This window comes from Soonwooa purpurea, from assembly GCF_053891095.1.
This window is the reverse complement of record NZ_JBSSMA010000003.1, coordinates 57672-246303: the sequence shown is the minus strand read 5'-3', so window position 1 is coordinate 246303 and position 188632 is coordinate 57672. Positions and strand designations below refer to the sequence as shown.

Sequence of the window (188632 nt, the reverse complement as noted above, 5' to 3'; positions counted from 1 at the left end):
ACTCGATTTCTTTTACAACACTCAACTTAAAAGACATACTGTAATCGCGCTGAGTACGTTTTACATAATTGCTTCTTTCTTCCATAATAACGATTTCTTTTTTGTATCGCTATTTCAGGACGTTACAGATTTATAAAATAGAAGCTTCCCCATTTTTGAGGAAGCTTTTTGAATTTATTTTGAAAAAAAAATTAAATCGCTTTTACGATAAAGTAAGACTTTTTACCTTTTTGAAGTAATAAAAATTTTCCGTCGATAAGGTCTTTATCAGAAGCTACAAAATCTTCATTCACTTTTTCCTTGTTTACAGAAATGGCATTGCCGGCTAATTCTCTTTTGGCTTCGCCTTTAGATTTTAAGAAACCAGATTTTTCCGAAATTAGATCAACAATATTGCTGCCGATAACTTCCGATTTAACAATTTCCTTTTGTGGAACACCATCAAAAATTTGTAAGAATAAAGTCTCATCAAGACTTACCAAATCTTCTGCTGTAGAACGCCCGAATAATATTTCTGAAGCTTTCAGAGCTTTCGCATATTCTTCTTGTCCATGAACCCAAACAGTCACTTCTTCTGCTAATTTCTTTTGCAGTTTGCGATGGTGTGGCGCTATTTTATGTTCAGCAATCAAGGCTTCGATAACATCTTTGTCCAAGAATGTATAGTATTTTATAAAACGCTCGGCATCTTCATCGGTTGCATTTAACCAGAATTGGTAAAATTGGTAAGGCGATGTTCTTTTGGCATCTAGCCAATAGTTTTCTCCACTTTCAGATTTTCCAAATTTGGAACCGTCAGCTTTAGTAATCAATTTTGTGGTCAACGCAAAGGCTTCTCCTTGCACTTTACGACGGATAAGTTCTGTTCCTGTGGTGATATTTCCCCATTGGTCAGAACCACCCATTTGCAGCTTGATACCTTTGGTTTGGTATAGGTGAAGGTAGTCGTAACCTTGCATTAGTTGGTACGTGAATTCTGTAAAACTCATCCCATCGGCACCATCTTCACCAGAGAAACGTTTTTTGACAGAATCTTTAGCCATCATATAATTTACGGTGATGTGTTTGCCGATATTTTTAGCAAAATCAAGGAAAGTCACATCTTTCATCCAGTCGTAATTGTTCACCAATTCGGCTTTGTTTGGTTCGTTACCTTCAAAGTTTAAGAATCTTGACAATTGACTTTTAAGGCAATCTACGTAATACAAAAGGGTTTCCTCATCTAACAGATTACGTTCTGCGGATTTTCCAGATGGGTCACCAATCATTCCTGTCGCACCACCAACCAAAGCAATAGGCTTGTGACCGTGACGTTGAAAATGAGCCAAAATTTTAATTGGAATCAAACTTCCGATGTGTAACGAATCTGCTGTTGGGTCAAAACCGATATAGGCTGTGGTCATCTCTTTTTCGAGTTGTTCCTCAATCCCAGGCGTCATGTCGGCGAAAAGTCCGCGCCATTTCAGTTCTTCAATAAAAGCATTCATTATATAAAAATTTTAAGATGCAAAGCTACGAAATTGCTTTCTATTAGCCGATTTTTTAAGTTTAATTAATTTTTTTGGAGCCAGGAACCTGCTTTCCGTTGCAATCTTTTCTTGAAGACCTCGCTGCCGCTCGGCTTCCAAGAAAAGGATTTTCACTACAATCAGGGCTAGAGATTTGTCATAGTTTTATAGATTTCAAAAACGCAGAAGCTTTCTCTTCCCAATTGTTATTATCCAAAATAATTTTCACAAAAGCTGTTCCTATAATGCCGCCTTGCGCTTTCTCCGTAACCGACTCAAAATCTTGTTTGTTTTTAATGCCAAATCCGATGAATACTGGATTTTTTAGATTTAATGTAGCCAATCGATTGAGGTATTCTTCATTTTTTAAAGTCGCATTTGAGTTTCCTGTGGTCGAAGAAGAACTTACCGCATACAAAAATCCAGAACTCAACGAATCCAAATATTTGATGCGCTCTTCGGAAGTTTCAGGTGTTACCAAAAATGAAAAATTGATGCTGTATTTTTCTAAAATTTTGCCGTATTGTTTCTCAAATTCGAAAGCTGGAAGATCCGGAATTATTAATCCTGAAACACCAACTTCCTGACATTTTCGACAAAATTTCTCAAATCCAAATTGCAAAACAGGATTGATGTAGCCCATCAAAACTTTGGGAATTGTTACTGAATATTTTATTTCGGCTAGTTGTTCGAATAATTTTGCGATGGTCATTCCGTTTTTCAACGCCAAAATATGCGCCTCTTGAATTACAGGACCATCAGCAACGGGATCGGAATACGGAATTCCAATTTCCATCATATCTGCGCCAGAATCTTGAATGATTTTTGCGATTTTTCCAGTGTCATCCAATTGCGGAGCGCCCGCTGTAAAGTATATATTGAGTTTTTTCATTTTTGAGAAGTTAGATTTTAGAGGTTAGAAATTAGATTTTTTGAGAGGCTGTTATTTCGACGTTAGTTGAAATCTCATGTTTTAAAGAGATTCCTCATTTCCACTTCGACAAGTTCAGTGTTCATTCGAAATGGCAAATTTTTGTGTGGATAACGACTTTGCGACCCGGCTTGAGCGGAGCTCTTTTCTTTGTTTTTCGGCGGCGAAGCCGCCGAAAAACAAAGAAAAAGCGAGAGTGGAAGACGGAAATTGTCGCCCAAAAACTTTTAAATTGATTAGCCATCTACTAAATGTTGCAAGTATGTTTCCATATCCTTATCTCCACGACCGGAAAGACAAATGACCACAACATCGTCTTTTTCGAATTTCTTTTTGTCTAAAACCGCCAAAGCGTGCGCCGATTCTAATGCAGGAATAATTCCTTCAAGTTTTGTCAATTCAAAAGCTGATTTTAGGGCTTCATCATCATTAATGCTGAAAAATACAGCGCGTTTTTGGTCATGTAAATTGGCATGCATTGGCCCAATTCCCGGATAATCCAAACCTGCAGAAATCGAATGTGGCTCTATGACTTGCCCATCTTTGGTTTGCATCACTAGACTCTGACTTCCGTGCAAAACGCCCAATGTTCCTAAGAAAGTTGTCGCCGCCGATTTTCCAGAATGAATGCCCAAACCACCAGCTTCCGCCGCGATAATTTTGACTTCTGGTTGGTTCAGAAAATGATAAAAAGTTCCTGCAGCATTGCTTCCGCCACCAACGCAAGCAATGACGTAATCGGGATTTTCTCGTCCTATTTTTTCATTCAGTTGTTCTTTTATTTCTTTCGAAATTACACTTTGAAACCTCGCCACCAAATCCGGAAAAGGATGCGGCCCAACAACGCTTCCAATAATATAATGTGTGGTTGTTGGATGGTTGATCCAATCGCGTAAAGCTTCATTCACCGCATCTTTCAAAGTTTTTGATCCCGAAGTGGCAGGGACCACTTTTGCGCCCAACATTTTCATTCTCGCCACATTGGGAGCTTGACGAGCAATGTCTATTTCGCCCATATAAACAATGCATTCTAAACCGAGAAGTGCACAAGCTGTCGCCGTTGCAACGCCGTGTTGACCAGCACCCGTTTCTGCGATAATCCTATGTTTCCCGAGTTTTTTTGCGAGTAAAGCTTGACCTAAAGCATTGTTGATTTTGTGTGCGCCAGTGTGATTGAGATCTTCCCGTTTTAAATAAACATTTGTGCCGTATTTTTCGCTTAGATTTTTCGCGAAATAGAGTGGTGTTGCTCTTCCTACATAATCTTTCAGCAAGTTTTGATATTCTTCTTGGAAATCTTTAGCTTCGATTATTTCGGTATATTTTTCTTGCAATTCGGCAACATTGGGATAGAGCATTTCTGGGACAAAAGCACCACCGAATTCGCCATAATAGCCGTTTTTATCTGGGTTTTTAAAGTTCATTATTTCTTAGATATTAGAGTTTAGATGTTAGAAATGAGATTTTTAAAATCAATAATTTTTTGAATGTTTTTATTACCAGCTTCGATTTCAAATTTTGAATTGATGTCTAAAGCAAATGGTTGTTGGTTAATAGTTGAGAGTTGTTGGATATTCTCGTTTGAAATTCCGCCGCTTAAAAAATACGGAATAGGTATTTTGAGTTCATTTAAAATTTGCCAGTCAAAGCTTTTTCCGGTTCCGCCAAAGGCTTTGCTGTCGGTATCGAATAAGAGATTTGAGATTTGAGATTTGAGATTTGAGATTTTTTCAATCTGTTTTTTCAAATCTGTAAAATCTTGTCCAATTCTAATTACTTTAATTATTTCAATGTTTTTTTCTAATTTTTTTCTTAATTCAAAAATAAATTCCTCCGTTTCATCGCCATGCAATTGTATGAAATTGAGTTGTGCTTTTTCTGAAATCTCAACAATTTTTCCCACACTTTCATTTACAAAAACACCGACTTTTCCTTGATGATTAATTTCTGAAATTTGCTTTAAACTCAAATGATTCAAAACATATCTTGGTGATTTTTCGTAGAAAATAAAACCTAAGAAATCCACTTTTATATCAATTAATTCCTGAATTTGATCTGGCTTTGTTAAGCCACAAACTTTGAGTTGGATTTGAGGTTTGAGATTTGAGATTTGAAATTCCATTGCTAAATTTTTACATTTGATACAAATTCTTCAAATTTCTTTCCTGGATTTTCGTTTTTCATAAAATATTCGCCCATCAAAAATCCGTCAAAACCTTTTTCTTTTAAAAAATTAAAATCTTCTTCATGGTAAATTCCACTTTCTGCGATGGAAAAAATATCTTTTGGAAGCTGATTTTTCAAATCTACTGAATGTTGTAAATTCACTTTGAAATCTTTTAAATTTCGGTTGTTAATTCCCACAAAATCCACTTTGTTATTAATATGTTTCAATTCTTCTTCGGAATGAATTTCCAGCAAAACCTCCAAATTTAATTCGTGTGCCAATGCAGTAAATTCTTGCACTTGATTTGGAGAAAGGCAAGCTGCAATCAGCAAAATAATATCTGCGCCAATGGATTTCGCTTCATAAAACTGATATTCGTCCACCATAAAATCTTTCCTCAAGATCGGAATATTAACAGAATTTCTCACCGAAATAATATCTTCGAAACTTCCGCCAAAAAAGTCCTGGTCCGTCAAAATAGAAACCGCACTTGCACCAAATTTTTCATATTGTGAAACGACTTCCAAAGGCGAAACTTTATCGTTAATAATGCCTTTGCTGGGCGATTGTCGTTTAAATTCTGCGATAATTCCAGACTTCGACTTTATCGTTTCTTTTAAAGACAAAGTTTGTCTTCCAAAAAACTTAGAATCTTTCAGTTGTTGAATAGAAATCTTAGATTTGGCTTCCGAAATTTCTTGTTTTTTTCTTTCTATTATTTTATTTAGGATGTTCATTTTATTTTGTTGTTGGTTGTCGGTTAATAGTAATAATAAGTTTGGAAAATCCATCAACTATTAACCAACAACTGTAAACTTTTCAATGCTTTTCCGCTTTCTAAACTTTCCTTTGCCATCGAAAGACAATTTTCGTAATCGCCATATTTTCTTGTGTTTTCTAAAGCTAGAGCGGCGTTGGCTAATACAACGGCATTTTGAGCTTCAGTTCCGTTGCCTTCTAAAATAGAGATGAAAATTTGTGCTGCTTCTTTTTTCGTATTTCCACCATAAATCGTTTCGGGTAAATAGTTTTTGAATTTCAAATCTTCTGCCGAAACAATTTTTTCTCCATTTTTATTGAAAATTTTAGCATCAGCTGTTAATGAAATTTCATCGTAACCATCCAAAGCATTTACGAGTATAAATTCTTTATTTTCCTTTTGTAAAAGGTATTGATAGACTCTTGCAATTTCCAAATGGGCAACACCAATCATCGGAAAATCGGGTTGAACAGGATTCACCAAGGGCCCAAGCATATTGAAAAAAGTTTTTAAACCCAATTGTTTTCTAAGTGGTGCAACGGTTTTCAAAGCTGGATGAAAAAGTGGAGCGTGAAGAAAACAAATATTTCCTTTTTCTAAGTCGGCTTTCAAATCCTCAGAATTATCTTTGAATTGATAACCTAATTCTTCTAAAACATTTGAAGAACCACTAATCGATGACGCTGCATAATTACCGTGTTTAGCGACTTGTTGTCCAGTCCCTGCCACGACAAAACTTGCCAATGTGGAAATGTTAAAAGTGTTTTTTCCATCGCCGCCGGTTCCAACAATATCCACCAAATCTTTAGTTCCTAAGTCGATGGGCTTTGCGACTCGCAATAAAGCTTCACGAAAACCGATTACTTCTTCGAGTGTAATTGTACGCATCAGAAAAACGCTGATAAAAGAAATCACTTCACTATCATTGAATTTTCCTTGAGAAATTTCCAATAGAATAGCTTTCGCTTCAGATTTTGTAAGCGTTTGATGGTTAAAAAGGTATTGTAAAATTTCTTTCATTTTGGTTGATGGTTCTTTTATAAACTGGAAATTTTTAAACAATTAAAAAATTTTCTAGAATTTGTCTTCCTTGCGGTGTTAAAATACTTTCTGGATGATATTGAACGGCGTGAACATCGTAGGTTTTGTGTTTCAAACTCATAATCATTCCTTTGTCATCTACGGAAGTTATTTCGAGTTCTTCAGGGAAGTTTTCGGGATTCACCGCCCAAGAATGATACCGCCCAACTTCCAATATTTCGGGAAGATTTTTAAAAATGGAATGTTCTTTAATTTGCTTGGATTCGGTGGCTATACCGTGATAGATTTCCGAAAGATTGATTAAACTTCCGCCAAAAGCTTCCGCAATAGCTTGTTGACCCAGACAAACACCAAAAATGGATTTTGTTGGGGCATATTTTTTAATGACATCTAATAAAATTCCAGCTTCCTTGGGAATTCCAGGACCTGGCGAAAGGATGATTTTATCGTACTTTTCAATGTCTTCCAAAGCGATTTGGTCGTTTCTAAAAACTTCTATTTTTTCATCAATAATTTGCTCAATCATTTGAACGAGATTGTAGGTGAAACTGTCGTAATTGTCGAAAACCAAAATTTTAATTGATGGTTGATGGTTGTTAGTTGTTGGTTGTATATTGTGTTGCATTCTCTTTATATGTTTATAGTCAAATTAACTCATTTTCGCTGCTTTTGCAATCGCTTTTTTCAAAGCACCTATTTTATTATTAACTTCTTGAAGTTCATTTTCTGCATTAGATTTAGCAACAATTCCTGCGCCCGCTTGATAAAATAACGTATTGTTTTTACTTAAAAAACTTCTAATCATAATCGCTTGGTTGCAGCTTCCGTCAAAGCCAACAAAACCGATGCACCCTGCATAAAAGCTTCTTGAAGTTTTCTCATGTTCGTCAATCAATTGCATGGCTCTGTATTTTGGTGCGCCACTCAAAGTTCCCTGTGGAAAGGTGATTGCAATCATTTCATAAGGATTTTGGTTTTCCGAAACATCCGCCACAACTTCCGAAACCATGTGAATAACGTGAGAAAAAAAATGAATTTCTTTCAATTTGGTTACCGTCGTATTTTTTCCGTGAATGCTCAAATCATTTCTTGCTAAATCTACTAACATCGTGTGTTCGGCATTTTCTTTGGGATCTTTTTTAAGCTCTTCGGCAGATTGTAAATCAAACTCGACATTTCCTGTTCGTTTGAAAGTCCCTGCAATGGGGTGAATAATGGCTTTTTTATTTTTAATAATCAATTGACTTTCTGGGCTGGAACCCATTAATTTGTAATCGCCATAATCGAAGAAAAATAAATAAGGAGAAGGATTAATATTTCGCAAAGCACGATAAACATTGAATTCGTCACCTCGGAATTTTTGCTCGAATCTTCTACTTAAAACCAATTGAAAAACATCGCCACGGAAACAGTGTTTTTTAGCAAATTCAACGGATTTAAGATATTCTTTGTCGGTAAGATTGGAAGTCTCATCACCAATACTTTCGAAAGGATAAACGGGTGCATTTTTTTGATGGATGATATTTTCGATACTTAAAAATTCGGATTTTAAGCCTTCAATTTTATTTTCAATGAGAAACATTTCGTCGTTATGATGGTTGATGGCGATGATGTATTGGTACAATCTGTAACGCAGCAACGAAATTTTGTTTTCCTCAGATTGCGTTTTGAACTGGATATTTTCAAAAAACGGAATCGCATCATAACTGGTATATCCAAAAAGCCCTTGCGCTTGTTTTCCTATTTCTAAATCAGGTGTTTCGCAAACAAAACAATCGGAAAATTCCTGCAAAAGAGTAGTTAGTTTTTGATTTTTAAGACTCACTTTTATGGGGTTTTCTAGAGGAAATTTGAGTTCAGCTTCATCGTAATTACAGATTTCGATTCCAGCAATGGCGTTTACACAAATGAATGAGAAAGAGTTTTCGGAGTTTTGATTTCCAGCGTTTTCGAGCAAAATGGTATCCCGAAATTGATCGCGCAATCGGAGGTAGATCCCGATAGGTGTGTGCAAGTCCGCAAGTTGAGATTTGATGTTGGTTTTAATATGGATTTTGTTGTTGATTTTCATTGTTCGTTACTGTATTTCCTTTGACCAACCCGCAATTTTCCATAAAAAAAGACTTCAACGGATTCGTCAAAGTCTTTGTGATTTTAATATTTTATTTCTATACTAAACAAAAAGCCGATAGCTTCAAGACCTTGACCAAGATTTTGAATGCCACCACCAGTTTTTGTTCATTGATAAATTCATGTGACAAATATAGAAATGAAATTTAATAAAACAATAAATTTATGAAAAATATTATTCAAATTTTAAAACAAACATGAAAGCTCTTGTGTTCATCGTAGAAATCCCAGCAGCCCAATATGGCGGTGTTTCTGGATTGTCCGCGACAATTTCGTTGTTCATGAAGAAGGTTCCACGGATGGCTGGTGTGAGCTTAAATCGGCTGAAATAAATCTGAATTCCTAGTTCTGCTGTCCAACCAAAATTATGCGATGTAGAACGGAAAATGTTTCTAGAATTGTCTTCTGTACTGGTTTCGTTTGATTGTAAATTCATCAAATAATTGACGCCTCCAGCGGCATAAGGTCTGGTGTTGTACCATCTATCACCATGAAATTCTAACAAAATAGGAACGTCAACATAAGTTGATTTAACTGTTTTTATTCGGTCTGTATCGGTCATCACAATCGGTGTGAAAGCTGGGAATTGTGTTGTTCCGCCTGCGTATTGATCATTGGATTGTGTGTTAAAAGTAAACTCTCTTTCTACAAAATGTAATCCTGGTTCTATGCGAAGATCCAAATAGTCGTTAAGACGCATTTTCCCGATAAGACCAGCTCCGAAGCTGAAAGCAGGTTTAACGTGTATTAAACTTTCTTGACCATTCATCCCATATCTTGGATCCAAAACCAGTTTTGAGTCAAAATTATTTGCAGCAAGGTAAAATCCCCAACTGAATTTTTGGGTGTCAAAATCTTCAAGATTATCGAGACGATCTGTTTTTCTAAAGATGTCTGTAAGTTGTGCGTTAGCCGTAAATCCAGTTAACAATGCGATGGCTACAAGATGTTTCAGTTTTGTCATCCTATTATTTTGTGGCTTTATAAATTGTCGCAATACCTAGGCTTAGCTTTTTGTATTCTACTTTTGAGAAGCCTGTTTGCAGCAATATGTTTTTCATTTTTTCACCAAAAGGAAAGGCGTTAACGGAGTCTGGCAAATAGGTGTAGGCTCTGTTATCTTTGGAAACCAATCTTCCGATAGCGGGTAAAATATTTTTAAAATAAAACATATAGAGTGGTCCCATAAATCCTTCAACTTTTGAAAACTCTAATATATAAACACTTTTGTTTTCTTTCACCACTCTTTTTAATTCTGCTAAACCTTTTTCAAGATTTTCAAAATTTCTAACACCAAAAGCAACTGTTACAGCATCGAAATTGTTATCCTCAAAAGGCAATCTTTCAGCATCGCCTTTCATCATGGATATTTTATCAGAAAGCTTTTGTTTCTTTACTTTTTCGATGCCCACATTCAACATTTGCTGAGAAAGATCTAGACCTGTTACGTGCGCCTGAGTGCCTTTTTGTACTGTAATGGCAAGATCACCCGTGCCTGTAGCAACGTCCAAAACAGTTTTGGGTTGGTCTTTATTTAACCATTTAACCAAAGTGTTTCGCCACAGCACATCAATTTTCATTGACAAAACATGATTCAGAAGATCATATTTTGGGGCAATGTTGTCGAACATATCTTCGACTTGACTTTTCTTGCTATTATCAGTATTATATGGTGTTACGTTATTATGATCCAAAATAAAAATATATAATTAAACGTGAATTTTGATTAAAACTTATAGTTTTCGTTGTAATAATTTATAAAATCTTGTTTTCTAAAGATTTTGGTACGGCTTTCTACTTTATCGATGTTTTTAATGACTTTATCATAATCTTCATCAATGTTAAAATAGAAATCTTCGTTGTAAAGTTTGTTTGACTTTTTAATGTCTCCAATAAAGTTTTTCCCATCGATAGTGGTATGTCCTTGTGACAAAATCAAAGAATCTTTGTCGCGGAAATAGCCATAATATTGTTTGAAAACATAATAGTCTTTGTGTGCAATATTCAGCATTCCGCGGTCTTTTATAACCTGAAAGCTAGAGTCGTATAGCATTTTTTTGTTTTGGTCAAAAACCTTGATGTCATTTTTGCCTTTATCTAAATTTATTTTTAGATATTGTCCAGAAGCTAATATTTTTTGCTCGCCATTGTTGATTCGGAAAAAATAAGTATCGGGCGTAGGATTGTCCACCAAATAATAATTAGGTTTAGCCAGAAATAAAAAATAAATTCCGAAAGAAGCTATAGCAGCTATAACAGCCAAGAGAAGGCCTTTCAGAGATGGGTTGTTTTTTAGCATTGTTTCTGATATTCAAATTGAAGCTTTGTCAAAAAGACAATATGCAAATTTAGTAATTATTTGCAAGAAAATAAGATGATAAATTCCGCTTTATTTAGTTATTAAAATCAGCCTACAAAAGCTAAAGTGGTATTTATCGGAATTCCTCACAACAAATTCAAAAAAATATGTAATTTTGTTTTTTTAATTATTCAAAAATCTTCGATGCCAAATACAGTTATTATAGGGTCTGGATGTTATGTACCAGAAAATGTTATTGACGGTTCCTACTTTATGGATTCAATTTTTTATGATGAAAATAACGAAAAAATTGATAAACCAAATTCTGAAGTTATCAGCAAGTTTGTTGATATCACAGAAATTGAAGAAAGGCGATACATCAATGCAGGCGAGTATAATTCGGATTTAGGTCTTCGTGCTGCAACTCAGGCAATAGAAGATGCTGGTGTGGACAAAGAATCTATTGATTATATTATCTATGCTACCAATTTTGGAGAAGTTGATGAGAAAGGCCTTCCCAATTTTATGCCTTCTTTAGCGGCTCGACTAAAGAATAAACTTGGCATTAAGAACAGAAATTGTATTAATTATGATATGATTTTTGGATGTCCAGGTTGGGTAGAAGCGTTAATCTTGTCCGATGTTTTATTAAAATCTGGTCGTGCTAAAACAATTTTGGTTGTAGGAGGTGAAACCTTAAGTCGTGTTACCGATCCTTTTGATAGAAACAAACTGATCTTTGCAGATGGTGCTGGAGCAGTCGTGGTAACAACTACAGAGGAAGAAAATGTTGGTATTATTGCGGATTCTACAATATGTGATAATGGTGAAGAATTGTGTTATTTGGAAAACGGAACATCTCTTAATTTAGAAGATGATCAAAGCAAATTATACATCCGTATGCGTGGGCGAAAAATCTACGAATATGCACTGAAAAATGTGCCAGATGCTATAAAAGCAACTATTGATAAAGCCAATCTGGACATTGCAGATATTGATAAAATCTTAATTCACCAGGCGAATGCCAAGATGGATTATGCGATGATTTCAAGATTGTTCAAACTATATGGTATTAAAGATTATGATCATGCTATTGCGCCGATGACTATTCAGAAATTCGGGAATTCTTCGGTGGCAACAGTTCCGACAATGTTTGATTTGATTAGAAAAGGCAAAATGGAAGGACAAAGTTTCACGCCTGGAAGCCATATTCTCTTCACTTCTGTTGGGGCTGGGATGAATATCAATTGCGTGGTATATCGCTTTCCAAAGGATAAAATTTAATTTATCTAAAATAAATATAAGTCAAAAAGGCACAGAGTAACAATTTGGTTTACTTTGTGCTTTTTGTTTGTGCTTATTTTAAAGTTGAAGCTTTATGATGAAAAACATTTTGGGAATCATTGCTTTTTTTGTTCTCATCGAATTTTATATTTATCAAGCGGTTCGTACCGTTGTTAGCAATACATGGGCACGTGCTGTCTATTGGGTGGTTACCGTTAGCATCTATGCGTTGTTAATTTTTCTTGTGACGCAGTTCGATAGGACAAATCGTAGTCCTATGCAAGTTAATCTCATTATGGGACTTATTTTGGTATTTGCAATCCCAAAACTTTTAACTTTCTTTTTCTTATTAATTGAAGATATTATTCGTTTGTTGAGATTTGGAGTTCAATCGTTTTCTTCTGGACAAACAGGACATTATCCGAGTCGTAGAAAATTTGTTAGCTTGATAGGTCTAGGTACTGCAGGAATAATGTCTTACGCTTTTTTGGATGGAATTATTTTCGGAAAATACCGCCATCGTGTTCGCAAAGTGAAATTAAAATTAAAAAATCTTCCCAAAAGTTTTAAAGCTTACAAAATTGTTCAAATCTCGGATGTACACAGCGGTACATTTCAAGATCCGTCGAAGTTGCAACATGCCATTGATTTAATTAATCAACACAAACCAGATTTAGTCCTATTTACGGGTGATATGGTGAATAATTATGCGGAAGAGTTTCAGCCGTTTATTAATTTATTTAAAAGCATCCAGGCAAAAGATGGCAAATTTTCTATACTTGGCAATCATGACTATGGTAAGTATGGTAAATTTAATTCTAAGGAAGAGGAATACCAAAATGTTCCTAAACTTATTCAATTTCAAAAAGAAGCAGGCTTCAGAGTGTTAAGAAATGAGCATCTTAGCATTGAAAAAAACGACGAAAAAATCTACCTTCTCGGTGTTGAAAACTGGGGCGAAAAACCATTTCCTCAATATGGCGATTTGGACAAAGCTTTAGAAAATGTACCAAGTGATGCTGTTAAAATTTTGATGTCGCATGATCCTACACATTTTGATTATGCCGTGAAAAACAATCCTAACTTTGTACACCTTACTTTGTCTGGTCATACACACGGCATGCAGTTTGGGGTCGATCTCAAAAATGTGAAATGGTCCCCCATAGAATATCGTTACAAAAAATGGATGGATCTTTATGAAAGTAATGGTCGCTATCTCTATGTTAATCGAGGTTTTGGTGTCATTGGCTATTCCGGAAGAGTGGGGATTTTACCAGAAATTACCTTGTTTGAATTAAGTTAAATTTTAAAACAAATAATCCTTCATTCGAGAAGTTGCTAGTTCATTTTCTGTCACAAAATCCAGGAAAGCAATCAATTTGTCCTCAAAACTTTTTCCAAGATTGTATTTTTTGTAAAAAGGAAATGCGTAAGGAAGTTCCTCTTTTTCAAAAAATTGCCATGCATTCATGTAAACTTGGACGTAATCTTCGTTTTGCAAAGTTTCCAAAATCATATTTTCATAAAACTTCTGAGGCGTTATTTGGAACACATAATCGTTGAAAGGTAATTGCGAATACGGTGACAAACTTTCTGGCACAATGACGAGGCTGTCATCATAATAAAGCTTTGTTTTATCCTTTTTTAAACGTCTAAAAATAAAACCAATATTGGAATGTTCGATATTCGAAACATAAGAAAAGTCCAAGCTTTTTATATCTTTATTAGGAAGTTTTAGGAGTTTTTGACGAAGGCCGCGGATTTTTTTTTGAAGTTCATCTTCAAGAATCTTTTTAGCAATTTCGATTTCGGAAGTTGTAGAACGAATGTTGTAAAAAGCCACTTCGTGTCCTGCCGTTGTTAGTTTTTTTAAAGTTTTCTTAAGGCGTTCTGCAATAGAAACATCAACAAAAAAAGTGACAAGAGTAGAATAGATGTCAAGGTTTTGAACAATGATTTCTATATTTTGTTCCAAAGATGCTATTAATGTTTCGTCATCAATTTCTGGATTGATACGGTCTTTTCCAAAAGGAATTGTAAGGTTAATACTTAGTAACAGCATCTTCAGAACAGGTTTTGACTTATTTAGCCAATTTTATTTTTAGGTTTTTAATCATATCTTTTGACATGCTTTCGATATCAAAATCATAACTAAGTCCCCAATCTTGTTTTGCTACAGAATCATCAATACTTGCTGGCCAAGAATCTGCAATCGCTTGACGGAAATCGGGTTCGTATTTAATAGTAAATTCAGGCATGATTTTTTTTATTTCTTCTGACAATTCTTTAGGATTGAAACTCATCCCGCCAAGATTATAAGAAGTTCTTACCCTAACTTGTTCTTTTGGTGCCGTCATCAATTTGATTGTTGCGTTTATCGCATCATCCATGTACAGCATTGGCATTTTCGTATCTTCTTTGATGAAGCTTGTGTAGCTACCGTTCTCTACCGCTTCGTAGAAAATTTCTACCGCATAATCTGTTGTTCCCCCGCCAGCCGGCGCTTTCCAAGAAATCAAACCTGGATAACGGATACTTCTGATGTCAACATTATATTTTTCAAAATAATATTCGCACCATTTTTCACCAGCCATTTTCGAAATTCCGTAGACTGTAGAAGGATTAAGAACCACCTCTTGTCCTACATTTTCTTTAGGAATACCTTTTCCAAAAACTGCGATGGAGCTTGGCCAAAATATTTTATTAATAACACCTTGTTTTGCCAATTCGCAAAGGTGGATAAGTGGTTCTAGGTTAAGTTTCCAGGCGAAAAGAGGTTGCTTTTCCGAAGTTCCGGATAGGAGAGAAGCTAAGTGGTACACCGTTGTAATTTGATGTTCTTTGATAAAGTCGGTCATTGCTTCAAAATTGGAAACGTCCAATCTTTCATAATGTCCCGCTTCGGTAATCCCTTCTTTCCATTTGTCTAGTCCAGATGCGAAGACATTTTCTTTGCCATAGAGTTCTACAAGTTTTAGGGTAAGTTCAGTGCCTATTTGTCCCAGAGCACCGGTGATAAGAATGCGTTCTGTAGCCGTGTTCATAATTACTTTTTAGTTATGACAAATCTAATTAAATTTTGTTGCTTTTCGAAATTTTTAAACCAAATAATCTAGCCCGACTGCGCTTGGAATCCTAAATAATTTTCAATATTTTATTTCGTGTAACGTCAATAAATACTTAATTTAGTTCTATAAAATTTTCACCCATGAAACCGATTTTAAGAATACCATGTTTTAATACAATAAAAGACAGTCCAGAACTCAGAATTTTTGATGTGAGAACAGGTTTAAATGCTTTTGAAAACTACGAAAAAGAACATCTCAAAAATGCTGTTTATGTGAGTCTAGATAGTGATTTAGCAGAAATTGGTAATTTTGAAAATGGTGGACGTCACCCTTTGCCAAGCCCAGAAAAATTTGCACAGACTTTAGGCGATTTGGGAATTTCGCCGCAATCACATGTTATTATTTATGATGATAAAAATGGCGGTAATGCCGCTGCGAGATTTTGGTGGATGCTAAAAGCTTTTGGTCACGAGAAAGTTCAGGTTTTGGATGGTGGACTTCAACGAGCTATTTCGGAAAATTTAGAAACCGAATCGGGAAATTTTAAATATCAAAAAAGCAATTATCCAATTACAGATTGGAAACTTCCACAAAAAAATATCGATGAAGTAGAAACAGCTACTTTGAAAAAAAATGCTGTAATCATCGATGTTCGCGAAGCACAACGCTATAACGGGATTACCGAACCTATCGATTTGGTGGCGGGGCATATTCCCAATGCGATTAACATTCCGTTTGCTGAAAATCTAGACGAGAATGGAAATTTTAAAACACCTGAAGAATTGCATGAAAAATATGAAAAGCTGTTCCACGATTTTTCTAAAGAAAATATTATTGTGCATTGTGGATCGGGTGTAACAGCTTGCCATACGCTGTTGGCGATGAACGAAGCTGGTTTTGAAATTCCAAATCTTTATGTCGGATCTTGGAGCGAATGGTCCAGAAACAAATTGTAGAACGATAAGATATCAATGAAATATTCTTTTAAAAATGATTATACAGAAGCTTGTCATCCTCGGATTTTGCAAGCCTTGATAGCTACTAACGATACACAGCAATTGGGCTATGGACAAGATGAATATTGCCAACAAGCTGCAAAATTGTTTCAGGAAAAAATAAAAAATGAAAATGCTGGCGTATATTTCGTAAGTGGCGGAACGCAGGCTAATTTGTTGGTGATTTCTTCTTTGTTAAAACCTTTTGAAAGCGTTATATCAGCGGATTTTGGACATATCCAAACCAACGAAACGGGCGCCATAGAAGCGGTTGGGCATAAGATTAATCTCATTCAAACTAAAGATGGAAAGATTACACCCAGCAATATACAAGTGGTTTTGGACAAACACCAAAACATTCCTCATCAGGTGCGACCAAAGCTGGTTTATATTTCAAATACCACCGAAATTGGAACACATTATTCTAAAACAGAATTGGAAAAGTTGTATCAATTTTGTCAATCCAAAAATCTTTATCTTTTTATTGATGGCGCTAGAATGTCACAAGCCATTGCGATTCCTGAGGCTGAATTAAGTTTGGAAATTATCGCGAAAAATTCTGATGTTTTTTATTTTGGAGGAACCAAAAATGGCGCTTTAATAGGCGAAGCGATTATTTTTAATAACGAAAAATTAAGCGAAGATTTTCCTTTTGTTATCAAACAAAAAGGTGCGATGTTGGCGAAAGGCAGATTGTTGGGCATTCAGTTTCTGGAGCTTTTGAAAGATGATTTGTATCTCGAATTGGGAAAACATGCCAATCGACAAACCCAAAAGATAAAGTCGGCTTTTGAAAAGAAAAATGTATCTTTTTTGACAAATTCTTTGAGCAATCAGATTTTTCCGATTCTTAAAAATGACCATATCAAAATTTTACAACACGAATTTGATTTTTATATCTGGCAACAGATTGATGCAGAACATTCTGCCATTCGGTTGATTTGCTCTTGGGCGACCACGGATGAAGTTGTTGGCCAATTAATCACAAACATTGAAAATCTGTAATGCTATTTCAAAAAATAATAGCGGTAATTGTTCAATTGTTTTTGAGCATTTAATATTTTTGCAGAATAAAATTTAATAAAAAATTATGGCTTCAGGCTTTTTTGCAATATTGGACGACCTTGCAGCACTCATGGATGATGTGGCTGTGGCAAGTAAGGTGGCGACACAAAAAACCGCAGGAATTCTGGGTGATGACCTCGCTGTTAATGCTGAAAAAGCGACAGGTTTTGAGTCTTCCCGCGAGATTCCTGTACTTTGGGCTATTACAAAAGGTTCGTTTCTCAACAAGTTGATAATTGTTCCGATTGCTTTGTTGCTGAATGCTTTTTTTCCAATTGTTATTAAATATGTATTAATTGCCGGAGGTTGTTATCTGGCTTTTGAGGGTATGGAAAAGATTTTTCATTTTCTGTTTCATAAAAAAGAAATTGAACAAACGGATAACAATATTACCGAAGTTCTTGAACATCAACTCCCAGAACAACAAGAAAAAGCAAAAATAAAAGCGGCAATTACCACAGATTTTATTTTGTCAATCGAGATTGTGATTATCGCGCTGGGAACGGTTTTAAAACAACCTCTGAATATCCAAATTGTAACGGTTTGTATTGTTTCTGTCTTGGCTACTGTCGGCGTTTATGGTATTGTTGCGCTGATTGTAAGGATGGATGACGCTGGATTCAAATTAATTGATAAATCCAACAACCGGGGTGTTTTTTCGAAAATAGGACATTTTTTGGTAAAACTTTTACCAGTCGTTATTAAGATATTGGGCGTTGTTGGGACGATAGCTTTGTTATTGGTTTCTGGTGGAATCTTCCTCCACAACATCGATTATTTCCATCATCTTTTTCCGAATGTTCCAGATATAATTAAAGAGTTTGGATTCGGTATTGTGGTGGGAACTGCTATGGTTTTGGTAATTACTTTAATTCAGAAAATTGTACAATTGGCTCGGAAATAAATGTATTTTAAATAGGATTAAGATGATTTTAAAAAATCTTCTTTTGTGATTTGATATACAAAATTAAGTTTTGAAGTTTCACCAAAATAAACAACTTCTTCTTCACCTATTTTTTGCGCGTCAAGTCGTTCAATAGAAATTTGAGAGCGCAAATTAGTTGCACCAATATGGAAGATAACTTTGTCAACAAACTGGAAAATATACGCCATCATCAACTTTTTGGCAGAATGGTTAATGCCTGTTCCCCAAAATTGGGTTCCGTAAAACGTATAACCGATTAAGATGCTTTTGTCTTCCGCATTATAATCATAAAACCTCGTGCTGCCTGCAACTTTTCCACTTTTCTTATCAATGATTTTAAAAGCACCGCCACTTTGCATAGCGCCTTGAAAAAAGTTTTCAAAAACTGCTCTTTTATAGCGGTCGGGATTGGGATGTTGCGCCCAAATTTCCTTTTCGCAAGCAACCGCATATATAGCTTCAACATCTTCTTTTGAAAGCGGTTCAAGGATTAAAATCTCATTTTCTAAACGGGTTTGCAACGAAAATTCCATACACAATTATTGATAACGTTGATGTTCTTTATTCTTTGAAAAACGCTGGGTAATTGGTTTTAATAAAGCTTTATATTTTTCAATATCAAATAGTTGAGAGTCGGTAAGTGCTTTGTAAGTCAACCAAATACTGAATGGGAACAATATGATATTCGGGAACCAAGTCGCTAAATAAGGATCGAGTTCGCCTTTCCAAGAAAGGTTTTCGACACTCAGGTTAATCACGTAGAAAATGATAAAAATAACAATGGCGATAACTACGGGAAGTCCCATGCCGCCTTTTCTAATAATGGAACCTAAGCTGGCGCCAATTAAAAAGAAAATAATACAAGTCACAGAGAAAGATATAATCCGTTGTTGATAGATGATAACTTTGTTTTTATATTTTTTCATTTCTAAAACTTGATCTTGCGACATTCGGTTGGTGTCTTTCAGATTGTTAAGTTTCGCATAGGCGTTATACAAAACTTCAAGTTTTTTATCTTGCTCTAATTTATCTGCGGTGAAATTGGGCGTTGCTTTGGTTTTATTTTTTTTATCATCAAGGTATGGCACATAAGCGTTGACCATCAACATGGACTGATTGGCAATGCTGTTAACGCTAATTTTGTTATTAGCATTTGTTTTCTCAAGAGTTTCGGCAACTTCCGCGTAACTTTGAAAACGATAATCATCTGTTATTCTTTCGTTTTCAATAGCTTGATTGATGAGTTCGCTGATATCGAAATGATAGACTAAAGTATCAAATTTTATAGCCTGATTGGGTTGATTAAGACGTTCCTGATAGGTTTTGTTGTTCATTTCATCTTCATAAACGTAACCATTGTAAAGGATTAACTTCAAATAATTAGGATCAACCGCTTTTGCAAAACGACCACTTTTAGAAATTACCGTTTGTTGATTTTCGTAAGAATTGGAGTTTTTATGAAGAAAAACACCTTCTAGGTTTTCACCATTTTCGCCCGTTATTTTATCAAATTTAACAGAGAATCCTGAGATTTGATCGATGAAAACACCCGGTGTAAAGTTAAGAGCTGGTTTGCTAGAAACAATGTTGAATAACATATTCTTCGCTTTCCTCTGAAAATCGGGGATAATATTATTGGAAAAGCCAAATAGCAACAACGAGAGAAAAGTTGCGGTGATGAACAAAGGCGCCATAACTCTTGTAAGGCTGATGCCTGCGGCTTTCATGGCTGCAAGTTCGTAGCGTTCGCCAAAATCACCAAAGGTCATAATCGACGAAAGTAGTATCGTAAGTGGCAATACCATCGACACAACGCTCGCACTCATGTAAAACAAAAATTTGATAATCTCCCAATAACTCAGGCCTTTACCTGTAAATTGCGACATCTGCACCCAAATGATGTTAACAATGAAGATAAAAAATAGGACACTAAAAATGAAAAAAAATGGCCCGAAAAAAGTTTTAATGATATATTGGTCTAACTTTTTCAAATGGAAAAATTATCTAATTTGGTTTCAAAAATACAGCAAAAAAGTCATAATGCGAAAGACATTATGACTTTTTATATTTTGGTTGAACTTAATAATTAAAGTTCTGTAATTAAATATTTGGCATATTTGGATTTATCAAAGCTAAAAATACCCGATGACAAATTTTGATTTTCTTTGTAATCGCTAATGTTAATAGTCGCGATTTGGTTGTTCGTTGCGATTTGCTCCAGTTTCACCAATTTTTTTTGTGGTGTGTTGACATAGAGATTAACCTGTTTCAGCCCATTGTCTTTTACTGGTGTCATTTTGATATAATCCAAAGATTTACCATTGACATTTTTCTTACCAACATAAGTTACATTGTAATCTTTTTTATAAGATTCTAGATAACTAAGTGGCGAAAACATGACGTCGTTATCATTAGGTTTTGCAATGGTTACTTCTTTGTCGCTATCATTGATGTTGTAAACTTTGCTACCGTCGAATATTTGTTCTATACCCATGATTTTAAGTTTGTACTTATCATCACTAGAATAAAAAATTCCTGTTTCTGCTTTGGTTACTTGTCCAGTTCCAGAACCGTAAGTAAATTTGAAGTAGGTGTTTTTTTTACTTTTATAATTTGACGTTACCGCATCCAAAATGCTTTGTGATTTTTGATCAATCTTTTGGGCAAACGAGATTCCAAACGTGAATAATGAAATCCCCAACAACGTCGTCTTTTCTAATATTTTTTTCATATTATTCTTTTCTAGTTCAATTTTTTAGATACTTTTTGTTTTTAGAAGTTAAATTCTAAATAGACAATTGTGTGCCAAATTTCAGAAATAAGACAAAAATTAGTTTTACTTAACGCTTACCGAGCCAGAACTGCTTTCTTTTACAGTGACATTCTTAAGGTCGCCACGTTTAAGAACAACTATGTCAGCACTTGATGAGGCGCTTCCAGTTACGGAATTTCTCACACCAACTTTTATGCCTCCTGATGATGAGGCTTGTAATGTTGCCGTGTCAGCTGTAAATTCTGCTGCTTCCAAATCACCAGAAGATGAGGCTTGACCTGACAAATTTTCCGAACGGCCTTTCATGCTTAATGTTCCAGAAGAAGAAACTTGTGCGACAACATTTTTCGCAATGACTTGACCATAAAAATCGGCGCTGCTATTGACTTGGATAGAAACATTAGCTGCGTCAAAATCGCCTTTTATCGTTGAAGAGCTGGACGCCTGGATATCAAATTTGTCAGATTTGAAGCTGTCTAGTACTTTAACTGTCGAACTAGAAGAAGTGGATAATTTAGAAAAATCTTTGGCATAGACTTTCACGCGAACACGGTTGGTGGAAAGGTTTCTCACGCCTTTTGCAACGCGGATAATGGCTGTGGATCCTTCTTGCGTTACTTCAATTTTGTCAATAATGTCAGATGGCGCGTTGACAACGATTTTTTCGGTGTTGGATTTTACAATTTCTACATCCAAAGAATTCGAGGTTTTAATTTCATCAAAATTGAAATTGAAAGTTTTGTCTATTAATGCACCTTTTCCTTCACTGCTTCCCAAGGAAAAACCGCCAACGCTGAACTCGGATTCGCCATTGGATTTTGAATAGTTACATGCGCTTAATGATAAGCTTAATACTAATAATACGAGGCAAATTTTATTTGTTTTCATGTGTAAATATTGTTTAATGATTTGTATTAATATATAGTTAGACAACCAGAATTGTCATTTTGTTACATCTAATATTTAAAATCTAATATTATTAATAAAATATTATCTTGCGAGGTCGAAAAACTATATTAAAATCTAACATGGATATCAAAAAACTGAAAGCATTTTTTTACCTCGGTGCGTTTTATCTTTTAATCTCATTTTTGTTGAGAATCGTCTTTATTTTTCATCCAATAACCACAAGTAGCTTTGGCTTTTTTGAGAGTATCGGTGTCATTCTACTTGGGATGATTAACGATATTTTCATTTTTTCTGTAGCTTCTGTTTTTTTGGTCATTTACTTTTTGTTTTTATCAAATTCTAAATATGATAAACCTTGGGGCTATATTATTTTTGGATTGTTGTTAGCATTTGCATTGTATATTGCATTTGTCCCCAATAATATTTTTAAACAATATGGCGGATCTGTAGCGGAAATTGCTTTAATTTTTGTGGGTTTAAAAACAATTCTTTTCGGATTATTACTTTTTGTTCCTAACCAGCGTGTGCGCTTCAGGAATATACTTTATTTTATCACACTTTTTTTGTATGTGTTTTTGATTATTCAAAATGCAGTAAGCGAGTATTTTTTCTGGAACGAGTTCGGGGTTCGATACAACTTTATCGCTGTAGATTATTTGATTTATACCAACGAGGTTATCGGAAATATTATGGAATCTTATCCTGTTGTTCCGTTGTTTTCGGTGATGATTTCCATAGCAATTCTGGTTACAATTTTCATTCATAATAGGACCAAATCCGAACTTTTAACACTTCCTAATTTTGTGCAGAAAATGCTTTTTGTAGCCACTTATATTGTGTTGTTTGGACTAAGTTTGTTCGTGATTGGTCAAATTAAAAAAATACATTATCAAAATACGTTTTCGGAAGAGATTAAAAGTAATGGCTTAGAAAAATTTTATACCGCTTTTAATACGAAATCGCTGGATTACGTACAATTTTATCCAAGTATGGGCGAGGCGCAAGCGCAAACTGAATTTTTAAAGCAATTTTCACCTTCAGAGCTTCGTCGTCCAGTGGTTTCTGATCATCCCGAACTTAGAAAAAACGTAGTGCTAATCTCTATAGAAAGTCTGTCTGCGGATTTTATGTCACATTACGGAAACCAAAATAATGTAACGCCATTTTTAGACAGTTTGGCCACCAAAAGTATGATGTTTACCAATCTTTATGCAACGGGGAATCGTACGGTTCGTGGGCTAGAAGCTTTGACATTATGCATCCCACCAACGGCTGGCGAAAGTGTGGTAAAAAGAATTGATAATAAAAATAAATTCACGACGGGATCGGTTTTCAAATCCAAAGATTATCAAGTCAAATATCTTTATGGTGGCGATTCTTATTTTGATAACATGAAAGATTTCTTTGGTGGAAACAATTATGATATTGTGGATCGCGCCGCTTTTAAACCAAATGAAATTACATTTGCTAATATTTGGGGCGTAAGTGATGAAGATATGGCTGAAAAAGCTGTCGAAACAATGAATAAAGAAGCTAAAGCTGGGAAACCATTTTTTAACCATTGGATGACCGTGAGTAATCACAGACCTTTTACCTATCCCGACGGAAGAATTGATATTCCGGGAACGGCAAAATCTCGTGATGGCGGCGTTAAATACACGGATTATTCGATTAAGAAGTTCTTCGAAATGGCGAAAAAGCAAGATTGGTACAAGAATACAATTTTCGTCATTGTGTCGGACCATTGCGCTTCTTCTGCTGGTAAAACAGAACTTCCGATGGATAAATATAGAATTCCTGCCATGATTTTCTCCGAAGGACTTATAGAAGCAAAACAGGTTAATACTTTGATGTCGCAGATAGATTTGATGCCGACTTTATTTGGTTTAATGAATTTCAATTATGAAAGTCAATTTTTAGGACAAGATATTTTTAAACCCAATTATCAGCCGCGTGCTTATATTGCAACCTACCAAGATTTAGGATTAATTAAGAATAATATTTTGACCATTATTTCACCAACTAAAAAAGTGAAGCAATATGATCTGAAACTTCAAAAAAATGATATTTCAGCGAATTTTAATCCGTATTTTGATGAAATTCCGAGAACTGAAATTGATGAAAAATTAAAGAACGAAACCATCGCAACCTACGAGAGCACGTCGCTTTGGCTAAAAAATAAGAAGTTAGATAAGACTGTTTCCAAATAATTTTTATTACATTTACAAAAATTTAACAAACGTATGAAAAATCTGTTGTTTTTATTGGGTTTAGGTCTTGGTGTTATGACATTCGCACAAGCGGGGCCTCCAGCTGGAGAAGCTAAAGTAGGAGAATTCTACGGAAAAGATGTTGAAACGAAAGTTGCGAAAAAAGCCATTTCGGTTTCTAATCTTAATAAAAAGTTAACCAAAGAGGCAAAAGTTGAAAACATTGCGGTAAAAGGAACGGTTACAGAAGTGTGTCCAAAAAAAGGATGTTGGGTAAAACTAAAATCAGATGAAGGCAAAGACTTTTTTGTAAAAATGAAAGATTATGCTTTCTTCGTGCCAGAAGCTTTAGTTGGAAAAACAGTTGTTATGGAAGGAAATGCTGAAAGCAAAACGACTTCTGTTAACGAATTAAAACATTATGCAGAAGATGCAAAAAAATCGCAAGAAGAAATTGATGCGATAAAAGAGCCAAAAACAGAAACACGCTTTTTAGCAAGTGCTATAAAAGTGGTAAAATAATCAACACCGACCAGTCACAATTATTATATTGTAAAGCGCCTTTTGACATCATGTCGGAGGCGCTTATTTTTTGTTGAGTGTCTGCATAATGTCATTGTCTAAGCCGTTAATTCTGCTTATCTTTACACCAAATTTTACTAAAATGATAGACTGGAAAACGGTTAAAGAATACGACGATATTACCTACAAAAAATGTGGTGGCGTAGCCAGAATTGCTTTTAACAGACCAGAGGTACGAAATGCCTTTCGTCCAAAAACGACTTCAGAACTCTATGATGCCTTTTTTGATGCTTCAGAAGATCCATCTATTGGCGTGGTATTGTTGTCTGGCGAAGGTCCAAGTCCTAAAGATGGCGGTTGGGCATTTTGTAGTGGTGGCGACCAAAAAGCACGTGGACAAAAAGGTTATGTGGGCGAAGATGGAAGACACCGTCTTAATATTTTGGAGGTCCAACGTTTGATTCGTTTTATGCCAAAGGTCGTTATTGCTGTTGTTCCGGGTTGGGCCGTTGGTGGCGGACACTCGCTGCATGTAGTTTGTGATTTAACTTTGGCTAGTGAAGAGCATGCTATTTTTAAACAAACCGATGCGGATGTTACCAGTTTTGATGGCGGTTATGGTTCTGCCTATTTAGCCAAAATGGTGGGGCAGAAAAAAGCCCGTGAAATTTTCTTTTTAGGTAGAAATTATTCTGCACAAGAAGCATTTGAAATGGGAATGGTTAACAAAGTTGTTCCTCATGCAGAGCTTGAAGATACAGCCTATGAGTGGGCACAAGAGATTCTTGGAAAATCTCCAATGTCTATCAGAATGCTGAAGTTTGCAATGAATCTTACAGATGACGGTATGGTTGGTCAACAAGTTTTCGCAGGCGAAGCAACCCGTTTGGCTTATATGACAGATGAGGCTAAAGAAGGTCGAAATGCGTTTTTGGAAAAACGCAAACCAGACTTCGGCGAAGATCAATGGATATCTTAAAAAGACTTAGAATTTAGAATGTAGAACGAAAAGATCTATTCTAACATTTTAAATCTAACATCTAATATCTAAAAAAATAAATGAAACATTGGATACAAGCAGCACGTCTGCGTACTTTACCACTTTCTCTCAGTGGAATTATTTTAGGTTCTTTTATTGCCAAATGGCGATTGTCTGAAGAAGGAGGTGTTTGGGATTGGAAGGTTTTTGCATTGGCACTTTTGGTGACTTTGTTGTATCAGATACTTTCCAATTTTGCTAATGATTATGGCGATGGCGTGAAGGGAACCGACCAATTGAGAATTAACGAAGCAGAATCCAGAGCGGTGGCTTCCGGGAAGATAACGCCAAAACAGATGAAAAACGCAGTCATTATAATGGCAATTTTATCATTTGTGGCAACTATTGCGCTTTTGTATGTCGCTTTTGTTCCTAGTTATATGAATGATTTTTACATTTTCATAGGATTAGGCATTGCCAGTATTTTGGCGGCCATTGGTTATACAGTTGGTAAAAAACCTTATGGTTACATGGGCTTGGGCGATATTTTCGTTTTTATATTTTTCGGATTGCTATCGGTTTGTGGTAGTTATTTTTTGTTTACCAAAAGTTTTAGTTGGGATATATTAATTCCAAGTGCTGCTATAGGAATGCTAAGTATGGCAGTACTCAATCTCAACAATATGCGCGATATGGAAAACGACGCAGCTTCAGGCAAAAAAACTTTGGCATTGAGACTTGGTTTTAAAAATGCAATGATTTACGAAATGTTATTGTTACAACTTCCTATCTTGTTGATTTTAACCTTTTTAATGATTAATGGTTTACAAGCTGCGGGTAATTATTATGCATTTATTGTTATGATTTTGTTGTTTCCATTTGCAGCTTTGCGACGAAAAATTATGCAAGTGAAAGCCCATGAAGAGCTTGATCCTTTTCTAAAACAAGTTGGAATTTTAACCTTTATGATGGCGGTTTTAACAGCTTTCGGACTTAATTTTTTTAAATAATTAAATATGCAAATCAAGGCTTTTGTGAATTGTCAAATGCTCATAAGAAAACCTATTGATGAGGTTTTTAACGCATTCATTGATCCAGAAATCACAACTGAATTTTGGTTCACAAAATCAAGTGGTCAACTAAAAGTGGGTGAAACCACAACTTGGACTTGGGAAATGTATAATGTTTCAACAGAAGTACAAACTCTGAAGATAATCCCCAATCAAAAGATTGAAACGCTTTGGGGAAATCCTGCAACACACGTAGATTATGACTTTATATCCATGAAAAACGGAACTTTGGTACAGATTAAAAGTTATGGTTATACCCAAGAAGGCGAGGAGTTATTGAATGTCATTAATGATAATACTGGCGGTTTTACAACGGTTTTGGACGCTTGCAAAGCTTGGTTAGAGCATGGTGTAAAACTTAATTTGATAGAAGATAAATTTCCATCGGAATAATTTTTAAAAATAAAATTTTAAAAGAAATAAAATGAAAATAAAATTCTTAGGACAAAACTGCTTTTTGTTCACACACAACGGAAAAACAATACTGAGCGATCCTTTCTATAACTTTCAAAAAAATAAAACAGGATTTGATGTTTTGTCGCAAAAGATTGATTATGTTTTGATTACACATGCGCATGGCGATCATACAGCCGACGTGGCAGAAGTTCTTGCAAATCATCCTGGAGTGACAGTTATTGGACAACCAGAGATTTGTGGATATTACAAACATGCTAACAATATTGATATTAACTTTGGAGGATCCGCGAAGATAGATGATCTTAAAATATCTATGGTGCCGGCAAGTCATACGAGCTCTTTCCCAGACGGAACTTATGGGGGGCTAGCAGCAGGATATATTTTCCGTTTGCCAGGCAAAAATCTTTATTTAGCAGGCGATACAGGCGTTTCTGCAGAGATGGCAATTTTCCCGAAAGTATTCGGAAAGTTGGATGTTTCTATTCTTCCGATTGGTCGTCATTACACGATGTGTCCAAGAAAAGCGGCTTTTGCTGCGAAAGAATTGTTGCTAACGCCTAAAGTTATTGGTTGTCATTTCGATACATTTGAGCCGATCAAAATTAATCATGACAATGCCAAGAAACATTTTGCAGATGCAGGAATTGATTTTGTTTTACCAGAATTAGGAGAGGAATTTGAATTTTAAAAAAAATAAGAGATTTTAAAATTTATTTTTCATTTTAAAATCTCTTATTTCTTAAAGAAAATACGAAACGTATAGACACAAAAAATGGCAAGCTACCTACATCACACCGCTACAACCGTTTACCTTTGCTGCGTTCCCACCCTGGAGGATTCACAGGAGCTGGTTGTGTAGGACTTGCCGGTGCAAATATAGAAATTATTTATGAATTTGGAAGAACGATGATAGAAAAATCAGAAAAGACCGTTTTTTTTAAGGCTAATAGCTTGATTTTTAATTTGAAAAAAAATGGATAATTTTTTATTTTAATAAATATATTTAGCTTTTAAATTATAAAAACAAGTCTTTTTATTATCAATTTTCCCACACTTAAGAAAATTATGACGAAAAATCCAGTTATTATTGGTTTAGTTTTATACGGAATAACGATGTTGTTGTTCTTTGGCGTATATTATTTTTTTGCAAATGCTAATTATTGGGATACCAGTATGAAAATCAATGCATTTGGTTTAACATTCATTTATGGTATAACGGCTTTTATATCCACTTATCGGTTGAGAAAAGGCACAAGAATAACTTATCCGCAAGCCTTCAAACAATCTTTTGTAACATTATTTGTAGGTGGCTTTTTGTCCATGGCAAGCATGTTTTTGTTTCTCAATTATGTTGATACTAGCGCAAGAGATTTGCTGAATTATCAATATATACAGACGGAACTTAACAATCTTGAAGAAGCTTATCAAAAACAAAAAATTGATGCAACTCATCACAAAGATCCCAATGTAGTTATGGATTTGGAGAAAAGTTACAAAGAAGCAAAAGAGGCTAGAGAAATTGCTTTAAAGGAAAAACGAAACTATTTTTCGTTAGAATTTTTAGGAAAACTCTTTGGGGGCATCTTATTATTTTATTTACTTTTGTCTATCATTATTGCTGCGTTTTTGAAAAACAAAAAACGTTACGAATAATTTGCTGATTATAAACTGATTAAAGATTTTAAATGAATCTATCCATAGTAGTTCCACTTCTTAATGAAGAAGAATCCATAGAAGAATTATTCAACCGAATTGATGCTGTTTGCCGACAGCATCAGTTATCTTATGAAGTCTGGTTTGTTGATGACGGCAGTACAGATTTGTCATGGAGTATTATCGAAAATTTAAAAGTACAATATCCACAAATTCATGGGATAAAATTCTCTCGCAACTATGGGAAATCTCAAGCTTTGCATGCTGCTTTTGAGAAAGTTAAGGGTGAAGTTGTCATTACAATGGATGCTGATTTGCAAGATTTTCCAGAAGAAATTCCAGAACTTTACGATATGGTTCTTAAAGACGATTACGACATCGTTTCGGGTTGGAAAAAGAAACGTTTTGATAACGTTATGACAAAGAATCTTCCATCAAAAATCTTTAATGGTGCCGCCAGAAAACTTTCGGGCGTTTATCTTCACGATTTCAATTGCGGTTTAAAGGCTTATAAAAAACAAGTTGTAAAATCGATTGATGTCTATGGTGATATGCACCGATATATTCCGGTTTTGGCTGCCAATGCTGGATTCCGACGAATTACCGAAAAACCAGTGCAACATCAGGCAAGACCTTACGGCACATCAAAATTCGGGACGGAACGTTTTATTCGTGGCTTTCTGGATCTCGTAACGCTTTGGTTTGTAAGTCGTTTTGGTGGTCGACCGATGCATTTTTTCGGAGCAGCAGGAACGCTGATGTTTATCATTGGATTTTTGTCGGCACTTTGGCTAGGAATTTCTAAATTGATAGATGTTTCCAAAGGAGTTTATGGTCATCTTATAGCGCTTAATCCTTGGTTTTATATCGCATTAACCATGATGATTCTTGGGACTTTGCTATTTGTTGCAGGTTTCCTTGGCGAGATGATTATCAGAACCAAAAGAGAGCACAAAAATTATAATATAGAAGAGGTGATTTAATTTTAAAAATGAACAAATTCATGAAAAATTTTGTCGTTTTAATGTTGTCAATGTTAATATTGACATCGTGCGGAAATATTGAACCGAAAGGTGATATTGTTGCAAAAGATGTGGAATTGTCGGAGTTTGACAAATTGGATGCAAAAGGTAAATTCAGACTTTTTTATGTGGAAAGCCCTCACAATTTTGTAACTGTTGAGACCACACCCAATTTTTTTGATAATTTAGAAATCAATGTTTCTAATAAAGTTCTGAATATCAAAGAAAAACGTCCTACGGAAAAAATCGGTTTTTATAATTTAACCATTTATGGAAAGCATGCTTTTGACGATGTTAAACTTGCTGATTCTGTAGAACTTAACATATCGAGCCAAATGAAAGTGAATGATTTTAAACTCACACTCCAAGACCAATCCAAATTCATAGGAGCAGTTATTTCGCAGAAAGCTTGGGTTAATATGACCCAAAAAAGCCGCGCCAATCTTTTAGGAAAATCAGATTTAGCTTATGTGAAAACGGCTGATACAGCCAGTATTATTTCGCCTTATTGGTTTGTTAATAGTCTAGAATTGGACGCGAAAAATAATACTTATACAGAAGTAAATGTCGATGAAGAAATAAAAGGAAGCGTGACCGATACCAGCAAATTGGTATATTACGGCAATCCTTCAAAAAAAATAAAAGTGACCGAAAAGGCAACTATGCAAAATAAAGTTCTAAACTAAAACATAATAACAGATGACAACATTAGAAAAAGCACAATTGTGGCTAACAGATATATTTGACGCAGAAACAAGAGAGAAAGTACAAGAACTTATCGATGCGAACGCGTCAGATTTAGAAGATTCTTTTTACCGAGAACTCGAATTTGGTACTGGTGGAATGCGCGGAATAATGGGCGTTGGGACCAATCGTCTTAACAAATATACGCTAGGGCAAGCGACGCAAGGTTTGGCAAATTACCTTCACCAGCAGTTTCCGAATCAAGACATAAAAGTGGCTATCGCGTATGACGTTCGTAACAATTCAAAGGAGTTCGGGAAACTGGTAGCGGATGTTTTGACTGCCAACGGCATCAAGGTTTTACTATTCAAAAATCACAGACCAACGCCAGAATTGTCTTTCACTGTTCGTGATAAAAAATGTAATGCAGGAATTGTGTTGACGGCTTCTCATAATCCACCAGAATACAATGGTTATAAAGTCTATTGGAATGATGGTGCGCAAGTGGTTCCGCCAGATGATGAGAATATTATCAAAGAAGTTTATGCAACGCAGTTTGATCAAATTAAATTTAATGGAAACGATGATTTAATAGAATGGATTGGTGAAGAGCAAGACGATGTTTATATCGATGCTTGTATGCAAAACTCGCTGTATCAAAATATTGGTCGCGACAATCTGAATATTGTTTTCACTTCTATTCATGGAACAACTTACACAACCATTCCGAAAGCCTTGAAAAAAGCGGGTTTTACAAAAGTTGATTTGGTGACAGAGCAGATGATTCCGAGTGGAAATTTCCCAACGGTGGAATCTCCGAATCCAGAAGAACCAGCAGCCTTGGAAATGGCAATGGATTTAGCAAAAATTACCAATGGCGATATCGTGATTGGTTGCGATCCAGACGGTGATAGATTGGGAATTGCCGTACGAAATTTAGATAATGAAATTCAATTATTAAACGGAAACCAAACCAATACAATTCTCACGTATTATATCTTAGATCAATGGAAAAAACAAGGGAAAATTACGGGAAAAGAATTCATAGGTTCTACGATTGTTACTTCTGATATTTTCTTTGATATCGCTCAAAAATTCGGGGTTGATTGCAAAGTTGGTCTTACAGGTTTCAAATGGATTGGTAAGATGATTCGCGATTTCGAAGGCAAAGAAAAATTTGTTTGTGGAGGCGAGGAGAGTTTTGGATTTATGACAGGAGATTTCGTTCGCGACAAAGATTCTTGTGGTTCTATTTTGTTAGCTTGCGAGATCGCAGCTTGGTGCAAAGCCAATGGTAAAACGATGTATCAATATATGATCGAGATTTACCAAGACTTAGGCTTGTATTTCGAAGGTCTTGTTAACGTTGTTAGAAAAGGGCGCGAAGGTGCAGAGGAAATTCAGAATATGATGAAAAACTTCCGCGAAAATCCACCGAAAGAAATTGCAGGTTCATTGGTTGAAGAAATTAAAGATTTTAAAGAGCAAACTTGTTTTGTCGTTTCCAAAAACGCGAAAAACGTGATGGATGACATTCCAAAATCCAATGTTTTGATATACTATACACAAGACGGAACGAAAGTTTGTGTACGACCTTCCGGGACAGAACCTAAGATTAAATTCTATGTTTCTGTGAAAGACAGCATCAGTTCAGAAGCAGATTTTGTAGAAAAGCTTCCACGATTAGAAGCAAAGATTGACGCCGTAAAATCGAGCTTAAATCTCAATTAATATCAAATTCGGGATTTTTTTGAAGTCCCGAATTTTTGTTTTTTATAACTTTATAATTGGAAAATTAAAGAAGTTTTCTTCTTAAAAAATAGAATTAAAAATTCTGATACGAATAAATCTAAATACCTAAAAAGCAAAATGAAAGTTTCAAAATTAGCTACCAACTTAATCGGTTCCGAAATTGTAAAAATTGGTAACGAAGTTAACGATATGAAGGCAAATGGCGCCAAAATCGCTAATCTTACCATCGGCGATCTTAACTCGCAGCTGTACCCAATTCCCGAATTATTGGAAAAAGAAATTGAAAAAGCTTATAAAAACCACCAGACCAATTACCCACCAGCTAACGGAATTTTATCTTTGAGAAAAGCTGTTTCCGAGGATTTGAAAAATCGTTGGAATCTGGACTATTCGCCGGCTGATATTTTGATTACAGCGGGAGCAAGACCTTTAATTTATGCGATTTACAAAACAATCGTTGATGAAGGCGATAAAGTAATTTATCCAGTTCCGTCGTGGAATAACAACCATTATACCTACTTGACTGCTGCGCAAGGTATTGAAGTGGAAACAAAACCAGAGAATAACTTTTTACCAACTGCGGAAGAAATTAAACCTTATGTGTCGGAAGCGGTTCTTATATCTTTGTGTTCCCCTTTGAATCCTACGGGGACGATGTTTACGAAATCGCAATTATATGGTATTTGTGAATTGATTTTAGAAGAAAATAAACGTCGTTCTGCAGATCAAAAACCACTTTATTTATTATTTGATCAGATTTATTCTAATTTGACTTTTGGCGAAGAGCATTTCAACCCCGTTTCCTTATTTCCAGAACTGAGAGAATACACCATTTTCGTCGACGGAATTTCCAAAAGTCTTGCTGCAACTGGCGTTAGAGTCGGTTGGAGTTTTGGCCCTTCTGTTATTATCGATAAAATGAAAGCGCTCAATACACATATTGGCGCATGGGCACCAAAACCAGAGCAAGAAGCAACCGCCAATTATTACCAGAATACTGCGGAACTGAATCGTTTTGTTAATCATTTTAAAAGCGAATTAGAAAACAGCCTAAAAGTTCTGCACAACGCAATTCAGGATTTGAAACAAAAAGGACTAAAAGTAGATAGTATTCAGCCGATGGGCGCTATGTACCTTACTATTAAGATGGATTATATTCGGAAAAAAATGCCGAATGGCACAGCGATAGAATCTTCCTCGGACTTGGTATTTTATTTAATTCGTGAAGGCGGCGTCGCTTTTGTACCATTTTCGGCCTTTGGATGTTCTACGACAGAGCCATGGTTCCGCGCTTCGGTAGGTGGCGTTTCCGTTCAAGAAATCCAAGAAATGCTTCCGAAACTTGAAAAAGCACTTATTTCTTTAATCTAATAATATAGCAGTGTAGCAGTATCAACTCAAATTGTTACACTGTTACATTTTAAAAAAAATTATGAAAATCATAGCTGTTATTCCTGCGCGTTATAATTCGACAAGATTTCCTGGGAAACTTATGGAAAAATTGGCGGACAAAAGCATCATTACGACAACTTACGAAAATGTTGTTGCCACAGGACTTTTCGAAGACGTTTTTGTCGCAACAGACTCCGAAATTATTTTTAAAGAAATTGAAAATAACGGTGGAAAAGCTGTGATGACGGGCGAACACGAAACGGGAAGCGACAGAATTGCGGAAGCGGTACAAAATATCGATTGTGACATCGTTATCAATGTTCAGGGTGATGAACCTTTTCTCAAACTAGAACCTTTAAAACAACTGATTGAGGTGTTTAAAAACGATGCGCACAAAGAGATTTCTTTGGCTTCTTTGAAAATCGAACTTACTGAAAAATCAGAAATTGAAAACCCTAATAACGTAAAAGTTATTACTGACAACAATGGTTTTGCCTTGTATTTCAGTCGTTCTGTAATTCCGTATCATCGGGAAATAAGCTATGACGTCAACTATTATAAGCATATTGGCGTGTATGCTTTCAGAAAAGAGGCTTTAATAAAATTTTCAAAATTAGCGATGAAGCCGCTAGAGATTTCGGAAAAAATAGAATGCATCCGCTATCTAGAATATGGTATGAAAATTAAACTAATAGAAACCCAGTTTGTCGGCGTTGGGATCGATACGCCAGAAGATCTGGAGAAAGCAAAGCTGATAATTGGACATAATTAACAAGTTTTATAATTTTCAAAACTTGTAAGCATTCAAAAAAACTTATATTTGGCTTTTAATTGCAATTAATGAAGAGATTATTATTAGTATTTGGTGTGGTTTTATCGTGCATTATTCAGGCACAAACAGCAAAAGAAATTATTGACAAAAATATAGAGTTAACCGGCGGACTTACCAACTGGAAACTTCTAAACTCTGTAATGCTACAAGGTCGCGTGACTTTGGGCGTTAACGACGAATATCCTTTCAAAATCTATCAAAAACGTCCCAATCTTACCAAAACCGTGATTATGATTAATCAAAAAGAAACAACGGTTGAAGGTTACGACGGGAAAAAAGGTTATGCGATGAACTATGCGCAGAACAAAATCCAAGAATATCCTAGCTATGTTCCGGAGAGTTTTGACAACGACTTTATAGATTGGGAAAACAAAGGTTTTGAAGCTAATCTTCTTGGAAAAGAACAAATCGGAAACAATACATATTTTAAAATAGAGTTGACAAAAAATGTTAACAAAACCCTTTATTATTTCGATGCTAAAACATTTATGCTTTATAAAGAAATGAAAAAAGACGAAACCATTACCTACGACGATTATAAAAAAATAGGAAATATTTTGATGCCTTACCGCATCGAATCTTCATCTCCAAAAAAAGACAGCGACTATGTTCTTTCTATTTTTAAAATTGAAGTTAACAAAGAATTTCCAGCCAATACTTTCAAATTTTAAATAAACATTATTGATGATGAAAAAAGTATTTTATCTTAAAACTTGCGGAACCTGTAAGAAAATAATGGCAGAGTTTGACCTTAACGGATGGGAACTTCGCGAAATAAAATCGGAACCAGTAACAACAGAAGAATTGGCAGAAATGTATAAGTTGACAAATTCTTATGAAGCCTTGTTCAGCAAAAAGTCAACGCAGATAAAAGCGCGAGAAATCGATACAAAGTCATTGGGTGAAAAAGATTTCAAAGATTTGATTCTCGACCATTATAGTTTTCTAAAACGTCCTGTATTCATCACCGATAAACAAATATTTGCGGGAAGCGACAAAAAGAACTTGGAAAATTTGAGAGCTTTTTTTGAAGCTTAAAAAATAAATAAGAAGAAAATAAAAAGCGTATCAATGATTTTGATGCGTTTTTTTAGTATTTAATTTAAACTTAATTATTCAATGTAAAAGTTTGATTAAATGTATTAAAGAAACGCGGCAATCCAAAATCGGATTGCCGCGTTTTTTATTTTCTTAAATTATCTAAAAATTGTTCTAAACTGTTGAGGTCCGATATTAAAACTTCTCGAGCTTTAGCGCCATTAAAACCGCCAACAACACCCGAAGCTTCCAGCTGATCCATAATTCTTCCAGCTCTGTTGTAACCCAATTTTAACTGACGCTGTAACATGGATGTTGAACCTTGTTGCGTGGATACGATAATTCTCGCAGCGTCTTCAAAAAGTTGATCTTTTTCATTAGGATCAAAACTTCCAACATTTGAAGAAGTCTCTTCACCACTGTATTCTGGAAGAAGATAAGCATCTGCATAGCCTTTTTGTTCTCCAATAAATTCTGCGATTTTTTCAACTTCTGGCGTATCGACAAAAGCACATTGCAGACGTGTAATTTCGTTGCCATTGAAATAAAGCATATCGCCTTTACCAATCAATTGTTCTGCGCCTGGTGAGTCCAAAATCGTTCTGGAGTCGGTGTTTTGTATTACTCGGAAAGCGGCGCGAGCTGGGAAGTTGGCTTTTATCATACCTGTGATAACGTTAACCGACGGACGTTGTGTCGCAACAATTAAGTGAATACCAATAGCTCTTGCAAGCTGTGCCAAACGAGCGATAGGAACTTCAACTTCTTTGCCAGCCGTCATAATTAAATCTGCAAATTCGTCAACAACTAAAACGATATATGGCAAATAGCGATGTCCGTTTTCTGGATTTAGTTTTCGTTCTGTGAATTTTTTATTGTATTCTTTTAAGTTTTTACAGAAGGCGTTTTTCAACAATTCATAACGATTGTCCATTTCAATACAAAGTGAATTAAGCGTGTTAATTACCTTATTATTATCTGTGATAATCGCATCTTCCGCGTCTGGAAGTTTGGCCAAATAATGTCTTTCTATTTTAGAATAAAGCGAAAGTTCTACTTTCTTCGGGTCAACCATAACGAATTTCAATTCACTAGGATGTTTTTTGTAAAGTAGGGACGTTAAGATGGCATTGATACCAACAGATTTACCTTGGCCTGTGGCACCAGCCATCAATAAGTGAGGCATTTTGGAAAGGTCAGCCATAAAGATTTCGTTGGAAATCGTCTTACCAAAAACCACCGGAAGGTCCATATCCGAATTTTGGAACTTAGCCGAACCTATTACAGAACGCATCGACACCATTGTAGGATTTTTTCTTGGAACTTCTATACCAATCGTACCTTTCCCTGGCATTGGCGCAATAATACGGATTCCCAAAGCGGAAAGATTAAGCGCAATATCGTCTTGTAATTTTTTAATTTGAGCCACGCGAATCCCTGCTTCTGGGACGATTTCGTACAGTGTTACTGTTGGACCAATCGTGGCTTTGATTTCTGCAATACCAACATTAAAGTTTTTAAGAAGACCGACAATTTTATTTTTGTTTTCTTCTAATTCGTCCTTATTAATGGTAATTTCTTCGTTTCCATATTCATTAAGAAGGTTAACACTAGGCATTTGGAATTTTGATAATTCTAAACGATGATCGTACAGCCCGAACTCTTTCACCAAATCTTTTGATTTTTCATCAGCAGGATCTAGGATTTCTTCTTTTTTAACCTCGATATTAAAAGCGATATCATTGTTTTCTATCGCATTAGATTTTGAATTTGTAGAATTTTCAGCCGAAGAATGTGCAGGAATATCGTTGTCTATTTTTAAAGATAGCGTTTCTGGAACTTCAATTTTAGAAGTAAGATTTTCTTCAACATTGTCAAAGCTTGTCTTATTAGGCGTAATAATAGTTGGTATGTCCTCAGTAACTTTTATTTTGGGTAACTCAGTTGGCGTTTCCTTTTCTTCTTCGATGATTTGAGTCGTTTTTTCTTCTTCCAATTCTTCATCGGCATCAAAATTCTCTTCAGACTTTGGCATCATTTCTTTAATCTTACCAATGGTGTTTTCATTGATTTTATTAAATTTATTTTTGATACTACTCGGTCTCAAATTAAATTCTAAAACGAAATAGAGCAAAATGCTTACGAGGATAATCACCCAAAGGCCTACAGAACCTACATAAGCGCGTAGGTAATCCATAATTTGATAACCATAAACACCGCTCCACACGCCATCGCCTTTGGTAATAGCTCCTAAAAAAATGGGTAACCAACAAATGAAAAACAAGCTATGAGAAATGGTTTTCCATGGTTTGAAATAATTTTTCTTAAGGATGACAAAGCCTAAAACCATAATCAAAAATGAAATAATAAATGCGGCTATACCAATACTTTCAAAAATAAAAATATTACCAAGCCAATCGCCGACTTTGCCGAGTACATTTGAGGATTCAATAAGTCGATCTCCCATCGTGCCAGCCTGCGACTGGTCTGCTTTCCAGTTCATCAGATAGGAGACAAAGGCAATTGCCATGGTTCCGGCGATGCACAAAAACAAGATGCCAGTTACAATTCGGGATTTGGAGAGGATTTTTGGTTGAGAATCGGTGTTTGTATGTTTGCTTTTTTCCATTGATAGATGTGGTCAATAACCTGCAAATTTAGTCTTTTTTTAATGAATTTTGAAGCTAAATATAGCGCTTTATTAGTGAAAATTTCCAATTATTTGAAAGTAAATGCGATAATTTTTTGTCTAAACCACATTAAAAATATTATTTAGATTTAATAAAAATAGTTATGGTTAAAGTTGTATTTTAGCTTGTTTTTTAAGATTTAATAACATAAAAAAAAGATAATTTCGCCTTCTGTGATTGATAAAGATGATTTTGTTGAAGTTTAATCTATTTTGTGAATTAAATGTCATTATTTAATAGCGAATATCAATTATGAGAATTGTCATAAATGTCTTATTTTATATATTTATTCTAAATAACATCACTATTTTTGCACTTAACCGAATCTAGGCTTTTTTTTTGAGTTTCTGGATTTGGAAAATTATCTTTTATAAAGGATTATTATGAAAAAAATTCAGGATATTCTGATTTCTACGCGTACCATGGCGGTTTTGTTGTTAGCGTATGCAGTAGCCATGGCGGTTGCCACGTTTGTTGAAAACGATTACGGAACTCCAACAGCAAAGGCTTTGATCTATGAAGCCAAATGGTTTGAAGCCATTATGTTTTTGCTGATTCTTAATTTTATAGGAAACATCGCCCGTTATCGACTTTTGCGTCGCGAAAAATGGCCTGTTCTGGTATTTCACCTTGCGTTCATTTTAATTTTTATTGGAGGTGCAATTACACGTTATATTAGTTTTGAAGGCATTATGCACATCCGTGAAGGCGAAACCAGTAACGAAATTATCACCGATAAAACTTTCTTAAAAGTTAAGATTGAAGAAAAAGGAGAAGAATTGCATTATCCAGATATTCCTTATCTGATGTCGCCGTTACATTATGATTTGAAAGCTAAATTTAATTTTCACGAAAAAGAAGTTTCCGTAAAAGCTGTTCATTTTATACAAAGAAAAAAAGACAGCCTCACAGCTTCCCCGAAAGGTAAAGAATATTTGCATCTCGTTTCTACAAATGATCAAGGTGGACGTCAAAACATCTATTTAGCAGAAGGTGACGTACAAAATATCAACGGAACTTTGGTGAGTTTTAACAGAACCGCGATAGATGGTGCTGTTGAATTCCAAAGAAATAATGACTCACTTTACATCAAAACGCCGGTAGATGCGCAATATATGACGATGGCGACGCAGGCGACTGGTTCCACACATAAAGATAAATTCCAGCCATTGGCATTGAGAAGTCTTTATACCATTAATGATTTGCGTTTGGTTGTTCCAGAAGGCGTTATGAAAGGAAATCTTACAGCCTACGAAGGGGACAAACAGAAAGATAAAGATGTTCCAGATCAACTGACGGTGGAAGTACAAGGACCAAAATCTAAAATGTTAGTCGATCTTTCGGTAGAAAAAGGAAATCCCAACGCTTATAAACAAATTACCTTGGATGGTATGAATGTGATGATTGGTTTCGGGCCAAAAGTTTATAACACACCGTTTGCATTAAAATTAGACAAATTTGTTATGGAGACTTATCCAGGAAGTTCTTCGCCGTCTGCTTACGAGTCGCATGTGAAAATTGTTGACGAAGGCAAAGAAACGCCTTACAAAATATATATGAACCACGTTCTTAATCATAAAGGTTACCGATTTTTCCAGGCAAGTTTTGATCCTGACAGAAGAGGAACTGTATTGTCGGTTAACCATGACTATTGGGGAACTTTGTTTAGCTACATCGGATATGCATTTTTATTCTTAGGAATGTTTGTATCCATGTTTTGGAAAGGTTCCAGATTCTGGAATCTTAACAAAATGTTACGCGATGTCAGCAAGAAAAAAGCAAAAATGGCAAGTCTTGTTGTCTTGTTTTTAAGTTTAGGATTAAATGCACAAAACATCGAAACACATTCTGTTAATGATGGTAGTAAAGAACATGCGGTTGCTCCAAAATCTAATTCTGAAACAAGCCCAACACCACAGCCAAAAGCTGGCGCAGGAATGTTGTCTGCCGATGATTATGTAAAAAATATTAAGATTGATCCCGATCACGCCGAGAAGTTTGGACACATGTTGGTACAGTCTTATGAAGGTCGTATCCAGCCAGTTAATACCCAGGCATTGGATATTTTGCATAAATTGACAAGCAAAGGAAGTTTCCAACATCTTAATGCCGATCAATGGTTTTTAGCGGCGATTATCGATCCAATGTTCTGGGCGCAAGTCAACATTATTAAAATCGAAACGCGTGGAAAGGTTGGGAAAGATTTAGCGAAAATTACCAAAGCAACGCCAGAAGGTTTCACGAGTTTGGTGAAATTATTCCCAGCGGATGCGAGCGGAAATTTACGTTTCGTACTAGAAGACGAATACAATGCAGCATTCCGCAAAAAACCAGTTGATAAGAGCAAATTTGATGAAGCTGTTATCAAGCTTAATGATAAAGTCCAGGTGCTTAATGCTTTGATGTCTTATCAGTATTTCCGTACGATTCCTGTTCAGAACGATGCTAATCATACATGGAATTCTGTAATGACGCCAGATTTTGAGGCAGATAAAAATGCGCAAGAAGTTTTAGGTCCATATTTGTCATCGGTTCTTATGGCAACCCAAAATAACGATTGGAAAAAAGCAGATCAAGAGCTTGCAAAAGTTGAAGCTTATCAACATAAATGGGGAAAACAAGTTATTCCGCCAGATGCAAAAATTGAGTTGGAAGTTTTCATGAACAAAATTGATATCAACTTTAAGTTGTTGATTTTCTATACTATTCTTGGAGGATTGCTGTTAATTTTAGCATTTATAGAATTGTTTAAACCAAGTAAAATTATGCATAAAGTTGTTAAAACTTTAATTTATCTTGGTGCCGTTGGTTATGTTTTACATTTCCTAGGTCTTATTGCAAGATGGTATATTTCTGGTCATGCACCATGGAGTAATGGCTACGAAGCAATTATTTTTATTTCTTGGGTTGGTATTACTGCAGGTTTTGCCTTGTACAGAAACTCAAATGCTTTGATTCCTGCAGCGGGATTCTTAGTGGCGGTTATTATGATGGGTTTTGCCCACGGTGGGGCAGCTCTGGATCCACAAATTACACCTTTGGTTCCGGTGCTTAAATCTTACTGGTTAATTGTTCACGTGGCAATTATTACATCCAGTTATGGATTCTTCTCGTTATCTATGTTGATTGCTGTTATATCACAATTTTTCTATATCATAGCAACGCCTAATATTTTCAAAAAACACAATGATACGACTATAAAAGAATTGGCTATTGTCAGCGAAATGTCTTTAACAATAGGACTGTTGGCTTTAACAGTTGGTAACTTCTTAGGTGGTGTTTGGGCTAACGAAAGTTGGGGGCGATATTGGAGCTGGGACCCGAAAGAAACTTGGGCGTTTATCTCCATTATGGTTTATGCTTTTGTTTTACACATGAGATTGGTTCCTGGATTACGAGGACGACATCTTTTCCATGTGATGACCATGTTTGCGTTTTGTTCTATGGTGATGACTTATTTCGGCGTTAATTATTATTTGACAGGACTTCACTCGTATGCGAAAGGAGATGCGATTCCTATACCACTTTGGGTATATCTTGGATTGGCATTTATGTTGACTCTAACATTAATTTCTTATATTAAATACAAGAAGCTCCACCAAAGTCTTCATATTAAAAAAGATGAAAGAACAGATGTAGAACCTTAATTCTGTATAATTTAAAATATATTAAAGGCACATTTTCGGATGTGTCTTTTTTTTGTTTTACCAGAAAAAGCTTTATTTATCGTATATTTGCAGCAATTAGGTTAAAGTTTTACTTTATGAAAAGGGAATCAGGTTAAAGACCTGAGCTGTACCCGCAACTGTATACTAAAAAACTTGATGTCATTTTTTGAGTCCACTGAACAAAAATTTGGGAAGGAAGACATCATGATGTAAGCCAGGAGACCTGCCTAATGTTGATACTTTCGGGGATAAAGGTGAAGAACATTTTTGTTTTTTCATAAAGACTCTTTATGAGTATATCCCTGTGGTTTCGGGAGTTAAACTAATTTAATTTTATACTTATGAAGAGATTTTTTACAATTCTCAGCGGTTTTGTTATGGTCGCAAATCTTGCCAATGCGCAAATCATTAACTTTCCAGATGCTAACTTTAAAGCGGCAATTATCAAAGCTTACCCTGCGGTAGATAGCAACAAGGACAGTCAAATTTCTCAAGATGAAGCAAAAAGTCTAACATCTATCAGAAACCTCGCCAATTATCCTAATATTTATGATGCAACAGGTATCGAGTATTTTACCAACTTAACAGAGCTTAATCTTGGAGATTTGATTAATCTTAACAAGATTGACTTATCACAAAATACTAAACTCACAACGCTTAATCTCCGAAAAAATAAACTTGTTGGTACGCTAGATATCTCATCACTAAGCAATCTTACCAACTTGGAGCTTAACAATAACCAATTGTCGGAAGTTATCTTTCCAACAAATTCTAAACTTAAAATTGTATACATTAATGATAATCAATTGACTAGTATAGATTTGTCAGAATTGAAAGATTTGCAACGTCTATTTTTGGTTAACAATCAGCTAAGCAATCTCAATTTTTCGCAAAACATTAATCTAGAACGTATATACATCAATGGGAATCAATTGACCAGTCTTAACTTGTCAGGACTTACGAAGCTAAATTGGTTTTCAGCAGAATCTAATATTTTGTCAAACATAAGATTTAGTAATAACCCATTGTTAAAAACCATTCTTGTAAAAAACAATCAGTTGATATCCTTTGATTTTATGGACGGTTTTGTCAATAATATTACACTAATTAATATTGAGGCTAATACAGGATTTAACCTGATAAAAAAAGATTGTAATGATAGTATTGTAGTTGTATCGGGTACATTTGTTCAGGATAATTGTGCCACCATGTCAACACATGATTTTGAGAATAAGGCGATCAATATTTATCCGAGTCTTGTTAATAACATAATTAATGTGCGCAATGCTGATTTTATTGTTGATTATCAAATATTTGATACATCAGGTAAGATTTTAAAAAGTGATAGTCTGAGAGATTCTGCGATAAATGTAGATTTTCTACCGAAAGGAAATTATATTTTGATTATTAAAACAAAGAATAAAGTAACATCACATAGTTTTATAAAGCTGTAATGTTTTAAAACGCTCTTGTAGCGTTTTTTTTGTTTTATAATTAAAATTTTTATATCTTTATGATATCAAATTAATATCAAAATTTTAATACTATGGAAAAAGTTTTAAAACCCATGTCTGGTTACATTGCTTTATTAATAAGCCTTGTTTTATTTTTTGGAGGAATAGGATTGTTTATCTATTCTATCGATTATAATCCTTTTTTGACTGTTATTGCTGTTCTGGCGGTCTTATTGTCATTTTTCTTTATGAAAGGTTTAATGATTATTCAGCCCAATCATTCGCGCGTTCTTAATTTCTTTGGAAAATATGTTGGATCAGTAAAAGATAATGGCTTATTCTTTATCAATCCTTTATATTCATCGCAAAGGATGAGTCTTAGATCAGAAAACCTGCAAGGTCAAACGCTTAAAGTAAACGATAAAATGGGAAATCCTATCGAAATAGGTGCCGTTATCGTTTGGAAAGTCGGCGATACATACAAAGCTGCTTTCGATGTAGAACGCTATTTAGAATACGTTAAAACGCAAAGTGAAGCTGCAGTGAGACACTTGGCGGTAAGTTTTCCTTACGACAATTTAGAAGACGAAAATGCGCCAATTACATTGCGTGGCGGTGGTGAAGATGTTAACCATATTTTGGAAAGAGAATTAACAGAACGTTTGGCTCCAGCGGGAATTGTCGTTCAGGAAGCAAGAATTTCGCACTTAGCTTACGCATCAGAAATTGCTGGAGCAATGTTGCAAAGACAACAAGCTACCGCAATTGTCGCAGCAAGAACCAAAATCGTGGAAGGGGCTGTTGGCATGGTAGATTTGGCTTTGAAAAAGTTGTCCGCGGAAAATATCGTAGAATTGGATGACGAACGCAAAGCCGCGATGGTGTCCAACCTTATGGTGGTTTTGTGTGGCGAAAAAGCAGCACAACCTATTTTGAATGCCGGAACATTGTATAATTAATCAAGCTTAGAATGAAAGCTTTGATGCTTTTAAAGTTATTAAAATGAGCAAAAAAAGTTTTGTATTAAGAATGGATGAAGATACTTATAAACTCATCGAAAAATGGGCTGCTGACGAGTTCCGAAGTGTGAATGGTCAAATCGAATTTTTGATTCATCAAAGTTTAATGAATGCTGGACGAAAGAAAAAAGATCCTGATAAAAAAACAAAAGCTTAGTGGAAACTAAGCTTTTTGTATTTTAAAAATTATTACGAACGATGTTGATCGATAAGAATCATATTGCCGTCTGGATCGATAATACTAAGACTTCCTGGACCAGATTCTGTATGGATTTGTTTGTTGACGTTCAGGCCTTTTTGCTCAAGACTTTCAGCAATTGTCCGCACATCGTCCCAGTTTTCCATATTTTGCGCATTTTGATCCCAACCCGGATTAAAGGTCAAAAGATTTCCATTAAACATAGCTTCGAAAAGTCCGATAAGACAATCCCCATTTTTCATGATGAGATAGCGTTGTTCCAAAGAACCTGCAAAGACTTCAAAACCTAAGTTTTCGTAGAAAGACTTGGAGGTTTCAAGATGTTTAACACTTAAACTAATTGAAAATGCACCTAAATTCATAATATTATTCAATTAAACGAAATATTAAGCTTTACGAACGGTTCTTTGCTCGATTCTTTTTTCGTAATTTTTTCCTTGGAAAATACGATGAACATAGATTCCCGGCGTATGTATTTCGTCAGGATTCAAGGCGCCCGCTTCAACCAATTCTTCCACTTCGACAATCGTTGTTTTGCCAGCCATTGCCATGAGTGGATTAAAATTACGCGAGGTAGAACGGAAAATCAAGTTCCCGGCTGTGTCGCCTTTCCAAGCTTTTACGATTGCGAAATCTGCATCGAAAGCATATTCTAACAAATAATCTTTTCCGTTAAAATTACGTACTTCTTTGCCTTCCGCGACTTCGGTGCCAACACCAGCTGGCGTGTATATGGCTGGCATCCCATATCCAGCGGCCATACAACGCGTAGCCAAGGTCCCTTGTGGGATAAGGTCAACTTCCAATTCGCCACTTAGTAATTGACGCTCAAATTCAGAGTTTTCGCCAACATAGGACGAAATCATCTTTTTGATTTGTTTTTGGTGAAGCAATAGTCCAAGCCCGAAATCGTCAACACCAGCATTGTTGGAAATACACGTCAAATTCTTGACATTCTTTTTAACCAATTCGGCGATGCAATTTTCCGGAATGCCACAAAGACCGAAACCTCCTAGCATAATTGTTACGCCGTCACCAATATCATGACAGGCTTGTTCTACGTTTTTTACAGTTTTATTAATCATAATGTGATGCTGTTTCTAAGTTTTAAAAATACTAAAAATTACAGAATTCTAAAGCTTAATATTGATAAACAAATAAAAAATAGTGGTTGTCCAATGGAAAAACGTAAAGTAATTTTTTCGATTTTAGATGAAGACTCTCATAGGTGAAAGTAGAATCATGGCGAGGCAGAAAACGATCTGGCTCACTAGAAACAACACTTACGATGTTTATATTGCGACTTTCGACGTATTTTCGGTAACCTAGACTGTCTTTATTTTTCCGTGCTAGAAGCATTGTAGCATCGTTGAGGCCAAGTCCGTCGTAGACCATGGCATCCGAGAAATAAGCGACATGTCCCGCATCCATAATAAGAACTTTATCAGTCGGTTTGATGCGTTTGGTCATTTCACCATAACTGGTTACAAAACCTTGATTATCAATAATGACGTTGTTTTTATTTTCGTAAAAGTTAAAGCTTAAATCCAACATTCTTAGTATTGAAAACATGCAAATAGATGCGAAAATCCATTTGTTAAATTTAGTTTTAAAATTGATAAAGAAAAAATAAACCATCAACGGAAAGAAATAACGAACATAAATTCCTCCTGAATAGCTATTGATACTGAATGTATAGTAAAATATAAAAAATAATAATGGTGTTAAAAAAAGATATCGTTTCTCTTTGAAAAGGCTAATAATAATAGGCGCAAAAAGCAATAAATAACCAATAAATACTTTAACACCAACTAATCCATAAGCTGTACTTTGGGATTTCAAGATAAATGGAAGCGGAATGTAATAATCAAAAAAACTTAAATAAAAAAAAGCTATCAAAGCAAAGGAACTTGCTGCAAGTATGAGTTTTCGAACGAATGTTTTGGTTTGTTTAAAATCTGAATCCAATACCCAAAACACCAAATAAACACCAAATTCTGGACGTACCAAAAGCATGAGCAAACTCCAATAATTGTTTGGATTTTTCCAGTTTTTAAGGAACATTAGAAGAACCACAGTAGATACCAGAGATTCTAAACCATGCGTGGCATTAAGCCCCATCCAAAAACAGAAAAATATTAAGAATACAGTTTTGAAAATAATTTCAATAATGCTGTTTTTAGTTTTAAAAAAATGATTGATGAATTGATAAATCAGAACATATCCCAATATGAGATTAAGAATATAAAAAATATCTTCGGAAGCAATTCCAAATACGTTGAAAACAGATAAAACCAGCATCCACAAAACACTTGTTTGTCCATTTCCTTGATAAAAAGGATCTAGATTATACCAAGGTTTAAAATGTTCTGCAAAATTTTTGGCGTATTGAAATGTTATAAAAGCATCATCGATAACCAAATCCCGATTAAGAATAACAATAACACTGAAAAAAACACTTAATAATAAACCAAGTATCAATTTTCCTTTTGCAGAAAATGTATATTTTGCTGTTATCAACATTATCGATTATAAAAGTCTGCCCGTTAAAAATAATCCCGCTACGGTAAAATAAATGATTAATCCCGTTACATCAACTAGTGTTGCGACAAAAGGAGCGGAAGATGTTGCAGGGTCAAGATTTAATTTCTTTAAAATAAAAGGAATCATAGAGCCTGATAAAGTTCCCCAAAGTACGATGGCTATTAAGCTAACAGAAACACTTAGCCCAACATACATCCAATATTCACCATAGTCGAAAAGTCCTAGCTCTTGCCACATCATAATTCTGAGAAAACCAATGGCTCCTAAAATTAAACCAAGACAAAGTCCTGAGATAATTTCCTTTTTCATAACATACCACCAATCGCGAAGATTAAGCTCTTGCAAAGCCATCGCGCGGATAATTAAAGTTGCAGCTTGCGATCCCGAATTTCCGCCACTCGAAATAATTAAAGGAACAAATAAGGCCAGCACAACAGCTTTTTCAATCTCTTTATCAAAATAACCCATCGCACTTGCCGTCAACATTTCCGAAACGAAAAGAATAATAAGCCAACTGGCTCTTTTCTTAATCATTTCTGTCCAAGGTGTTTGTGTATAAGGCAAATCCAAAGCTTCCAAACCACCAAATTTCTGAATGTCTTCGGTGTTTTGTTGCTCAATCTGGTCAAGGATATCGTCAATAGTTACAATACCAACCAGAACGCCAGCTTCGGTGACAATTGGCATGGCACTGCGGTCATATTTTTCAAAATAAGGGACGGCATCTTCTTTGGAAGTCGTCGTTGTAATGGCTACGAAATGATTATCGCACAATTCCGAAACCAAATTTTCTTCATCAGCTAATAAAAGAGTGCCGATGGTAATGTCGTCTATCAATCTATTTTTTTCATCAACCACGAATAGATAATTCATGGTTTCCACTTTGGCACCGACTTTTTTTATCTGTTGAAAACAACGTTTCACCGTCCATTCTTTACGAATTTGGATGTAATAAGGCGTCATCAATCTTGCAATAGAATCGGAATGGTAACCAAGAAGTTTCAAGGCTACACGGCGTTCTTGCGGATTAAGTAGATTGATAGAATATTTGATGAGCTCATCTGGAAAGTCCTCAAACAATTGCGTACGGTCATCGGGCGTCATTTCATTAAGAATGTATGCCACCTCGTTGCTACCAATACTGCGGATTGTTTCTTCCTGAAAGTCAGGATCAAGATGTGCAAAAACCTCGGCTTTATCCGTTTTCGGAACTTTCAAAAATGCTAAAAGCCTATCTTTAGCAGGTAGTCCACTTAGAGATTCGGCAATATCAGCAGGGTTTTTTATAAGTTCCTTGTTTTCCAAAGCTTTTTTGTTTAAGGTGCAAAAGTATTAAAAACTCTATGAATAAAGAAATGAAGCGGAATCTTCAAGACCTCTTAAGTCGATTTAATAAAGAATATTTTATTGTTTTGAAGTTCTTTATTCATATTTTGAAGCGCGCCTTTGGTTCCTATTTTCACTGAGTTTTCTGCAGAACCCAACATTCTTCCGCCAGCTTTATACGTATCGTAGCTGGTTTCTAGTAGAAAGTTGCCTTCTGCATCAAAAAGTTTTAAACTGACTTCCACTTGATTAGAAAAAACATATTTGCCAAGGCCAACTTTGAAGTATTTAACACGCGGCACAATGGCAACATCGGCATCATTATTTTTACAAAATTCGCGGAGCATGCTTACATTCACGCTATCATATTCCACGGGAATGTCAATTCTTAAATAATCGCGTGTCCCCAAAGACATCATTTTGTCGCTCGCAGCATTAAAAAAAACATCGTATGTTGGTTGTTTGATCTCCTCAATATCGGGAATGACTTCTGGTATAAAATAAAGAATTCTTTTAATATTATTTTTTTGTGCCATTTGTGCAACAGCAGTTTGGCTTTTTCCAGCAGTGGAACAGCTTATTAAAATAAATGAAACGGCAACAACGCCAATACCAAAAAGTAGCTTTTTATTCATCGTGATTACAATGCAAAAATACAACCAAATATTTTCATAAATAGATTTTTTTTAAGAAAGTTTAACAATAATTATTTTTAAAAAAATTAACATGTTTACGAAATGTGCAGTGCTTTATATTTTGATTTATTCAGAGGTTTATTTTTGAAGCAATTTTCCTTACTTTTGTTGCTATGACAACAGATAAAAGACTTTTTCTAATTGATGCATACGCGATGATTTTTCGTGGTTATTACGCATTTATTAGAAATCCTAGACTTTCAACAAAAGGATTGGATACATCGGCGATTTTTGGTTTTACAAATTCTTTGATAGAGCTTATCAAAAGAGAACGTCCTACACATTTGGCAGTCGTTTTTGATGTCGGAAGAACCAATGTCCGCCACGAGGATTATAGCGATTATAAAGCGAATAGAGCCGAAACGCCGGAAGCTATAATTATCGCAAAACCTTATATTCATGACATCTTAAAAGCGATGCATATTCCTATTTTAGGAGTAGAAGGCTACGAAGCGGACGATGTTATTGGTACTTTGTCTTGTAAAGCTTCAGAGAAAGATTATCAGGTTTTTATGGTAACACCCGATAAAGATTTTGCCCAATTGGTAACCGATAAAGTTAAAATATATAAACCCGGATTAAAAGGTGGCGATATCGAAATTCTAGGTGTTGAAGAAGTTAAAGCCAAATATGATGTTGATGATCCCAAACAAATTATCGATTATCTAGGAATGATGGGCGATGCTGTGGATAATATTCCAGGATTGGAAGGTGTTGGTGAAAAGACCGCTAAAAAATTTATTAAAGAATACGGCTCAATGGAAAATCTATTGGCCAATACACATGAACTGAAAGGTAAACTAAAAGAAAAAGTGGAAGCAAGCGCCGAACGCGGTTTGTTGTCAAAAAAACTTGCAACCATTCTTTGCGATGCCCCAGTGGAGTTTCATGAAAAAGATTATGATCTTGAAACGCCAGATTTTGAAAAAGTAAAAGAAATCTTTGATGAACTAGAATTTCGTCGACTTTATGAAAATTTATACCGAGCTTTTGCAACAGACACAAACGCCACAAGCATTGCCAATGACAATGTTTCTAAATCTGATAAAGCCGCAAAACCACAAGCAACGCAGCTGGATCTTTTTGCTAATTTTGAAGAACTAAACGAGGCGACGACGACAAAATCAAATATTAAAGAAAACGATCATCTCTATCAATACATCGACCAACCAAAGGCCATGCAGATTTTGCTTAGAAATTTGTTGATGCAACCTGCCGTTTGTTTCGATACAGAAACTACGTCACTTAATGAGCTAGAAGCACAACTTATCGGGATGAGTTTCTCCTATAAATCGGGATTAGCTTATTATATTCCGATTCCCGAAGACCAAGAAAAAGCACAAGAAATTGTTGAAATTTTCCGTCCGTTTTTTGAAAGCGAAGATGTTCTTAAAATTGCTCACAACCTCAAATACGATTATAAAGTTCTCAGAAATTACAATACTGACGTCAAAGGTCCAATGTTTGACACCATGATTGCACATTATTTACTGAATCCAGATGGACGTCATGGCATGGATTATCTTTCGGAAATGTATCTCAATTATACACCTATTTCTATCGAAAGTTTAATCGGGAAAAAAGGTAAAAACCAATTGACGTTGCGAAAAATAAATTTGGCAGAACAAACCGCTTATGCTGCAGAAGATGCCGATATAACGTTTCAATTGTATCAACTTTTTGCACCTCAGTTGAAGAAAGAAAATCTTGAAGATGTCTTTCTGAATATTGAAATGCCTTTGATGAAAGTCTTAGCTAATATGGAATTGGCAGGCGTAAAACTTGATTCCGATTGGCTAAAAAAGGAAAGCCTAGATTTAGAAAATGATCTTAGAAATTTAGAAACTCAAATTTTTGAATTGTCCGGCGAAGAGTTTAATATGAACTCGCCAAAACAATTAGGCGAAGTTTTATTTGAAAAATTAAAGCTCGATCCTAAAGCCAAGAAAACAAAAACAGGACAATATGCAACCTCCGAAGATGTCCTGCAGAAATTGGCTTCAAAACACGAAATTATCGCATTAATATTAGATTATCGTCAACTGCAAAAACTAAAATCCACTTATGTTGATGCATTGCCCAATCAGATAGATCCGATAGACAACCGCGTGCATACGACTTATGCGCAAACTGTGGCTGCCACAGGCCGTTTGGCGAGTGTTAATCCTAATTTACAAAACATTCCTATCCGTACATTACGCGGACAACAGATTCGGGGTGCTTTTGTAGCGGATGAAGGTAAGAAGATAATTTCTGCCGATTATTCGCAGATAGAATTGCGCCTTATTGCTGAAATTTCGAATGAAGAAAATATGATTGAAGCCTTCCAAAATGGTGAAGATATCCATGCTGCAACGGCTGCAAAATTATTTAAAATCCCAATTGAAGAAGTTTCAAAAACGCAACGTTCGCAAGCCAAAAGTGTCAACTTTGGGATTATTTATGGACAAGGTGCTTTTGGATTAGCGGACCAAACCGGCATGTCAAGAACCGAAGCGAAAGCTATGATTGATGCTTATTTCCAAACCTATCCACGTCTTAAAGAATATATGTCGGAGCAAGTTGAAAATGCTAGAAAAAATGGTTACGTTGTAACAATGTTGGGAAGAAAACGACATCTTAATGACATCAACTCTACCAATTTTGTAGTGAAAGGTCATGCGGAACGTAACGCGGTGAATGCTCCCATACAAGGTAGTGCGGCGGATATCATCAAATTGGCAATGATAAAAATTGATCAAGTTTTAAAAGAGAAAAATTTAAAAACCAAAATGCTGCTGCAAGTGCATGACGAATTAATTTTTGAAGCACCTCTGGAAGAAGTTGATGAGGTTTCTAAACTTATAAAAGACGCTATGGAATCGGCTTATTCTACCAAAGTGCCTTTAACGGTGGAAGTTGGCGTTGGTGATAACTGGTTAGAGGCTCATTAATAAAGAAATAGATTTATATATGAAGAATTTAAAATTTGTAGGACTTATAGCTGCGCTAGCTTTTGCACAAAATTGTGCTACAAGTTCTACTCTTAATGGGAAAAATGACTATTCGGTGACGTCTGAAGCTTTTAAAAATGCTTATAATAGTATCAATGTGGAAGATCTTAAAAGAGATCTATACATCATTGCATCGGATGATATGCAAGGTCGTGACACAGGTTCTCTAGGACAAAAAAAAGCCGGAGAATATATGATTCAGCAATATAAAAATTACGGAATTTCGTTTCCTAAAGCTTTAGGTTCTTATTATCAAAAAGTACCTTCCGAGTTTATGAAAACGCGTAATGGTCAACTTCCAGAATCTGAAAATATTTTGGCTTATATCGAAGGAAGTGAAAAACCAGAGGAGCTGATTGTGATTTCTGGACATTACGATCATATTGGGATGAAAAATGGCGTTGTCTATAACGGTGCCGATGATGACGGAAGCGGAACAGTTGCCGTAATGGAAATTGCAGAAGCTTTTCAAAAAGCTAAGAAAGCAGGATTTGGTCCAAAGCGTTCAATTCTTTTTCTTCATGTAACAGGTGAGGAGCATGGACTTTGGGGATCAGATTATTATGCGAAAAATCCAGTATTCCCATTAGCCAATACGGTTGCTAATCTTAATATCGATATGATTGGTCGTGATGACCCCGAAAATCGTGGTAAACAATATGTTTATGTTATCGGTTCTGCAATGTTAAGTTCCGAGCTTAAAACGATTAATGAACAAGCAAATAAAGACAGTCATAATTTGATTCTGAATTATAAATATGATGATCCTAACGATCCTGACAGATTGTATTACAGATCAGACCATTATAATTTTGCAAAACATAATATTCCGATTATATTTTATTTTGATGGCATTCACGAAGATTATCACAAACCAACAGATACACCAGACAAGATTGATTATCCTTTGCTACAAAAGCGGACACAATTGGTTTTCACAACAGCTTGGGAATTGGCGAATCGTCCAGAACGTATCAAAGTTGACGGGAAGAATACAAGATAAATTAGTTAACAGCTTCAGTTTTTTGAAGCTGTTTTTTTGTGAATTTATTTAATTTAAAAATGTTTAATTTTAATAAAACCAAAAATCCAGAATATGAAAAAATTAGTTTTAATCTCAGCCTGTTTATTTATGTTGACAAGTATGTCCGCACAAACTTTGAAAAAAGTCAACTATCAAGATGCTAAGCAAAAGTTGAATGCCTTGGTAACAGACAACACGCAACAAAAACGTCCAGCAGTTTTGATTTTACCAGCATGGAAAGGCATTGATAACGAGGCCAAACAAGCCGCGCTCGATTTACAAAAAGAAGGTTATATCGCTTTGATTGCTGATATATATGGAGAAGGAAATATTCCTAAAACCAATGAGGAAGCTGCAAAAATAGCGACATTCTATAAGACAGATTACAAAGCCTACCAGCATCGGATTCAGTTGGCGCTTGATGCTTTGATAAAACAAAATGCTGACCCCAAAAAAATAGCAGTTATTGGTTATTGTTTTGGCGGAACTGGCGCGTTAGAAGTTGCTAGAGCAGGCTTTCCTGTTGAAGGAGTTGTAAGTATTCATGGAGGACTTTTTAAGGATGAATCGCGTCCGAATGACCTTATTAAAACAAAGATTTTGGTTGAAAATCCAGCGGATGACAAGAGTGTAACAAAAGAGGATTATGATATGCTTATCCAAGAAATGAATGATGGAAAAGCCGATTGGCAGATTATTACCTATGCCAATTCTGGACACACTTTTACCAATCCAGAATCTGAAGATTACAATCCGATAATGGCAAAACGTGCTTGGAAACACACGTTGCAATTTCTTAGTGAGATTTTAAAATAAAAACGATTTAATTTTCGAAAGCTTCAAAAGTGCCGTCTTCAAAAAATAAAATAACGCGCTTCACTTTTTTCGAAGAATTTTCGTGTACCATTGGAAAATTCTCTAATGGCTGAGAATCGATTATTTTTTTTTCTTCTTTGTCAGAGGACATTTTATTCGTTTCTGAGGCATTAGTTTTTTGCTCTTTTTCTGGAATCAAATTATTTCGACCAAAACTTTCATCTTCTATTATAGAGAAAAGGTCGGGTAGGGGAAGCTTTTTTACTTCCACTTTTTCTTCAATAATTTCTATTTTAGGTTTTATCATTGGCCCATTATTATTGATTAGCCAGTCCCATTCTATGTCTGGGAAGCTATTTTTTACTTTGGTGATAAACTCCAAAGATGGCTTGTTCCGCCCTGAAGTGATGTGCGAAATACTCGACCGCTGGACATCTACTTTCTCAGCAAATTCTGACGGACTAATATTATAATGCTCCATAATAACGGAGATTCTCTCATTAATTTCCATTTTACAAATGTAATAAAACTTTTACAATTATAAATAGAGAAAATATTACAGAAGTAAACATTTAGAAATTACAAATGTGAACTAAACACTATATATCTAATAGTCAAGTAGTTGAATGATATAAAAATCTTGTATTGTTAAAATATTGTGGAAAGTTTAATTGTATAGAATTGTAAACTTTGTATTAATAAAAAACCAAGTTTTGATTAAAATTTACTAAAATTCTATTAAGCAATAGGTTATGGCTTTTGATACTATCTGCTATTAATCTTAAATAGTTTTTTTATAATTAACAAATGTATAACAAGCTATTGGGTAGTTGTTTACTCACATTTGTCATGTTTGATAAATTAGTCCTTAAATGAGGATTAAGTAGTGTTTTTATACTTAAAGTAAAGTTGAATTAAGTATTTATATAAATTATATAAAAAGCTGATAATTAAATAATTGTATAAATTAATTATAAATAGTTCAATTAACAATATTTTCAACAGACAAGATGGCATTTACATGTGTTTAATGAAATTACAATTGTAAACTTTAAATTATTCATTGCTTTTTCATAAATTTGACAAACTTAAATTATCAAATAATGGCTGGAATTTTCCAATACGTAAAAAATCAAGATTTCCCAGAACGCTATATTTCCCCAGAAAAATTATTTTCTTACCTACAAGCCAATCTCAGCGATTGTATCACGGAGATCGGAAAATCATCTTTAGGAAAACCCATCTATAAATTAAGTTTAGGAAATGGTCCTGTTAAAGTGGCGGCTTGGTCACAAATGCATGGCAACGAATCCACGGCGACTCTAGCAATGCTGGATTTACTAGAATTTTTTAAGGAGCATGATGAGGTTAAGCAGAAGCTTTTTTTAGCATTGACTTTAGATTTTATTTTTATGCTAAATCCTGATGGCTCGGAAGTCTGGACGCGTCGTAATGCTTTTGATATCGATATTAACAGGGATTTTTTAAAAGAATCAAGTATCGAAATGCGAATTTTGAAAAATTTTATAAAAGATACTAAATATGATTATGCGTTAAATCTTCACGATCAGCGTACTATTTTTTCTGCCGATAAAGATCTTCCGGCGACCCTTTCGTTTTTGGCCCCTTCACAAGATACTGAGCGAAGTTTAACGGAAAATAGAAAGAAAAGTATGGCTATTATTTCGGCGATTTTTATACAAATGCAACAATTCCTTCCGAACCAGATTGCACGTTATAATGACGAGTTTTATCCAACTTCCTCAGGTGATAATTTGATGAAATTTGGGATTCCGACAATCTTATTTGAAGGCGGTTTTTATCCAAATGATTATGGAAGACAACAGAGCCGAAAGTATTACACATATGCCTTGTTTTATGCACTGAAAACCATGGCTGTATTGCGAGGCGATACGGTAGGTTACGAGACTTATTTCAGAATTCCAGAAAATAAAGAAAGCCATTTTGATATCATTTATCGTAATGTAAAACTCAATACGGATTTTGACTGTGTTCTTGATATTGCGGTGCAGTACAAAGAGATTTTTGATGCTGAGATTAGTAATATTAAACTGATTCCTTATGTGGTTGAGGTTGGCGATCTTGGACGCAAAAAGGCTTGGCAAGAAGTTGATTGCACAGGGAGAAAATTCGTTTCTCAAAATAAATTTCCAAAACTAGATGCTGAAATTAATTTTAGTATTGAATAAACACATAAAAGTTTTTCAACTTCTTATTGTGGTATTTCTTGCGATTCTTTAGAGGCGTTCATATTTTTTGTTTTGGGAAGAAAATGAATAGCTTTTGGGATAATTATGTGAAAAATAGCATAATCTATTGATTAGAAATTTAGATCTCAAATCTTTATCATTATATTAGTTTGGTTTTTTAAGATAGAGAAAAATCATTTTTTTTTCTTCTGAAATTTGCAACATAATCCAAAAGAGATGCAAAAATTATAATTTATTGTACTCCTTAGTTTCGCAAGTTTTACCAATGTCCGCGGGCAAGGAGCCACTCGTATAAGTATAAGACAATGCCAAGAGTGGGCAAGAGAAAATTATCTTTTGATCAAACAATTCGGATTGATGGAAAAATCAAAAGAATACTCTTTGAGTAATGCCAGCAAAGGCTACTTACCACAATTTTCCGTAAATGCACAAGCAACCTACCAATCGGATGTGACAAGTCTAGGTACTAAACTACCTGGGTTTGAAATTGATAAAATTAGTAAAGATCAATATCGGGTGTATGGCGAGCTGAATCAAATTCTTTACGATGGCGGTGTTATTAAAAATAAAAAATAAAACATAAAAACAGAAAAAGAGGCTGATGTTGCATTTTTGGAAGTGAAACTTTACCAGTTAAAAAATCAAATCGAAGAGCTTTTTTTTGGATTTTTAGTTTTAAACAAAAAATTAGACCAGAATATAATTTATCAAAAAGACCTATAAAAAAAACGAATTGAAAGCTATCTTATAAATAAATAATCCTCCGAATTTGGAGGATTATTGTTTTAGTGATTCTCAACATATTTATGAAAATTATTGAGAATGTTATAATATTCTTGGCGCTGACTTTCGAAAGAATTAAGTTTGTCAGGCTCTATATCTTGTGTAATTTTCGTAGTAGTTGCATCAATCGTCTCGAAGCCAACCTTTACTACACGCCCATCTTTGGTGCGATAGATGATTTCTTCGTTCGGAATAATTTTTTCAAAAACACCAGCATAATCGAACGAATAACTGCCATCTTTTAGTGCCATTGTATTTTTAAACGTGCCACCTTCTTTAAAGTCGATATGTGAAGAAGTGCATCGCCAACGGTTGTCCACGACATTCCATTTCGAAATATGGTGCGACTGTGTATATAACTCCCAAACTTTGGAAGCTGGTGCCAAAATAATGATGTCAATTTTTATCGTTTCCATATTTTTTTTCTTTAAAGGTAATAATAATTATTAATAAATCATAAAAAATGAATTATTCTTGATAGCCTTTACCTTCCATAATCTTTGGGATATACCTTTCAATTCTTGCTAATCTTGTTGCAGTTTGTTTGGCTGCGGAAAAGTGTAAAAGGTAGCCGCGTTGTCGTCCGGGTGTCAATTTTTCAAAAGCTGTTTTTAGATCTGGATATTCTGCGAACATGGCAGTTAACTCTTCTGGAACGTCGTAGTCTTCGGTCTTTTTTAAGGTGACTTTTTTGCCTTCTTTTTCATTTTGTATAGCTTCGGCAATTAGGTTTTTTAGATCACTTTTTAGAGTTTCAATTTGTTCCAGACCAGTGATTTTTATCACGCGACTCGACTGCGAGTTTTCACCCATCTGTACCAAAAGTTGCTTTGGATCTTTCAACAATACACCTTTGAAAAAGCTTAAAACGCAAAAGTCTTTGAAAGGACCTACTATTATTACATTTTTAGCATTGACTTTGTAACAAGGTTGGTACCATTTGAAATCTTCTTCCACATCAAATTCTAAAATCAATTCCCGAAGAGCGGTTATTTCGTTATGCCAAGCGGATTTCTTTGTTAGATATGCATCAACTTTTGGATTGCGTTTTACCTCAGCCATTGTTCTATATTAAAACCTAAAATTACTGAAATTTAGTTTAAAATTAATATTAAACTTCCGATACTTATAAAAATCCAAAGAAAAATAGCTAGAAATAATGGTTTTATACTAATCGATCTTAGCGCTTCAATCGATAAGGTTGAACCAATTAAAAACAAGGTGAGATTAAGCCCCAATTTTGAAATCTCTGTAATCGTAGGACTTACCACTTCAAAAATAGGAAAGTAAGTACTTAATAAAATAGCGATGATGAAAAAGCCAATAAACCAAGGAATTTTAATTTTTGAATCTTTAGTTTTAAAAATAAACATCGTTAAAATAGAAACCGGAATTATCCAAAGTGCGCGTGCTAGTTTCACTGTTGTTGCCGTTTTCAGAGCTTCATCACCATATTTACTGGCTGCGCCAACTACCGAACTGGTGTCGTGTATGCCAATCGCACACCACATTCCAAAGTCTTGTTGCGACATCATTAGCCAATGTCCAATACTTGGATAAACGAATAGAGCAACGGAATTGAGCGAAAAAACAATAGCCAATGCCAACGAAATTTGTTTGGTATTCGCCTTGATAATTGGAGATACGGCGGCTATGGCACTTCCTCCACAAATAGCTGTACCAGCGGAAATAAGATAAGAAAGCGGTCTTTCTATGTTTAAAAGTTGTCCTAAAAAATAGCCGAGAATCAAAACACTAAAAATACTGCCAACCGTTAATAAAAAACCAGATTGCCCAACTTGCAAAGCTTCATCGAGATGCAGTCCAAATCCAAGTCCGACAATAGAAATCTGCAAGAGTTTGGAAATGTATTTTGAAACTTTATTTTCGAAGGGATTTCCGACCAAAATGGCAAAGAAAAGACCGAGCAATAACGCAATAGGCGAACTTACCAAACCGCTAAATGATAAAATTGCAAGAACACTAAATATTAAAATTTGAATGTTTTTATTGGAGGTTAAAAAGCCCATTATTTTTTTCTGCAAATTACCTGTATTTGTTATTACGAATCAAATCATAAATAATTATAGTCAATAACTTTTTGTTATAAATATGTTTTCTACAAAAACCAAAGTTCAAATACAGAACCTTTTTCTAGTCGGCGATAGACGATATAGCCATTGTGCGCTTCCATAATACTTTTGGAAAGCGTAAGCCCAATTCCCGAACCATTTGGTCGCGTGGTAAAAAACGGAAGAAAAATTTTAGATTCAATCTGCGAGTCTATGCCTTGCCCATTGTCTTCAACGCTGATAACCACACGATTGTTGCTTTCGAAAACTTGCAATCGAATGTGTTTGTTTTCTTGATGTTGAAGTGCCAATTGTGCATTGGTTAAAAGATTTACCAAAACGCGTTCTATCATGCTTTCATCTGCCTGAACAAAGAAATCTTGAAGGTCCACGTCAAGTTTTATGTTCTGAATTTTAAATTCGTGTTCGAAAATTTTTAACACCTTTTCGATACTATTCCGTAGATTAATTCTCGATTTTTTAGGCTTTGGAAGTTCTGCTATTTGACGATAACTATCGATGAAATGGAGTAATTGTTGCGATTTGGAATTGATGATTTTCAAAGAATCTTTTATTTCTTCTTGATCCTCGTCGGTTAGATTTTCTTGTTCGGTTAAATATTCCAGATTATGAATCAAACTATTAACTGGCGTTAGCGAGTTGAGAAGCTCATGCGAAATGACTTTCATTAGATTATTCCAAGCTAATTTCTCCTTTTTGTCGATAATTTTTTGGATGGATTCCATAGAAATCACACAAAAATCATTTTGAAAATTGGAAATTCTGGAAGTTCGAATCGAGAACGATTGCGCGCTACTTTCTTGAATGGAAATATCTATAAATTCCTGCGAATCTAGAAAATCTGTTGCTTCAATGAGTTTAAAAAATTCTGGCGATTTTTCTTGATAAAATGCCCAAGAATTGTATTTCGGAACTTTTAAAATTCTGGTGAAACTCGGATTGCAGTAGAAAACCTGCCAGTCTTTTTCCGAAGATGATTTGTTTAAAATTAAAAATCCAATTTCCATTTTGTCCAAAATAGAATCGTACAGATTTTTGTAAGAATACAAATTTTTATGTTCGTCTTTTGTTTGATAATAAAGCTTTACAGCACTTGATTTTAAGTCGTTGGACTTGGAGATTTTTGGAAAAAGTGAAAAATCTTTTTGACGAATGGAAGAAATGATTTTTTCTACTTCATTCATTTTTTGATTAAAATTTAACCAGTAGAACATTTGAAAAATGACAGCAAAAACGAACAAAATAACCGCTGTAAAGGCTTTCTGATGCCAAAATGCATCAAAAGCCAGAAGACAAAATACCAAACTGAGAAGGCTCCAAAACAGCCAAATCCAATAAATTTTATTCATTGTTTATATTCCAAATTTTTCCATTCTACGGTAGAGTGCAGCACGAGAAAGTCCCAAGGCATCGGCGGCGGCAGAGATATTTCCACGGTATTTTTTCAAGGCATTTTTAATGAGTTTTTCTTCCATTTCTTCCAAATTTAAAGAAGCTAAAGTTTCTTGATTTTTTTCGAAACCTTGCCATTTCAACTGAATTTTGTTGGTGTCTGCCAAAATAATTTCGCGCTCCAAACTATGTTCCAATTCACGAATATTTCCAGGAAAAGCATATTGAATCACTTCCTTTAAATTAGAAATTTCAATATTGGATTTATGGTATTTTTTTTCAAATTTTTCAATGAAAAACGCGGCTAAATTTGGGATATCTTCTTTTCGTTCCCGAAGCGGCGGCAATTCCACTTCCACAGTATTGATTCTGAAATACAAATCTTCGCGAAATTTGCCTTCTGCAACCAGTTTTTTCAAATTAGCATTGGTCGCAAAAATGAATCTCACATCGGGAAAACGTTCTTTGGTTTCGCCAATTCGTGATAATTTTTTAGTTTGAATTAGAGTCAATAATTTTTGTTGCAAACCCAACGATAAATTCCCAATTTCATCAAGGAAAACGGTTCCACCATCGGCATTTTCAATCTTTCCAGCTTTATCGGTTTTGGCATCAGTAAAAGCACCTTTGGCGTAACCGAACAATTCTGCTTCGAACAAATTTTCGGAAATCGCGCCCAAATCAATATGTACAAAAGCTTCATTTTTTCGCAAAGAGTGTTGATAGAGGTATTCTGCCATCACGTATTTTCCGGTTCCGTTTTCACCTAAAAGAAGCACATTTGCGTCAGTTTTTGCTACTTTTTGTAAGGTTTGCATCACGGTATTCATCTTTGCAGATTGGCTTTCCAATTGATAATTGGTATTTTTTTTCAACAGATTTTCCCATTGTGACAGTTTTTTATTTTTTCGGGACAAATCCACAGCGAGATTTACAGAAGCATAGAGTTTTTCGTTGTTCCAAGGTTTCAGAATAAAATCGGTAGCGCCCATTTTTAAAGCTTCCACAGCCAATTCTACTTCGCCATAAGCCGTCATGAGAATCACAGGAATGTTTTTATTAATTTCTTTGATTTCAGAAAGCCAATACAAACCTTCTTTTCCATCTTCGAAACCTCTTCTAAAGTTCATGTCCAGCAAAATGGCGTCAATATCATTTTCATTAATCGTAGAAATTATTTTTTGTGGCGAACTGATGTTGATAACGTTTGTGAAAAACTTCTTCAGCCAAACTCTGGCGGAAAATAATATGTCTTCGTCGTCATCGACAATTAGGATTCCGGCTTCTTTTTTTCTCATGTTTATTAAAATAAATGTTCGGTTTTGAACAAATACTGTTCATTTTCGAACATTTTTAAAATTGATTTGTTTTCTTCATAATCTCATTATCAGGATATTACAGATTTATAATTTTTGTGGCATTATGTTCGTGTAATAAACTGTGAATCAAACTACTATAATGGATACGAAGGTAGAGAAAAAACAATCGAAAATCAAAATCATCATCATCGTTTTGGTCGGGATTTTTGGCATTGGTATTTTTTTAAGCTATTTCTTTCAGCAAAAAAAAACTTATAATGTGAAAATCGAAAATCTCCAAATAGAAGAAGTGAGCGAAGGGAAATTTGAAGATATGTTGATGATTACAGCACAAACGCAATCGTTAAATTCTTCTCTTGTGAATGTTTTGGAAGGCGGAATGGTAAAAGAAATTTATACCGAAGATGGACAAATGGTCAGCCAAGGTGAGCCATTGGCGCGCGTGTACAATCCGAATACAGAATTCAATTATATGAATCAAGAAACAGGAATTATGCAACAGATCAACCAAATGAGAAATTCGCTTTTGGAACTGAAAGATCAGGAATTCAATCAAAATAAAGAGTTATTGCAAGCGCAAAATGATTACAATACGGCTTTGCAAACCTATAATCTTCAAAAGCGTCTTTATGATGCAGAAATTGGAAAAAAATCTGAATTTGATTTGGCTAAACAAAATATGCAATATCAAAAAAAGAGAAAACAGATTACAGAACAAGGTATCGTCAGCGAAAACAACTCCAGAAATCAGCAAATTTCAGCAATTAATTTATCGATTAATCAGATGCAAAAAAGTTTGAATGTTTTGAAATCGAACAAAAATAATTTTCTCATTATGGCGCCTGTTTCTGGGAGATTATCGTCTTTCAGTCTATCTTTGGGTCAGAACCTGACTTCGGGTGAAAGCATTGGGAAAATCGATTTGATGGATGGTTACAAGTTGGTGGCAAAAGTGGACGAATATTACATCAACAAATTACAACTTGGTATAAAAGGAACGCTGGATAACAATGGGAAAAGTGACAATGTAATCGTGACAAAAGTACTTCCAGAAGTGAAAGATGGACAGTTTTCTGTAGAATTGAATTTCGCAGATACAGAAAAACCAAATAATCTCAAAATAGGAATGACCTTCGGTGTGAAGCTGAAATTGTCCGCAGACACGCAAAGTATGATGATTCCGAAAGGCAATTTCTATAAAGATACCAACGGAAAATGGATTTTTGTGGTAAACGGAACGAAAGCCGAAAAACGAAATATCAGTTTGGGACGAGAAAATCCACTGTTTTACGAAGTGACTTCGGGATTGAAAAAAGGTGACAAAGTAATCGTATCGGATTATAATGATTATAAAAATTATGAAATTTTAGACTTGAAAAAATAAGATGAAAAAAGTAAATGTATATTTAGGTTTAACATTAATGCTGATTGGGAATTTGGCAAACGCACAAAACAAAATTGAAGCTTATGTGGATGAACGTGTGGAGCTGATGAGCTCTGTTTTCAGGATGATAGATGCAGAAGAATACAGCGAGGAAAATAATGCGTTGTATGTCGAAGACCTCGAAAAACATTTTGGATCTTTTAAAAATTCAGAATTTCTAAAAAATCTTGCAAAAGACAGAAATAATGATGGTTTGGGCTATGATGCCGTGATGTCTATGGCTGTAAATTTAAAAATTAAAAACGGGAAAATTAGCTTAATCGATCCCAAAAGAACCTCGTTGGACAAACGTTGGAAAACGGAGAAACTTCCCGATTTTATCCAGAGTTTGAATCAGTATTACAAACAAACCAAGTTTAATGATTTTTATAAATCCCATCAAAAAGATTATCAGCAAGCAGCGAAAGCTTTTAGCGATTCGGTTTTGGTGAAACTGAATCAAGAATGGTATCCGAAATTTTACGGAAAACAACCGAATGAAGATTACAAAGTCGTTATTGGATACGGAAACGGTGGGGGAAATTATGGCCCACGCGTCGAAGGAAAAAAACGTGATGTGGTGTATGCCATTGTGAGCGGCGGAAAATTTGATGGCAGAAAATTGACGTATACAAGCGCTTATGCGCCGACTTTGATTCATGAATTCAACCATTCTTTTGTGAATTATATTCTAGACACCCAAAATTATAAAAACGAACTAGAATCTGCGGGCGAAAAGATTTTAAGCGCTGTGAAAGAGCCTATGTCAAACCAAGCTTATGGAAATTGGGAAACTATTATCAACGAATCGATTGTTCGTGCTGCGGTGATCGTTTACATGAAAGAAAATGCTTTTTCCGAAGCTGATATTAAAGCCGAATATAAAGATCAAATGAAACGTAGATTTCTTTGGATACCCGAATTGGTCGCGCTTTTAGAACATTATCAATTGAACAGAAAACAATATCCAACTCTTGAAAGCTTTTACCCAAAAATTGTAGAATTTTTCCAAAATGTGGGAAATAATGTGCAAACAATTGTTGCAGATTACGAAGTGAAGCTTCCAAAAGTAAAATCAATTTCGCCTGATATCAATGGAAAAAATGATGTCGATCCGTCTATCAAAGAAATCATTGTGTCTTTTGATAAAATGATGAATGCGAGTGGAATGTCCATCAATATTGGAAGTTTGGGAAGAGAAGGCGTTCCGATTAGCAGCAGACCTGTGTATATCAACGATAACAACGCCATGAAAATTGAAGTAAGCATGAAACCAAATACAGAATACGAATTTATTTTCGTAGGAAACCGCTTCGAATCCGTGGAGGGATTTCCTTTGCAAGAATATGTGGTGAAATTTAAAACAAAATAGAACTCTTAGAATTACGAACCTAGACGTCAAATCTTAGACTTTAAACTATAAACTATAAACTATAAACTATAAACTATAAACTATAAACTTTATACTAAACACCAAAACAATGATAACAACACATCGACTTTCAAAAATATACCGCACAGAAGATGTAAAAACTACGGCTTTGAATGAAGTAAGTTTAACAATTAATGAAGGTGAATTCGTTGCCATTATGGGATCTTCAGGCTGTGGAAAATCGACACTTTTGAATGTTTTAGGCTTATTAGACGATGCATCTAAAGGTTCTTATCAATTCTTAGGACACGAAATTGTGGGAACTAATGAAAAAACAAGAGCGGCTTATCGCAAAAAAAATATCGGTTTTATTTTTCAAAATTTTAACCTGATTGATGAATTATCCGTGTACGAAAACATCGAACTTCCTTTAATCTACAACGGAATTTCCTCATCAGAACGCAAGAAAAGAGTCGAGGAGATTATGGAGAAAATCAACATCAGTCATCGCGCAAAGCATTATCCACAACAACTTTCTGGTGGGCAGCAACAACGAGCGGCGGTTGCCAGAGCGTTGGTGACAAGACCAAAACTTATTCTTGCCGATGAGCCTACGGGAAACCTCGATTCTTCCAACGGAAACGAAGTGATGAATCTTCTTGCAGAACTTCATCGCGAAGGTTCCACCATTGTGATGGTGACGCACTCGTCTTACGATGCTGGTTTTGCCTCACGAATTGTCAATATGAAAGACGGCGAAATATTTAGTGAAGAGCTGACCTCACAACGAAAAGACGTTTTCGAAAAAGCAGAAGCTTCGGAACTTTAAAAATATTATTAAACTAAATTATTTTCACAAGAATCAACAGAGAAGCTTTGATGTATTTCTGGTTTCTCTGTCTTTCTTCATTGAAAAAAACGAATTATCATGTTAAAAAACTGGCTAAAAATAGCATTCATCAATTATAAAAAGAATTGGCTTTCCACGGTGATTAATCTGTTCGGGTTAAGCATTGGACTTACTGGGTTTATGCTGATTTTGATGCACTGGAATGACGAAGAATCCTATGAAAAATGGAATCCAAAGAAAGACCATATTTACGGATTTCAGGCTTATTACAAAAATGATAACATCTATGGAAGTGGTGCGTCTTATCCAATTGTTACAACAGCTTTAGAAAAAATTCCTGAGATTGAAGATTTTTTTCTGATAAATGCAACAGGACAAGGTGCTAAAATGACAGCTAATGGCAAAAGTGTTTTCCAGGATGATGGGATGAGAACTTCGGACAGCTTTTTTAATTTTTTTCCGTTTAAAATTATTTCTGGAAGCTATAAGAATGCTTTAAAAGATAAAAACTCAATAAATATATCAACAGAAGTCGCCAGCAAATTATTTGGAAAGACCAATGTTGCTGGAGAAAGTGTGATTATTTTTGATCAAAAATATATTATACAATCCGTTTATGAATTGCCAAAAGGGAAATCTCAGATAAAACCTCAATTCGTTTTTCTAGCTTATGATAATCTAAAAAACGATAAAGAACAATGGGGAAATTTTAACTATGCCGCCTTTTTCCTTTTAAAAGATGGCGTAGATTCTAAAGTAGTCGATGAAAAAATTAAAAATGAAGTTTTAGAATTAAGAGCGAAAATAGGAGCCAAACAAGCTGGTATTTCTATGGAAGAATATATGAATAAGTATGGTCCTAATGACGTTCTGTTAATCGCTTTGGATAAAATAAAACTACACTCAGAAGCCTCATGGTTTGGAAAAGGTGATTTTAAAACGATATTAATTTTATTCTCATTATCAGTTCTTATTTTGATTTTATCAGCCATCAATTTAATCAATCTGAAAACCGCTCAGGCTTCTCAAAGAGCCAAAGAAGTTGGCGTAAGAAAAGCGGTTGGGAGTACAAAAGGCGCATTAATTCTACAATTTTTATTAGAATCGTTTATCGTTTGTTTTAGCGCTTTTATTTTCTCGTTGGTCGCGACCGAATTAGTCTTGCCATCGTACAACAAATTTATTGGAAAAGAAATGCGTTTAGACAATCCAATGGTGATTTTCTATGCGGTTCTTATGGTGGTTGTCGTAGGAATTATTGCCGGACTCTTGCCAGCGTTGTATTTATCCAACTTCAAAGCCATCGAAACTTTAAAAGGAAATTTTGCTCGTAGCAAACACGGAACATGGCTTAGAAACGGGATTTTAACTTTACAATTGATTATTTCATCTTTCTTCGTGATTGGCGGCCTCATTATCCACGAACAAGTGAAATACATGATGAATAAAGACTTAGGATATAATGGAAATCAAATTATGGAAGTTCAGTTCATGCATCGTGATGAAAAACCTTGGCTGAAATATGAACGATTGAAAACAGAATTGTCCAAAATTCCGGGAGTCGTGGATGTTTCTTTTAGTGAAGCCACGCCAGCCAATGGCAATTGGAGCGATTCTAACATGGATTTTAAAGACAAAAGTATCCAATCTCGACATGGTTCTATGGATTATAATTTTCTAAAATTCATGGATGTAAAATTGAAAAAAGGTCGTTTTCTGGATTCTAATTTAGCTTCTGACAGTATTAATACTTTGATTGTAAATGAAGCCTTTGTGCGGAAATTCGGAATGACAGATGACGAGGTTTTGAAGAATGAATTCAGACCAGGTTTTGATGATAAACCTTACCGCGTCGTAGGAATTGTAAAGGATTTCAACTTAGCAGGTCTTGAATCTGAGGTGACGCCAGTGTCGTTTTTTCATTACAAAGAAACCTCTTGGAAACGATTTAATATGTACAGCATTTTGGTGAAAATTAATCAAAATGACATCGAAGCTACGGTAGATAGAATTAAAAAATATTGGAGTAATAATGTTGAAATAGGATATCCGTTTGAAGGTAATTTTATCAATAAAAGATTTGCAAAAACCTACGAGAAATATCAAAAACAACAGACTCTATTCACGATTCTAAATATCATGGTTTTAATAATTGCTTTGTTGGGATTGTTCGCTTTGTCATCATTAATGATTGAACAAAAACTGAAAAATGTTGCGATTAGAAAAACATTAGGCGCTTCTAGTAAAGAACTGATTTTAGGTTTAACAAAACAGTTTCTTATCATCACGACGATTGCAGTATTCATCAGTATTCCGATAAGTTATTATTTTATGAACGAATGGCTGAAAGACTTCGCTTACCGCATTGATATGCCGCTTTGGCCCTATGTTTTGAGCTTATTTTTATTACTGATTTTGACCTTCGCGGTGGTTAGTATTAAAGCCTATCAAGCCACAAAAGTCAATCTTGTCAAGTATTTGAAATACGAGTAGATAGAGATTTGAGATTAGAAACTAGAAACTAGAAACTAGAAACTAATAACCAACAACTAGAAAACACAATTTGTCATTCCGAGGTGCAAGAAATCTCGCGACATTATCATCAGAATATTAAAATCCAAAATTCCGAATTGCAGAAAAAAAGGAATTTATAGCATCTAAACAATGAAAAAGTTAGTTTTTTTATTCATCATTAATTGGCTTCCGGCGCAGCAATCCTGGAATTTGCAGGAATGTTTGGATTATGCATTGAAAAATAATCCTGATGTGCAGCAGTGGTTGTTGGAAGTTAACAAAAGCATCCATGAAAAAAATAATGCCAACGGAAAATTACTACCTTCGGTGGGTATGGGAGTTGGTCATAGTTACAGTTTTGGTTCTACAATTAATCCGTCCAACAACGCTCGTGAAGCCACGAATGTGCAATACGATCAGTTTTTTGCACAAACCAATTTAGATGTTTTTTCCTGGAAAAATTACCTCAATATTGGACTTTCAAAACTCAATAAAGAAGGTTCGGAATTTCGTGTGAAAACAGCTCAAAACCATCTTCAATTATCGATTATCAATTTGTTTTTTCAGTATCAGAAAAGCAAATCTTGGCTGGAAGTTCTTGAGCCTCAAGTGGCGGGAATGAAAGAGCAAATCATCAGAACAGAAAAAGAAGTGGAAATCGGAAACCGCGCAAAAAGCGATGTTTACGATATTAAAGCCAATTTTGGAACCATCCAGGAGCAATGGATTTCTGCGCAAAATGACAACAATTTGGCAAAAATTAATCTTTTGGCAGCGCTCAATATTAATCAAGATTCTGTGGATTTTGTGATGCCGGACGAAGCGCTTTCTGTTTTGTCTTGGACTTCTAAAAATGAAATGATTGAGGAGCTCATCAAGAGAAATCCTATTTATTTAGAAAATCAAAAAAATGCTGAAATTGCTGTTCAAAAGATTAAAATGGCAAAGTCGGATTATCTTCCCACGATTTCTGGACAATACCAATGGTCAACATTTTACAGTAAAACGCTTAATGCTAATTTAATTTCAGAATCCTTTTCTAATCAGTTTTCACAAAACAAAAACCAACAAGTTTATTTGGGTTTTAATATTCCTGTTTTTCAACAATTCCAAGTGAGAAATAATGTTGAAATAGCCAAACTGGATCAACTCAACATCCATCTTGAAAATCAAAAACGATTAACAGAATTGTATAAAGTGCTGAATATCATTACGGAACAATATCTTAATGCTTCCGAAAGAAATCGTTTGTTACAAGAAAATTTTGAAAATCAGAAGTTGTCTTTCGATCGTTCCGAAGAAAAATACCGCGAAGGTTTGATTGATGCGTATAATTTTTTTGTGGTCCGCAACAATTGGTTACAAGCGAACTACAATCTTATCAATAGCAAATATGATGTGATGCAACAAGCCGCGTTGTTGCGGGTTTTTGAGAATTAATAGCTTATAGGACCAATTTAGGTTCTTCAAAATTTATATTGGGAATATTTCTCGGAATTTTTCCAATCTCTAATGTTGAACGTATGTCGAAGGCGAAATGCCTACAATTTGTTTAAAAATCGCAGCAAATTTGCTGTGTGACGAATAGCCCGCTTCTTCGGCCAAAGTAGTGATTTTGAAATGGCGAAAATCCTTATTATCATTGAGTTTTCTTAAGATATAATCGATTCTAAGTTTATTAATATAGGCGTTAAAATCGGTGTTTTTATAGTTTTTGATAAAGCGTGAAAGGTATTTCGTATTGGTTTCTCGATGAGCCGCTAGATAGGGAAGAGATAGATTTTTATTAGTAAAAAGTCCACTTTCTTCAAACTTTTCGAGCTTTTGTATGATCTTGACTTTTGTTTCCACAGACATGAAACTAAGATCCTCGCAGCATTTTGTTTCTACAAAAATTTCTTGTTTTTCTGGATTAAAACTGATTTTTCTGAGGAATTTTTTTTTAATGGAAAACTATTTTCTGTGTTAAGCGCACTATTTTGTAAGCTGGCAATCTCTTTTTGTTTTTTGTTTAACAAAATAATAGGTAACAATTCCACCAATTAAGATTCCAATGATTATGGCAAGGATAATTATTATGAAAATGAGTATGCTGTGCATTGTTATTTTTTTAAATAAAAAGAGGTCTAAGTGCTGTTTTTTGTAATTGTTTTTAATTTATTTAATAATCGTTTAAATTTATGTATTCTTATTAAATTCTATAATATATTAAATAATTAAAAAATATAAATAGTTATTTTTATTATTTGACTACAAATTTAAATAATAGATTCTTAAGTTTATTTTCTTTTAAAGATAAAATTTTTAATTATTGTTTTCCCGAAAATGAAAAGCCGTAAAAGCTTACAAATCAAATTATCTAACATTGACGAAATGTAATTTTAGTAGTTTGTTGTTCAGTGTATTAATGCTTATATTTTGTTTTTCTTTGGATGCTTTTTTATATTTACTTATTGTTAAATTCTGTTTTCTGTAAATTGAAATACTCTTAATGACGTGATATTTTTTTATATTTGTGAAAACACAGATAACGCGAAAAAAGATTTGTTTTTAATTAGGAAATAAATAATAATAACAAATCATGAAGAAAATACTTGTAAGCACAAGTTTTTTTATTTTTTTTAACACTTTTGCGCAAGTGGGAATTAATACTCCAGATCCTACTAGAAGCTTACACGTGCAAGGAAATCTAAAAGTTGTCAATCTAAAAAATGCATCAGAAGATGCCGCCTTTGAAAGAATATTGGTTAGTGATCCAGATGGAAATGTTGATTACGCCAACAGAAAAGTTTTTTTGCCCAGTGGAGGAATTGGTGCCGTAGATAAAGAAAGTTATAGTGAAATCTATAACAACGATAGCACCAGTGGAATAGTTACAAAAAAGCTTAAATGTGGAAAATTTTTCTTTGTTTTCAATGAAACTACCTCTTCTAATATTATGTTTGGCCTAAATGAGCAGCCAGCAAGCACGGTAAGCATTTATATGAATATGGAGCAAAATTGGAATGGCAATGGCTTTCAATTTTATCAAGGTACAAATAGTACGAATGGTACCGATACACCCTTTAGTTTTACAACGAGCAATTATAATACCCCACAGGAGTTTAAAAGTTCCAATCTTGCATTGTATGAGCAAAATGTGATGACCTTCCAATATCCAGGCGATCAAGATATCTATAGATTGACAATTTATAAAGTGGGACATACTTCTAATAGCTATGATTTCGTATCAGCGTGTGAAAAATTTTAATTTATGAAAAAGAGTTTATTAAGTATGTTTCTTTTGGGAACAATAGGTTTAGTACCCGCCCAAAACGTCGGGATAGATACATCAAACCCTACAAGAACATTGGATATTAATGGAAATTTGCGCGTAACAGATTTGCAAGACAAGTCAAATACTCCTGGTACAGACTTTCTACTGGCTGCCAATCGCCAAAATGGAAATGTTGACTATATCGATCTCAAATCCTTGCAGCAATCCAATAAAAATAATATGGAGGTTGCACGTTCTATATACAATGCAACCGCAGCCGATATTAGTAAAGAGTGTAGCTGTGGCGATATTGTTGTACGTTTTAATGGTCTTAAAGCTGAATTTAAGCTAAAAACAACAGACGTTTTTACAAGTAACAATGTTAATAGTTTTAATCTGTCTTACGGCATAAAAAAGTTTGCCGGGACTGCATACTCTTACGCTGATAAAACAGGTGTTAACTTCCAAACAACAACTCCTACAGGTGCAACCTATTACAATAAATTTCGAAATCTAGATGATAATGATTTTGGTAATAGTACAATAGGTATCTACACCTTAGTTTTGCCAAAACAAGCTAATCTTTACCGTATTACGCTAAGTCGTTTTAATAATACGTCAACTATAACTACTTTTGGTTTAATCTGTGAAAAATTCTACTTGCAAGATGCTTTATAAAAAAATATCAGGATTATTAATATTCAGTTTGTGTATCACGGCAAATGCTCAAGTTGGGATCAACACGACTACGCCTACAAGAACATTAGATGTTAATGGTGATCTTAGAGTGCGGCTACTAGAAGACAAAGCGGCAGACCCATTATACGACAAAGTGCTTGTAAAAGATGCTAATGGTAATATAGACTATTGGACAAGACAAGATGTTATGGATGCGATGGAAACTTTGTATGTGGTAAACAAAAAATTTACAGCTTCAAAAACAGGACCAGACCCCACTACCATTGTGCCTTGCGGTAAATTTGAGTTTAGATACAACACGCCAGTTATGCCACAATTGAGATTGGTCACAGCACCCACAGCTAACTTGACAGTTTATTATAACAGAATAAGAAAAAAGGACGGGACAACATCCTCTTTTGATGCGACTAATAGAAGCTTCAAGTCAAACCAATCTGTTAACCTAACAACAGCCAATGCATGGGTTGATATTGGGTCGGATGCTGTAGCTTTTAATAACAATACTTTGGATGAATATTACATCAGCTATCCCGGCGATAACAATATATATCGTGTTAGCTTTGTAACCAGAAACGCAGGTGGAGGCAATGTTAACTACACCATGGTTTGCGAAAAATTTTAAAATAGTTATTTAATTAAATAATTTGTGCTTTTATAAAGTCCCGAAGAACAATAGTTTCTAGGGACTTTATTTTTTTTTAAACTAATTACGAAAGCTAAAGTTTGGTTTTAGGATTTTAAAATCGTAAATTCGTAAAATTCTCGCGAAATATGATAAAGTATAGATTTCAATATCAAACTATCCATTGCCAAAGACTTATAGGTTCTTTGTCATATTTGCGTGATGATATATTCCTACAAAGTTCTAAAGAGTTTGTCCTCTAGACCCTGTCGTTAGCCGGGACAGGGGTATTTGGTGAACAATTTCTCAATTATTCAAAATTTATTCGATGTAAAAACGTATGCTACATTATAGTAGAATTTGGTATATCCGGTTTTTAAAATAATAACATTGAATAAAAAAAAATTAAAATTTAAAAATATGTTAGAACCTATCGTAGTAACAACCGGAATTTATGATGCCATCAAAGATCACGTCAGAAGAAAAAGAGTAACAAAACAAGAAGAAACACTTCTTTTAGAACAACTGAAACATGCAAAACAAGTTCTTCGTCGCGATTTGCCGAAAGATGTTGTAACGGTTAACAGAGTTATCACCATCAAAGACCATCAAGACAATACAGAGCAAGATTATATTTTGGTACCTACTACAAAAGCAAAAGTAAAGAAAAACAAACACTCAATTCTTTCAGAAATCGCTTTGGCAACTGTTGGTTACAAAGTTGGAGATATTATCGATTATCCTTTCCCAAGCGGCGAAAGAAAAATTGAAATTCTAAAAGTTGAGCCTTTCGAAGCTTAATATATCACACTGAAAATCCTGAGTTTTTACTTAGGATTTTTTGTTTTATTAAAACTTATTAAGATTTAATTAATTTTTAAATACTTTATTAAATTAATAATTTTCAATGCTTATTATTGCTAAATGTACTTGTAATAAAACTAAAAATAGTAAAATCGAAAAAAATTAATAACATAAAAATATTGTTTTCGCATTTAATTAAAAATATTATATTTGTAGAAAATGTATAAAGATGCAAGAGACTTTCATAGATACAGAAGAGCTTTCTTTTCAGGATTTTAAAAAAGAAATCCTAGCCAATTACAAATTAGCGAGAGTTTCTCGTGAGATGAGTTATCTAGGCAGGAGAGAAGTATTGACAGGTAAAGCCAAATTCGGAATTTTCGGCGATGGGAAAGAGCTTCCACAATTGGCAATGGCGCATGTTTTCCGTGATGGAGACTTCCGCTCGGGCTATTATAGAGATCAGACTTTTGCGATGGTAATCGGTGCTTTGTCTGTAGAAAGCTTTTTTGCACAACTTTATGCAGATACCAATGTTGATAGAGAGCCTGCGTCTGGCGGTCGCCAGATGAATGGTCACTACGCTACAAGAACCATCAACGAAGATGGCACTTGGAAAGATCTTACGAAGATGAAAAACATATCTTCGGACATTTCTCCTACAGCAGGGCAAATGCCAAGATTGTTGGGCTTAGCACAAGCTTCAACTTTTTATAAAGAAATAAAATTCGATGGTGTTGAGAAATTCTCAAACAATGGGAAAGAAGTTGCTTTCGGAACTATTGGCGATGCATCTACAGCAGAAGGTCATTTTTGGGAAACTCTTAATGCAGCTTGCGCTTTGCAAGTGCCGATGATTGTTTCCATCTGGGATGACGGCTATGGGATTTCGGTGCCAACAAAAAATCAAAGAGCTAAAGCCAATATTTCGGAAATGTTGTCTGGTTTCCAAAGACAAAATGATGAAAAACAAGGCTGCGAAATTATCCAGGTTAAAGCTTGGGATTATCCCGCATTGATGGATGCTTATGCCAAAGCAGAACATTTTGCAAGAGAAGAAAGCGTACCTGTTGTTGTCCACGTTATCGAAGTAACACAGCCACAAGGACATTCAACGTCGGGATCTCATGAGCGTTACAAAAATGAAGAACGTCTTAATTTTGAAACAGAGTTCGATTGTATATCAAAATTCCGTGAGTGGATAGAGACGTATTCATTCCAATTTGAGGAGGGTGGCGATGTCCAAATTATCGCAACCAAAGAAGAACTTGACCAAATAGATTCTGATGCTAAAAAAGAAGTGAAAGATGGTCAAAAGAAAGCTTGGGAAGCCTACCAAAATACAATTACAGAGCTCAAAAATAAAGCCTTACCATTGGTAGAAGCTTTAGCTCAAAATGCAGATATTTCTGATGCTATTACAAAGTTCAAAGCTTTGGTTAGTGTTGGGAAAAAAGACATCTTCCACCTTATGCGTCAGGCTTTATTGGCAACACGCGGAACTAATTCTTCTGAAAGACAAACGTTACAATCGCAATACGAGGCTTTATTTAATATTGAGAAAGATAATTATTCGTCTCATTTATATTCTCAATCTCAATGGAAAGCAACCAATATCCAAGAGGTTAAACCAATATATTCTGATGCTTCCGAAATGGTCGATGGTAGAATGGTGGTTCGTAATAATTTTGATAAAATTTTCGAAAAATACCCTCAAGCCATGATTTTCGGTGAAGACTCTGGAAACATTGGTGATGTTAACCAAGGCTTGGAAGGACTTCAGGAAAAATATGGCGCCCTTAGAATTGCCGATACAGGTATTCGCGAAGCAACAATTTTGGGACAAGGTATCGGATTGGCTATGCGTGGACTTCGTCCCATTGCAGAGATCCAATATTTAGATTATATTCTATATTGTTTACAAGGTATGAGCGATGATCTTGCGACGGTGCAATACCGTACCAAAGGTGGGCAAAAAGCACCAGTTATCATCAGAACGCGTGGACACAGACTAGAAGGCATTTGGCATTCTGGATCGCCAATGGCAGGAATTATTAATCTCGTAAAAGGAATTAATGTTTTGGTACCAAGAGATTTAACAAGAGCTGCAGGTTTCTACAATACAATGTTGCAAGCCGATGAGCCCGCTTTGATAGTTGAGTGTCTTAATGGATATCGTCTTAAAGAAAAACAACCAGATAACTTAGGCGAATTCACAGTCCCTGTTGGGAAAATAGAAGTAACAAAAGAGGGTAGCGATGTCACTTTGGTGACCTATGGTTCTACTTGGAGAATTGTGATGGAAGCTGCTAAAGAATTGGAAAAACTAGGCATTTCTGCGGAAGTTGTGGACATCCAATCTTTAATTCCGTTTGACTTATCTGGCGACATTGCAGAAAGTCTTAAAAAGACCAATCGCCTTGTAGTAATAGACGAAGATGTGGAAGGTGGAACTTCGGCCTTTATTCTTCAACAAGTTCTGGAAAAACAAAATGGATTCCGATATTTGGATTCTGCACCACTTTGTATTTCCGCGGAGAACCACAGACCTGCTTATGCAACGGATGGCGACTATTTCTCAAAACCATCTACAGATGACATGGTAGAAAAGATTTATGCTATGTTTAACGAAGTTAATCCCGCAAAGTATCCCGCAATTTATTAATATCAAGAAATAAAATCATATTGAAAGACCTATTTATTAGGTCTTTTTTAGGTTTAAACCAAACAAAAAACAACCTAACAGCCTAGCTCCAATGGACTGGAATTCCAATTAGATTTGTAGGCTATAAATAGCATATTCTCTATAGAAACTTGATATACTTTATCGAAGAAAAAATAAAGTGTTTGCAAATCAGTAATTTAGACTATCTTTGCAGCCGCTTAGAGATAATGAAAGTATGAAAAAAATTAACGAATTCAGAAAATTATTAGGTGTTGATAAAGAGGCATCGCTAAAAGATCTAAAAACGATTTACAGAAATGCCATGAAAGACACGCATCCTGATAAATTTGTTGATGATGAAGTAGGGAAGTTGGCTGCTGAAGAAAGCAGTAAAAACATTATTGAAGCCTATCATTATTTAGTAAGCATCAACCCAGAAACGCACGATAAAAATCTGGAAGAATACACGGAAACCATTAACAATTCTATTATACAAGATTTTTATTTAGAAAAGCAAATTCTGTACATTATTCACACAAACGGTGTAACCTACGAATATATGGGGATTTCTAGAAATCTTTATACCAAGATGATCAACTCCGACTCTCCTAGCCGTTTTGCGAGAAGACATATCTATGGAAAATTCACATTTAGAAAAGGATCTTCGGCGACAGTAGAAGCTTAAAATAGAATCGAATTCAACTAATCCTTTAGTTCAATTCATCAACTAAAATTTTAAAGAAAAAATTCCAATGTTGAAAGATGTTGGAATTATTTTTTTGATGCTACTTAAAACTGAAAATTTAATCTAGAACTTTATTTAAACTGTAAATCGTCAGCAAAAAGTAGCTTGATGTAGCTAGTTGGTGCATCATTTCTCCATACTATAATTTTGATGTGCTTTGGGCAACAAACTTGATGCTTGGGCAACAACTGTACATCAAATTTAATCAAAATAAAGCAATTGGGCAACAAAAAAGAGCAACATAGTTGCTCTTAAATATAACATTTATAGGTAGTTAACAAACAAAAGAAAGATAACTACTTCCCGATACAAAACTTAGAAAAAATATTGCCTAAAACCTCATCATTAGTAAACTCACCAGAGATTTCACCCAATTGTCCCAAAGCATTTCTCAATTCGTAGGCGAGCAGTTCGGTAGTGATTTGATGAGAAACCGCTTCTTCCACACGCATTACCGATTCCAAGGAGTTTTGCAAAGCTTCATAGTGACGTTGATTGGTAATCACCACACCGCCTTCTTGGGCTTTCAAACTTTCAACATAGGAGGATAAATCATTCTTTAAATCTTGAATATTTTGGTTTTCAACCGCAGATATGGTAATGAAATTAAATGGGAAATCAATTTCATTTCGGAACGCGGATTCCATACTCTCGTAAACCGAAGGGCTAACCTCGTCAATCTTCGTTGCGCAAACAATTACTTCTAAATCTTTTCGAATGAGGCTTTTCAGCATGTCGAAATCTTCGGTAAAATCTCCAGTTGCAGCATCCACCAAATACACCAAAACCTCGGCCTTACTTACTTTTTCCTTGGCTTTTTGCACACCAATAGCTTCAATTTCATCTTCGGTTTCGCGCAAGCCCGCGGTGTCAATCAATCGGAAGGCATGTCCTTTAATATGCAGAATTTCCTCAATGGTATCTCTTGTCGTTCCCGCAATATTGCTCACAATCGCACGTTCTTCTTTCAACAATGCATTCAGTAGGGTAGATTTCCCGGCATTAGGTTTCCCGATAATGGCAACGGCGGTTCCGTTTTTGATGGCATTTCCGTATTGGAAGCTATCAATTAAGGATTTTAATTTAATCTGAATCTTCTTTATCAAACCTACCAAAGCGGTTCTATCAGCAAATTCCACGTCTTCTTCAGCAAAATCGAGTTCGAGTTCAATAAGAGAAGTGAAGTTCAGCAAATCATTTCTCAGTACAGAAATTTCCTGTGTGATTCCACCTTTTAATTGATTCAGAGCCACTTTTCGGGAAGCTTCATTTTCAGAAGCAATCAGGTCGGCAATAGATTCGGCTTGGGAAAGATCTATTCTGCCATTCATAAATGCACGCATGGTAAACTCACCAGCTTTCGCCATTCTTGCACCATTTTTTATCAAGACTTCTAAAATTCTTTTGCCAATATGCGGTGAGCCATGAAAGGAAATTTCCACAGAATTCTCTGTAGTAAAAGTCTTCGGTGCATGAAAAACCGAAACCATAACCTCGTCGATCGTTTCGGTTTCATCTTTAATAAACCCATAATGTACAGTATGAGAGGCTACTTTTTCTACATTTTTACCTTCAAAAACTTTATTAACGATTTCAAAAGTTTTTTCTCCAGAAACCCTAATGATCCCGATCGCGCCCATTCCATTGGCAGTAGCTAAAGCGCAAATTGTGTCCTGATTCATGTCGCAAATTTACGGCTTTTTTGTGCATATTGAGCTTAGTGTAAATTCCAAGTTTTTATATAGGATGTTTTGTAAATAATGGCTAGGTTTTTAGAAGTTCTAAATTTTAAAAGAAATAAAAAAAATGACGAGAAGAATCCCGCCGTTTGTATTAATTGCACTCTGCAAACAATTATTTAATAATCATTTTTACAGTATAAAGTTTGTTAGAATGTACTTTCATAATATAAGTCCCTTTTGGAAGACTTTGATTAATGATAGAGTAGTTGAGGGCATGAATATTTTTTGAGGTATAGAATAAACTTCCTGTCATGTCATAACTATCAATTTGGTCAATAGGATATTTAGATTTTAAGAAGGTTTTTTCACCTTATTTTGCAGGATTAGGATAGACTTGTAGCTCGTTGTTATGGGCATCTGGTGCTGCAGTTCCTAAGGTGCTATCATACATTTCGAACTGGATACGCTTAGAAACTTCGCTGTAAGAATCATTGGTGAAAATTACAATGAAATAATCTCCAACTTCTTTTGGCATATTCTCCGTTGGAATTTCGATGCTTCCGTTGGTTTTACCATCATAATAGGTATAGCTAGGATTATCTCCTTCATGATAAATCTTAGAAATATGTTAATTTAATTAGAAGAGAAAAAAATATGACTTCAAATTTTTAATTCATAAAAACTACAAAATCCATTTCCAAAACAAGATTTTTAAAAGATTTAAGGACTGATAATTATCAATTGAATAAAAGACTTTTAACTCTTTTATTCGGTATTTAGTTTTTATATTTGCTGAATAATAACATGCTCTTGAGAACAGAAATACAATAAGCCGATGTTAAATCTAAACTTTTGGATTAGAATAAGTCTTTTTAACTTCTTTTTAGTTTCGCTTTTAGGAACTTTAATGAGGTATAATTTTGTGTTTTCTCTTCCAGGTTTTACACATAAATTTATGCAGGAATCGCATTCGCATTTTGCTTTTTACGGCTGGGTTTCCTCGTGTATTTACATTTTTGTTGCCAATTATATCCAGAAGAATAAACCTGATTTCAACAAGATTAAATATCAATTTTTAATGATATCTAATCAAATTGGTTCCTACGGAATGTTGTTTTCGTTTTTATACGGTGGATATTATTGGTTGTCTATCGTTTTTTCTGCGATTGCTTTGTTTACGGGCTTTGCGTATTGTTTGTTTGTATGGAAGGACACTAAAACCATTAAAGACTCTGCAATTATTTGGTTAAAATATGCAGCATTTTTTGCGGTTTTTTCTGCCATCGGAATTTTTGGTCTTGCTTATTTTTCGTCCAAAAAAGAAGCCTTTGAAGAAATTTATAGAGCTTCTAGTTATTTCTATTTGCATTATCAGTACAACGGATTTTTCCTTTTTTCCTGCATTGGAATTTTATGGATAAGCCTTCGGAAATATGGCTTTGAAATTTCTAAAAGAGACAACAAAACTACTTTTATTCTTCTTTTTTTAGGAACTTTTTTGGGTTACGGACTCTCTGTATTATGGATGAAATCTGCACAGAATTGGTTTCTCCCAATGGGAATAGTGGGAATTATTCAACTTTTTGGCGCTGTAAAAATTTACAAAATCGTAGCGCAACAATGGAAAAATATTTCTGCAACTATGAAAACTGAGAGTAAACTTCTTTTAAAAATTGTAGGAATCACTTTTTTGTTAAAATTTGTATTACAAGGTCTTTCTGCCATTCCAGAAATTGGCGTTTTGGCATTTAACAATATTAATATCGTAATTGCCTATTTGCATCTGGTTTTATTAGTAGGCGTAAGTCTATTTTTAATTTGGAAAATAAGGGAGTTTCAGGAAAATAAAGATAGAAAATTCTTTAAGTTTGGACTTTATATTTTAGTTTTCGTGGTTATTTCTAATGAAATTATTTTAATATTATCAAGTCTTTTTTCTGTTATTTATATTCCTTTTTCTTTTGCAAAATATGGACTGTTATTGGTTTCAGGTTTTATTTCAATGGGAATTCTAATGATTTTATTCAATTCAAAAGTTGAAAATTTAGAATAAAAAATTCTGAACTCTTACCATCAAAATCCTTTGCGAACTTAATAATAGTTTGCTTTTAAAACACTTTACGACTTTGCGTTAAAATTTAGAATTATAATTAAAAACGGATAATAAAATTAAACAAAGAGCAATGCAATCTCCTTCAATTTTTCAGCAGGTTTTGAGGCTATAAAAACATCAAAATTCATTTCTAAAGCTTCTTCAAAATGAGTTTTCATCTGTTGATAAGTCAATGTTTTTGGACTTTCGTTTAAAAGTTGGATGAAGTTAATCAACCATTCTGCAATTTCTTTCTCCATACGGATTTCCACAGCATCTTGTTTGGTATGAATGCTTAACATTGCATTTTCGTAAGTGATGCCTTTTTTTGTTTTTGTGGTGATGTTCAATTGCGGAATTCCACCCAGCCAAACGACTTTCTGATTGGGTTTGTGACCAGAAAAAGTTTCATTATTTAAAACATCTTCAATATAAAATTTCGGAATCGTTGTTCTTGGAATTTTAAAATCAAACCATTCCTGCAAAGGCAGTTCAAATCCTACACCATGCAAATAATTGAACAAAGATTTCTTCAAACCAAACGAAAATTGCGTATGATCTAAGCCTGATTTTTCCTCGTGCAGCATATCATTATTTGCAAAAGTTCCCAGTTCTGTACTGTGATTGATGACTTTGTAATAATCCGGATTCATACCCACCGGACTGTGAGCCGTCATCGCAAATTGATGCCAAAAACCAGATTGCAAAATCCCGATTTCAAATAACTGACGAACCATTTCTAGGCTATCAATAGTTTCTTGGGTAGTTTGCGTCGGAAATCCGTACATCAAATAGGCGTGAATCATAATGCCAGCTTCGGTGAAATTTCGGTTTACAATCGCTACCTGATCCACGGTTACACCTTTATCAATGAGTTTTAACAATCGATCCGAAGCCACTTCCAAACCTCCAGAAACCGCAATACAACCCGAAGCTTTCAACAATCTACACAAATCATAGGTGAAACTTTTCTCAAAACGAATATTCGTCCACCAAGTTACGGTGAGTTTTCGGCGGAGAATTTCCAAAGCTACTTCACGCATCAAAGCGGGTGGAGCAGCTTCATCCACAAAATGAAAACCTGTATTTTGAGTGGTTTTTATCAGTTCCTCCATTCTGTCAACAATTTGTTGAGCAGCAATAGGTTCGTAAATTTTAATATAATCTAAAGAAATGTCGCAAAACGTACATTTTCCCCAATAGCAACCGTGCGCCATCGTCAGTTTATTCCAACGGCCATCGCTCCAAAGTCGGTGCATCGGATTCACCACTTCAATCACAGAAATGTATTCATTCAATCTTAAATCCGAATAATCGGGCGTTCCAACTTCTGAGAATTTATAATCCCGAATTTCAGGATTGTTAATGTAAACCACTTCATTATTTTGAAGGATAAATGTTCTTTTTAAATCTGAAATTTCGGCTTCGTTATAGATGAATTTTAGGAGCTGTTCCGTGGGTGCTTCGCCATCATCCAACATAATGAAATCAAAGAATTCAAACACGCGAACATCGCTCAAAGAACGCAATTCTGTATTCGGAAAACCTCCGCCCATGCTGATTTTTATGTTGGGATAATTGGTTTTTATGTATTGCGCACAACGAAAAGCCGAATATAAATTTCCAGGAAAAGGCACGGAAAATCCAATGATTTTGGGTAGCGTTTTTTGAATCAGTTTTTCTAATTCGGAAAGCGTGATTTTATCAATATAAGTGGGTTTATTTTGAAGTTCATTGTACAACTCATCAAAAGAATGGGCTGATCTTCCCAAACGTTCTGCATATCGACTAAAACCGAAATTTTCGTCTACAGCTTCAATAATTAAATCCGATAAATCTTCTAAATATAAAGTGGCAAAATGCTTGGCTTTATCCTGAAAAGACATCGCTCCAAAAGCCCAATCCAAATCCTCCAATTGAGAAAATCTTGAAGCTTCGGGCAAATATCCCTCTTGAACAATAGAATCCGCCAACGTTGAATTTTTGCCTTGCAGAAAGTGAATAACGGGATCAATGCTGGAAATATAATCGTCTTTCAACATCAACATGCGTTGAGCATTTTCGCCCAATTCTACATTTTGATGCTCAATAAAATCAAATAAATCCGTTAAACCTTGCTTGGAAAACAGCTTTAATATAACATCCAATCCCAAATCCGACTGAAATATTTGGTAGGACAAAGTATTCAGAAACCCCTTTAAATAGACCGTTCCGGGATATGGTGTGTTGAGTTGCGTAAAAGGAGGCGTAATTAAAAGTAAATCGGTTTGCAAGGTTTTTTTATTTGCTGCAAAAATACGAGGTTTTTTAGAGAAACGCTTTCTTCGTTTTATTTTGAAATTAATGTTTTAAAAAGAAGCATCGTTTTTAAGAATTAAAATGATGAAATGCGATAAAAAAAACCTCGCTAAGGAGGTTTTATGTTTTTTAATCCAGCGGTTTTCGTCCGGAAATAATGTTAAAAAGAACGACAATAACGGCAATCACCAATAGAATGTGAATTAAATAACCCGTACTTATTCCAGGAATTACGCCTATCATACCCAGCAGCCAAACGATAATACAAATGACAGCTACGGTCCATAAAATGCTTCTCATAATGCTAAGTTTTAAATATTATTATGCATTTTAATACATATATCATGCCTTAATTTGAATTAAAGTCATTTAATTGCTTTATTAATTGTCAATAAGTTAAATTTTATGTCTTATTTTAATGTGTGAAATAATTAAATGTGATTAGTTTTAAGTAAATATCATTCAAAGGCTTATGTTTCCTTTTCTTTTTTCCTAATGTAAAATTTTATAAAGCGAATTCTAATGAGTTTTCGTTAATTTTGTTGGCATGAGAACAGCCATTCTAAGTATTTTTATCCTTTTGGGATTGCAAGCCAACGCACAGGAAGTAGAAATTAAAAATTTAGAAAAACACATTTATTATCTTGCAGACGATGCTATGAAAGGTCGCGGAACAGGAAGCAAACAAAATAAAAAAGCTGCAAAATATATTGCTAAACATTTCAAAAAATACCAATTAGACGCTTTAGGAACAACAGCTTATTACCAAAATTTTAAAGCAAAAGTTCGAAAAGTAAAAGTAACAGACAGCATTCGTGAGGCGAGAAATGTGGTTGGTTTTTTGAATAACAATGCTGAGAAAACCATCGTGATTGGCGCACATTACGATCATATTGGCGAAGGAAAACAAGGCAGCTCCCGCGCAGAAAATAGTTACGGAATTATTCATAATGGTGCGGATGATAATGCTTCTGGCGTGGCTGGCTTATTAGAATTGGCGCGTATTTATTCTCAAAACAAAGAAAAAGAGCCTGTTAATTTTTTGTTCATCGCTTTTGGTGCCGAGGAATTAGGCTTGGTAGGTTCGCGCTATTTTGTGAACAATCCGACTTATGATTTAAGCAAAATTCAGTGGATGCTGAATATGGATATGATTGGCAGACTGAACAAAGAAACCGGCGTTTCCATTATTGGTTATGGGACTTCGCCTGCTTTCGAAACGATTTTTAAAGAAATTCAGCCAGAAAATTTTGTAAAATTTTATACGGGCTACGAGGGTAGAGGCGGCTCGGACCAAACCTCATTTTATGAGAAAGAAATTCCTGTGTTGTTTTTTCATACAGGCGGACACGACGATTATCATAAACCGACAGATGATGCTGAAAAAGTAGATTATGCTTCGTTGAAAGATATTTTAAATTTAGAAAAAGCGGTTATTGAAAGTAGTTTTAAACAACATGAAATGCCGTTTAGAAATACCGACCAAAACAAATAATGAATCCTATTACGGTTCTTCATATTGACCAATTTCAGCAGCTAGATTCCAACATCGAGTTCTATGGTAACACTTTGCAGAATCATCTCAAAGAAAGTCATAAACATATTGAACGAGCGCATCGCCACAACTTTTACTTGGTGGTTTATTTTACCCAAGGTTCGGGCAGTCATGATATCGATTTTAATACGTATGACGTGAAGTCGGGCAGTCTTTTTTTCATGTCGCCAGGCCAAGTGCACAGTTGGCAATTGTCGGTAGATATAGAAGGTTATATTTTCTTTTTTTCTCAGTCTTTTTTCGATTTGTATTTTGCAGATCTTAAAGCGAAAGATTTTCCGTTTTTCGGATCGATTGGTTTTCCGAGATTACTGCAAATTTCCGATACTGATTTTTCAGAAATGAAGCATTATTTTGAAGCCATTTGGAGAGAACATCAGGACACTAAAATTTTAAAAAACCACATGATTCGGAATTTGGTTTCCAGTGTTTTGATTAGGTCTTCACGATTGTTTTTAGAGCAAGAAAAAACATTCTCAAGACAAAACTCGCTTTCGTATCTCACAAGGCTCCATGATTTTGAAAATCTAGTGGACCAACATTTTATTTCCGAAAAAACAGTTCAGTTTTATGCGGATCAATTACAAATTTCTACGAAACATTTGAACCGAATTTCGCAATCTATTCTGGGCGTTAAAGCTTCCGAAATTATTTCAAAAAGAACAATTTTGGAAGCCAAACGTATGTTGGTGTATTTGGATGAAAGCCTCGTGGATATTGCATTTCGTCTAGGTTTTTCAGAATATCCGTACTTCACCAGATTTTTTAAAAAACAAACTGGACTTACACCTTCCGAATTTTTAATGCTAAACCGGAAGCATTAATTTTTGTTACAAAACTAATTTGAAAGGCCCTTCAAATATGGTTTTGTAGGACGTTATCATTGTTCCGTTTTGGTCAAAAACACCAATTTCAATTTCTTGTTTGCTAAGTTTCATCTCATTTTCTGGGAAAACAACTTGTAAATCGCCTTTTTTAATCTCGTTTTTCTTTAACAGAATGGGAGATTTTTCATACAAATTAATCTTAGCATCTTGGGAGCTTAAAACTTTAAAATTTAATTTTAAATCTCCGTTGGATTTATTGATAATCGTGTAGGTAAAAGAATTTCGGATTTCATTATTCTGAATGATAAAACTAGAGCCTGGGACTTTTAGAAACTTGGCTTCCATAAGACCTCTGTCGTTTAATAAATATCCCAAAAATCCAATTAATACGAATAATGCGATGGCTGTCGCCTTCATTCTGGCAGTGAATTTAAACTTGGTTTGGGTTTCAATTTCCTGTTCTGTGGCATATCTTATTAAACCTTTTGGAAGTCCCACTTTTAGCATGATTTCGTCGCAGGCATCAATACACGCAGTACAGTTGATGCATTCTAGCTGTTGTCCGTTTCGGATGTCAATTCCTGTAGGACAAACCACCACACATTGATTACAATCGATACAATCGCCTTTTGAAGCTGCTGCTCTGTCTTCTCCATTTCTCCATTTTGCACGATTTTCTCCACGTTTAAAATCGTAATAAACATTAATAGTCTGCTTATCAACCAATACGCCTTGAAGCCTTCCGTAAGGGCAAATAAGTGTACAAACCTGCTCGCGCAACCACGCAAAAACGAAATAAAAAAGTGTCGTGAAAACGAGCATCACGATGAAGTTGACAGGGTATTCCAACGGACCAGCTTTCATGATTTTCCAAACCTCGGAAGGACCTACGATATACATGAACATAACGTGCGAAATCAACAATGAAATAAAAGCGAAAATACCCCATTTGATGAGTTTTTTTCTAATTTTTTCAGCGTTCCAATCTTGTTTGTCAAGTTTAATTTGTTTGTTGCGGTCGCCTTCAATCCAATATTCAATTTTTCGGAAAAGCATTTCCATAAACAAGGTTTGGGGGCACAACCATCCGCAAAATATTCTACCAAAAACAATGGTGAAAACCATTACAAAAATCACCGATGTTACTGCGCCCAATCCGAAAATAAAAAAGTCTTGAACGTAGAACGCTTGACCAAAAATAAAAAATTCTCGATCTAAAATATTAAATCTAAAAAACGGATTGCCATTCAGTTTCAAAAAAGGGACAATTAAAAATAAGGCAAGAAGAACATAACTCGTATAACTTCTGTAGTTGGTGTATTTGCCTTTTGGTTTTCGTGGAAATACCCATTTGCGCTTTCCGTCTTTTGTTGCGGTGGCGACAGAGTCCCGAAAATCTTTGTTTTCTAGTATATTGTTGGGTTGGTTTTGGTTGCTCATCTTCAATCGTAAATTTGTGATTTAGAAGTGCAAATTTCCAAAGAATTACTATTAAAAGATAATATTATAGTTGTATAAAATTGGACAAAACGGACATTTTGATGTTTTTAAATGAATTGAAATATGATATTTTGCAGGTATTAGGCTTTATTTTGATGAGAAAGAATTTCCACTATATTTTATTTATTAATTTTTACTTTTTCGGTAACTATTTTTTTCTTCTCATAACTTAATAAAAATATGGTGGAAATGTTAATATGCACACTGTAAAAAAAGGACTTCAAATTCCGTTATCGAAAAGAGATTTTAAATAAAAGAATTGCTCAGTATTTATAAATTAAAATAGTTAGTCTACACTAAAATTGGTAATAATGTAATATACAGACCAAGCTGCAAAAAGTAGAATGATTACCCATACCCATACAGGAATCAGGCGTGGATTTTCGCTGCCTTTGATAATGAAACTTTGCTTTTTGCCTGTGTCGTAAGCGTTGAGCATTAGTGGAATAATACCGTTGACAGTTTCTTTGTCGGATAAGCCTTCTATGTTGATGATGGGCCCATTTTTAACTATGAAAGGAATGGTTTTAAGACCTTCTTTTTTGCCGTATTTGCTCACGATTTTTAAGACATGTTCGCCATCTGTTAACTTGGTTGTGTCCAGATTGAAGACGATAGGCGTCTGCAATTCTGCAATAGGATTCACTTCATCGTCTATAAACAAAATGACAAGGGCATTATGTTGGCTATTATTTTCCATGTTTAGTAGCTTAAAACATTATTTTTAATATGTGACTTGTTTTTCTCGCCAGGATGCATTAGAAATTTGACGGCATAAAATAAAGTTGCCAAAGTGATGACCGAGATAATGACAACAATAGCCCAATCCCAATTGGACTGCGGGCCTTTTCCGTGGGTGAGTTCCTGGGTTATTTTGGGTTGTTGTAATTTGCAAGCCTCGCAAGCTTTAGAAAAACCTCCTAACAAAACAAAAATGAAACTTATTAATTGATACTTTTTCATGTTATTTTTTTTCTATTTTATCCATAATATTTTGTACTTCTTCTACAGTTACTTCGGACGCATTATTCCCCCAACTTTTGCGTTCGTGGTTAATAATGGCAGCAACTTCTTCGGCTTTTAGGTTGGCTGTTGTCCCTACAGCAGGCATTTCTGCGTAGGCTGGTGCAAGGCCATTGTAACCATTCATGATGATGGTAACGTATAATTCGATATTATTTCCTAATACGACTTGGTCGCCCTTAAGAGGTGGAAAAGCTCCCGGAACGCCTTCTCCAGATGCCTGATGACAAGTAGCACAATGGGTGATGAATAAAGCTTCGCCATCGGGTAAATTGGATTTTGATCCTGTTTCAGATTTTTTTTCTTTTTGTTTATATAAGAATTCTTTTGGTGCAATAGATTTTGGAAGGTCAGGCTGTTTTAAAAATAAAAGATAGGCAACCAAATCTTTTGCATCTTGCGAAATCACGATTTTTTTTGTTTTTGATTTTAGAAATTCGGTTGGGATTTTGGCTTCAACATCATTGGGATCCAAAGCATCTTTTTCAATAAATAGCCAAGGATAGGCAGGCATTATCGATTGTGGAACGACAGCCCGTGGATTATAAAGGTGTGTATAATGCCAATCTAGACTCGATTGTCGTTGCCCAATATTGGTTAAATCTGGACCAGTACGTTCGGTTCCCATCAAAGTGGCTGTATTCTGAAATAAATTTAATCTTTTGTTTCTAGCATAATCCGAAGCAATACTTGGTCGACTTCCAAAGACCTGATCCATATCCACATTTCTAACTTGTTGGGTATGACATGCAACGCAACCTTCTTTAATGAATAGCATTTTGCCTCTGGTTTCAGTCTCTGTCATCGCTTTGCTCGTAGAAAGAGGTTGATATATCCTTTGGTTGTCGAGCGCTGGCAATATGCAAATGATAAGAGTAAGCACCAAAAAGAATAATAATGAGGCTGAATATAATTTTTTATGATCGTTAAAAAAATCCATCATTTGATATTTTTATTAGATTGAATAATTTTTAAAACTTCTTGAGGCGATTCTGGAAGTATAATTTCGGCACGTGGTTTTAGCATTCTATAAAAATTATAAGCAAAAATGAGATGCGAAATCCACATCATAGTCCCGCCGATAGCTCTCCACAGCCAATAAGGCATCATATTAACAACACCCTCTATAAAAGGTTTTTTATCTATCCAAGAAAGTCCTTTTTCTGTAGAGCCTATCATGAGAGAGAATACGTATATCAAAAGACCAATTAATGCTACCCAAAAATGGATTCCAACACTTAAACTAGGTGGTTCATACGAAGTTAATCTAGGGATTAAAGTATAGCAAAATGACCATAGCATAAAAGTAATAATCCCATACATCGTAATGTGTGAATGGGCAACTGTAAAATCTGTAAAATGCCACATGAGATTGGTAGAACGAAAGGCTTCCGCAGTTCCTTGTAAAGATCCAGTAAAATAAAAAATAATGGAAACCACATAAAATGGTAAAACATAACTTAATTTTATACGATGCCAAGAACCTTTAATAGTGAAAAAAAAGTTGGTACTTCCCGCTGCTACCGGAATAACCATACCGACACTGGAAACAATTGCTATGGTCTGCATCCACCACGGAATTGCAGAAAAAATGAAATGGTGGGTCCCAATAAGAGTATAAAACAATATCTGTGTCCAAAAGGCTAAAATACCCAAACTATAAGAATAAATAGGACTATTAAGTTCCTGAGGAAGAAAATAATACATCAACCCAAGATTGAAAAACATAAACCACATTCCCACACCTTGATGCATATAATATCCTTGTGCAATAGTTTCTCCAAGGCCATCTTGCCAAAAAGGAAAGTAAGCAACAATTAATATAACAATTACAAACATTAAGGCTGAAATAATATACCAGTTCGATAAGTAAATTTCTTCTGTTTTTCGAGAAGCAATGCACTTCATATGATTGTAAAGTGTAATAACAATCCCAATTGCAAAGAGAAGCATAATAGGCCAAATATATTCACGATATTCGCCACCGCTATTATTAAGCCCAGCCATAAGGCTTATACTTCCCAATAACACGGCAGAATTCATCAAAATTAAAGTAGCATAACCTATCTTTAAACTATGTATAATAGTATTGCCAACGCGCGGAACCACAAAATAAGAAAGTCCCACCATCGCAATAGAAGACCAACCCCAAAACACAATATTGGTGTGCGTAGGACGTAACCTTCCGAAGCTCAACCAACTCACATGATCTGCGTCCGGAGCGACAAATTTGATTCCCAAATACATTCCGATAGTTGTCCCAATAATTAACCAAAAAATACTACAGCCAATGTACCATAGTATTAATTTTTTTTCTGCTTTAGGAATTTTTATAATGGATTTTTCGTAGCGTTTGGTTTGCATAAAACGCATATCTTTCACTTCTTTACTTTCTGTGATAAGACCTCTTTTGTCTTCAATGTTTAGATTTTTCGAAAGTTCATTTCCAGAAAGTTCAAATTCTAATTCGGATTTTCGTTTTCTTAATTCATCAATTTCATCAGGCTTTAATTCAGAAATTTTGGTATATATATTTCTAAGCTCTCTTTTCTTTATAATATTATAAATCATGTGATTAACTTTAATTAATGTTAAAATTAAAGCAAATATTATAGGGATAAGAAGTAACAGAATTGTAATTTGTATACCCGTATTACCGAAAAGTCCATCCATGACAGAAATGTTTAAAAATTTTAGTTCTCTAAATTTACAGCAGTTAAAAAGGACAATTTTATGATTACAATCATAAATTCTAAGAGCATATTGTTGTATTATCTTGACATAACACAATTTTTTGTTTTTTTGAAAGAATTACTTAACCTATTTGTTCCATATTTTAGTCAGCTTTTGTTATATTTGTTAGGCGACGAAACTGGTCTTTAATTAAAACTCTCACTATGCTTATTCATGAAAATATTTTAATGGAAAATGGGGCTAGTATTAAAAATTTCAAACCAAAAGAAATTATTTTTGAGGAAGGAAATCTTGTACATTATTATTTCCAAATTCATCAAGGCGAAGTGAAAATTAATAACTACAATGCCGATGGGACCGAGTTTATTCATAATATTTTAGGAGATGGGCAAAGCTTGGGAGAATCCTCTCTGTTTAATGAGAAACCTTATCCTATGAATTCTATCGCAATTTCCGATTGCAAAATTTTATGCCTTCCCAAAAATGATTTTTTTAAACTTTTAAAAGAAAAACCCGAAATTTCCGTAGCGGTAATCCATTATATTTCAGAAAGGATGTATTATAAAATGATTATGATAAAAAATAATTCGGTTAAAAATCCTGTAGAAAAAGTGTGGACTTTGCTCAACTATCTTAAAAGTTTTCAGTTTAATAAAGACGCCTTTTCATTTCAGATCAGACATACCAGACAAGAATTAGCTTGTCTTACGGGCCTTGCTGTAGAAACAGTCATTAGAAGTGTCAAAATTTTAGAAAAAGAACATAAACTGCTTATTCAAAACGGTAAAATTTTTATTTAAAGGCTTATAATTCCTAACATCTATCATGAATTTTTATTTCAATTTTCTTGCTGAATAAATTATAATGTTTAATTTTGTTATTTATAATTATTTTAAATAAAATTAAGAACGATAATATCATCCGTACTTATGAAAAAAACTTTGATTGCTGCCTTGTTTTTAATGGCTTTCGGATTTGGAAAAGCGCAAAAAAACACGTTGTTAGATGGCGGATTTTGGAAAAATAATCCCAATATAGAAATTGTAAAAGCAGAAATAGCTAAAGGCAATAGTCCTTCACAGCAAAATCCTGGTTTCTTCGATCCTGTTGTAATGGCGATTAACAATAAGGTTTCTACCAATGTTATTAAATTCATGGTGGAGCAAAAAGGAAATACTGTAGATAAGAAAACGCATCATTCTAGAACGTATTTGCAATGGGCGGCCGCGTCTGGAAATCTTGAATTGGTGAATTATCTTTTGGCTAAAGCTTCGGATGTGCATTATAAAGACAGTCATGGCTCAGATGTCATCACGTATGCAGCCGAAGCTGGAAATAAAAATACGGCGGTTTACGACGCGCTGATTAAAGCGGGTGCAAATATAAAAACCAAAAATGAAGATGGTGCTACTTTAATAATGCTCACGATTGCGAATGATCCCGAGTTTAAATTAGTCGATTATTTTACTTCAAAAGGATTGTCTATTAAAGATAAAGACAACTACGGACGTAATTTAGCCGATTATGCTGCGCGACTTGGTAATCTTGAAATTATAGATCAGCTTATTGCTAAAGGTGTAAAACCGACAGATCAAGCCTTGTTTTTTGCGACAATGGGTTCCAGAGCAAAACAAAATGGTATAGAAACTTATCAAACTTTGGTGGATAAATATAAGTTAAATCCAAAAGCGATTAGTCCAACAGGGAGTACTTTATTGCACAATCTTGTGAGAAGACCAAATGCAGAAATCATCAATTATTTCTTAGCAAAAGGCGTGGATGTTAACAAAGCTGATAAAGAAGGAAATACTGTGTTAATGGGAGCTTCTCAAGGAAAAGATTCGAAATTGGTGGAAACTTTATTGTCAAAAGCTAAAAATGTAAATGCAACCAATGAAAAGGGCGAAACTGCTTTGATGAAGGCGATGACTTCTGGTGCTGCGGATGTTGTTGCTACTTTATTGAAGAACGGCGCCGATGCGAAGATTTTGGATAAAGACGGAAATAATTTGGTGTATTACTGGTTCAATTCTTTCAAATCTAATGATGCAACAGAAGATTTTAATGCGAAATTAGCTTTACTTCAAAATTCAGGTTTAGATATCAAAGCGCCACAAAAAAATGGAAATACCTTATTGCTTTTAGCGGTGGATAAAGGCGATCTGTCTTTGGTGAAAAAAGCGGCCGAACTGGGTGTTGAGGTCAATGCGCAAGATGCGGATGGAAATTCGGCGTTACACAAAGCGGCTTTAACATCGAAAGACGATAAAATTTTGAAAGCTTTAGTGGAATTGGGCGTTAAAAAAGATTTACAAACCGAATTCGGAGAAACGGCATATGATTTGGCTAAAGAAAATGAATTTTTAACTCAAAATAAAGTTTCAATCGACTTTTTAAAATAAATCGAAAAAAATGAAAAACAACTGGAAATTAGTAGTATTCAGCATTTTCGCAATACTTTTTTCTTCAACTATTTTTGCACAAACCACCAAGTATAAAACCATGATACAGATGAACAGTTATTCTGGGAAGGAAGCTTATGTTGTGGTGTCGTTAATTAATCCAAAAGGGCAATACGAAGCGACTTTGGGGGTTTTGGGTGATGATAATGAGTGGTACAATACGCTTAAAGAATGGGAAAAATTCCGAATTAAGAAGAAAGAAAAACTCAATGCGATTACGGGTGCTTCGGTTGCTGGTGGGGCACGTGCCACAAGAGTGATTGAATTTGATACTGCAAAGTTGAATAAAGGTTACAAAATTCGCTTCGAATCTGCAGTTGAAACTCAAAAATATTTCCCCAAAGATGCGGAAATCGCTTTATCTACAGATGCTTTAGACAATAAAGCGGGAATTAGAGGAACGGGATATATCAAAGCGGTCCGATTCATCAAAGTTCAGTAAAACATGACGGTATCTATTTGGAGATATGCCCATTTGGCATTGGCAATTTTGTCCACGGTTTTTCTTCTCATTCTTTCTGTGACAGGCGTAATTCTCGCGTACGACGCAATTGACGAGAAATTACCCCATCATAAAGTCGAGAATTTCCAAAGTTTAAATCTCGCGCAAGTATTGCCTACTTTGCGCGAGAATTATTTTGAAATCATTGAAGTCAAAGTAGATCACAACGATTTTGTGACCATCGACGCTTTGGACGAAGATGGAAAATCCATCAAAGGTTTTATTGATCCTAGGAATGCTAAAATCATTGGTGAAATTAAACCCAAAAGTGGCTTTATACAGTGGATTACAGCGCTTCATCGTTCTTTATTTCTGAAAGAAACCGGACGAGCCATCGTGGGTGTCGTTTCGTTTTTTCTGATGCTGATTTCCATCAGTGGATTTGTGCTGATTATCAAGCGTCAGAAAGGAATCAAACACTTTTTTACGAGAATTAATAAAGATTTTTTCTCACAATATTTTCATGTTGTTACAGGACGTTGGTTGCTGATTCCCATTTTGGTCATTGCACTTACCGGAACGCTCATTTTTTTGGTACGTTTAGACTATTTTAAAGGTGAAAATCAAGAAATAAAACATGCGTTAAAAACAGATGCAAAACCAAGCAATTTAAAAGATATTTTGTTCTTCAAAAACACCAAACTAACGGATGTCCAAAGAATTGAATTTCCTTTTATTCCCGATGATGAGGCGGAACCTTTTATCGTACACTTAAAAGACAGATCGGTAACCGTTAATCAAGTGACTGGTGAAATTATTTCTGAAAGTTTGTATCCTTATTCACAAGTTTTAGAAAAAATAAATATTGACTTGCATACGGGAAGAACCAGTATTATTTGGGCGGTTATTTTAGGTTTGGCTTCGCTAAATATTCTGTTTTTCATTTATTCAGGATTCGTGATTATGTTCCGTAGAACGAGAACCAAAATCAAAAATAAATTTGGTGCAAAAGACGCGGAAATCATCCTTTTGGTAGGTTCGGAAAACGGAACAACCTTAACATTTGCCAATCATATTCATAAACAATTATTGGGGCAAAATCAGAAATCTTTCTTGGCTGAGATGAATCAGTTTCAAAATTTCCCAAAAGCCAAGCATTTGCTGATTTTTACATCAACTTATGGTTTGGGTGATGCACCAACCAACGCAACAGAATTTGAAAAATTGCTTCAAAAATTTCCTCAGAATCAGAATCTAGAATATTCCGTAGTCGGCTTTGGATCGAAGTCTTACGCAGATTATTGTGCTTATGCGGAAAGGGTAGATGCGCTATTGAAACAGCAATCTTGGGCAAAACAATTACTTCCTTTAATCACCGTGAACGATCGTTCTACTCAGGAATTTGTAAAATGGACGCAACTTTGGAGCGAAAAATCTTTGTACGCTTTGGCAACTGCACCTGCGGTTTATGAAACTAAAATTCCAGGTTTAATTCAGTTTGAAGTGGTAGAAAAGGCATCGACTTCGGAAGATAATTCAACGTTTAAAGTGGTTTTAAAACCTAAGAAAAAGCAAGTTTTCGAATCGGGAGATTTGTTGGCAATTTATCCAGCAAATGACCATCGGGAACGGTTTTATTCGATTGGAAAAAAAGACAACGCCATTCAGTTGGTTGTGAAATTATTCGAAAATGGTCTGGGTTCTGAATTTTTAAACAAACTGAACATTGGCGATCAAATTACCGGTCGCGTGATGAACAATGCGAAATTTCATTTTCCAAAAGAAACTGAAAATGTCGTGATGATTGCCAATGGAACAGGAATTGCGCCGTTTTTAGGAATGATTCATGACAATGTTTTGAAGCGAAATATTCGTTTGTACTCAGGTTTTAGACACGATAATTCTTTAACCGATCAATACCGAAAGTTTGCTGATGAACAGATTTCAAAATCACATTTAGAAAGCATTCATTTTGCGTTTTCAAGAGAAGAAAATAAACAATATGTAATGGATTTAATTCGCCGTGATGAAGCTTATTTTGCCGAAATCCTCAAGAATAGCGGTACGATTATGATTTGTGGTGCGCTCAAAATGCAGCGCGATGTTGAAATGGTTTTGGAGGAAATTGTCCAGAAATATGAGCAAAAATCATTAACGGATTATCATTCGCAGATTTTGTCGGATTGTTATTGATTATAATTGAAAGCCTTGTCAAGGCTCTGAAATAAAAGAATGAACCAAATTTTCAAATTATTTTTTATTGTATTTCTAGTTTTTGCAAACTCGATTTCTGCACAAACTGAGCTGGTGTTTTCGCGTCAAGTCACTTTAATGGGATCTGTTTTTAATATTACAATTGTTCACCAAGATTCCGTAAAAGCGAATGCCAATATTGATCAATGCATTGCAGAAATCGAAAGAATTGAAAATCTGATCTCCGAATGGCGACCGCAAACCCAAATTTCTGAAGTCAACAGAAATGCAGGAATAAAGCCGGTGAAAGTAGATCAGGAAGTATTTGATTTAACAAAACGCGCGATTGACTATTCTAAAATGTCCAATGGCGCATTTGATGTTTCGATTATTGCAATGGACAAAGTTTGGAAATTTGATGGCTCGATGACGGAAATACCAACTCAGGAGGAAATCAAAAATTCGGTTCGACATGTTGGGTATCAGAATATTATTTTAGACCATGAAAATTCCACAATTTTCCTTGCTGAAAAAGCAATGAAAATAGGTTTTGGATCTATAGGAAAAGGCTATGTAGCGGACAAAGGTCGAGTATTGATGCAAAATCTTGGTGTAAAATCCGGAATTGTAGATGCTTCTGGCGATATCGCAACTTGGGGAACGCAACCGAATGGAAAAGCTTGGTATATCGGAATTAGAAATCCTTTTAAAAAACATAAAATAGCTAAGATTTTAAAACTTGAAAATTTGTCGGTGGCAACTTCTGGAAGCTATGAAAAGTTTGCAGAAATCAATGCTATTCGGTATTCTCACATTATTAACCCTACAACAGGAATGCCAGCAACTGGGTTAACGAGCGTTACGATTTATGGACCTTCCACCGAATTTGCTAATGCTTTGAGTACTTCCATCATGGTTTTGGGCGAAAAAGAAGGGAAGAAGTTGGCTAAGCGATATCCAAACTATAAGTTTTTGTTCATAACCGATGCAGGAAAAATTATCAAGTGATTTTGCTAAATTAAAAATACATATAGAATAAAAATAAATTAAAAATCGATTTATTTGTAACGAATAAGCAAAAAATTATACTTATCTGGCAAAGATATTAGTTTATGAAGAAATTATTTTTTAGTCTAAGCCTTTTGGCTTCCTTTGCTAGCATTAATGCACAAAGCGTGCAGGCGGTAGAAACTGCTGCCAAAGTAGATTCTACTTTATTGAAAAATTGGATGCATTCTGATTTTCAGGCTACTGGTATTTATGGTGTAAACACTTTGAAAGCGAAAGCCTTTTTAGCAGAACATAACAGAAAACCACAAAATATCGTAGTTGGTGTTTTGGATAGTGGTGTAGAATATTTCCATGAGGATTTGAAAAACATCATGTGGGTAAATCCAAAAGAGAAAGCTGATGACAAAAAAGATAATGACAAAAATGGTTATATAGATGATATTCATGGTTGGAATTTTGTGACAGATAAAGACGGAAAATCGTATGCAGAAGATACTTTAGAATTAACCAGACAATATTCGAAATATGCTAAAAAATTCGAAAGAAATGAAGCCGCAAAAGTAAAAGATCCGGAAGGATACAAAAGATATCTTGAACTGAAAAAAGATTATTTTTCTACAATTACAAGATATAAAATGACCAAAGAAGTTGCAAATGCTAGAATGTCTTATGTAAAACCAAGACTAGATGCATTAAATAAAGCTTTTGCCGGAGAAACGCTGACTAAGAAAAAAGTAGACTCGTTTGTTTCGGAAGATCCATTGGCTTTAGAAGCTTTGTTTGTTTTTTCAGAAGTTCCACAAAAAGATTGGGAAAACAAAACAATTGAAGAAATCACTGCTTCTTACGAGAAAAAAATCTCAGGAATGTTAGCCAGCGCTGACAATAATATGAAGTACAATTATAATCTTTCATTCAATCCGCAAGAAGGTCTTGGTAAAACCTATGGAAACAATGATGTGAAAGGACTTTCGGATTTCCATGGTACGCACGTTTCTGGAATTATCGCTGCAGAATGGGATAATGGAAAAGGGATGATGGGAACCGGCGGCGGAAACTATGTGAAAATTATGGGCGTACGTACCGTGCCGGACGGAGACGAGCGTGACCACGATGTGGCAAACGGAATCCGTTATGCGGTAAATAATGGTGCAAAAATCCTAAATATGTCTTTCGGAAAATTGGTGGATGATAATAGTCCGCTGGTGAAAGAAGCCTTTAAATATGCCGAATCTAAAAATGTACTAATTGTAAAAGCTGCGGGTAATAACAACCTAAATGTTGATGAAACTACTTTGTATCCCATCACTTTGGTTGATGGAAAACAATACAGCCCAACAACGATTACAGTAGGTGCAAACACGCGTAATGCGGATAATCTGAGAGCGAGATTCTCAAATTTCGGTAAAGCAGCGGTTGATGTTTTTGGTCCAGGAACTGAAATTTACTCAACCATTCCGGGAACAAGCAAATACGGTTTTGCGCAAGGAACTTCGATGGCGTCGCCTGCCGTTGCGGGAGTTGCAGCTTTGGTTTGGTCACATTACCCGAAATTAACAGCAAAAGATATCAAACAAATCTTAGTTGAAACCGTAAATAAAAACGACCAATTAAAAGATATCTCGGTTTCTGGAGGCGTTGTAGATTCTTACAAAGCAGTTCAGAAAGCTGAAGAAATCTATAAACAAAGAAAGTTAAAGTAAATATAAACTTACTTGATTAAATAGGTAATGAGAATCAGATTTAAAATTTGATTCTCATTTTTTTATGAAGTTTAGGACAAAATATAAACTTGATTTACTAAATGCTGCTTCTAATTCGGCTCAAAGTTTCGGGGGAAATGCCAAGGTAAGTGGCGATCATTCCTAATGGTGCACGCAGGATAATGTCTTTGTTTTCTTCCATTAAATCCTCATATTTTTCCCTTGCTGTCATGTATTGCAAAGAAGTCATTCTTTTGGACATTTGCACCATAAGATTTCCTAAAATATACCGACTGAAATTGGCTGCAGGAAGTGATTCTTTGCACAGCTGTTCTAAGCTTTCATAATTGCAGAATACAATGCTTGAATCTTCTAAAGCTTCAATAGTAAATCGACTGGGCTCTTGCTGGAAAAGCGTGTCAATATTAGCAACCAACTTGCCTTCTGGGAAAAAATTGGTGGTGATGTCTTTTCCGTTTTCAAAATAAAATAAACGCAGCAAACCTTCTTCAACAAAATAAATATTACGGTTGTAACCACCTTCTCTGCTGATAATGTCCTCTTTTTTGATTTCCAAACTTTGGGTATGTTCCAGCATAAAGTCCCGGATCTCGGTATCATTAGGGAAAAACTCAGAAAGAATATCAAAAAATTTCATACTTCGCAAAATCTGATTTTGTTTAAAATAACTCAATTGAATTGCAAAGAAAAGGATTTCCCGATAACTCAGAAAATCCTTATCAACAAATACAAAATGAAAACTGAATTATTCAGCTACTCCATCTTTTTCTAAGACTTGCTCTTCAGCTCGGTATTTTTTGAAGAGAAAATTTAATTTAACTTTTAAAGCCACCCAACCCAAAACAAAATACACAATGGCAAGGATGAACAGGTGCCAGAAATATTTTTGCGTAAGATAATCGGAACCATGTTGGATTACCGTAATCTTCAAAGCTTCCAAATAGGGCGTCAATGGGATAATATCGGTAAAAGCTCTGATGGCATCGGGCATGGCATAAGTTGGCCAGGTAAATCCACTGATGATAAATGCGGGCGAAGCGATTATCATTAGAACCTGTGTCGCCTTCAAAGCATCAGGAAGAATAATGCTGAAAAAAACACCCAAATTGGTAGAAGCCAACACAAAAAATGCAGTAATCCAAAAGAAATTCATCACATTCTCAGGCGCTGGAATTTTAAAATAAACACTGAATGCATAAAACATCAACACATTAAGCACAGAAAATAACCATATCGGAAGACATTTTATCCCCATAATTAAAGCAGCATATTTTTCTTTTCCTTTGAAACTTGTAGTGAAACCTTCGCGTTTAAACTCTTCCGAAAAGCTTACCGCCATTGCCAGTAAAATTACCTGCTGAAGAACCACCGCCATTAAAGCAGGCCACATAAAAATAAGATAATTGCTGGTGGTGTTGAAGAGCGTGATGTAATTTGCTTTGAAGGGCTCGTACTGTGTGCTGGCTTCGGAAGCTGAAAGGCCTTTCTTTTGTAACGCTTTAATTTCTGCGCCGGCAGAGAAAGTTCCCAAAGTCGTTTGTATGGCTTTGCTCGCAAAATTAGCGGTTAGGACATTGGACGTGTTTACAAAGACATTCACTTCGGGATATTTTTTCTGAAGCATCATCCCCTCAAAACGTTCCGGAATGACCACCACAGCCGCCGCTTCTTTTTTTATCACTTCATCTTTTAAATTGAGTGGCTGCTCCAGATAATTAAGGATTTTCAACGAAGAATTATCTGTTAACATATCAACCACTTGTTGCGAAAGTGGCGTTTTGTCAAGATTAATTACTAATACCGGAATGTCGGTTACTTTTCCTTGTTGATACGTAAAGCCCATTAAAAGTGCGTAAATAAGCGGTGCCAAGAAGAATACAGAAAGTAAGGTGCTGTTGGAAAGAAAGAGTTTGAACTCTCTTTTTATTAAAAATAATGTATGTTTCATGGCTTTGTTTTATTGTAGAACCACACTTGCATTCACCAAAAGTGAAGCAGTTTTGGATGGGTCAGCTGGAATTACTTTCACTTCGTATACGGCATCTTCAGGGTTGTAATCTGGGAAAGCGGTGGTGATATCTGCGTATTTTGTTAATTGTTTGATGCTCACAATTTTTCCAGAAAATTCTAGATTTCCGTATGTGCTTTTCATTTGAACGGTCATTCCTTTTTGGTATTTTGAAATTTTACTTTCTGGAATGGTAAATCGGAAATAAGTGGAATTCGGGACATAACCATTGAACAGCGCATAGCCAGCCGTTGCCAATTCGCCTTTGTGGAGACTTATGGTTTCTATTTCCATATCGTTGGTCGCAATAACATAACGTTCAGAATAGGCTACGTTGGCTTCCTGTAAAGCGCCCATGGCTTGTGAGGCTTGTCCTTCTGCCATATTAATTTTTTCAAAACGGGTGCCTTTTTCCACTTCATGAAGTTCGGCGTTTACGGCATCGAGTTGTGCTTTTGCTCCTTGATATTTAGCGAAAACCTCGTCGTAATTTTGTGGCGACATCAAACTGTCACGGAACATATTTCGTGCTCTATTGTATGATTTCGAAGCAAACTCATATTGTTCTTTTAGTCCTTTTTGTTTGGCTTTTAATTGACGCAGTTGGTCTGCTGATGCGCCGTTTTTTGCCAACTGCGCTTGGGCATTTGCTGCTGCTGTAGCGCCTTTGGCCTGTGCAATTTTTGCCGAAACTTCTGGGACGTCTAGCTTTGCTAAAGTGTCACCTGTTTTTACATTTTGTCCTTCTTCAACATAAATGTCGAGGATTCTTCCCGTTACCTTCGGCGAAAAAGAAATGACTTCTTTTTTTGTTTTTCCTTCAAAACCTTGTTGTGGTTTTTGCTCGGTACAAGCAACTAAAGTGAGGCTTGCAGTAAGTGTAAATATTTTGAATAAGATCTTCATTTCTAAGATGGATTATAGTTTGTTGATGTCTAAATTTTGGGTCGCTTTCATCAGCTCAATAGCGCTGCGTCTTTGGTTGTAGATGGCGGTTTGGTAGTCGAGTTCTGCGGTTTGTAAATCGTTTTCTGCATCAATAAGATCGGATGATTTTTTGGTTCCATAACGGAATTCTTTTTCCACATTTTCCAAGGCTAGTTTTGCAATGTTTTTGGCTTTTTCTTTCAGCGTAATTTGGGCATTGGCAATGTCGTAGTTGGTTTGGTTATTGGCTAAATTTAATTTTAATTTTTTCTGGGCGTCTCGTTTTTTATTTTCGAGGATTTCCTTATTAATTTTTGCGCCTTCCACCGCTGTTTTTCCTTCGTTGCCATCAAAAATATCCCATTTAAAACCTACCCCGGCCTGGAACAACGGAAAGATGTTTAAGTTAGAAGGATTAAGATCCAACTTTGAGTTGAAGCCTTGAATTAAATCTTTAGAAGTGGAAATGTGATTGTCGTACAAACCAAAATAGGAGAGTGAGGTCTGCGCTTGTACTTTCGGAACCCACCATTTTTTTTCGGCTTCTATTTTATATTCGGAAGCTTTTATTCCATGTTCTAATGCCTGAATTTCCGCGCGATTATCGATGTTTTCATTTATTAATGCGTAAGAAATAGGTTTTAAAATAGGTTGTATTGCAGCAATTCGGGTACGGTCAATGCCTGTTAAAACTTCCAATTGTGTCATTAAAAGTTGTTTTTTGCCTTCGTATTCCACAATTTTTGAATCTAAAGTAGCCTGCGCTAACTCAATTTTTTTGTGATCATAAGGCGTGATTAATCCATAACCAAGCGCTTTATCAGCGGTTTTTCGGTTAATGTCTAATCGTTTTTTACTTTCATCCAAAACTTTTCGGGATTCCTCCAACAGTGCAAAAGTGTCGTAGGCTTGCGAAATGCTGGTCACCACGTCGTCTTTGCTTTTTTCCATCAATTTTTGTTCGGAAAGATTTTTCTCACGATTGGCTTCTTTCAGGTATTTTACTTTTCCACCAGAATAGAGTAGGACGGATGCTTCCGCCTTTGCCATCGTTGAAACTCCTGAAATATTCAAACTGTTTCCACGTTTTGGAATTGTTAAACCTGGGAAAATATTGGGAATGGCCGGAATACTAAATTCGGGTGTTGTGAAATGTGCAGAAGTGTAAAGATAACCGGCTTGTCCCGAAATATCGACTTTTGGAAGGAAAACATCTTTTAGTTTTTCGTCATCCAAATGCGTGATTTTGTTCTGCAAAATCTGCTCGTTGAGCGTCCCGTCGCTGGCAAGTGCGCTGTTGATGAGCTCTTGCAAAGTGGGTGCGGAGGTTTGAGAAAAAACAAGCGAAGGAAATAAAAATAGGATTCCCGCCCATTTTTTAGTTCTGTTTTTCATTTTGTTTTGTTGTTTGTTGAGACTACAAATTTCTGACAATTAAAAAAGCATTCCTTTGACATTTATCAAAAAATGAGTTTAATTCAAAAAAAGCACTTTAAAATTACGAATGTTAAATTATAAAAAATTGAGCTTAGTTTTTAAAACTTTCATGTAATTGTTTGGTTTTTATTTATATTGTTTTTATTTATATTGTTTTGATTATTGTTTGTTTTAGGTATTAATTTGTCAGTTTTGAAAAAGCTTTTTTTTGATTTTAATTGCATACAAAAAAACGCATACAAATAAGTATTGGATGCGTTTTTAAAACAGAATTGTTTTAAATTTTATTTATCGGGATTATTAATTTTATCCTTGATTTTGGCTTCTAATTCTTCAGCTAATTCAGGATTATCTTTAATCACTTCTTTAACAGCATCTCGGCCTTGTCCTAGTTTTGTCCCTTCATAACTGAACCAAGAACCGCTTTTTTGGATAACGCCCAACTCAACACCTTGATCTAGTATTTCGCCAACTTTAGAAACACCTTCGCCGTACATAATGTCAAATTCTGCCATTTTGAAAGGTGGCGCTACTTTATTTTTAACGATTTTCACTTTTACGCGACTTCCAACTGCTTCGTCACCATTTTTGATTGGTGCGCTTGCTTTACGGATATCAACTCTTACAGAGGCATAGAATTTCAGTGCATTTCCACCAGTTGTTGTTTCTGGATTTCCGAACATAACCCCGATTTTTTCTCTTAACTGGTTGATGAAGATTACGGTGCATTTGGTTTTAGAAATAGTCGCTGTTAGTTTTCTTAAAGCCTGAGACATTAATCTTGCGTGAAGTCCCATTTTGGAATCTCCCATTTCGCCTTCGATCTCAGCTTTTGGTGTTAATGCAGCAACGGAGTCAATTACGACAATATCAATAGCGCCAGAACGGATTAGGTTATCGGCAATTTCCAAAGCTTGTTCGCCATTGTCTGGTTGAGAAATAATTAGGTTATCCAAATCGATTCCTAATTTGGAGGCATAAGTTCTGTCAAAAGCATGTTCCGCATCTATGAATGCTGCAATGCCGCCTTGTTTTTGTGCTTCTGCAATGGCATGGAGGGTCAAGGTTGTTTTTCCCGAAGATTCTGGACCATAGATTTCGATGACTCTTCCGCGTGGATAGCCACCTACGCCCAAGGCTAAATCTAATCCTAAAGAACCAGAAGGAATAACTTCTATCGTGTGATCTACAGAGTCTTCACCAAGCGTCATCACAGTGCCTTTTCCGTAGGTTTTATCTAATTTGTCAAGCACCAATTGGAGTGCTTTCTTTTTATCTTCAATATTGCTCATAAGTAATTTTATGATTCAAAAATACGGAAAAATCTTTAGTTAAATTATTTAAAAATATAGATAAATTTTCTCAAAGATTATAAAAGATAAAATATACCTAATACTAGGTATATTTTATTGTTTGTGATAGAATAAATTTGGATTATTATTATAAAAATTAAAAACCATGAAAACAATTATTACTTCTTTTGCGTTAGTATTTGCTATTAATGCTTTCTCGCAATCAGAAGCACCTGGTATTCTTTGGAATAAAGATTTTGAGTCGAGCTCTTCAGATTTTAATTCTGATGAAATTATACAATTGCAAGATTCTAATTTTTTGGTTCTAGGCAATGTATTTGTAGATGGGATAGTTTCGCCCGAATTATCGAAGCTTTCTCCAACAGGAACGGTGTTGTGGCAAAAACAATATGCCAATGTTGCAGGCTATTATGCTTTTGGTTTGAAAGCTGATTCTTCGGGAAATATTTTTTTGCTTTATGAAGGCTCGGAAGGAGTAGAGGATCGAATAGGAAAATTAAACTCAAATGGTGAACAACAATGGCTAAAGTCTATTAGCGTGGAGTCTTATCCAACTTATATATATAGTATAAATGTTCTAAGTGATAATTCACTTTTAGTTTGTGGAACCTATGAAATGGGTGAGACTTCGGGTGGTTATTTTTATGCAAAATATGATAGTAATGGGAATCAAACTTGGATTATGAAAAAATCGTTTACAGGTTTTCCAATTGCTTATATTGGGAATGTAATGCCGCATAGCGATGGAGGTGTGGTTGTATCGGGAGGAAGTTTTGATGCTGACTATAGCGAAGCTGGTTATATCGCAAAATATGACAGTCAACGTAATTTGGTTTGGGAAAAGTATTTAGATTATGCATCTAGTGAGGATACCTATATCCAAAACTCTATCATTTCTGCGAATAATGACATTGTAATATTTGGTAACTATTATATTGATGATAATGAGACTTCATTTGTAACAAAATTAAATAGCGCAGGAAATGAGGTTTGGAGAAAAACATTTACTTATAATGATTATAATGTTAATCAATCTAAAATTATAGAATTCTCTCCTAATGAATATACTATAGCTACTGAACTAAGTAGTCTTACTGATAATGGAAGCACAGCAAATATTAAAAAAATAACTTCCGATGGAAATATTGCTTGGGAACATTCTTATGACAATGAAATTTTTAACGGTTTAGTTAATTTCTCAGATATTATTAAAACCAATGATAATAACCTTATGCTACTTACAAAAAAGTATATGGATGAGGCTATGATTACTTCAAAATATAGTCTTTATAAAATGGGTGGATCTTTAGCTGTAAAAGATGTTGCAAAGGCTAAAGTTACAATCTATCCAAATCCGACAACAGATTTTATTAACATAAAAGTAGAAGATAGAGAAAATTTAAATCAATTAGAAATTTTTGATCTCTCAGGAAAACTTATAAAAACCTATGAAAATCCAACGAAAAGCATTTCTGTAAAAGATTTATCAAAAGGATCATATTTAATAAAACTTTATTTTGGAAACCAAATTATCACTCAAAAAATTATTAAAAATTAAAAACCATGAAAACTCAGATTTTACTATTTTCTTTATTAGCTTCAAGTTTCATCTCCGCCCAACAATCTTCGGATAGCTTAATCATCAACAAAAACACGATTAAGACTAATCTCACGGCTTATGCATTTAGGAATTTTAATCTTACCTACGAAAGATCTATTAACAAAACCATCGCTGTTAGTGCGACTTTTGCAACGATGCCCAAAGGCGACGTTCCTTTTCTGAATTCTTTTGTAAAGGAAGAAGATCGCGAAGATATTGGCGATATACAATTAGGAAATACAGCTTTCACTTTAGAAACAAGATTTTATTTTGGAAAAAAATACAACAGCGGATTTTATTTGGCACCATATTATCGCTATACTAATATGAAAATTGATGAAATTAGATATAACTTCTACACTTATGATGAAGATACTAACGTAGAAACCAATAATCCGATTGACTTAAATGGTAAGTTTTCTGCCCACAGTTTTGGATTAATGATAGGAGTACAATGGCTATTGGGCAAAAAACAAAATTGGGTATTAGATTGGTGGCTTATCGGGGGTCATTATGGATTCGCAAAAGGTGATCTTGCTGGAAAGACCAAATATGCTCTTACTCCAGAAGAACAACAAGATTTACAAGATGAGATTAATGACTTAAATATTCCTATTGTTAAATATGAAGCTCATATTAATGCGAACGGTGGTACTGTGAAACTAGATGGTCCATGGGCGGGTCTTCGTTCCGGATTGTCATTGGGCTATAGATTTTAATTAAATATAATTAACTGAAATTTTTTCAGGATTTTTTTATTCTTTCAAGGACTCCCTTTATTTAAATAGAGGGAGTTTTATTTTTTTAAGAATTAAATATGTCTTTAAAACAAAAAGACTCTCCAACATTGGAAAGTCTTTTTTTATAATTTTAAAATCTTTTTGATTATAAAGAAGCTGAATGTATTAATAAGTCTGTTAACTTATTAGAATAACCAGTTTCGTTATCATACCAAGATACTAATTTAACAAAGTTTGGAGATAGCATAATACCTGCGTCTTTGTCAAAGATTGATGTTCTCTTATCTCCGATAAAATCTTGAGAAACGACTAGATCTTCTGTATATCCTAAAATACCTTTTAGTTCACCTTCAGAAGCTGTTTTAATTGCTGCTGCGATTTCGTCATAGGATGTTGCTTTTTCTAATCTTACTGTTAAGTCCACTACAGAAACGTCTGCTGTAGGTACTCTGAAAGACATACCAGTCAATTTCCCGTTAAGAGAAGGAATCACTTTTCCTACTGCTTTGGCAGCACCTGTAGAAGATGGGATGATGTTAAGAAGTGCAGAACGCCCACCTCTCCAGTCTTTCATAGAAGGGCCATCCACCGTTCTTTGTGTTGCTGTTGTAGCATGTACCGTTGTCATAAGACCTTCAACAATTCCGAAATTATCATGTACTACTTTTGCTAAAGGCGCAAGACAGTTGGTTGTACAAGATGCATTTGAGAAAATTTTGATATCGTCTGTTAATTCTTTATGGTTAACGCCCATTACGAACATAGGTGTATCATCTTTAGAAGGCGCAGAAAGAACAACTTTCTTTGCACCAGCGTTGATGTGCGCATTTGCAGTATCAGCAGATAAGAAAAGACCTGTTGATTCTACGATGTAGTCAGCACCAACTTCGTTCCATTTTAAGTTATTAGGATCTCTTTCTGAAGTAATGCGGATTGTTTTTCCATTAACTACTAGGTTGTTACCTTCAACTCTGATTTCTCCATTGAAGCGTCCATGTACAGAATCATACTTCATCATATAAGCCATGTACTCTGCGTTGATAAGGTCATTAATACCTACGATTTCGATGTTGTCACGCTCTAACATAGCGTTGAATACTAATCCTCCAATTCTACCAAAACCGTTGATACCTACTTTGATTGTTGACATATTTTACTTTTTAATTTGATAATATATTGTTTCTAAAATTACAAAAATTTATATTAATTACATTGCTAATATTTCGGAAATCTTTAGCAAGTCTTTATCTATTTCGTTATGTTTTTTAATGGCCTCTTCAATAGGGGTATAAATAAGCTTGTTAGACTTCATCCCAACCATCACTTTGTTTTTACCTTCTATAAGACCAACTATGGCACCATAACCCATTTTGCTAGCCAATACACGATCCGCGCAACTTGGTGAGCCACCACGCTGGATATGTCCCAACACCGCTACACGAATATCAAAATTTGGAAATTCCGCTTTTGTTGCTTCAGCTAGATCATAGACATTTCCGAGTTTTTCACCTTCTGCAATCACCACAATGCTTGATGATTTTCCAACTTTTTCAGCTTTTCGGAAAGTACCAAAAAGTTCATCCAGACTGTCTTTTTGTTCAGGAATTAAAATATCCAAAGCCCCAGTTGCAATACCACTATTAAGCGCAATAAAACCAGCATCGCGCCCCATAACTTCCACAAAGAAAACTCTATTATGAGACGTTGCTGTATCACGAATCTTGTCAATAGCTTCCATTGCGGTATTCAAAGCGGTGTCATAACCAATGGTATTATCAGTCCCAAAGATATCATTATCAATAGTACCAGGAACGCCAATAACAGGTATTCCAAATTCTTCATTGAAAATCTTAGCACCAGTAAAACTACCATCTCCACCGATGCATACCAAAGCATCAATATGATGTTTTTTGCATTGTTCAAAAGCTGTGGCACGGCCTTCTGGTGTTTTGAATTCTGAAGAACGGGCAGATTTCAAAATGGTTCCTCCTGCATTAATTATATTTTTAACCGAACGAGGTCCCATTTTGGTAAAATCCCCATGGATAAGACCATTGAAGCCTTCGCGAACGCCATAACATTCCAATCCCATACTATTTGCGGTTCTCACCACTGCACGGATTGCAGCATTCATGCCTGGTGCATCTCCACCAGAAGTCAAAACAGCGACTGTTTTTATTTTTTGATTTGACATGATAATATAATTAGTACGCGAATTTACAAAAAAATCGGCATTTTGTTGTGAAGATAACATTTTTGTAATTTGATTTTAATCACATTTGGTATTGCAGAAAAATGATATTTTTTAGCTCAAGACATATTTTCTATTCGCTCAATCTTTAGTATATTTACAAGCGTTAATTTTAATAATAATTAAATTTAAAAATAAATGAAAGTAACCGTTGTTGGCGCTGGTGCTGTAGGAGCATCTTGTGCAGAGTATATTGCGATGAAAAATTTCGCTTCAGAAGTGGTTTTAGTGGATATTAAAGAAGGTTTTGCAGAAGGTAAAGCTATGGATTTAATGCAGTGTGCGTCTCTTAACGCTTTTGATACTAAAATTACTGGTACAACAGGAGATTACAGCAAAACAGCTGGATCTAAAGTAGCAGTTATTACTTCTGGTATCCCCAGAAAACCAGGGATGACAAGAGAAGAACTTATTGGTATTAACGCAGGAATTGTAAAAGAAGTTACAGAAAACTTAGTAAAACATTCTCCAGACGTGATCATCATTGTAGTTTCTAACCCTATGGATACTATGGCTTACTTGGTACACAAAACTTCTGGCCTTCCAAAAGAAAGAATCATCGGTATGGGTGGAGCTTTAGATTCTGCACGTTTCAAATACAGATTGGCGGAAGCCTTAGATTGCCCAATTTCTGACGTTGACGGAATGGTAATCGCAGCTCACTCTGATACAGGAATGCTTCCTTTGATGACGAAAGCGACAAGAAACGGAGTTCCAGTAACTGAATTTTTATCTGAAGAAAAACAAGCTTACGTAGCTGAAGAAACTAAAGTGGGTGGAGCTACATTGACTAAACTTTTAGGAACTTCTGCTTGGTATGCGCCAGGTGCTGCTGTATCTGTGTTGGTGCAGTCTATCCTTTGCGATCAAAAGAAAATGATTCCTTGTTCTTTAATGTTGGATGGCGAGTACGGACAATCTGATATCTGTCTTGGTGTTCCAGCAATTATTGGCGCTAACGGTGTAGAAAAAATTGTTGATATTACTTTAACAGACACTGAAAAAGCGAAGTTTGCAGAAGCTGCTAATGCAGTAAGAGAAGTAAATGGCGATTTGAAATTCTAATTAAGTTTGCTTAAATATAATAAAGGAGTACAGAAATGTGCTCCTTTTTTTGTTTTCAGCTAAAATTAATGAGATGATAATCAGTATATAACGAAATATTTAGTGACGAATTTTAATTTTGATGTAACATAATGATATACTTGTTTGTCTTATATTAAAAACAACACATGAAATTATTTTTGGCAAGTGCGGGATTAGTTTGTAGTACTTTTTTTATGGCTCAAACCACCGTTCAAGATACCATAAAATCAAGCTCCATTGAAGAAGTAAAAATTGTTGCTAAAAAGCCAACCGTAGAAACTAAAGTGGACCGAACCGTTTTCAATGTTGCCGAAAGTTCCATTCTTGCAGGAAATACCACTTGGGAGGTTTTAAGAATGACGCCTTTGGTAAGTATAGATAGCGATGACGTTATAAAATCTGAAGGAGAAAATGTAACCGTTTATATTAACGATAGAAAGTCGGTTTTCACAGGAAAAGAGTTGAAGGAATATTTAAAATCTATTCCAGCCGATAATTTGATGAAGATAGAAGTCATTACCAATCCGTCTTCAAGATACGAAACAACCGGACAGGTAATTAATATTGTTCTTAAAAAACGTGACGACGAAGGTATAAAAGGGAGCGCATCCTTCACCAATAGGCAAAATACTAAAAACAACCAGTATTCTAGCATAAATCTTAATTATCATAAGAAAAATTTCACGCAAACTATTTCAGGAAGTTATAATGATAACACGAATGTATATTCGAACAAAAGAAAGGAACATTATTATGAAAACGATGAATTTTCAACAAGAAATACCGAAAGTATTTGGAAAGGAAAAATGCCTTCTTTGTCGTCCACATCAGAATTGGAACTTAATGATAAAAACAATCTGGGCGTAATTTTCGAGTTTTTTAATAATAAAAGTTATTCAGAAAATTATTCTGAAGGACAAACTTTTCAAAATGACAACTTTGTAAAGTCTTTTGAACAAAACCAAAATCAGAATGGAAAATACAATTCCATCAACTCCAATTTGTTTTATAAATTTTACGATAAAACAAAAAATAAAATTTTTGATGTAAGCGCGGGTGTCAATTACAGTAACAGAAATGACGTTAGCAATTTCAATAAATTAGAAACCATAGGTGCAAATACCAATACAGTTAATAGCCGTTTGTTTCAAGATTCTCAACAACGAAATTATTATTTAAAACTGGATTATTCTCAGCCTTTGGATACATTGGGAAGCAGTATTGAATTCGGTGGGAAAATCGATTTTAATAACAATGTTATTCCTTATTTTTATGAAAATAACCAAGGATTATCCAAAAGAAGTTACTTTCAATATAAAGATAATCTGAATGCTGTCTATGCCAATTATAGCACGAAATTATTCAAAAAACTGGAAACAAGACTTGGACTTCGTTATGAATATATTACGTTGAAATTAACCGAAAATTCGCAAAATGCAACGCGTGAAATTTCATACGGAAAACTCATGCCCAATGTGTTGTTGAAATATACATTTACACCCAATTTTAACCTCTCAACATCCTACAATTATAACCTTTGGCGACCGTGGTATTCGGAGTTTAATCCGTTTGTAATGCCAAGTAATGATGGTACTTTTTCTTCCGGAAATATGGATCTGAATCCTAACCCATATCACCGTTTTACGTTTAAAGTAGGCATGTATAAAAAATATTTCCTCTCTTTGGGTTATAATGTAACCAACAGCGATTATTGGGGAAGTTACAGAAAAGAAGGCGATGATCTCATCAGCTTTCCAGACAATTACGAAGGCCGTTCTGCAAGTTATTCTGCGAACTTCAATACCAATCAAACTTTTTTAAGTAACAAATTAAATGTTAATGTCAATTTAGGAATAAACTACACAGATAACAGCGATTTTAATGCTAGAAATGACATAAAAACCGATAGTTATTTGACTAATTTTAATGGTTCTGCTAACTTTTCATACACCAATTTGTTCAATAAAAACATTAATATTTCGGGTTGGGTAGGAGCGAACACCCAGAATTGGGGAAATACGCAAGGAAACGCCATGAATATTTTTCATAATATTTCGATCACCAAAATTTTTGAAAACTTAGGATTAGAAACAACACTTCAGTTGAATAATATTTTTAAACGTCCTGTGTTTGATAATACCACTTATACATCCATTGGGACCTTCCATAATGTTTCAAAATCCGATTGGTACGGCGCTGCTTTTACCATTACCAAACGCTTTGGAAACCAAAAAGTAAAAGAAAATACCAAAACCGATGCAGAAAAAAATCAGGGTGGCGGAAAATAAATCGAATTTTTTAAAATAGAGAAGAATGTACGAAAGTGCATTCTTTTTTTTTGTTATACCCAAGCTTCTCTTACTGATTTTACCAATAACTCGTGCACGTTATTGCAACCCGATTTTTGAAGAATATTTTTGCGGTGATTGCGAACGGTGTGAATACTCCGTGCCAGCAGATCCGCTATTTCCTCACTTTTTTTACCCTGAATCATATGCTGTAAAATCTCCAATTCCTTTTTCGAGAAAAGCGACTCCATCATTTTAAAATCCTCTTCCAGATGCACATTGTAGAAAGACGGTGCCCCATGCATACCCATAAATGATAGTTTGGGAATACCCGTAAGTTTTAGGTGTGATAAATCTGTAAAAATAGCCAAAGTACGGGCACCACCTTCAGGAAAAAAATAAATAGGAACTACCTGTTGCAACAGCCTTTTGTAGCTATCATCTTTTAGTTTTAAACGATAATCATAAGAAAATTTATACTTAAAAAACAGATCAGGCGTAAGATTACTAAAAAAACGAACAGCACTTTGTTCATAATGATAATAATACGGTAAATCATCTGGATGAATGCTTTCTAAAACCGTTGACAACTCAAAATCCTGTGGCGCATAACCCAACACCTTTTCTACATTGGGATGTACGTATTCCATTTGGGCAGTACGGGTATTAAAAATCACATAAAAATAATCGCCAAAGTGAAACACATCCATATACCGATTGATGATTTCCTTCTGCGAAAGATCTATTTGTTCAATTATTGATTTTGGAATGTTTTCCCAAATATTTCGTAGTTTCTCTATCTTATCCATCAAAAACAAATGGTTTATAACTTATAAATAGCTAGATGTAGCTATTTTTTTGTGAATATATTAAATTTATTTTTGTTAAAAACATTAACATAAAAAAAAATTATTATGCCACTATCCAATCTCAACAATGTGCACCTTGGCACTACAGAAACTACAGAAGCATTAGACGCTTTAACACAGTTAGAAAACGCCTTAGCAGGAATCAACATCAACCTGACTAGCGAAGACCGCCAACGCTATGGAAGCGTAAATGAACAAAACAAACTCTTTGTTAACAAAATTTACGATTACCACAAAAATCAGCCGCAATTGCAAAACGCACAAGTTGATTGGACCGAGTTTGAAAACGACTACAACAGCCGTATGCTCATGGAAAACCTTACGGGCCGATTAGAAAATCTGCTTACCCGACTGAAAAATGCCAAAACCCTATACGATTACGACAATTATCAGGAAGCACTCATTGACTATGCCTACACCAATTACATGGCAGGTACCAGTACGCCAGGTTATGAAACCAAACAAAACGACCTGAAACAGTTTTTTAGTCGAACCCCAAAAAAGCCGTCCGAAACCCCAACCGATGGGTCGGAGACCCCAAGAACGGAGCCCTAAACACAAATGATGAATTAAAAAATAGAAGTTTTGGCGTTTGATGAGCCTAATTTTCAACTAAAAAACCTAAAAACTGAGTTTAACAACCTAAAAAATAAGCTTCACCAACCCCAAATTTGGGCTTAGAAAGCCCAAGTTTTCGGTAAAAGAGAGAAAAATAGCAGTAAAAAACGCCATTACTTCTATCCAGAACCCCAAGACTGGGGTTTAAGACAGAAAAATCTAACCTTGTCAGGGTTCCGAACCCTGACAAGGTTTTATACAAAAAACAAATTTTTAAACTAATTAAATTATGAAAACAATGACAAAATTAGGATTAGCTGTAATACTATTTATAGCAACCGCAGTGTTTAACAGTGCAATGGCGCAAAAGTACGGCGGAAGTGCCTATGTACAGGTGAAAAATAAAGAAGGAGAAACTATGGTTTTAAATGCGGTAACAGGTTGCAACTATAGTTCGGAGGCAGCAGCTAAAGAATCACTAAGACAGGATTTGTATAGATACCTCGCGGGAAATCAGTCTTTTGCCGGTGCTATTATTTACGATATAAACTGGTGCCACAACAACGACAACAGTAAATATGGGGGTTCGGCTTCTGTAAAAGCTAAAACGAATTCGGGAGAAACAAGAACGCTGAATGTAAATGTAGATTGTAAATACGATACCAAAGCAGAAGCAAAAAAAGAACTAGAACAAGAGTTTTTTAGACACACAGCAGGTAATGAAAAAAGAGTATCTCGATATATTTTTGATATAGACAGCTGCAATTAACCCCACAACTGCAACGGCGTTCTAACACTCCGTTGCAGTTAAAACCTTAAATTTTTAAACATAAAACAAATAAAAAATTATGAAAACAATGACAAAATTAGGATTGGCTGTAACCGTGTTTATGGCAACCGCAGTAAGTAACCACGCACAAGCACAAACCAAAGAGGAAACGATAAGCTGGTTAAAAGAAAAATTGAGTAAGTATATGTATCAGGATAAAGTTAGTAACATAACCCTACATAGTATAGACGAATGCAAAATAGTTTTTAACTATACTTATGGTGGCAATAGGCAGTGCCAACAAATATTGCCCACCACAATTAAAGATATTACTAATGAGGGCGCATTTAGGTATAGTGCACAGGTAGCATCAGATCAAGAGCAAGGAAAAGAAGCTTTTTTCAGTGATTATAGTTACTTAAAACTTAACGAAAGAGAAGAAAACATTAGGGCACGTGTAGAAAAAGCCTTAAAGCATTTGGCAACTTTTTGCCCTAAAAAACAAGAAGCATTTTAATTTTTAAAACTTAGAAATCATGAGAATAAAATTACTATTAATACCATTTTTGTTGCTAACAGGAATGGGATGGGGGCAAGTAATTAATGGCGAAAACATCACTATTGATGCAAGCGTTTCTATTGAAAATATTGAAAGTAATGTAAAAAAGGTGATTATAAATTGCACATTACTAATATGGGAAACGTAAAAGCTGTAAACATTTTAAAAAATGCAACACTTGCAGAACCTTTCAATTTTGACAGTAGTCAAAAAAGTACTCCGTCAAATCCCTCTGATTATATGTATGATTTAAATTTTGATAAAAATACAACATATACTATTAAAATTTTTTCTAAAGATGATCCAAAAGAAAGAACATATGTATTAAAAAGTCAATCTAATTGGGAATGGACAACAACTTTAGGGGCAAATGCAGTTGTGTTTACCAATCGTTCAAAATTTGTATCTGCCGAAAAAGAGTGAGTACATACGGTAGCCGAAATACAAGACAGAAAATCAATAGAACTGATGCCTGCCATTATGTTTACTTTTATGAATAAACAAGAGAATTTTTCTTTTGGCTATACAGGCGGTATAGGTTTCAATTTCGAGGAATTATCTTTATTTACGGGTTTATCTTTAGGTATTGGGCAAAATATTGTTTTAACAGGTGGTGTAGCCGTTCATAAACAAAACCGCCCAAATTCTGATTACTATATCGGGCAAGTCATTGAAAACACTATAACAACATGCGATTTAAATCAGAAACAATATCGTTTCAATCCGTTTTTAGGTTTGTCATTCCGTTTAGATAGTAATCCATTTAAAAGTAAATAATAAAAAAATTTAAAATTCAAATAATATGAAAACAAAAACAATTATTACAGCAATTATATTGCTATTTAGCCTTACAAGCTTTGCGCAAACAAAAAAAGAGCTTACAAAAGAAGAAACGGTAAAATACCTTAATGATGTAAATCTTAAACAATCAAGAGTGGGTGGTAATGTTTCTTTGGATGGTAAAATATTGATAGTTACTGGTTTAAGGAAGGAAATAATGATAGACCAACCATTAATAATCAAAAAAGATGCAATGTATCAAGTAATATTTAAAGATGGGCAGTATGCGATATTTTATACGGACCTCGAAAGTGATGCCCAGCGTATGAAAAATGCGTTAGAACATTTAATAAAACTGCTAAAAGCAGAACCCGAAACCGACCCTTTTGCAAACTAAACTACAACCAAGCCTAACGGCGCTTTTAAAGGCTGTTAGGGTTTATATAAAAACTATGAGTCTATTCAATTTATTCAGCAAAAAAGAAACACCGCCACCCGCCTACCAAGTAGCACAAGAGTGGCATTACCATACGCGCCCGGGCGAGGAAGCATCTACTATAAAAATAACCAAAATAGAATATTATACCGGGGTGGGCTGCATTGTTCATATTGCGATACTCAATGTGAATATTCAAAATCCTCAGCATCCTAACGGATTAAAAGAAATATTGCACATACCTATTGCCGAAGCCGCTTTGCGAAACAGCACCACGCAGCTCAAAGATGATCGCAGCGAATTGCCCGATTACGAGTTTGGTTTTGTGCATTGGAAAAACCTATACGACGAAGAAAAAGCCGGCTATTTTAATACGCCAGTACACGAAATTGTCCATTATTTAGAATCCGGCACTTTTGAAAATAACTAAAAAATTCTAAGCAAAAAAAATAAGTATCATGAACAAGTTAAAAACAAGAATGACAGCAATGTTATTGCTATTTAGCATCTATTCCTTTTCTCAAAACACGATATATTACTACGGACAAAGCGAGAAAAAATTTGAAGAAGGTAATTTGGTTAACAAACTAAAGGAAGGCGAATGGAAAAAATACCATTCCAATGGTAATATTTGGGAAATTGGAAAATATAGCAAGGGGCTAAAAGATGGCGAATGGAAAAGTTATCATCCAGAAGGCGGGATATCAGAACTATGGAATTATAAAAATGGAATTGCAATCGGTGAATCTAAATATATTTTCCAGAACGGAAAAACGCAAATGATCCAAAATTTTGATTCCAAAGGACAGCTTTCTGGGGTACGAAAAACGTATAGTTTTGAAGGGGAACTACGTATTGAAGAAAACTTTTTAAATGGAAACCTCCATGGTATTTATAAAAGATATGCTGAAAAAGGAAGACTTGTTGAAACGGGGGAATACAATAACAGTAAAAAAGTTGGAGTGTGGAAGCTATACAACATCAACGGAGAGATTAAAACTACAAATTATTAATATAATCATGATCACATTAAAAACAACGCTTACGGCAATCCTATTATTTGGAGCAACAATTTTTGCATTTTCTCAAGAGCTTACACTCAAAAAAGTGGGAAATAAATTTGGGTATGAAAATTCTAAAGGAAAAATGGTTATTAAACCTGTTTATGATCATGCCAAAGAATTTTCCGATGAAGGCTGGGCAGAAGTAAATGTAGGGGCTACGGAAAGTGAAATCTTAGGATTAATGGGAGGATTTTGGGGAGTTATAGACGAATCGGGGAAAATTATCGTACCTATAGAATATGATGGGGTGAATTACTTTGCAAATGACAAACTATTTCAAGCCGTGAAGGGCAACAAAGCCTATTTTTATAATAGAAAAGGAAAACTCGTAAAAGTAAAAGATTATACAGATTTAAAAGAATCATTGTTTCAAGACTAATCATTTTACTTAAAATAAATTATTATGAAAAAATGTAATTTCCTTTTTATTTTGCTTTGTTCACTGGCTTCTATTATGGTAGAAGCCTCAAGACCTGCAGTTCAAAAACGCATTGATACAAGCATTCATAAAACAAGTTTCGAAATTACCTACGAAGAATGGATACTGTTTTATGATATGATGAACTTAGCTAACGGTACAGAAGCCAGGAATTTTGTAAAAAATACAGATGTTAAAAAATATACCGCTTCGCATCCGAAAGAGAAAATCATCCTGACTCAGGAAGATGCTGATTTCTTACACCAATGGCTGGCTAAACATCAAAAAGACCAAAACTATTTACAACAAATTTTACAGGAAATTGCCAGTGCGTCTGCACCGACCGCAGCATCTATGTCGCCACTTTGTAGCGAGTTAATGACACCTGCACAAGATACTTCGGAAACTTCCATTGGATACAATTATCAAAATGAACTATGGAAATTAGCTGGCGCCAAGCCTACAATAGACCCAACCGAAGTTGGCAGAGTAAAAGTACAATGCTATTGGAATAAATACAAAAAAGATATCCGTTGTCCTGGGCAAGGATTATCAGATACTGATGATTTAAGTGTTGCCAAACATGCCATGGATACTTCGGGGATTCGTTTTGTAAGAGAACTTGCAATAGCCTATAAAGTTGATTTTAATTTTATAGATGAAAAAGATGGATTAACAGTTTTGGATTTTGTGCAAGGAAGAATTTATATGGCAAATCGTCGAACACCAAAACCAGAACAGACTCTGATTGAATATCAGGCGATTTATGATGCGATTGTAAGAGCAGGCGGTAAACATTCTGAAAACTGGTTAAAGAAAAGAGATACCTATAAATAGAAAAAAGACTTATGAAAAACATAGTGTTACTTTTCTTCTTGTTGATAAGTCAGTTCTCCATAGCACAAAACCACAAAATTGCCCAATTGCTCAACAAACAGTTGCAAAAAGAAGTGACGCATCTTTATACCGATGAAGAAAGAGAAAACTTTATTGTTACTGAGCCTTTCCGTATTGACGAAAACAATGTTTTGCATTTTGGATTTACGATGATTAAAAATGCCGATGGCGAAAAAACAAATATCAAAAGAGAAGTGCCTCTGGACCTAGTAGGAGGTTTTGATAAAGATATGAATGTGTATTTTCATACTTTAGGAAAACACGTTACCGAAACCCGAACCGACTACGATAAAAACGGCATAATCCTGAGAACAAAAACAGACAAAACGCATTTGTTTTCCACCGAAATCAATAAAGAAAGCTACCCCCACCGATTTATGAAACAAATGGCAAAAGCAATAGCAAAAGCAGGTTACGACATCGAATGCAGTTACTGAATTGGCTGTTGAGTTTAAAATAAAAAAATATTTTATGAAAGCACTAATTTATATACTGCTGTTTTTAAGTGTTCAAATGAATGCACAAACCGAAATTAAAGATCGTTTTAGGCTCACGAAAATATATTTACACGAAATACAAAAAGCAGTAGACTATGCGCCCAATACGATGAATCAGAAAATAAACAAACTTAAGCAGGTTATTGATCAAGGCAAACATCAACGTAATATCTTAGAAAAGCAACTCCAAAAAACAAAAAGTGAAAAAGAACAACGAGAAATTATCCGTGATTTTAATTTTATTTTACAATCTGTTATTATGCTTAAAACTGATATTCAAAAAAACTTTCCCGTTTCTTCTGAAATAGATTACCTTAATCGAAATATTCCTCTTCTGATCAATAAATTATAAAAAATGTAGCAAACAGCAGTATTTATTTCTTGTTATTAATCAGAATTAATTTTTATGTCCAAGATCTGTATCTTAACTTTGTGACAATAAAATTTTTAAAATGGTAAAAAGATTAGGAATTGCTGCCGCGATTGCTTTTTTAGGAATATTTCAGGCGTCGGCTCAAACAAAACTAGAGCGCCCAAAGTTGGTGGTAGGCTTGGTTATAGATCAAATGCGTTGGGATTATCTCTATCGTTATTATGATAAATTTCAAGCTGATGGTTTCAAGAGAATGCTTCAACAGGGCTATTCTTTCAACAATGTTATGATTCCGTATTTACCGACGGTTACCGCCATTGGTCACACCAGTATATACACGGGTTCTGTACCTTCCATTCATGGGATTGCAGGAAACGACTGGACGGATAAGGAGACCGGAAAAAGCGTTTATTGTACTACCGATACAGCGTACAAAGGTGTTGGGACAACCTCTGAAAAGATCGGTGCACATTCCCCCAGAAATCTATGGAGTACAACCATTACCGATCAGTTGGGCATCGCCACTAATTTTAAATCGAAAGTCGTGGGCGTTTCTTTGAAAGACCGCGCTTCCATTTTACCAGCTGGTCACAATCCAACGGGTGCTTTTTGGTTTGATGAAACCACAGGGAATTTCATTACCAGCACTTATTATATGCAGGATTTACCGAAATGGGTGAACGATTTTAATGCTAAAAATCTCGCTAAAGAATTGGTTTCTAAAGGTTGGAATACCTTATTGCCAATTGAACAATACACCGAAAGCTCCAGAGATGACGTTCCTTGGGAAAGTCTTTTGGGATCGGCAACGAAACCTGTTTTTCCGTACAATAATCTGTCTACAGATTATGATAAAAAGAAAGGCGTTCTGAGAACAACACCTTTCGGAAATACCTATACGCTGAAGTTTGCAGAAGCTTCCGTGGATGGCTATCAATTGGGTGCGGATGAAATCACCGATTTTTTAGCAATTAATATTGCCTCTACAGATTATGTTGGTCACGCTTTTGGACCCAATTCTATCGAAGTTGAAGATACTTATTTAAGACTCGACCGCGATTTGGCAGCGTTTTTCAAAATGTTAGACAAAAAGGTAGGGAAGGATAATTATTTGGTGTTCTTGTCTGCGGATCACGGTGGTGCGCATTCTGTGGGTTATTTGCAAGAGAACAAAATGCCAACAGGTTTCTTTGGTGAAGGTTTAAAAAAATCAATCAACGAAGAACTGGAAAAGAAATTTGGAGCCGCTGGTTTGGTGATGGAAATCGACAATTATCAAGTTTATACCCATGATAAACTCATTGCTGAAAAGAGTTTGGATCTTGATGATGTTAAAAAAGCCATTATTTCGCATTTGCAAAAATTACCGGAAATTTTGTACGCCGTAGATATGACGGAAATTGGAGAAGCACCCATTCCAGAGCCAATAAAAACAAGAACGATTAATGGCTACAATTGGAAAAGAAGCGGCGATATACAAATGGTGACCAAAGACGGCTATTTGGCTTATTATGCTAAAAAAGGAACCACACATTCTGTTTGGAATTCTTATGATGCGCATATTCCATTGATATTCATGGGCTGGAAAGTTAAAAATGGTGAAAGCAATAAACCGTATTATATGACCGACATTGCACCTACTTTAGCTCAGTTTTTAAAAATTGAAAATCCAAGCGGAAACATTGGAGAACCTATTGTTGAGGTTTTAGGGAAATAACTTTTTATAAAAATGAATTTTGGTACAATATTTACTAATGTTTTGGAGTTAAATACAAATATTAAAAAAAATCCAAAATTCAAACCTATGAAAAAATTATTTTTAGCAGCATCAGCTACATTGTTATTGACTGCAATCTCTTGTAAAAAAGAAACCAGTACACTTGTTACGACTGATAATAATACAGATACTGTAGCAGTTGTACACACTGAAGAAACTACTGTAATGACAGAGACAGAAGCGAAAGCTAAAGTTGATCAGGCGAAAGCAGATCTGGACGCTGCAATCAAAAAAGGCGATAAAGTTGCTGAGGAGAGTGCAAGAAAAACATTGTCTGATGCAGAGCTAGCTTGGGAGCATACTAAAGCCGCTGTTAATTCAGCCGCACAAGATGTAAAAGTTGGGGTTAACAACGCGGTAGAAAAAACGAATGAAGCGGCAAAAGATGCTAAAAAAGATTTGAAAACTGTGACAGAAAATGTAAAAAGCGACGTTAACAAAGCTGCACAAGATACAAAAGATGCTACCAAAAAAGCTGCTTCTGATGTTAAAGATGCATACAACAAAACTTTAGAAAATGCAAAAGCAAAGTAGTTAACCAGCATTATAATAATGAAACCGAAGAATACTCTTCGGTTTTTTTTGTATAAAAAGGGAAGCTATTAACTTCCCTTAACAATTATAAAAGTAGCCAATTGATTAATTAACCAATAGATTTTTAGTAAATGAAACGCCGTCTTTAACAATGTTCACAAGATATTTTCCTGGAGTTAAATTGTTAATTGACAGATTGATATTTTTAGAAGAAGATTTAAGACTTCCATAATTTTTAACTTCTCTACCAGCCATGTCAAAAATTGTAACACTGTAATTGCCATCATCAACAAGTTTGATATTAAATTCAGATTTAGCAGGGTTAGGATAGATTAAGGTATTTGCGCCAATTTTTGAAACATCGCTCACTGCTAAAGTTTTGGTTAGTTTAGTGGCTTGCAAGATGGTTCCGTCCGTTCCGTCAAGTAGTAGTAATACGGCACTTAATTTATCCACATTAAAATTAGATGGAATGCTGTAATTAAAAGTAAAATTAGCCGCCGAACCATCTGTAATATTTGTTGGGATTGATCCGTTTTGTCCTTTATATCCACCTAGAATAGCTCTACCAACGTGATCGTAAACCATTTGGTTTGCAGGGACTGGATTTGGTAAACTTTCATAGCCTCCCATTTCTCCATTGCCACCACCGGCATAATAGTTAGATTGTCTGTATCCGCTAGCCGTTCCTTTTACACCATCTTCTACAATAATAACAGATAGTTTGTAATTGGCATTTGGATTATTAATAAAAAATTGAGAGTTGGCGTTCGCAGTTAATTGTGTTCCATCAATATTAAAACTTCCTGATAATATAGCTGGTGCAGGAATAGTTCTTCTTGTAAGAACGTAATTTCCTATTGAGTTAGGGTTGATATCAACACCTTTTAGTTCTCTGTCAACATTCATCCCTGGAAATCCACCAAAAGCAGCGCCACTATTATATTCGGCAACAACCATTGGGTCGCCATTATGAACACCGATACTGATCTGGTCATCTGGATATTCTTGGTTAACTTGTTCTAGTGCAACCATCCCTCTAGGACACCAGCCGCACCATGTGCCTGTACCTTCTTCAAAAACGACTTTTTTTGAAATCTGCTGAGAAACAATGCTGTTTTGTAAGTTTATTGTATTGTCCGCAGGGTTAGAATCGGGAGTGTCGTTAACTTGAGTAATGGACAGTGTAATATTTCTGGTCATAACTGTAGGATCGCTAAAAGAAACCGCGATAGGATGGGTAACTTCTCGTTGCTGGCCTGCACTTAGATAGGCCGTGATTCTTTGTTTGCGTTCGCTTGTACCATCGTTCCAACTAATTTCAACTGAGCTGATGGAGTTGGTTCCTACATTTTTTATTGTAGCTTTAATGAAAGTTTCTCCGCCAGGTAGTAAAAACTTGTCGAGTTTAGCACTTACAATTTTAACATCGTTGGTTGCAAAAACATTTTTTGATTCTACATTAAAATTAGTCCCATTGTCTGGGAGGTTCATCGTACTAGCATTAGCAAAAGTAGTTATGCATAATGCTATTGCTAAAAGATAGTTTTTCTTCATAATAAATTTATTTAGATTATTTTTTTAAACCTATATTAAACTCAAAAAGATATGTTTTTTCCATAATGAAAAAAACATATCTATAAAGTATTACTAGACAGAAGTAATATTTCTGTTTAGTAATTTAAAATTACTTAACCAACAGATCTTTTGTAAAAGACACACCATCTTTTGCAATATTGATCATATATTTTCCAGGTAGTAAATTAATCGGAACATTGATATTCTTGGATGAAGAGTTCATTGTACCATAATTTTTCACCTCGCGTCCTGACATATCATAAATGCTTACTGTATATTTACCATCGTCAACAAGTTTGATATTGAATTCAGATTTTGCTGGATTAGGATAAATTAACGTGTTAGCTCCGATTTTTGAGATATCATTAACTGCGAGTGTTTTATTAAGTTTTGTCGCATTAAGGATGCTTCCGTCATTAGCATCGATTAATAACAATACAGCACTCATTTTATCGGCATTATAAGCCGCTGGAATTGTATAACTAAATGTATAGTTTGCAGTAGATCCATCTGTGATTGCTGTAGGAACAGATCCTGCCTGCCCTGCATAACCGCCTAACAATGCTCTACCGACATGGTCGTATATCATTTGTGATGCTGGGACAGGACTTGGTAGACTTTCGAATCCTCCCATTGGTCCGTTACCACCGCCAGCGTAATAATTAACTTGTCCATAATTAGAACTTGTGCCCTTCACGCCATCTTCTACTACTACAACGCCCATTTTGAAATTGGTCGAAGAATTATTGATATAGAATTGTGCGCTAACATTAGCTGTAAGTTCTGAACCAGAAATGGTATAATCTCCAGAAAGTTTAACTGGTGTAGGCAGATTTTTTCTGCTAATTACAAAATCGTTAATGCCTGCTGGTCCTGGATCTTCGTTCTTTAGTTCTCTATCGATATTCATACCTGGGAAACCAGCAAAAGCAGCTCCTGAGTTGTATGCGGCCAATACCATTGGGTCACCATTATGAACGGCTATACTAATTTGATCATTAGGATAGTCTTGGTTAACTTTGTCTAGCCCCACCATTCCTCGAGGACACCAGCCACACCATGTACCTGTACCTTCTTCAAGAACGACTTTTTTAGCTACGAGTTGGGATGCTACAGAGGTTTTTGCTGTACCAGTATTATCACTTGGATTTGAATCTGTAGAGCCATTAACTTTAGAAATTGTTAAGCTAAAGTTTTTTGTTGTAATATCAGAGTAATTTACTTTTGTTGGATGCGCCACAAGCGCCGAAGCTCCTGGAGCAATATTAGTAGATACAGTCGCAATATGATCTGTTGTACCATCATTCCAATTTAATTCTAAGGAAGTAATAGTATTGGCTCCCATATTTTTAATATTAAACATCAAATCATTTTGACTTCCAGCAACAATGTATTTATCGATGGATGATGAAACGAGTTTAGCATTATTATCTTCTAATGTTTCTATTGAAAGATTGTCGAACAATAGATAATACATATCCGAAGTATTAAAGTGTCTAAAGGATAAATAAACTGTTTGACCAGCGTAGCTAGAAACATCTATAGCCACTTCTTTGATTCCACCTACAAATGGAAGCGTTTCTTCTTTAATAGGTGTTGTGGCAAGCACATCCGCTGCAACATTAGTTGGTGATAAGTAAATTGCATAATGCTCGGAACCATAAGATCCGTTGTATGATGCCACTTGGTATTTTAAGAAAATGTTATTAACACCAGTAGGTAAGGTTATGGGCGTAGAAGTAACCAAATTGTTGGGCGTCAACGGAATGTTTTGATAGGAGTATGATCCTAGCGTTCTGGTACCTAAGCCAGCACTTGGATAAATATTACTAGCATTGGCTACGAAGAACTTTTTCCCATCGCCATCTAGGTCGGTGTTTGTCCAAGTGTTGAAATCTAAAGATTCAAAATTTTGCGAATAATGCACCTGTGCACTAAGCGTGTTGGCGAGCAAAAATGCTGCCGCTACAGTGTAAAGTTTTTTCATAAAAATATTTTGTGATTTGGTTGTGTGTTTTGGGTTGGTGGGGGAAATTATTTCTTCATAATTTTTTGAGTTTGGTTTTTACCGTTCGCATTTTTAATATTCAAAATATAAACACCAGTTGCTAAGTTTTGAACATTAACCTTGTTATCTCCAACTTTAATATCAGAATTCAAAACCAATTTGGAATTCATGTCAAACAACTGGAAACTCGTATTGATTTTAGAATTTAATTCTAAAGAATTGGTAACGACTGTATTTTTAACTAAAACATCTTTAACAGCGTTAACATCTGTTACTGCAAGATTTTTGTCATAGATATATTTTACACGAATTGGCGTTCCTATTTCGTTGTCAAACGCATCTACTTGATAGAATTTGAAAGAAGCACTCATTGGCGCATCATAATCTTTTTGGTTCCATAAGAAGTCATTATCTCCCGAGTTAGAGCCTGGTGCGATAACGTAACCTTCTGGTGGGTAGTTAAAATTAAGCATTACGAAAGGCATACAATATCCACCGAAACAGAACTGGAAGCTATCGCCATCGCTATTTTCTAGAGATTCGCAGATCATTTTAACTTTGATGTCTTCTGTAGTTGATGAATTGATTACTCGGTAATACATTTTGCTGGCATCATCATCAAAAGTATTAAAGGAGAATACTGCGCCATCGTTAATAACTGTACCGTCGTGTTTTTTGATAAGCATTTGTGCATTGGATAATGCAAATCCTAAGAATGTTGAAAGGATAAAAAATTTCTTCATAACTCTACTTTTTATAAATTGTTTTACGTTTTTTATAATGTTTCTAATGCGTTTGTTGTGTTAGCCATTGCTTCACGAACATTCAACACTTCGTTTTGCGCATTCATAACGGCAACGATTATTTTTACATTTTCTTTATTAAAATTAGCTGGAATGGTATAGCTAAAGTTTTTGAAATATCCCGTGTTGTTTTGAGAATTAGCATTTGGAATGTTTTCGCCTTTTATAGGCGTTAATGAGGCTCTCAAAACATTATGATTAACATAATTTTCGATAATAGGAACGCCACCATATAAGATTGGTTTTCCACCAGATCCGTTGAAGTAGTTGTGTTGAGGGTAGGTAATTTTATCTTCCACAATATAAGCTACCAATTTTAGATTGTCATAGTTGTCCGCAAAAGCTAGGTTGTACTCACCAGACAAGGTATTGCCTTCTAGTTTTGATGTAATCGCGATACCAATTTTACTATAAGCTTTTATTAAAGATATCGGAAAAGAAACATCCGCAAAATCATTATTCGCTGTGCTCCAGTTCTTTGTACGGTTTAGCAAAATTGTTGGATAGGCCCAAATTTTTAATTCCGAAATAAGGGCTTGCGACGCTTCGCTTGTGAAAGGATCACTTCCTACATTTGGTCCATGGATGCCAAGAATTACTGCTTTGTCATTTTGTTTGATTAAATTATCAAACCTAACACTCGCAATAGGACAGTTACCACACCAGGTTCCTGTAAAATCTTCATACATGATACGATGTACAAAGTTAACACCTGTTAATGCAATCGCTTTTATGGATAAAACTTTACTTGTAAATTCTTTATAAGTTGCAGTAATCTTATAATCGCCAATAGCTTCTGGGATATAGGTGTTTTCGTCGATTTGTACACCATTAATATAGAATTTCGCTTCCGCAGTTACATCGTTATTAAGATTGTCTGTTAAACTAAATTTTACAGAATTTCCTAACAAAACCGCGTTTTCGCTTGAGGATAATTTAACAAAAGTTACCACATCTCTACCTTCATCACTTTCCGAGCCTGCACATGATTTTAGTAAAATAACAAACAAAGTTAGCAATAGTAATAGTTTCTTCATTTTATACGTAATTTCAAAAGATTTATGTAAAACTAAATATTTTTTCGTTTAATAGGAAATAAAATGATAAAAAAGTGAAAAAAAAATATAATAAACGATATTTGTAAAAAAAAATTAAGTTTTTGAATCTAGAATTAAATTTTTATTAATAGTTTAGTGCTTTAAAAAAATATATAAATCACATATTAAGTATTATGAAGAGATTTGCAATTGGACTAGCGATTATCGGCAGTACTTTATTGAATGCGCAAGCAATTGACAATATTGTAGCAAAAAACATCGAAGGAAAAAATGTTGCACTAAAGGATATGAATAATGAAAAACCTTTAGTAATGAGTTTCTGGGCAACTTGGTGCCTTCCATGCATGGAAGAACTAAATGTTGTTAATGAGAATTTGGAAGAATGGAAAAAAGAAAGAGATTTTGATTTTGTTGCGGTTTCTACAGATGACCCAAGAACTGTTGCTAAAGTGAAGACTGTTGTTAAAGGGAAAGGCTGGGAGTTTGACCAAGTTCTTTTAGATTCTTCTCAATCTATCAAAAGACAACTCAATGTTAACAATGTACCGACTACGCTAGTCTATTATAAAAACAAATTAGTTTATTCTCATGTGGGATATGTGCCAGGTGACGAAGTAACACTTTTTGAAGAACTAAAAAAATTGCAGTAATTTTTTAATATGAAGAAAAAACTACTCCCTATAATAATGCTACTAGGACAAGGTATGATGTATGCCCAGTTCAACGCCAGTTTAGAGTCTAATAATCAATATTATGTAGATGACAAAAAAATAAAACTAGCAGAAACCGAAGCCGACCAAAGATTCCGCTCCAACTCTTACTTAACCATGACTTATAAATATAAGCAATTTACAGTAGGAGCACAGGTAGAATCTTATGAGCCAAAAGCTTTACTCAATTATTCACCAGATTTTAAAAGTGTAAACCTTGGGACTTATTATGTTAACTATAATAACGAAAAAGGGGTTGATGTTACTTTAGGACATTTCTACGAACAATTTGGATCGGGCTTGGCACTCAGAACTTGGGAAGACAGACAATTGGGAATTGCCAACTCCTTAGTCGGTGGTCGCGTCAAATTATCTTTTGCTGATGACTTAGCAACGGTGAAAGCACTTTATGGAAAACAACGTGTTGGGATGGGGTTCGATCTTTCCAAAACCAGCGTTGCTGGTGTTGATGCAGAGTTCCAATTGGCGAAAGCTTTGGGATCGGATAAGTTTGATTCAAATGTTGGATTCAGTTTTGTCAACAAACATGAATCCGAAGATCCTAATTTTATAAATGCACCAGCAGACGTCAATATTTATGGTGTCCGTTGGAATAACGAATACAAAGATTTTTATCTAAACGCAGAATATCTTTATAAAACTAAAGATGCCATCAAAATGGCGTCAGCAGTGGATCCAGTTAACGTATATTCTGGAAATGCCATGAATGTTGTTCTGGGATTTGCAAAGACAGGTTTTGGTATTAGTGGAACGCTTCGTCGTTTGGAAAATTTCAACATCTATTCGGATAGAGAACGTATTGGCAATCAATACAATCAAGCTTTGCTTAACTACACGCCAGCACTTACAAAACAGTTTGACTATAGTTTAGCAAATATCTACGTTTATCAAGCGCAACCACAAATGACTTTCTTCCCACAAAGAAAAGCTGGTGAAATAGGTTCTCAGTTTGACATTAATTACCAGTTCAAAAAAGGCACAGCTCTTGGAGGAAAATATGGTACAGACATCGCAGTCAACTTCGCAAATTGGTATGGACTAAAAGGAAAATACCGTGTCTATGAAGATTATAGCACGGTGGAGACTAAGGCGTTGGATCTTGGAGAACGTTATTATTCAGATTTCAATGTTGACATTAGAAAAAAACTAACACAAAATTGGAATACGGCTTTAATCTATGTTTATCAAGATTATAATACCGACAGAATCCAAGAGACAGAAGGGCATGTGTACGCGACAACAACCGTTTGGGATAACTTATTCAAAATAAATAAAAATTCATTAAAGCTAGAATTACAGCATCAGTGGGCAAATTCGTCTTATAAAAATTGGGCGGCAGCACTCACAGAGTTTAATTTTAAAAAGAATTGGTCTATATTTGTAAGCGATATGTATAATTACGGAAACGATGACAAGGAAAAACAAATGCATTATTATACTTTCGGAGGAGTTTTCAGAAAGAATTCAACAAGAATTCAAGCTTCTTATGGACGTCAAAGAGGTGGGTTGATATGCGTAGGTGGCGTTTGTCGTATGGTTCCGGAAAATACTGGTTTTACGCTTAATATCAATACAACATTCTAGATTAATTTCTTAATATTTAGCAAAAAATGAATTTAAAGAAGATTTTATTATTTCTTTCCTTTATTTTTTCAGTTTTAGTCGTAGCACAAGTTCAGAATCCTGTAAAGTTTCAATTTGATGTTAAAGACTTAGGAAAAGGAGAGTATGAAGCTGTGTTAACTGCAAAAATGGAGGACAAATGGCATATCTATTCACAAGATTTGCCAGAAGATTCTGGATTTCCAACAGAATTTAAGTTGTCTTCAAAACAAGGAATTACAACAATAGGTAAAGTCTTGGAGGTAGGGAAGAAGCATGACGAATATTCCGAAGCTTTCGGGGCGCAGATTGTTTATTACGCCAACCAAGTTTTGTTCAAACAAAAATTTAAAGCTAAAAATCCTGATAAAGATTTTAAAGTTGCGGCAGAAATTACCTATCAAGTTTGTAACGACAGATTGTGTCTTGCGCCAACAACTTTAGAATTCGAAAAAGAGGTTAAAAGCACAACGCCTAAAGTTGAAGATGCTACAAAACCAGAAGAAGCACTTGCTACAACAGATACGGCCTCAGTGGCCATTCCAGAAGCTAATGGCGAAATGACAGTGGTGTCACCTGTTAGCACAAATCACGAAGAACAACTTAAAATTAACTCTTTGGATTTCAGAAATCCATTGACAAATTGTGGTGTTGTACAAGAGCATGCTGGTGGCGATAACAACTGGTTAATCTTAGCGTTAGGTTTTTTGGGTGGACTTATTGCCTTGTTGACACCTTGTGTTTTCCCAATGATTCCTTTGACGGTTTCGTTTTTTACAAAAGGAAGCAAAGACAAAGCAAAAGGAAAACGCGACGCTTTTATTTACGGATTTTTCATCTTATTAATCTTCGTATTATTAAGTATTCCGTTTCATATTATTGATGGTATTTCTGGAAATATCTTTAATCAAATCTCAACAAATATTTGGTTGAATATTTTCTTCTTTATCATCTTTATTTTCTTTGCATTCAGTTTCTTCGGTTATTACGAAATTACCTTACCAAACTGGGTTGCAAACAAATCATCAAAAGCAGAAGAAGCGGGTGGACTTATCGGGATATTCTTCATGGCTTTAACTTTGGTTATCGTCTCGTTTTCGTGTACAGGACCTATTTTGGGAAGTTTGCTAGGAGGCGTTGTTACAGGATCGTCCAATGTGCCGACTTTATTAACTTTTGCATTAGCAGGATTTGGATTGTCTTGGGCATTGGTATTCGGGCTGTTGGCATTGTTCCCGCAAGCATTACAAAGTCTTCCAAAATCAGGTGGCTGGATGAATACTGTGAAGGTTGTTTTAGGATTTATCGAAGTCGCTTTGGCTTTAAAATTCCTTTCAAAAGCAGATTTAGTTTCTAAAACTTTCTTATTAAAAAGAGAACTTTTCATTGTGTTATGGATTGTCATAACTATTGGATTAGTCCTTTATTTATTCGGGAAAATAAGATTCCCACACGATGATAAAGAACCGAAGATTTCTTTAGGAAGAAAATTATTAGGTGTTTTAGGTTTAGGATTTTTAGGATATTTAATTTATGGTCTTATCCCTTCTGACAAACCAAAACTTCAATTGTTAAGTGGCATTCTTCCTCCGATGAATGTAAGTTATTTTCATAATGAAGAAGATGGCGTTTTAGGATTAAAACTGCATCATAATTATTTCGACGCTTTAGAAGAAGCCAAGAAACAAGGCAAACCAGTACTTATCGACTTTACAGGTTATGGTTGCGAAAACTGTCGTAAAATGGAGGAATTCGTTTGGAGTCAGGAAGATATTTTGCCATTATTACAGAACGATGTTGTGATTGCTTCAGTATATGTTGATGACAAAGAAGAATTGCCAGAAGCAGAGCAAATGAAAATTGATATGGGTGGCGGTCAAATGAAGAAAATTAAAACCATTGGTGACAAATGGTCCATGTTCCAACAGGTGAATTTTAATAACAATTCGCAGCCACACTATGTATTGGTAACGCCAGACCAAAAGGTGATTAACACGCCAGTATCAGGCTATATGCCAAAAGATGATTTCAAGAAATTCTTAGAATGTGGAATCAATTATTATAAAAAGAATTAATTCTTGATATAAAGTTTAAGTTTAAGTGAAATCCGCGATTTTGGTCGCGGATTTTTTTGTTTTTTTTAAAACTAAAACGAAATTTTGAAAGTGTTTTATTTTAAAGTTAGACTTTCTAAGAGATTGAATATTTAGATTCTTTCCAACTCATCGCCGCTTATCACCGTTTTGAAAGTACCGTAGTTAACTGTGATTTTATTTTTATTAATCATCTCAATCGTGCCAACACTTGTACTTCCAGCGATACGAACACGTTGTCCAACTTTCAACCAAAGCGCACGTTCTTTTTGACGTTTTTCTTCTATCTTTTCGTTGGTTTCAGCAATTTTTTCCTGAACTTCTTCTTTCTTTAATTGCTGTGTAATTTTGCGTTTTACAACTTGTAGACGTTTGCTCTCATCTTTGTCGGCACCTACTTTTCGGAACTTTTCTTGTTCCAAAAGTTTTACAAAATCTTTGACAACTTCTTTTCTGGATTTTCCTTTGGTATAGCTGTCTATAAAGTTTTCTACTTTGTTACCGAATTGTAATTTGCGGTGTTCCTCTTCATATAATTTTTGAAAATTAAATAACTTTTGTTGCAATTGCTCATTCAGTTTATGAAGATTGTCGCGCTTGTCTTCTACAGACTCTTTGCGTACGGTAAGATCCGATTTTAGTTTTTCTACTTCGTATTTTTCTTGTTGTAGTTTAACAATGGTCTTGTCAAGATTAACGATGTCGTGTTCTACTTTTTTCTTGGCGTTATGAATGATAAATCTCGGGATTTTGTTTTTCTCAGCCACTTCAAAAGTGAACGAACTTCCTGCCTGGCCAATTTCCAGTTTGTACATCGGTTCCAAAGTTTCTTCATCGAAAAGCATCGCAGCATTTATCGCGTGTGGAAGTTGCTCGACAACCAGTTTGATGTTGGTGTAATGCGTCGTGATAATGGCAAAACTTTTCTTTTCGTAGAAAAATTCGAGGAAACTTTCTGCCAATGCGCCACCTAATTCTGGATCCGAACCTGTGCCAAATTCGTCAATTAATAGCAAAGTGTTTTCGTCGGCTTCGCGAATGATACTCGCCATTTTTTTAAGACGTGAGGAATAGGTGGAAAGATGATTTTCGATGGATTGATTATCGCCAATATCCGTCATTAATTTGTCAAAGAAAAACATCTCACTTTTTGGATGTACAGGAACTAAAATCCCTGTCTGAATCATGAGTTGCAACAATCCTAAAGTCTTTAGCGTAATCGATTTTCCACCAGCATTGGGACCAGAAATACAAATGATTCTGTTGTGGTCTGACAATTCTAAAGTTTGTGGAAAAATGGCTTTATTCTCAGCCGTATTTTGTAACCATAATAATGGATGAAAAGCATTGATAAGCTTTAGACTTTTATGTCGATTTATCTTTGGTAAAACACCATTGATGAGTTTCGCAAATCTCGCTTTGGCACGTATGATATCGAGATTGAAAATATATTGTTGATAGCTTTCTAGTTGTGGTTGAAAGGTCGATAGCTCAGCAGTAAGTTTTCTAAGAATTCTGTCGATTTCCTTTTTTTCTTCCTCTTCATTTTCACGCAGTTTGAACTGGTGTTTTATAACGCTTTCTGGCTGGATGTATGTAATAGAGCCTGTCTTGGAAACACCTAAAGTTCTTCCAGGAACCCGTTTTTTATAACCCGATTTGATAGCTAGCACACGTTGGTCGTCTATAATACTTTCGCGGATATCATCCAGAAAATCGCCTTGTGCTAAAGCGGACAAAGCTCTGTTAAAATTCTCCTGAATGGCTTTTTTGGCATGTTGAATTTCCGAGCGAAGTATTTGTAGATCCGAAGAAGCATCGCTTTTGACTTCGCCAAATCGGTTGAAAACTTTGTTGACTTTTTCAATAATTTCTTTTTGAAAATCCAAGTCTTTGACATCGTTATTGAGAATTGGAAAAATATCAATCAGCTTTGGAAAATAGTTTTGAAGTTTTCCGACTTGTTCTGTCAGATTTTTAATTTTAATAAAAGCATGATTGTCTAGTCGATAATTCTCGATGTGCATGACTTTTAGTTCGGCTTCAATATCTTCATATTCATCAAACGGAATCGCGTTGTCACTTTCATAAGAACTTAAAAATTCTGATGTTTTTTTCAACGACAATTCGGCTTCATCTATTGGCATTGGTTTTAGATGAAGGATGTTCTCGGATATTTTTGGAGAGTAGGCGAGTGGCGCGATTTCGGCCAACAAACGTGGAAACTCTAATTCTTGTAAATTTTCTGAACTAACTTGCACCATGCAAAGATATAAAATGATGTTTATATTTTGTGAAATTGTATGCTTGTCGCATTTTTTATTTAATCATGTATAAATATAAAAGAGCTGCTCCCGAAAGAGCAACTCCGAAACGTGGAATTTATATAAAGTGTGTGTTTTTAATTATATCTTAGCATCGAGACAAAACTGTAATGTTAAGTCATCTTTCACGACTACCATACCGCCCATTTTCTTCGGTGGTGTGATTTGAAAGTCACTGAATTTTACGTTCTTTTTTGCGCTAAGCCTTCCGTTTTGGTTTGAAAAATTAATCTGATACTTCTGCGTTTTGTTCATAATCTTAACTTCCACATTCGCCAGATATTGATTGTTACTGGTTTTTGAGAAGTTGAGGAACTTCACGTACATATTTGGAAATTGTTTTTCGGATAATGTTTTTTTGAAGTCGTTGGTCATCACTCGATTTTTACAATCGAAGCCACCAACTTTGATTTCCAATTCGGGAAGCTGCGTATCTACGAAGCTAAGTTTTTGGCTTTCACCCGAAATGTCATTAATACATTTGAAAGCGTTGACATTGGTTTTGCCATTTATTTCTATAAAATTTTGCTGACCATAAGTTTTTAATACACCAAAGACAGCAAACAATAGAATGTGAAAAATTTTCATCATGAAAAATTTAAAAGAAGGGGAAAGTCTTAGGGAATTTCCCCTTCTAGTACAAACAATATAAACTATAAAAAATCTAGAATGAAATGGCTGCTTCTAAAACAAAACCATTAAATTTTCCGTTGTGCAAAATGCTTGCAGGTGAGTAGCCATCATATTTCTGACTAACATATTCTGCTTTCGCCATGATATTTTTTGTCATGAACCAACCGCCACCGATGTTGTAACGAGATACTTCTACATCTTCTTTGGTTGCTAGTTCTCCTTTTACCATGTTGTAACGTCCGCCTAGGTATAGGTTTTCGTTATTTCCGAATCTGTAAAGCAATTCAGCACCATATTGATTCCAAGTTCTTCTGTCAACCTCTGCGAAGTTTCTACCAGAAGAAGTTTCGAAGATTCCGAAGAATTCTAAACCTTGGTATTTCACAAATGGGTTAATCATAAAACTGGTCATTTTATTTTTGAAATCTGGAACAACTTGACCTGATTTGAAGTTGGCAGAAGAAGTTGCTGCTGCGTTTTCCATCACAAAATAGTATCTAGAACCTGCTCTGTCGCCATCGTAGAAATCTAATCTTTGTGTTTGCGCTGCGTTATAAACGGAACCTGTTAAACGTACTCTAAGGTCGTCGTTAACTTGTTTGTCATAACCCACTTTTGCATATACAGAAGGACTTGTTCCGCCAGTTGCATTTTGGTTAAGTCGTCCATTGGTAACACCAGCCATTCCTAAGAATCCATTTCTTTGATAGTAAACTTCTGCGAAAACCATAGTTGCATAAGCATCCATAAGGTAATTTCCTACAAATGGATTACGAAGCGTGTAGGCATTATCACTTCTTCTAAAGTGCGCATCACCGTAGTTGATTTCGTCCTGACCTACTTTGATTGTAGCATATTTCATAAAATCGCCTAAGAAGTCTTTTTTAATAAAATCTAATTTGTCGATTTGTAAATATCCACCTTTCACATAAGTTTCGTTGTGGTGTCTTGATGAAAGGAAAGTTCTCAAATGTAAGTTAACACCATCGTACAAAGCTACATCAATGTCTAAGTTAGCTGTAGGAAGGTTAAAGTTATTTCCGATATTGTATAACTTAGTTGCAGGAACCGATGGGTCTGCGCCGCTTTCGTGTTTAATACCTTGGAATTGTAGAGCAAATGCACCACCAACTTTAACTTTCAACTTTTCAAAAGTCGTGATAGAATCTTTTGGACTTTCGAATTGGTTGATACCATGTTGGTCTTTTGGACTGAAGTTATCAAACTTTTGTTCTTGTGCATAAGCTAATCCACTGAAGAAAATTGCACCTAGGGCTGTTGCTTTTAGTATTGTAGATTTCATAGTTTTTTGATTTAATTGTTTATAAATAGTTGAGTTAAATATTATTTAGTTGTTACATTAAAGTTGATGTTTATCTCATCTCCAGATTTTATGGTTCCCATCATCACACTTGGTGGTTTTATCCCGAATGTTGTCATCTTCATTTTTGTACTACCTTTTATAACATAAGAATTGCCATTTTTTGTAACACTTACAGGAATACTGATATTTTTTGTAACATTGCTAATGGTCATATTACCTTGTATCGTCGCAGTTCCTGATGTCGGCAGGCTAGCTGCTGTGAAAACGATATCTGGATATTTCGTCGTGTTCAAAGCTTTGTAAGCATTTTTATCCAATGATGAGTCTTTGCTCTTTAAGCTCGTTGCTTTCATTACGAATTTTACATCCTCGATTTTGTTACCATTAACATCACCTGTAAAAGTTGACTGCGTGGATGTCATATCCCATTTGTGTAATGTTGATGTACCATCAATTTTTATATTAGAAGATTGTTGACTTATTTTTTGTGCATTTAAAAAGTTAGCAGAAAGTCCAAGCATTAATGCGCCAACCAAAACTCCAATTTTTGTAGATGTATTTTTCATATTTATAATTTTTTATAGTTATTATTGAATTATCTTTGTTAATTTTCTAATACAAAAGTATGAATAATTGATATTAAGATGAAATTATTGAGTATGATAAATATCCTAACGATTGTTAGTTTTTGTGTTATTATTAATATTATATTTAAATAATTAAGAATAATTAATAAATTAATCAAATGTTTGATAAAGCAGCTAAAAAATGTTATTAGATGTTGAATAAAAAATAGTCATTCTTCAATGAAGCTAATTTTTTCTGACAAAAATCAATCTCTAAAGTCTATTTATTATTAAGAATTCTCGTAAATTATAATAAGCTTGTTTTTTTCTATTCTAAACAGAAACTACATATAAATACAGCTTGCTGCATTTTATTATTTTTAAACAAATAGTTTGTATGCGAAATAAAAAGAATAGCTTTGTATTCCAATATGTACGTTATGATGAATTTGTCGGATCATTTATGTTTCAAAACTTATGTACTTTCTCGATACTTGACCAGTTTGTACAACACTTTTCTGGATGAGATATCTTTGACTTATCCGCAATATTTGGTGATGCTGGTTTTGTGGGAAAACGGCAGTATGCGTATCACTAAAATTGGTGAGTTTTTGCATTTGGACAAGGCTACGCTAAGCTCATTACTTAAACGAATGGAGAACAACGGCTTGTTGACGCGTGTTCGCAGCTCTTCAGACGAAAGAATCGTCCAGATAAGTTTAACCGAAAAAGGAGCGAAGCTCAAAGAAAAAGCAAGTCATATTCCTTTTGCCGTTCAGGATTGTCTTGGGCTTCCAAAACTTACAAAAGATCAACTCATGTCCAATCTCGACGACATCATCATCAAATCAAAAAAATAAATCATGCAAAAGATAGGAATAATAGGTTGTGGCTGGCTCGGATTGCGACTTGCAGAACATTTGTCACCACGATTTGAAATTTATACCACGACAACCTCAATCGATAAAAAAGAAACTTTGGATGCTAAAGGATTTCATCCCACTTTAGTTTGTTTTACAGATTATCAACAGACCGAAAAAACAGAATGGAATATTATTTCGGATTTGGACATCATCATTATTACGGTACCTTTTTCTGAAAAAACATGTTGTGTCAGCTCTTTATACAACAGGAGTCAGAATTTGCATGCCTTTATTGGAGATTTTAAAGGATTGATGTTTTTCATGAGTACTACAAGTGTTTATCCCAATTTAGAACAAGAATTTGTGGAAGAAGATGTGCCTCTTAATCAGGTTTCAGGGGAACGCATGATGAAAGAGAAATTTCCACAAATTAATATTTTACGTGTAGCAGGATTGATGGGCGACAACCGACTATTGTCCAATTATAATATTTCGAATTTGGATGTGTCGGTTAATCATATTCATTATGTGGATATCTGTTCGGTTGTGGAAAAGATGATGGCATTAAAATCTCAATCCAAAGTTTATAATGTCGTTGCACCACTTCATCCGAGTAAATCTGAAGTCATTAACGCTCAAAAAAATAAGCCTTACGCCGAAGAATCCGGGCCAAAAGGAAAACGAATTTCATCTGCAAAATTAGTTGCTGATTTGGACTTTGAATTTCAATATCCAGATCCGCGGTATTTTCATTTATAATTCAAGATTTGCAAGAATATTTTTTAATCATAAAATTCCTTAGGATATTCCACCATTCCGCTGATGTTTTTCAGTCCATTTTCCTCGAGTTCAATCGCCATACAATTTTCATCGGGAACATCAAACGGTAATTTGATATTAAAAGATTTAGCAAGTTTATAACCAAATCTTGGATAATAATTTTCGTGACCAAGAAGAATTATGGACTTAAAATTCAATGCCTTTGCTTTGTCGTGTGCATAGCTTATGAGAGAAGCTCCAATTCCTGTATTTTGAAGTTTTTGTAATACAGCAACTGGAGCTAATGCAAGAGATTCAAACTCGTTTTCGGAATTTTTAATCTTCAATTTTGTCAATAAAATATATCCAACAATGCGTTGGTCAACTTCTGCAACAATCGATAATTCAGGGATGAAATTTTCAGATTTTCTTAATCTTTCTACAAGAAATTGCTCTTGATGATCGGACTGGATTTCATTTTCGAAGGCATTTTTAATGAGTTCAAAAACCTGTTCGTAATCCTTTGAGTTTTCTTGTTTTATTTTCATTTTCTGAATTTCAAATTTTGTTTTTAGCGCAGCATAATATCACCACCATCAGCCATTAAAGTCTGTCCCGTCATGTATTTGCTGTCTTCACTAAGAAGGAAAGCTACAATCGGCGCAACGTCATGTTGTGGATCTCCAAAACGTCCCAACGGTATTTTTTCGACCACATGTTGGTAATCTTCTGGGAAATTTTCTTTCCAATTTTTGACACCTGCGGTAAAAGCTAAAGGACAAACGATATTTACCCGAATATTATCCGCAGCCCATTCGGTTGCTGCCACACGACTCAAACCCCGAATCGCTTCTTTTGCCGCTGCGTAACTCGCCTGAAATCTGCTTCCTTGCAATGCTGCGCCCGAACCGAAATTCACGATAGCACCTTGCGATTTTTTGAGTTCCGGATAAGCGGATTTCATGAAATTAAGCGTGGCGTTAAATCCTGTTCCGAAGGAAATCGCCCAATCGCCCTCGGTAAGATCCATGAGTGGTTTTTGTCTGGAAACATGCGCATTGTTCACCACGCCGGTTAGTTTTCCGAATTGGCTTACGGCAATGTTTACGGCTTCATCGGCAACCGATTTTTGAGAAACATCTCCTTTTAGGAAAATAACTTTTCCCGGATTGTTTTTTTCGATTTGTGCGCCTGCTTCTTCATTCACATCTACAGCAATTACAGAAGCGCCGCGCTGAACAAGTTCTTGGGTAATGCCACCGCCGATTCCCGCAGCACCGCCGGTAACGATGATGACTTGATTGTTAAGTGTATTCATCATAATGGAATTTTGTTTTTAAGTTGGATTAAAGTTTTACGGTTTTTTTTGAGTTCTATTTTAATTTCGGAAAATAGGTGTTTGTTTTTAATGACAATCATTTTCGGTAACAGCTTTGGCTTCTAAAAGATTGGTAACATTGTAGACACTTTCGTATTTTGCTGAAAAACCGTCATTGGATTTTCCTTGGTCTTGCGCTTGTATTTCAACAAAAATTGGAGTGTAAGGTTTTTGATCTTTGGTGAGCTGGCTGTAAACGTCTTTTATTTTTCCTGTTTGATCGGAAATCCAATAGAGCTTATCGCTTCCACAGGCTTGGAAAGTCCGAACTTCATGACTGAAAACCAATTGTCCTTTTAGGTTTTTAGATTTTTGCTGAGATTTTGTGTTTACTTTTTTGTAGTTCAAAAGTTGCATTTTATCTTTTAAAACCAATTCTTTGTCATTCAGTTTTTGGATGAAATAAATTTTGGAGTCGATGGAAGACTGTTTGTTACCGATGCTTTTTGCGGTCAAAGTAAGTTGGTTGCCCTCCACGCTCCATCTTTGATACAGTAAAGTTGACATAGTATCCGATTGGGCCGTACCGTCGCCAAACAAGCTAAAATTCAATGCACTTTCTGATTGGTCTTCCCAAGAACCGATAAGCATTTTTTTGTTGTTCTCTGTTAATTGGTCGGTTGATATTTGTTCATTAACCGATTGATTGCCATTGTTCTGAATGTTTTTGCAAGAAGAAAGAAATAATCCACTTCCCAGAAGAATCGCGAAAATAGGTTTGAAATTGAATGTCATTTTTACATATTTTGATTGATAAAACAGTTTCTGTTGTTGCTTATAATAAAGCAGGAACAGTGCCAATCTTCATTTGTGAGAAAGAAAATAATTCAGTAAAATAGAGTGTGTAATTCCTTTCTTGCTTTCAGCCAATTGTGTTGAATTTGTGTCAAACTTTAGTTAGTGCAGAGCCTTTGTGGGCGGCAATATGATCCGATTTGTCGCTTTTTATTTCGTATTGCGGATCAGCAGCTGTGGCATGATGCGTGTAGGTTTTGTATTTAAAATCTGTTGTGTGTATTTTGATAATCGTTCCCGAAACAATACCCGCTTCCGAATTCCATTTTACCTTGTCGCCAACTTTAAATTTTGTTTTCATAATGATTCTTTTGATTGATGAAAAGCTAAAAGATATTTGTCAATATAGTGTTGTTTTTCTTTGGATTTGTATTGTTGAATGTAGCGTGGATGTTCTAAAACTATTAAGCGGTCAAATAGTTTGACTTCTTGATTTAGTTTCTGAATAAAATTGGCATTTTTCTTTCCAAGAACATAGACTTCGGAAGTGTTCAACCCTATGTTGATGTGCTGCTGCAAATATGTTATCATGTAATCTTTTACGTCGTCGAACAAATCTTTATCATCATAATAATTGGCATTCAATAATTGTCCTTTTTTTGCTTCCCGAACAATAGCCAATGGAAAAGGCGAGTTGATATAAAAATCATTATAAAAGTCTTTTGCTCCACCATAAGCAGCAATCATCTCGTACATGAAAACCGAGGAAATTTCATGGGTATGGGCCGATTGCATTTTTATTCCACAAATACTGTCCAAACGTTTTGTATCGGTAAACGGAATTCCTGTTATTCCTGCACCATGCCGACTAGGATTGATACCAATAATAAATTTTCGTTCTTTGTTATCGTTGTAATATTTATGATAAAAAGCTTGCATTACTTTTAAAGTTTCTGGATTGTCCATATAAGGATTCATTACCCGAAAAGTTTTTGGGAGTTTTCCTGTATATTGCAAACTGCAATTAAACGCAATTACTCTATCTGCAAATGTTTTTGACAATTTTATAGATGTTTTTTTGTTATTATAATTAGTACATTTATTATGCCACAAGACTTTTATTTTGTTGTAACAAACTAGGCTTTAGGTATTTTGCGTTTAGGAAAGTGCTATGTTTCGAACAATGCCATGAAAAGTATCAAAATAGTATCAAAAGTTCTCATTATTTAAAGATTTTCTGTTTTAAAACTTTTCTTTAGGTTTCCCGAATATATTCTTATTCAAAATTCCTTAATAAAAAACTGAGGTTTCGCTGTGTTCTTAATCAAATCATTATCTCTGATTGGGTCACAAGAATTTAAATCAATTACTAGAAAAATGAACATAAAATATACTAAAAATTATATAGTCATTTTCCCTTAATGAATTTTTTTATCTTATGTAATCCTTGTAAATTTATAGCTGCAAAAGTCATCACAATATGATCGATCTGAAATCTATGTATTCTCAATCCCAAGAGCAAATTCTAAAGCAGTTTAACGTTCAGCAAGCCGAAGGCTTGAACGATCAACAAGTATTGCAAAACCAAAAAAAGTTTGGCTTCAATACCTTGACTGAAGAAAAATCCAAATCTGTTTTCAAATTGCTTTTGGAACAAGTGAACGATGCCCTCATTTATGTTTTGTTGGGCGCAGTGATGATCACTTTATTTTTGGGAGAATGGGTAGATGCCATCATTATTTTGGTGGTTGTTATTCTGAATGCTGTTTTGGGTGTTTATCAGGAAATGAAAGCTGGAAACGCCATTGCAGCGCTCAAACAACTTTCCAATCCGCACGCCATTGTTAAAAGAAATGGACAAACTTTCGAGATCAACACCTCAGATTTGGTTCCTGGCGATTTGGTTATTTTGGAAGCGGGACGAAATGTTCCTGCCGATATTAGAATCATCGAAGCCGCCCATCTTCAAATCGATGAATCTGCTCTTACAGGAGAATCGGTGGCCAGTCCAAAAACTGCCGAAGCTTTGTCCAGTAAAACAGATCTTGGCATTGGCAATCTTCACAATATGGCGTTCATGTCCACATTGGTGACGTATGGCAGAGGCGTTGGCGTGGTTGTAGGCACGGGAAATTCTACAGAAATTGGTAAAATCGCCACGATTATTTCTGAAGAAGAAGACCGCAAAACACCTTTGGAAATTCAATTGGCCGAACTCGGAAAAACTTTGGGTAAAATTGCTATTGGTGTTTGTGCCCTTATGTTTGGGATTGGATATTTTCAGGGGCGCGAGGTTTTCGAACTTTTCATGACATCGGTTTCTTTGGCTGTGGCTTCTATTCCGGAAGGTTTAGCCGCCATTGTGGCCATCGTCCTTTCGGTGGGGGTTACCAAACTGGCACGTCAAAATTCAATTGTCAAAAAATTACCAGCTGTAGAAACTTTGGGTTCGGTAAGTGTTATTTGTTCGGATAAAACAGGAACGCTTACTCAAAATAAAATGACCGTTACGCAATTTTATACTTTTTCTGATGCTTTAATTGATGATTTTTCTACTATTAAAACGAGTGCTTCCCAATGCTTAGCGAAAGGTATGTTTCTGGCTTCAGATGCCACTTTGGAAGATGATGTGGCAACGGGTGATCCTACGGAAATTGCTTTATTGATGTTTGCAGATGATTTAAAATTAAACCGTCAAAAACTTACGGATTCTTGTCCCAGAATTGGTGAGTTACCTTTCGATTCCGAACGAAAAATGATGTCCACATGTCATCTTTTAGCTGATGAAACTCGAGAAATTTATGTTAAAGGCGCCTTAGATTCTATTTTATTACGTTCTAAATATGTGTTGGAAAACGATGAAGTAATCCCACTGACCGATGTTCACAGAATGCTGATACAGGAAGCTTCAGAAAAAATGTCGGACCATGCGTTACGAACTTTGGCTCTGGCGTACAAACGGGAAAATTCGGATATTCCGAAAACACAATACGAAAACGATCTTATTTTAGTTGGTGTGGTGGGGATGATGGATCCGCCAAGATTAGAAGTAAAAGATGCCATTAACGAAGCAAAACAAGCCGGGATTATGACCGTGATGATTACGGGCGATCACAAAAATACAGCCATGGCTATTGCCAAAGAATTGGGCATTGCAACAGATAACAAACAGGCTATTTCTGGTGTGGACCTTCGAATGATTGCGCCAGAAAAATACAACGATACGGTAACGGAATGTCGGGTTTTTGCAAGGGTTTCCCCTGAAGATAAAGTGAATATTGTAAAAGCTTTTCAGTCCAAAGGAAATATTGTGTCGATGACGGGTGATGGCGTGAACGATGCGCCATCTCTGAACGCTGCCGATATTGGCGTTGCGATGGGAATTACCGGTACAGATGTGGCAAAATCGGCTTCGGATATGATTTTGGCGGATGATAATTTCAGTACCATTGTTAATGCGATTGAGCAAGGCCGAATTATCTTTAACAATATTAAAAAATCGGTTCTATTTTTACTTTCCAGTAATTTGGGCGAAGTAATTACCATGCTTATTGCGGTGGTTGCGGGAATGCCGATGCCATTAATTGCGACCCAATTGTTGTGGATTAATTTAATCACCGATTCGTTGCCGGCTTTGGCTTTAGGTTTAGATTCGGGAAGTACAGATGTGATGAAAGAGCAACCTCGAAAGCTATCCGAAGGTTTCTTTGCTAACGGCGGTGCCGCCAAAGTTTTAATCGCTGGAGTATTGATTGGTTTGGTGACTATTTTTGGATTTTGGCATGGCTACAATCAACACGGTTATTCTCCTTTTGATTCTAATGTTCCCCAAAATGTTCTTGAATATGCACGAACACTGGCTTTTATGACTTTGGTTTCTTGTCAGCTTTTCATGTCTTTGTCTTACAACAGCATTCACCACACTATTCTGAATGGCGGTTTGTTAAGAAATAAATATTTAATAGGCGCTGTGGTAGTGGGATTCCTAATGCAGACGATTGTTTTGTATATTCCTTTCTTGGCAGAAGCTTTTCATTTGCAGCCGTTGCATGGTGAAGGATGGCTTTGGATTTTAGGTTTAGGTTTAATTCCGATGCTTTTAAATGAAATGGTGAAATTATTTAGGAAATAAAATGTGGTTGTCTCAAAAGCCTAAAATTACTAGATTTTGTCATTTAGAACGTAACAAAGCATAGAATTTTATGTAAATTGAGGTTTAACTAGATTTAACGACGTTGAGCCTTCGGTTTCTCGTTCTTGGGAATGACAAAGTGTTTATTATGACAGTTTTTCAATGAATTTTAATCATATGCATTTAAAAATAGTGATTTCTAAAATTCAGTATTTAAATTATTAAATTGTCATCTACATAGGCATCGTTTAGGACGTAAGCCTCGGGAGGTGGGCATTTGTTTTTTTATTAACATTTTCTTCGAAATTTGTTGTGTAGGCATAAAAAATTAATTTTGATATTTTTTTTGATTTTAAAAATATCGGAGCCTTGTTAGGCCTTCGAGCTCTAACAAGGCTTTCTAATTATAGATAAAATATGCTACGGATGACTATTATGCGCCGCGGATGGAACGGTATGTTGGAGCTCGCGCCGCAGGCTCGGGCAATAGCTTTGAGGCGGCGCAGCGACTAGTGACAGCCGGAAATGGCGCCGTTAAAAAAAAGATAATTAATAGTTAAAATAAATTATTTGTAACCTTTTGGCAAACTTATTCGTATAATCTAATAGAACTCTATATTGAGGAATATCTATAATGAGACAGTTAAAAATTACAAAACAGGTTACCAATAGGGAAACCGCTTCGCTTGACAAGTATCTGCAAGAAATTGGAAAAGTTGAATTGATTACTGCCGACGAGGAAGTAGATTTGGCACAACGCATCCGTGCTGGCGACAGAGCCGCTTTGGAAAAATTAATTAAAGCCAACCTTCGTTTCGTCGTATCGGTATCAAAACAATACCAAAACCAAGGACTTTCGCTTCCAGATCTTATTAACGAGGGTAATTTAGGCTTAATGAAAGCTGCGAAACGTTATGATGAGACGAGAGGTTTTAAATTCATTTCTTACGCAGTATGGTGGATTAGACAATCTATCTTGCAAGCTTTGGCTGAACAATCGAGAATTGTAAGACTTCCGTTGAACAAAATTGGGTCTATCAACAAGATTAACAAAGCCTACGCACATTTAGAACAAGAAAATGAAAGACCACCTTCTCCAGAAGAATTGGCTGAAGTATTGGACATGAGCGAGGAAGACATCAAAGAATCTATGAAGAATTCTGGACGTCACCTTTCTATGGATGCCCCTTTGGTAGAAGGAGAAGACTCTAACCTGTACGACGTTTTGCGTTCTGGAGAATCTCCAAGTCCTGACAAAGATTTGATGCTAGAATCTCTACAAATCGAAATTGAGCGCGCATTGAATACTTTGACGCCGAGAGAAGCAGATCTTGTTAGATTGTATTTTGGTCTTGGTGGAAAACATCCTATGACTTTGGAAGAAATCGGAGAGACATTCGATCTTACAAGAGAGCGTGTTCGTCAGATTAAAGAAAAAGCTATTAAACGCCTAAAACACAACTCAAGAAGCAAGATTCTAAAATCTTATTTGGGTAAATAATTTTAACGATTTTAAATATTAAAGCCTCGACGAAGTCGAGGCTTTTTTGTTTTCTTAAAGATAATTATAGGCAACTAATTAGCAGCCTATAATTGATTATTTTTAAGATTCTAATAATTCCCTTTTTCAACATAATGAGCCGCAATTTTTTCGGTAAGTGCTACCACATTTGGTGTGTTGGTGTATTTCGTAAATCTTCTAAGTCCAGAAAGCATCATTCGTTGCTCATCACCTTCGGCGAAAGAAACAATGCCTTCTTTAGCTGCTGTGATAATGGCATCAACCGTTTTGTATAAATTCAACTGAGCCATTGCTGCTTCTACAGAATCTGGTGCGAAATGTTTTTCAGCTCTTAATACCGCTGATTCTGCCATGTAGATTTGGTTCAGGATTTCAGAAGCGTTTAACAATAAGTGTTGTTGTTTCTCAATATCCATCATGTATTTTTGAAGGGCAGCTCCAGAAACCATTAAGAAAACTTTTTTCAAATTGGCAAGAAGTGCTTTTTCTTCACTCATGAATGCTGAATAATCGGGAACATCGAAAGATGGAATTCCCATTAATTCTTTAGAAATAGCCATTGCCGGAGAAAGAAGATCCAACTGACCTTTCATGGCTCTCTTGATCAACAATCCAACGGCAAGAAGTCTGTTGATTTCGTTGGTTCCTTCGTAGATTCTTCCAATTCTGGCATCTCTCCAAGGCGCTTCCATTGGGGCATCTTCGGAGAATCCCATTCCACCATAAATTTGGATTCCTTCGTCCGCTGTTTTTTGTGTTAAATCCGATACGAAAACTTTCAAAATTGAACATTCAACGGCATATTCTTCAACACCTTTCAATTCCGCTTCCTGATGGTTCATTCCACCTGCAACCAATTCATCAATTTTGTCCTGAATATCTTTTGCAGCACGGTAAACTCCAGCTTCCGAAACGAAAACGCCAGTCGCCATTTCAGCCAATTTTTTACGAATCGCTCCAAAAGTAGAAATAGAAACATTAAATTGTTTTCTCTCATTTGAATATTGAAGCGAATGGTTTAGAATTCTTCTTTGTCCGTCCAAGTTTGCCGCACCCAATTTAATTCTACCCACGTTTAAAGCGTTGATGGCGATTTTAAAACCGTTATTTCTTTCTCCCAAAAGATTTTCCACAGGAACTTTCATATCGTTGAAGAAAACCTGACGGGTAGAAGAGGAACGGATTCCCAATTTGTGCTCTTCTTCACCAAAAGTCATTGAATTTGGATCTTCCAATTCGCTTCTGTTGATCACGAAACCGGTGATGTTTTTGTCATCGTCAATTCTTGCAAAAAACGTAAAAGTATCTGCAAAACCTGCGTTAGAAATCCACATTTTTTGTCCGTTGATGATGTAGTGTTTTCCGTCTTCAGAAAGTACTGCTTTGGTTTTTCCTGAATTGGCATCAGAACCTGCATCGGGCTCTGTTAAGCAATACGCCCCGAATTTTTCACCTGTTGCTAAAGCCGGAAGGTATTTGTTTTTTAGATATTCGGATCCATAAAGTAGGATAGGAAGCGTTCCAATTCCGGTATGCGCTCCGTAAGCTGTTGCTAAAGAACCATTGGCTCCAGAAGCTACGTCACAAGCCAAAACTGTAGAAACGAAGCCCATTCCAAGTCCGTTATATTGTTCCGGAACAGCAATTCCTAAAGCGCCCATTTCTCCTAATTTTTGCATGCATTCGTGGGTTAATGCATAATCTTTACTCTCGAAACGAGGGTTGTTTGGGATTACGTCTCTATCGATAAATTCGCGAATACTGTCACGAAGCATTCTTTGTTCTTCTGAAAGTTCTTCTAAAGTGAAGATTTCTGTTGTAGGAACTTCTTTGATAAGGAACTCGCCACCAATTAAATTTGCCATATGATTTTGTTTTTATTTGTAATTAATTATAGTTTTTTAGATGATAGACGGATAGATGACAGACGGATAGACTTTTATTGATTTAAAGTGTTTTGAAAAACCATCGTCGCTTTTTGAAATTCTTCGATTTTATTTTCAAAAATTTCACAATTTTCATCAGCTAGATATTTTCTGTGGGCAGCCAATAAAAGTTGAGTCTGAAGTTCGAATGAAGAACCTAAAGAAATATCTAAAAAATGACTGAACGATTTATTTGTTCTACTGGAACCTTCTGCAATATTTGAAGGGATTGATATTGAACATCTGTCCATTTGACTTTTCAAGCCGTATTTTTCATAAGCCGGAAAAGTATCCGTTAGATCCAAAGTGATTCTTGACAAGTCCATTGCCATTTGCCATATTTTTAATTTTTTAAGATTATGTCGCTTAAAATCACTCATTTTTTTCAATTATCTAATATCTCTTCGTCTATTATCTCCTTGTCTCTTATCCTTAAGTCTAAACTAAAGCAGTTCAAAAATCGAAGCCGCTCCTTGTCCGGTTCCTACACACATAGAGACCATTCCGTATTTGTTGCCGCGTTTTCTCATTTCATCAAGCAACTGAACGGTCAATTTTGTTCCTGTACAACCCAGTGGGTGACCAAGTGCGATTGCGCCGCCGTTGACATTCAGAATATCCGGATTTAAGCCTAATTCTTTTTTGATGGCTACGGATTGAGAAGCGAAAGCTTCGTTTAATTCGATTAATTCGATGTCTTTTAGTTCTAAACCAGCTTGTTTCAACGCTTTTGGAATGGCATAAATTGGTCCCATTCCCATGATTCTTGGTTCCAAACCTGCTGCTGCATAAGCGACTAATCTCGCTTCTGGTTCAAGGCCTAATTCTTTCACCATTTCTTCGGACATTACAATCACGAAAGCCGCACCGTCACTCATTTGAGATGAATTTCCTGCGGTAACAGAACCTCCGTTTGCAAAAACGGGACGAAGTTTAGCCAAACCTTCCAAAGAAGTATCGGCTCTTGGACCTTCATCTACCGAGAAATCGAACTTTTTGGTTTGCATTTTCTGGTTTTCGTCCAAGAAATTATATTCCACAGGAATTGGAACAATTTGGTTGGCAAATTTCCCTTCCGCATTGGCTTTTAAAGCTTTCATGTGAGATTCAAACGCAAATTGGTCTTGCTCTTCACGAGAAATATTGTATTGTTTTGCCACTTCTTCCGCAGTGTAGCCCATTCCCCAATAATAATCGGGGTTTGTTTTTGCGATATCCGTTTCTGGAACGGGTTTGTAACCGCCCATCGGAATATACGACATCGATTCTGTTCCACCCGCGATGATGCAATCTGCCATTCCGGCTTGGATTTTAGCGGATGCAATCGCAATCGCCTCCGAACCCGATGCGCAATATCTGTTCACGGTAACACCAGGAACTTTGTTGGTATTTAATCCCATTAAGGAAATTAAACGCGCCACATTCAAGCCTTGTTCTGCTTCTGGCATTGCGTTTCCAACGATGAGATCGTCGATTCTGTCTTTATCTAATTGTGGTACAGCCGCCATTAATTTTTCAATTACGGTAGCCGCCATGACATCGGGTCTTGTAAAACGAAGAGAACCTTTCGGCGCTTTGCCTACTGCGGTTCTGAACCCTTTTATGATATATGCTTGTTTCATTTTAGTTGAGAGATTTTTAGACAAGAGATTTGAGACTCTTGCCAGTTTTAAATAAGTTTTTTATTAATATTTTCTTTAAAAACGTAAATCATTTTTTGAACTTCATCGAGTTTATTCAATAAAGATTCATTGATTTCTCCAGAAATAAAATTCAATTTTTCACATATTATTAATTGTGTCTGAAGCTCATAGGAAGAACCATATGCAATATTTAAAAAATAATAAAATTCTTTTTCTCTTTCTCTTCCAGCTCCTTCAGCTATATTGGAAGGAATTGAAAAGGCTGCTCTTTTAATTTGTGAGGAAAGTCCATATTTTTCATCATTAGGCAAAGTTGCCAATGCTTTATAAACATCAACACATAAATTAATTGATTCACTCCAGATTTTTAATTTTTTAATATTATGCATAAACTTTTATTAGATTTAAGTTTTATATCACTTAGTCTCAAGTCTCAAGTCTTAAAGTCTCAAGTCTAATTACGAAGTGGTTTTCCATTTTGCAACATGTACTGAATTCTTTCCAAAGTTTTTCTTTCGCCACATAATTGCAGGAAAGTTTCTCTTTCAAGATTTAATAGATATTGTTCAGTAACAACAGTTGGTTCAGAAAGATTTCCGCCTACTAAAACGTTCGCTAGTTTGTCCGCAATTTTCTTGTCGTGTTCTGAAATGAAATTACCGGTTAACATTTGGTCGGTTCCTACGTAGAACATTCCTAAAGCATCTTTTCCAAGAACTTTTACAGTTTGCTCAATTGGTTGGGTGTAACCTTGTTCGGCCAATAATTTCGCTACTTTTTTAGCTTCTGCAATCTGACGTTTCTTGTCAACCACCACGATGTCTTTTCCTTTTTCAAGGATTCCCATATCGTAAGCCTCGTAAGCGGAAGTCGCTACTTTACCCATGGCGATATTCATGAACGCATCACGAAGACGGTTGTTTTTAACATCATCTGCATGGAATTCTCTAGATGTTCTCAACGCAAATTCTTTGGAACCACCACCGCCAGGAATGACACCAACTCCGGTTTCTACCAATCCGATGTAGGTTTCGGCAGCGGCAACAACACGGTCTGCATGCATGGTCATTTCGCAACCACCGCCCAAAGTCATTCCGTGAGGCGCAACTACGACTGGGATTGATGAGTAACGAACGCGCATCATCGATTTTTGGAAATACGCGATTGCCATATTCAAATCGTCCCAATCTTGCTCAATTGCCATCATCAAAATCATGGCTAAATTGGCTCCTACAGAGAAATTAGCACCTTGATTTCCAACTACCAAACCGTCGTATTCTTTTTCGGCAAGATCGATGGCTCTGTTTAATCCGTCCAGAACTTCGCCACCCAAAGAATTCATTTTAGAACGAATTTCGAAATTGATGATTCCATCACCTAAATCTAAAATGGCCGAACCGGAATTGCTCCAAAGGGTTTTGTTTTTTCTGATATTATCTAAGATGATAAATGCTTCCTGACCAGGGATTTGATCGTAGTTTCCTGTATTTTTATCGTAGAAAATACTTTGTCCTTCATCATTTACTTTATAAAAAGTTTCATTTTTTGCAGCTAAATCTTTCGCCCAATCAGAAACTTCGTAACCGGCTTCTTTCGCCAAATCAATTCCTTTTTGAATACCAATTGCATCCCAAATTTCGAATGGTCCATTTTCCCAACCGAAACCAGCTTTCATGGCATCGTCGATTTTATAGATGTCGTCAGAAATCTCTGGAACTTTGTGTGAAACATACGCGAACATCGCTCCGAAAGAAGCTCTGTAGAATTCGCCCGCTTTATCCTTTCCACCAATTAGAACTTTGAATCTGTCAATAGGTTTATCGATGTTTTTCGTTAATTCTAAAGTCGGGAAAGCTACTTTTCCTTGAGGTTCGTATTCTAAAGTGTCTAAGTTTAATCTTAAAATTTCTGATTTTCCGTCGGCATTTTTCACTTTCTTGAAGAAACCTTGGTTGGTTTTTGAACCTAAGAAATTATTGCTCATCAAGAAATCGATGTATGAAGGCATGGCGAACTGATCTTTGAAGATCTCTTGTTCAACACCGCTTTCACGAACACCGTTGGCAACGTGCACCAAAGTATCTAAACCAACCACATCCGCTGTACGGAAAGTTGCTGATTTTGGACGACCGATTACAGGACCTGTCAATTTATCAACATCAGAAATATTCAATCCTAATTTTTGGATGGTGTTGAAGATGTTCATAATCCCGAAAACCCCAATTCTGTTGGCGATAAATGCAGGCGTATCTTTTGCAAGAACGGTTGTTTTTCCTAAGAATTTCGCACCGTAAGTCATGTAGAAATCGACAATTTCTGGTTTTGTGTGCGGCGTAGGAATAATTTCTAAAAGTGGTAAATATCTCACCGGATTGAAGAAATGCGTTCCTGCGAAATAATCTTTGAAATCATCGCTTCTACCTTCTGTTAAAAGGTGAATTGGAATTCCCGAAGTGTTGGAAGAAACCAATGTTCCAGGCTTTCTGAACTGCTCAATTTTTTCGTACACCGATTTTTTGATGTCTAATCGTTCCACAACAACTTCGATAATCCAGTCGGTGTTTTTGATTTTCTTTAAATCATCGTCGAAGTTTCCAACTTTAATTCTATCTGCAAATTTCGGAGAATAGAGTAGCGCTGGACTGGCTTTCTGAAGTTTCGCAAAGTTTTCTGAAGCAATACGGTTGCGAACCACTTTGTCTTCTTTGGTAAGTCCTTTTTTCTGTTCAGCTTCAGTCAGTTCAAAAGGAACGATGTCCAAAAGCAAAACTTCTACACCAATGTTCGCAAAGTGTGCAGCAATCCCGCTTCCCATAATTCCGGAACCTAAAACTGTAACGTGTTTGATTCGTCTTTTCATTATAATTTTGTTATTTTTTATTATTTAGATCGTTTGCTATTTTAAGAATCGAAGACATTACTTCTTTGAAGACATCAAACTTCTCCTGCGGAATTGTTTCCATAACGCGAGTATTGAAATCCAGAACGACTTCTTTTGATAGATTTCTTGATTCGATACCTTTTTCAGTAAGTTTGATAATGACTTCACGTTTGTCCGTCGTAGTTTTTTCTTTATAGATGTAACCGTTATCTTCCAAAAGCTTAATGATTCTTGTTAAAGAAGTTGGTTCAATAGCCATTTTAGGGCCTAGATTTGTACTTCTTGTCCCTTCTTTTGGGTCAATTTTTAACAATGTCAAAGCTTGTACTGCTGTTGAATTGTATAAGGATGCTTTATCCGAATACATTTTTGAAACCGCTAACCACGCAGACTTAAGTAATAAATCTACACTTTCAACTTTATCTGAATTTTTCTTGTCCATAATAACCTTTAAAGTGATTATTCAAAAATAAGAAAATATATTATGCATGCATAGTATATTTCCGTTAAATAAATGTTAAATATTGAAAATCAACAGGTTATTTGTTATGCTATTCGTAATAAAATTTAAAATTGATTATCTAAAGTGTAGAATTTAAGAGTGTTTGTAATGAATTTTTAATTTCGGCTAAACTTTTGTGGGAAGTTGTAGAAAAATTAGAGATTACCGACCATTTGTCTTCTTTATAAGTAATTGAAAATGAAGATAAATCTACGTCAAAATTCTTTTGCAAAAAAGAAAATAGCAACTCTTTTTCCAATTGTGGCGCGTCGATTTTTGGAGAAACAAAATTGTGATTAACATTGAAAATATGCGGATCTAGGAAGTTTTTATTCTTTAAAAGAATTTCCTCTGTTAAACCCGATTGTAAGTTTTGATCGTGAATCCACCAAATTTTATCCGCAAATTCACGGGCTAATCGCCAGTCGTGTGATGAAAACAAAATCAGTTTGTTATGTTTTTTCGCCAAGTGACGCAATAGTTTCAGGATCATTAGTTTATTATCTTCATCCAAATGCGTTGTTGGTTCATCCAAAATTATCATGGGAGAATTCTGTGCTAAAGCACGACCAATAAACGCTTTTTGAAGATTTCCATCTGACAAATGTTGCAGTTGGGTATGACGATATTGTTCAAGCTCTAGTTTTTCAATAAGATTTGAAATGTCGTTTTTATCTGCTGCGTTAATTTTAAAATAATAAGGATAATGGATATATTTTCCGAAATTGATAAGTTCCTCAACGCTATAATTGTACGGAATATCAGCTTTGGAAAAGACAATTGCAATTTCTTCTGCAATGGCTTTTTTACTATAAGATTTTATGTTTTTAGAGTTTAAAAAAATATTACCTTGCAGAATAGTATTTTGTTTGAGAAGTGTTTTAATCAAAGTGGTTTTGCCGACGCCATTATTTCCCATCAACAGAACAACTTCGCCTAAGTGAAGTTCTGCATTAATGTCTTCTACTAAAGCTTTTTTGTAGCCGATGCTTAAGTTTTTTAAGTCTAAAAATTTTTCCATTACGCTAGATTTTTAGATTGTTTGACAAGCATTAAAAGGATGACAGGAATGCCAATAATTGATGTTATGATATTGATAGGAAATTGCGTTAATTCTGCTAAAACTGAAAAACTAAGCATGATAAAAATGCCTAAAACCATATTCAGAATCCATTGGTGCCAAAGTTTTGATGGATTATAAAGTAATCTGCAAAAATGTGGAACAACAATTCCAACAAACAATATAGGACCAAGAAAAGCTGTGACAGAAGCTGATAGCAAAGATGTGGCGATGATGATTGTGTATTTCAGTCGATCTAGATTAACACCTAGACTTTTTGCATAAGCCGCGCCGAAAGCATTTCCCATCAAAGGTTTTATGGATTTAAAACTAAAAAATAAGCCCAGCACAACAAATAAAAACAAAATTAAAAGTTGATCTCGACTTGCATTATTATTCGCTCCAAAAGACCATAAAATATAGTTTTTCAGGCTTTGACTTTCGACATAAAATTGTAAAATGCTGACAACTGCGCCTGCCAAAGCTGAAATTAAAAATCCAAAAATAATAATGAAAGAAGCATTTTGAAAACGTTTTGAAAACAAAATTAAAACAAGCATTAAAATCAAGCTACCGCCAATGGCTGATATGCTGATGAAGCTATTTTGTATAAAATCTGGCATTATCCAAGATTGTGAAAAAAAAAGAAAACAAGCCACTGCCAAACTCGATACCGATGTTATGCCTAAGACATCTGGTCCTGCTAAAGGGTTTTTAAAATATTCTTGTAATAAAAATCCACTACTTGGGATGGATATACCTGCTAAAAGCATGGCCAAAACACGATTGATACGGATGTCTGCGATCGCAGAATTGTCAGCAGTTTTATCGAAAAAATCCGACAATTCTAATGGGATATATCCGATATTAAGATTAACAACTACCGCCACAAGAATGCCGATGCCTAAAACAATACCGAGAATTCCAAAGCCTTTTGCCATACTTAATTTTGAATGCCAAAAATACGATTATTTAATAAGAAAAGACATCCAATTGGATGCCTTTTTTAGATTATTTTTTGCCAGTAATTTTATTTTTTTCTTTTTGCTCATTAATATTTGGAGTGAAATTGGCAGCCATCATCTTGTCAATCTTGGCATTTATTTCTTCCTTTTTCATTGAGCCCATATATTCGTCCACCATATTTCCGCGACGCATCAAGGTGAAAGGAATAGCTTCTCCATTCCAAGTGTCAAAATTTTGAGAGAAGAATTCGGGTGTCAAAAGACTCCCATCTAACAAAACGATATTGTTGCGAAGTCCGTATTCATCAGCGAAATCGCTAACTTGTGTTGGCCAATCCGACTTGTTATCCAGACTTACAAAAGTGAATTTAACAGGTTGATCTTTTAATTGTTCCATTTTTTCTTTGAAATGCGGAATTTCTATCATACAAGGTTGGCACCAGGTCGCAAAGAAGTTGGTTACATACAGCGTATCATTGGTTTTTGCAGATAGCAAAGTAGGAATTTTTTCAGGTGTTAATTCTAGTAATTCTCGATGCGCACCAAGAGAATCAACTTCTTGTGTACTGTCAATTGCTAAAGAATCTTCTGCGTTGTTTTTGTTTTCAAACTTCAAATCTTTATCATTTTTACATGCGATTAAAGATGTTCCTAAAATAAGACCTAAGACGTATTTTTTCATTTATTTTCTATTGATTAAACTCGGTTGTTGTTGATTTTTTGAAATTATACTTTGATAATTTTTGATTAATTTTGAGGCTATGACAGAACAAGTATTATCAGTTGGTAACCAGCCTCGGTTTTATCGGTTAAAAATAGTTAAAAAATTGGACTTGACCAAAGATAGTTTTCTATTAGGCTTCGGTATTCCTGAAGATAAGAAGGCTGTATTCGGTTATCAATCAGGACAGTATGTTGCTTTGAAGTTTAATGAAAATCAGCACGAAATAATTAATGATTACTCCATTACTACTTCCCCAAACGAGCCAAATTTTGAAGTTGCCGTTAAAATAAAATCTTCAGAAAGTTCTGCCAATGCTTTGTACCAAAATTATCAAGTTGGCGATGAGATTTTGGTAAGTCCGCCACAAGGACGATTTAGTTTGATCATAAAACCGCATGAGAAAAGAAGTATTTTAGCTTTTGCTGCAGGGATTGGGATTACGCCAATTTTCAGTCACATAAAAAATCTTTTGTATCAAGAGCCTAGGACAAGGATTTTTCTCTTTTATAGCAACAAAACCAAAGAGGATATTATTTTTTTTGATGAGTTAAAGCAACTCCAGAAAGACCATGCAGATCGTTTTTTTGTCTATTATTTTTTCTCTCGCCAAAAGCTTAATAATCCACTTTTAGAAGGGCGTTTAGACGAAAAAAAAGTCAAACTTATTATTAATCAAATTCTGCATTTGGACGACGAAGATGACGAGTCAACAATTTGGGATTCTACGGACAAAGTGGTGATTTGTGGTCCTGGCGATATGATAAAATCTGTCGCAAATGCCTGTTATAATAATGGAATCCCAAAACGCGACATTCATTTTGAATTGTTCGAATCTTTTAACGACAATATTTATCCGCAAGAAAAAGCTTTCCCGATAATCGAAAATATTAAGGTGAAAATAAAATACAATCATCTTATAAAAGACGATATTATTTTGAAAAATAATAAAGGGAAAATCCTGCAACAACTTTTAGGAATGGGGATTAATGTACCGTATTCTTGTAAATCTGGCGTGTGCGGAAGTTGTATTTGTAAACTGGAAAAAGGCGAAGTCGAGATGGAAGAAAATGAATATTTGACAGATAAAGAGTTGTCACAGTCCAAAATTTTGCCATGTTCTGCCTTTGCGATGAGTCAAGATTTATTTTTGGATTTTGATTTAATGGATTAATAATTTTTTCATTTTTAAAAAATTATAGTTAAATTCACTCCTTCAAAAAAAATGACGTTTAGCGGATCCTTTGTATGTTGAAGTTTATAAAATCTTTTTTCAAGACTATTTTTGTTAGCCTTGAACTGATTTTTTTGCTGATGATTTTAGCAAATTTCTGGGTATTCGCATTAACCAGTGGAAGGACTTATACCAAAATTAGCAAAGTGCCACCTCGCGAAAGTGCTTTGGTTCTTGGGACATCTCCCAAAATGAGATCGGGTTTTGCAAATCCTTATTTCACCGCAAGAATGGCTGCAGTAGGGACTTTGTATCATCATGGAAAAATTAAAAAAATCATCGTAAGTGGTGAGAAAAGTAAGAATTATGATGAGCCAGCCGCAATGAAAAAATTTTTGGTATATACAGAAGGTGTCCCACCAGAAATTATCATCGAAGATCCAAAGGGTTTTAACACCCACAAAAGTATTTTGCGTTGCAAAGACATTTATAAACAGTCCAATGTGATTATCGTTTCACAAGGTTTTCATAATCTAAGAGCTTTGTTTTTTGCACGAAATAATAATATGAATGCTTTGGGATTTGACGCCCAAGATGTTACTAAAAATGAAAGCTTTTATAGAAATCATACCCGAGAATTTTTAGCAAGAGTTTTGGCAGTTGTTTATTATGTTTTAGGAATTTCACCGAAAGAGAACTAATTTTTGTACGTAAAATCATGTTTTTTGTAGCTATTTCTTTTGTGCTGAATGTGATTTTTAAATTAAATTTGTAAAAAATCAAAATATGCTTGTCATTGGAATTGCCGGAGGAACAGGATCTGGAAAAACCACAGTCGTTAACAAAATTCTTCAACAGCTTAATGTAGAAGGCGTTAACGTTCTCTCGCAGGACAATTATTATCACGATAATCCACATTTAACTTTAACAGAACGCGAAGCTTTAAACTACGATCATCCGAAGTCTATCGATTTCGAATTGTTAACACAACATGTTCGTGCGCTAAAAAATAACCAAGCCATAGAACAACCTGTTTACTCGTTTGTAACACATTCCAGAACGGGAGATCATGTTTTGGTAGAACCCAAAAATGTGTTGATTGTAGAAGGTATTTTGGTGTTGACCAATAAAGATCTTCTTAAAGAATATGATCTTAAAGTATTTGTTCATACAGATTCTGACGAAAGACTTATACGTAGAATTCGTCGCGATACACAAGAGCGCGGAAGAGATTTGCAAGAAGTGCTTCACCGTTACCAAACAACGCTAAAGCCAATGCATCAAGAATTTATCGAACCATCAAAAAATGAAGCGGATCTTATCGTGCCGAATATGAAAAACAATACAGTAGCGATAGATTTTCTGACAACGGTTATTAACAATTCTTTGAAGAAATAATGAAAGAACTTATCAAAGATATCAAGAAAAAATCAACAGGATTTACTTTTGTTAGATCTTACATTCTTAACAAATATACCATCACTTTGATGATGTTTTTTGTATGGATGATCTTCTTTGATAACACCTCTTTTTTGGTTGTTAATGAACTAAATGGTGACATCAAAAAGTATGAACACCAACTTGATTATTATAAAAATGAATACGAGAAAAATGATGCGTTCTTCAAAAAACTTATGAATAATAAAGATGAGAAAGAAAAGTATGCACGCGAAAATTACTTTATGAAAAAACCAAATGAAGAAATTTTTATTCTCGTAGCAGACAGTACAACAATTGATAAAAAGTAAACATGGAATTTGCAAAAATTAGTCTTCAGGATTGGGAACAATTGGTACAAAAACAATTGAAAACCGAAGATATTTATTCAATATTAATTAAAGATAATCTTGAAGATATTATCGTAAAACCTTATTATGATAATACAAATCCAGCAGCGCCAAAACTTCCAAGACTAGAAGAGAGCACACATCTTGTCGCAAAATATAACGAGACTTTAGAAGAAGATGCTTATGCATTTTTGATTGATGAAGATGTAAAAGTTGCTGAGAAAACTTTGTTTTTCACGGATGCTGTTTTGGCGAAAACCATTAGTCATGACGCATCCAATCAATATATCAGTTTGGTGGATGTTTTCATTGCAGATGCAAGTATTAATGTAGAATTAGCACAATATTTATTGAATCAAAATTTCAAAAGAAATATCGGTGTTGACCTTACAATTTATCAAAATGCTGGCGCTTCGTTGGTTCAGCAGTTGGCAATCGCATTAGCGAAAACCAAAGATTTGGTAGAAGAATTCGGTGCCGAAATTTTAGATAAACTAAGTTTCCGTTTTGCAGTGGGTTATCAATATTTTTTAGAAATCGGAAAAATCCGCGCCTTCAAATATTTGTTTAATCAATTGTCAAAAGAATACGGACTTAATTTATTCCCATATATTTTTGCTGAAACAAGTTTTAGAAACAAAGCTAATAATGATGAAGAAAACAATTTAATTCGTTCAACTTTAGAATTATCGGCAGCCATGATTGGTGGAGCCGATGCTGTTTTTGCAAACAATTTCAAAATAAATAATCAAACCAAACTTTCGGAAGAAGTTTCGTTCAAACAGATGATTGTTTTGGCTTACGAAAGTATCATCAATGTCTTTGAGGACGCGACTTCTGGCAGTTATGTTATCGAAGATATTACCAGACAATTGTCAGAAAAAGCGTGGACTTTATTCCTAAACATTGAGCAAAACGGAGGTTTTACAAAATCTATCGCGTCAGGGAAAATCCAAGAACTTATATTTGATCAAGCAACAAAAGAGCAATCTTGGGTGGAAGAAGGTAAAATCAAATTAATTGGTGTCAATCTTTATCCAAAACTTGATATTACAAAATCGGTTGCTGATCTTTATAATAAAAACGAAATAAAAGCGGTGCGTTGGGCAGAAATGTTTGAATAATGCAGACTATTTTAAATAAAGACATACAAGATTATATTAATGCAAATCTCCACGCAGATTTGCATTCTTTATTGTTGAAAAAATCCCCTTTTGATGGAATTTCGCTACAGGAAATTGTTCAGCAAATAAAAGGCAAAAAAGTGGCCGAAAAAAAGTTTCCATTTTTAAAAAAAGAGGGAATAATTTTCCCTCCAAATCTTAATCTGGAGCAGGCATCGTCACAATCAACAGCCGTTTACAAAGCGCAATTGTTGCAAGGAAAAAGTTTTATTGATTTGACTTGCGGTTTTGGAATTGATGCTTATTTTTTGTCTCAAAATTTTGAGCAAGTTACTTTGGTTGAGCAGAACGAAAGTTTGATTAAAATCGTAGAACACAACTGGACTGTTTTTGATCGAAAAGCTAAGTTTATCAATGAAAATTTAGAAACTTTTTTGTCCAAAAATCAAAGTCAATTTGATGTTATTTATCTCGATCCAGCGCGACGCGACCAACAACTGAAAAAGAAATTCCTACTAGAAGATTTGTCGCCAAATTTATTAGAAATTCAAGATGTATTGAATGAAATCGGGAAGAAAATAGTTGTTAAATTATCACCATTAATTGATATTTCCTACTTGATTTCAGTTTTGAAAAATATAACTGAAATCCAGATTATCGCTGTCAAAAACGACGTTAAAGAATTGTTGGTTGTTATAGAACCGCAACATTCTTACAACGAAATACAATGCTCTTGCATTAATCTGGAAAGCAACGAAGCGGTTTTTACATTTAATATTGATGATGAAAAACGCAGTCACGCAAGTTTCGGCGAAGCTTCCAATTATCTATATATTCCGAACAATTCGATTTTGAAATCGGGCGCTTTTAATTTAATTTCAAAAACATTTAATTTGACAAAACTTCATCCCAACACCCATTTTTATACTTCTGAAATATTGGTAAAAAATTTTCCAGGTCGAATTTTAAACATTGAAAAAATAGATGCCAGACAGATTGAGAAAAATTCAAAATACAATATCATTTCAAAAAACCATCCTTTGTCGCCCGACGACATCAAGAAGAAGTACAAAATAAAAGATGGTGGAAATCAATATTTAATATTTACGCAAAGTCAAAAAGGGAAAATTATTCTCAGAAGTTTGGATGCGTAAAGAGATTATTTAAAACCTGAATAAATTTCGTGCTTTTATTTTGTTGTGACGGCTAGTTTTATTAATTTTGAGCTTTAAATTTTTAAGAATGAAAAAATCAGTTTTATTATTGGCTTCAGCTTTAGTTATAGTATCTTGTAGTTTGCCAGAAGGCGGTAACAAAGGTCGTGTTAAGAAAACCGACGATGTCGTGAGATATGATGATCCTAACGCACCAAAAGGAACTTACAAAGCAGTAGTTGATACGACAAAAGCGGCTCCGGTACAAACTGCTGCTGTTGAGGAAATGCCTGCTGCAAAAGTTGATACTGTAAAAGCAAATTAATAAAATACTGTTAAAAGCATATAATGTCTTACGTCTTGTGAGACATTTTTTATATATTTTAATTTCAAATTTTCTAAAATGAACGAAACTCAAAATTATATTCAAGAAAATAAACAACGTTTTTTAGACGAATTGTTTGATGTGCTAAGAATAGCTTCCATCTCTGCTGATCCAGCTTACAAAGAAGAGGTCTTGAAATGTGCTGACACTGTAGCAGAACATTTAAGAAAAGCAGGCGCGGATAATGTTGAAGTATTAAAAACCAAAGGCTATCCCGTGGCTTATGGCGAAAAAATCATCGATCCAGCGTTGCCTACTGTTTTGGTGTACGGGCATTATGATGTGCAGCCAGCGGATCCGTTAGAATTATGGACAAGCGATCCTTTTGAGCCAGTGGTTAAAAAAACGGAGTTACACCCAGACGGAGCAATTTTCGCAAGAGGTTCTGCCGATGACAAAGGTCAGTTCTTTATGCATGTGAAAGCTTTCGAAGCGATGATAAAAACCAATACGTTGCCGTGTAATGTTAAATTCATAATTGAAGGGGAAGAAGAAGTGGGTTCTGCAAGTTTAGCCGATTTCCTGGAAGAGAATAAAGAAAAACTAAAATGTGATGTTATTTTAATTTCAGACACGCATATTTATTCGGTTGATCAACCTACGGTAACTACGGGACTTAGAGGTCTTAGTTATGTAGAAGTAGAAGTGGAAGGGCCAAACAGAGATTTGCACTCTGGACTTTATGGTGGAGCAGTGCCTAACCCGATTAATGTATTATCAAAAATGATTGGTGATCTTATCGATGACAAAGGCCATATCACTATTGATGGTTTCTACGATAATGTTTTGGTGGTTTCTGATGAAGATCGTAAAGAAATGAACAAATTGAAAGACGATCCAGAAGCATACAAAAAATCAATTGGTTTAAACGATATTCAAGGTGAAGAAGGTTATACCACTTTAGAAAGAGCCTCTATTCGTCCGACTTTAGATGTTAACGGAATTTGGGGAGGTTACACAGGCGAAGGCGCCAAAACGGTAATCGCTTCTAAAGCTTTTGCTAAAATCTCGATGCGTTTGGTACCGAATCAAACTCCTGAAGAAATCACTGAAAAATTTACGAAGTATTTCGAGAAAATCGCTCCGAAAAGCGTAAAAGTAAAAGTAACACCACATCACGGTGGAATGCCTTACGTGCTAGAGAGTGATACCAAAGAATTCCAAGCAGCGAAAAAAGCGATGGAGAAAGCTTTCGGTAAAGAAGTTCTTCCTTACAGAAGTGGTGGAAGTATTCCGATTACTTCATTATTCGAAAAAGTGTTGGGCGCAAAATCTGTGTTAATGGGCTTTGGTCTAGATTCGGATGCAATCCACTCACCCAACGAACATTACGGCCTTTACAATTATTATAAAGGCATTGAAAGTATTCCGTATTTCTTTGAGTTTTACGCAAAAGGATAAAATGTATAAAAAAGACAATTCAATTTGAGTTGTCTTTTTTATTTTTATATTTTTAAAATTATCAATAATGCTAAATAATAAAGTAGCTTATATAACAGGTGGAACCAAAGGTGTTGGTTTTGGAATTGCTGAAGTTCTCTTAAAAAATGGCTTTAAAGTCGCTTTTTCTGGGAGAAAACCCGAAGATGTTGATAAGGCAGCAACTCAACTCGATCCTTTAGGAGAGCATGTTTTGGGAATTGTATCCGATGTTAAAAATTTTGGAGATGAACAACAAGCGATTTCAAAAACCTTAGAAAAATTCGGAAAAATAGATTTAGTGGTGGCCAATGCTGGCTTGGGACATTTCGCATCTGTTGATGAGTTGAGTATTGAAGACTGGCACGAGATGATTGATACCAATTTGACAGGCGTTTTTTATACATTAAAATCATCGATCGAAGCTTTGAAGAAAACCGAAGGCTATTTCATTTCTATTGCAAGTTTGGCGGGAGAATATTTCTTTGAAAAGGGAAGTGGTTACAATGCTTCTAAGTTTGGTGTTGTTGGCTTTACACAAGCGGCTATGATAGATTTGAGAAAGTTTAATATCAAATGCGCTGTGATTTTGCCAGGATCAATTAATACCTATTTTAACAATTCTGAACCGAAAGAAGAAGATGCTTGGAAGATACAGCCTACTGATGTTGGTGATTTAATTATTAACATGCTAAATATGGATCCACGCGTCCTTCCTTCTAAGATAGAATTGCGAGCAAGTCAAGTAAAAAAATAATTAACAAAGACAGATTTAGGAAGTTGATAAAGATTTTTGGGATTGCATGAACTTATCCTTGACTATTTTATTTAATAAATATTAAGGACGTTTTTGCCGTGCCGTTTATCAAATTCCCTTATATCAAAGCATAAGCTTTTCTTATTCATAAAATACTAAAATATTATGCACGCATAGTAAATTTTAGTATCTTTACGAAGCTTAATTTTTAAAAATTATCCAGATGAAAATATTAGTTTGCATCAGCAGTGTGCCTGATACGACCAGTAAAATTAACTTTACAGCAGACAAGTCTGCATTTGATAAGAATGGTATCCAATGGGTGATCAATCCTTTGGATGAATTCGCTTTAACAAAAGCTATAAAATTACAAGAATCTCAAGGCGCTACAGTTACGGTGGTTAATGTAGGCGACGCAGGTACAGAAGCTGTTATCCGTAAAGCTTTGGCTATCGGAGCTAACGATGCTGTACGCGTAAACTCCGACGCTAAAGACAGTTTTTCTGTAGCTAAAGAAATTGCAAAAGTAGCTCAGGATGGTGGATACGATATCGTATTGGCAGGTAAAGAGTCTATCGATTATAACGGTGGCGCAGTTCCTGGTATGGTGGCAGCATTGCTAAATCAACCATTTGTAAATGCCTGTGTCGGACTAGATGTTAACGGTGCGGAAGCAACAGCAGTTAGAGAAATTGAAGGTGGTAAAGAAACCATTTCTGTTAAGTTACCTGCAGTTATCGCTGGACAAAAAGGGATCGTAGAAGAAAAAGATTTGATTATTCCTAACATGAGAGGAATTATGTCTGCAAGAACCAAACCTTTGCAAGTGGTAGAGCCAATCAACTCAGAAGTTAAAGTTGACGCTATTTCTTTTGATAGTGTTCCTGCAAGAGCAGCTGTTAAATTGGTTTCTCCAGACAACTTAGACGAATTGGTAAGACTACTTCACGAAGAAGCTAAAGTTATCTAATTTCAACTCTCAATTGTTTAATTTCAAATTTTAAAGACATGGCAATATTCGTATATGCAGAAAATATAAATGGCGTTTACAAGAAAGCAGCTTTCGAGGCAGTATCTTACGCTAAAGCAATTGCAGATCAAGCTGGCGATACAGTAACTGCAATCTCTATCAACCCAACAGATTCTTCAGATTTATTATACAAATACGGTGCAACAAAAGTTGTGAATGTTAAAGATGAAGGACTTAAAAGTTTCAGTGCAAAAGCTTATGCAGATGCCGTTAACCAAGTAGCAGAAGGCAACATCGTGGTTTTCCCACATACAACAGATGCATCTTCTATCGCGCCAATGTTAGCCATCCAAAAAAACGCATCGCTATTAACTAACGTTATTGCAGCACCAGAAAGCATCACACCTTTCCAAGTGAAAAGAAAAGCATTCTCAGGAAAAGGCTTTATGATAGCAAAAGCAGATGCAACTTCAGTTATTGTGACTGTATCTCAAAACGCTTTCGGTGTTAAAGAAAACATTGTTGCAGGTTCCGAAGAAGTGAAAGACCTTAGCATTGTTAACGAAGACACAAAAGTCATCAGCCACGAGCAATCATCAGGAAAACTAGACCTAAAAGAAGCCGAAATCGTAGTTTCTGCAGGTCGTGGGATGAAAGGTCCAGAAAACTGGGGAATGATCGAAGAACTAGCTAATGTTCTTGGCGCTGCAACAGCATCGTCCAAGCCAGTAGCAGATATTGGATGGAGACCCCACGCAGAGCACGTTGGACAGACAGGTAAAGCGATTTCGCCTAACTTGTACATCGCCGTAGGAATCTCTGGCGCTATCCAACACTTAGCAGGAGTTAACGGTTCCAAAACCATTGTGGTAATCAACAGTGATCCAGAAGCACCATTCTTCAAATCTGCGGATTACGGGGTAGTAGGTGATGCGTTCCAAATCGTACCCGCTTTAACGGAAAAATTAAAAGCCTTCAAATCGTAATCGATTTTTGGACCATATATAAAGCCTGAGAATTTTCTCGGGCTTTTTTATTTGGGCGCCATTTCCGGCTGTCACTAGTCGCTGCGCCGCGCCACAGCCAATGCCCGCGCCTGCGGCGCGAGCTCCGACAGGCCGTTCCATCCGGGGCGCACCAGCTTTGCACATACCAACGGATCTCAAGAATTTTAGATCCCACAAAAAAGCAAGCTTGCTATTGGATGATAACAAGCTTGCTATTGACTGATACCAAGCTTGCTATTGACTGATACCAAGCTTGCCGTTGGGCCTTAGCAAGCTTGCTATTTTTTAAGCCCTAAAAAACTATGAATTTTAATGAGCTTGCGACTTAGGTTTTGACCAACAAAATGGGGTTTTTTCTTAATCCCAGAATTTTTTGAATCCTAAGTTTATTTATTACAAATCAAATGATTAAGCTCACTATAAAAACAGATACGATAATTCCTAAAAAACTTTATATTTGCTATATGGATTACAAAAGACTTATCATTAGAGGAATTTCCTATAGCCAGACCCAATCTGGCGCTTATGCATTACTTTTAGAACACGAAGAGACAGGTGTCAAACTTCCTGTCGTTATTGGTAATTTTGAAGCGCAATCCATTTCTTTAGGTTTAGAAAAAGACATCCAGCCACCTAGACCGCTTACACATGATTTGTTTGCAAAGTTTGTGACCTCTACGCAATACAAGCTTAGTTCTGTTATAATTTATCAAATTTTGGATGGTGTATTTTTTTCCAATTTGGTATTTACGAATAATATTACGGACGAAGATCTTATATTGGATGCCCGCACTTCTGACGCTGTGGCGATGGCGGTTCGTTTTGATGCGCCCATCTATACAACAGAGCAAGTGCTTAACGAGGCCGGAATACTTTTAGAAATAGAAGAAAAAGAAGAAGAACAAAACTATACAGAAGAATCTTTTGATGATAAAGCAGATTTCACAGATAAAAATACATTTTCTAAATTTTCCACGCAAGAACTGAATCAACTATTGGAAGATGCCGTTCGCGATGAAGATTTTGACACAGCAATGCGCATTCAAGAAGAAATCAAAAAGCGCAACCGAAAGATTGAATAATTCTATTTACATTACTTTACTATGAACATAAAATTACGTTTAACGATACTGAGTTTTCTTCAGTTTTTCGTTTGGGGAGCTTGGCTCATTACGATGGCTAACTTCTGGTTTGGAACAAAACATTGGGACGGTACACAATTCGGGGCAGTTTTCGGAACCATGGGGATTGCGGCGATATTTATGCCAACCCTTACGGGGATTATTGCTGACCGCTGGGTGAACGCGGAAAGGATTTATGCTATTTTGCATGTATTATATGGTGCTACGTTATTTTTGCTACCTCATGCAGACAGTCCTAGTACATTTTTCTATATTATGCTAGCAGCGATGTGTTTCTATATGCCAACGATTTCGCTTTGTAATTCAATTTCTTATAGCATTCTTAAAAATAATAATCTGGATGTTGTCAAGGATTTTCCGCCCATTCGTGTTTGGGGAACCGTTGGTTTCATTGTTGCGATGATTATCACCAACCTATCAGGAAGCAAGGCTACAGAAGGACAATTCTATATCGCAGGAGCCGTTGCTGTGCTTTTGGGCGTCTATGCGATAACGCTTCCAAAATGTCCGCCAGAAAACCTAATCGATAAAAAAGCACCGATTACTGAGCAATTGGGTCTTAATGCCTTCAAGCTTTTCGGGAATTATAAGATGGCTTTGTTCTTCATCTTTTCGATGTTGTTGGGGGCTGCGTTGCAATTGACCAATGCTTATGGCGATGTTTTCTTGAGCGAGTTTGCTAATTTTCCGAAATATGCCGATTCTTTTGTAGTACAACGTTCTACGATTATTATGGCAATTTCTCAGGTTTCTGAAACTTTGTTTATCCTTGCCATTCCATTTTTCCTAGTGAAATATGGTATCAAAAACGTGATGTTGCTGAGTATGTTTGCTTGGGTTTTACGTTTCGGATTATTCGCCTATGGTAATCCACAGGATGGACTTTGGATGATTGTTATGTCTTGTATTGTTTATGGTATGGCATTCGACTTCTTCAACATTTCGGGTTCTTTGTTTGTTGAGACGACTACGGAGAAAAAAATCCGATCATCTGCGCAAGGTTTATTTATGATGATGACAAATGGTTTCGGGGCCGTTATCGGGAGTAATGTTGCAGGTTGGATGATTGATAAATTCTTCACGCATAAATTTACCACAGCTTCAGAGTTGGCCACTTATCTGGAAACAACGGTTGATAACCCGACTTTCTTGTCAATACTTAAAAATTCTTTCAATGCTAGCATAGGTCCCGATGGTATTTTATCAACTACAATTTTGATGAAAAATTGGCATGAGATATGGCTGACCTTCGCGATTTACGCGTTGATAGTTGGTGTGGCTTTCGCCATTCTTTTCCGACACAAACATAATGCTGAAACAGTAGCCAAAGCTGTTGATAATTCAGGACATTAATTAATATAAATCCGGATTCCATTGAATTCGGATTTTTTTTGTTGTAATTTTGGTTTTAGAAATGATTTTAAATTTAATGAATAGACAATGAGTACGATTTTAGAACAGATAAAAGACGGGAAAACTGAGTTTAATTTTAATGATGTTATCGCTTATATTGATAGCCATTATCATTTTTATCCAACCAAATTTACCAATGGTGACCAAGTGAATGTTGCTAATCAAAATAACGGATCTTGTAAGATTTTTAGTTTTGCAAAATTAAATGATTTAACAAAAGATCAAACTTTGTCTTTATTCGGAGATTTTTACACAAAAGAAGTTTTGAAAAATCCTACTGGAAGTGATCATCAAAATATCCGAAATTTTATGAAGTATGGTTGGGACGATGTTAAATTCGATGGGGAAGCTTTGGTTGAAAAATAAGCTTTGAGAATTGTGGCTTAAATCTTGTTGGTATTGAGAAAATATTTAATTATGAGATCTAAACTATTCAAAACTTTATTGACCATTTTAGCACCAATTGTTATTGATTATGTTGTTAAAAAGTTTACGCAAAAGAAACAACGACCAACTGACAAACAGTTGACATAGCCTTAATAAAAAAGCTATTCAGAAATGAATAGCTTTTTTATTGTATGTAAATTGATTCAATTAAAATTTCCAACCCAATGTGAAAACAAAATTGTTCATTTGGTTTTTAACTTTAGAAACGGCGTAAGCAGGCGCGTTAATATCAAAATTGTTACTGTAATAACCAGTGCCTTGGTCAACATTTCCATACAAGAATGGATTGTTGTAATCCGATGAAACATTTTGGTATGCCGCATCAATATAAAATGCTTTGAAATCGTAACCAAGTCCTACACCCAAAGTATTTCTTTTAGATAAAATTAAATTAGAGTAGTTGGTGTCTTGTATGATGCCACTGTCATTATAACTCGATAAGCTCATATTGTTGAATGGATTGCTGGAAAATGCGTAACCTGCTCTCACGCGAAGACCTTGGAAACGGTATTCAGCACCTAATCTAACTTCTGATGAGCTTTTATAATTTTCGTTATAAAACGCATTGAGATCTGTGTTCACCGCTGATGTTGTGGTGTATTTTGGTTTTCCTAATCCTTGGATGTAATCCACGTTAAACGCAAAGTTTTTATTTGGAACAAAAGCGGCACTTAAGGTTGCCTTGAAAGGTGTTCTCAAATCTCTCTTTTCGCTAAAGTCTGCCGCATCTGTATATCCATCATTGTCGATCATATAATCTCTATAGACGCGCTCTGTAGACCACCAAGTTGGTGTTTCAATAGCTGCTCCCACACGGAACATATTGTTAACTTTTCCAATAATACCAAAATTAGCAGAGAATCCATTAGCCTGCTCTAGGTAAGGTGTATATTGTTTTTCATAAGAATCCGTAACATTATTTGCGTCCAGATGAAAGAAAGCGTAATCGTCCTGTGTGAGACTAGCGTTGCTCATATTAACGCCAACACCTAGATAAATTTTGTTATCATAATTGGCTCCAACAGAAAAGTTGGTTTTGTCCAAACGTCCATCTCTGTTATAAACATGACCTTTATAGGTCAAGTTTCCTAGTAATGGATTGTTGTTAGCATCAATTAAATCTTTTTGAATAACAATATTGTTATTTCCAGGAGTGCCTAGCCCCTCATTAAGAAAGATAGAGTTATAGCTAACACCAATGTTAACAAACTTCCATTTGGAATTCATATTGGTAAGATCAAAAGCAATAATTGCCGATGCATTGCCCAGATCAGTTTTATTAATTTTATTAGATACCGAAGTGCCTGCTAGTGTACTTTTATTTTTGTTAGAAAAAGTTGATAGACTCAAACTAAGGTCACTTGCGATGTTAACGCCTAAGCCTGCAGGGTTAACATTTAGACTAGAAATATCACCACCGAGCGCTCCCATGGATCCAGCCATACCTACGTATTTTGCCGTTCCCGATATACTATTGTTGTTATAGACATCTGTAGTATTTCTAATCTCTGATATGTCTTGTGCCTTAAGATAAAAAGCTGCAGGTAGGCAAAGTACCAGTAATGTTCTCTTTAACATATTAATGTTGTTTAAAAACTATTTTAAATTTTTTATTTATTATTAAATTAACGTCCACCAGATCTCATTCCGCCACCGCCACTAGAGCGCATGCCTCCTCCCATGTTGCCTCCGCTTGAACGCATTCCGCCACCAGAGTTGAAACCTCCATTATTAGAACCACTGTTACGGAAACCTCCAGTATTTTGTTGTGGCATAGGTGAAGTATTTCTTATTCCGCCAGTATTATTACGAACGCCACTATCATTTCTCACGCCACCATTTTGACGGATAGAACCGTTGCTTTGGTTTGGATAAGTGTTATTTCTAATGCCTCCCATATTATTAGGATTTCTTGTCCCTGCATTATTATTAATCATGCCTTGATTACGATTTCCACGATTAGGATTTCTGACACTAGAATTATTCATGTTTCTAACAGTGTTTTCTCTTAACATTCCACTTAATCTGTTACCATTAGTATTTCTATTTCCTCTAGGAATGTAGTAAGAATTACCATAATAAGGATAATAGCCACCATAGCCATAAGATGGGTAATAGCTACCCCAGTAGCCACTGCCATAGCCCCAATATGGGTTATAACCAGCATACCAAGGGTTTCCCCAACCCCAACTAAATCCTATATTCCAACCATATCCCCATCCCCAACGAGAAGGATAATAAGGATAACCCCAACCATAATAGCTAGATCCCCATCCCCAATTGTTAAAATTGGTATAGTAGGTTTCGGTTCCTGTATAAGAACCCCAGTCAGAGTCATAGCTACCATATCGATTATTGCTCAATTGTTGATTTTTTAAAGATTGTTCAACAATACCAGCATCAGAATAATCATAATACTGATCTATCTGGTTAGTTTGATTGCTAGTGTAACCTTCTGGAAGGCTGTCCCTATTAGGATCGTAATAAACACCATCTGTCTCAGAGTAACCTCCTGTGTACACAACACAAGATGTTAAAAGGAGACTACCAGAAATCATCATTAAGGTTTTAGACTTAATTAGATTAAAAATGTTATAATTGATAAAAGTTTTCATTTTCAATAGAGTATTAAGTTTATTATATTTGCATTTCTTTATACCAAATTTGTACCAAAAGTACGATAAATAGAAGCGTAAAAATACGTCTTTTATTTTTAGATTAAGAACATAAAGAAAAGTTAAAAGAAATATCAAAAAAATTTATGGCAAAGTTAACAACAAGGGCAGAAGATTACAGCAAATGGTACAACGAATTGGTTGTAAAAGCTGATCTAGCAGAGAACTCTGGTGTGCGTGGGTGTATGGTTATCAAACCTTATGGCTATGCAATCTGGGAAAAAATGCGCGACGAGATGGATCGCAAATTCAAAGAAACAGGACATGTTAATGCTTATTTCCCCTTGTTTGTCCCGAAAAGCCTCTTCGAAGCTGAAGAGAAAAATGCAGAAGGTTTTGCCAAAGAATGTGCTGTGGTAACACATTATCGTTTAAAAAATGATCCAGATAACCCTGGAAAACTTATTGTAGATCCAGCAGCTAAGTTGGAGGAAGAGCTGATTGTAAGACCCACTTCCGAGGCTATTATTTGGAGTACTTATAAAAACTGGATACAATCTTACAGAGATTTACCAATTCTTATTAATCAGTGGGCGAATGTCGTACGCTGGGAAATGAGAACACGTCTATTCCTAAGAACTGCAGAATTCCTTTGGCAAGAAGGTCATACGGCGCACGCTACAAGAGATGAAGCCATTGAAGAAGCTGAAAAAATGAATCAAGTCTATGCAGATTTTGCTGAAAATTTTATGGCAATCCCTGTAATACAAGGATTCAAAACGCCTTCTGAAAGATTTGCAGGTGCAGACGAAACTTATTGTATTGAAGCTTTGATGCAAGATGGAAAAGCACTACAAGCGGGAACTTCGCACTTTTTAGGACAGAATTTTGCAAAAGCATTTGATGTGAAATTCACAAATAAAGAAGGGAAAATAGAACACGCTTGGGCAACATCTTGGGGAACTTCTACAAGGCTTATGGGTGCTTTAATCATGACACATTCGGATGATTTAGGTTTGGTTTTGCCGCCTAGTTTAGCGCCAATTCAGGTTGTAATAGTTCCTATTTTCAAAGGTGAGGAACAATTGGCCGAAATCAGCAAAGTCGCATTAGATATTCAAGCTAGATTAAAAGCTAAAGGTATTTCTGTTAAATTTGATAATGACACCCAAAACAAACCAGGATGGAAATTTGCTGAGTACGAATTAAAAGGTGTGCCTGTTAGAATGGCGATTGGTCCAAAAGATTTAGAAAACGGAACGGTTGAAATTGCAAGAAGAGATAATTTAACGAAAGAGGTTCAGCCAATTGAAAATGTTGATCTTTATATTGAAGAATTGTTAAAAACTATTCAGGAAGATATTTTTAATAAAGCTAAAACTTATCGTGATACCCACGTCACAAAAGTAGATTCTTATGAAGAGTTCAAAAAAGTTTTGGAAGAAAAAGGAGGTTTCATTTCTGCGCATTGGGATGGTACAAATGAAGAAGAGGCACAAATAAAAGAAGAAACCAAAGCAACCATACGTTGTATTCCTTTGGAAAATGAGCAGGAAGAAGGTGTTTCTATGATTACAGGGAAGCCGTCAAAACAACGTGTTTTGTTTGCAAAAGCATATTAAAATCTTGTTTTAATTGAAGAAAAGTTAATTATTGGTTTGGTTTTTGTTTGTCTTGGTATTAATAAAAATAAACACCTATGGCAATTAACTTAATCGACCTTATCAAAGCGCAGCTAAGTCCAGAACTTGTTTCTCAGGTTTCAACACATTTGGGAGAAAACAATTCTAATGTGTCTAACGCAATTAGCGCATTTTTACCAGCCATTGTTGGCGGGATGGCAAATAACTCGGGAGATGTCAGTATTTTCAATAGTTTGAAGAATATTGCATCTTCCGATTTTGTTTCACAGATGACCAGTGGTTCAGATAGTGTAGCAGCAACTATACAATCTTTAATTTCATTAATTTTTGGAGGAAAATCAGATGCATTGGTAAATACAGTATCTAATTTTGCTGGCGTAAGTCCGGCCTCTGGCAATCAGTTATTAGATTTGGTAGGAGGTAGTACTTTTGGATATTTAGGCAAATATATTTCAGATAACAATTTGGATCATACTCAATTTACTAATTTATTGAATGATCAAAAATCTATTGTATCCAGTTTGTTACCAGCAGGACTTAGCCTGGCAAGCTTAGGCTTTGGGGAGTCAGCAAGTGATATGTCTACACCAAAAGTAGAAGTAGCCCAACCAATTTTAAATAAAGAAACAGAATATAAGGATTCTGGTCCTCATGTAACTAAAAGTGGAAACATGCACACCCCACCCAATGATAATGGCGGAGGCGGTTCTGTACTGAAATGGCTACTGCCTTTACTCTTGTTATTATTAGCTGGTTGGTTCCTTTGGAAACAATGTGACAAAAAAACAGACAATACAGCATTAACAACAAATTCTACAATACAAGAATCAGATACGATGTCAACAAATATGAATGGCGATTCAGCAAATGTTACAACGCTACAAAGAGAAAGTGTGGTAGTAACTTTACCAAGTGGCAAAACTTTGAACGCTTATAAAGGTGGTATCGAGGATCAAATTGTAACGTTCCTAAAATCTGATGACTATAAAAATGCTACTGAAGATCAACTCAAAGAGAAATGGTTCAATTTTGATAATTTGAACTTTGAATTTGGAACAACCAAATTAACGCCAGAATCTCAAGCACAATTGGATAATTTAAAGGCAATCTTAAAAGAATTTCCAGCCGCTAATATTAAGATAGGTGCTTACACTGATAAAAAAGGTGACGAAGCAGTTAACTTAAAACTGTCTAAAGATCGTGCTGCAGCTATCAAAACAGCCTTGAACTCTGCACAAGTAAAAGAAGCTGACGGCTACGGATCGCAGTTTGCAAAAGTACCTGCGGAAGCATCTGATAAAGAAAGAGAAGCTGACAGAAAAACGGCTATTCGCTTTGTGAAATAAAAACTTTAAAACTTATAAAAAAAGCTGTCCATTGTGACGGCTTTTTTTGTGGGATAAAATAATATAGCGTAATTTTGTTAGATTATTCTAACATGTTAATTTGAATGTTCAAAAAATCAACCAGTGCTTGGCGTAGAGAAAAACACCAAAATTCTTTACAAGAAGTTTATTCATCAATAAAAGTTCCAGAAAATGCGGGTTTTTGGAAAAAACTATTAGCCTTCACAGGTCCGGGACTCATGATTGCTGTAGGTTATATGGATCCAGGAAACTGGGCGACTGATATCGAAGGTGGTGCAAGCTTCGGATACACTTTGTTATCAGTAATTTTAATTTCTAACTTATTTGCAATTATTTTACAACATTTATCTTTAAAATTGGGAATTGTTGCAGAACGCGATTTGGCACAAGCTTGTCGCGACCATTTCAGTCCGCCTGTTAATTTTGTTTTATGGATTTTATGCGAGATAGCTATTGCCGCTTGCGATTTAGCAGAGGTTATAGGTACGGCTATCGCGCTCAATTTGTTATTTGGGATTCCATTAACTTGGGGTGTTGTGATAACGGTTATTGATGTTTTTATTATTTTGTTTTTACAAGCAAAAGGATTTAGAATTATAGAAAGTATTGTTGGTGGTTTAATATTTATTATTTTAGGATGTTTTCTTTATGAATTAATTGTCAGCAAACCAGAAATGTTTCCTATTTTACAAGGATTAGTACCGCAGAAAGAAATTGTTACCAATCCTTCGATGTTGTATATCGCCATTGGTATTTTAGGCGCAACCGTCATGCCTCACAATTTATATTTGCACAGCAGTATTGTCCAAACCCGTAATTATCCAAGAACAATTCCGGGCAAAAAAGAAGCTATTAAATTTGCTACAATTGATAGTAGTTTTTCGTTAATGTTAGCTTTTTTTATTAATGCGGCCATTTTGATTTTATCTGCTGCAACATTTCACACGAGTGGCAATCATGACGTTGCTGATATTCACGATGCATATCAACTTTTAACGCCAATTTTAGGAACAACTTTCGCAAGTATTTTTTTCGGAATTGCTTTATTAGCTTCTGGACAAAACTCTACTTTGACAGGCACTTTAGCTGGACAAATTGTTATGGAAGGATTTCTAAATATTAGACTAAAACCTTGGGTACGCCGTTTGATAACAAGACTTATCGCCGTAATTCCTGCCTTGATTGTTGCGATAATCTATGGCGAAAGAGGAACGTCCCAATTGTTGGTTTTTAGTCAAGTTATTTTGTCTATGCAACTTAGTTTTGCTGTAATTCCTTTGGTAATGTTTACCAATTCCAAACTTAAAATGGGAGAATTTGCCAATAAAAACTGGCTTAAAATTTTAATTTTTATAATTAGTGCCATTATACTCTCACTCAATGTTTATTTATTAATTGCAACGATTTTTTAAATTTAATTAAATAAAAACTTAGCTTTATTAAAGAAATTTTGGTGCTTTTTTAAAGTTTTATCGGCCTTTGTCTCATAGATTTTGAGTAAATTTATCCTTTGAAAATTTCATATAATATTATGACAACACAAGATAAATTAACAAAGCTTCGTGAAGCAATGGACCAGCAAAAAATTGATGCTTATATTATTTTTTCTGCGGATCCGCACATGAGTGAATATCTTCCAAACGAATGGAAGGAGAGAAGTTGGTTAACAGGTTTTACAGGCTCTGCAGGTTTTGCGGTAATCACCAAATATAAGGCGGGCGTTTGGACAGACGGACGTTATTTTGTTCAGGCTGCTGAAGAACTTAAAGATTCAACAATCGAATTGATGAAAGAAGGAGTAGAAGGTACACCGCAGTTTGTTGATTGGATTATTTCTGAAATCCCGAAAGGAGGAAAAGTTGCAGTTAATGCTTTGGCAACGTCCAACGCTAACTGGGAACTGATAGAAAATCAATTGAAAAAAGCAGATATTCACTTACTGGATTTGGCTTTGTTAAATACAATCTGGACAGATAGAGGAACACCTTCTAAAAATGAAATTTTTGTACATCCCGTTGAACGCGCTGGGAAATCGGTGACCGAAAAACTTTCTGATATTCGTCAAAAAATGCACGAGATAGGCGCGACAACTCATATTATTTCTAGTCTAGATGATGTCGCTTGGACGCTTAATCTTAGAGGGAGCGATGTGCAATCAAATCCTGTTTTTTTAGGCTATATTTATCTTTCTTTAACCGAAGCTATTTTGTTTGTTGATTTGGAAAAGCTTAATCAAGAAGCAAGATTACAACTGGACGCTTCAGGTGTCAACACGAAAGCTTACGAAGAATTTTATTCCTTTTTAAAAACCATTAAGAATGAAAAAGTGCTGGTTTCCCCAAATACCAATCAAGCCATTATTAATACATTAGTTACTGATAATACATTATTAAAAGCTGCGGTTCCAGGAAATTTGATGAAAGCCCAAAAGAATGAAACCGAACTTGCAGGCTTCCGAACTGTTATGGAGCGCGATGGCGTTGGGATGGTCAAATTCCTGTATTGGTTAACACATAATGTCGGAAAAGAACCGATGACCGAATATTCTATTGGTCTGAAATTAAGAGAATTCCGTGCAAGTCTAGACAATTTCGTAGGTGAAAGTTTTGGAAGTATCGTCGGTTACCAAGGCAACGCCGCATTACCACATTATTCTGCCAAAAAAGAAGGAAGTTCTGAGGTAACTAATAAAGGTATTATTTTGATCGATTCAGGAGGTCAATATCTTGAAGGGACTACAGATATTACAAGAACTTTGGCGATTGGTGATGTTTCAGAAGAGTTTAAAAAAGATTCAACTTTGGTGCTTCAAGGTATGATTCGTTTATCAATGGTTAAATTCCCGAAAGGCACGCGTGGCGTACAGTTGGATGCGATTGCAAGACTTCCGCTTTGGATGGCTGGTAAAGATTATGCCCACGGAACAGGACACGGTGTTGGAAGTTTTATGAATGTTCATGAAGGTCCACATAGTATCCGTAAAGACCTCAATCCTCAAGAATTACTTCCCGGAATGGTAGTTTCCAATGAGCCGGGGTTTTATCTGGAAAATAAATATGGTATTCGTCACGAAAATCTTGTAGCGGTTAAAGAGGTTGAAACAACAGATTTTGGAACCTTCTATGAGTTTGAAACCTTGACATTCTGCCCATTCTTTAAAGATATTATTGTTAAAGAAATGCTGTCTGAAGATGAAGTCAGTTGGTTAAATGCTTATCATAAAAAATGTGAGGAAAAAATTGGCCCTCACTTGGAAGGTGATATTAAAAATTGGTTTTTAGATTTGGTAAGTCCACTTTAATAAGTTTTAAAACACAAAAAAGCCTCGTAATATTTTGATTATGAGGCTTTTTATTTATGTGTTGTTTCAAATTTTAGTATGGGGGAAATAGCAAGCTTCCGTCGCCATAACTTAAAAATCTAAAATCATTTTCCAAAGCATAATCATAGATTTCGTGCCATTTTTCTCCAATTAAAGCTGAAACCAAAAGCAATAAAGTGGATTGCGGCTGATGAAAATTAGTCACCAAAGCTTTTGCAATCCTGAATTTGTAACTTGGTGCAATAATAATTTCTGTTTCTACCGAGATATGTGTTTGTGCATGTTTTTTAATCCAATTAATCAAGGCAGAAAGTGCTTCATTTGCAGAATGTGTAGTTTCGGTTTCGTAAGGCTCCCATTGTGTGACTTTTAGATTTTCAAATTCGATATTAGGATTATTGGCAATTTTGTTTCCCATCCAATATATACTTTCAATCGTACGCATGGAGGTTGTCCCAACAGGAATAATAGCTTTGTCAATTTTTGAAAATAAACTTTCCAGAAAATCCAAAGTAATAGTCATACATTCCGAATGCATGATGTGGTCTTCCATAGTTTCGGATTTTACAGGTTTGAAAGTTCCTGCGCCGACATGCAAAGTGGTGAATAATGTGGAAATTTTTCTTTCGGAAAGATCATCCAAAATTCGTTTTGTGAAATGCAATCCCGCTGTAGGCGCAGCTACAGAACCATCGTGCTCCGAATATACCGTTTGGTAAGTTTCCTCATCGGTTTTATCCGCAATCCTTTTGATGTAGGGGGGAAGTGGTGTAACACCTGCGACTTCCACCACTTCTGCGAACGGAATTTCCGATGGTGTCCACGACAATTTTACAACATAAGAATCGCCCAATTTCTCAACAATTTCTGCTGATAATTCGACATCTTGGTTATTAATCGTTAGTTTTTTTGACAATTTTGGCGATCTCCATTTTGCAACTTTTCCGATAAGACAAGTCCAAAGCACGCTGCCTTGTTTTTGAAAATAATCTTCATAATTAAGGTTTTCACCATAAGGTTCTAAACAAAAAACTTCAATCGTTGCGCCAGTTTCATTTTGAAAGAAAATCCTGGATTTTATAACCTTTGTGTCATTAAAAACCAAAACAGAATCTTTCGGTAAATACTCCGAAATATGTTGGTAAGTGTCCGTCGAAATTGTTGCGTTTTTATAAATTAACAGCTTAGAAGAATCTCTTGGATTAGCAGGTGTGTAAGCTATTTTTTCGTTAGGTAAATTGTAAGTGAAATTTTCAATTTTCAGTTCTCGTGGATGCATGCTGCAAATTTCCATAATTTTTTTCTTTTTTGAAAGTTTAAATGTATTTCATTCAAAAAGCTTCATAAATAACAAATTCCAAAACGATATTATAAATAACATTTCAGTATTTTTGTAAGGAAAACACGTTTCGTTTTTAATAAAAATATGAACCAATCATTATCAAATTATAATCAGGTTAAATTGGTTTCTTCTTTTGAAGAACTTGTCAAAACAGATTTTCAAGGAGAAAACAATGCGCTTTGTTGGCACAGAAACTCGGAAGGCGATTTTAAGGAAATTGTTTCAAAACTGGAACTAAAAGAGAATATTACAGAAGTTTCTGTTGAAGATCTTCTTGAATTAAAATTGTCAGCCAAAGGAAATATTGCCAGAGAAATTATCATCAACGATATGCAATTATTAAAGGATTTTGGAGCGCAACCTTCTCTCAACTTTCTCAAAAATTATGACCGAGATGACGAATTTAGTTTTATCTCCACCGATGTTTACTCATTTCATGTCGATCGTTCGCCTGTGTTGATGGACACATTTTTGTGTACATATTTTGGAGCTTCTAGCGATATTATTCCCAATTCTGAAGCAGAACAAAAAATTCTCATTCCCGAAATTCGAGAGAAATTAAAAGAACTTCATAATAACACTGAGCAAAGTTTTGAAGAATTTTTAACAGAAAATTTCTTCGATTTGCATTATGCAGCAAAAACCAACGCAAAGCCTATTAATCTAGGAAATAGTCATCTTTGGCGTTTGGCTGTGGATCATCCTGATCAAGCGGTTTTGCCTTGCATACATCGTGCGCCTGTGGAAAATAAAGACGAGTACAGATTGCTTTTGATTTGTTAATTTAATCCTCAAAAACTTAATCAAAAAGCCCAATAGGAATAAAAGATAAGCTATACTTTTTGCATTGTGGACAAAAATTGTATTGTTCAAAAATCGCGATGCCGTCCCATTCGATTGAGACGCTGCTATTAGAAAGTCCAGTTAATTCGGGATCATTATAAAATAGATAATCTGGATATTTTTGCTTTTCCTTGTAGTTTAACATTTTGATATTGGAAGCATTTTTCTTTAAAGCAGGAATATTAGAAATATCCATAAAATTTTGCATTCCTGCGCCCAAATAAAGCTCATTGGTTTTAAAACCGCAATGGCATTCGGCTTTTATTATTGTTCCCATTTATTAGTTGTGTTAATTTCCAGATATATTTTCAATTCAGTTCCCATACAATAATACCAAATATTTTTCTGCTATTCAAAATAGGATGAGTTTTGAATGTTGAATTAATCTAATATTAAATATAAATTGACTAAAATTTCAAGTGCTTTCTACACATTCGATTCTAAATGAAAATCAAATTTAATCTTATCTTTGCACGATTATAAAATGAACTAAAAAATGTCAACAAAACAAGATAAAATAAACAATTTTGATCCTTCGCAACCAGGTTTAGCAGATGCTAGTATTTTTGGTCTACCATTTACTTCAGAAGAAAGTGAAATAGTGGTTGTGGCTGTTCCGTGGGAAGTTACGGTAAGCTACGGAGCAGGCGCTTCAAAAGGTCCTGCTGCTATTTTAGAGGCTTCTTTTCAGGTGGATTTGTTGCATCAAGAGTTTCCTGAATTGTGGAAATTAGGAATTTATTTTGATGAAGGTGCTGAATATTGGAAATCTACAAGTGATGAGTATAAAGCGATGGCTCAACCCATTATTGAAGCTTTAGAAAATGGGGAATTGATTGATGAAAATCATGCTTTGAAAACGAGTTTAGATCAAATAAATGAGGCTTCTACTCAATTGAATGCTGAGTTGAAAGATAGAATTTTAGAATGGCAAACTAAAGGCAAGAAAGTCATTTTGTTGGGTGGAGATCATTCAACGCCGCTGGGTTATTATCAGGCTTTGGCAAGCAATTATGATAATTTTGGAATTTTACATTTCGATGCCCACATGGATTTGAGAATTGCTTACGAAGGATTCACTTATTCACATGCCTCTATCATGTATAATGCCATTCAGTTGCCGCAAATTTCCAAATTAGTTCAGGTGGGAATTAGAGATTTTAGTGAAGAAGAAGTTGGTGTTATCAAAGCTTCAGATAAAGTGAAAGTTTTTACCGATTCAGATTTGAAAAAAGCGCAGTTTGAAGGAAAAACTTGGCAACAACAAGTGGATGAAATGATAAGTTTGCTTCCAGAAAATGTGGCGGTAAGTTTTGATATCGATGCTTTGTACCAATGGTATTGCCCCAATACAGGAACGCCAGTTCCGGGAGGTTTATCTTATGAACAAGCTACTTATGCTTTAAGTCGTTTAGCTAATTCAAATAAAAATATCATCGGGATAGACTTAGTTGAAGTGGCTCCAGGAGAAAATGACGAATGGGACGGAAATGTGGGTGCAAGAATGCTTTTCCACATGTGTGGTGTTTTAGCTAAAAATAATAAATTGGAAGTAGGAGAAAGAATTTCTTTTTAATAGTGTTGAAATATCTATACCCAGCAGTTTGCGATTTGCAAGCTGCTTTTTTTAGTTTAATTCTAAATTTTGTTAAAAATAAGATTCTCATAAATAAATTTGTATTTTTACAAGGTGAGAAAATGGCTTTCAATATTAATGCTAAGCATGTATTTGTTTTCAACAACTGAACTGTATCAGTTTTTGAAAATACCTATTCTCATTGAACATTTTATCGAGCACAAATCTCAAAACGAAAAAATGACGTTCTTGAATTTTCTGAAAATGCATTACGATAATCCCGTTAAAGATGCAGATTTCGAGAAAGATCAAAAACTTCCATTCGTTTTGCATTCTGAACACATGACGGTTATTTTCACCATAACACCACGATTGAGCCTCGATTTTAAAACACACGAAATTCCTATTGATACGGACAAAATTATCGCTTACGATGATTTGTTTCTTGATGTCGATTATTTCAATGCCATTTGGCAACCGCCAAAATTTAGTTAAGTTTTTTATATGTTTTTTCTCGAATCATAATAAACTTATGCATTTTTTTAAATACAGAATTTGTTTGTAAAATCCTGTAATACAATGCCGTATCGTTTATTGTTAACATAAAGCTTAACAAAATTCAACATGCTTTCAAAAATTATTGAGTTTTCTGTCAAGAATAAACTCATCATTTCCATCATGGTTTTGGGACTTATTTTGGTGGGGAGTTATCAGGTGACCAAACTGCCTGTAGACGCCGTACCCGATATTACCAATAACCAAGTACAAATTATCACCACTGCGCCTTCTTTTGGGGCTACCGACATCGAGCGTCTGGTGACTTTCCCTATAGAACAGGCGAACAGTAATATTTCTGGATTAAAAGAAATCCGAAGTTTCTCCCGTTTCGGTTTGTCATTAGTAACCATTGTTTTTGATGATGATGTCGATGTTTATTGGGCGCGACAACAAGTGGCGGAACGCCTCCAAATCGTAAGAACAGAGATTCCACCCGGAATCGGAAACCCCGAACTTGGGCCTATTTCTACAGGTTTAGGGGAAATTTACCAATACGTCATTCGTCCTAAAAAAGGTTTTGAACAAAAATATGATGTTACCGAACTTCGCAGCATTCAGGATTGGATCGTTCGTCGCCAGCTTTTAGGCGTTAAAGGTGTTGCCGAAGTCAGCAGTTTTGGTGGGAAACTGAAGCAATACGAAATTGCTGTAGAACCCGACAAACTTAATGCTTACGGTATTACCATTAACGATGTTTTTGATGCTTTAGAAAGCAATAATCAAAATACGGGTGGCGCATATATCGAAAAAGGGCCAACAGTTTTGTATATCCGCAGTGAAGGTTTGGTAACGACAACCGATGATATCGAAAATATTGCGATTCCTCAAGCTGAAGATCAGCCGCCTTTATTCATCCGCGATGTGGCGGAAGTGAAAATGGGATTTGCAACGCGTTACGGCGCACTCACCTACAATGACGATGGCGAAGTTGCTGGCGGAATTGTCATGATGCTGAAAGGGGCCAACAGCAGTCAGGTGATTAAAGATGTGAAATCCAGAGTGGAAGAAATACAAAAAAGTCTTCCCGAAGGTGTAGAAATAGAAGCCTTTCTCGACCGAACCAAAATGGTGAATAATGCCATTAAAACGGTAGAAACCAACCTTTTGGAAGGCGCATTAATCGTGGTTTTTGTCTTAGTGATTTTCCTCGGGAATTTCCGTGCGGGACTTTTGGTCGCTTCGGTTATTCCTTTATCCATGCTGTTTGCCATCTGTATGATGAACCTTTTTGGAGTGAGCGGAAATTTAATGAGTTTGGGCGCTTTGGATTTCGGATTAATTATTGATGGCGCCGTGATTATTGTAGAATCTATTTTGCATCATTTTTCGCATCATAAAAAATTCAGTCATCTAAGAAAAGTTCCAACAAAAGAAATGGACAAAATTGTTGTTTCTTCTGCGGGACGTATGATGAACAGTGCGGTTTTTGGACAAATTATTATTCTCATTGTTTATTTACCAATTTTAACTTTACAAGGCATCGAAGGAAAAATGTTCAAACCTATGGCGCAAACGGTTGCTTTCGCTTTACTGGGTGCATTTTTATTATCCCTGACTTACATCCCGATGATGAGTTCTATTGTTCTGAAAAAACGAAGATTAACACCGAGTTTTTCTGATAGAATGATGAAAAAAGTGGAAGCTTGGTATTTGAAATCGCTTTTAAAAATTATTCGTATTCCTAAAACTATATTTGCCATTGTCATCGGACTTTTTATTGCAGCAATCGCGGTTTTAAGTCAAATGGGCGGCGAGTTTATTCCGTCCTTAGAAGAAGGTGATTTTGCTGTGGACACCAGAGTTTTACCAGGCTCAAACCTGAATACAAGTATTGAAAGCACGCAAAAAGCCGCTCATATTTTAAAAACAAGATTTCCGGAAGTGGAAAAAGTAGTGACCAAAATAGGAAGTGGCGAAGTTCCAACAGATCCAATGCCAATGGATGCTGCCGACATGATGGTGATTTTAAAGAATAAAAAAGAATGGACTTCTGCAAAATCGTTTCCTGAACTTTCCGAAAAAATGACCGAAGCGCTCCAAGATGTTCCGGGAATCAGCGTTGGTTTTCAATATCCGGTACAAATGCGTTTTAATGAATTGATGACGGGCGCGCGACAAGATGTAGTGGTGAAGATTTTTGGAGACGATCTGGATTCTTTATCACAAAATGCACAGAAATTAGGAAAAATTGTGGAAGGTATCAAAGGAACGCAAGACCTTTATGTAGAGCCTATTTCTGGGCTTCCGCAAGTGGTGATTAACTATAACCGACCTTTAATTGCTCAATATAAATTATCCGTTTCGGACATTAACCGAATTGTAAATGCTGCGTTTGCAGGACAAAGTGCTGGATTGGTTTTTGAAGGAGAAAAACGCTTTGACATGGTGGTTCGTCTGAAAGATACCAGTCGAAAAAATCTTCAGGATATTCAAAATTTATTGGTGCCGACGCCTTCTGGTACCCAAATTCCGTTGTCGCAATTGGCAGATGTGAGCATTGTGCAAGGTCCTAATCAAATTCAGAGGGAAAATGCACACCGCCGAATTATCGTTGGGTTTAACATAAAAGACCGCGATGTACAAAGCATTGTGGAAGAACTTCAGCAGAAAGTAGAAAAGCAAATTCAGCTTCCAACGGGCTACAACATTACGTATGGTGGCTCGTTTGAAAATCTTAACAACGCGAAAAATCGTTTAATGATTGCCGTTCCCGTGGCTTTAGGATTGATTTTCTTGCTTTTATTCTTGGCTTTCAAATCGGTGAAAGAAAGTATTCTCATTTACACCGCAATTCCGTTGTCCATAATTGGTGGGGTATTCTTTTTGGCAGCCCGTGGAATGCCGTTCAGTATTAGTGCTGGTGTAGGTTTTATTGCCCTTTTTGGAGTCGCTGTTCTCAACGGAATTGTTTTAATTTCTGAATTTAACAGACTTCGAAAAAGTGGCATCAACAATATTGTAAGAATTGTCGTGGACGGTGGCGAAGCGCGACTGCGACCTGTTCTGATGACGGCTTTCGTGGCTTCTCTAGGTTTTATCCCAATGGCGTTGAGCAATGGCGCTGGTGCAGAGGTGCAAAGGCCTTTGGCAACGGTGGTTATCGGCGGTTTGTTGGTGGCAACTTTCCTTACTTTATTCGTCCTTCCTTTATTATTTATCAACTTCGAAAAAGGTTTTAAAATGAAAAATAAAATCTCAACACATACACTTCCAATCCTTATTTTAATAGGGATTTCCAGTTTTAATGTTGCGCAAGCTCAGCAAAATATCGATTTGAAAACGGCGCTTCAAATGGCGGAACAAAATAACCGCACTTTAAAAACCGAAAAACTGAAATCCGACTATGCAAAAACTTTGATTAAATCTTCTGCAGATGTTCCACAAACGGGCATTACAGCGGATTATGGGCAAATTAATTCTCCATACAATGATGTTAAATTGGGGGTGGAACAAAGTTTTGCATTTCCGGGAGTTTACAAACGTCAAAAAAATCTTTTAACTGAAGAATGGAAAAAAACTGAGATGAATGTGCAGCTCAGTTCTTTCGAGGTGAAAAAGTCGGTAAGTCTAGTATTTTATCAAATTTTGTATTGGAAGGAAAAAGAAAATTTGTTGCAGGAAGCGCAACAATTGTACACGGATTTTTCCGATAAAGCCCAACTTCGTTTGAAAGCTGGTGAAAGCAATATTCTGGAGAAAACAACAGCTGAGCAACAAAAAAACGCCATCGCTATTCAGTTAAAGCAAGTTCAGCAAGAAATAAAACAACTGACTTTGCAGCTACAATGGCTTTTGAATGCGGAAGAGCAATTGACTATTGATGACGAAAAGTTTTATGTTCAAACGCAAAATCAAGGAGAAAATCCACTTTTGATGATTTTAGAACAGCAAAAAAATATCACCGAGAAACAAACTTTAGTAGAAAAATCGAAATTGCTTCCGGGTTTGTCTGTGGCTTATAATCTCAATAGTTTCAAAGGTTTGGGACCTGATGATAAGCTGTACACGGCGACGCCACAATTTCATTCGGTGCAATTGGGCGTGTCGGTACCGATTTTTTCTTCCGCTCAAAAATCACGAATTGAAGCTTCAAAATTGGCGGAAAATATTGCTGAAAACGATTTTCAAAATGCACAATTTAATTTGCAAAATAAACAAAGACAATTGTTGGAAAACTATCAAACCAACACCGAAATTGTTCAACAATACGAAAGCAGCGAGCTGAAAAATGCCGAGGTCATTACCGAAACTTCCAAAAAACAATTCCTAAATGGTGAGATCAATTTTCTGGATTTTGTCATCCTTTTGAATCAAGCCATTGGCGTGCGCAGCAACTATATCGATGCGCTTTGGAAGCTTAACGAAAGTGCTATTTTACTGAATTATCCAAGTATTAATTAATTCATTTTAAAAAAAAAGAAATGAATGACAACCTTAATATTTCCCCTATGAAATCTATTTTTAAACGTTATAAATTCGCTATTATTGGTCTTGGTTTTTTGCTTTTTGTTCAATGTCAAAAAAAGGAAGAAGCCACCATTGAAAACCAACAAATTGTCGATGAAAATTTGGTAACACTTACTGATGCACAACTGAAAAATGCGCCTATTGAAACCACAACTTTGTCGGATAAAAGTATTTCTACGACTTTAAAACTCAACGGAAAAGTGGACGTTCCGCCACAAAATTTGGTTTCGGTGAGTACGCCAATGGGCGGTTATCTGAAAAGCACCTCGCTTATTCCAGGGATGCAAGTGCGTAAAGGTCAGGTCATCGCAATTATTGAAAACCCTGAATTTGTGCAGCTTCAGCAAGATTATTTGTTGGCAAAATCCAAATATCACTTTGCAAAATTGGATTATGATCGTCAGAAAAAACTCAACCAAAGCCAAGCCAGCAGCGACAAAGTAACGCAACAAGCGCAGTCGGAGATGAACAGTCAGCAAATCACGATGAATGCTTTGGCGCAGCAACTTCAAATCATTAATATTAATCCATCTTCGATTAATTCTGGGAATATTCGCAAAAGTGTTTCTATTTTTAGTAGCATTAATGGTTTCGTTAGCAAAGTCAATGTGAATATTGGCAAGTTTGTAACGCCTTCGGATATTTTATTTGAACTGATAAATCCGAATGATATTCAATTGAATTTAAAAGTTTACGAAAAAGATTTGCAACTTTTAAAAGCTGGAATGCGTGTTGAAGGTTTCACCAACAACCATCCCGACAAAAAATATACAGGAAGAGTGATGCTTACAGGAAAAGATGTGGCTACAAACGGCGTTGCAGAAGTATTTTGCCGATTTGATAAGTATGAAGCAAGCTTACTTCCGGGAATGTACATGAATGCGATTATTGAAACCGAAACCGATATTGTAAATGCCCTTCCAGAAGAAAGTATTGTCGATTTTGAAGCGCAATCGTACGTTTTTGTGGAGGAAAAAAAACAAACCTACCGTTTAACGTTTGCAAAATTAGGTGAATCTGAAAATGGATTTATAAAAATCTTAAATGCTGATGACTTTAAAAACAAAAAAATCGTCACTAAAAACGCTTACACACTTCTTATGAAACTTAAAAATACAGAAGAAGAGTAAAAAAATAACACCACTTTTATAATTAATAATTTGTAACTTCAACTTATAAGCCTCTCAATATGAAATATAATATTCCAGAACATTTAAAAGGACTTTCGGAAATAGAAATAAAACAATCCCGCGAACAATTTGGACTCAATCAACTGAAGGCAGAAAGCCCGCATAAATGGTGGAATATTCTTTGGGATATTGTGAAAGAGCCCATGCTTATTCTGTTGATCGTCATTTCATTTATTTACGTTTTGGTGGGCGATTATGCCGAAGCTATTTTCATGTTTGCAGCGATTATTGCGGTTTCGGCGATTTCTTTTTATCAGGATTCCCGAAGTCAGAAGGCGTTGGAAGAATTGGAAAAACTCAATGAACCATTGAGTAGCGTTTTGAGAGGTTCTAAAATTATAGAAATTCCGACGCATGATATTGTTGTGGGCGATCTTTGCGTTATCGAAGAAGGAAAAATGATTAACGCGGATGGAGAAATTGTCCACAGTCATGATTTTTCGGTTAATGAATCGGCTTTAACGGGAGAAAGTTATTCCGTTTTTAAAGATAAAAACAGCAAAGACAAACAGGTTTTTAGCGGAACTATTGTGGTTTCTGGAATGGCAATTTTTAAAGTTCAGAACATCGGAAAAGAAACTCAAATCGGGAAAATTGGAGAATCCATTCAGAATATTAGTCAAGTCGCTTCACCATTGCAAATACAAATTACCAAATTCGTCAAAGGAATGGCCTATATTGGGATTGTTATTTTTATTTTGGTGTGTATTTTCAGTTATGTGAAAACGGGAAATTGGGTAGAAAGTTTGTTGAGTGGACTCACTTTGGCGATGTCGGTTTTACCAGAAGAAATTCCTGTTGCTTTTACTACATTTATGGCATTAGGCGCTTGGAAACTGATGCGTGAAGGTATTATTATTAAACGCAGTAGCATTGTAGAAACTCTGGGAAGTACGACTGTAATTTGTACCGACAAAACAGGAACGATTACCGAAAACAGCATGCAACTTAAGGAATTGTATGATTTTAAATCGGATAAAATTTATTCTGAAGAAAATTTTCAAAATACCGAAGTTCAAGAATTAATTGAATATGCTATGTGGAGTAGCGAGCCAGTTCCGTTTGATCCCATGGAAATTACCTTGCATAAAGTCTACGGAAATACGCATCAGCAAGATGTTAGAAAGAATTTTGTACTTTTTCATGAATATCCTTTAGAAGGAAAACCACCGATGATGACGCATTTGTTTCAGGATACTTCAAAAAAGAGAATTATCGCTGCGAAAGGTGCTCCAGAAGCTATTTTAGCTGTTTCTGAATTATCTGAAAATCAAAAACAAAAACTTCGTGAAAAAATTGAAGAATTTGGGAAACAAGGTTATCGCGTTTTGGGTGTTGCAAAAGCTCATTTTGAAGGCGATAATTTCCCGAAAAAACAACAGGATTTCCCTTTTGAATTTTTAGGATTTACGGTATTTTATGATCCACCAAAAAAAGGCATTAAAGAGGTTTTTAAAAAAATCTATGAGGCTGGAATTAAAGTAAAAATTATAACTGGTGATAATGCCGAAACGACCAATGCTATTGCACATCAGGCTGGAATTATCAATAATTCTGTAGCTTTAAAAGGCAGCGAAGTTATGGAACTTAGCGAAGACGCTTTGATGAAGCCAGCCGATGAAACCACTTTGTTTGCAAGGATGTTTCCTGAAGCGAAGTTGGCTGTTGTAAACGCTTTGAAAAAGGATGGGGAAGTGGTAGCGATGCTTGGTGATGGTGTAAACGACGGACCAGCCTTAAAAGCCGCTCATATTGGTGTTGCCATGGGAAATAAAGGAACGGAAATTGCAAAAGCTGCCGCAGATTTGGTTCTTACCA

At 35.3% G+C, this 188632-nt stretch carries 172 protein-coding genes, 1 other RNA gene and 1 riboswitch (1 of these 174 running past the window's edge); of the genes, 98 read left to right on the top strand and 75 right to left on the bottom strand.

The window, feature by feature from the left end:
- Nucleotides 1–191: 191 nt before the first annotated feature.
- The 11 genes from tyrS to ACVFVN_RS04580 form a co-directional block, all read right to left on the bottom strand.
- Nucleotides 192–1487: a tyrosine--tRNA ligase gene (gene tyrS, locus ACVFVN_RS04630; protein WP_456234383.1), complete on the bottom strand. Its 1296-nt coding sequence runs from the start codon at nt 1485–1487 to the stop codon at nt 192–194.
- 178 nt (nt 1488–1665) lie between these two features.
- On the bottom strand, nt 1666–2400 hold the full coding sequence (gene trpA, locus ACVFVN_RS04625; RefSeq protein WP_456234382.1) for a tryptophan synthase subunit alpha: 735 nt from the start codon (nt 2398–2400) through the stop codon (nt 1666–1668).
- A gap of 275 nt (nt 2401–2675) precedes the next feature.
- On the bottom strand, nt 2676–3863 hold the full coding sequence (gene trpB, locus ACVFVN_RS04620) for a tryptophan synthase subunit beta (RefSeq protein ID WP_456234381.1): 1188 nt from the start codon (nt 3861–3863) through the stop codon (nt 2676–2678).
- A 20-nt stretch (nt 3864–3883) separates the two neighbouring features.
- Nucleotides 3884–4561 (bottom strand): phosphoribosylanthranilate isomerase, encoded by a 678-nt coding sequence (locus tag ACVFVN_RS04615; RefSeq protein ID WP_456234380.1) that lies wholly within the window; start codon nt 4559–4561, stop codon nt 3884–3886.
- Between the two features lie 2 nt (nt 4562–4563).
- Nucleotides 4564–5343, bottom strand: coding sequence for an indole-3-glycerol phosphate synthase TrpC (gene trpC / locus ACVFVN_RS04610; protein WP_456234379.1), 780 nt, complete (start codon nt 5341–5343; stop codon nt 4564–4566).
- Nucleotides 5344–5396: 53 nt separating this feature from the next.
- The gene (trpD, locus tag ACVFVN_RS04605; protein ID WP_456234378.1) at nt 5397–6386 is read right to left on the bottom strand and encodes an anthranilate phosphoribosyltransferase; all 990 of its coding nucleotides are present in this window, start codon (nt 6384–6386) and stop codon (nt 5397–5399) included.
- Between the two features lie 34 nt (nt 6387–6420).
- Complete coding sequence (locus ACVFVN_RS04600; RefSeq protein WP_456234387.1) at nt 6421–6987, bottom strand: anthranilate synthase component II; 567 nt, start codon at nt 6985–6987, stop codon at nt 6421–6423.
- A 69-nt stretch (nt 6988–7056) separates the two neighbouring features.
- Nucleotides 7057–8478, bottom strand: coding sequence for an anthranilate synthase component I family protein (locus tag ACVFVN_RS04595; RefSeq protein ID WP_456234377.1), 1422 nt, complete (start codon nt 8476–8478; stop codon nt 7057–7059).
- Nucleotides 8479–8712: 234 nt separating this feature from the next.
- Entirely contained in the window at nt 8713–9501 is a 789-nt protein-coding gene (porT, locus tag ACVFVN_RS04590; RefSeq protein ID WP_185670504.1) for a type IX secretion/gliding motility protein PorT/SprT, read from the bottom strand.
- 4 nt (nt 9502–9505) lie between these two features.
- Nucleotides 9506–10231 carry a bifunctional demethylmenaquinone methyltransferase/2-methoxy-6-polyprenyl-1,4-benzoquinol methylase UbiE gene (gene ubiE, locus ACVFVN_RS04585; protein ID WP_165132037.1) on the bottom strand — a complete coding sequence of 242 codons (726 nt, stop codon included), beginning with the start codon at nt 10229–10231 and terminating at the stop codon, nt 9506–9508.
- 32 nt (nt 10232–10263) lie between these two features.
- The gene (locus ACVFVN_RS04580) at nt 10264–10836 is read right to left on the bottom strand and encodes a hypothetical protein (RefSeq protein WP_456234376.1); all 573 of its coding nucleotides are present in this window, start codon (nt 10834–10836) and stop codon (nt 10264–10266) included.
- Between the two features lie 204 nt (nt 10837–11040).
- On the opposite strand from ACVFVN_RS04580, the gene ACVFVN_RS04575 reads away from it, so the two are divergent.
- Complete coding sequence (locus ACVFVN_RS04575) at nt 11041–12120, top strand: 3-oxoacyl-ACP synthase III family protein (protein ID WP_456234375.1); 1080 nt, start codon at nt 11041–11043, stop codon at nt 12118–12120.
- Nucleotides 12121–12214: 94 nt separating this feature from the next.
- Nucleotides 12215–13423, top strand: coding sequence for a metallophosphoesterase (locus tag ACVFVN_RS04570; protein ID WP_456234374.1), 1209 nt, complete (start codon nt 12215–12217; stop codon nt 13421–13423).
- A 3-nt stretch (nt 13424–13426) separates the two neighbouring features.
- Here ACVFVN_RS04570 and ACVFVN_RS04565 read toward each other — a convergent pair whose 3' ends face one another.
- Nucleotides 13427–14182, bottom strand: a complete 756-nt coding sequence (locus tag ACVFVN_RS04565; RefSeq protein WP_456234373.1) for a polysaccharide deacetylase — start codon at nt 14180–14182, stop codon at nt 13427–13429.
- 19 nt (nt 14183–14201) lie between these two features.
- Nucleotides 14202–15164, bottom strand: coding sequence for an NAD-dependent epimerase/dehydratase family protein (locus tag ACVFVN_RS04560; RefSeq protein WP_456234372.1), 963 nt, complete (start codon nt 15162–15164; stop codon nt 14202–14204).
- A 164-nt stretch (nt 15165–15328) separates the two neighbouring features.
- Here ACVFVN_RS04560 and ACVFVN_RS04555 point away from each other — a divergent pair, with 164 nt between their 5' ends.
- The 3 genes from ACVFVN_RS04555 (at nt 15329) to ACVFVN_RS04545 (ending at nt 18152) form a co-directional block, all read left to right on the top strand.
- Nucleotides 15329–16144 carry a sulfurtransferase gene (locus tag ACVFVN_RS04555; protein ID WP_456234371.1) on the top strand — a complete coding sequence of 272 codons (816 nt, stop codon included), beginning with the start codon at nt 15329–15331 and terminating at the stop codon, nt 16142–16144.
- A 15-nt stretch (nt 16145–16159) separates the two neighbouring features.
- Nucleotides 16160–17188: a threonine aldolase family protein gene (locus ACVFVN_RS04550; RefSeq protein ID WP_456234370.1), complete on the top strand. Its 1029-nt coding sequence runs from the start codon at nt 16160–16162 to the stop codon at nt 17186–17188.
- A gap of 85 nt (nt 17189–17273) precedes the next feature.
- Nucleotides 17274–18152 carry a DUF808 domain-containing protein gene (locus ACVFVN_RS04545; protein WP_165132013.1) on the top strand — a complete coding sequence of 293 codons (879 nt, stop codon included), beginning with the start codon at nt 17274–17276 and terminating at the stop codon, nt 18150–18152.
- Between the two features lie 17 nt (nt 18153–18169).
- Here the strand turns inward: ACVFVN_RS04545 and ACVFVN_RS04540 are convergent, their stop codons facing one another.
- The 4 genes from ACVFVN_RS04540 to ACVFVN_RS04525 all read right to left on the bottom strand — a co-directional run bounded on the left by ACVFVN_RS04540 (nt 18170) and on the right by ACVFVN_RS04525 (nt 21834).
- Nucleotides 18170–18706 (bottom strand): GNAT family N-acetyltransferase, encoded by a 537-nt coding sequence (locus ACVFVN_RS04540; protein WP_456234369.1) that lies wholly within the window; start codon nt 18704–18706, stop codon nt 18170–18172.
- A gap of 6 nt (nt 18707–18712) precedes the next feature.
- Complete coding sequence (locus tag ACVFVN_RS04535; protein WP_456234368.1) at nt 18713–20164, bottom strand: LptF/LptG family permease; 1452 nt, start codon at nt 20162–20164, stop codon at nt 18713–18715.
- A 95-nt stretch (nt 20165–20259) separates the two neighbouring features.
- Nucleotides 20260–20904 (bottom strand): LolA family protein, encoded by a 645-nt coding sequence (locus tag ACVFVN_RS04530; protein WP_456234367.1) that lies wholly within the window; start codon nt 20902–20904, stop codon nt 20260–20262.
- A 105-nt stretch (nt 20905–21009) separates the two neighbouring features.
- Nucleotides 21010–21834: a GIN domain-containing protein gene (locus ACVFVN_RS04525; protein ID WP_456234366.1), complete on the bottom strand. Its 825-nt coding sequence runs from the start codon at nt 21832–21834 to the stop codon at nt 21010–21012.
- A 140-nt stretch (nt 21835–21974) separates the two neighbouring features.
- On the opposite strand from ACVFVN_RS04525, the gene ACVFVN_RS04520 reads away from it, so the two are divergent.
- The 6 genes from ACVFVN_RS04520 to ACVFVN_RS04495 all read left to right on the top strand — a co-directional run bounded on the left by ACVFVN_RS04520 (nt 21975) and on the right by ACVFVN_RS04495 (nt 27741).
- Nucleotides 21975–24065: an LTA synthase family protein gene (locus tag ACVFVN_RS04520; RefSeq protein ID WP_456234365.1), complete on the top strand. Its 2091-nt coding sequence runs from the start codon at nt 21975–21977 to the stop codon at nt 24063–24065.
- Nucleotides 24066–24098: 33 nt separating this feature from the next.
- A complete protein-coding gene (locus ACVFVN_RS04515; RefSeq protein ID WP_165131995.1) occupies nt 24099–24587 on the top strand; it encodes a DUF4920 domain-containing protein in 489 nt (162 codons plus the stop codon).
- Nucleotides 24588–24729: 142 nt separating this feature from the next.
- The gene (locus ACVFVN_RS04510; RefSeq protein ID WP_165131992.1) at nt 24730–25566 is read left to right on the top strand and encodes a 1,4-dihydroxy-2-naphthoyl-CoA synthase; all 837 of its coding nucleotides are present in this window, start codon (nt 24730–24732) and stop codon (nt 25564–25566) included.
- A gap of 80 nt (nt 25567–25646) precedes the next feature.
- A complete protein-coding gene (gene menA / locus ACVFVN_RS04505) occupies nt 25647–26576 on the top strand; it encodes a 1,4-dihydroxy-2-naphthoate octaprenyltransferase (RefSeq protein WP_456234364.1) in 930 nt (309 codons plus the stop codon).
- Nucleotides 26577–26582: 6 nt separating this feature from the next.
- Nucleotides 26583–27029, top strand: coding sequence for an SRPBCC family protein (locus tag ACVFVN_RS04500; protein WP_165131987.1), 447 nt, complete (start codon nt 26583–26585; stop codon nt 27027–27029).
- Between the two features lie 31 nt (nt 27030–27060).
- Nucleotides 27061–27741 carry a metal-dependent hydrolase gene (locus ACVFVN_RS04495; RefSeq protein ID WP_456234363.1) on the top strand — a complete coding sequence of 227 codons (681 nt, stop codon included), beginning with the start codon at nt 27061–27063 and terminating at the stop codon, nt 27739–27741.
- A gap of 82 nt (nt 27742–27823) precedes the next feature.
- On the opposite strand, the gene ffs is transcribed toward ACVFVN_RS04495, so the two are convergent.
- Nucleotides 27824–27921, bottom strand: an RNA gene (gene ffs / locus ACVFVN_RS04490) — signal recognition particle sRNA small type.
- Nucleotides 27922–28118: 197 nt separating this feature from the next.
- Here ffs and ACVFVN_RS04485 point away from each other — a divergent pair.
- The 8 genes from ACVFVN_RS04485 to ACVFVN_RS04450 all read left to right on the top strand — a co-directional run bounded on the left by ACVFVN_RS04485 (nt 28119) and on the right by ACVFVN_RS04450 (nt 35426).
- Nucleotides 28119–28706 (top strand): DUF4199 domain-containing protein, encoded by a 588-nt coding sequence (locus ACVFVN_RS04485; protein ID WP_456234362.1) that lies wholly within the window; start codon nt 28119–28121, stop codon nt 28704–28706.
- Between the two features lie 32 nt (nt 28707–28738).
- Nucleotides 28739–29689, top strand: a complete 951-nt coding sequence (locus ACVFVN_RS04480) for a glycosyltransferase family 2 protein (protein ID WP_456234361.1) — start codon at nt 28739–28741, stop codon at nt 29687–29689.
- A gap of 8 nt (nt 29690–29697) precedes the next feature.
- A complete protein-coding gene (locus ACVFVN_RS04475) occupies nt 29698–30414 on the top strand; it encodes a GIN domain-containing protein (protein WP_456234360.1) in 717 nt (238 codons plus the stop codon).
- 13 nt (nt 30415–30427) lie between these two features.
- Complete coding sequence (locus ACVFVN_RS04470; RefSeq protein ID WP_456234359.1) at nt 30428–32143, top strand: phospho-sugar mutase; 1716 nt, start codon at nt 30428–30430, stop codon at nt 32141–32143.
- Between the two features lie 138 nt (nt 32144–32281).
- Nucleotides 32282–33535, top strand: coding sequence for a pyridoxal phosphate-dependent aminotransferase (locus ACVFVN_RS04465; RefSeq protein WP_456234358.1), 1254 nt, complete (start codon nt 32282–32284; stop codon nt 33533–33535).
- Between the two features lie 61 nt (nt 33536–33596).
- Complete coding sequence (gene kdsB / locus ACVFVN_RS04460; RefSeq protein ID WP_165131966.1) at nt 33597–34328, top strand: 3-deoxy-manno-octulosonate cytidylyltransferase; 732 nt, start codon at nt 33597–33599, stop codon at nt 34326–34328.
- 68 nt (nt 34329–34396) lie between these two features.
- The gene (locus tag ACVFVN_RS04455) at nt 34397–35059 is read left to right on the top strand and encodes a LolA-like protein (RefSeq protein ID WP_165131963.1); all 663 of its coding nucleotides are present in this window, start codon (nt 34397–34399) and stop codon (nt 35057–35059) included.
- Between the two features lie 16 nt (nt 35060–35075).
- A complete protein-coding gene (locus ACVFVN_RS04450) occupies nt 35076–35426 on the top strand; it encodes an arsenate reductase family protein (protein ID WP_456234386.1) in 351 nt (116 codons plus the stop codon).
- 145 nt (nt 35427–35571) lie between these two features.
- Here ACVFVN_RS04450 and ACVFVN_RS04445 read toward each other — a convergent pair whose 3' ends face one another.
- Complete coding sequence (locus ACVFVN_RS04445; RefSeq protein WP_456234357.1) at nt 35572–38055, bottom strand: DNA translocase FtsK 4TM domain-containing protein; 2484 nt, start codon at nt 38053–38055, stop codon at nt 35572–35574.
- 444 nt (nt 38056–38499) lie between these two features.
- On the opposite strand from ACVFVN_RS04445, the gene ccsA reads away from it, so the two are divergent.
- The 4 genes from ccsA (at nt 38500) to ACVFVN_RS04425 (ending at nt 44414) form a co-directional block, all read left to right on the top strand.
- Nucleotides 38500–41763 (top strand): cytochrome c biogenesis protein CcsA, encoded by a 3264-nt coding sequence (gene ccsA / locus ACVFVN_RS04440; protein WP_456234356.1) that lies wholly within the window; start codon nt 38500–38502, stop codon nt 41761–41763.
- 81 nt (nt 41764–41844) lie between these two features.
- A riboswitch (cobalamin riboswitch) is annotated at nt 41845–42029 on the top strand.
- A 96-nt stretch (nt 42030–42125) separates the two neighbouring features.
- Nucleotides 42126–43238: a T9SS type A sorting domain-containing protein gene (locus tag ACVFVN_RS04435; protein WP_456234355.1), complete on the top strand. Its 1113-nt coding sequence runs from the start codon at nt 42126–42128 to the stop codon at nt 43236–43238.
- A 92-nt stretch (nt 43239–43330) separates the two neighbouring features.
- Nucleotides 43331–44197 (top strand): SPFH domain-containing protein, encoded by an 867-nt coding sequence (locus tag ACVFVN_RS04430; RefSeq protein WP_456234354.1) that lies wholly within the window; start codon nt 43331–43333, stop codon nt 44195–44197.
- Between the two features lie 43 nt (nt 44198–44240).
- A complete protein-coding gene (locus ACVFVN_RS04425; RefSeq protein WP_165131949.1) occupies nt 44241–44414 on the top strand; it encodes an Arc family DNA-binding protein in 174 nt (57 codons plus the stop codon).
- A 32-nt stretch (nt 44415–44446) separates the two neighbouring features.
- Here the strand turns inward: ACVFVN_RS04425 and ACVFVN_RS04420 are convergent, their stop codons facing one another.
- The 5 genes from ACVFVN_RS04420 to ACVFVN_RS04400 all read right to left on the bottom strand — a co-directional run bounded on the left by ACVFVN_RS04420 (nt 44447) and on the right by ACVFVN_RS04400 (nt 48961).
- Nucleotides 44447–44818 carry a VOC family protein gene (locus ACVFVN_RS04420; RefSeq protein ID WP_456234353.1) on the bottom strand — a complete coding sequence of 124 codons (372 nt, stop codon included), beginning with the start codon at nt 44816–44818 and terminating at the stop codon, nt 44447–44449.
- A gap of 24 nt (nt 44819–44842) precedes the next feature.
- A complete protein-coding gene (locus ACVFVN_RS04415; RefSeq protein WP_456234352.1) occupies nt 44843–45541 on the bottom strand; it encodes a CoA transferase subunit A in 699 nt (232 codons plus the stop codon).
- A gap of 55 nt (nt 45542–45596) precedes the next feature.
- Nucleotides 45597–46979, bottom strand: coding sequence for a hypothetical protein (locus tag ACVFVN_RS04410; protein ID WP_456234351.1), 1383 nt, complete (start codon nt 46977–46979; stop codon nt 45597–45599).
- Between the two features lie 6 nt (nt 46980–46985).
- Complete coding sequence (mgtE, locus tag ACVFVN_RS04405) at nt 46986–48305, bottom strand: magnesium transporter (protein WP_456234350.1); 1320 nt, start codon at nt 48303–48305, stop codon at nt 46986–46988.
- Nucleotides 48306–48379: 74 nt separating this feature from the next.
- On the bottom strand, nt 48380–48961 hold the full coding sequence (locus ACVFVN_RS04400; protein ID WP_165131935.1) for a pyruvate decarboxylase: 582 nt from the start codon (nt 48959–48961) through the stop codon (nt 48380–48382).
- Between the two features lie 173 nt (nt 48962–49134).
- Between ACVFVN_RS04400 and polA the strand changes: the two genes are divergently transcribed.
- The 3 genes from polA to ACVFVN_RS04385 all read left to right on the top strand — a co-directional run bounded on the left by polA (nt 49135) and on the right by ACVFVN_RS04385 (nt 53854).
- Complete coding sequence (gene polA, locus ACVFVN_RS04395; protein WP_456234349.1) at nt 49135–51954, top strand: DNA polymerase I; 2820 nt, start codon at nt 49135–49137, stop codon at nt 51952–51954.
- Nucleotides 51955–51973: 19 nt separating this feature from the next.
- Entirely contained in the window at nt 51974–53017 is a 1044-nt protein-coding gene (locus ACVFVN_RS04390; RefSeq protein WP_456234348.1) for a M28 family metallopeptidase, read from the top strand.
- Nucleotides 53018–53110: 93 nt separating this feature from the next.
- Entirely contained in the window at nt 53111–53854 is a 744-nt protein-coding gene (locus tag ACVFVN_RS04385) for a dienelactone hydrolase family protein (RefSeq protein WP_456234347.1), read from the top strand.
- Between the two features lie 7 nt (nt 53855–53861).
- Here the strand turns inward: ACVFVN_RS04385 and ACVFVN_RS04380 are convergent, their stop codons facing one another.
- On the bottom strand, nt 53862–54365 hold the full coding sequence (locus ACVFVN_RS04380) for a helix-turn-helix transcriptional regulator (protein ID WP_456234346.1): 504 nt from the start codon (nt 54363–54365) through the stop codon (nt 53862–53864).
- A 592-nt stretch (nt 54366–54957) separates the two neighbouring features.
- On the opposite strand from ACVFVN_RS04380, the gene ACVFVN_RS04375 reads away from it, so the two are divergent.
- Together ACVFVN_RS04375 and ACVFVN_RS04370 are read left to right on the top strand one after the other, a co-directional pair.
- Entirely contained in the window at nt 54958–56064 is a 1107-nt protein-coding gene (locus tag ACVFVN_RS04375; protein WP_456234345.1) for a M14 family zinc carboxypeptidase, read from the top strand.
- 357 nt (nt 56065–56421) lie between these two features.
- Nucleotides 56422–56661, top strand: coding sequence for a hypothetical protein (locus ACVFVN_RS04370; RefSeq protein ID WP_456234344.1), 240 nt, complete (start codon nt 56422–56424; stop codon nt 56659–56661).
- 209 nt (nt 56662–56870) lie between these two features.
- On the opposite strand, the gene ACVFVN_RS04365 is transcribed toward ACVFVN_RS04370, so the two are convergent.
- The 5 genes from ACVFVN_RS04365 to ACVFVN_RS04345 all read right to left on the bottom strand — a co-directional run bounded on the left by ACVFVN_RS04365 (nt 56871) and on the right by ACVFVN_RS04345 (nt 61651).
- On the bottom strand, nt 56871–57284 hold the full coding sequence (locus tag ACVFVN_RS04365) for an SRPBCC domain-containing protein (protein ID WP_165131914.1): 414 nt from the start codon (nt 57282–57284) through the stop codon (nt 56871–56873).
- A 52-nt stretch (nt 57285–57336) separates the two neighbouring features.
- The gene (locus ACVFVN_RS04360; protein ID WP_456234343.1) at nt 57337–57930 is read right to left on the bottom strand and encodes a YdeI/OmpD-associated family protein; all 594 of its coding nucleotides are present in this window, start codon (nt 57928–57930) and stop codon (nt 57337–57339) included.
- 32 nt (nt 57931–57962) lie between these two features.
- Entirely contained in the window at nt 57963–58898 is a 936-nt protein-coding gene (locus tag ACVFVN_RS04355; RefSeq protein WP_456234385.1) for a YeiH family protein, read from the bottom strand.
- Nucleotides 58899–58987: 89 nt separating this feature from the next.
- Complete coding sequence (locus tag ACVFVN_RS04350) at nt 58988–60310, bottom strand: ATP-binding protein (protein WP_456234342.1); 1323 nt, start codon at nt 60308–60310, stop codon at nt 58988–58990.
- A gap of 3 nt (nt 60311–60313) precedes the next feature.
- Nucleotides 60314–61651 (bottom strand): sigma-54-dependent transcriptional regulator, encoded by a 1338-nt coding sequence (locus tag ACVFVN_RS04345; RefSeq protein ID WP_456234341.1) that lies wholly within the window; start codon nt 61649–61651, stop codon nt 60314–60316.
- A 160-nt stretch (nt 61652–61811) separates the two neighbouring features.
- On the opposite strand from ACVFVN_RS04345, the gene ACVFVN_RS04340 reads away from it, so the two are divergent.
- The 5 genes from ACVFVN_RS04340 to ACVFVN_RS04320 all read left to right on the top strand — a co-directional run bounded on the left by ACVFVN_RS04340 (nt 61812) and on the right by ACVFVN_RS04320 (nt 69271).
- Complete coding sequence (locus tag ACVFVN_RS04340) at nt 61812–63056, top strand: efflux RND transporter periplasmic adaptor subunit (RefSeq protein WP_456234340.1); 1245 nt, start codon at nt 61812–61814, stop codon at nt 63054–63056.
- 1 nt (nt 63057) lies between these two features.
- Nucleotides 63058–64467 carry a DUF4932 domain-containing protein gene (locus tag ACVFVN_RS04335; RefSeq protein ID WP_456234339.1) on the top strand — a complete coding sequence of 470 codons (1410 nt, stop codon included), beginning with the start codon at nt 63058–63060 and terminating at the stop codon, nt 64465–64467.
- A 109-nt stretch (nt 64468–64576) separates the two neighbouring features.
- Entirely contained in the window at nt 64577–65296 is a 720-nt protein-coding gene (locus tag ACVFVN_RS04330; protein WP_456234338.1) for an ABC transporter ATP-binding protein, read from the top strand.
- 99 nt (nt 65297–65395) lie between these two features.
- Nucleotides 65396–67810, top strand: a complete 2415-nt coding sequence (locus ACVFVN_RS04325) for an FtsX-like permease family protein (RefSeq protein ID WP_456234337.1) — start codon at nt 65396–65398, stop codon at nt 67808–67810.
- Nucleotides 67811–67981: 171 nt separating this feature from the next.
- On the top strand, nt 67982–69271 hold the full coding sequence (locus ACVFVN_RS04320; RefSeq protein ID WP_456234336.1) for a TolC family protein: 1290 nt from the start codon (nt 67982–67984) through the stop codon (nt 69269–69271).
- A gap of 69 nt (nt 69272–69340) precedes the next feature.
- On the opposite strand, the gene ACVFVN_RS04315 is transcribed toward ACVFVN_RS04320, so the two are convergent.
- A complete protein-coding gene (locus tag ACVFVN_RS04315) occupies nt 69341–69688 on the bottom strand; it encodes a helix-turn-helix domain-containing protein (RefSeq protein WP_456234335.1) in 348 nt (115 codons plus the stop codon).
- A 724-nt stretch (nt 69689–70412) separates the two neighbouring features.
- Between ACVFVN_RS04315 and ACVFVN_RS04310 the strand changes: the two genes are divergently transcribed.
- From ACVFVN_RS04310 to ACVFVN_RS04285, 6 genes are all read left to right on the top strand, one after another.
- The gene (locus tag ACVFVN_RS04310) at nt 70413–71081 is read left to right on the top strand and encodes a hypothetical protein (RefSeq protein WP_456234334.1); all 669 of its coding nucleotides are present in this window, start codon (nt 70413–70415) and stop codon (nt 71079–71081) included.
- A gap of 3 nt (nt 71082–71084) precedes the next feature.
- On the top strand, nt 71085–71765 hold the full coding sequence (locus tag ACVFVN_RS04305) for a hypothetical protein (protein WP_456234333.1): 681 nt from the start codon (nt 71085–71087) through the stop codon (nt 71763–71765).
- Entirely contained in the window at nt 71755–72408 is a 654-nt protein-coding gene (locus tag ACVFVN_RS04300; RefSeq protein ID WP_165131878.1) for a hypothetical protein, read from the top strand. Before ACVFVN_RS04305 ends, ACVFVN_RS04300 begins: the two co-directional genes overlap by 11 nt.
- Nucleotides 72409–72828: 420 nt before the next feature.
- Complete coding sequence (locus ACVFVN_RS04295; protein ID WP_456234332.1) at nt 72829–73209, top strand: GreA/GreB family elongation factor; 381 nt, start codon at nt 72829–72831, stop codon at nt 73207–73209.
- A 232-nt stretch (nt 73210–73441) separates the two neighbouring features.
- Entirely contained in the window at nt 73442–75877 is a 2436-nt protein-coding gene (locus tag ACVFVN_RS04290) for an alpha-ketoacid dehydrogenase subunit alpha/beta (RefSeq protein ID WP_456234331.1), read from the top strand.
- Between the two features lie 235 nt (nt 75878–76112).
- On the top strand, nt 76113–76562 hold the full coding sequence (locus ACVFVN_RS04285; RefSeq protein ID WP_456234330.1) for a KTSC domain-containing protein: 450 nt from the start codon (nt 76113–76115) through the stop codon (nt 76560–76562).
- Nucleotides 76563–76918: 356 nt separating this feature from the next.
- On the opposite strand, the gene mnmE is transcribed toward ACVFVN_RS04285, so the two are convergent.
- The 3 genes from mnmE to ACVFVN_RS04270 form a co-directional block, all read right to left on the bottom strand.
- On the bottom strand, nt 76919–78304 hold the full coding sequence (gene mnmE / locus ACVFVN_RS04280) for a tRNA uridine-5-carboxymethylaminomethyl(34) synthesis GTPase MnmE (RefSeq protein ID WP_456234329.1): 1386 nt from the start codon (nt 78302–78304) through the stop codon (nt 76919–76921).
- Nucleotides 78305–78476: 172 nt separating this feature from the next.
- Nucleotides 78477–78617, bottom strand: coding sequence for a T9SS type A sorting domain-containing protein (locus ACVFVN_RS04275; protein ID WP_419311154.1), 141 nt, complete (start codon nt 78615–78617; stop codon nt 78477–78479).
- A 57-nt stretch (nt 78618–78674) separates the two neighbouring features.
- The gene (locus tag ACVFVN_RS04270; RefSeq protein WP_456234328.1) at nt 78675–78839 is read right to left on the bottom strand and encodes a hypothetical protein; all 165 of its coding nucleotides are present in this window, start codon (nt 78837–78839) and stop codon (nt 78675–78677) included.
- 543 nt (nt 78840–79382) lie between these two features.
- On the opposite strand from ACVFVN_RS04270, the gene ACVFVN_RS04265 reads away from it, so the two are divergent.
- On the top strand, nt 79383–80357 hold the full coding sequence (locus ACVFVN_RS04265; RefSeq protein ID WP_456234327.1) for a hypothetical protein: 975 nt from the start codon (nt 79383–79385) through the stop codon (nt 80355–80357).
- Between the two features lie 116 nt (nt 80358–80473).
- On the opposite strand, the gene ACVFVN_RS04260 is transcribed toward ACVFVN_RS04265, so the two are convergent.
- A complete protein-coding gene (locus tag ACVFVN_RS04260; RefSeq protein ID WP_456234326.1) occupies nt 80474–82669 on the bottom strand; it encodes a B12-binding domain-containing radical SAM protein in 2196 nt (731 codons plus the stop codon).
- Between the two features lie 154 nt (nt 82670–82823).
- Nucleotides 82824–82994: a lmo0937 family membrane protein gene (locus tag ACVFVN_RS04255; RefSeq protein WP_165131815.1), complete on the bottom strand. Its 171-nt coding sequence runs from the start codon at nt 82992–82994 to the stop codon at nt 82824–82826.
- Nucleotides 82995–83241: 247 nt separating this feature from the next.
- Here ACVFVN_RS04255 and ACVFVN_RS04250 point away from each other — a divergent pair, with 247 nt between their 5' ends.
- Together ACVFVN_RS04250 and ACVFVN_RS04245 are read left to right on the top strand one after the other, a co-directional pair.
- Nucleotides 83242–84189, top strand: a complete 948-nt coding sequence (locus tag ACVFVN_RS04250; protein WP_456234325.1) for a M20/M25/M40 family metallo-hydrolase — start codon at nt 83242–83244, stop codon at nt 84187–84189.
- Nucleotides 84189–85073 (top strand): AraC family transcriptional regulator, encoded by an 885-nt coding sequence (locus ACVFVN_RS04245; protein ID WP_456234324.1) that lies wholly within the window; start codon nt 84189–84191, stop codon nt 85071–85073. Before ACVFVN_RS04250 ends, ACVFVN_RS04245 begins: the two co-directional genes overlap by 1 nt.
- A 6-nt stretch (nt 85074–85079) precedes the next feature.
- Here ACVFVN_RS04245 and ccoG read toward each other — a convergent pair whose 3' ends face one another.
- From ccoG to ACVFVN_RS04220, 5 genes are all read right to left on the bottom strand, one after another.
- Nucleotides 85080–86516, bottom strand: a complete 1437-nt coding sequence (ccoG, locus tag ACVFVN_RS04240) for a cytochrome c oxidase accessory protein CcoG (protein ID WP_456234323.1) — start codon at nt 86514–86516, stop codon at nt 85080–85082.
- Nucleotides 86517–86862: 346 nt separating this feature from the next.
- The gene (locus tag ACVFVN_RS04235; RefSeq protein ID WP_456234322.1) at nt 86863–87276 is read right to left on the bottom strand and encodes a cytochrome C; all 414 of its coding nucleotides are present in this window, start codon (nt 87274–87276) and stop codon (nt 86863–86865) included.
- 2 nt (nt 87277–87278) lie between these two features.
- The gene (locus ACVFVN_RS04230) at nt 87279–87539 is read right to left on the bottom strand and encodes a hypothetical protein (protein WP_456234321.1); all 261 of its coding nucleotides are present in this window, start codon (nt 87537–87539) and stop codon (nt 87279–87281) included.
- Nucleotide 87540: 1 nt separating this feature from the next.
- Entirely contained in the window at nt 87541–88542 is a 1002-nt protein-coding gene (locus ACVFVN_RS04225) for a cbb3-type cytochrome c oxidase subunit II (protein ID WP_456234320.1), read from the bottom strand.
- Entirely contained in the window at nt 88539–90272 is a 1734-nt protein-coding gene (locus ACVFVN_RS04220) for a cbb3-type cytochrome c oxidase subunit I (RefSeq protein ID WP_456234319.1), read from the bottom strand. Before ACVFVN_RS04220 ends, ACVFVN_RS04225 begins: the two co-directional genes overlap by 4 nt.
- Before the next feature lie 224 nt (nt 90273–90496).
- Here ACVFVN_RS04220 and ACVFVN_RS04215 point away from each other — a divergent pair, with 224 nt between their 5' ends.
- From ACVFVN_RS04215 to ACVFVN_RS04190, 6 genes are all read left to right on the top strand, one after another.
- Nucleotides 90497–91093, top strand: a complete 597-nt coding sequence (locus ACVFVN_RS04215) for a Crp/Fnr family transcriptional regulator (protein ID WP_165131794.1) — start codon at nt 90497–90499, stop codon at nt 91091–91093.
- Nucleotides 91094–91222: 129 nt separating this feature from the next.
- On the top strand, nt 91223–92695 hold the full coding sequence (locus ACVFVN_RS04210; RefSeq protein ID WP_456234318.1) for an ankyrin repeat domain-containing protein: 1473 nt from the start codon (nt 91223–91225) through the stop codon (nt 92693–92695).
- A 10-nt stretch (nt 92696–92705) separates the two neighbouring features.
- Entirely contained in the window at nt 92706–93197 is a 492-nt protein-coding gene (locus tag ACVFVN_RS04205; RefSeq protein WP_456234317.1) for a DUF2271 domain-containing protein, read from the top strand.
- 3 nt (nt 93198–93200) lie between these two features.
- Nucleotides 93201–95390: a PepSY domain-containing protein gene (locus tag ACVFVN_RS04200; protein ID WP_456234316.1), complete on the top strand. Its 2190-nt coding sequence runs from the start codon at nt 93201–93203 to the stop codon at nt 95388–95390.
- A 39-nt stretch (nt 95391–95429) separates the two neighbouring features.
- Nucleotides 95430–96398: an FAD:protein FMN transferase gene (locus tag ACVFVN_RS04195; protein ID WP_456234315.1), complete on the top strand. Its 969-nt coding sequence runs from the start codon at nt 95430–95432 to the stop codon at nt 96396–96398.
- Between the two features lie 104 nt (nt 96399–96502).
- On the top strand, nt 96503–98104 hold the full coding sequence (locus ACVFVN_RS04190) for a S8 family serine peptidase (RefSeq protein ID WP_456234314.1): 1602 nt from the start codon (nt 96503–96505) through the stop codon (nt 98102–98104).
- A gap of 97 nt (nt 98105–98201) precedes the next feature.
- Here ACVFVN_RS04190 and ACVFVN_RS04185 read toward each other — a convergent pair whose 3' ends face one another.
- The 5 genes from ACVFVN_RS04185 to recA all read right to left on the bottom strand — a co-directional run bounded on the left by ACVFVN_RS04185 (nt 98202) and on the right by recA (nt 103789).
- On the bottom strand, nt 98202–98762 hold the full coding sequence (locus tag ACVFVN_RS04185) for a Crp/Fnr family transcriptional regulator (protein ID WP_165131777.1): 561 nt from the start codon (nt 98760–98762) through the stop codon (nt 98202–98204).
- A 108-nt stretch (nt 98763–98870) separates the two neighbouring features.
- Nucleotides 98871–100073 (bottom strand): ABC transporter permease, encoded by a 1203-nt coding sequence (locus tag ACVFVN_RS04180; RefSeq protein WP_456234313.1) that lies wholly within the window; start codon nt 100071–100073, stop codon nt 98871–98873.
- A gap of 9 nt (nt 100074–100082) precedes the next feature.
- Entirely contained in the window at nt 100083–101039 is a 957-nt protein-coding gene (locus tag ACVFVN_RS04175; protein WP_456234312.1) for an HlyD family secretion protein, read from the bottom strand.
- 12 nt (nt 101040–101051) lie between these two features.
- Complete coding sequence (locus tag ACVFVN_RS04170) at nt 101052–102455, bottom strand: TolC family protein (RefSeq protein WP_456234311.1); 1404 nt, start codon at nt 102453–102455, stop codon at nt 101052–101054.
- 326 nt (nt 102456–102781) lie between these two features.
- On the bottom strand, nt 102782–103789 hold the full coding sequence (gene recA / locus ACVFVN_RS04165) for a recombinase RecA (protein ID WP_165131765.1): 1008 nt from the start codon (nt 103787–103789) through the stop codon (nt 102782–102784).
- A 166-nt stretch (nt 103790–103955) separates the two neighbouring features.
- Between recA and ACVFVN_RS04160 the strand changes: the two genes are divergently transcribed.
- Entirely contained in the window at nt 103956–105368 is a 1413-nt protein-coding gene (locus tag ACVFVN_RS04160) for a T9SS type A sorting domain-containing protein (protein WP_456234310.1), read from the top strand.
- 5 nt (nt 105369–105373) lie between these two features.
- Entirely contained in the window at nt 105374–106129 is a 756-nt protein-coding gene (locus tag ACVFVN_RS04155; protein WP_456234309.1) for a DUF3575 domain-containing protein, read from the top strand.
- Between the two features lie 166 nt (nt 106130–106295).
- On the opposite strand, the gene gap is transcribed toward ACVFVN_RS04155, so the two are convergent.
- Together gap and pfkA are read right to left on the bottom strand one after the other, a co-directional pair.
- On the bottom strand, nt 106296–107300 hold the full coding sequence (gap, locus tag ACVFVN_RS04150) for a type I glyceraldehyde-3-phosphate dehydrogenase (RefSeq protein ID WP_165131756.1): 1005 nt from the start codon (nt 107298–107300) through the stop codon (nt 106296–106298).
- 57 nt (nt 107301–107357) lie between these two features.
- Nucleotides 107358–108344 (bottom strand): 6-phosphofructokinase, encoded by a 987-nt coding sequence (gene pfkA / locus ACVFVN_RS04145; protein ID WP_165131753.1) that lies wholly within the window; start codon nt 108342–108344, stop codon nt 107358–107360.
- A gap of 195 nt (nt 108345–108539) precedes the next feature.
- Here pfkA and ACVFVN_RS04140 point away from each other — a divergent pair, with 195 nt between their 5' ends.
- Nucleotides 108540–109466 carry a malate dehydrogenase gene (locus ACVFVN_RS04140; RefSeq protein ID WP_456234308.1) on the top strand — a complete coding sequence of 309 codons (927 nt, stop codon included), beginning with the start codon at nt 108540–108542 and terminating at the stop codon, nt 109464–109466.
- 167 nt (nt 109467–109633) lie between these two features.
- The gene (locus tag ACVFVN_RS04135) at nt 109634–111775 is read left to right on the top strand and encodes a TonB-dependent receptor domain-containing protein (protein WP_456234307.1); all 2142 of its coding nucleotides are present in this window, start codon (nt 109634–109636) and stop codon (nt 111773–111775) included.
- Between the two features lie 53 nt (nt 111776–111828).
- Here the strand turns inward: ACVFVN_RS04135 and ACVFVN_RS04130 are convergent, their stop codons facing one another.
- Nucleotides 111829–112584: a LuxR C-terminal-related transcriptional regulator gene (locus ACVFVN_RS04130; protein ID WP_456234306.1), complete on the bottom strand. Its 756-nt coding sequence runs from the start codon at nt 112582–112584 to the stop codon at nt 111829–111831.
- A gap of 105 nt (nt 112585–112689) precedes the next feature.
- Between ACVFVN_RS04130 and ACVFVN_RS04125 the strand changes: the two genes are divergently transcribed.
- The 15 genes from ACVFVN_RS04125 (at nt 112690) to ACVFVN_RS04055 (ending at nt 121306) form a co-directional block, all read left to right on the top strand.
- A complete protein-coding gene (locus ACVFVN_RS04125) occupies nt 112690–113199 on the top strand; it encodes a hypothetical protein (protein WP_456234305.1) in 510 nt (169 codons plus the stop codon).
- Nucleotides 113200–113491: 292 nt separating this feature from the next.
- Nucleotides 113492–113971 carry a hypothetical protein gene (locus ACVFVN_RS04120; RefSeq protein WP_456234304.1) on the top strand — a complete coding sequence of 160 codons (480 nt, stop codon included), beginning with the start codon at nt 113492–113494 and terminating at the stop codon, nt 113969–113971.
- Between the two features lie 79 nt (nt 113972–114050).
- Nucleotides 114051–114488: a hypothetical protein gene (locus ACVFVN_RS04115; protein ID WP_456234303.1), complete on the top strand. Its 438-nt coding sequence runs from the start codon at nt 114051–114053 to the stop codon at nt 114486–114488.
- A 19-nt stretch (nt 114489–114507) separates the two neighbouring features.
- Nucleotides 114508–114678, top strand: coding sequence for a hypothetical protein (locus tag ACVFVN_RS04110; RefSeq protein WP_456234302.1), 171 nt, complete (start codon nt 114508–114510; stop codon nt 114676–114678).
- A complete protein-coding gene (locus ACVFVN_RS04105) occupies nt 114666–114953 on the top strand; it encodes a hypothetical protein (protein ID WP_456234301.1) in 288 nt (95 codons plus the stop codon). Before ACVFVN_RS04110 ends, ACVFVN_RS04105 begins: the two co-directional genes overlap by 13 nt.
- 69 nt (nt 114954–115022) lie before the next feature.
- The gene (locus tag ACVFVN_RS04100) at nt 115023–115307 is read left to right on the top strand and encodes a hypothetical protein (protein ID WP_456234300.1); all 285 of its coding nucleotides are present in this window, start codon (nt 115023–115025) and stop codon (nt 115305–115307) included.
- A 25-nt stretch (nt 115308–115332) separates the two neighbouring features.
- Nucleotides 115333–115707 carry a hypothetical protein gene (locus ACVFVN_RS04095; protein WP_456234299.1) on the top strand — a complete coding sequence of 125 codons (375 nt, stop codon included), beginning with the start codon at nt 115333–115335 and terminating at the stop codon, nt 115705–115707.
- 55 nt (nt 115708–115762) lie between these two features.
- Nucleotides 115763–116176, top strand: a complete 414-nt coding sequence (locus ACVFVN_RS04090) for a hypothetical protein (protein ID WP_456234298.1) — start codon at nt 115763–115765, stop codon at nt 116174–116176.
- A 28-nt stretch (nt 116177–116204) separates the two neighbouring features.
- On the top strand, nt 116205–116759 hold the full coding sequence (locus ACVFVN_RS04085) for a toxin-antitoxin system YwqK family antitoxin (RefSeq protein WP_456234297.1): 555 nt from the start codon (nt 116205–116207) through the stop codon (nt 116757–116759).
- 7 nt (nt 116760–116766) lie between these two features.
- Entirely contained in the window at nt 116767–117189 is a 423-nt protein-coding gene (locus ACVFVN_RS04080) for a WG repeat-containing protein (protein WP_456234296.1), read from the top strand.
- 24 nt (nt 117190–117213) lie between these two features.
- Nucleotides 117214–118065, top strand: coding sequence for a hypothetical protein (locus ACVFVN_RS04075; RefSeq protein WP_456234295.1), 852 nt, complete (start codon nt 117214–117216; stop codon nt 118063–118065).
- 11 nt (nt 118066–118076) lie between these two features.
- Nucleotides 118077–118562, top strand: coding sequence for a hypothetical protein (locus ACVFVN_RS04070; protein WP_456234294.1), 486 nt, complete (start codon nt 118077–118079; stop codon nt 118560–118562).
- A 34-nt stretch (nt 118563–118596) separates the two neighbouring features.
- The gene (locus ACVFVN_RS04065) at nt 118597–118974 is read left to right on the top strand and encodes a hypothetical protein (protein WP_456234293.1); all 378 of its coding nucleotides are present in this window, start codon (nt 118597–118599) and stop codon (nt 118972–118974) included.
- A 100-nt stretch (nt 118975–119074) separates the two neighbouring features.
- A complete protein-coding gene (gene pafA / locus ACVFVN_RS04060) occupies nt 119075–120712 on the top strand; it encodes an alkaline phosphatase PafA (protein WP_456234292.1) in 1638 nt (545 codons plus the stop codon).
- Between the two features lie 87 nt (nt 120713–120799).
- Nucleotides 120800–121306, top strand: coding sequence for a hypothetical protein (locus ACVFVN_RS04055; protein ID WP_456234291.1), 507 nt, complete (start codon nt 120800–120802; stop codon nt 121304–121306).
- Nucleotides 121307–121411: 105 nt separating this feature from the next.
- Here the strand turns inward: ACVFVN_RS04055 and ACVFVN_RS04050 are convergent, their stop codons facing one another.
- The 4 genes from ACVFVN_RS04050 to ACVFVN_RS04035 all read right to left on the bottom strand — a co-directional run bounded on the left by ACVFVN_RS04050 (nt 121412) and on the right by ACVFVN_RS04035 (nt 126732).
- A complete protein-coding gene (locus ACVFVN_RS04050; RefSeq protein ID WP_456234290.1) occupies nt 121412–122863 on the bottom strand; it encodes a T9SS type A sorting domain-containing protein in 1452 nt (483 codons plus the stop codon).
- A 130-nt stretch (nt 122864–122993) separates the two neighbouring features.
- Nucleotides 122994–124871 (bottom strand): Omp28-related outer membrane protein, encoded by a 1878-nt coding sequence (locus ACVFVN_RS04045; protein WP_456234289.1) that lies wholly within the window; start codon nt 124869–124871, stop codon nt 122994–122996.
- A gap of 47 nt (nt 124872–124918) precedes the next feature.
- Nucleotides 124919–125635: a T9SS type A sorting domain-containing protein gene (locus ACVFVN_RS04040; protein WP_165131713.1), complete on the bottom strand. Its 717-nt coding sequence runs from the start codon at nt 125633–125635 to the stop codon at nt 124919–124921.
- Nucleotides 125636–125667: 32 nt separating this feature from the next.
- Nucleotides 125668–126732, bottom strand: coding sequence for an Omp28-related outer membrane protein (locus ACVFVN_RS04035; RefSeq protein WP_456234288.1), 1065 nt, complete (start codon nt 126730–126732; stop codon nt 125668–125670).
- 194 nt (nt 126733–126926) lie between these two features.
- On the opposite strand from ACVFVN_RS04035, the gene ACVFVN_RS04030 reads away from it, so the two are divergent.
- Genes ACVFVN_RS04030 through ACVFVN_RS04020 form a run of 3 tightly spaced genes read left to right on the top strand, consistent with a single transcriptional unit; the run spans nt 126927 to nt 131161 of the window.
- The gene (locus tag ACVFVN_RS04030; RefSeq protein WP_165131709.1) at nt 126927–127403 is read left to right on the top strand and encodes a TlpA family protein disulfide reductase; all 477 of its coding nucleotides are present in this window, start codon (nt 126927–126929) and stop codon (nt 127401–127403) included.
- Between the two features lie 9 nt (nt 127404–127412).
- On the top strand, nt 127413–129068 hold the full coding sequence (locus tag ACVFVN_RS04025) for a DUF6029 family protein (protein WP_456234287.1): 1656 nt from the start codon (nt 127413–127415) through the stop codon (nt 129066–129068).
- A 26-nt stretch (nt 129069–129094) separates the two neighbouring features.
- Nucleotides 129095–131161: a protein-disulfide reductase DsbD family protein gene (locus ACVFVN_RS04020; protein ID WP_456234286.1), complete on the top strand. Its 2067-nt coding sequence runs from the start codon at nt 129095–129097 to the stop codon at nt 131159–131161.
- A 131-nt stretch (nt 131162–131292) separates the two neighbouring features.
- On the opposite strand, the gene ACVFVN_RS04015 is transcribed toward ACVFVN_RS04020, so the two are convergent.
- From ACVFVN_RS04015 to ACVFVN_RS04000, 4 genes are all read right to left on the bottom strand, one after another.
- Nucleotides 131293–133443, bottom strand: a complete 2151-nt coding sequence (locus tag ACVFVN_RS04015; RefSeq protein ID WP_456234285.1) for an endonuclease MutS2 — start codon at nt 133441–133443, stop codon at nt 131293–131295.
- 141 nt (nt 133444–133584) lie between these two features.
- Complete coding sequence (locus tag ACVFVN_RS04010; RefSeq protein WP_456234284.1) at nt 133585–134094, bottom strand: YceI family protein; 510 nt, start codon at nt 134092–134094, stop codon at nt 133585–133587.
- Between the two features lie 73 nt (nt 134095–134167).
- Nucleotides 134168–135439 (bottom strand): hypothetical protein, encoded by a 1272-nt coding sequence (locus ACVFVN_RS04005; protein ID WP_456234283.1) that lies wholly within the window; start codon nt 135437–135439, stop codon nt 134168–134170.
- Between the two features lie 41 nt (nt 135440–135480).
- Nucleotides 135481–136026, bottom strand: coding sequence for a YceI family protein (locus ACVFVN_RS04000; protein ID WP_456234282.1), 546 nt, complete (start codon nt 136024–136026; stop codon nt 135481–135483).
- Between the two features lie 440 nt (nt 136027–136466).
- Between ACVFVN_RS04000 and ACVFVN_RS03995 the strand changes: the two genes are divergently transcribed.
- The gene (locus ACVFVN_RS03995) at nt 136467–136886 is read left to right on the top strand and encodes a MarR family winged helix-turn-helix transcriptional regulator (protein WP_456234281.1); all 420 of its coding nucleotides are present in this window, start codon (nt 136467–136469) and stop codon (nt 136884–136886) included.
- 3 nt (nt 136887–136889) lie between these two features.
- Entirely contained in the window at nt 136890–137648 is a 759-nt protein-coding gene (locus ACVFVN_RS03990; RefSeq protein ID WP_456234280.1) for a hypothetical protein, read from the top strand.
- 23 nt (nt 137649–137671) lie between these two features.
- Here ACVFVN_RS03990 and ACVFVN_RS03985 read toward each other — a convergent pair whose 3' ends face one another.
- From ACVFVN_RS03985 to ACVFVN_RS03965, 5 genes are all read right to left on the bottom strand, one after another.
- A complete protein-coding gene (locus ACVFVN_RS03985) occupies nt 137672–138196 on the bottom strand; it encodes a GNAT family N-acetyltransferase (RefSeq protein ID WP_456234279.1) in 525 nt (174 codons plus the stop codon).
- A gap of 23 nt (nt 138197–138219) precedes the next feature.
- Nucleotides 138220–138969, bottom strand: coding sequence for an SDR family NAD(P)-dependent oxidoreductase (locus ACVFVN_RS03980; protein WP_456234278.1), 750 nt, complete (start codon nt 138967–138969; stop codon nt 138220–138222).
- An 84-nt stretch (nt 138970–139053) separates the two neighbouring features.
- The gene (locus tag ACVFVN_RS03975; RefSeq protein ID WP_456234277.1) at nt 139054–139761 is read right to left on the bottom strand and encodes a lipocalin family protein; all 708 of its coding nucleotides are present in this window, start codon (nt 139759–139761) and stop codon (nt 139054–139056) included.
- Nucleotides 139762–139912: 151 nt separating this feature from the next.
- Nucleotides 139913–140122, bottom strand: a complete 210-nt coding sequence (locus ACVFVN_RS03970; RefSeq protein WP_456234276.1) for a DUF2945 domain-containing protein — start codon at nt 140120–140122, stop codon at nt 139913–139915.
- A complete protein-coding gene (locus ACVFVN_RS03965; protein ID WP_456234275.1) occupies nt 140119–140823 on the bottom strand; it encodes an SMUG2 DNA glycosylase family protein in 705 nt (234 codons plus the stop codon). The genes ACVFVN_RS03970 and ACVFVN_RS03965 overlap by 4 nt, the downstream gene beginning before the upstream one ends.
- Before the next feature lie 418 nt (nt 140824–141241).
- On the opposite strand from ACVFVN_RS03965, the gene ACVFVN_RS03960 reads away from it, so the two are divergent.
- Nucleotides 141242–143893 (top strand): cation-translocating P-type ATPase, encoded by a 2652-nt coding sequence (locus ACVFVN_RS03960; RefSeq protein ID WP_456234274.1) that lies wholly within the window; start codon nt 141242–141244, stop codon nt 143891–143893.
- A 634-nt stretch (nt 143894–144527) separates the two neighbouring features.
- Entirely contained in the window at nt 144528–145394 is an 867-nt protein-coding gene (locus ACVFVN_RS03955; protein ID WP_165131683.1) for a sigma-70 family RNA polymerase sigma factor, read from the top strand.
- A 110-nt stretch (nt 145395–145504) separates the two neighbouring features.
- Here the strand turns inward: ACVFVN_RS03955 and ACVFVN_RS03950 are convergent, their stop codons facing one another.
- The 9 genes from ACVFVN_RS03950 to ACVFVN_RS03910 form a co-directional block, all read right to left on the bottom strand.
- Complete coding sequence (locus ACVFVN_RS03950) at nt 145505–147280, bottom strand: acyl-CoA dehydrogenase family protein (protein ID WP_165131680.1); 1776 nt, start codon at nt 147278–147280, stop codon at nt 145505–145507.
- Between the two features lie 74 nt (nt 147281–147354).
- The gene (locus tag ACVFVN_RS03945; RefSeq protein WP_456234273.1) at nt 147355–147720 is read right to left on the bottom strand and encodes a four helix bundle protein; all 366 of its coding nucleotides are present in this window, start codon (nt 147718–147720) and stop codon (nt 147355–147357) included.
- 63 nt (nt 147721–147783) lie between these two features.
- Nucleotides 147784–148962, bottom strand: a complete 1179-nt coding sequence (locus tag ACVFVN_RS03940) for a thiolase family protein (RefSeq protein ID WP_456234272.1) — start codon at nt 148960–148962, stop codon at nt 147784–147786.
- Between the two features lie 47 nt (nt 148963–149009).
- Nucleotides 149010–149372: a four helix bundle protein gene (locus ACVFVN_RS03935; protein ID WP_456234271.1), complete on the bottom strand. Its 363-nt coding sequence runs from the start codon at nt 149370–149372 to the stop codon at nt 149010–149012.
- 65 nt (nt 149373–149437) lie between these two features.
- Complete coding sequence (locus ACVFVN_RS03930; RefSeq protein WP_456234270.1) at nt 149438–151843, bottom strand: 3-hydroxyacyl-CoA dehydrogenase/enoyl-CoA hydratase family protein; 2406 nt, start codon at nt 151841–151843, stop codon at nt 149438–149440.
- Between the two features lie 10 nt (nt 151844–151853).
- Nucleotides 151854–152306 carry a MarR family winged helix-turn-helix transcriptional regulator gene (locus ACVFVN_RS03925; RefSeq protein WP_165131665.1) on the bottom strand — a complete coding sequence of 151 codons (453 nt, stop codon included), beginning with the start codon at nt 152304–152306 and terminating at the stop codon, nt 151854–151856.
- Nucleotides 152307–152445: 139 nt separating this feature from the next.
- On the bottom strand, nt 152446–153387 hold the full coding sequence (locus ACVFVN_RS03920; protein WP_456234269.1) for an ABC transporter ATP-binding protein: 942 nt from the start codon (nt 153385–153387) through the stop codon (nt 152446–152448).
- Nucleotides 153387–154367: an iron chelate uptake ABC transporter family permease subunit gene (locus ACVFVN_RS03915; RefSeq protein ID WP_456234268.1), complete on the bottom strand. Its 981-nt coding sequence runs from the start codon at nt 154365–154367 to the stop codon at nt 153387–153389. Before ACVFVN_RS03915 ends, ACVFVN_RS03920 begins: the two co-directional genes overlap by 1 nt.
- Before the next feature lie 70 nt (nt 154368–154437).
- A complete protein-coding gene (locus ACVFVN_RS03910) occupies nt 154438–155073 on the bottom strand; it encodes a TlpA family protein disulfide reductase (RefSeq protein WP_165131656.1) in 636 nt (211 codons plus the stop codon).
- Between the two features lie 79 nt (nt 155074–155152).
- Between ACVFVN_RS03910 and ACVFVN_RS03905 the strand changes: the two genes are divergently transcribed.
- The 14 genes from ACVFVN_RS03905 (at nt 155153) to ACVFVN_RS03840 (ending at nt 167810) form a co-directional block, all read left to right on the top strand.
- Nucleotides 155153–156286, top strand: a complete 1134-nt coding sequence (locus ACVFVN_RS03905; protein WP_456234267.1) for a 2Fe-2S iron-sulfur cluster-binding protein — start codon at nt 155153–155155, stop codon at nt 156284–156286.
- A 140-nt stretch (nt 156287–156426) separates the two neighbouring features.
- On the top strand, nt 156427–156987 hold the full coding sequence (locus ACVFVN_RS03900) for a SanA/YdcF family protein (RefSeq protein ID WP_185670502.1): 561 nt from the start codon (nt 156427–156429) through the stop codon (nt 156985–156987).
- Nucleotides 156988–157072: 85 nt separating this feature from the next.
- Nucleotides 157073–157684: a uridine kinase gene (gene udk / locus ACVFVN_RS03895; RefSeq protein WP_456234266.1), complete on the top strand. Its 612-nt coding sequence runs from the start codon at nt 157073–157075 to the stop codon at nt 157682–157684.
- Nucleotides 157684–158034: an FtsB family cell division protein gene (locus ACVFVN_RS03890; RefSeq protein ID WP_165131647.1), complete on the top strand. Its 351-nt coding sequence runs from the start codon at nt 157684–157686 to the stop codon at nt 158032–158034. The genes udk and ACVFVN_RS03890 overlap by 1 nt, the downstream gene beginning before the upstream one ends.
- 2 nt (nt 158035–158036) lie before the next feature.
- Entirely contained in the window at nt 158037–159197 is a 1161-nt protein-coding gene (locus tag ACVFVN_RS03885; protein ID WP_456234265.1) for a methylmalonyl-CoA mutase family protein, read from the top strand.
- On the top strand, nt 159197–160351 hold the full coding sequence (locus tag ACVFVN_RS03880) for a THUMP-like domain-containing protein (RefSeq protein WP_456234264.1): 1155 nt from the start codon (nt 159197–159199) through the stop codon (nt 160349–160351). The genes ACVFVN_RS03885 and ACVFVN_RS03880 overlap by 1 nt, the downstream gene beginning before the upstream one ends.
- An 88-nt stretch (nt 160352–160439) precedes the next feature.
- The gene (locus ACVFVN_RS03875) at nt 160440–160676 is read left to right on the top strand and encodes a hypothetical protein (protein ID WP_165131643.1); all 237 of its coding nucleotides are present in this window, start codon (nt 160440–160442) and stop codon (nt 160674–160676) included.
- 78 nt (nt 160677–160754) lie between these two features.
- On the top strand, nt 160755–162137 hold the full coding sequence (locus tag ACVFVN_RS03870; RefSeq protein ID WP_456234263.1) for a dipeptidase: 1383 nt from the start codon (nt 160755–160757) through the stop codon (nt 162135–162137).
- A 67-nt stretch (nt 162138–162204) separates the two neighbouring features.
- Nucleotides 162205–162912, top strand: coding sequence for an SDR family oxidoreductase (locus ACVFVN_RS03865; protein ID WP_456234262.1), 708 nt, complete (start codon nt 162205–162207; stop codon nt 162910–162912).
- Between the two features lie 223 nt (nt 162913–163135).
- On the top strand, nt 163136–163882 hold the full coding sequence (locus tag ACVFVN_RS03860; protein WP_165131637.1) for an electron transfer flavoprotein subunit beta/FixA family protein: 747 nt from the start codon (nt 163136–163138) through the stop codon (nt 163880–163882).
- Nucleotides 163883–163920: 38 nt separating this feature from the next.
- A complete protein-coding gene (locus tag ACVFVN_RS03855) occupies nt 163921–164868 on the top strand; it encodes an electron transfer flavoprotein subunit alpha/FixB family protein (protein ID WP_456234261.1) in 948 nt (315 codons plus the stop codon).
- Nucleotides 164869–165353: 485 nt separating this feature from the next.
- The gene (locus tag ACVFVN_RS03850; protein WP_456234384.1) at nt 165354–165971 is read left to right on the top strand and encodes a bifunctional nuclease family protein; all 618 of its coding nucleotides are present in this window, start codon (nt 165354–165356) and stop codon (nt 165969–165971) included.
- A gap of 21 nt (nt 165972–165992) precedes the next feature.
- Entirely contained in the window at nt 165993–167384 is a 1392-nt protein-coding gene (locus ACVFVN_RS03845; RefSeq protein ID WP_456234260.1) for a nucleoside permease, read from the top strand.
- 87 nt (nt 167385–167471) lie between these two features.
- Nucleotides 167472–167810, top strand: coding sequence for a HopJ type III effector protein (locus ACVFVN_RS03840; protein ID WP_165131627.1), 339 nt, complete (start codon nt 167472–167474; stop codon nt 167808–167810).
- A 228-nt stretch (nt 167811–168038) separates the two neighbouring features.
- Here the strand turns inward: ACVFVN_RS03840 and ACVFVN_RS03835 are convergent, their stop codons facing one another.
- Together ACVFVN_RS03835 and ACVFVN_RS03830 are read right to left on the bottom strand one after the other, a co-directional pair.
- Nucleotides 168039–169469 (bottom strand): OmpP1/FadL family transporter, encoded by a 1431-nt coding sequence (locus ACVFVN_RS03835; RefSeq protein WP_456234259.1) that lies wholly within the window; start codon nt 169467–169469, stop codon nt 168039–168041.
- A gap of 47 nt (nt 169470–169516) precedes the next feature.
- The gene (locus ACVFVN_RS03830; protein WP_456234258.1) at nt 169517–170506 is read right to left on the bottom strand and encodes a prolyl-tRNA synthetase; all 990 of its coding nucleotides are present in this window, start codon (nt 170504–170506) and stop codon (nt 169517–169519) included.
- A gap of 146 nt (nt 170507–170652) precedes the next feature.
- Between ACVFVN_RS03830 and proS the strand changes: the two genes are divergently transcribed.
- From proS to ACVFVN_RS03810, 4 genes are all read left to right on the top strand, one after another.
- On the top strand, nt 170653–172128 hold the full coding sequence (gene proS, locus ACVFVN_RS03825; RefSeq protein ID WP_456234257.1) for a proline--tRNA ligase: 1476 nt from the start codon (nt 170653–170655) through the stop codon (nt 172126–172128).
- 77 nt (nt 172129–172205) lie between these two features.
- Nucleotides 172206–173495: a DUF937 domain-containing protein gene (locus tag ACVFVN_RS03820; protein ID WP_456234256.1), complete on the top strand. Its 1290-nt coding sequence runs from the start codon at nt 172206–172208 to the stop codon at nt 173493–173495.
- A 104-nt stretch (nt 173496–173599) separates the two neighbouring features.
- The gene (locus tag ACVFVN_RS03815) at nt 173600–174928 is read left to right on the top strand and encodes an Nramp family divalent metal transporter (RefSeq protein ID WP_456234255.1); all 1329 of its coding nucleotides are present in this window, start codon (nt 173600–173602) and stop codon (nt 174926–174928) included.
- 119 nt (nt 174929–175047) lie between these two features.
- Nucleotides 175048–176817 (top strand): aminopeptidase P family protein, encoded by a 1770-nt coding sequence (locus ACVFVN_RS03810; protein ID WP_456234254.1) that lies wholly within the window; start codon nt 175048–175050, stop codon nt 176815–176817.
- Between the two features lie 73 nt (nt 176818–176890).
- Here ACVFVN_RS03810 and ACVFVN_RS03805 read toward each other — a convergent pair whose 3' ends face one another.
- Complete coding sequence (locus tag ACVFVN_RS03805; RefSeq protein ID WP_456234253.1) at nt 176891–178132, bottom strand: S-adenosylmethionine:tRNA ribosyltransferase-isomerase; 1242 nt, start codon at nt 178130–178132, stop codon at nt 176891–176893.
- 132 nt (nt 178133–178264) lie between these two features.
- On the opposite strand from ACVFVN_RS03805, the gene ACVFVN_RS03800 reads away from it, so the two are divergent.
- Nucleotides 178265–178963, top strand: coding sequence for a DUF1826 domain-containing protein (locus tag ACVFVN_RS03800; protein WP_456234252.1), 699 nt, complete (start codon nt 178265–178267; stop codon nt 178961–178963).
- A 16-nt stretch (nt 178964–178979) separates the two neighbouring features.
- On the opposite strand, the gene ACVFVN_RS03795 is transcribed toward ACVFVN_RS03800, so the two are convergent.
- Nucleotides 178980–179300 carry a hypothetical protein gene (locus ACVFVN_RS03795; RefSeq protein ID WP_165131611.1) on the bottom strand — a complete coding sequence of 107 codons (321 nt, stop codon included), beginning with the start codon at nt 179298–179300 and terminating at the stop codon, nt 178980–178982.
- 219 nt (nt 179301–179519) lie between these two features.
- Between ACVFVN_RS03795 and ACVFVN_RS03790 the strand changes: the two genes are divergently transcribed.
- From ACVFVN_RS03790 to ACVFVN_RS03770, 5 genes are all read left to right on the top strand, one after another.
- Nucleotides 179520–180599, top strand: a complete 1080-nt coding sequence (locus ACVFVN_RS03790; protein WP_456234251.1) for an agmatinase family protein — start codon at nt 179520–179522, stop codon at nt 180597–180599.
- 138 nt (nt 180600–180737) lie between these two features.
- Nucleotides 180738–181094: a hypothetical protein gene (locus ACVFVN_RS03785; RefSeq protein WP_456234250.1), complete on the top strand. Its 357-nt coding sequence runs from the start codon at nt 180738–180740 to the stop codon at nt 181092–181094.
- A gap of 129 nt (nt 181095–181223) precedes the next feature.
- Nucleotides 181224–185558, top strand: a complete 4335-nt coding sequence (locus tag ACVFVN_RS03780; protein WP_456234249.1) for a CusA/CzcA family heavy metal efflux RND transporter — start codon at nt 181224–181226, stop codon at nt 185556–185558.
- A 47-nt stretch (nt 185559–185605) separates the two neighbouring features.
- Complete coding sequence (locus ACVFVN_RS03775; protein WP_456234248.1) at nt 185606–186754, top strand: efflux RND transporter periplasmic adaptor subunit; 1149 nt, start codon at nt 185606–185608, stop codon at nt 186752–186754.
- A gap of 59 nt (nt 186755–186813) precedes the next feature.
- A protein-coding gene (locus ACVFVN_RS03770; RefSeq protein ID WP_456234247.1) for a cation-translocating P-type ATPase crosses the window boundary here: on the top strand, nt 186814–188632 show its 5' portion. It continues 689 nt past the right edge of the window; 1819 of the gene's 2508 nt are visible here — the first part of the coding sequence; the start codon lies at nt 186814–186816; its stop codon lies off the right edge, out of view.

Bases quoted from the DNA above. Each gene is read 5' to 3' on its own strand.
- ACVFVN_RS04055 (WP_456234291.1), top strand. From the start codon at position 120,800: ATGAAAAAATTATTTTTAGCAGCATCAGCTACATTGTTATTGACTGCA.
- ACVFVN_RS04270 (WP_456234328.1), bottom strand. From the start codon at position 78,839: ATGCCAAAAGAAGTTGGAGATTATTTCATTGTAATTTTCACCAATGAT.
- ACVFVN_RS04310 (WP_456234334.1), top strand. From the start codon at position 70,413: ATGAAGAAAATACTTGTAAGCACAAGTTTTTTTATTTTTTTTAACACT.
- ACVFVN_RS04570 (WP_456234374.1), top strand. From the start codon at position 12,215: ATGATGAAAAACATTTTGGGAATCATTGCTTTTTTTGTTCTCATCGAA.
- ACVFVN_RS04020 (WP_456234286.1), top strand. From the start codon at position 129,095: ATGAATTTAAAGAAGATTTTATTATTTCTTTCCTTTATTTTTTCAGTT.
- ACVFVN_RS03785 (WP_456234250.1), top strand. From the start codon at position 180,738: ATGCTAAGCATGTATTTGTTTTCAACAACTGAACTGTATCAGTTTTTG.
- ACVFVN_RS04265 (WP_456234327.1), top strand. From the start codon at position 79,383: ATGATATCTAATCAAATTGGTTCCTACGGAATGTTGTTTTCGTTTTTA.
- ACVFVN_RS03935 (WP_456234271.1), bottom strand. From the start codon at position 149,372: ATGCATAATATTAAAAAATTAAAAATCTGGAGTGAATCAATTAATTTA.
- ACVFVN_RS04285 (WP_456234330.1), top strand. From the start codon at position 76,113: ATGAAAAAAATTAACGAATTCAGAAAATTATTAGGTGTTGATAAAGAG.
- ACVFVN_RS03840 (WP_165131627.1), top strand. From the start codon at position 167,472: ATGAGTACGATTTTAGAACAGATAAAAGACGGGAAAACTGAGTTTAAT.
- ACVFVN_RS04065 (WP_456234293.1), top strand. From the start codon at position 118,597: ATGAAAGCACTAATTTATATACTGCTGTTTTTAAGTGTTCAAATGAAT.
- ccoG (WP_456234323.1), bottom strand. From the start codon at position 86,516: ATGAGCAACCAAAACCAACCCAACAATATACTAGAAAACAAAGATTTT.
- ACVFVN_RS03850 (WP_456234384.1), top strand. From the start codon at position 165,354: ATGGATTACAAAAGACTTATCATTAGAGGAATTTCCTATAGCCAGACC.
- ACVFVN_RS03925 (WP_165131665.1), bottom strand. From the start codon at position 152,306: ATGGACAAGAAAAATTCAGATAAAGTTGAAAGTGTAGATTTATTACTT.
- ACVFVN_RS04410 (WP_456234351.1), bottom strand. From the start codon at position 46,979: ATGTTGATAACAGCAAAATATACATTTTCTGCAAAAGGAAAATTGATA.
- ACVFVN_RS04135 (WP_456234307.1), top strand. From the start codon at position 109,634: ATGAAATTATTTTTGGCAAGTGCGGGATTAGTTTGTAGTACTTTTTTT.
- ACVFVN_RS04545 (WP_165132013.1), top strand. From the start codon at position 17,274: ATGGCTTCAGGCTTTTTTGCAATATTGGACGACCTTGCAGCACTCATG.
- ACVFVN_RS04445 (WP_456234357.1), bottom strand. From the start codon at position 38,055: ATGGAAAAAAGCAAACATACAAACACCGATTCTCAACCAAAAATCCTC.
- ACVFVN_RS03870 (WP_456234263.1), top strand. From the start codon at position 160,755: ATGAACGAAACTCAAAATTATATTCAAGAAAATAAACAACGTTTTTTA.
- ACVFVN_RS04045 (WP_456234289.1), bottom strand. From the start codon at position 124,871: ATGAAAAAACTTTACACTGTAGCGGCAGCATTTTTGCTCGCCAACACG.
- ACVFVN_RS03940 (WP_456234272.1), bottom strand. From the start codon at position 148,962: ATGAAACAAGCATATATCATAAAAGGGTTCAGAACCGCAGTAGGCAAA.
- ACVFVN_RS04220 (WP_456234319.1), bottom strand. From the start codon at position 90,272: ATGGATGGACTTTTCGGTAATACGGGTATACAAATTACAATTCTGTTA.
- ACVFVN_RS04525 (WP_456234366.1), bottom strand. From the start codon at position 21,834: ATGAAAACAAATAAAATTTGCCTCGTATTATTAGTATTAAGCTTATCA.
- ACVFVN_RS03910 (WP_165131656.1), bottom strand. From the start codon at position 155,073: ATGAAAAAATACGTCTTAGGTCTTATTTTAGGAACATCTTTAATCGCA.
- ACVFVN_RS04185 (WP_165131777.1), bottom strand. From the start codon at position 98,762: ATGAAATTTTTTGATATTCTTTCTGAGTTTTTCCCTAATGATACCGAG.
- ACVFVN_RS03820 (WP_456234256.1), top strand. From the start codon at position 172,206: ATGGCAATTAACTTAATCGACCTTATCAAAGCGCAGCTAAGTCCAGAA.
- ACVFVN_RS04615 (WP_456234380.1), bottom strand. From the start codon at position 4,561: ATGGAATTTCAAATCTCAAATCTCAAACCTCAAATCCAACTCAAAGTT.
- ACVFVN_RS03860 (WP_165131637.1), top strand. From the start codon at position 163,136: ATGAAAATATTAGTTTGCATCAGCAGTGTGCCTGATACGACCAGTAAA.
- ACVFVN_RS03855 (WP_456234261.1), top strand. From the start codon at position 163,921: ATGGCAATATTCGTATATGCAGAAAATATAAATGGCGTTTACAAGAAA.
- ACVFVN_RS03955 (WP_165131683.1), top strand. From the start codon at position 144,528: ATGAGACAGTTAAAAATTACAAAACAGGTTACCAATAGGGAAACCGCT.
- ACVFVN_RS04095 (WP_456234299.1), top strand. From the start codon at position 115,333: ATGAAAACAAAAACAATTATTACAGCAATTATATTGCTATTTAGCCTT.
- ACVFVN_RS04090 (WP_456234298.1), top strand. From the start codon at position 115,763: ATGAGTCTATTCAATTTATTCAGCAAAAAAGAAACACCGCCACCCGCC.
- ACVFVN_RS03815 (WP_456234255.1), top strand. From the start codon at position 173,600: ATGTTCAAAAAATCAACCAGTGCTTGGCGTAGAGAAAAACACCAAAAT.
- ACVFVN_RS03835 (WP_456234259.1), bottom strand. From the start codon at position 169,469: ATGTTAAAGAGAACATTACTGGTACTTTGCCTACCTGCAGCTTTTTAT.
- ACVFVN_RS04290 (WP_456234331.1), top strand. From the start codon at position 73,442: ATGCAAGAGACTTTCATAGATACAGAAGAGCTTTCTTTTCAGGATTTT.
- mnmE (WP_456234329.1), bottom strand. From the start codon at position 78,304: ATGAATCAGGACACAATTTGCGCTTTAGCTACTGCCAATGGAATGGGC.
- ACVFVN_RS03985 (WP_456234279.1), bottom strand. From the start codon at position 138,196: ATGAAAATAAAACAAGAAAACTCAAAGGATTACGAACAGGTTTTTGAA.
- ACVFVN_RS03800 (WP_456234252.1), top strand. From the start codon at position 178,265: ATGAACCAATCATTATCAAATTATAATCAGGTTAAATTGGTTTCTTCT.
- ACVFVN_RS04560 (WP_456234372.1), bottom strand. From the start codon at position 15,164: ATGAACACGGCTACAGAACGCATTCTTATCACCGGTGCTCTGGGACAA.
- ACVFVN_RS04030 (WP_165131709.1), top strand. From the start codon at position 126,927: ATGAAGAGATTTGCAATTGGACTAGCGATTATCGGCAGTACTTTATTG.
- ACVFVN_RS04015 (WP_456234285.1), bottom strand. From the start codon at position 133,443: ATGGTGCAAGTTAGTTCAGAAAATTTACAAGAATTAGAGTTTCCACGT.
- ACVFVN_RS04085 (WP_456234297.1), top strand. From the start codon at position 116,205: ATGAACAAGTTAAAAACAAGAATGACAGCAATGTTATTGCTATTTAGC.
- ACVFVN_RS04315 (WP_456234335.1), bottom strand. From the start codon at position 69,688: ATGTCTGTGGAAACAAAAGTCAAGATCATACAAAAGCTCGAAAAGTTT.
- ACVFVN_RS04430 (WP_456234354.1), top strand. From the start codon at position 43,331: ATGGAAAAAGTTTTAAAACCCATGTCTGGTTACATTGCTTTATTAATA.
- ACVFVN_RS04170 (WP_456234311.1), bottom strand. From the start codon at position 102,455: ATGAAAAACAGAACTAAAAAATGGGCGGGAATCCTATTTTTATTTCCT.
- ACVFVN_RS04360 (WP_456234343.1), bottom strand. From the start codon at position 57,930: ATGGCTGAGGTAAAACGCAATCCAAAAGTTGATGCATATCTAACAAAG.
- ACVFVN_RS03780 (WP_456234249.1), top strand. From the start codon at position 181,224: ATGCTTTCAAAAATTATTGAGTTTTCTGTCAAGAATAAACTCATCATT.
- ACVFVN_RS04300 (WP_165131878.1), top strand. From the start codon at position 71,755: ATGCTTTATAAAAAAATATCAGGATTATTAATATTCAGTTTGTGTATC.
- ACVFVN_RS04275 (WP_419311154.1), bottom strand. From the start codon at position 78,617: ATGACAGGAAGTTTATTCTATACCTCAAAAAATATTCATGCCCTCAAC.
- ACVFVN_RS03890 (WP_165131647.1), top strand. From the start codon at position 157,684: ATGAAAGAACTTATCAAAGATATCAAGAAAAAATCAACAGGATTTACT.
- ACVFVN_RS04375 (WP_456234345.1), top strand. From the start codon at position 54,958: ATGGCTGGAATTTTCCAATACGTAAAAAATCAAGATTTCCCAGAACGC.
- ACVFVN_RS03795 (WP_165131611.1), bottom strand. From the start codon at position 179,300: ATGGGAACAATAATAAAAGCCGAATGCCATTGCGGTTTTAAAACCAAT.
- ACVFVN_RS04200 (WP_456234316.1), top strand. From the start codon at position 93,201: ATGACGGTATCTATTTGGAGATATGCCCATTTGGCATTGGCAATTTTG.
- ACVFVN_RS04420 (WP_456234353.1), bottom strand. From the start codon at position 44,818: ATGAATTTAGGTGCATTTTCAATTAGTTTAAGTGTTAAACATCTTGAA.
- trpB (WP_456234381.1), bottom strand. From the start codon at position 3,863: ATGAACTTTAAAAACCCAGATAAAAACGGCTATTATGGCGAATTCGGT.
- ccsA (WP_456234356.1), top strand. From the start codon at position 38,500: ATGAAAAAAATTCAGGATATTCTGATTTCTACGCGTACCATGGCGGTT.
- ACVFVN_RS04465 (WP_456234358.1), top strand. From the start codon at position 32,282: ATGAAAGTTTCAAAATTAGCTACCAACTTAATCGGTTCCGAAATTGTA.
- ACVFVN_RS03975 (WP_456234277.1), bottom strand. From the start codon at position 139,761: ATGACATTCAATTTCAAACCTATTTTCGCGATTCTTCTGGGAAGTGGA.
- ACVFVN_RS04175 (WP_456234312.1), bottom strand. From the start codon at position 101,039: ATGAAGATCTTATTCAAAATATTTACACTTACTGCAAGCCTCACTTTA.
- ACVFVN_RS04005 (WP_456234283.1), bottom strand. From the start codon at position 135,439: ATGAAATCTACAATACTAAAAGCAACAGCCCTAGGTGCAATTTTCTTC.
- ACVFVN_RS04105 (WP_456234301.1), top strand. From the start codon at position 114,666: ATGGGAAACGTAAAAGCTGTAAACATTTTAAAAAATGCAACACTTGCA.
- ACVFVN_RS04530 (WP_456234367.1), bottom strand. From the start codon at position 20,904: ATGAAAAAAATATTAGAAAAGACGACGTTGTTGGGGATTTCATTATTC.
- trpC (WP_456234379.1), bottom strand. From the start codon at position 5,343: ATGAACATCCTAAATAAAATAATAGAAAGAAAAAAACAAGAAATTTCG.
- tyrS (WP_456234383.1), bottom strand. From the start codon at position 1,487: ATGAATGCTTTTATTGAAGAACTGAAATGGCGCGGACTTTTCGCCGAC.
- ACVFVN_RS04340 (WP_456234340.1), top strand. From the start codon at position 61,812: ATGGATACGAAGGTAGAGAAAAAACAATCGAAAATCAAAATCATCATC.
- ACVFVN_RS04350 (WP_456234342.1), bottom strand. From the start codon at position 60,310: ATGAATAAAATTTATTGGATTTGGCTGTTTTGGAGCCTTCTCAGTTTG.
- pfkA (WP_165131753.1), bottom strand. From the start codon at position 108,344: ATGTCAAATCAAAAAATAAAAACAGTCGCTGTTTTGACTTCTGGTGGA.
- ACVFVN_RS03930 (WP_456234270.1), bottom strand. From the start codon at position 151,843: ATGAAAAGACGAATCAAACACGTTACAGTTTTAGGTTCCGGAATTATG.
- ACVFVN_RS04320 (WP_456234336.1), top strand. From the start codon at position 67,982: ATGAAAAAGTTAGTTTTTTTATTCATCATTAATTGGCTTCCGGCGCAG.
- ACVFVN_RS04555 (WP_456234371.1), top strand. From the start codon at position 15,329: ATGAAACCGATTTTAAGAATACCATGTTTTAATACAATAAAAGACAGT.
- trpD (WP_456234378.1), bottom strand. From the start codon at position 6,386: ATGAAAGAAATTTTACAATACCTTTTTAACCATCAAACGCTTACAAAA.
- udk (WP_456234266.1), top strand. From the start codon at position 157,073: ATGCTTGTCATTGGAATTGCCGGAGGAACAGGATCTGGAAAAACCACA.
- ACVFVN_RS04455 (WP_165131963.1), top strand. From the start codon at position 34,397: ATGAAGAGATTATTATTAGTATTTGGTGTGGTTTTATCGTGCATTATT.
- ACVFVN_RS04210 (WP_456234318.1), top strand. From the start codon at position 91,223: ATGAAAAAAACTTTGATTGCTGCCTTGTTTTTAATGGCTTTCGGATTT.
- ACVFVN_RS03880 (WP_456234264.1), top strand. From the start codon at position 159,197: ATGCAGACTATTTTAAATAAAGACATACAAGATTATATTAATGCAAAT.
- ACVFVN_RS04415 (WP_456234352.1), bottom strand. From the start codon at position 45,541: ATGATTAATAAAACTGTAAAAAACGTAGAACAAGCCTGTCATGATATT.
- ACVFVN_RS03995 (WP_456234281.1), top strand. From the start codon at position 136,467: ATGATGAATTTGTCGGATCATTTATGTTTCAAAACTTATGTACTTTCT.
- ACVFVN_RS04040 (WP_165131713.1), bottom strand. From the start codon at position 125,635: ATGAAGAAATTTTTTATCCTTTCAACATTCTTAGGATTTGCATTATCC.
- ACVFVN_RS04515 (WP_165131995.1), top strand. From the start codon at position 24,099: ATGAAAAATCTGTTGTTTTTATTGGGTTTAGGTCTTGGTGTTATGACA.
- ACVFVN_RS04120 (WP_456234304.1), top strand. From the start codon at position 113,492: ATGAAAACAATGACAAAATTAGGATTAGCTGTAATACTATTTATAGCA.
- ACVFVN_RS03950 (WP_165131680.1), bottom strand. From the start codon at position 147,280: ATGGCAAATTTAATTGGTGGCGAGTTCCTTATCAAAGAAGTTCCTACA.
- trpA (WP_456234382.1), bottom strand. From the start codon at position 2,400: ATGAAAAAACTCAATATATACTTTACAGCGGGCGCTCCGCAATTGGAT.
- ACVFVN_RS04140 (WP_456234308.1), top strand. From the start codon at position 108,540: ATGAAAGTAACCGTTGTTGGCGCTGGTGCTGTAGGAGCATCTTGTGCA.
- ACVFVN_RS03885 (WP_456234265.1), top strand. From the start codon at position 158,037: ATGGAATTTGCAAAAATTAGTCTTCAGGATTGGGAACAATTGGTACAA.
- ACVFVN_RS04035 (WP_456234288.1), bottom strand. From the start codon at position 126,732: ATGAAGAAACTATTACTATTGCTAACTTTGTTTGTTATTTTACTAAAA.
- ACVFVN_RS04295 (WP_456234332.1), top strand. From the start codon at position 72,829: ATGTTAGAACCTATCGTAGTAACAACCGGAATTTATGATGCCATCAAA.
- polA (WP_456234349.1), top strand. From the start codon at position 49,135: ATGACAACAGATAAAAGACTTTTTCTAATTGATGCATACGCGATGATT.
- ACVFVN_RS04110 (WP_456234302.1), top strand. From the start codon at position 114,508: ATGAGAATAAAATTACTATTAATACCATTTTTGTTGCTAACAGGAATG.
- ACVFVN_RS04365 (WP_165131914.1), bottom strand. From the start codon at position 57,284: ATGGAAACGATAAAAATTGACATCATTATTTTGGCACCAGCTTCCAAA.
- kdsB (WP_165131966.1), top strand. From the start codon at position 33,597: ATGAAAATCATAGCTGTTATTCCTGCGCGTTATAATTCGACAAGATTT.
- ACVFVN_RS04245 (WP_456234324.1), top strand. From the start codon at position 84,189: ATGAATCCTATTACGGTTCTTCATATTGACCAATTTCAGCAGCTAGAT.
- ACVFVN_RS04180 (WP_456234313.1), bottom strand. From the start codon at position 100,073: ATGAAACATACATTATTTTTAATAAAAAGAGAGTTCAAACTCTTTCTT.
- ACVFVN_RS04500 (WP_165131987.1), top strand. From the start codon at position 26,583: ATGCAAATCAAGGCTTTTGTGAATTGTCAAATGCTCATAAGAAAACCT.
- ACVFVN_RS04130 (WP_456234306.1), bottom strand. From the start codon at position 112,584: ATGGATAAGATAGAGAAACTACGAAATATTTGGGAAAACATTCCAAAA.
- ACVFVN_RS03980 (WP_456234278.1), bottom strand. From the start codon at position 138,969: ATGATGAATACACTTAACAATCAAGTCATCATCGTTACCGGCGGTGCT.
- ACVFVN_RS04325 (WP_456234337.1), top strand. From the start codon at position 65,396: ATGTTAAAAAACTGGCTAAAAATAGCATTCATCAATTATAAAAAGAAT.
- ACVFVN_RS04160 (WP_456234310.1), top strand. From the start codon at position 103,956: ATGAAAACAATTATTACTTCTTTTGCGTTAGTATTTGCTATTAATGCT.
- ACVFVN_RS03775 (WP_456234248.1), top strand. From the start codon at position 185,606: ATGAAATCTATTTTTAAACGTTATAAATTCGCTATTATTGGTCTTGGT.
- ACVFVN_RS03990 (WP_456234280.1), top strand. From the start codon at position 136,890: ATGCAAAAGATAGGAATAATAGGTTGTGGCTGGCTCGGATTGCGACTT.
- ACVFVN_RS04595 (WP_456234377.1), bottom strand. From the start codon at position 8,478: ATGAAAATCAACAACAAAATCCATATTAAAACCAACATCAAATCTCAA.
- ACVFVN_RS04305 (WP_456234333.1), top strand. From the start codon at position 71,085: ATGAAAAAGAGTTTATTAAGTATGTTTCTTTTGGGAACAATAGGTTTA.
- ACVFVN_RS04385 (WP_456234347.1), top strand. From the start codon at position 53,111: ATGAAAAAATTAGTTTTAATCTCAGCCTGTTTATTTATGTTGACAAGT.
- ACVFVN_RS03960 (WP_456234274.1), top strand. From the start codon at position 141,242: ATGATCGATCTGAAATCTATGTATTCTCAATCCCAAGAGCAAATTCTA.
- ACVFVN_RS03875 (WP_165131643.1), top strand. From the start codon at position 160,440: ATGAAAAAATCAGTTTTATTATTGGCTTCAGCTTTAGTTATAGTATCT.
- ACVFVN_RS03900 (WP_185670502.1), top strand. From the start codon at position 156,427: ATGATTTTAGCAAATTTCTGGGTATTCGCATTAACCAGTGGAAGGACT.
- ACVFVN_RS04345 (WP_456234341.1), bottom strand. From the start codon at position 61,651: ATGAGAAAAAAAGAAGCCGGAATCCTAATTGTCGATGACGACGAAGAC.
- ACVFVN_RS04510 (WP_165131992.1), top strand. From the start codon at position 24,730: ATGATAGACTGGAAAACGGTTAAAGAATACGACGATATTACCTACAAA.
- menA (WP_456234364.1), top strand. From the start codon at position 25,647: ATGAAACATTGGATACAAGCAGCACGTCTGCGTACTTTACCACTTTCT.
- ACVFVN_RS03845 (WP_456234260.1), top strand. From the start codon at position 165,993: ATGAACATAAAATTACGTTTAACGATACTGAGTTTTCTTCAGTTTTTC.
- ACVFVN_RS03790 (WP_456234251.1), top strand. From the start codon at position 179,520: ATGTCAACAAAACAAGATAAAATAAACAATTTTGATCCTTCGCAACCA.
- ACVFVN_RS04335 (WP_456234339.1), top strand. From the start codon at position 63,058: ATGAAAAAAGTAAATGTATATTTAGGTTTAACATTAATGCTGATTGGG.
- ACVFVN_RS04450 (WP_456234386.1), top strand. From the start codon at position 35,076: ATGAAAAAAGTATTTTATCTTAAAACTTGCGGAACCTGTAAGAAAATA.
- ACVFVN_RS04540 (WP_456234369.1), bottom strand. From the start codon at position 18,706: ATGGAATTTTCGTTGCAAACCCGTTTAGAAAATGAGATTTTAATCCTT.
- ACVFVN_RS04575 (WP_456234375.1), top strand. From the start codon at position 11,041: ATGCCAAATACAGTTATTATAGGGTCTGGATGTTATGTACCAGAAAAT.
- ACVFVN_RS04050 (WP_456234290.1), bottom strand. From the start codon at position 122,863: ATGAAGAAAAACTATCTTTTAGCAATAGCATTATGCATAACTACTTTT.
- ACVFVN_RS04230 (WP_456234321.1), bottom strand. From the start codon at position 87,539: ATGAAAAAGTATCAATTAATAAGTTTCATTTTTGTTTTGTTAGGAGGT.
- ACVFVN_RS03805 (WP_456234253.1), bottom strand. From the start codon at position 178,132: ATGGAAATTTGCAGCATGCATCCACGAGAACTGAAAATTGAAAATTTC.
- ACVFVN_RS04235 (WP_456234322.1), bottom strand. From the start codon at position 87,276: ATGGAAAATAATAGCCAACATAATGCCCTTGTCATTTTGTTTATAGAC.
- ACVFVN_RS04495 (WP_456234363.1), top strand. From the start codon at position 27,061: ATGAAAATAAAATTCTTAGGACAAAACTGCTTTTTGTTCACACACAAC.
- ACVFVN_RS03945 (WP_456234273.1), bottom strand. From the start codon at position 147,720: ATGAGTGATTTTAAGCGACATAATCTTAAAAAATTAAAAATATGGCAA.
- ACVFVN_RS04000 (WP_456234282.1), bottom strand. From the start codon at position 136,026: ATGAAAAATACATCTACAAAAATTGGAGTTTTGGTTGGCGCATTAATG.
- ACVFVN_RS04400 (WP_165131935.1), bottom strand. From the start codon at position 48,961: ATGAATAAAAAGCTACTTTTTGGTATTGGCGTTGTTGCCGTTTCATTT.
- ACVFVN_RS04250 (WP_456234325.1), top strand. From the start codon at position 83,242: ATGAGAACAGCCATTCTAAGTATTTTTATCCTTTTGGGATTGCAAGCC.
- ACVFVN_RS04190 (WP_456234314.1), top strand. From the start codon at position 96,503: ATGAAGAAATTATTTTTTAGTCTAAGCCTTTTGGCTTCCTTTGCTAGC.
- ACVFVN_RS04475 (WP_456234360.1), top strand. From the start codon at position 29,698: ATGAACAAATTCATGAAAAATTTTGTCGTTTTAATGTTGTCAATGTTA.
- ACVFVN_RS04100 (WP_456234300.1), top strand. From the start codon at position 115,023: ATGAATAAACAAGAGAATTTTTCTTTTGGCTATACAGGCGGTATAGGT.
- ACVFVN_RS03905 (WP_456234267.1), top strand. From the start codon at position 155,153: ATGACAGAACAAGTATTATCAGTTGGTAACCAGCCTCGGTTTTATCGG.
- ACVFVN_RS04225 (WP_456234320.1), bottom strand. From the start codon at position 88,542: ATGATGGATTTTTTTAACGATCATAAAAAATTATATTCAGCCTCATTA.
- ACVFVN_RS04255 (WP_165131815.1), bottom strand. From the start codon at position 82,994: ATGAGAAGCATTTTATGGACCGTAGCTGTCATTTGTATTATCGTTTGG.
- ACVFVN_RS04565 (WP_456234373.1), bottom strand. From the start codon at position 14,182: ATGCTGTTACTAAGTATTAACCTTACAATTCCTTTTGGAAAAGACCGT.
- ACVFVN_RS04330 (WP_456234338.1), top strand. From the start codon at position 64,577: ATGATAACAACACATCGACTTTCAAAAATATACCGCACAGAAGATGTA.
- ACVFVN_RS04485 (WP_456234362.1), top strand. From the start codon at position 28,119: ATGACGAAAAATCCAGTTATTATTGGTTTAGTTTTATACGGAATAACG.
- ACVFVN_RS04195 (WP_456234315.1), top strand. From the start codon at position 95,430: ATGAACCAAATTTTCAAATTATTTTTTATTGTATTTCTAGTTTTTGCA.
- ACVFVN_RS04155 (WP_456234309.1), top strand. From the start codon at position 105,374: ATGAAAACTCAGATTTTACTATTTTCTTTATTAGCTTCAAGTTTCATC.
- ACVFVN_RS03865 (WP_456234262.1), top strand. From the start codon at position 162,205: ATGCTAAATAATAAAGTAGCTTATATAACAGGTGGAACCAAAGGTGTT.
- ACVFVN_RS04010 (WP_456234284.1), bottom strand. From the start codon at position 134,094: ATGATGAAAATTTTTCACATTCTATTGTTTGCTGTCTTTGGTGTATTA.
- ACVFVN_RS04205 (WP_456234317.1), top strand. From the start codon at position 92,706: ATGAAAAACAACTGGAAATTAGTAGTATTCAGCATTTTCGCAATACTT.
- gap (WP_165131756.1), bottom strand. From the start codon at position 107,300: ATGTCAACAATCAAAGTAGGTATCAACGGTTTTGGTAGAATTGGAGGA.
- ACVFVN_RS04355 (WP_456234385.1), bottom strand. From the start codon at position 58,898: ATGGGCTTTTTAACCTCCAATAAAAACATTCAAATTTTAATATTTAGT.
- ACVFVN_RS04435 (WP_456234355.1), top strand. From the start codon at position 42,126: ATGAAGAGATTTTTTACAATTCTCAGCGGTTTTGTTATGGTCGCAAAT.
- recA (WP_165131765.1), bottom strand. From the start codon at position 103,789: ATGAGCAATATTGAAGATAAAAAGAAAGCACTCCAATTGGTGCTTGAC.
- proS (WP_456234257.1), top strand. From the start codon at position 170,653: ATGGCAAAGTTAACAACAAGGGCAGAAGATTACAGCAAATGGTACAAC.
- ACVFVN_RS04390 (WP_456234348.1), top strand. From the start codon at position 51,974: ATGAAGAATTTAAAATTTGTAGGACTTATAGCTGCGCTAGCTTTTGCA.
- ACVFVN_RS03920 (WP_456234269.1), bottom strand. From the start codon at position 153,387: ATGGAAAAATTTTTAGACTTAAAAAACTTAAGCATCGGCTACAAAAAA.
- pafA (WP_456234292.1), top strand. From the start codon at position 119,075: ATGGTAAAAAGATTAGGAATTGCTGCCGCGATTGCTTTTTTAGGAATA.
- ACVFVN_RS04550 (WP_456234370.1), top strand. From the start codon at position 16,160: ATGAAATATTCTTTTAAAAATGATTATACAGAAGCTTGTCATCCTCGG.
- ACVFVN_RS04580 (WP_456234376.1), bottom strand. From the start codon at position 10,836: ATGCTAAAAAACAACCCATCTCTGAAAGGCCTTCTCTTGGCTGTTATA.
- ACVFVN_RS04520 (WP_456234365.1), top strand. From the start codon at position 21,975: ATGGATATCAAAAAACTGAAAGCATTTTTTTACCTCGGTGCGTTTTAT.
- ACVFVN_RS04075 (WP_456234295.1), top strand. From the start codon at position 117,214: ATGAAAAAATGTAATTTCCTTTTTATTTTGCTTTGTTCACTGGCTTCT.
- ACVFVN_RS04025 (WP_456234287.1), top strand. From the start codon at position 127,413: ATGAAGAAAAAACTACTCCCTATAATAATGCTACTAGGACAAGGTATG.
- porT (WP_185670504.1), bottom strand. From the start codon at position 9,501: ATGACAAAACTGAAACATCTTGTAGCCATCGCATTGTTAACTGGATTT.
- ACVFVN_RS04425 (WP_165131949.1), top strand. From the start codon at position 44,241: ATGAGCAAAAAAAGTTTTGTATTAAGAATGGATGAAGATACTTATAAA.
- ACVFVN_RS03810 (WP_456234254.1), top strand. From the start codon at position 175,048: ATGACAACACAAGATAAATTAACAAAGCTTCGTGAAGCAATGGACCAG.
- ACVFVN_RS03970 (WP_456234276.1), bottom strand. From the start codon at position 140,122: ATGAAAACAAAATTTAAAGTTGGCGACAAGGTAAAATGGAATTCGGAA.
- ACVFVN_RS04080 (WP_456234296.1), top strand. From the start codon at position 116,767: ATGATCACATTAAAAACAACGCTTACGGCAATCCTATTATTTGGAGCA.
- ACVFVN_RS03915 (WP_456234268.1), bottom strand. From the start codon at position 154,367: ATGGCAAAAGGCTTTGGAATTCTCGGTATTGTTTTAGGCATCGGCATT.
- ACVFVN_RS04070 (WP_456234294.1), top strand. From the start codon at position 118,077: ATGAAAAACATAGTGTTACTTTTCTTCTTGTTGATAAGTCAGTTCTCC.
- ACVFVN_RS04125 (WP_456234305.1), top strand. From the start codon at position 112,690: ATGCCACTATCCAATCTCAACAATGTGCACCTTGGCACTACAGAAACT.
- ACVFVN_RS04470 (WP_456234359.1), top strand. From the start codon at position 30,428: ATGACAACATTAGAAAAAGCACAATTGTGGCTAACAGATATATTTGAC.
- ACVFVN_RS04215 (WP_165131794.1), top strand. From the start codon at position 90,497: ATGCTTATTCATGAAAATATTTTAATGGAAAATGGGGCTAGTATTAAA.
- ACVFVN_RS04380 (WP_456234346.1), bottom strand. From the start codon at position 54,365: ATGGAAATTAATGAGAGAATCTCCGTTATTATGGAGCATTATAATATT.
- ACVFVN_RS04115 (WP_456234303.1), top strand. From the start codon at position 114,051: ATGAAAACAATGACAAAATTAGGATTGGCTGTAACCGTGTTTATGGCA.
- ACVFVN_RS04480 (WP_456234361.1), top strand. From the start codon at position 28,739: ATGAATCTATCCATAGTAGTTCCACTTCTTAATGAAGAAGAATCCATA.
- ACVFVN_RS03830 (WP_456234258.1), bottom strand. From the start codon at position 170,506: ATGAAAACTTTTATCAATTATAACATTTTTAATCTAATTAAGTCTAAA.